The sequence below is a fragment of the Pseudomonas knackmussii B13 genome (assembly GCF_000689415.1).
Lineage (GTDB): Bacteria > Pseudomonadota > Gammaproteobacteria > Pseudomonadales > Pseudomonadaceae > Pseudomonas > Pseudomonas knackmussii.
Genome location: NZ_HG322950.1, coordinates 3106030 through 3336715 on the forward strand (window position 1 = coordinate 3106030; position 230686 = coordinate 3336715).

Here is a 230686-nt window from a genome sequence, read left to right on the forward strand (position 1 = left end):
GGCGTGCAGCCGGCGATCTTCATCCAGCCGGTGGTCCGCCGCGTGGAGGACAACGTGATGATCTCGGCCTGGGGCGCCGACGGCAGCGACACGCGCTTCTTCGCTACCCCCGAGATCGAATCGCGGACCTTCAGCGAGCGCCTGCAAGGGCAGCGCGAGGAGTTCGTCGGCGCCGCCGTGGCCCAGAGCCGCCTCGACAGCGACCGCGACCTGGCCTGGATCCGCGGCAACCACGACCGCCTAGCCCTCACCGGCGACGGCCTGCTCAGCGATCCATCGCTATGGGCGCCGCGTGCTTCCGACATGGTCAACAGTGCAGAAAAACCTGCACAGACCGCCCGTGGCTTCCGCGCCCAGTTGCGCGACGCTGCCAAGCGGCGGGGAAACACCCAATGAAACCGGACCGACACTGCAGAGTTCACGCGTAAGCCAAGGAATGTATATGCCTGCACACAGACTCAAGACCTTGAGTGCAATGATCGCCGCCAGCGTCGTGCTGGCCGCCTGCTCCTCGCTGAAGGAGTCGGAGCCCTACAACGAACAGGAAATGCGCCAGCGGGTCATCGACGACCAGGCGCGCATGTACGAGCAGCAAGAACCGGTCACCGGACCGATCACCTTCTACGAAGCCTCGGCGCGGGCGCTGAAATACAACCTCGACTACCGCCTGAAGCTGCTGGAAAGCGCGCTGGCCTCCAACCTGCGCGACGTCACCGCCCACGAGATGCTGCCGCGCCTGGTCGCCTCGGCCGGTTACGCCGGGCGCAACAACGACTCCGGCGGCACCTCCATCGGCATCGAGGACCGCCAGGTGTCCTTGCGTCCCTCGACCTCCGAGGAGCGCTACCGCACCCTCGACAGCCTCGGCCTGTCGTGGAGCCTGCTCGACTTCGGCGTCGCCTACTACCGCACGCAGCAGAAGGCCGACCAGATCCAGATGGCCGAGGAACGCCGCGAGAAGGTCGCCCAGAACGTCCTGCAGGACGTACGCAACGCCTACTGGCGCGCGCTCGGCGCCCAGCGCCTGCTGCCCGAGGTGGACGGCTTGCTGATGCGCACCCACCGCGCCCTCACCGCCGCCCGCGCGGCGGAAGACCAGGGGCTGATGCCGCGCCAGGACGTGCTCGCCTACCAGCGCGCCCTGCTCGACTCGGTGTACATGCTCACCGTGCGCCGCCAGGACCTGGAATTCGCCCGCGCCGAACTGGCCGCGCTGATGTCGCTGCCGCCGAACTCGAAGATGGTCCTGGCCGACACCAACGAGCAGCCGCTTCCGCTGGTGACCGGCGACGTCGAGAAGCTCGAACGGCTGTCCCTCGAACACCGCCCGGAAATCATGGAGGAGTGGTACCGCAAGCGCGTCGACGAGAACGACCTGAAGATCGCCAAGGCCCAGCTCTGGCCGAACGTCAGCGTCAACTATGGCTACCAGTACGACTCCAACAAGTACCTGTACAACAACCACTGGGACGAGACCGGCGTGCAGGTCTCGATCAACCTCATCCGGCTGCTGCAGTACCCGGACCTGCAGAAGGCCGAGGAAACCCAGAGCAAGACCGACGACATGCGCCGCACCGCCCTGTCCATGGCGATCCTCACCCAGGTTCGCGTCGGCCTGCTGCGCTACCAGCTGGCGCGCCAGGAAGTCGAGTTCGCCGACGACAGCCTGCGCGTCGACAAGAGCCTGCTCGACTACGCCCAGTCCGCCCGCAGCAGCAACATCGGCAGCGAGCTGGAGCAGATCCGCGCCGAAGGCCGCTACCTGCTCTCGCGCTACCAGCGCGAGGCCGCCTACTCCGACGCCCAGGCCGCCTGGGGCCGGCTGTACAACTCGGTGGGCTTCGCGGTGATGCCGGAGAAGGTCGACAACTACGACATCAAGACCCTCGCCAGCGAGATCCAGCGCACCCTCGAACAGCAGTCGCAAAGCAACCTGCTGACCGTCAGCAGCGCCGCAACAAGCACCAGCACAGGGAGCGCCAATGTCGTATCGCAGCAGTAAGCCGTTGCTCCTCACCCTGCTCTGCCTGGTGGCCCTGCCCCACGCCTTCGCCGCCGAAGGCGATCCGCTGCAACCGACCGCCGTCGACGACCCCGGCGCGATCCGCGTGCTGCTGGTCTCCGACCTTGAGACCACGCTCTCCAGCCAGATGACCGGCACCCTCGGCGCGCTCAAGACCAGCCTGGGCGACAAGGTCGCCAAGGACGCCCTGCTCGCCCAGCTCAACTGCGTGGAAGTGCAGGCTCGCGCGCGGGTCGCCTCCGCCGAGCTGAACATGGCGCGGCAGAACCTCGCGGCGAAACGCAATCTGCGCAAGCTCGACGCAGCCGGCGAACTGGAGGTGTCCATGGCCGCAACCGAGGTGGAGAAGGCCGATGGCGCGCTCACCCTGGCGCGCGCCCAGGCTGGCTACTGCCAGGTGCAGGCACCCTTCGCCGGGCGCATCGCCAAGGTCTACGTGAAGCCCTACCAGACCGTGCAGGCCGGCGCGCCGCTGTTCGACCTGGTCAGCGACGGCGCGCTCAAGGTGCGCCTGAACGTGCCTTCCAACCTGCTGCCGGGGCTCAAGCCGGGCATGCCGATCGAGGTGGCCATCCACGAGACCGGCAAGCAGTACCCGGCCAAGGTCAGCGCGATCAACGCGCGGGTCGATGCGGTGGCGCAAACCGTCGAACTCGAGGCGCGCCTGGACCAGGCCTACCCGGACCTGGTGGCCGGCATGAGCGGCACCGCGCACTTCCCCAACGCCGTGCAGTGAGGCAGCCATGAGCGAGATGTTCCCCCCGCCGCAGCTGCTGCTCAGCCTCGACGCACTGCGCGACCGGGCGCTGGGCGCCGAGTCGCTGAACGCCCTGGCCTTCTCCATGGCCAACGACCTCTACGCGCTGCTGCGCTTCCACCAGGCATTGGTGTTCGCCCAGCACGGCGAACAAATGGAGCTGCTGTGCATCTCCGGCCTCGCGCGGCCGACCGAGGACTCGCCGTACCTGGTGTGGCTGCGCCGCGCCAGCCGCTGGCTCGCGACGCAAGTGCCGGACGCGCAGCCGCGCTGGCTGCCACGCGAGGACCTGAACCTGCCCGAGGACATTGCCGAAGGCTGGTCGGAGTGGTGGCCCACCGGCCTCTGGTGCATTCCCCTGCACGACCGCCAGGGCCAACGCCTGGGCCTGATCCTGTTCCTCCTCGACGAGGCCCCGGCGCCCTCCACGGAGGGCCTGCTGCAGGGTGTCTTCCTCACCTGGGCGCACTGCTGGGCGGCGTTCGGCAAGCGTCGCACGCTGCGCTTCTGGCGGCCGAGCCGGCGGCAGACGCTGGTGGTGCTGGCACTGCTCGCGGTCCTGCTGCTGGTGCCGGTACGGCAGACCGCACTGGCGCCGGCCGAAGTGGTGTCGCGCAATGCCCAGGTCATCAGCTCGCCCATCGACGGGGTGATCGCGCGCATGCTCGTGCGGCCGAACCAGGCGGTGGAAGTCGGTACGCCGCTGTTCGCCCTCGACGAAACCACGTTGCGCAGCCGTGCCGAGGTGCTGGCCAAGGAAGTCGCGGTAGCCGACGCCGAATTGATGGCTGCCAGCCAACGCGCCTTCGACAACCCGCAGAGCAAGGGCGAGCTGGCAGTGCTCAATGGCACAGCACGGCAACGCCGCGCCGAACTGGCCGCGGTGCAGGTGCAACTGGCGCGCACCACGGTGCTCTCGCCACGCGCCGGCGTCGCGGTGTACAGCGACCCCAACGACTGGCTGGGCAAGCCGGTGGTCACCGGCGAACGCATCCTCCAGGTCGCCGACCCGAGCCAGCCGGGCATGCGCATCCAGCTGCCGGTGGCAGACGCCATCGCCCTGGACGCCGGCGCCGAGGTCGCGCTGTTCCTCACCGCCTATCCGCTGTCGCCGCTGCACGGGAAGATTCTCGAGACCAGCTACGAAGCACGCCCCGGCGAGGACGGAGTGGCCTCCTACCGCTTGCTGGCGAGCGTCGAGGACGCCCCGGAACATGCCCGTCTCGGGCTGCACGGCACCGCCAAGCTCTACGGCGGAAGGGTGCTGCTCGGCTACTACCTGCTGCGCCGGCCGCTGGCCGCGGCACGCGCCTGGACGGGCTGGTGATGGAAGACCCCGCCGAGCTGCCGACCCCGCCGCTGCGCGACGACCTGGACATAGCCGAAGCCGGCGCCAATAGCGACGGCGAACCGGCCTGGGTGATCCACGACAACGTCACCAACCGCTTCTTCCGCATCGGCTGGCTGGAGTTCGAGTGCCTGCTGCGCTGGGAGCAGACGCCCCGCCGCATCGCCGAGGAGATCAGCGAGCAGACCGCGCTCAAGCCGGACGCCGAGCAGGTCCTGGGCTTTCGCGCATTCCTCGAACAGCACCAGCTGGTGCGCCCCGGCGCCCAGGCCCTGGCGCGTCTGCAGGCGGCCAGCGAAGGCAACGGCTGGATGACCTGGAAATGGTGGCTGCACCACTACCTGTTCTTCCGCATCCCGCTGCTGCATCCGCAACGCCACCTGCGCGGCCTCGCCGCCGCGCTGGACTGGCTGTTCCGCCCGCTGACCGCAGTGCTGGTGGTGCTGCTGAGCCTGCTCGGCATCATCCTCGTGGCACACCAGTGGGACACCTTCCGCCACGACGTGGTGGAGTCCTTCTCCACCGAAGGGCTGCTCAGCTTCGCCCTGGCGCTGATCGTCGCCAAGACGCTGCACGAGATGGGCCATGCGCTGGTGGCCACGCGCCTGGGGCTGAAGGTCGGGCACATGGGCATCGCCTTCGTGGTCATGTGGCCGATGCTCTACACCGACACCGGCGAGAGCTGGAAGCTGCGCAGCTCGCGGCAACGCCTGGCGATCGCCAGCGCCGGCATCCTCACCGAGCTGAGCCTGGCGGGCCTGGCCACCCTTGGCTGGGCGCTAAGCGACCCGGGCCCGCTGCGCAACGCCCTGCTCTACCTGGCGACCACCAGCTGGGCGCTGTCCCTGGCGCTGAACGCCAGCCCGTTCATGCGCTTCGACGGCTACTTCATCCTCTCCGACCTGCTCGACTTCCCCAACCTCCACGAGCGCGCCACGGCGCTGGCCAAGACCACCCTGCGGCGCAACCTGCTGGGGCTCGAGGAGGACTGGCCGGAATCGTTCCCGGTCGCGCAACGGCGCCTGCTGGTCAGCTTCGCCATGATCACCTGGGTATATCGCCTGGTGCTGTTCCTCGGCATCGCGGTCACGGTGTACCTGTTCTTCTTCAAACTGCTCGGGATCTTCCTGTTCGCCGTGGAAATCAGCTGGTTCATCGTCCAACCCATCTGGCGCGAACTGCGCCACTGGTGGCGTCACCGCGCCGAAGTACGCAGCGGTCGGCGTCGTCTGTTCCTGCTAGTGCTCGGCTTGCTCCTGCTGCTGGTGGCGCTGCCCTGGCGCAGCCAGATCCACGCCGTGGGCCTGGCCCGTGCCGAACGCCAGGTGCACGTCTACGCGCCCTACCCGGCGCTGCTGCAGGAAGTGCGCAAGTCCGGCCGCGTCGCCGCCGGGCAGACCCTGGCGGTGCTCGATCAACCGGACATCGCCATCCGCCTGGCCGGCAACGAGGCCAGCATGCAGGGCTACCGCGCGCGCCTGGCGGGGCTTTTGGCCGACCCCGGCGGGCTCGCCGAGGAAGCCGCGACCCGCCAGCGCTACGGCGTGCAATTCGAGGAAGCGAAAGCCGCGCGCTCGGAGATCGCCCGGCTCAACCTGCAGGCGCCCTTCGCCGGCCAATGGCTGGACCTCAACCCGGACTGGCGCAGCGGCCAGTGGATCGGCAGCCGTGAATCCCTCGGCGTGCTGATCGACCCGAGCAGTTGGCAGGTGGACGCTTATGTCGGCCCGGACGAAGTCCCACGCCTGACCGAAGGCAGCCCGGTGCGCTTCTATCCCGAAGGCGTGCCCACGGCCATTCCGGGGCATGTGCGGCAGATCGGCACTACACGCATCAACCAGCTGGAACAGCCGGCCCTCGCCTCGCGCCACGGCGGCCCGCTGGCGGTGAACCCGCAAGGTGAGCACCTGGTGCCGTCCACTCCGCTGTTCCACATCCTGGTGCAGCTCGACGGCCCGCCGCCGAACCTGCGCGAAACCCGCGGCCACCTGCAGATCGAAGGCCAGCGCCGCAGCCTGCTGGTCGAGGGCGGCAAACACCTGGCAGCGGTGGTCATGCGCGAAAGCGGGTTCTGACCCCGGCGCCTTCGCGGGTATCGGCAGCGATACAGTCTTTACCCTGCCGATACCCGATTCCCCGCGACGGCAAGACTTGGGCGAGCGTTAAATGCGCGCCCGATTTTCCCGTATGCCCGGTGTCACATGCTTTCCAAGGCCCTCAAGACCGCCCTCGTCCTCGCCCTGTTCTCCTCGCTCTCCGGCTGCTGGCCGTTCTTCCCGCCCTTCGGCGGCCCCGGCGGGGGTGGCGGTGGTCACATGGGTGGCGGCGGCGGGCATGGCGGTCCGGGCTTCGAAGCCCACCGCTGAGTCAGAAGGCGGCCTTGCCGATGGAAGCGCCGCCGTCGACGTACAGCGTCTGCCCGGTGATGAAGCCGCTGCGCTCCGCGAGCAGGAAGCTCACCGCCGAGGCGATCTCGTGCGGCTGGCCAAGGCGGCCCATGGGCACCGCGGCCAGGTAGGCCGCTTCGCCGGCGCTGCCCGGCGGGTTGCCGGCGCGGAACAGTTCGGTCTCGGTCGGCCCCGGCGCCACCGCATTCACGGTGATGCCGGTTTGTGCCAGCTCCAGCGCCCAGCCGCGCGTGAAGCTGACCAAGGCCGCCTTGGCCGCCGCATACGCAGTGCGCTGCGCAATGCCGAGGATGGTCAGGCTGGAGATGTTCACCACCCTGCCCCAACCGCGCTCGCGCATTCCCGGCAGCAGTGCCTGGGTGGCGAGGATAGCCGGGTGCAGGTTGACCTGCATGACCTCATCGAAGCTGGCCAGGTCGATGTTGCCCAAGGCCTGCGGCTTGACCAGGCCGACGTTGTTCACCAGCCCGTCGAAGGCGTACCGGGCGGCCAGCTCGGCCAAGCCCGCGGCGCTACGCTGGGCATCGCCCAGGTCAAGCGCCACCAGCTCGCCAGGGAAGTCGCCGCGCTCGGCCTGGCGGGCAATGCCCACCACCTTGTGCCCTTCGGCGGCCAGTTGCTCGGCGACGGCGCGACCGATGCCCTTGCTGGCGCCGGTGACGAGGAAGGTACGACTGCTCATGGCGCTCTCCTGTCGATCAATGCAGGCGTTGCAGTATGGCCTTGCCCACGGCCGCCGCCGAAGCCGGGTTCTGCCCTGTGATGAGTTCGCGATCCGTCACCACGTTGGGCGTCCAGGGCGTGGCGTTGCTCAGGTAGCTGCCGCCGGCTCGCTCCAGTGCGGTCTGCGGGTAGAACTTCATCTGCCCGCCGCCGAGCAGACCCTTGGCCTGTTCCTCTTCCTGGTTGCTGATCACCGTCATGCGGTAGCCGGAATAGATCCAGTCGCGCGGCGCGGCCACTTTCTCGCCGCGCTCCAGCGCATCGATCAGCCGCTGCGGCTGGTCCAGCGCGGAGAGCAGCGCGATGGGGCCGTGGCAGACCAGCGCAGTGGTCTTGCCTTCGGCATGGAAGGCACGCAGCAGGCGGCCGAGGGCCGGATCGCGCAGCAGGTCCTGCATGGGCGCATGGCCGCCGGGTACATAGACCGCATCGAAATGCTTGAAACCGATCTGCTCGACGCGGGCAAGGCTGATCACCGGCGACTCGCCCGGCGAGGTCAGCTTCAGTTTCGCCAGCAGCGCCTCGAACTCGGCCAGGCGCTTGGCATCGCCGCCGAAGAACTGCGCATCGACCGAGCTGCGATCGAGGGTTGGCGCCACGCCGCTGGGCGTAGCAAAGGTGACCTGGTGGCCGGCATCGAGCAGCGCCTTGGTCGGCTCCAGCAGTTCGTTGAGGTAGAAGCCGGTGGCGTAGACCTTGCCGTCGCGCAAATCGAGGTGGTTCGCGTCCGACAGCACCACCAGCACGTTGGCGGCATGGGCACCGAGGCTGGCGCTGCCGACTGCGGCGGCCAGGGCGAGGGATTTCAGGGCTTTCATGGCGAGTCTCCGATCAGGGGCGCCAGGCAAGGGCCGGCGCGTGGGTCGCCACTGTATTGATGCCATCGACGGCGATAAACTCGCTTCCGGCCAAATCATCTTTGCTCTGGAGATACAAATGCCCCGCCGCTTCGATCACCTCGGCGACGTCGAGGCCTTTCTTGCCGTCATCGAGCACGGCTCTCTGAGCGCCGCCGCCATCGCCCTTTCCACCACCCCGTCGGTGATCAGCCGGGCCGTCGCCCGCCTGGAGACGCGCCTGGGCAGCCAGTTGCTGCGCCGCACCACGCGGCGCCTGAGCCTGACCGAGAGCGGCAGCAGCTACCTGGAACAGACCCGCGCCGCTTTCGCGCAGATCGAAGCCGCCGAGCGCGAGTTGCTCGGCGCCGGCCCCGTACAGGGCCGCGTGCGCCTTAGTGTGCCGACCACCTACGGTCATCACCGCCTGCCGCCGCTGCTCGCCGCCTTCGCCCTGCGCTACCCGCAGGTGCAATTGGAGCTGGGCATCGCCAACCGCAACGTCGACCTGATCGCCGAAGGCTACGACCTGGCCATCCGCCTGGGCCGCCTGCCCGACAGTGGCCTGATCGGCCGCAAGCTCGAGGACGCCCGGCTGTGCCTGGTGGCCGCGCCGGCCTACCTTGCCCGCGCCGGCACGCCGCACAGCCTGTCGGATCTGGAATCGCACAACTGCCTGCCGTTCATCATGCCCAGCAGCGGCAAGCCCGGACTCTGGCTGTTCCGCGAAGAGGGCGCGGAACGTGAGTTCGTGCCACGCGGCAACCCGCTGCTGGCCGACGATGTGCTCGGTACGGTAGCGCTCGCTATCGCCGGCATGGGCCTTTGCCAGACCTACGAATTCATCGTCGCCGACGCCTTGCGCCAGGGCCGACTGGTCCGCCTGTTGCCGCAGCACGAAGGCAGCAGCCGGCCCTTCTCCATCCTCTATCCGCCGCACCGCCAGCTGTCCGCCGCAAGCCGGGCACTGATCGACTTCCTCGGCGAGGCAGCGGCTGATCCGCATTTTGCCGGTACATCTGAATCTGTTTCGGCGCCGGCGCAGGACGCAAACTGACCGCGATCGGCACGGAAACCTCCCCTGCACCGATCAGCTGCCATCCGCCGCATCCCTGTGGTCGCACGCCCCGGGCTGCGGCGGCTTTTTTCCCGGCAACTGTACTGGTCGTTCCACGGGCCGAGCGGCTAGAGTCGAGCGACGCAGCGAACCGGGAACCCAGCATGCAGGCGAGCATCCCCGCGACCGACGGCTACCCGCTCAGGGGGCGTGTCTGGCGCCATTCCGACAGCGATCCGCAACGGCCGGTGGTGATCGTCAACCCGGCCACTTCGGTGCGCTGCGACTACTACGCGCGCTTCGCCGACTACCTCCACCGGCAAGGCTTCGACGTGGTCTGCTACGACTACCGCGGCATCGGCGGTTCGCGCCCGGCCTCACTGCGCGGCTTCCACGCCAGTTGGCTGGACTGGGGCCGCCTCGACTTCGAGGGCGTGCTGCGCTGGAGCGCCGCGCGGTTTCCCGGTCAGCCGCTGCAAGTGGTGGCGCACAGCGTCGGTGGTTTCCTGATCGGCCTGGCGCCTTCCTGCGGGCAGGTGCAGCGTGTATTCAGCATGGGCGCGCAATTCGCCCACTGGCGTGACTACGACCGCCAACGACGCCTCGGCATGCTGTTCAAGTGGCATGTGGCGATGCCGACCCTGAGTCGGCTGTTCGGCTACTTCCCGGCCAAGCGCCTGGGCTGGATGGAAGACACCCCGACGGGCGTGGTACGCGACTGGACCCACCGCAGCCCGCGCTTCGAAGACGCGTACCGCCGCGGCCCGCAAGCAATGCCCGCCACCGAGCGCAAGACCCTGGCCGAAGGCTTCGCCCACCTGCACGGCGCAACCCTGGCGCTAAGCATCACCGACGACGAATTCGGCACCCGCGCCGCCATCGAGCGCCTGCTCGCCTACTACCGCAACAGCCCGCGCCAGCACCTGCGCCTGCCGCCGCAGGCCCTGGGCTTCGAAGCCATCGGCCACTTCGCCTTCTTCCACAGCCGCTTCCAGGACAGCCTCTGGCCCATCGCGCTGCGCTGGTTGCGCGATGGCCGGGTGGACGACAGCCTTAGCGTCTACCTGGTCAAGGAGCCGCAGCACCAGCCGGTTACCTGCTGACTCGACTCAGCTGCGTGCCCGCATCCCCCAGAGACTGCCTGCCAACTCATTCGTATTCCTCGTTGATGGCATAGGGATCGGCGCTGTTCGCTTGGGTCGCGAAGATCCGCTCCGGCAGCTTGAAGCCGCGCAGCTGCAGCAGCGCCAGCGGGCCCTGGCCCAGTTCGGTGCGCAGGTGCCAGGTCAGCGGCAGGCCGTCGGCGGCTTTCAGCACTACCTGGAAGCGCGTGTCGCTGTCGTCCAGCGGCGTGACCTTGGCCTGCTCCAGCAGGCGGATCAGCCCCCAGGTGCCGGCGTAGTCGCCATACAGCCGGGCGCCGGTGCGCACGCTGGTCCAGCTCAGCGAGGCGCCGGGGTGATCGATGCGGCTCGGCCAGCTGAACGATTGCCAGAACTCCATCTGGTTGAAGTACTCCAGGCGCTCGCCATCGACGATCAACGTGGTCTGCACCACGTCGCGCACCGGCTTGGCCTGCAGCTGGAAGGTCAGGCCCATGCCGCCGTCGGTATAGAGCAGGTCGGCCAGCGCGCTGAGCTGGTTGATCGCCTTGAGGAACACAGGATCGAAGTGCAGCCCCTGGCTGTTGCCGGCGTCCGCCACCCAGCGATTACCTTCCTTGCGCAGCACCCCGCCCAACTGGCCGGCGAGGAACTGCTCGATGCGCCCGCTGCCGCCGCGGATCATCTGCCCGAGCATGGGCAGCGAGGTGTCGCTGCCACTGGCGGCGAAGGGATAGCGACCGTCGAAGGCGCGATTCCAGTTGCTGATGATGGAGCGCTGCCACTGCCGATTGAGGCTCTGCGCCGAGGGCTGCAGCACGCCTTCCCAGGCCTGGGCCAGCGGCTGCACGAACAGGCTCTGGCCGAAGCCGCTCCACTCCTCGCCCAGGCTGGCGGCGAGCAGGCTGCCGTAGTCGCGGGTGTCGGTGAGGTCGATGCTCTTGCCCTGGAATACCGTTTGCGCCAAAGCCTGGGTCATCGCCTGCGGATCGGCGGCATTGATCACCTGCTGCAGCTTCAGGCGCACGCGGGTGACGCGAGTGAGGAAGGCCGACAGGCTGAGGCTGTCATCGTTGCTGCTGGCGCCCTCCTCCTTGCCGAGCAATGCCAGCAGCGGGCCGAAGGTGGCATCCAGCGGCCCGTGCAGGCCGAGGGCGCGTTGATCGATCACCGGCTGCTTGTCCTTGTCGAGCAGTTGCTGCGCCGACTTCATCAGCGAATCGGCCAACGCCTGGCCCTGGGCACCGGTGCGGCCCTGGTAGGCCAGGGTGTTCATCAGCGCGATCAGCGGCGATTGGCGCACATCGCTCATCAGGCTGAGCTGGTCGATGACTTCCGGCAGGTTGTCCGCCCGCCGCCAGCGCAGGCTGTTGAGGAAGGCCAGCCAGGAGTCGGCGAACTCCTGGAAGTAGCGCTCGGTCAGCTGCTTTTTCAGCGCGTCGGGTTGCAGGTCGTCGGCGACCTTGTTCTGCCGGTCACTGAGCACCCAGTCGATCTCCTCGCGGCGCGCCTCGGCGATCTCGTCGATGGCCGTACGCACATGGCCCTCCCAGGCCTGGCGCGTGAAGGCGCCGGGCACGCTGTTGGGCGTGTCGAACAGCGCCTGCGCATCGGTTTCGCCGACCATCTGCAGCAGGTTCAGGTCCGCATAGTTGGTGCCCGCGCCCTCCAGCATCTTCTCGTACAGGCTGGCCACGCCATTGCGCTGACCCAGCTGCCCGAGCAGCACCTGGCGCGCCTGCGCCACCACGCGGGCGTCGGCCTGGATGCGCCAGTCGGGATGGATTTGCAGGTGTTCGGCGTAGAAGGCCCACAGGCTTGGCGACAGGCCCTGCCAGAGGCCGGGTTTGATGCCGGGTCGGTCGGCTTCGAGGCTGTGCAACGCCTTGGTCAGGAAGGCGGCATCGACCTTTTCCGGACGCGCCAGCATCAGGTAGGCCTTGAGTTGGTCATGGCCTTCGACGGCACGCGCGGCGCGCTCGGGGCTGCCCGGGGGCAGCGCGGCCAGGTCGGTCAGTTGGCGTTCGAGATGGGCTTTGGCGCTATCGCGCAGCAAGCGATTGTTGGCCTCCGCGTAAAAAGGCCAGAGCGCGGCCTGCAGCTCGGCATTGTGGTTCAGGCCAAAGCGCAGGAACCAGGGCACGCCCTGTTGGGCCTGGTAATCCAGCCGGCCAAGCTCGCGGGTCAGCTCGTGCAAGGCGGTGATCTGGCTATCGAGGTCACCGGCCTGGCGCAGCACACCCAGCGCCGTCTGCGCATCGGCGATCTGGCTGCGGTTGTTGGCGAACGACAGCAACAGGCCCAGGGCCCACAGGGCCGCCAGACCGAGCACCAGGCAATACGTCAGGCGCGGCACGGACCAGCCCAGGCGGCGGCCGCGAGGTTCCCGATCATCCAACACAGCCTGCCAGGCCGCGTTCGGCCACCAGGCATTTTTCAGCAGCCCATCAGGAGACTTCTGCGGCAGACCAAACAGCAGGCCGCGCAGCGGCAAGCGGCGGAAGGAATCGCTCAGGAAGGGTTGCAGCGCCTCGCGCCATTTGGCGATGCCCTCGCCTTCCAACTGGAAGCCCAGGCGCACGAGGAAATCGTGTGACTCCTCCTCGACCAGTTGTCCCATGCCTCGCTGGCGCAAGGGATCGAGCAGTTCGCGCAGCTTCGCTTCGACGTCCGCCACCGTCGCTCGCGAAGGGAGTAAGCAACCGACTGGCTGCGCCTTGCGCCCGGTCTGCTCCCAGCCGCTGGCACAGACCTGCCAGAGGTACAGCGGCGCTTGCCAGCGCAGCGAGCTGGCCAACTCGCGCAGTCGGATCACGCCCGTGCCCAGCGTGGCCACATCGTCACGTTGTGTCTCATTCAGCGCCCAGACGATGCCGTCCAGCGGCCGCCAGCGGCGCAGGCCCTTGACCAAGACCAGCGTCGAAGCTTCCATTTCCCCACCCAAACTGCCGCCCCAGAGCAGCACGGTGCCCTGGCCTTCGAGCCACTTGTCTTGGCTCAGGCCGGGGGCGATGGCGTCGAGCTCGGCCGGCTCGCCGACGACCAGCAGGAGGCGAACCTTGAGCGGCCAGAAAAGCCCGTAATCGCTACGCAGGCGCTCCGCCAGTTTTTGTTTCGGCGCTAGCGCGAGCACCTCGGCGGAGCTTGGAACCTTCACTGGCCGCCTGCCACGTATCAGTTGGCGGATGCCCTTCTGCACGCAAAACCAGACCAACGCAGCCACAGCAAATAGCACCGCCCAGCACAGCAGCCCCCTGAATAGAAGGGTTTTCAGCGCAGCACGGTCAAGCGAGGGCGATCCCTCCCACAACCACCAGGCGACGCTGCCGGCCAGCACCAGAACGGCCACCAGCAGCGCCATGAGCAGGAAGGTACCGAGAAGGGACGGATTGCGGGGTTCAGGAACTTGCGTCATCGGGTTGCACCACTCCAAGTGCCAGGGTGTGATCGGGGTCGCTGGCCAGCCAGGCGCAGGGGCTTGCGTGCTGCTCGGCATGGCAGGCGGCCAGGGTCTGCACGACCATTGCCTGCAGGCCTTCGAGTTCGCCCCAGTAGGCGTCCTGCTGGTGCTGGTTGAGTGGCCAGCCCAACTCGCCCAACTGGGTGACCTCGGGTTGCGAAAAGGCCACGCAGGCTTCGGCCTGCTTTTCCAGTTCGGCTTGCCGCACGGCACGGAGGGCAACCTCGGCGAGGTCGTCCTGCTCTGCCGCGAAGCGCTCGCCACAGGTGAAACGCGCACCGCCCTGCGTGCCCAGCAGCCAGAGCACGGCGGCTTCCCCGGCGGGCAGGCGCGCGTCACGGCTCGAGGCGCTGGACTGGCAACCGGCGCAAAGAATCCGTGCCTCGGCCGGCGCGCCGTGCAGGCGCTCGATGATCGCGTCCAGGCTGGCCATGCCCTGCCAAGGCTCGGGATGCTCCGGCAACTGCACATCCGGGCACTCCTGTGCCATTTGCTGGACGAAGGCGCTCCAGCCTGCCGGCGAGCCCTGCCAATAGCACTGCAATGCTGGAAGCGCGGCGGGTTTGCGCTGTTGCTGCCAGGTTGTCGCCAACTGCCGGGCCAGTTGCCGCTCGCGCTCGACGAGATCGGCGCCGAAGACCTGCAGCAGGCGGATCGCCTGACCGCCGCTTTCCTCCTGCACCGACGGTGGCGAACCCTTGCCCGCCAGCACGCGCCGCCAATGCAGATCCGTCGTGCCGGCCGCACCGATCAGCACGCTTTCGACCAGGGCAACCTGCCGGCGATGCTGCGCCCACCAAGCCTGCGAGACTTGCTGTGTTTCCTCGCGATAGCACTGCGCCGTATGCCGGTTCAGGCGGAAGGACAAGGTGCACACCAGCAGCGCCAGGAACCACGCCAGCAATACGCCGGCAGCCAACAAGGCGGTCACACGCGGTTCGAAAAACGGACGCAGCAGCACGCCACCACCGCCGACCAGCGCCAGCAACGTCGACCCCGTGGCCAGCCAGCGCGAGTAGCTGGGTGGGTTGGCCATGGGAAAAGCGGCGAAGTGCGGTTCGGGCTTCACGGTTCCACCAGGAAGTCGGGCACCGAGCTGACCAGGGAGCAGCCACAGGCACAGCGGTGGCCATCCAGGGCCACCGGCAGACCGTCGACCTGGGCAAGGCTGCTGCCCTCGGCAATGCGGTTCAGGCCATGTAGGTTGCACAACACCGCATCGCCCTGGCAGGCGATGGGCTTGCCCAGGCAGTCGTAGCGGCCTTCCAGCACCTGGCCGCCATATTCGCGCAAGGCATCGCCCTGGCGGATCACGGGTTTCATGCAAACGCCTCCTGTAGGTCGATACGCGTCACTTCACCGGGCACGTCTTGGGCACCGGCAACCGCAGCGGGGTCTTGATCGGATATTCGGGCGCGCCGTAGGGGTAGCAGGAGGTGGTGACCTGCAGCTGGTCGCAGGGCAGGAAGTGCACGGTGATGCCGCAGACCTTCTGGCCGGTGTAGTCCGGGACCGGGACTAGCTGGGTGTGTTGGCGTTTTTGCGCCTCATTCTTTGCCACCCAAGCCTTGTACTTGGCTCTATCAGCAAAGCCCGGGAATCCTTTCGAACCAGCCACTCCGGTTTCCCAATCCACCCGTACCGTCAGCCCAGGCCGCCATTGCGCAGGAGGTGCGTAGCCCCAGCCCCCGCCGCCACCCTGGAAGGCACCAATGATATCGACGGCCGAATGGCCATCGACGCTGAAGTGGTTGATCGCCCACTGAGTGTGGTTGACCCCGTAGATGGTCCCGGCCTGGGCCGTAGCGGCGAACAGAACGGCGGCGAGGCAGCCAACCAGGGAGCGCAGCGTGCGACAACGAACGATTGGAAACATGCGGCGCCCTCCTTGGGCGGGATGACAAGGGCGTTGATCAGGCCGGCACATCGGGCACCTCGCGGGTCTTGGCCTCATGGGCGGCCCACAGCTCGGCGATTTCCCGCTGCGCCTGGGCGATGCGTTGTTGGCGGATGGCCGGGCGTTGCTCGCGCACCAAGGTGCCGATGGCCTCGGTCGGCGCGCGCAGGTGCGCGGCATCATCGCGCATGGGCAACGCCAACCCCGTGGTCTGGTCCAGCACCGAGACCAGCCTGGTCAGGTCCCTCGCCCCGTATTGGCTCGCCGCGCCGGCCAGGGCCAGGCGCTCGGCCGGGCTGCCGCGGCGGATGACATAGACCACCGAGGCGCTGAGCGTCGCCGCGCCCACCACGCCGCCGGCCACGCTGAGCAGCGACAGCGGCTTGTTGCAGGCCTCGCCGAAATACACCATGCGTTCGCGGAAGTAGCTGGTCCACGGCTCGCGCGAGCCCTTCAGGGCGTAGTGCAGGAACCAGGCGCGCGAGTCGTGCACCTGGTCATCGAACAGCGCGCGCAGCAGGCCGCTTTGCAAGTGGGCGTTGCGGCTTTCATCCACCTGGCCGCGCTCGGTTTCGTTGTCATGGCAGCTATACCCCGGCCGGGGCGGGAACAGTTCCTTGACCAGGCGCTGGCCGGCTTTCTTCATGCGCTCGTACTCGACTTGTTCATCGTCGCTGTTGAGCAGGTAGATGGCGGTGGTCGGGATGCTGTCCAGCGCCCATTCGAAGGTGCCGGTGGGCGTGCGGCGGGTGCCGCGATAGTCCTCGCCGAACTCCTGGGCGGCCTGGCGCAGCTGGGTCTTGGCCATGTCCGGGTCGAAGTCCTTGGGCCCCGGTTCCAGCGGTTTGCTCGGGCGCCGCGGGTCGCCCTCCTGCTCCAGTTGGGCGAGCCGACGCTTCTCGACCTCGCGCTGCTCGTCGTTGCGCCGGGTTTCGGCCAGCTTGCGGACCTGCTCGTCGCTCTGGCTGTCGGTGGCCTCCTGGTAGAAGGGGCAGCCCTCCAGGCTCAGGAAGGCATAGCGGTCGATGCGCCAGGCGGTGATCCAGCCCATCTGCTCCTGCAGGGCCTTTTCCAGGCTGGTGGCGGCGCGGACCGGTTCGTAGTGGTTGGCCAGCGAATCGCGCAGGGGTTGCGGGTCGGCGTGCAGGCCCAGGGTGACTTGGCGCCAGGCGTTGAAGCGGCCGCCAAGAGTCGAAGAAGCATCAAACTCACGCATCACTCCGACTTCCATTGCCAGCCACAGGTAGTTGCTCAACTCCTGCGGCAAGATGTTCTTAGGCACTTTCAATGGAGCACCGTAAGCAAAGGCATCGGCATAGAGATCGTTCAGCGGAATCTGCGATAGCAGCAAGCTGTCGCCATCCGTCTTGTCCTCGCTGTAGGCCTTGCCCTGGTCTCCCGGCGGATAACCACCCCCCAAGTCGGAATGCACCCCCGGATACAGCACCTCCACCCCACAGGATGGGTAGTGCCCATTGGTACGGCGGATGGAGTCCAGCGGGAAGCACAGGCGCTGCTCGTGGCTCGCTACCAGGTGCAGGCAGCGTTTGATCCAGCCGCCATAACCTGCCTCATCCGGCAACTCCATGGTGCCGTCAGCCCAGCTCATATGGCCCTCGGCGACCGGGGCGATATGAGCAACACCCACCGAGGCCACCGTATCCAGGAGGCCAAGGTATTCAACGCTCAACGGCAGCTTCTGCGTACCGAGTATCAGGCAGTGCTCGGCGGGCTGCTCCGAGTCCGGCCGATGGAGGAACTGCGCCAACCAGTTGACGAAGGCCCGCGCGGCCGCCGCGCCACGGGAGAAGCCGTAGACGTAGAGCTTGATGCCGAGCAGCTTCGAGGTACCTGGCGTCGGTTGGGCCAAGGCAATACGCAGACGTGGCGCCAGGTCCGGCGCGTTCAGCAGTCGCTCGAACACACGCCGACGCAAGCTGGTGCCGCCCATGTCCAGGGCTGCCATCGGTGTGGTCATGGCTGCCACCGATTCCTTCAAGGTCGGCACATCCAGGCTGGGCAGATTGGCCATGCGCCGCAGGGCATCGACGATCATCAGCAGGCCCCAGTTGATGCGCTCCTCGCCATACAACGCCGTGGCCAGGCCAAGGCCGCTGAAGTCAAGGTCGCCGATCTCCGGGAAGGGCGTGCCGACACCGGGCATGTAGTACTTGAAGAACTGGTTGCTGCCTTCGTCCAAGCTATCGGTCAGCCCCTGCGCCTGGCTGCCGGCACTGGCCGTACCACCGGCATAGCCGGCGCCGATGGTGGCGCGGAACAGCCGGGAGATATTGGTTGGGTGCTGTGGGGCCGCCACGAAGAGATCGTTGTTCAGGTTATTGCCGGTGCCATCGAAGAACAGGCTGATATGCACGGTTTTGCAGCAGGGACGAGTAACCCGACGCTGGGCGGCCTGGCATAGGGCATCGTGGTAGCCGACTTCCCAGCTCTCTTGGTGTTTGCGGTTTTCCCATACCTGCAAAGAATGACTGGGCAAGCGCCCCTGCTCAGGAAACTGCGGCGGATACCAGAGCAGGTCGGCGAATTTCATTTCGGACATGAGGTCGGCTCCGGCAGGTGCAGCGGGGTCTTGATCGGGTATTCGGGGGCACCGTAGGGGTAGCAGGAGGTAGTGACCTGCAGCTGGTCACAAGGAAGGAAATGCACGGTGATGCCGCAGACCTTTTGGCTGCCGTAATCCGGCACGGGAACTACTGTGCTGTGCTGACGCGTTTGCGCGTCGATTTTTGCTAACCAGGCTTTGTATTTGGTTCTATCCGCAAATCCAGGGAAGTCATCGGAGTAGGCCACTCCGGTCTCCCAATCCACCCGCACCGTCATCCCCGGTCGCCATTGCGCCGGCGGCGAATAGCCCCAGCCACCCCCGCCTCCCTGATAGGGACCGATGATGTCGACGGCCGAACGCCCATCGACACTGAAGTGGTTGATCGCCCAGTGGGTATGGTTGAGCCCGTAGATGGTCCCAGCCTGAGCGGCAACGGCGAGCAGGCCGGCTACGAGGGCAAAGAGAATGAGCAGAAAGCGACGAAGCGAGATGTCAGGCATGGCGTCCAATTCCTTGCGTGGGGAGCGGATCAGGGGATGACTCGGCTTTATGCAGGTGGTCGAGGGCGTGGGCCTCGCGCTGGCTGTCGTCGAGCAGGCCGATGCGGGTGGCGTCGAGCATGGCGGCATAGCAGGTCTGGAAGGCCTGCTCGGATGGCAACTCCGATGCAATTGCGCTTCTCAGCTTGCTGAGGGCGCGCGTGGCATCGCTGGCACAACCGAGGTTTTCCAGCTGCTCGTCACTGAGTTCGATGAGGCCGAAATCGACGCCCCGCTCCACCGCTTCGCCATGACCCGGCATGAGCCGGGGTGCACCGTCGCGGTCGAGCCAGCTCCAGAACAGCGCGGGGCGCAGCAACTGCTGCTGTTGCTCCGGGGCCAGCACGTGGCTGAACAGCAGCGGGAACAGGCGCGGATCGTAGTAACGCAGCAGGCCAAGTTGGCCGCCGTTGCGCGCCTCCAGGCAGCGGCCGAGGTAGCCGGCCAGGTCCTCGAACGGCCAGGCCGAGGCCAATGCCAGCACGCGCGCCTGGGGGCCGTAGTCCGCCAGCAGCCCGAGCAACCACTGGCGCTGCAGGGGCTCTTCCAGGTCAATACGCAACAGCAACGGTGCCAGTTCCTCGGCGGCGGCCTCGGGCAGGCCGCTGAACAACGAGTGGCCGGCAATCGGCGGATCGATACTGCGCACGCTTGCAAGCAAGGGCGGCCTGCCGGCCTGGTCGACGATCAGATGGAGTTGGGTCGTTGCTACACGGGCACAGGCGGATGCGAGCAGGTCGAGCCAGGCCGCGGTCGGCTGGTTGGTCATACCGAACCCTCCCTGGGCAGGAAGCCCTGGGCCGCCTCGCGGGCCCGGCGCAGGCACTCCTTGCATACCGAACTGGGCAACTCCGGCAGCGGGAAGTCCTGGCTGCCTGGCGCCGCCCACCGGTGCCGCCCCTTGAGGCTCAGCAGGCCGGGACTATGCACCTGTATCTCGCCTTGCGGGCTGAGGTGGATGTAGGCACCGCCGCTGGCCAGGGTGATGCCGTTCTTCGCGGTGAGCTGCAGATGGCCTTCGACCGATTGCACGGTGATGTCCTGCAAGGCCGTGAGCGATAGCGTGTCGCCGTGGGACTCCAGCTCCAGCGGGCCCTTGCCGGAGACCAGGCGAATGCCTTCCTGCTGCGCGAGCAGCGAGATGGCTCGCCGGCTGTGAGCGGCCAAGCGCTCGGCACTGGCGAGGTTGAGCTCACCCTGGCTTTGCAGGTAGAGCGCCTGGCCACTGCCGAGCAGGACCGCACGTGGGCTTATCGCGCCGATGCCCTGGGGAGCGCTCAGCAGCATGGCGGGTTGTTCGAGCTGGGTGGCCGCCTGCTGGAAGCGTTCGAGGCTCGCGGTGTCGGGCATCGGATTGTGATGCGCCTCGGCAACCTCGGCCCGCTCAAGCATCTGCTGCATGGCCCCTTCGAGCAGGCTTTTCGCCGGCTGCATGTCGAGTTGCTTGCCTTGGGCGTTCAACTGCTCATCGGCACTGATGAACAGACCCTTGCCCGCCCGAATCGCCCCATGCCCATCCGTACGCAGCTCGAAACCGGCCCCGCGCGGATTGGGGTTCGGCCGCTCGCTATCGACCAGATGCCCGAGGCTCAGCTGGCTCTTGCCGCTGTGCTCGGTACTGAGCTTGACGTGCTCTTTTCCGCGCTCGTCGTCCATGCGCAGTTTGTTGTTCGCTGGGGTGCGCAGGACGTTGCGCTTGTAGTTGTAGAGGTTGACGTGGTCGGGGTGGCGGCTGTCGTGCAGGGCGTGGGCGATGTAGGGGCGATCCGGGTCGCCTTGCTCGAAGGCCACCGCCACCTCCGTGCCGGCCAGCAGCGGCAGGTGCAGACCGTGGGTGTCGCCGGCGTAGGGTCGGGCCAGGCGCAGCCACATGCTCTCTTGCCCGGCGGGCCAGGCGTCGCGGTCGAAGAGGAACTGGACCTTGTAGCGACCTTCCTTATCGATGTGGCCGTACGGGTCGTTCTTGCGATTACTGGTGACGCGGGCCGGCACCGTGCCGGCGATGCTCGGCTTCCTGGGCAGCGGTGGGCGGAAGCTGTAGTGGTCGGCGTCGGGGATGGATTCGAAGGTGACTTCGAAGCTGCTGTCGCGGGCGGCGGTGCATTTCATGCTCACGATCAGCGCGCCCTTCTCGAAGGCCTGCGGTGCGCCCTCGATCGTCAGCACTTGGCCGGGGATCAGGTTGGCGCTGCTGCTGGTGCCGGCTAGGCGGGTCTGCTGGTTGAGGTAGCGCTCGTGGGCCAGGCGCGCGTGGAAGGAGCCCTCGTCGCTGCTGTGCTCGTGGTCGAAGGCGAAGGCGTCCCCGGGTTTGGTGTAGGGCTCGGCGTAGTGGTAGGCCTCGCCGTAGGTGGATTTCGCGCCGCGGGTCAGGTCGACTTCGGCATCGAGATCGGCCCAGGCCTCGCGGGGGTTGTAGCTGCGGGCGAAGATGCTGGCTTCCACCACCTGGTGGCTGGCCTGCAGGTTCCACACGCTGTCGGCACCGCTGCTTTGCATTCCCGACAAAGGGCGCAGCGGCATGGTGAAACCGCGCTGGTAGTAGCGTTGGGAGTCGTGGAACTCCAGCACGTCGAGCTTGATCCGCTCGTCGAAGCGGATGCAGTACCAGATGCCATGGTCCGCGCAGAGGCGCTGGAGAAAGGCCAGATCGCTCTCGGCATACTGCATGACCTGCTCGCGGTCCGGGTAGGTGCGCGAGAGGTCGAGGTGAAACTGGTATCCCTCGAATTGATGCCGACGCAGGACCTGCTCGACGATCTCCGGCACGCTCAGGTTCTGGTAGATGCGGTACTGCAGGCCGCGATCGAGCAGGGCTAGACGGGGTTGCAGGCGCACTTCGTAGCGGGCTTCGTCGCGCGAGCCGGACAGGCGTTTGAAGGCGGTGACCACGCCATTCAGCGTGCGCAGCGGCAACACCGGCTGGGGGTTGAAGCTGAACTTCGGTGTCGGATCGGGTGCCGCGTACAGGCTGAAGCTGGCGCGTTGGCCAAGCATCGCGTCAGCGGCGATATCGCCGGCACTGCTGGTGAATTCGACGCGGTAGCTGAAGGGTTGGCTCAACCCTTCTTCGCCCTCGAAGGCGAGAACATCCAGGGGAACGTCGAGTTCGCTGACGCTCAGTTTGTGGCGGGAATGGTCGAAAAACGAACGGACTGGATCGAGCACGGGCGGAGCCTCCATTGCGTTGCCGCATTCGAGGCAGAAGTCCTTGAGTCAACCAGGATTCAGGCTCTGCCTCGAGCCGTTCGCGGCACTACCTCGCCGCGATGGGGGCAGGAGTAAATTCGCCTTGCCGACACATTTCAATGCGAAGCGTCGCGCTCACTTACGCTTCAGACAAGCCCTACAGACCACTGGATATTTTCCTACGCACTCCAAATGGATGACGCTCGCGCAAGCTTCGAGTCTTCGATTGAAGCCTCTCATGCGGTGGTGCAACGGCTAGGTGGATGACGTCTTCCAGCTGTTCCAGATCGAGCAGCCTCAGCGCAACCGTGCCGACACTTGATTCACCGAAGCCTCGCTCGGCAAACTCGCCGAGCCGGCCCAACGCCGCTTGGCGCGCCAAACCGTCCTAGCTCGCGGCTTTGCCGCAGGCCAACGGCAGCAAGGCAGTTGGCCATTACACACTACTGTCACATCTCTTTCATAAGCTCTGCGCGCCTTTCCTCCAGCTCGGCAGAGCGTCACAGCAGTAGTGGTATTTGTGATGAAGACCTTGAAGCCCGCCCTCGCCCGTCTTGCCCGTTGGCAACCCATGCGCCGCTTGCGCATCGGTCATCGCACCCTTCTCTGTTTCCTCGTCTGCGCGCTGCTGCTCGGAGGAGTTGGCAGCTACAGCCTGTACCAGATGGCGACCATCCGCGCCCAGGGCGAGGCCATCGACAGCGTGCAGCTGCCGAGCATCGCTTTGGCCGACAGCATCGCGCTGAACCTGGCGCAGCTGCGCGTGCGTTCGCTGCAGCAGGTGGCCAACCCCGATCCCATGGTGCGCAGTGGCAACAAGGTGATCATCGAGCAGCTGGCCATCGACATCGAACAGGAATTCCGCGACTACGCAGGGCTCGTCAGCGACGACAGCGAGCGCGGCGCCATCGATGCGCTGCACGAAGTCTTCAAGCAGTTCATCGACACCATCCGCCAGGAACAGCAGCTGCTGGAGCAGCAGAAGTTCGACGACGCCAAGGCGCTGCTGATCGCCAACATCGACCAGCAGGCCGACACCATCGACACCCAGGTGCAACTGCTGCGTGAGCTCAACAAGCAGGCCGCGGCCACTGCCACCAGTGAGGCGGCGGCCACTTACGAGAAGGCCAAGCGGGTGGTCCTGGCAGTCCTGGGCGGCGCCCTGCTGCTGATCCTGCTGCTGGCCTGGAGCCTGACCCGCAGCCTGGTACGCCCGCTCGCCGAAGCCCTGAAAGTGGCCGAGCGCATCGCAGCAGGCGACCTCAGCCAGAGCAGCATGAACGCCCGCGGCCGCGACGAGGCGGCGCGCCTGCTCGACCGCCTGGGCTGCATGCGCGACAACCTGCACGGCACCATCCGCCAGATCGGCGAGGCTGCAGAGCAGTTGGCCACCGCCAGCGAGCAGATGAGCGCGGTGATGGAAGAAGGCACCCGCGGCCTGCACCAGCAACACGACGAAATCGACAACGTCAGCCGCGCCATGAGCCAGATGAGCGAGGCGGTCGGAAGCGTCGCCGAGCATGCCCAGTCCACCGCCCAGGTGGCGCGCCAATCCAGCGACAGCGCGCAGAACGGGCAACAGCAACTGGCAGCGACCCTGCATTCGATCCAGAACCTCGGCAGCGGCGTGCGCCATGCCGCCGACCAGGCCCAGGGCCTGGCCGAGCAGACGCTGAACATCAGCAAGGTGCTCGATGTGATCCGCGCGGTCGCCGAGCAGACCAACCTGCTCGCGCTCAACGCGGCCATCGAGGCGGCCCGCGCTGGCGAAGCCGGGCGCGGCTTCTCGGTGGTGGCCGATGAAGTCCGTGCGCTAGCGAAGCGCACCGGCGATTCGACCCGCGAGATCGAGCAACTGATCGACGCCATCCAGAATGGCACCGGGCGTACCGTCGAGGCCCTGCAGAGCAGCGCCGAGCAGGCCGACCATACCCAGGGCCAGGCAGGTGCCGCCGACCGCGCGCTTTCGGTGATCATCGATGCCGCACGCAGCATCGACGAGCGCAACCGCATGATCGCCGAGGCGGTGGAACGCCAGGCCGACATGGCCCGCGACATCGAGCGCAACCTCAGCAACATCCGCGACCTGTCCAACCAGAGCGCCGCCGGTTCGCAGCAGACCAGCACCGCCAGCCAGGAGCTGTCGCGCCTGGCCGCCGGGCTCAGCGGCCTGGTGCAGCGTTTCAGCCTGTAAGCCGTGCCGGCGCCCTCAGGTGCCGGCGTGGGCCTTCAGCAAGGCGGCGAGGTCGAGTTTCTTCATCTGCAGCAACGCCTGCATGGTGCGCTGGCCGCGCGCTACGTCGGGGTCGCTGACCAGCTCGCCGAGCACGCTTGGAACTATCTGCCACGACAACCCGTAGCGGTCCTTCAGCCAGCCGCATTGCTGCGCCTCGACCGGGCCGCCGGCGGACAATCGCTCCCAGTAGTGGTCTATCTCCGCCTGGCTGTCGCAGTTGACCTGCAACGAAAGCGCCTCGCTGAACTGGAACATCGGCCCGCCATTGAGCGCCGTGAAGGCCAGGCCGTCCAGCTCGAAGGCGACAGTCATCACCGTGCCCGGCGGCTTGCCATGGAACTCGCGCCCGGCCTCGCCATAACGGCTGACGGCAAGCACGCGGGAGTTGGGAAAGATCGCGGTGTAGAAGGCGACGGCCTGCTCGGCCTGGTCGTCGAACCACAGGCAGGGGGTGATGCGTTGAATTCGGGACATGGCGGCTCTCCTCGCTCGCGGGCGCTGCAGGCGCCCTCTCGACTGGTCGTTCTGCGCACGGCGAAATCGACAAGTCTAGAAGCCCGGCCGCACCGCCTATCAGTCGACGCCGGGCGGCGCGGCCGCCGCCTCAGACACGGGCTGCTTCCTCCACGCGTTCCTGCAGCCACTGCATGAAGGCTTGCACCCGCGGCGGCGGACGGCGGTGCGCGTATAGCAGATGTATGTCCAGCGGCGCCGGGCGGTACTCGGGCAGGACTTCCACCAGCCGTCCTTCGGCCAGGTAGTCGAGAGCGCCGTGGCGCGGCGCCTGGATGATGCCCAGGCCGCCGAGGCACGCGCCTTCGTAGGCCTCGGCATTGTTCACCGTCACGCTGCCGGCCATCGGCTGGTAGCGGGTCTGCCCGTCCTGCTCGTACTCGAAGCCCATCGGCCGCATGCCGAGCACCGGCACGTAATGCACCAGCCGGTGGCCAGCGAGATCGTCCAGGCTGTGCGGCGTGCCGAACTCGCGCAGGTACGCCGGGCTGGCCAGGTTGATCTGGGCGAAGCCGCCCAGGCGCCGAGCCACCAGCGAGGCGTCGAGGCCGCCGCCAATCCGCAGCACGCAGTCGAAGCCTTCGCGCACCAGGTCGACGCGGCGGTCGGTGCTGCTCACTTCCAGCTCGATGCCCGGATAACGCGCGGTAAATTCGCCCAGGCGCGGCATCACCACCTTGCGCGCGAGAATGGTCGGCAGGTCCACCCGCAGGCGCCCGGCGAGCACCGCGCCGTCCTGGCGGAACAGGCCCTGCAGCTCGTCCATCTGCGCCAGCAGCTCCTTGCTACGCTCGTAGAACACCAGGCCATCCTGGGTCGCATGGACCCGCCGCGTGGTGCGCTGCAGCAGGCGCGTGCCGAGCAATTCCTCGAGCGCCTGGACCTGCTCGGAGACCGTCGAGCGCGGCAAGCCCAGTTGCTCTCCGGCCTGGGTGAAACTGGACAGCTCGGTTACGCGAATGAAGGTGCGCAGCAATTCGGGCTTGATCATGGGGCGGCTCCGGCCGTCGATTGTTCGCTTGTAACGACCAGTATTTCCGATTTTGCCGCATTTATCTGCATCAGCTCGGACAATAACCTTGTCGCCAGTCCCCACCCCACAGGAGCTCAGCCATGACCCGCAAGATCGCACTCATCACCGGCGCCAGCCGCGGCCTCGGCAAGAACGCCGCCCTGCACCTGGCAGCCGCTGGCGTCGACATCATCGGCACCTACCGCAGCCAGGCCGACGAGGCCCACGCGGTCGCCGCGGAAATCGAGAAACTCGGCGTGCGCGCCTTGATGCTGCCGCTGGACGTGGCCGACAGCGCCAGCTTCGCCGACTTCGTCCACCGCGTCGGCGCCGAACTGGAAGACCGCTTCGACAGCACCCACTTCGACTATCTGGTGAACAACGCCGGCATCGGCATCCACGCGGCCTTTGCCGAAACCACCGAGGAACAGTTCGACCAGTTGCTGAACATCCAGCTCAAGGGCCCGTTCTTCCTGACCCAGAAGATGTTGCCGCTGATCGCCGACGGCGGGCGCATCCTCAACGTCTCCACCGGCCTGACGCGCTTCGCCCTGCCCGGCTACGCCGCCTACGCGGCCATGAAGGGTGCGATGGAAGTCCTCACCAGGTACCAGGCCAAGGAGCTGGGTGCGCGCGGCATCTCGGTGAACATCCTGGCGCCTGGCGCCATCGAGACCGACTTCGGCGGCGGCCTGGTGCGCGACAACGCCGAGGTCAATCGGCAGATCGCCGGCAATACTGCCCTGGGCCGGGTCGGCCTGCCGGACGACATCGGCGGCGCCATCGTCGCCCTGCTCGCCGATAACAGCCGCTGGATCAACGGCCAGCGGGTCGAAGCCTCGGGCGGCATGTTCCTCTGAAGCGACGCCCCGTCGGCCACGGCGGGGCGCTTTACCCGTTGGCTTGCTTGAGGCAGCGCTGGGCGCGGATTTCCGGCAGGTCGGTGCGGCGCAGGTAGGTCAGCAGCTCGTCGCCCAGCGCCAGGCGCTCGTTGATGTTCTGCGCCTGGAGGATCTGCAGGCATTCGCGGCTGAGCACCATGAAGGTGTCGTTGTGCGCGGCCCAGACGAACTCGCAGGCTGGTGTGATGCTGTCCTCGGCCACGTCGAGGCCGAAGGAGTCCTCGCTGAAGCGCACCAGGTACTTGCCGGTCTTGCGGTTGTAGCCGACGAAGCCCTTGAGGCGTTCGGCGGCGGCGCAGATGTCGCTGGATGTCAGGCTCATGCTGTCCTTCCCTGTTCTGGCGGATGGTGTTCGGTCAGGCGTGCTGGGTGAGGTGCCGGGCGATGGCCTGGCGCAGCGGCGGCAGGCCCTGGGCCAGGCGCAGGCCGGCATTGCGCAGCAGGCGCGCCGGCGGCCGGCGGTCGTTGTAGAGGCCGGCGATCAGGCTGGTGGCCTGGTACAGCGGCCAGGTCGCCAGGCGATGACGCAGGGCGTACTTCAGCAGTGGCGCGTGCGCGCCTATGTCTTGCCCCTTCCTGTGGGCGTCGAGCACTTCGGTGGCCAGGCGCCGCGCGCTCTGCAGGCCGAAGTTGAAGCCGTGGGCGGTGACCGGGTGCATGCCCACCGCGGCGTCGCCGATCAGTGCACTGCGCGGGCCGCCGAAGCGATCGGAATACACCCCCACCAACGGATAGCAATGCCGCTCGCCGAGCAGGCGCATGCCGCCGAGGCGATAGGCGAAGCGGCGTTCGATGTCGCGGGCGAAGGCTTCCTCGTCGAGCGCTTGCATGACCGCCATTTCCCGCTGCGGCAGGGTCAGCACCACCGACGAGCAATCGCCGTTGAGCGGCAGCAGCGCCAGGGTCTGGCCATAGCCGAACCATTCCCAGGCCACCTGCCGGTGGGGCTGCTCGTGGGCCATGCGGCAGACCAGCATGGTCTTGCCGAAGTCCTCCATGCGCGCCCCTATCCCGAGCAGACGGCGGGTCTCGGAGAAGCGGCTGTCAGCCGCCACCAGCAGGCGGGTGTGCACCACCTCGCCATCGGATAGCTCCAGCCGGGCGGACTCCGCGCCGATCTCCACGCTTTGCAGGGAACGCTGGTCGCGCAGGCCGATGTCGGCGCATTCGCTCACCACAGCAAAGGCGGCGCGGCGGATCGCCTGGTTCGGCACCAGGTAGCCGAGCTGCCCGGCGCCGGCCAGCGCGGCGTCGATGCGCAAGGCGAACGGCGAGCTGCCGTTGAGCACCTGGGCGTCACGCAGCGGCGAGACGTCTTCGGCGGCAAAGCGCGTCCACAGGCCGAGGCGCTCCAGCTCGGCGCGCGAGGCGTGGGTCAGGGCGATCTCGCGACCATCTTCGGCGGGCTCCGCCAGCGCGTTGAGCGCCTGGCGCTCGACCAGCAGGATCGACAAGCCCTGGCCGGACAGTGCGCGGGCCAGGCACAGGCCGGCCGGGCCGGCGCCGATGATGGCGATGTCCACATGCATGGGGCGACTCCTTTCGAGGGCGGAAAGCCGGGGAGTCTAGGAGGGCGGATCGCAGCGTTCCTTGCCGTGGATCAGTATCCGGCAGCACCCGGCCCTGCGACGCGTGCGCGCAGGCTCAGGCATCCAGCTCGCGCACACCGTGGCGGATGGGCAGTCCTTCCAGCTCCGCCAGGTACTCGTCCAGGCTGAGCAGCCCGACACAGGCCTGCGCGCCGCGTGCCGCCAGGTTTCCACCCGCCAGCTTGCGCGCCAGGGCCACGGCGGCCATGGAAGGGATGTTCGGGCCCTGGTCGTCGCTGGCCTGCAGCTCCCAGCACAGCGCCAGCGGGCGGCCATCGGTGCCCTCCCCGCGCAATGTCACGTACATGCCGCTGTGGCCATCGCCCAGCGGCTCCATAACGCGTGCAAGGCGATGCAGGCCCTCGCTCAGGCTGGCCACATTGCGCAGCAAGCCCATGCGCACCAGCCAGGCCAACGCCCAGGTGCCGAAGTGAGTGATGCGCAGGCCAAGGCCGGCAGAAAAGCTCACCTGGCGCACGCTCGGATAGCGCGCCGGGAACAAAGCCAGGTCGGGTACGTCGCAGTGCGCGAGCCAGCGCGTGCCCAGCGGCGCGGGGAAACGATGGCGGCTCAGCCCCTGCCAGCCATGCACCGACTGCCAGCGCCCGTCGCGATACTGGTCCATCGGCTTGCCGCAATAGCCGAGCACCGCTTCCAGGGTGGCGAGGCCGGGAATCTTCGCCGAGGAGCTGATGCCGTGCTCGATACTGTCGAGCCGGGCGAAACGCGGTAGCAACTCGTCGATTACCGCCGCACTCAGAGCCGGAACCGAACTGGCGCCGGCACAAACCAGCACGCCGGCGCTGCGCGCCGCGCGGTCGAGTTCGGTGATCCCGCAGACGAATTCACGCGCATCGGCCAGATCGGCGTAATGCGCGCCGGCTTGAATGGCGGCGCGGGCAACGCGGTAGTCCTGGCCCTGGAAGGGGCCGGCGGTGGAGATCAGCAGGTCGACCCGCAGCTCGCGCAGGCGGCTGGCCAGGGTCGGCTGGTTCATATCCAGGCACACGGCTTCGCCGCCGATTTCCTCGGCCAGGGCGCTGGCGCGCTTCTGGTCGCGGCCGCCGACCAGCACGCGAATACCGGCGATGCTGCTCAGCCGTCGCGCGATCAGGGTGCCGAAATTGCCGTAGCCGCCGAGCACGAGCACCCGCAGGCCAGGGGATGTTGCCGTCACTCTTCCTCCTTGATGAAACACCGCGACACCTGCCGCCATGCGGCAACGCGCCTCTCGGGAAAGAAACCGCCCCACTGCCATGCAGGCAGCGGGCGGTTCGACGAGAGCCGGCAGTCTAGAGGAGTCCTGCGTGAATTGCCGCCTGTCGCGCGTTCGGTGTCGGCGGTCTAGTGGGATGACGCCAGCGGATAGAGCAGTTCTTCCTTGTAACCGGCCCAGACGCGGATCACCGCGGGGAAGCTCTCGTCCAGCGTCTCGTCGCCGCTGTCGACCAGCAGCGGCCGCCCTTCGAGGGTGCCGAGCTTGCGTTTGGTGGCGACCACGCGCAAGCGCTCGAGGCCGATTGCGCGCACCACGCGCGGGCTGATCTGCTGGTTGCCGCGGCCAAGGATGTGGCCCTGGCCGCCGATCACCGTGACCAGCAGATGCGCAGGGTAGTCGTCGACCAGCTCGAACAGCTGCTGTTCGGTGACATCCCGGGCGATCACCTCGCCGTTCTCGATCACGTCCACGCCCAGCAGCGTGGTCTCCAGGCCCAGCTCGCGAGCCAGGCCATGCATTGTCGAGCCGGGACCGAAGACGTAGCGCACGTCGTCCTCCCAGCTGTCGCGCAGCCAGTCGGCGATATCGACCAGCACCAGTTCCTCGGTCTCCATGCCGGCCTGCTTCACGTGCTGCAGGAAGTGGCCCTCCTGCGGCACGCTCAGTTCGGCGTACCAGCGCGCCGCCACACGCCCTTCGCGCAGGGCGGCTTCGTCGAGGTCGCGCACTTCACCCTGGGTCAGGCGCACGAGGCCGCCTTCGGCGAGGCGCCGCACCAGTTCACCGGCGGCGCGCGGGCTGACGCCGTAGACCCCGGAGTGGATTTTCACCCCCGCCGGGATGCCGAGCACCGGCTGCCCCTCCCGGGCTACCGCTGCTACGTCGCGCGCGGTGCCGTCGCCGCCGGCGAAGAGGATCAGCGCGACGCCGGCGTCCTGCAGGAGGGTCACGGCGCGGCGGGTATCCTCGGCGCTGGTGATATCGCTGGCGAGCTCGCCGATCAGCTGGTGGCGAAAGCCCATTTCCTCCAGCAGATCACCGCCCATCGGCCCCGGGAAGCTGAGGAATTCCAGGCGCTCGCGCAGCGGCAACAGCGTCTGTAAGGCCACTCGGGTGCGCTCGGCCGCGCGTGGCATGGCACCCAGCGCCAGGGCCTGATCGGCGACGCCGTCGCTGCCCTTGAGCGCCACGCCGCCACCCAGACCGGCCAGCGGATTGATGATCAGACCCAGGCGAAAACCGTCCATACTGCCTCTCAAGGGATTGCCCCACATGTCTGGCCCGGTCCGGGCCCGCTCATAACAAAGATCGATCGGCATCCTCCACGCCGGGCAGGCAAGCTGCCGGGCACGTGATGCGTTGACCCGGCCTGGCGAGCGCAAGGTTCGCTGTCACCGGGATTTAACCTGGTTCTGCCTAGACTGCAGCAGCTTTCGATGAGGAGACTGGCCATGAGCATCCAACACCCCCGTGACAGCGCCCAACACCCTGACCAACCGCGTCCGCCGCAACAGCCGGTAGGCGGTTCGATCATCGACGCCCAGGGTCGGGAAATTCCCATCACCGAAGACATGATCCAGCGCGCCTGCCGCGAGTTGGAGAACAGTTGCGTGCAACGTCGCCCGCGCTGAGCCTCTTGCGCGGCCTTCGAGCAGAAGGCCGCGCCCTTCCCCGCCTCCCTCAGTCCTCTACGCGATTGGCGCCCAGCGCCTGGCCCAGCCGTTCCAGCTGCGGCGCATCGCCCTGCACGTCGACCCACAGCCCGGTGATTTCGCGACGCGGCGGATAGTGCTTGCGCAACACGTCGAAGTTCTCGCGACGCGCCTCGGCGCTGCCTACCAGGCTGCGGCGGAAGGCGGCATCGTCGCTGCGCGGGTCGTACACGGCGCGACACAGCAAGGCCAGCGCCCACTCCGGCGAGCAGTCTTCAGCCAGGCTCAGCTCGGCCAGCCATTGGGTCGGCAGCAGGTCTTCCAGCTGCACCTCGACCGCCGCTCCACGCCAGGCGCAGAACGCCTGGTAGATCTGCTCGGTGCCGCGCAGCTTGCCGTCCAGGCTGTAGCCGGCGATGTGCGGCGTGGCGATGCGGCAGAGCTGGGCGAGTTCCGGGTCGACCTGCGGTTCGCCTTCCCAGACGTCCAGCGCCACGTCGAGGTCGGCGCCGCTCTCCAGGCGTTGGCGCAGGGCCAGGTTGTCCACCACCGCGCCGCGGCTGGCGTTGATCAGCCAGGTGCCCGGGCGCAGGTGGGCAAGGCGCCCGGCGTCGAGCATGTGGCGGGTGAGGTGCGCCCCCATGCTGGTCAGCGGCGTGTGCAGGCTGATGACGTCACACTCGCGGATGATCTCTTCCAGGCTGACGAAGTCGCCGCCCTCGGCGGCCTGCCGCGGCGGATCGCAGACGCGCACATCCCAGCCCAATCCACGCAGCACGTCCACCAGACGGCCGCCAACCTGGCCGGCGCCGACCACGCCGTAGCGGCGCTTGGCCAACTCGGCGCCATGCGCCTCGGCCAGCACCAGCAGGCTGCCCAGTACCCAGTCGACCACGCCGCGCGCATTGCAGCCGGGGGCGCTGGACCAGGCGATGCCGGCCTCGGCGAAGTAGTCCAGGTCGAGGTGGTCGGTGCCGATGGTGCAGGTGCCTACGAAGCGCACCGAGCTGCCTTCGAGCAGCGCGCGGTCGACCTGGGTCACCGAGCGCACCAGCAGGATCTCGGCATCGCCCAGCGCCGCGCGGTCGATGCGCCGGCCGGGCAGGCGGCGAATCTCGCCGTGGGCGCCGAAGAAGGCGTCGACCAGTGGAATGTTTTCATCGGCGAGGATGCGCATGGTGGAAGACTCCGCGAAGTGATCCCGCCACTTTACCAGCCCCGCGCCCGGTGGTCGCGAGGCACCTCGCCGAAGCTTTCCTGACCGCCTCGTCAGGCTATAGACTGGCCGGCTTTTCCCCTCTGCCCCGCTCTTCAAGGAAGGCCATGAACGCCATCGCCCCGGCCGTGTCGCGCAAACAGCGCATCGCCACCGAGCTCAAGGAACTGCTGACCCTGGCCGGGCCGATCATGATCGCGCAGCTGGCGACCACCGCCATGGGCTTCGTCGATGCGGTGATGGCCGGCCGCGTAGGTCCGCGCGACCTGGCAGCCGTGGCGCTGGGCAACTCGATCTGGATTCCGGTGTTCCTGCTGATGACCGGCACCCTGCTGGCGACCACCGCCAAGGTCGCCCAGCGTTTCGGCGCGGGTGACCAGCCCGCCACCGGCCCGCTGGTGCGCCAGGCGCTGTGGCTCGCCCTGCTGGTAGGTCCGCTGGCGGCGGCCGTGCTCTGGTTCCTCGCCGAGCCGGTATTGCGCGCGATGAAGGTCGAGGAAGCGCTGATCGAACCCAGCCGCTTCTACCTGCGCGGCATCGCCTGCGGCCTTCCGGCGGTGGCGCTGTACCACGTGCTGCGCTGCTTCAGCGACGGCCTCGGGCGCACGCGGCCGAGCATGGTGCTGGGCATCTGCGGGCTGCTGCTGAACATCCCGGTGAACTACGTGCTGATCTACGGCCACCTAGGCTTCCCGGCACTCGGCGGCCCCGGCTGCGGCTGGGCCACCGCCTCGGTGATGTGGTTCATGCTGCTGGGCATGCTGTGTTGGGTGAACATTGCCCGCGTTTACAAGCCCAGCGCGCTGTTCAGCCATTGGGAGCTGCCGGACCGCCGCGTGATGGGTGCGCTGGTCGGCGTCGGCCTGCCCATCGGCATCGCCGTGTTCGCCGAGTCGAGCATCTTCTCGGTGATCGCCCTGCTGATCGGCGAGCTGGGCGAGAAAGTCGTGGCCGGGCACCAGGTCGCGCTGAACTTCAGCGCCCTCGTCTTCATGATCCCCTATGCCCTGGCGATGGCCGTGACCGTGCGCGTCGGCCAGGCCCTGGGCGCCAGCCGCCCGCGCGATGCACGCTTCGCCGCCGGCACCGGCATGGCCGCGGCACTGGCTTGGGCGTGCATCTCCGCCAGTGCCATGCTGCTCCTGCGCGAACACATAGCCGCGCTCTACACCCGCGACCCCGAGGTGCTGGCGCTGGCCGCGTCGCTGCTGGTGTTCTCCGCCCTCTTCCAGTTCTCCGACGGCTTGCAGGTTACCGCCGCCGGCGCCCTGCGCGGCTACCAGGACACCCGCGCGACCATGCTCATCACCCTGTTCGCCTACTGGGGCATCGGCCTACCGGTGGGCTACAGCCTGGGCCTGGCCCATTGGCTCCAGGAACCCACCGGCCCGCGCGGCCTGTGGCAGGGGCTGATCGTCGGCCTGACCTGCGCGGCGCTGATGCTCGGCGTGCGCCTGACGCGCAGCGCGCGCCGGCACATCCGCCTGACCCAGCTGAAGAACGGCGCCTGAGTCCCCTCCGCTAACCCCACGTGAATCCCCTCTCATCACGGCAGGCCACAACGGCCTGTCGCTGATCCCATTCGCACGCCAACCCCGCTATTCGGACAAATGGCCAAGCGAGTTCCGTGTGGCTCGCCGGTCGTTGTCTAGTCTGGTCCTCTGTCTGCATTCCCCCACGGTCGCCCGCAAGCAGCCGGGCGACTGCCATCGATAGAGGAAAACGCCATGACCAAGCCCTACGTTCGTCTCGACAAGACCCAGGCCGCCGTGCTGATGGTCGATCACCAGGCCGGCCTGCTGTCGCTGGTGCGCGACATCGACCCGGACAAGTTCAAGAACAACGTGCTGGCCCTGGGCGACCTGGCCAAGTACTTCAAGCTGCCGACCATCCTCACCACCAGCTTCGAGACCGGCCCCAACGGCCCGCTGGTTCCGGAGCTGAAAGCGCAGTTCCCCGAAGCGCCCTACATCGCCCGCCCCGGCAACATCAACGCCTGGGACAACGAGGACTTCGTCAAGGCGGTCAAGGCCACCGGCAAGAAGCAGCTGATCATCGCCGGCGTGGTCACCGAGGTCTGCGTGGCCTTCCCGGCCCTCTCGGCGCTTGAAGAGGGCTTCGACGTGTTCGTCGTCGCCGATGCCTCCGGGACCTTCAACGAAGTCACCCGCGACGCCGCCTGGCGGCGCATGGAAGCCGCCGGCGCGCAGCTGATGACCTGGTTCGGCGTGGCCTGCGAGCTGCACCGCGACTGGCGCAACGACATCGAGGGCCTGGCCGCGCTGTTCTCCAACCACATCCCCGACTATCGCAACCTGATCACTGCCTACAGTACCCTCACCGCCAAGTGAGCCCCCGGGAGCCGCGCTCCCCGCGGCTCCCTTTTCCCCAAGGAGAAGTACATGAGCGATGCGCTCGTCCATGCCAGCTACGCCGGCATTCCCTACCAGGTCACCCTGTCCGCCGGCGTCCACCAGTGGTTCGCCGATGAGCCGGAAAGCGTCGGCGGCGGCGACAGCGGACCGGGCCCGCACCAGTTGCTGCTATCTTCGCTCGGCGCCTGCACCTCGGTGACCCTGGCGATGTACGCGCGGCGCAAGGAATGGCCCCTGGAGGGCATCGAGGTCGAGCTGCGCTTCGCCCAGGAACAGCCGGGGCATTCGCGCATCGAACGCGACATTCGCCTGCTCGGCGCCCTGGACGACAGCCAGCGCCAACGCCTGCTGGAAATCGCCAACGCCTGCCCGATCCACAAGGTGCTCAGCGGCGAGATCGCCATCGCCAGCCAACTGGCGGGCTGAAGCCGAGAACGAAAAAAACCGCCGGGGCCGCGTGCCTCGGCCAGACTTGCTGGAGCCCCACCCGCCGCCGAGGGCCCGGAATGTCGCCTCTGCTCCTTTACTGGCATAACCTCCTGCACCCCGGGCGCGACACCCTGCTGTTCGCCCTGCGCACCGTGCTGGCTTGCCTGCTGACGCTGTACCTGGCCTTCCTGCTGGACCTCGAACAGCCGAAGTGGGCGACCATGACGGTGGTCATCATCAGCCAGCCGCTGGCCGGCATCACCCTGCAGAAGAGTTTCTCGCAAGTCATCGGCACCACCATCGGCGGCGCCGTCGCAGTGGTGGTAATGGCGCTTTTCCCGCAGGCGCCACTCGCCTTCCTGGTGACCCTTTCGCTCTGGCTGGGCCTGTGCACCGCCGGCGGCACCCTGCTGCGCTACACCGACTCGCACGCCTTCGTGCTCAGCGGATTCACCGCGGTGATCGTCGCCATGCTCGCGCAACCGGACCCGGACGGGACCTACAGCCTGGCCATCACCCGCGTCACCGAAACCCTGCTGGGGGTGGCCTGCGTGACCCTGGTCAGCCTGTTCTTCGCCCGCCCCGAGGATGTCGCGCGCAGTTACTTCGCCAAGGTCGACCTGCTCTTCCGGCTGATCGGAGAGCACGCCGCAGCAGCCATCCGCGGCGAGGAAGCCGAGGCGGACTTCCAGCGCCGGCAGATGCGCCTGCTCGGCGAGATCAGCGCCCTCGAAGGCCTGCGCCGGCACCTCTACTTCGACGCGCCGCGCCTGCGCAGTGTCGATGGCCTGGTGCAGCTGCTGAGCAACCAGCTGGTGCTGATGACCTCGCGCTTGGCCATCCTCCATCGCCAACGCGCGCTCATCCAGCAGCGCCTGACCGGCCCCTTGCCGCCGGCGGTACAGCGCCTGCGCGAAGACGAACTGGAATGCCTCGGCGAACTGGCGCAGCACGGCAACGCCCTGCCCGCCGCCACGCGCAAGCGCGTGACCCGCCTGCGCTGGCGCTTCGACAGCGCCGCCAGCGAGGTCGAGCAGCTCGTCGACGGCCTGCCGGCGGCCCTGCGCTCGCTGGCCTGGGCGCTGCGCTACGAGCAGGCGCGGCTGCTGCAGCAACTGGACGAGATGCTCGAACTGGGCGAAGCCATTCGCGACGGTCGGCCGGCGAGTTGCCCTGTGCGCCAAGGGCGAGCCCAAGCCCTGCATCTGGACTTTGCGCTGGCAGCCATGAACGGCGTGCGCGCCTTCGTCGCCCTGCTCGCAACCGGGCTGATCTGGATCGAGATGGCCTGGGACGGTGTGCGCGCCGGGATGATCCTGGTGGCGATTCTCTGCTCCCTGGTCTCAACCTTTCCGCGACCACTGCTGGCCTGCCAGAGCATGCTGCGCGGCGTGCTGCTGGCCTGCCTGGTCTCCGCCGTGCTGCTGTTCGGCGTGCTGCCGACAGTGGGCGACTTCGAGATGCTCGCGCTGTGCCTGCTGCCGGTGCTCTACGTGGTCGCCATCGGCCTGGGCAATCCACAGACCGCCGGCATCGCCATCGGCCTTGGGCTGAACACCTTCCTGCTGGTCGGCCCGCAGAACCAGGGCCTCTGGTACAACAGCGCGACCCAGTGGTTCGAGTTCGCCGGCGGTTACCTGTTCGCCACCCTCCTGGCGCTGCTCAGCTACGCCTGGCTCTTCCCTTTCGACGCTGACCGGCGCATCCGCCGGCTGTTCCGCCAGACCCGTTCGGACGTACGCCAGGTGCTGCTGAGCCCAGCCAGCGAGGCTGGCCGCTTCACCTTCGAGAGCCGCATGGTCGACCGCCTGGCCAACCAGCTCGGCCTGCTGCCGGCGGCGCGCGCCGAAGATTCGGCGCGGCGCTTCGAGTGCAGCCTGGCCTGCATGACCCTCGGCGTGGTGCTGCACCAGTTGCACTCCGAATGCGCCGACCACGAGGGCCTGCCCGCCGACTTCCGTGCCCGCCTGGCGACCCTGCTGGGCGAGCTGGCCGCCGCGCTGGCGCAGCCGCCTCGGGGGGAGATCGCGCCGCTGCTGCCGCGCCTGTACGCACTCAGCGAGAGCCTCGATGCCCTGCACGCCGAACGCAACCGCGACGACCTCGGCCTGCTGCGCCCGGTGTTCGCCAGCGCCGTGGCCCTGCTGATAGGCGCGGCTCTGCTGGAGCGCTACCAGGACCTGCTCGGCGAATCCCCCTCGACGCGCGAGGTTCTGGAGGACAGCGTCCATGCCCATTGATTTCGAGGTTGGCGGCGTCTACCTGCCGCCCATCGCCCAGGCGCTGATAGTCGCGCTACCGCTGTTCCTGGCCCTCGACTGGCTGCTCCGGCGCCTGGGGCTGATGCGCCTGGTCTGGCACGAGGCGCTGTTCGAGGGCGCCCTCTATGCCCTGCTGTGCGCGGTCGTGGTCCTGTTCATGGGAGGCCTGATCTGAGATGAACCTGTTGCGCCGAATCGCCCCGCCGCTGCTCACCCTCGGGCTGGTCGTCCTCGCCCTGGTCTTCGGCAGCCAGGCCTGGATCTACTACACCCGCTCGCCCTGGACCCGCGATGCCCGCGTGCGCGCCGACGTGGTGACCCTGGCGGCGGAAGTCGCCGGGCGCATCGTCGAGCTGCACGTGCAGGACAACCAGCGGGTGAAAAAGGGCGACCTGCTGCTGCGCATCGACCCGCAAACCTACGAACTCGCCCTGCAGCGCGCAGAGCGCGCGGTGACGGTGGCCAAGGCCGCGCTCGGCCAGTCGCAGGCCACCATCGCCGCCAACCAGGCGCTGTTGCGCCTGCGCCAGAGTGAAGAGCAGCGGCGCCGCACGCTGAAGGAACGCTCGGCGATCTCCGCCGAAGAATGGCAACGCTCCAGCACCGACGTCGCCGTGGCCCAGGCCCAGCTGGTCCGCGAGCAGGCCAGCCTGGGGCTCGTCGAGGCCCAGGTGCAGCTCGCCGAGAGCGCCTACAACCAGGCCGCCCTGGACCTGCAGCGGACCCGCGTCTATGCCCCGGTCAACGGCTTCGTGACCAACCTGCTGACCCGCTCGGGGGACTACGCGCGCGGCGGCGAGCCACTGCTGGCGGTGGTCGACAGCGACTCCTTCTACGTCAGCGGCTACTTCGAGGAAACCAAGCTGCCACGCATCCACGAAGGCGACCCGGTGCGCATCGAGCTGATGAGCGGGGAGCGCCTGAAGGGCCGCGTCGACAGCATCGCCTACGCCATCACCGACCGCGAGAACGCACCCGGCAGCCGGCTGCTGGCCAACATCAACCCCAGCTACACCTGGGTGAAGCTGGCGCAGCGGATTCCGGTGCGCATCGCTTTCGATCCAGGCAGCACGGACAAGATCCGCCTGCGCGCCGGCGTGACCGCGACGGTCAGCGTGATCGAGGACGCCCGCAAGCCGTGACGAGGCGCCCAGCCGCCGCTATCCTGCGCCTCTGCCACGCCGGATAGAGCGCTTTCGAGGCGGCGCTGGCCTAGACTTTCCCTATCGCCCCAAAGGACAGAGGCACTTCATGAATTCCGTGGTCGTCACCCTCGCAGTCATCATCTTCGGCATGCTCATGCTCGGCATCGGCTTCACCCTCCGCGCTCGCGGCCTGGGCGTCTTCCTCATGTGGATCGGCGTGCTGAGCATGCTGTCGATCATCACTTACCGCATCTACCTCGCCACCTCGGCCGTCGCGGTCTGAGCACCGCCCCAGCCGCGCATCGCCCGGGCATAGCCGGTCGGGGCGAAGCGCAGCGTCACTCCCAGCATCAGCAGCACCGACAGCGCCAACAACGTCCAGGACGCCTGGAAGCTGCCGGTGGCGTCGCGCAGCCAGCCGGTCAGGTAGGGAATGATCCCGGTGATGATGAAGCCGATGCCCTGCACGAAGGCCGCCAGGCCGCCCGCGGCACCCGGGTCGGCGAGATGGTCGAGGGTCAGCGTCAGGCTCAGGGCGAAGCAGGCGCCCAGCCCGTAGCCGATCATCGCTACCCACGGCAACGGCAATAGCGTCGGCGCCAGCAGCAGGCCGGCGAAGCCCGCGAGCTGGATCGTCAGGCACAGCGCCAGCCAAGGGCGACGGTCGCTGGAACGGCGGATCAGCGCCGGCATGCTCAGCGCGGCGAGCACCTGGAAGATCGTCATCAGGCCGATCAGCCGACCGCTCCCGGCAGCGCTCCAGCCCAATTGCCGGTAGAACATCGGCAGCCAGGCGACCATGCTCGTATAGCCGCCATTGATCAGGCCGAAATACAGCGCCAGCAACCAGGCCCGGCGACTACCGAAGAAGTGCGCGCCACGCCGAGCGGGCTCCTTCGCCCTCGCTTCACGCGGACGCAGCAGGCACCACAGCAACAGGCCTAGCACGGCCAGCCCGACCCAGGCGCCAAGCCCGAGTTGCCAATGCCCGCTGTGCTGCACGAGCACCGGCGCCAGCACCGCCGCGCTGCCGCCGCCGGCCATCAGCGAGGCCGAATAGAGCCCCATCGCCGCCGGCACCTTGTGCGGGAACCAGCGCTTCACCACGCCCGGCACCAGCGCCTGGATGATCGCAACGCCGGCGCCAGCCAGCACCGCGCTGGCAATCAGCGCCAGGCCGCTATCGAGCAGCAGGCGCCAGGCGCAGGCCCCGGCAATGGCCAGCAGGCCGGCGATCATCCCGCGGTTCTCGCCCAGGCGCGGGCCGATCCACGGCAAGGCCAGGGCCAGCAAGCCCATGCAAAGCACCGGCAGCACGGTGAGCAAAGACGCGCCCTGGAAGCCAAGGCCGGTAGCCTCACGGATTTCCGCCAGCAACGGGCCGATGGACGTGAGTATCGGCCTCAGGTTGATGCCCAGGGCGACTATCACCAGCAGGCCGAGCCCGCCGGCGCGTGCCTTGTCGTACGTCATGGGCGACGCTCCTGCCAGGCGCGATACAGCTCCTCCTCGCCCTCCGGCGTCAGCCGCTGCACCGGCAGGCGCTGCTGTGCCAGCGGCAGCGCCATCTGCGCGTAGACCGCTGCGGTGGAAAGGCCATAGGGCTCGCCGTCGGCATTCGCGTAGGCGTAATAGACGGCGGCGACACCGCTCAGGTGCATGGCCGCCAGGCACATCGGGCACGGCTGGCCGCTGGCGTAGATCACGCAGCCGTCCAGGCGCGGGCTGCCCAGCGCGCGGCCGGCGGCGCGCATGGCGAGCAGCTCGGCGTGGGCGGTGGGGTCGTGGTCCAGGTGAATGCCGTTGGCGGCGCGGGCGATGACCTGGCCATCGCGCACCAGCACGGCGCCGAACGGCCGCCCACCTTCCAGGACGTTGGCGCGAGCCTCGGCCAGGGCCAACTGCATGAATGCCTGGTGTTCCATGGGGATTCCTCTCGATGGGCGCGCGGCGCGCCCCTTTACACGAGGAGGATTATCCCGGCCGAAAGAGTTATGGTGAAATTAAATGGAAAAATGCCTTCCAGTGGAAATCTGAATGCTAGATCCGACCCTGCTGCGCAGCTTCGTCATGGTGGTCGACGCCGGCAACTTCACCCGCGCCGGCGAGCTGCTGCACCTTACCCAGTCCACCGTCAGCCAGCAGATCCTGCGCCTGGAGGAACAGCTCGGCTGCCGCCTGCTCGAACGCGGCCGGCGCCAGGTGCTGCCGACCGAGTCCGGCGAACGCCTGCTCGGCTACGCCCGACGCATCCTCCAGCTCGGCGAGGAGGCTCGCGAGGCGCTGGGCGACGAGCACAGCGAAGGCGTGTTGCGCCTGGGCCTGCCCGAGGACTTCGCCGGCGAACGCATGATGCCGTTGCTCGCCGCCTTCGCCGCGCAACGGCCGCACCTGCGCCTGGAGGTCAGCAGCGGGCTCAGCCATGAACTGCTGCGCCAGTACCGCGATGGCGAGCTGGATGTGGCCCTGGTCAAGCAATGGGGGGCGGACAGCGATTGCCTGGCGCGCTGGCCGGAGCCGTTGTGCTGGCTGGACAGCGCCACGCAACCCGCGTCCCTGCGCGATCCGCTGCCGCTGGTGGCCTTCCCGCAGGGCGCGCTGTACCGCCAGGAGATGATCCACGCCCTGGAAGCCCAGGGTCGCCGCTGGCGCATCGCCTACGGCAGTGCCGGCCTGGCCAGCCTCTGCGCCGCAGTCACCGCCGGCCTGGGCGTCAGCCTGCTGCCGCGGCGCTGCCTGCAGGGCGGGATGCGCGAGCTGGGCGCGGACGAAGGCTTCCCGCTGGTCGACGGCCTGGAGCTGGCGCTCTACGCCCGCGACGGGCTCGCCGGCAGCGGCCGCAGCCTGTGCGAGCAGCTGCGCGAACTGTGCGACCAGGCCCCGGCCGTCATACCGGCTCGGTCGCGGCCTTGAGGATCTGCTCCGGGGGGCACGGCTGGCCCAGCAGGTAGCCCTGCAGCGAGTCGCAGCCCAGGCGCGTGAGGAAGTCCTGTTGGCGCGGCGTCTCCACGCCCTCGGCGACGATGCGCAGGTCCAGCGCCTGGCCCAGCGCGACGATCGCCGAGACGATGGCCGCGTCGTCGCTGTCCTGTTCCAGGTCACGGACGAAGCCACGGTCGATCTTCAGCTCGTTGGCCGGCAGGCGCTTGAGGTAGAGCAGGCTCGAATAGCCGGTGCCGAAGTCGTCGATGGACAGGTCGACGCCCATGTCGGCGAGCTGGCCCAGGATCGCCAGGCTGCTGTCGGCGTCGCGCATGGCCGTGGTCTCGGTGATCTCCAGGGTCAGGCAGTTGGCCGGCAGGCCGTGGCGAGCCAGGGTCGCGGCGACGCAATCGACCAGCCCGGCGTGGCAGAACTGCAGGGCGGAAAGATTCACCGCAACGCGCCAGTCGTGATGCCCCTGGGCGTACCACAGGCTCATCTGCCGGCAGGCCTCGTCGAGCACCCATTCGCCGATCGGGACGATCAGCCCGGTACGTTCGGCGATGGCAATGAACTCGTCCGGCATCACCAGGCCGCGTTGCGGATGCTGCCAGCGAAGCAGCGCCTCGGCACCGATCAGGCGACCATCGTGGGCGGCGAACTTGGGCTGGTAGTGCAGCAGGAACTCCTTGCGTTCCAGCGCCGAGCGCAGGTCCTGGAGCATCTGCAGGTGGTTGCGCGCATTGGTGTTCATCGACTGCTCGAAGAAGCTGTAGGCGTTCTTCCCGCTGCCCTTGGCGTGGTACATCGCCGCGTCGGCGTTGATCAGCAGCTCCTGCTGGTTCTGCCCGTCGCCCGGGTACAGGGCGATGCCGATGCTGCCGGAGATGCGCAGCTCCTCGCCCTTGACGTGGAACGGCTCGGCCAGCAGGGCGATCTGCTGGCTGGCGACGCTGGCTGCGTCTTCGGGGTCGCGCAGCTTCATGAGCAGGACGAATTCGTCGCCGCCGATGCGCGCCAGGGTGTCTTCGGTGCGCATGTTGTCGCGCAGGCGCTGCGCCACGGCGCGCAGCAGCTGGTCGCCGACGTGGTGGCCGAAGGCGTCGTTCACCGGCTTGAAGCCATCCAGATCGAGGAACATGAGCGCAAAGTGCCCGCCGTCGCGCTGGGCCTTGGCGATCTTCTGGCCGATACGATCTTCCAGCAAAAGGCGGTTCGGCAGGCGCGTCAGGGTGTCGTGCAGGGCCAGTTGGGTGAGTTCCAGGTTGGCCTGGGCCAGCGACTTCGCCAGCTGCGCGGTGCGTTCTTCCATGCGCGCGTCGAGGATCGAGGTGAGCAAGGCGATGGCCAGCACGGCGAGGGTCACGAGGATCACCAGGATCGCCAGCCAGTGGCTGTCCAGCCCGCTCGGCGCGGCGCCGCAGAAGCTGCCCAGCGGGAAGCGCGCGGCGGCCATGCCGGTGTAGTGCATGCCGACGATTGCCAGGCCCATCAGCAGCGCGGCGCCGGCTCGCATCAGGCGCACATAGGGCGTGCGCTTGCGCAGGCGGACGGCGATCCACAGCGCCGCCCCGGAAGCCAGGGCTGCGATCACCAGGGACAGGCCGAACAACACCGGGTCGTAGTCGATGCCCGGCTGCATGAGCATTGCGTACATGCCCAGGTAGTGCATGCCGGCAATGCCGCAGCCCATCACCAGGGCACCGGCGCCCAGTTGCCAGGCGGGCAGCCGTTCCTGGCCGACCAGGGCCAGGGCGAAGCCGGAGCTGAGCACCGCCAGGGCCAGGGAAAGCAGGGTCAGGGCGAGGTCGTAGCCCAGCGGAATCGGCAGGCTGAAGGCCAGCATGCCGATGAAGTGCATCGACCAGACGCCGATCCCCATGGCCACCGCCCCCCCGCCGATCCACAGCAGCGCCCCCCAGCCGCTCGCCCGGGCGATGCGCCCGGCGAGGTCAAGGGCGGTATAGGACGCCAGCACCGCCACGCACAGCGAAATCAGCACCAGCGAAAGATCGTAACTACCAGTCAACATCTCGAATCTCGAACGCGCGTTTGAAGTCCGCGCAAAAGGGGCGAGATTCTAGCCAATTGCCACTATGTCAAACCAGATACGTTTGTCTGCTTAGTTGCCCGCCAACTGGCCATCCGTCTCAGGCAGCAGGCAGCCCTTCGCCATCCACGGGCAATTGCGATTCCAGGCGAAGCCGTGATCGGGCTTGCCGTTCTCGTCGTAGTACGCCAGTTGCACGCGCTGCGCGGTGAACTGCAGGCCGGTGAAGCCCGGTCGCGAGGCCGCGTAAAGCGCCTCCTGGCTGGCGCTCGGGGGTAAGGCGTCGAGCTTCTGCCCGCCGCCACCGGAGATCACCCAGGCCGGCTCGCCGGGTCGCACGATCAATTGCTGGTCGTGATCGTGGGCGGCGACGTAGAGGTCCACCCCGCTCTGCTGCAGCGCCGGCAGCAGGTCGCCGAGCAAGGCGTCGTCATTGCCGTGGTCGCCGAGATTGCGCGGCGGAATGTGCGCCGCCACCACCTTCCAGATCGGCGCAGGTCCTGGTGCGGAGAAGGTCTGGCGGATGAATTCGGCCTGTTGCAGTAGACCTTCACGAGGCGCCGAGCTGTTGAGGAAGACCACCCGCAGCAGCGGCCGGCCATCCACGAGGCCGAAGTCGCGCGTATAGAAATAGTCGGGCATCTGCCAGCGCCGCGACCCCCGGGCCTCGCGGCTGTAGGCCAGCTCCACGCTCGAGGACTTGGGGAAGTCATGGTTGCCGAGCACCGCATAGAAAGGCACGTGACTCAGCCATTTGCCCCAGTAGACGCGCTCGAAACGCAACTGCCAGGTGCGGTCGGAGGTGCCCTTGAGCGCCGGTCCATAGAAGTTGTCGCCCAGCAGCAACACCCCGTTCACCCCGCCGTTGCGCTCGGCGGCACGCTCCATGCCCATGGCCACGCGCCATTGCTGCAGGTCGCCGGAGCCCTGGTCACCCAGGGCGAAAAGCGCGACCTTCTGCGGGTCCTGGCCGGTCAATGGCGTGTAGGGCGGCGGCGGCGTGAGCAGCCAGGCGATGGCGCCCGCAACAGCGGACACGAGCAGCACAAGCGATACCACCAGCCCACGGCCGATACGCCGTGGCCGCCGACCCGGGCGCTTTGAGGAGGATGGATTGGAGGACGAGAGAGGATCGGAGGTGCCGTCGAACATCGATGTGCGGGCCGTCGTTTGTTGTTTGGCGCACTTCAGCAGATCGAATGTGAATCCGGCGTCAAGGCTTCGTTACCGCCATGTTGCCCAGTGCGCCTGCGCTACGCTGGTGAAGTCCCGAACCCGGTGAGGAGCCCGCGCCCCTTGGCGAACGTCCCGCAGTCACTGGCCGTGCCCTTCCGCCGCCTGGCCAACCCTTACACCCGCTACCGCTACGCGGCCTGGATCCATTGCGCGCGGGTTGGCCTGGCACTGCTGGCGTCGATCCTGCTGACCACTGGCATCGACATCCCCCATGGGCTCTGGGCTTCGGTCACCGTGCTGGTAGTGATGGGCGGCCTGGTGCACCAGGGCACCATTCGCGGCAAGTCCTACGAACGGGTACTGGGCACCCTTCTGGGTGCGCTGTTCGGCCTGGGCGTGATCCTGGTGCACCAGATCAGCGGCTCGAACACCCTGACCTACCTGCTGATGTCGGCACTCGGCGCCGCTTCAGCCTACTTCGCCATCGGCCGCCCCGGCTACGTGGCGCTGCTGGCGGGGATCACCATGTGCACGGTCGCCGGGCACGGCGGCAACGACATGACCGAGGGCCTCTGGCGCATGCTCAACGTACTGATCGGCACCGCCCTGGCGCTGGTCTTCGCGCAGATCTACCCGCTGCGCGCGGTGTACGTCTGGCGCTACCTGATGTCGGACAACCTGCGCGCCTGCGCCCGCCTCTACGGCCAGCTGAGCAGCAGCCGCGACCTGCGCGCCGAGCACTTCTCCGCGCAGATGGAAGAACTCGATATGCGCCTGGTCTCGGCCCGCGCGCACCTGGCTCCGGTGGCGCGCGAGACTGCCCTGCCGCTGCGCCAACTGGAGCTGATCCAGCGCGCCCACCGGGCCATCATGGGCACCCTGGAATCGCTGATCGCCTCCCGTCAGTTCGCCGCCGAAGCCAGCGAAATCGAAGCGATTCCGCCCAGTCTCGACCAGCATCGCCAGGCCATCACGCGCCTGCTGCTGCAGTGCGCGCACGCCCTGAAGTTCAGCCGCACCACGCGCCTGGTGCAGGAATGCCAGGGCCTGGAGCGGCTGCCGCCGCGTCCGCACAACCTCTCCGACAGCTTCGAGAAACAGGGCTACTACTGGCTGACGCTGCGCCTCTACGAACAGGTGGAACAGCTTTCCGCCCTGCTCGCCGGCAGCGCCAGCCACTGGAACATCCAGAGCCGCGACCGCCCCACGCAGGGCTGAGCGGCGGCGCCCCGGACTCAGGCGGCGAAACCGCCGTCGATGGTCAGGTTGGCGCCGGTGATGTAGCCGGCTTCCGGGCCTGCCAGGTAGGCAACGAAGGAGGCGATTTCCTCGGCGTGGCCATAACGGTTCAACGCCATCATCTGCTTGAGGCTCTCGGCGAAGTCGCCGCTGTCCGGGTTCATGTCGGTGTCCACCGGGCCGGGCTGCACGGTGTTGACGGTGATCCCGCGCGGGCCCAGGTCGCGGGCGAAGCCACGGGTCAGGCCGGTCACGGCGGCCTTGCTCATGGCGTACACGCCGCCACCGGCGAAGGGCATGCGCTCGGCATTGGTGCTGCCGATGGTGATGACCCGGCCGCCCTCGCCCAGGTGCCGCGCGGCGGCTTGGGTCGCGACGAACACGCTGCGCACGTTGACCGCCACGGTGCGGTCGAAGTCCTCCAGGCTGAAGTCTTCCAGCGGCGCCACGGCCAGTACGCCGGCGTTGTTCACCAGGATGTCGAGGCGGCCGAAGTGGCTCGCGGCCCGGTCAACCGCGGCGCTGAGCTGCGCGGCGTCGGCGCTGTCGGCCTTGATCGCCAGGGCGCGACCACCGGCGGCTTCGATGCTGGAGGCGAGTTCCTCGGCCTTCTGCGCCGAGCTGGCGTAGGTGAAGGCCACGGCGGCGCCGTCGCGGGCCAGGCGCTGGACGATGGCGGCGCCGATGCCGCGCGAGCCGCCCTGGACGAAGGCGACCTTGCCGGCGAGGGAAACATTCTGGGTGCTAGTGCTCATGGACGTGCTCCGAAAGGGAATGGGGTAAACGACGGGCTCAGTTTCCTCCCCGGAATACACAACCGGTAGTCGTTAATCGCTATATTCAGTCGATCCAAATGGTTTACGCGAGCCCGACATGGAAACCCTGAACAGCATAGAGTGCTTCGTCCGAAGCGCTGAGGCCGGCAGCTTCGCCGCCGCCGCACGGCACCTGGGGCTGACTCCCGCCGCGGTGGGCAAGAATGTCGCCCGCCTGGAAGGCAATCTGGGCGTGCGGCTGTTCCAGCGCAGCACCCGCAGCCTGAGCCTGACGGAGGCCGGCGAGCGTTTTCTCGCGGAGGTCTCCGGCGGCCTGGGCAGCATCCGCAACGCCATCGCCAACCTGGCCAGCGCCGGCGGGCAGCCCAGCGGCACGCTCAAGGTGAGCATGGGCCTGGTGTTCGGCCGCGACTACATCCTGCCGCTGCTCGGCGACTTCCTCGCCCGCTACCCGGCGATCCGCCCCGACTGGCACTTCGACAACCGCCAGGTCGAGCTCATTGCCGAAGGCTTCGATGCCGCCATCGGCGGTGGCTTCGAACTGCCGCCCGGCGTCGTCGCGCGCAAGCTGTCGCCGGCGCACCTGGTGCTGCTCGCCACCCCCGCCTACCTCGATACACACACGCCGATCCGCAATCCCGAGGACCTGGCGCAACACGACGGCATTCGCATCCGCTCGCCGCAGACCGGGCGCGTACGCCCCTGGGCGCTGACGCATAGGCAAGGCAAGGGTCAGGCATCCATCGAACTGCGCGAGCGCATGTACATGAGCGACCCGGAAGCCGCCTGCTATGCCGCCCTGCAGGACCTCGGAATAACCCTGGTGAGCATGCAGCACGCCGTGCCCTGGCTGGACAGCGGAAGGCTGCAAAGGGTGCTGCCGGACTGGTACGTGGACGCCGGCAGCACCAGCCTCTACTACCCGGCGCAGAAGCTGCTGCCGGCCAAGACCCGCTGCTTCGTCGAGTTCGTCCTGGAGCGGTTTCGCGCCCAGGGGCTGGAACAGCGTTTCTCCGCGCGCTGACTCAGCGCCCGCGCATTGCGCAGCGGGCGCGTACTGTGCGGTCAGCCGCAGTTGACGCTGCGTATCACCAGGCTGTCGTCGACGTGGATGTTCAGGCGTTGCGGGTTGTATTCCAGGGTCACGGCGTCTTGCGGATGCAGCACCCGCGCGGTCTTCGCCCCGGCCTGCTGGCGGGCTTGATCCACCAGCGCCTGGGTCTGCGACTTGCCCACCAGCGCCTGCAGGGACTCCGCATTGCAGCGAGCATCTTCTGCTGCCGTGGGCTCGGTCGAAGCGCCGGGCTTGGCGGCGCTGCTGCACCCGGCCAGCAGGGTGGTGCCCAGAAGCAGGACGGGCAGGACTCGAATCAAGGACATAAGGCCTCCGTGGCTTGAGTGAAAAGGCGGCAACCTTAGCAAGGCTTGCCTTAGGACCATGGAGGAAAGTGTTACCAGCTACTGCGTGAAATGTCCGAAACGACCGTCCGGCAGGGCTTACACAACCTTTACCGAAGGCTGATTACACTTTTTCTTACCCCATTGTCTTAGGAAGTACCCGACGCAAATTTCGGGCATTTCAGGAGGTAAGACAGATGCTTCGCCGGATTCCTCAACTCGCTGTATTGCTGTGCGGTTCGCTCGCCCTTGCCGGGCAGGCATCGGCACACGGCAATGGCGACGCCGCCGCTGCCGGTGCGATCTTCGGTGCGGTAGTCGGTGGAGCCATCGTCGCCAGCGCTGTCGCCCCGCCTGCCCCGGTCTACTACGCGCCGCCGGCTTACTACCCACCGCCCGCCGCGTACTATCCGCCGCCTCCGGTGTACTACGCCCCTCCGCCGCCAGTTGCTGTGGTGTACGGCGGGCCCGTGTACCGCCCGGTGTACTACGGCGGCCCGCGCTACTATGGCGGCCCGCGTTACTACGGTCCGCCCGGCCATTACCGCCACGGCTACGGTCGCTGGTAAGCAAGAAGCCCCGCAGATCAGGCCGTGTGAAAACACGCTGTGAGCAAGGCAATACAAACGCCCCGACTGGTTCGGGGCGTTTGTTTTTCAGAGGGATCAGCCCATCAACTCGATCAGGCGACGCACGCCGAGCACCTGAATCGCGCGTTTGAGGTTGTAGGCCTGTACTGCCAGGGCCATTTCCGTACTGGCGCCCGCTAACTGTCGGAGCAGGAAACGGCCGTTGCCGAATACCCACTGTTTCAGGTTACCGAAGGGGTGTTCGACGATCGCCCGGCGCTTGGCCATCATCTCCGGCCGGGCGTCCGACCTTGCTCGCCTGCGCCTTGCTGAAGCCAAGTCGCTGCAGATCCAGTCGCGCCACATAGGCCTCGATCACGCGGACCAGATGTTCTTCAGGGACCAACTCATCCAGCGACACTGGAAACAAGCTGCCCTGACCACGCCCTTCACCGCGGATATAGCCCATGAACGACAATGCCCGTATCGATCGATACGGGCATTGTCTTTGGCTTGCACTCAGACCGTTAGGTTTTCACACGGTCTGAAATGCGGGGCTTCTTCTTTTCAGCGCGGCTTCAGAGGCGCTTGCCGTTGAGCAGGAAGTGCGACAGCGCCGGGATCAGCAGCAAGGCGCCGAGCATGTTCCAGATGAACATGAAGGTCAGCAGGATGCCCATGTCGGCCTGGAACTTGATCGGCGACCAGGCCCAGGTCACCACGCCAGCGGCCAGGGTCACGCCGACCAGCGCCACCACCTTGCCGGTGAAGGCCACCGCCTGGCGGTAAGCCATCGCGAGCGGCAGGCCGGCGCGCTGCAACTGCAACTGCACGCTTAGCAGATAGAGCGCGTAGTCGACGCCAATCCCCACGCCCAGCGCGATCACCGGCAGCGTCGCCACCTTCACGCCGATGCCGAGGAACACCATCAGCGCCTCGCAGAGCATCGAGGTCAGCACCAGCGGCAGGATCGCCACCACGGTCGCGCGCCAGCTGCGGAAGGTGATCAGGCAGAACAGGCTGACCGCCGCGTAGATGTACAGCAGCATGGTGTGGTTCGCCTGGTGCACCACGCTGTTGGTCGCCGCCTCGATACCGGCACTGCCGGCGGCGAGGAGGAACTGCCGATCAGGCGTGCTGTTGGCCTTGGCGAAGTCTTCGGCGATCGCCGTCACTTCTTCCAGGGTCTTGGCCTTGTGGTCCTTGAGGAAGGCAATCACCGGCATCACCGAGCACTCGGTGTTGAACAGCTCGGGCGCGTTCACCGAAGCCTGTTGCGCCGCGTAGTTGAGCACGTCCTGGTTGCGCTGCAGGCTGGCGAATTTCGGGTTGCCTTCGTAGGTGCCGGCGGTGATCTGGCGTACCGCGTTGGTCAGCGAAACGGTAGTCTGCACGCCCGGATGCTGCTGCAGCGCCCAGCCCAGGCGGTCGGCGAGGATCAGCGTGCGGTAGTTCAGGCAGCCTTCGGCGGGCGTTTTCACCATCACCGCGAAGAGGTCGCTGGACAGCGCGTAGTGGCTGGTGATGTAGGCGTTGTCGCGGTTGTAGCGCGAGTCGGCGCGCAGCTCCGGCGCCCCGGCGTCGAGGTCGCCGATCTGCAGGTGCTGGCTGATGGCGAAGCTGCCGCCGCCGATCACTCCCGCGACCACCAGGGCGATGGTCGCCCAGCGCCGTTCGGTGAAGTGGTCGAGCAGGCTCCACAGCCGGCCGATGCCCTGCTCGTGGGACTCCAGCTGGTCTTCGCGCAGCGCACGGGCGGCGGCACGCAGGCTGACGCCGACGAAGGACAGCGCCACCGGCATCATCAGCAGCGAAGTGAAGATCAGCACGGCGACGCCGATGCTGGCGGTGAGCGCCAGTTCCTTGATCACCGGGATGTCGATCAACAGCAGGACGCCGAAGCCCACGGCGTCGCACAGCAGCGCGGTGACCCCGGCCAGGAACAGGCGGCGGAAGGTGTTGCGGGCGGCCACCAGGCGATGGGTGCCGCGGCCGATGTCCTGCATGATGCCGTTCATCTTCTGCGTGGCGTGCGACACGCCGATGGCGAAGATGAGGAACGGCACCAGGATCGAATACGGATCAAGGGCGAAGCCGAGCCAGGCGACCAGGCCCAGTTGCCAGACCACCGCCAGCAGCGAGCAGAAGATCACCAGCAGGCTGCTGCGCAGGCAGCGGGTGTAGAAGAAGATGATGCAGAAGGCCGAGATCACCGCCAGGCCGAAGAACAGCATCACCCGCATCAGGCCATCGATCAGGTCGCCCACCAGCTTGGCGAAGCCGATCACGTGGATGCGTACCGCGCCCTTGCCCGGCTCGCCCGCCTCGAAGGCCTGGCGGTCACCCTGGTACTCGTACTTGACGCGCAGCTCGTCGAGCTCGTGGGAGAAGGTCCGGTAGTCGATGCCCTTGCCGGTCGCCGAGTCATGGTCCAGCAGCGGCACCACCAGCATGCTCGAACGGAAGTCGTTGGCCACCAGGCTGCCGACGATGCCGGCGCGGGCGATGTTCTGCCGCAGTTGGGCGATGCTCGCGTCGTCGCCGGCATAACCGTCGGGCATCACCGCGCCGCCCTGGAAGCCTTCCTCGGTCACTTCGGTCCAGCGCACGGCGGGCGACCACAGCGACTTCATCCAGGCACGGTCGACGCCCGGGCTGAGGAACAGCTGGTCGTTGATCTGCTTGAGCGTCTCCAGGTAGGCCGGCGCGAAAATGTCGCCGCTGTTGCTCTCCACCACCACCCGCACCGAGTTGCCCAGGCCACGCAGGGCGGCGCGGTTCTCCAGGTAGTTGCGGATGTACGGCTGGCTCTGCGGGATCATCTTCTCGAAGCTTGGCTTGACCTCCAGCCGCGTCACCGCCATCCAGCCCAGCAGCAGCGTGACCAGCGCGATCAGGCTGACGAACAGCACCCGGTGATTGAACACCAGGCGCTCCAGCAGGTTGCCGCTGTGCGTATCGAAGTCCCGCAGTTCGCGGACTACAGGCATCTCGCCTTGCTTGAGGTCGACCATTTTGAGGCTATCTCGCTGTCTTGTTCTTATTGTCCGGCCGGCAGCGCGCTGCGCTGCAGGCCACGGTTGCCAACCAGCAGCAGGCTGTCGCCGCTGGCCAGCACACCGCTGACGGGCGTGCGTTCGTTCAGCGCCAGCGGTGCGAAGCTGGCGCCCAGGTCACGGCTGACCAGGCCTTGCCCGGCCTGGCTGAAGAGGTAGAGGCGACCGTCGCCGCCGACGCTGGCGGCGGTGAGGCTGACCGGCAGGCCAGTGTTCACTTCGCTCCAGCTCGCGCCACCATCGACGCTGCGCACGGCATGGCCGCGCAGGCCATAGGCGAAGATCAGGCCGGGTTCACCGACCACGCCGAAGAAGGTGCCCTTGTAGGGAGAAGTCAGCGCGACGAAGCGCTGGCTCTGGCGGTCCAGCTTCAGGATCAGGCCCTGCTCACCCACGATGAACAGGTCCTCGCCCACTGCCGCGATGGCGGTCAGGTGCAGCGATTGCGGGTTATCCACGCGATGGTTCCACGGCGTCCAGGTCAAGCCGCCGTCGGCGGTGTGCAGGATCAGGTTGAAGGCACCGACCACGAAGCCTTCCTTCGCGTTCTTGAACCAGACGTCGAGGAACGGCTTGTCGGCGCCCTCCTCTTTCATACGCTGGGCCTGGTCGAGCAGCGCGGCGTTGTCCGCCTGCGGATTGGCCGCGTAGAAGTCCAGCATCAGCTGGCCGATGCGCCGGCCGTCGAGCTGGCGCGTCCAGTGCGCGCCGCCGTCGTCGCTGTGCAGCACCACACCGTCATGGCCGACGGCCCAGCCGTCGCGTTCGCCGGCGAAGCGAATCGCGGTGAGATCGGAACTGACCGGCACCTCGGCCTGCTGCCAGTCGCGCCCGTCGTTGTCCGAATAAAGGATGTGGCCACGCTGACCGACCACCAGCAGGCGCTTGCCCGCCCGGGTGATCGCCGACAGCGGGCTGCCCAGCGCCAGGGTGCTGTGCTGCGCGGGCAGGTCCAGCACATCGACGTACTCGGCGGTGGCCGGCGGCGCGGCGAGCAGCGCCAGACCCAGCCCGGCGCCGGCCAGGGCGAGCTTGAGGGGAGTTTGCATACGGCTTCCTCGGTACTAGGGTGCGGCGGCCGCGAGGGCCGCCGCGTCCGGGCTCATCCGCTTAGCGGATACCGCTACCGGCGAGGGCTTCGGGCGACCACTGGGTGGCGGCCAGCGGCTCGATGTAGTTGATGCCGCCGTACGGGCCGACGACGCCGTTGATGTTGTACGAGCCTGCGGTCAGGTCGTAGATCATGAACGGAGTGGCGTCCGGGATGTGCTTGTCGTAGCTCTGGCTGAGGAAGGCGAAGGAGCCGCGATAGAGCTGGCCACGGGCGTCGTATTCGTCGGAGGCCAGAGCGACCCAGCTGTCCTCGTCGAGGTAGAAGCGGCGCTTGGCGTAGATGTGCCGCGCGTTCGACTTCAGCGTGCCCTCGACTACCCACACGCGGTGTTTCTCCCAGCGCACGAAGTCAGGCGCCAGGTGGTTCGGCGTGACCACCGGCTTGATGTCGTTGGCGTAGGTCAGGCGGTAGGTGTTGTAGGGCACGATCATTTCCTGCTTGCCCACCAGCTTCCAGTCGTAGCGGTCCAGCGCACCGTTGAAGACGAACACGTCGTCGTAGGTGCCGGCGCCGGCCATGCCCGGGTTCGGGGTGTCGTACGCCAGGTTCGGTGCCAGCTTCACGCGGCGCTGGCCGGGCAGGTACTGCCAGGCGCGGCGCGGTTGCTGCAGCGGGTTGGCGGCGTCCTTGAGCATCATCGCCTCGCCGGCGCGGCGCGCCGGGCCGCTGTAGTACAGCTTCATCTGGTAGTAGACCTCGGTGCCTTTCACCGGCTGGTCGAGGTTCTCGTAGATCGGGTAGTTGATGAACGCCTGGCCGGTGGTGGCCAGGTTGGCGCTACCGGAGGAGTCGACGTTCCACGAGTCGTACTTGGCCTTGATGTTCACGCCCTGGTAGCGCAGCAGGAAGTTCCACATGGCTTCCGCACCGGTCTTCGGAATCGGGAACGGCACGCCCGGCAGCGCGTTGTCGATGGCGGTGCCGCCTTCCAGGGATTGGGTGGCGACGGCGTTCTTCTTGCTGTTGGCCAGCACGGCGTCGGGCAGGACGGCGCTGCGGTGGGTCGGGTAGACGTCCACGCGGAAGCTCGGGTAGCGCTTGGCCAGTTCCAGGGTGGTGGCGCTGAGCTGGTTCTTGTACTGGTCGACGTTCTTGCCGTCGATGACCATCACCGGCTTCTCGCCAGCGAAGGGGTCCGGACGCATGGAATCACCGGCCTTGAAGGCGGCCGGCGCAGTGGTCAGGCCGCCGTCGTAGGCGGGGATCGAACCGTCCGCGTTGGCGCCTTTCTCGGCGCCGACGAGGGTCAGGGCGCCGCCCAGCTGGGCGGCCTCCTGTTGCGATACAGCGGCTTGGGCTGCGCCGCTCATAGCCAGGCCGAGGGCCATGGCGATCAAGGTGGGCTTGAAGTTCATCGTGTTGCTCTCCTGCTCCGGGTCGGGAGCGTCAGGTAAGTCAGAAGGTCGCCTTGAACGAGGCGGTCACCATGCCGCGATCCTTCAGCAGAGGCGCGAGGCCTCCCTGGGAGGTGATCTGTCCGGGAATGCACTGGTACTGGCCGTTGGCCCCCGGGGTGTTGTTGTCGTGCCCGGTCTTGCAGGTATCGAAGGGACCGAAGGCATCGACGTACTTGAGGTCGAAGCGGTACTTCTGGTGGTAGTCGGCGGCCAGGCCGACCGAATAGCTGCCGGCATCTTCGTTGCCGCCCAGCTGCACCGCCGAGTTGCCATGCAGGCCGACGTTGTAGGAAAGCGGCATGGACAGGTCGACGCCCGGGAAGGCCTGGTACCAGGTCGGGGTGAAGTTGGTCGACATGGCGTAGGCGTTCGGCGTGACCTTGTCGACGCCGCGGTAGGTGGAGTCGCCCTTGAAGGTCTGCTCGCCCTCGGTGACTTCCACCAGGTGCGTCAGGGTGCCTTCCACCGCCAGCGACGAGGCGTCCCACAGCGGGGTGGCGCCGAAGGTCACCAGGCCGTTGAGCACGACGTGGAAGGTGCGACCACGGGCCAGGCCGGTCTCGCCGTCGCTCGGCAGCTCGCCGATCAGGTTGGCGCCATTGATCCGGCCTGCCTGGGCCGCCTTGTAGAGGGTCGGGTTGACGGTGGTGAAGTTGCTCGCCAGCGGCATGTTCTCGCGGTAGTTCACGTCCATGCCGACGCTCACCGGACCGACTTCCTTCGACAGGCTGATGCCGTAGATGTCGATGTCGTCGGCGTAGGCGGTGATGTAGTTCATGCCCTGCAGGCCTGCCAGGCCGGGTTTCTGCAGGTTCGGCGCGTCCACCAGGACCGCCGGCAGGGTGTCGGAGGTCTTGCGGTAGTAGAAGCCGAGGGTGCCGTCGAGCCATTCCGGGCTCCACTTGGCCATCAGGCCGAAGTCGCCGGTGTTGCTCGGCTCGTGGTCATGGCCGCGCGGCGCGCCGTAGAAGGCGTTCAGCGCCGGCACCGGCAGCCAGAAGACGTTGCCGCCGTCGTTGAGCATGTCGTAGGGGCCCATGTAGGTGCCGCCTTCGGGGAAGCGCGAGTTCTGGAACTCGAGGAAGTACTGCGCGCCCAGGGTCAGCTCCGGGTTGACCGTGAGCGACGCCGACAGCTGGTTGCGCGGCATGAACAGCTCCTTCGCCTCGGTGCCGGGCACGTTGTACAGCTTGCCCAGGTCCAGGGCCGACTGGCCGTAGTTGATGCCGTTGGCGGCGCTGAACAGCGTCTCGCCCCAGTACACGGTGTGGCGGCCGAGCTTGCCGCTGAGCTGCATGCCGTCGCCCACTTCGTGGTTGCCGAAGATGAAGGCGTCGAGGATTTCACCGGACGGACCGTTGTAGTAGCGATCGGCGAAGTTGCTCGAGCCATGGGTGGCCGGCTTGGCGCCGCGCGGGGCGATGATGTTGCCGTTGGCGCCGACCAGGTGCCCCTGGTTGCCGGCCTGGCCCGGGAACGGGTTGTTGCTGGCGATGTCGTCGTAGGCGTGGTCGTACCAGCCGGCGGCGCTGAGGCGGAAGCCCATGCTGTCGCGATAGACGAAATCCAGCTCGCTGAGCAGGTCGAAACGCTGGGTGACCGCGCTGCCGACGGCGAAGTTGCGGTCGCCGTCGTTGACGTTCGCGGTGCGGGCGATCTTGCTGTTCTGCCCTTCCACGCGTTGCCCGTAGCTGAGCTTCACGGTGTTGTCGAAGCGCAGGCTGATGTCGGGGTTGCCGGTGTCGATTTCCACCGCCAGTGCCAGCGGGCTGCCGATGGCGGCGACGATGGCCGAAGCCAGCAGACAGCGGCGCAGCGGCCGTGGTTGGTACTTCGCGTGATGCATGGGGTTGCTCCGTGGTTTCTTGTTGTTGTCTCGACTTGCTCCAGGGCCAGGTTTCGACCCCTGCCGGCCTGCCTTAAGGCAAGCGCGGCCCGTCACCGGCGCCAGGCGCCGGCTCCGCTTACCGTGTTGAATCAGTGATCGAGGCGCTGGATCAGCGCATCGGCGCCTGGCCAGTCGCCGAACCCGGAAGCCGGGTTCAGGTGGCCGACGCAGCCGAGCTCCACCAGCGTGCCGCCCCAGGCGCGGGACATGCGCTGTACCGCGGCGAGGCTGGCCAGGTGATCGTTCTCGCTGGCCGCCACCAGGGCCGGGAATGGCAGGCGCTGCTGCGGCAGCGGCGCCCAGCCGTTCTCGCGCAGGCTTTCCGGGGTCGGGTAGCCTTCCGGCCAGGTCGCATCCAGATCCGGCGGGGTGGCCAGCAGCGCACCCTTGACCGGGCGGTCGTAGCGCGCCGCCCAGTGCACCACCATCAGCACGCCGGCACTGTGGGCGACCATAATCAGCGGCCCGTCGATCTGCTCGACCTCGCGCTGGATGGCTTCCACGCGGGCGTCGAGGCTGAGCTTGTCCTCGGTCAGCGGCGGCACCGAACGCACGTTCGGCAGGCGCGCCGCCAGCAGGGTCTGCCAGTGTCCGGGGACGTGCTCGCGCAGTCCGGGAACAATGAGGACGGTCGTGTCTTTGTTAGGGCTCACCGGATCACCTTGCAGGGCTTCTCGAAGATGTTGGAAAGACAGTACGGGCGAGCCGAGGGTGGTGCTTCGCATAGAGCGTCAGGCACTTCGCAATTGATGACAGGGGCGCCGGCAGGCGCGTCCTTCAGCCCTGGCGCAGGCCTTGCCACTGTTGGCTTTCCGGCCATTGGCGAGCATTTGGAACAAGGTATTGCAGCCGCCCTGGGCTAATCTTTCGAACACGCACGAGGCGGCCATCGATAGAATCTGTCGTCTCGGCACAAGCCGGAATCGGGTATGCACGGCCCCCGCGCTTTCCAATACGCGACACGGTCCTCCCCGGCCAACAAGAAGAAGAAGGCGATCTGCATGACTCCAATGGTTCGTATCGCGGCCCTCACCAACTACCTGGAAGTAGCCCGCCACCTGGGCCTCAACCCGCAGCAGATGCTCAGCCAGGTCGGCCTGAGCCAGTCGATGCTGGAACACCCCGAGCAGCGCATCCCCACCGCCGCAGCGGTACGCCTGCTGGAAGAGTCGGCGCGCGCCAGCGGCTGCGAAACCTTCGGCCTGCGCATGGCCGAGTCGCGGCAACTCGCCGACTTCGGCGTGATCAGCCTGCTGCTCACACACCAGGCGACCCTGCGCGACGCGCTGGACACCATCGTCCAGTACCGCCACCTGCTCAACGATTCCCTGGCGCTGTACGTCGACGAAGAAGGCCGCACGGTGATCCTCCGCGAAGAGCTGCTCACGGTGCCCCCCATGCCGATCCGTCAGGGCATCGAGCTGGCCATTGGCGTGCTCTACCGGCTGTGCGGCGCCCTCCTCGGCCCGCACTGGCAGCCGCTGAGCGTGAACTTCACCCACGACGCTCCGACCGACCTGCAAGTCCATCGCCGACTGTTTCACTGCAAAATCGAGTTCGGCAGCGAGTTCAACGGTATCGTCTGCCCAGCCGCCGCACTGGACGCGGCCAACCCCATGGCCGACCCGGCGATGGTCCGCCACGCCCGCAGCTTCGTCGATTCGCTGCCCGGCGCGAGCGACGGCAGCACCCTCAACGAAGTGCGCAAGGCCATCTACCTGTTCCTGCCGATGGGCCGCGCCACCATCGAACAGATCGCCCAGTCCCTCGGCCTCAACGTCCGCACCCTGCAGCGCCGCCTGGAAGACAACGGCGTGACCTTCTCCGACCTGATCAACGAAGTCCGCCGCGAACTGGTCCTGCGCTACCTGGAAAACCCCCGCTACACCCTCGGCCGAATAGCCGACCTGCTCGGCTACTCCATGCCCAGCTCCTTCACCCGCTGGTTCGCCCTGCAATTCGGCATGGCCCCGGCGGCCTGGCGCCGCGAGCACGGGCGCAAGGAACAGGAATAAGGCCCCACGCCAAGAGCAGCGAGGAATTGCTGCTCTTGTAGGAGCGAGCTTGCTCGCGAACCTTATTCAACCCGCCCGAGGTCAATCCTCGTCGGGAATAAGAAATCTCGTACAACCCCCTCAGACCCACCCGAAAGACACCCGCCTCCACGCCTGAAAGCATCCCCGGCCTCGAGCACAGCAGGCCCGTCCATTCTGGTAACTCCCCCTGATCTCCGCCTCGCGTCCCCTGCCCCTCCTCGGCAGTTTCGCCCGGACCTCATCGAAACCTCTGTCGCTCGTGTCATCCAGCGCACACACGGAGGCCCCATGCCACTTCGCATAGCTCCACAAAGTACAGACCAGTCTCGGGACTGCTCGCGGCGCAAGCTGCCAATCTCTTTCATACATAGAGACAAGGACGCCCGGCCCACTGCCGCGCCGCCCTGGCTCACCATCATCTGCGGACTCATCACCTGCCTGTTCGCTGCCGAGGCCCAGGCCGGAACCATCTACGGGGTCAATCACACTCACTGGGCGATCAATCACTTCAGCGTCGACGGGCATTCGGCCGTCGACATCATTGGTCCCTATCAGGGCGGAGGGGGTGGCTGGGGTTACTCGCCGCCGGCGCAATGGCGGCCAGGCATGACGGTGCGGGTGGATTGGGAACGAGGTGAATCAAGCACCAAGGGGTTCCTAGCAGCTGATGATTGGCAGAAGTATAAGGAGTGGGAGAAGAAAATGATGGCCAACAATCGGCAGTTAACCAAGGACGTTGCTGTGCCGGATTACACGGGCCAGAAGGTCTGCGGCATCACCGTGCATTTCCTCCCCTGCGACCAACTCCAGGTCACCACTTCTTGCTACCCCTACGGCGCACCCGAATATCCGATCAAGACCCCGCTGCACCTGCCGGAGCCGAACGCATGTCCGAAATGAAATTCTCCGACCTGCTCTGGTATCCGCCGCAGTTTCCCTCGAAATGGCGCATACCTCGTCATCTTGCCCAGGTGCAGGACAATCTCCGACGCCAACGCAGTTGGGAAGTCGGTTACCACGATGCCCTGTGCCAGGCCGCTCAGCGTCGGGTGGAGCGCCCGTGCTGCAAGACCGTGCATATCAGCCTGTTCTTCGACGGCACCGGCAATAACCTGAACAACGACCTGTTCGTGGCTGATCCCCAGCACCCAACCAATATCGCCCGGCTGTTCCGCGCCACCATCGGTGCCGGCTATGCCGGTGGGACCGCCAGCGCCGGCAGCCAGGCTCAGGGGCTGACCGACAGCCTGGACGAGGGCAGCAATCAGTTCTTCAAGTACTACATGCCCGGTGTTGGCACGCCGTTCCCGGAGATCGGCGACCTTGACTTCAGCGGGCTTGGCCTGGCCACGGCGTTGTATGGCGAGGAGCGCATCAACTGGGGCCTGCTGATGATCGTCGATGCCCTGCGGCGCATGGCCAATCTGCCCAGCCTGGATGTGCCGACCTTGAAGGAATCGGTGGCCGCCATGACCACACCGATGGCAGCCCTGGACATGGGCGGCACCAGCTTGCGCCGGCGTGTGTTCGAACGATTGCTGAACGCGCCGGATCTGGCACCACGACTGCGTATCGCGCTGGCCCAGCCAACACCAGGCACCTCGAAGCTGCTCGGCATCAAGCTCTACGTCTACGGCTTCTCCCGTGGCGCCGCTGCAGCCCGCGCCTTCGTCAACTGGCTGGCGCAATTCCTCCATCGACCAGATCCGGACCAGCCGGCCGAGCACTGCCTGCTGCTCGGCACGCAGAAGCTGCCGTTGAGCGTGGAGTACCTAGGCTTGCTGGACACCGTGGCTTCGGTCGGCGTTGCCCATATCGCCCCGGTCGCCGAGGGCCATATGAGCTGGGCTGACGGCACCATGGAGTTGCCCGATGAAGCCGGCTATGGCGGCTGGATCAAGCGCTGCCTGCACCTTGTAGCCAGCCATGAACAGCGCCTGTGTTTCCCCCTGGACTCCATTCGCCGCACCAATGGGCATTACCCGTCTTGTGGGGTGGAGGTGCTCTATCCCGGCGTGCATTCCGACCTGGGCGGTGGCTATCCGCCGGGTGAGCAAGGCAAGGCCTACAGCGGCGACAAGATGGATGGCGACAGCTTGCTGCTATCGCAGATTCCGCTGAACGACCTCTATGCCGATGCACTTGCTCATGGCGCCCCCATGAAAGTACCCGAGGAAGTGTTGCCAGAAGCACTTCAGCAATATCAATGGAGAAAGATGCCCTTTGACCTCTTGCGAGAGTTTCGAGTTTCTCCAGTCCTCGCCGACCGCTTCAACGCCTGGCGCCAAGTCACCCTCGGCCTGCACGCCGACCCGCAACCGCTGCGCGACTCGTTGGCCAACCACTACGAACCGGTCCGCGCCGCCACCAGCCTGGAAAGGGCCCTGCAGGAGCAGATGGGCTGGATCACCGCCTGGCGCATCGACCGTTATGCCTTCCTGAGCCTGGAGGGCTGCCCCTTCTACCAGGAGGCCACCGACAGCCAGAGCGACGAGCAGGTCCGCAAGCTGGCCGAAACCCGGCGCAACGACGAGCAGCGCGAGGTCGAAAAACGTCGCCTCGCCCAGCTGGAGCAGGAGGACGACCCGCGGCGCCCGAGCAAGCCACTGGAGCCGGGGCCCAAGGACTTCGACCCGGACATGGCCAAGACCCAGCTGCACCAGGCCGCCCTGGAGTTCGGCGAGGACTATCGCGGCACCCGCCGCACGCCCACCGGCACCTTCGAGTGGGCACTGGACAGCCTCCCGGCGACCGCCGTCTACCTGCTCAACAACGATGACGAGCAGGCCGAATACGAACGCATGAAGAAAGCCGGCCAGCGCCTGGTCAAGGAGCTGTTCCCGCCCCGGTCGGGATACAGCTGCCATGACAACGAAACCGAGCGCGGCCAGGTGGATGAAAGCCGCAACGCCCACTTGCAAAGCGGCCTGCTGCGCGCGCTGTTCGACGACCAGGTGCACGACTCGCGCGCCTGGTTCCTGCACTACGCCCTGAAGGGCTCGCGCGAGCCGTGGACCAGCTACTTCCGCGACCGCATGGTGTATTTCGGCGAGGCCTGCAACAAGCCGCTGTCGTTGCTCAGCGTGGCCGGCGGCGTGGTGGGCGCGGCGACGCTCAGCGCCTCGGTGGTCTATGTCATCCGCCGCGGCAGCCCGGCCGAGCGCCTGGCCCTGGCCGGCGCGGCGGGCCAATACGGGGCGAGGGACCTGACCAGGCTGGTCTCGGTGCTGGACCAGACCACGGGGTTGGCGTTGCCCATGCGCGATGATGCCGCGCACCTGCGCGCGCCGACCGAGGCCATCGGCACCTGGTGCGCGAGCAACGCCCGGCCATCCGCCAACAACGCATCGCCCAGGCGCAGCGGGAAATCGCCGAGCTGTGGGCCGCCCATGAGGCCAAGACCCGCGAGGTGCCCGATGTGCCGGCCTGATCCACGCCCTTGTCATCCCGCCCAAGGAGGGCGCCGCATGTTTCCAATCGTTCGTTGTCGCACGCTGCGCCCCCTGGTTGGCTGCCTCGCCGCCGTTCTGTTCGCCGCTACGGCCCAGGCCGGAACCATCTACGGGGTCAATCACACCCAGTGGGCGATCAACCACTTCAGCGTCGATGGCCATTCGGTCGTCGACATCATTGGCCCTTACCAGGGAGGGGGCGGAGGCGGAGGTTATGCGCCACCAGCGAAATGGCGGCCAGGGTTAACGGTGCGGATCGATTGGGAAACTGGAAATGGCTACTCATGGGACTTTCCTGGATATGGAGACCGGGCCAAGTACGACGCTTGGCTAGCAAAGTCGGAGGCGCAAAAACGCCAACACACCCAGCTAGTCCCGGTCCCGGACTACACCGGCCAGAAGGTCTGCGGCATCACCGTGCACTTCCTGCCCTGCGACCAGTTGCAGGTCAGCACCTCCTGCTACCCCTACGGCGCCCCCGAATATCCGATCAAGACCCCGCTGCAGTTGCCGGTGCCCAAGACGTGTCCGGCGAAGTAACTGGCTTCCCATGGATGACGGGGAATTCAACTAGCAATCCGGAGGCAGTTGGCAAGCCAACAAAAACTAAAGCTCGGCAGTGCAGAAAAAAAGCCGGCGCAGGTACTCCCTGCGCCGGCCTCTTCAAATCAGTGCAACACCCCTCCCCTCACATCCCCCAGCGCAACATCGCCAACACCAACAGCACCAGGAAAGTCGTCTCCCCCACCATCAGCAGGATCGGCTTGATACCCACCGCCGCCAGCTCGCGCAGCTGGGTCTTCATGCCAAGGGCGGCGATGGCGATGACCAGGCACCATTGCGACAGCTTGCCGCCGGTTTGCTGGACCACTTCGGGGATGACGCCGGTGCTGTTGAGCGCGGCGAGGATCACGAAGCCCACGGCGAACCAGGGGAGCAGCGGCGGGCGCTTGGTGCCGGGTTCGACGCCCTGGGCGCGGGTGATCATCGCTGCGCAGAGGATTACCGGCAGCAGCATCGCTACTCGCATCAGCTTGACCACCGTGGCCACGTCGCCGACCTCGCGGCCCATGCCGTAGCCGGCGCCCACTACCTGGGCGACGTCGTGGATGGTGCCGCCCAGGAACATCCCTGCGTGCAGCGGGCTCAGGCCCAGGGCGTGGGCGATCATCGGGTAGAGAATCATCGCCAGGGTCGATAGCGCCGACACACCGAGCACGGTGAACAGCGTGGCCTTTTCCTTCTTCTCGTGGGCCGGCAGCGCTGCTGCCAGGGCGAGTGCCGCCGAGGCGCCGCAGATCGCGGTGGCGCCGCCGGAGAGCAGGCCGAACAGGCTGTTGAAGCCCATTGCGCGGGCGGCGGCGATGGACACCAGGATGGTCACGACCACCAGGACTATCACCATCACCACCGGTTGCCAGCCGAGCGCGGCTATCTGGCCGAGGGTGATGCGGATGCCGAGCAGCGCCACGCCCAGGCGCAGCACTTCGCGGGCGGTGAATTCGATGCCTTTCTTGCACACGCTGTCGCCGGCGAGGAAGTTCAGCGCCATGCCCAGCAGCAGGGCGAAGAGCATGACCGGTGCGCCGTAGTGCTCGGAGAGGAAGGTCGCCGCGGCGGCGACCATGGCGCTGACCAGGAAGCCGGGCAGCAGCGTGCGGCTGCGCGTACCCAGCGCAGTGATGGCAGTGGCGCTCATGCGGAAATCTCCTGGGGCGCGGAATCGGTGATTACGACGATGCAGGTGGTGCCATCCCATTCGATGGCGTGGCGACGTACGCCGAAGCCCTTGATGCCGGCGGCGCAGCCGTTGGCCAGGTCGAAGCGCAGGCCATGGGCCGGGCATTGCAGCAAGCGGCCCTGGAGCTGACCGGAGAACAGCGAAGCGCCGTTGTGCGGACAACCGTCGTCGATGGCGTAGAACTCGCCAGCAACGTTGAACAGCAGCAGGCCTCGCTCACCGTGCAGGAACAGCCGGCGGCCGCCCGGCTCAGGGAGCCGCTCGGCGGCGATGGCAAAGCGTTCGCTCATGCCGCCTGCCCTGCCTGGCGCTGCCGCTCCACGGCACGACACAGCGACGTCAGCAACACTTCCGGAGACTGCGCGCCGAGGGCGAACGGACGGCCTTCAACGAGGAACAGCGGCACGCTGGAATCCGCCAGGCCGACGCGGCGTCCGATGAAATAGCTGGCACCTTCGGCCAGCGCATCTTCGAAGTCCGTTGCGTGATAACCGCAGCTGCGCAGGATGCGGCGCAGCGACTCGCGCTGGCCGATATCGTCGCCCAGCACGAAGTGTGCGCGGAACATCTGCTCCAACAGCGTTTCCAGCTGCGCCTCGGTACCGACCTGGGCAGCACGTGCGAACACGCGGTGCGCATAGGTGGTGTTGGGCATGGTGCGGATGCGTTCGAGGTCGATCTCGACGCCGGCTTTCTTCGCCGCGTTTCGCACTTCGGTCTGGCGTGCGCGAACCGCGCGCTTGCCGCCCAGGCGACGCACGTAGAACTCGGCGAAGGGTTCGCCTTCCAGCGAGATCTGCGGCAGCAACTGCAGGCCTAGCCAGTTGATCCGTACGTCGACGTCCGGGCGCTCGCGCCGCAGTGCCTGCAGCGCGGTATCCAGATTGCGTTTGCCGATCAGGCACCAGGGGCAGATGAAGTCGAAGGTCATCTCCAGGTTAAGGGTCAGCATCGGGTGGCCTCCTCCGCCCGCAGGCGCTTGATGTCGGCGTGGTAGTGGCGGTGCGCGAAGGCGAACACCAGGGCGGCGGCGATGCTGATCAGTGGGATCAGCTGGAAGGCGCGGTCCAGGCCCAGGTGGTCGGCCAGCACGCCCGTGAGCAGCGGCCCCGGCGCCAGGCCCAGCAGGTTGTTGGCCAGGGTCAGGGTGGCGAAGGCGGTGCCGTGCACGGCGGTGTAGGTGAGGTTGGCGACCATCGCGCCGGCCGGGCCCGAGGTGCCGGTGGTGACCAGCATGCCGAGGGCGATCAGGCTCAGTTGCGCGGTGCCCGGCGGCAGGCGGAAGGCCAGCGACAGCAGCAGGCAGCTGATGGCGCAGAAGGCGATGGCGAGGACGATCTTGCGCTGCGGCGCCTGGCGGCCGAGGCGGTCACTGAGGATGCCGCAGAGCACCATGCCGGCACCGCCGACCAGGACGATGATCGCCGAGACCGCGCCGGCCTGGTCGGTGCCCATGTGGTAGTAGCGGTTCAGGTAGCTGGGGAACCAGACCATCACCGCGGCGCCGACGAACAGCTGCAGGCCGCTGCCGACGTAGGCGGCGACCACCGAGCGGCTGTTGAACAGGCTGCGCAGCGGGTGTCCGCCGCCCTGGTGGGCGACGCGCACCTGGCCGATGCGTTTCTCGCGCACCACCAGCGGATAGAGCAGCGCCAGCAACAGGCCGAACAGCGCCATGCCGGCGAAGGCCCAGCGCCAGCCCAGGTGCGCGGCGAGCACACCGCCCAGGGCCATGCCCAGCACCGAGCCGAACATGCCGCCGGCCATGAAGGCACCGGTCAGGGTGGCGCGCATGTGCGCCGGGAATACGGAGATCACCACGGCGATGCCGACGCTGCCATAGGCCGCCTCGCCGACGCCGACGAGGAAGCGCGCAGCGAACATCTGCGGGAAGTTCTCGGCCAGCGCGCAGCCGAGGGTGGCGAGGCTCCAGAGCATGGCCATCAGGGCCAGGCTGCGCACCCGCCCCATGCGGTCGGCGAGCAGCGAGAGCGGGAAGGTCAGCAGGCCGACCATGACCGCGACTATGCCGCTGAGCAGGCCGAGCTGGGCGTCGCTCAGGACCCATTCGTCCTTGAGCAGGGGGAATACGGCGTTGAGCACCTGGCGCGACATGTAGTCGGAAATCAGCAGGCCGAAGGTCAGGGCGAAAACGACCCAGGCATAGCGGCGCGTCACGCTCGGCGCGGCGGTTTGGACATCGCCGGTGGCGACGGTGTGGAAGGCCATGGCGCTACCTCTCCAGGCGTGGGGGTGTCTTGTTCTTATAGGAATTAAAGCCGGGCCGGGGTACTGGCAGACCCCGGCCCGGAGTTCGTCACGCGCGTTGCGGGACGGACTTCTGGCCCGGCAGGCGGTTGGGCGCCATGCCGTTCATGCGCAGGGTTTCCTCGACGTCCTTGTACTGCACGCCGATGCGGTAGATGGCGCGGGCCTCCTGGCCGTTGGCGACTTCACGGCCCAGCTCGTGGGCGACGCGCACGCACTGCTGGATCTGCTCGACCGAGGTCATGCGCTCGCCGTGCTGGCCGATGATGGTGTCCTCGATGCCGCAGCGCGGGTGCAGGCCCATCGCCATGGCCATCATGTTGAACGGCAGCACGTTCTTCAGCAGCGACTCGGCGGTGATGCAGGCGCCATCCGGCGCGCGGTGCACGAAGTTCATGAAGTTGAACGGGTTGGGGCCGTCGAAGCCGCCGCCGATGCCGATCCAGGTGAGGTTCAGCGGGCCCTTGTAGACGCCCTTGCGCACCAGGCGCTCGAGGGTTTCCAGGGCATGCATGCCGGTCAGCTGGAAGTGCGGCTGGATATTGTTGGCCTGCAGGCGCTTGAGGTGCTCCTCGACCCAGGCCGGGCCGGCCGGCACGGTCATCTCGCTGTACGCGGCCTGGTAGGCCGGGTGCTCCAGGGAGGTGCCCTTCAGGTACTCCGGATACAAGAGTTCCATGATGTTCATCTGGGTGGTGTTGATCGCCACCGTGACCTGGTCGGGTTTCGGGGTCAGCTCGGCGAGCATGTGGCGGGTGTCGTCGGACAGCCACTTGGCTGCCTCGCCTTCGCTTTCCGGGGCGAAGGAGATCGAGCCGCCGACCTGGATGATCATGTCCGGCACGGCTTCACGGACGCCGGCGATCAGCTCGTTGAACTTGGACAGGCGCTTGGAGCCGGTGCCGTCCAGCTCGCGGACGTGCAGGTGCAGCACGGTGGCGCCGGCTTCGTAGCAATCCACGGCCTTCTGGACCTGTTCGTCCATGGTCACCGGGATGTCTTCGGGGAAGTCTTGCGGCATCCACTCGGGGCCGTAGGGGGCCACGGTGATGACGACTTTTTCCTGGTTTTCGGGGTGCAGCGAATCGTCGAAGAATTGCATGTCGGTCTCCTGGATTGTTCTTGTTGGATCGACGCGCGGGCTTGCGGCCCGGCTCAGTAAGGCTTGTCGCCGATGATCCCGGCGCGCTCCATCTGGCGGACGCAGGGTGGGTAGTCCATTACCGCGTAGTGCTGGGTACTGCGGTTGTCCCAGATCGCCACGCTGTTCTTCTTCCAGCGCCAGCGCACCTGGTACTCGGGGATGTAGACCTGGCTCACCAGGTAGCGCAGCAGGTCGCTGGCACCGGGGTTGGCGTCCTGGCCGAAGCGCACGTTCTTGGCGGTGTGGAAGTTGCTGAAATGGGTGGTGAACGCGTTGACGAAGAGCACCTTCTCGCCGGTCTCCGGGTGGGTGCGCACGACGGGGTGCTCGGCGTCCGGGTACTGGGCCTTCAGCGCCAGGCGCTTCTCGATGGGCATGGCGGCGCCGAAGCTCGCCTCGATGCTGTGGCGGGCGCGCAGGCCTTCGATCTTCTCCTTGATCTCGCTCGGCAGGTTCTCGTAGGCCAGGGCCATGTTCGCCCACATGGTGTCGCCGCCTACCGGCGGGCACTCCACGCAGCGCAGCACGCAGCCCATGGGCGGCACTTCGCGCCAGGTGGCGTCGGTGTGCCAGGCGTTCTCGTAGCGGTCGTTGGGCTGGTTGGGGTTCTTGTAGATGCGCACCAGGCCCGGGTGCTCCGGGTCGCTGCCGGCCACCGGGTGGTCCTCCAGCTCGCCGAAGCGGCGAGCGAAGGTCACGTGGTCGGCGCGGCTGATGTCCTGGTCGCGCAGGAACAGCACCTTGTGGGTGAGCAGCAGCTGGCGGATCTCGGCGAACAGGCCTTCGTCGTGGGCGGCGTCGGCCAGGCTGACGCCGGAGAGTTCGGCGCCGATGCTGCAGGTCAGTTGTTCCACGTGCATGGCGACGCTCCTCAGATGACGAAGATGGACGAGCCGGTGGTCTTGCGGGATTCGAGGTCGCGGTGCGCCTGCACGGCGTCTTCCAGCGCGTAGTGCTGGTTGATCTCGATGCGGATGTCGCCGTTGCCGACATGGCCGAACAGTTCGTCGAGCAGAGCCTGCTTCTCGGCCGGCTCGGCGATGTAGTCGGCCAGCGCCGGACGGGTCAGGAACAGCGAGCCCTTCATCGCCAGCAGCACCGGGTCGAAGGCCGGGATCGGGCCGGACGCGGTACCCACGCAAACCATCAGGCCGCGGCGCTTGAGCGAGTCCAGCGAGGCCATGAAGGTGTCCTTGCCGACGCTGTCGAAGACCACGTCGACGCCACGGCCGTCGGTCAGCTCGCGAACGCGCTTGGCCACGTCTTCTTCGCTGTAGTTGATGACATGGCTGCAGCCATGGGCGTAGGCGACCTCGGCCTTGGCCCCGCTGGAGACGGTACCGATGACGTTCAGCCCGAGCAGCTTCGCCCACTGCGAGACGATCAGGCCGACACCGCCAGCGGCGGCGTGCAGGAGGATGCTGTCGCCAGCCTTGAAGTCGTGGATGCGACGCAGCAGGTAGGCGGAAGTCAGGCCGCGCATGGTCATGGCCGCGGCGGTCTCGAAGGCGATGTTCTCCGGCAGGCGGATCAGCGGCGCGGCCGGCACCAGGCGCTCGGTGCTGTAGGCACCGAGGGTGTTGACGAAACCGGTGTAGGTGACGCGGTCGCCGGGCTTGACGTTGCTAACGCCCTCGCCCACCGCAACCACCACGCCGGCGGCCTCGACGCCCATGCCGCTGGGCAGCGGCACGGCATAGGTGCCGTTACGGAAGTAGGTGTCGGCGTAGTTCAGGCCGACGGCCACGTGGCGCAGGCGTACCTGTCCGGGTCCCGGGTCGCCGACCTCGACGTCCTCGTAACGCAAAACCTCAGGTCCCCCGACCTCGTAGAAGCGAACCGCCTTGGCCATGTGCCCTGTCTCCCGTGTGGATGCTTGTTCTTGATACTTGTTTGGGGGGGTATTTCCCCTTGTGCAAACGACTCTAGGGATGCGGCCTGGCAGGCGCTTCTCATGGCACGACAGGGACTTTTCATTTCATGACAGGGGACGCCACGCGCGGAAATTGACGGCGATCAAGGCGTCGCCAAGGCAAAGGCGTAGCTAGAAAAGAAGGGCTTCGATGGCTGGTCCATCGAGCTGTGCCTATCCTTGGATCAGCCCGGCCGCGGCGAAATGCCTGACCGCCGGGCGAGTCATTTCTGACCGAAGCGGGAGACGCGCATGGCGGCGACACGGAAGATGGGACTCACAGGGCTGACGACCCTGGTGATGGTCAACATGATGGGTTCGGGCATCATCATGCTGCCCTCGAGCATGGCCCAGCTGGGCGCCGTATCGCTGCTCTCCTGGATATTCACCGCGATCGGCTCCATGGCCATCGCCTACTGCTTCGCCCAGTGCGGCATCTACTGCACGCGCTCCGGCGGCATGTCGGCGTACAGCGAAGAGGCCCACGGCAAGTCGGCGTTCTTCCTCTGTTCGTACCTCTACTTCCTCTCGCTGGTGATCAGCAACGTCGCCATCAGCATCTCCGCGGTGGGCTACCTGACGCCCTTCGTGCCCTGGCTCGGCAGCGGCGCCATCCCGCTGTTCATCGGCACGCTGGTGCTGATCTGGGTGACCACCCTGGCCAACTTCGGCGGCCCGAGCATCACCGGGCGGCTCGGCTCGATCACGGTCTGGGGCGTGATCATCCCGGTGGCCGGGCTCGGCCTGATCGGCTGGTTGTGGTTCGACCCGCAGGTCTTCGCCGCCGCCTGGAACCCGAACAAGCTGCCGGTCGGCGAAGCCATCAGCAGCAGCATCCCGCTGACCCTCTGGGCCTTCCTCGGCATGGAGTCGGCGGCGCAGAACTCCGACGCCGTGGAGAACCCCAAGCGCAACGTGCCGCTCGCCTGCCTGCTCGGCACTCTTGGCGCGGCGGTGGTCTACGTGCTCTCCACGACCGTCATCCAGGGCATAGTGCCGAACCCCGAGCTGGCCAACTCCAGCGCACCCTTCGCGCTGGTCTATGCGCACCTGTTCAGCGACGGTGTGGGCAACGTGGTGATGGCGCTGGCGGTGATCGCCTGTACCGGCTCGCTGCTGGGTTGGCAGTTCACCCTGGCCGAGACTGCGCGGGTCACCGCCCAGCAAAAGCTCTTCCCGCCCCTGTTCACCCGCGTCACCCGCCACGGCGCGCCGCTCCCGGGCCTGATCACCTGCGCCGTGATGCAGAGCCTGATCGCCCTCTCGACCATCTCGCCCAACGCCACCGCGCAGTTCACCAAGCTGGTCAGCCTCGCGGCGGTGACCAACATCATTCCCTACATCACCTCGCTCACCGGGCTCTGGGTGATCATGTACAAGGCCAACGTCGGCCTCGACGTGTTCCGCCGCAACACACTGGTGGCGCTGATCGCCGCCGCCTACTGCTTCTACGCGCTCTATGCCTCGGGTGTGGACGCGGTGTTCGGCGCGGCCATGGTGATGGTGGTCGGCTACCTGCTGTTCGGTTTCATCGCCAAGCGCTTCGTGAAGATCCTCTCCCGTCGCCCCGCCGCATCGGAGGCCCAATGAAGCGGACCATCCCTACCCTGCTGGCCCTTGGCCTGAGCGCGTTGTTCACCCTGCCGGGCCACCGCCGGCAGCCTCGAGCGCATCCGCGCGAACCATGAGCTGGTGCTGGGCTTCATCGCCGGCGATGCGCCCTTCACCGATGGCGATGAAAAGCAGGCCAGCGGCTACGGCATCGACCTCTGCCAGGCGGTGGCCACTGAACTGCGCAAGGACCCCGCCCTCGCCCAGTTGCAGACGCGCTATCGCCCGGTGCAACTGGCGCAGGCGCTGGACGCGGTCAGCGGCGGCCAGGTCGACCTGCTCTGCAGTCCGCTGGTGGAAACCTTGCAGCGCCGCGAGACGGTGAGCTTCTCGCTGCCGGTGATCACCGCCGGGATCGGCGCGATCCTGCGCAGCGACGCTCCGGCGGACCTGCGTGACGCCCTCTCCGGTGCGCCGCGCGAGCGTGGCCCGACCTGGCGGGCGACGGTCAACCAGGGTCTGAGCAAGCGCAGCTTCGCCGTGCTCAAGGGCACCCTCGGCGCCACCTGGGTCCGGCAGCGCGCCCGCGAACTGGGCCTGCAGTCGAACCTGGTGGAGGTCGGCAGCTACGACGAGGGCGTGCAGCAGGTGCTGAACCGCCGGGTCGATGCCTTCTTCGGCGATCGCCTGTCGCTGCTGCACTACCAGACCCGCCAGGCCAACGGCGCGCAACTGCGGGTGTCGGACCGCCTGTTCGAAGCGGCCCATGCCAGCCTGGTCCTGGCCCGCGGCGACGACGACTTCCGCCTTCTGGTCGACCGCGCACTGAGCCAGAGCCTGCGCGGCGAAATGGGCCAGGCGCTGTACACCCGCTACTTCGGCGCGCCTAGCGAACAGCAGCTGATGCTGCTGCGGCTGTACAGCCTGCCTTGAAGGCTCTGTCGGGCCCACTGGCCAATGAATCTGCATGAAACATCTTTAACCCCGACGGAGCGCCGCCTGATCCATAGTGAAGCCGCTCCTTGGTGACCGATCCCGTTCGCGGGACGGTCATTTTTTTTGCCCGCCGCCGGCGTCGGCGAACCTGAAAAAAGTTTCATCCGGATTCATTTGTCCGCCCTTCCCCCGCCCTTCCTAATGGCAGCCGGCCGGCATTGCCGCGCAGCACAACCAACAATTCTTGCCGGGCCCATGATCCCGGCGTGGGGGATACCTTTCGATGAAGCGTTCAGTGGAACCAATGAAGTTGAGCACCCTGGCCCTGTCGGTGGCCCTGGGCCTGCCGGGCCTGGCCAGCGCCAGCGACCAGTCCGATGCCAAGGGTTTCATCGAGGACGGCAGCCTCAACCTGCTCAGCCGCAACCTGTTCTGGCACCAGACCGGCCCCGGAGCGCACCAGCGCGACTGGAGCCAGGCGTTCATGCTCGACTACAGCTCCGGCTTCACCCAGGGCACGGTCGGCTTCGGCATCGACGCCTTCGGCTACCTGGGCCTGAAGCTCGACGGCGGCGCCGGTCGCGCCGGTTCGCCGAACGTGCCATTCGACGGCGACGGCGAGCCGCAGAAGTCCTATGGCAAGGCCGGCGGCGACGTGAAGATGCGCATCTCCAACAGCACCCTGGCCTACGGCGACATGAAGCCCGACGCCCCGGTATTCGCCACCGCCGACAACTACCTGGTGCCGCAGACCGCCACCGGCTTCCGCCTGCAGAGCCATGAGATCGAGGGCCTGAACCTGGATGCCGGACGCTTCACCGCCGGCACCGGCAACACCACCACGCGCCACGACGGCGACCTGCTCGCCAGCTACGCCGGGGTCAGCAGCTCGGCGGCCAGCTATGCCGGCGCCAAGTACGAATTCAACAAGCAGTTCAACGCGAGCTTCTATGCCGATCGGCTGCAGGACATCTGGGACCAGGGCTACGTCAACCTCGACTTCACCCAGCCGCTGGCCGACCAGCAGTCGCTGAACCTCGACTTCAACCTCTACCGCACCCTCGACAGCGGCAGCGCCCGCGCCGGCCAGATCGACACCACCGCCTACTCGCTAGCCGCCGCCTACACCCTGGGCGCGCACACCTTCACCCTCGCCGGCCAGAAGGTGCATGGCGACGAGCCCTTCGACTACATGGGCTTCGGCAGCATGGACGCCGGCAACGCCGCGGGCCGCTACGGCAACTCCATCGACCTCGCCGACTCGGTGCAGTACTCCGACTTCAACGGTCCGGGCGAACGCTCCTGGCAGGTGCGCTACGACCTCGACATGGGCAGCCTCGGCGTGCCCGGCCTGAGCTTCATGGCCCGCCACATCCGCGGTTACGGCATCGACGGCAGCCACCTGAACGCCGACTCTGCCTACTACGGCGCCTATGGCAGCGACGACCGCGAGCACGAGACCGACGCCGAAGCCAAGTACGTGGTGCAGAGCGGTCCGGCGAAGAACCTCAGCTTCCGCCTGCGCGAAGCCTGGCACGCCGGCGACGCCTCCACCGGCGGCCACCTGGAGCAGACCCGCCTGATCACCGAGTACCCGCTGAACATCTTCTGATGCCACCGCGCCGTGGGCCGGGCCCCCCATCGCCCGTCCTGCGGCCTTTACGTGAAATATCTTTTAAGGAAGCGCTAAGGGCTTCCGTTGCAGAATACGGCCCCCTGGAGAACGACGGGAGCCCGCATGCGCCGCATCCTCACCATCGAAGACGACGAAATCACCGGCCAGGCGATCCGTGCCGAGCTGCTCGGCCACGGCCTGCAGGTGGACTGGGTGCGCAACGGCCGCGAAGGCCTGGTCAAGGCGGTCGGCGGCGGCTACGACGCCATCACCCTCGACCGCATGCTGCCCGAGCTCGACGGCCTGGCCATCGTCACCACCCTGCGCACGCTCGGCATCATGACCCCGGTGCTGATGATCAGTGCCCTCTCCGACGTCGACGAGCGCATCCGCGGCCTGCGCGCTGGCGGCGACGACTACCTGACCAAGCCCTTCGCCCCCGACGAGATGGCCGCCCGCGTGGAAGTGCTGCTGCGCCGCCAGCAACAGGCCAGCGCCAGCGAGACCGTCCTGCGCGTGGCCGACCTGGAGCTTGACCTGATCGAGCACGAGGCACGGCGCAACGGCCTGCTGCTGAGCCTGCTGCCCACCGAGTACAAGCTGCTCGAGTTCATGATGCGTAACGCCAACCAGGTGCTGTCGCGGATGATGATCTTCGAGGAGGTCTGGGGTTACCACTTCGACCCCGGCACCAACCTGATCGACGTGCACATCGGCCGGCTGCGCAGGAAGATCGACCAGCCCGGCCTCGAGCCGCTGATCAAGACCGTGCGCGGAGCGGGCTATGTCCTTGCCGAACCCCTCTAGGGGCTGGCGCTCGTCCAGCAGCCGGCTGCTGGCGCTGTACAGCTTCCTTTTCATCGCCTGGGGCTGCCTGCTGATGGGCACCCTGTACTGGGAAGTCTCGAGCTACCTGGACAGCCTTTCGGCGCATTCGCTGATCTCCCGCGCGCACCTGTTCTCACGCTTCGAGGGCGACAAGCTGGACGCAGCCCTGAGCACCAGCCAGAGCTTCGACGAACGGGCCAACGATGCCTACGGCCTGTTCGACCGGGACGGGCGGCCGATCAGCGGCAAGGTCAACCACATCCCCAACGACCTGCGCCGCGACGCCCAGGTGCACCGTTTGAAACGCTGCGACCGGCTGGTCGAGGGCAGCCAGGTGACGAGCAGCTGCGACGCCCTGCTGATCTACCTGGAAGACGGCCGCCAACTGGTCCTGGTGCGCGACAACGGTTCACTCAGCGCGGTTACCCGGATCATCTTCCACGCCCTGCTCTGGGGCTTCTCCCTGACCCTGATCCCCGGCATCGTCGGCTGGCATCTGCTGCGCCGCCGGCCGCTGCAACGCATCCGCCAGATCCAGCGCAGCGCCGAGGCGATAGTCGCCGGCGACCTGGAGCGACGCCTGCCGCTGTCGCCACGACGCGACGAACTGGACATGCTGGCGGCCATCGTCAACGGCATGCTCGACCGCATCGTCCAGCTGATGCAGGAGGTCAAGGGCGTGTGCGACAGCGTGGCCCACGACCTGCGCACACCGCTGACCCACCTGCGCACGCGCCTGCATCACTTGCAGCAGGACGCCCACGGCGAGCAGGCCGAGCAACTCGACGAGCTGATCGCCGAGACCGACTCGCTGATGCTGCGCTTCCGCGCGCTGCTGCGCATTTCCGAACTGGAAGACCACCGCCGCCGTGCATCCTTCGAAACCCTGCAGGCCGCACCGCTGCTGCAGGAGCTGCACGACTTCTACCTGCCGCTGGCCGAGGAACGCGGGCAACGCCTGGAGCTTCGGGTCGATGCCATGCCGGCGCTGCGTGGCGACCGCGCGCTGCTCTTCGAAGCCTTCGGCAACCTGCTCAGCAACGCCATCAAGTTCACTCCCGAAGGCGGCTGCATCCGCCTGCTCGGCGAATGCCACGACGGCCAGTGCCACATCAGCGTGCTCGACTCCGGCCCCGGCGTGCCCAAGGCCGAACGAACGGTGGTTTTCCGCCGTCTCTACCGCGGCCGCGAGGTGGAGTCCGCCGGCTTCGGCCTGGGCCTGTCCATAGTCGCGGCGATCTTCAGCCTGCATGGCTTCGCCTACCGCATCGAGGACAGCGAGCTGGGCGGCGCACACTTCGGGGTGCTCTGCCACAGCACCTCGCCGCTGGATTGAATGAGCGCATGTCACTCCTTTACGTAGCGCTGGAGCCCGCCCCCGCGCGCCTGCGTGGGCTGGCTTTCGCCAGCAGCCACGTCCGCCCCGACCAAGCCGCGCCACGCCTGGCCGACGGCCAGTTTCGCCTGGCCGTGCTGGAGCTGCCGGCCAACGACCCATGGCTATTGCCGCTGTGTGCCGCGCCGCGCGGGCGTACGGCCTTGCTGGTACTGGGCAATCCAGACCCGGTGGCCTGCCTGCGCGCCGGCGCCGACCTGTGCCTGCCCGCCGAGGTCACTCCCCGCGAGCTGCGTGCGCGCCTGCAAGCCCTGCTGCGCCTGCAAGGCCAACCACCGGCGGACGAAACACCCTGGCTCTCGCCGGGCTTCCCGCTGATGGGCCTGGGTACCCGCCAGGTCACGCTGACCCGCGACGAGCAACGCCTGCTGGAAGCCCTGGCAAGGCACGGCGGGGTCCTGCCGCGGGAAAGGCTGGAGGAATGGCTCTGGGGAGAAACCCAGGAAGCCGGCCCGCACCGCCTGCAGCGCCTGGTTGGCGGGGCCAGGCGCAAGCTGGCCCTGCTGGGCCTGGACGACTCGCTGGAAACCCTGCGCGGATCGGGCTATCGCCTGACCCGCCCACTGCTATTGCGCGAACGCTAGCCCCTGCAGGAGCGAGCAAGCTCGCTCCTGCAGGTGAGTGCTGCGGACATTGGCGCAGAGGCCAACCCCGGCACCCTGACCATCAACTCGGCATGCAGCTGAAATGATCAGTCTCGGCCAGCTTGTGGCCCTGGCTGTCATACAGCTTGGCGCGGAACTCCCGGCCCAGGCTGGTTTCCTCCAGGCGGTAATGGCCGCCGGCCTGGAAGCCGTCGTACTTCACGGTCGCGTCGCACAACTGCGAGGCGTTGCTGTCCAGGTTGTCGTAAAGCTGCACCTGCAGGCTGTGGGCGCCCGGCGGCACCTCGAAGAAGCGGCCGTCGTCCAGGCGCTGGCCATCGAGTTTCTCGGCCAGCAGCACCTCGGGGGTCTCCTCCTGGAGGCTGACCCAGGCTTCGGAGGGGTTCGGCTTGGGCATGGGACCGGCACAGCCGGCAAGAACGGCAAACAGCGACAGCAACGGAATGGCCAGGTAACGAGCGCGGGACATGGGATCACCTCAGGGTTGGGACTTGGTGGAAAGGGCCACCTCTGGCGGATGGCTCGGGGAAATCAGCCGGGGAAACAGCTCAGCGGCTGCGGATCGTCCAGGGGCTGGCCGTCGGCGCCGTACAGGCGCACCACCAGGCGACTGCCCAGGGTGCTTTCGCGCAGGCGGTAGTGCTGCCCGGCGACGAAACCGGGGTAGTCCAGGCTCGCCTTGCACAGGCCCTGGTCGGGGGAGTCGTCGCCGCTCTTGTCCAGCTCCACGGCGAGGCGGTGGCTGCCGGGACCGACATCGAAGTAACGCAGGTCCTTGACCGGACGGCCGTCCAGCGCCACCGCGTAGAGCTGGTTGGGCGCCTCCTGGCCGAGGTCGACGCGGGCGAGGTCTGGGCGGGGCGCCGGTTCGCGCCCGGCGCAGGCGCCGAGGGAACCGAGCAGGGACAGCAGGGCCAGGGAAGGCAACAGCTTGCGGGACATGTCATCACCTCTGCAGGACCGCCAGGGCGGTCGGGATGAGCTGCAGGGTGCGAGCCGGGCAGATGACAGACAAATGAATCCCCATGAAGGAATCTTTAGGCCCTCGATGAAAGAACCTTCATCCGCGGCGCGCCTTCCTGTTAGGCGAAGACGCCCAGACTAGAGCGCTTCCGCAACCGCGAAAGAGGTTTCATCGATGCTCGGGCTGGTAAGAACCGCACTGGACAAGCCCTACACCTTCGTCGTCATGGCGCTGCTGATCTGCATCCTCGGCCCGCTGGCGGCGCTGCGCACGCCCACCGACGTGTTTCCCGACATCGGCATCCCGGTGATCGCCGCGGTCTGGCAGTACAACGGCCTGTCGCCGCGGGACATGGCCGGGCGCGTACTCTTCACCTACGAGCGCTCGCTGAGCACCACGGTCAACGACATCGAGCACATCGAGTCGCAATCGCTGCCCGGCATCGGCGTGGTGAAGATCTTCTTCCAACCGGGGGTAGACATCCGCACCGCCAACGCCCAGGTCACCGCGGTGTCGCAGACGGTGCTCAAGCAGATGCCGCCGGGCATCACCCCGCCGCTGATCCTCAACTACAACGCCTCCACCGTGCCCATCCTGCAGATGGCCTTTTCCAGTCCGAGCCTGTCGGAGGCGAAGATCCGCGACCTGGTGCAGAACCAGATCCGCCTGCCGCTGACCTCCATCGCCGGCCTCGCGCTGCCCACTCCCATGGGCGGCCGGCAGCGGCAGATCACCCTCGATCTCGATCCACAGGCGCTGGCCGCCAAGGGCCTCTCCGCGCAAGACGTCGGCAACGCCCTGGCGGCGCAGAACCAGATCATCCCGGTGGGCACCGCCAAGCTCGGCCACAAGGAATACACGGTGCTGCTGAACAACAGCCCGAGCGCCATCGATGAGCTCAACGCCCTGCCGATCAAGACCGTCGACGGCACCGTCATCACCATCGGCCAGGTCGCCCACGTGCGCGACGGCTCGCCGCCGCAGACCAACGTGGTGCGCGTGGACGGCCACCGCGCCGTGCTGATGCCGGCGCTGAAGAACGGCGAGGTCTCGACCCTGTCCATCGTCGGGCAGATCCGCGCCATGCTGCCGCGCATCGGCGAGGTGCTGCCGCCGGAGCTGAAGACCTCGCTGCTGGACGACGCCTCGACCTTCGTCCGCCAGTCGGTGGGCAGCGTGGCCCGCGAGGGGATCATCGCCGCGCTGCTGACCAGCGCCATGATCCTGCTGTTCCTCGGCAGCTGGCGCAGCACCCTGATCATCGCCGCCTCGATCCCGCTGGCGGTGCTGTCGGCCATCACCCTGCTCGCCGCCAGCGGGCAGACGCTCAACGTCATGACCCTCGGCGGCCTGGCGCTGGCGGTGGGCATCCTGGTCGACGACGCCACCGTGACCATCGAGAACATCAACTGGCACCTGGAACAGGGCAAGGCGGTACGCGAGGCGATCCTCGACGGCGCGCGGCAGATCGTCGGACCGGCGTTCGTCTCGCTGCTGTGCATCTGCATCGTCTTCGTGCCGATGTTCATGCTCCAGGGCGTGGCCGGCTACCTGTTCCGGCCGATGGCACTGGCGGTGATGTTCGCCATGGGCAGCTCGTTCCTCCTCTCGCGCACCCTGGTACCCACGCTCGCCCTCTACCTGCTGCGTCCGCATCACGTCGAGGGCGGGAGCGGCCAGCACCCGGAGGACGACTACCTGAACCACCACGAGGGCGACCGGGCCATCTGGCGCTCGGCGCCGGTGCGCTTCCAGCAGGCCTTCGAGGCGCGCTTCAGCCGCACCCGCGACGCCTACCACCGCCTGCTGGGCCTGGCACTGGAAAATCGACGGCGCTTCGTCGTGGCGTTCCTCGGCGCCGTGCTCGCCAGCTTCCTGCTGCTGCCGAGCCTGGGGGAGGACTTCTTCCCCGCCACCGATGCAGAGACCCTCGCGCTGCACGTGCGACTGCCACTGGGCACGCGCATCGAGGAGAGCGCGGCGGCCTTCGACCGCATCGAGGCGGCGATCCGCGAAGTGATCCCGGCGGACCAACGCGAGGTGATCCTCGACAACATCGGCATTCCGCTCAGCGGCATTGACATGGCCTACGCCAGCAGCGGCACCATCGGCCCACAGGATGGCGATATCCAGGTCGCCCTCCGGCCCGGCCACGCACCCAGCGCCGACTACGTGAAGCGCCTGCGAGAGGTGCTGCCGCAGCGCTTCCCCGGAAGCCAGTTCGCCTTCCTGCCCGGCGACGTCAGCAGCCAGATCCTCAATTTCGGCGCGCCGGCGCCGCTGGACGTCCGCATCTCCGGCCCCGATGGCCCGGCCAACCGTGCCTATGCCATCGAAATGGAGCGACGCCTGCGCCATGTGCCGGGTATCGCCGACCTGCGCATCCAGCAGTCCACCGGTTATCCGGCGCTGCAGGTGGATGTCGACCGCCGCCGCGCCGAGGGACTGGGCGTGACCGAGCGCGACGTCACCAACTCGATGGTCGCCTCGCTGGCCGGCAGCTCGCAGGTGGCGCCGGTGTTCTGGCTGAACCCCAAGAATGGCGTGTCCTATGGCGTGGTGGCCGCCACGCCGCAGTACCGCCTCGACAGCCTGCAAGCGCTGCAGACGCTGCCGGTGACCGGTGCGAGCGGACTGGCGCAGATCCTCGGCGGACTGGCGCGCATCCACCGGGTGACGACCCCGGCGGTGATCAGCCACTACGACATCGAACCGACCCTGGATCTCTACGCCAACGTGCAGGACCGCGACCTCGCGGGAGTGGCCACGGACATCCAGCACGTCATCGACGGCATGGCCGCGCAACGCCCGAAAGGCGCCGAGGTCAGCCTGCACGGACAGATCGATGCCCTGCACCAGGCGTTCGGCGGCCTGCTGTTCGGCCTGGCCGGCGCCATCGTGCTGATCTACCTGCTGATCGTGGTGAACTTCCAGTCCTGGCTCGATCCCTTCGTCATCATCACCGCCCTGCCCGCGGGCCTGGCCGGCATCGTCTGGATGCTGTTCCTCAGCGGCACCACGATCTCGGTACCGGCGCTCACCGGGGCCATCCTCTGCATGGGCGTGGCCACCGCCAACTCGATCCTGGTGGTGAGCTTCTGCCGCGAGCGCCTGGCCGAACATGGCGACGCCGTGAAGGCCGCGCTTGAGGCCGGTTTCACCCGTTTCCGCCCGGTCTGCATGACCGCCCTGGCGATGATCATCGGCATGCTGCCGCTGGCCCTGTCCGGCGAGCAGAACGCGCCGCTCGGCCGCGCCGTGATCGGCGGCCTTCTCGCCGCCACCGTCGCCACCCTGATCTTCGTGCCGGTGGTGTTCAGCCTGGCCCACCGTTCAACTTCCCTGGCCGCTGGAGTCGAAAACCATGCCCGCTAAGCACACGTTCCTGTTCATCGGCGCCCTCGGCCTGTCCGCCACCCTGATAGGCGGCGGCCTGGCCCTGCGCGCCGGACACGCCCACGCCGTGGCTGCCTGGACCGAGGCCCAGGCCCTGCCGGTGGTAAATACCTTCCTTCCGGGGGCAGCCGGCGCCGGCGACGCCCTCGACCTGCCTGCACACCTCGAGGCCTGGCAGGAAGCGGCGATCCACGCGCGGGTCAGCGGCTACCTCAAGGACTGGCGCAGCGACATCGGCACACCGGTGAAGGCCGGCCAGGTGCTCGGCGAGATCGACAGCCCCGACCTTGACCAGCAACTGCAGCAGGCCCGCGCACGCCTGCAGCAGGCACAAGCCAATGCACACCTGGCGCAGACCACCGCGGCGCGCTGGCGCAACCTGCTGGCCAGCCACTCGGTGGCGCGCCAGGAGGCCGACGAGAAACAGGCCAACGCCGAAGCGGCCACGGCCAACGTCGCCGCCGCGCAGGCCGACTTCGCGCGCCTGGCCTCGCTGAGCGCGTACAAGACCCTGCAGGCGCCCTTCGACGGCGTGGTGACCGCACGGCGCACCGACGTCGGCCAGCTGATCCAGGCCGACAGCGCCAGCGGCCCCGAGCTGTTCCGCGTCGCCGACACCCATCGCCTGCGCCTCTACGTGCCCATCCCGCAGAACTACGCCAACGCCATCCATCCCGGCCTGAGCGTGAGCTTCAGCGTGCCCGAGCACCCCGGACGTCGCTTCACGGCGCGCTACAGCGGCAGCTCGACGGCGGTGGATCCGCACTCGGGCAGCCTGCTCGCCGAGTTCGTCGCCGACAATCCCGACGGCACGCTGCTGCCAGGGGACTACGCCCAAGCGCGCATTCCGGTGCCGCACGACCAGGCGCGCCTGAGCATTCCCGCCAGTGCGCTGATCTTCCGCGCCCAGGGCCCGCAGGTGGCGGTGCTGGACACCCACGGCAAGGTGCAGATGCGCAGCATCCACATTGCCCTCGACCTGGGCGATCGCCTGCAGGTCGACCAGGGCCTCGGTGCCGCCGACCGGGTCATCGACAATCCGCCGGACTCGCTGGCCAGCGGCGATACAGTGCGCCTTGCGAAAGGAGGCAACGATGCGCATCCCGCATAAACGCGCCCTGCTGCTCCTCGCCCTGCTCGGCCTGGGCGCCTGTTCCCTCGCTCCGGCCTACCAGCCGCCCTTGCCGGCCATGCCCGCGCACTACAGCGATGCCCACGGCGACTGGCTGCCCGCGCAGCCCGCCGACCGCGTCCCGGCACACTGGTGGCAGCGCTATGCCGACCCACGGCTGGATAGCCTGCAGCAGCAACTGGAACGAGCCAACCCCACCCTGGCCGCCGCCGTCGCCCACTATGACGCCGCCCGCGCCGCCGCCCGCGAGATCGCCGCCGCACGTGCCCCGCAGGCCGGCTTGAGCGCACAGGCCCTGCGCCAGCGGCAGTCCGACGACAGGCCGCTGCGCGGCAGCGACCAACCGGACATCTACGACAGCGACACCCTGGCCCTGGGCCTGAACCTGGACCTCGACCTCTGGGGGCGCCTGCGCAACCTCGCCGCCGCCGGCCAGGCCGAGGCCCGAGCGACCGGCGACGACCTCGCCGCCGCGCGGCTCTCGCTGCAGGGCGAGCTGACCCACCAATACCTGGCGCTGCGCGGTCTCGACCAGCAGGCGGCGATCCTCGGCCAGAGCCTCGACGCCTATGCCCAGGCCTTGCGCATGACCCAGGCGCGCTACGACAACGGCATCGCCTCGGAACTCGACCTGGCGCGCGCCGAGCACCAGCTCGACGACGCCCGTGCGCAGCGCGACGAAGTGATCGGCCAGCGCCGCCTGCTCGAACATGCGATCGCCGAACTGCTCGGCGAGGATGCCGCACGCTTCGGCATCGCACCCGACGTGGCGCTGCCGGCGCTGCCCCAGGTGCCGGCCGAACTGCCCAGCACCCTGCTGCAGCGGCGCCCGGACATCGCCGCCGCCGAACGCCGCCTGTATGCCGCCAACGCCGGCATCGGCGTGGCCCGCGCGGCCTGGCTGCCGGACCTCGACCTGGGCGCGCTGGTCGGCGGCCAGAGCGCCGGCAGCGGCAACCTGCTCGGCGCTGGCAATCGCATCTGGGCGCTCGGTCCGCTGGCCAGCCTGCCGTTGCTCGACGGCGGCCGCCGGCACGCCGCCGAACGCGGGGCCAGGGCCGAGTTCGACGAAGCCAGCGCACACTACAAGGCAACGGTGCTCAGGGCCCTGCGCGAGGTGGAAGACCCGCTCGGCCAGCTGCGCGACCTGCAGGCCGAAGCCATCGACCAGGACCGGGCGACCCACGCCGCCGAGCACGCCCGCGACCTGGCCGAGACGAGCTATCGCAATGGCGCAGTCAGCTACCTGGATGTGATCAGCGCGCAGACCGCCGCGCTGCAGGCGCGCCTGCACAGCCAGGCGTTGCAGACCCGCCGCCTGCAGGCCAGCGCGCAACTGCTGGTAGCGCTGGGCGGCGACTGGCATGCCGGCTGAACAGCGCTAGCCTGTAGCCATCCGCGCGCGGCTCGCGCGCACCTGCCCCAAGGAGCCCTGCATGAACGACGAACTCCACCGTCTCGACGCCACCGCCCAGGCGCTGCTGGTCGAGCGCGGCGAAGTCACGCCGCTGGAACTGGTGGACAGCGCCATTGCCCGCATCGAACGCCTCGATCCCGCGCTCGACGCCGTGGTCTCGCGGCAGTTCGAGCAGGCCCGCGAGCGCGCCCGCGGGGCGCTGCCAGAAGGACCGTTCCGTGGCGTGCCCTTCCTGCTCAAGGACCTCGCCGGCGGCGCCGAGGCGGGCATGCCGCTCAGCTATGGCAGCCGTCTGGGCGCCGAACACCGCGCCGACTATGACAGCGAACTCGTCCGCCGTTACCGCGCGGCAGGGCTGGTCATCGTCGGCCGCAGCAGCACGCCCGAATTCGGCCTAACCCCAACCACCGAACCGGTGCTCTTCGGCCCCTGCCGCAATCCGTGGAACCCCGAACTCTCCAGTGGCGGCTCCAGCGGCGGCGCCGCCGCGGCGGTGGCGGCGCGCCTGGTGCCCTTCGCCCACGCCAGCGACATCGGCGGCTCGATCCGCATCCCCGCCTCCGCCTGCGGCGTGTTCGGCCTCAAGCCCAGCCGCGGGCGCAACCCGGCCGGGCCCAAGCTGGGCGAAAGCGTTTCCGGGCTGGCTGCCGAGCACTGCTGTTCGATCTCCGTGCGCGACAGCGCGGCGCTGCTCGACGCCACCTCGGCGGCGGACTTCGGCGCGCCCTACGTGGCACCCTTCAAGAGCCGCCCGTACCTGGAGGAAGTCGACGCGCCGCACCAGCGCCTGCGCATCGCTGTGATGCGCGCGCCGCTGTCCGGCGTGCCCGTGCATGCCGACTGCCTGGCCGCCGTGGAAGCCGCCGCCGCGCTGTGCCGCGAGCTGGGCCACGAGGTCCACGACGAGGCGCCGCAAGTCAGCGACATCGCCGCGGTGAACCAGGCCTACGCCAAACTGTTCATGGTCTCCGCCGCGCTCAACCTGCAGACCCTCGAAGGCCTGGTGGGACGCAGCGCCGGGGCGGATGACATCGAGCCGCTGACCCGCCTCGTGGCCGCCCTTGGCCGCCAGGTGAGCGCCACCGATTTCGTGCTCGCACAGCGCGCGCTTCACCGCATGGGCCGCGAAATCAATGCGTTCCAGGCGCACTACGACCTGATCCTCAGCCCGACCATGGCCTGCCCGCCGGCGGCCATCGGCGAGCTGGTGCTGCGCGCCGGCGACCCGCCCGAGCCCTACATCCAGCGGACTCAGGCCTTCGCCGCCTTCACCTCGGTGTTCAACGCCACCGGCCAGCCGGCGATGAGCGTGCCGCTGCACTGGAACGCCGAGGGCGTGCCGATCGGCGTGCAGTTCGCCGCGCGACTGGGCGACGAAGCGAGCCTGTTCCGCCTGGCCGCCGAACTCGAGCGCGCACACCCCTGGGCCGAGCGCCTGCCGCCGCTGGGGCACTGAGGGCCGGCGGTCGCGAACGAGCCCGGGCCCTCCCGCCGGGCTTTTTTCGCCGAACGACCTGATCCCGGCGGGCCCGCGCAAAGGTGCAGCGGCGCGCGACTGGCGCTAAGCTGCCGCCCCCTGACCCACCTGCCGCGAGAGGCCCCCATGGCAAACCCAGACATCACCTTCATCCCCGACGCCGATCCGGAGTCGATCTCCTCCGACGTCGCCGGTTTCGGCGGCCTGCTGGTCTCCACCCAGATCCCCACCCGCGAAGACGGCAGCCTGGAGCTGGGCGACATAGTCGCGCAGAGCGAGTGCACCCTTCGCGCCCTGCAGGTCGCTCTGGAGCGCGCCGGCAGCGGCATGGACCGCGTCCTGCACCTGACCATCTACCTCACCGACATGGCCGACCGCCCGGCCTTCAACGAGGTCTATCAGCGCTTCTTCGCCAAGCCGTACCCGGTGCGCGCCGCCGTTGGAGTGGCCGCCCTGGCCGTCGAAGGCATGCGTGTGGAAGTCACCGCGCTGGCCGCCAAGGCCTGATCCACCCCGTCATCGCCCGGCGCCCTGCCGGGCGGTGCATCCATCGGGCAGCGCACGGGTGCCGGCCGGGCGTTTCGCCGGTACAATGCGCGCCTTGCCGTGCCACGCCCGATGAAGAAGAACATGTCCCTGCCCAAGAACCACCTCGAACTGCTCAGCCCCGCCCGCGATGTGAGCATCGCCCGCGAAGCCATCCTGCATGGCGCCGACGCCGTGTACATCGGCGGCCCGAGCTTCGGCGCGCGTCACAACGCCTGCAACGAGGTGAGCGACATCGCCCAACTGGTGGAATTCGCCCATCGCTTCCACGCGCGGGTGTTCGTCACCATCAACACCATCCTTCACGACGACGAGCTGGAGCCGGCGCGCAAGCTGATCCACCAGCTCTACGATGCCGGCGTCGACGCGCTGATCGTGCAGGACCTGGGCGTGCTCGACCTGGACATCCCGCCGATCGAGCTGCACGCCAGCACCCAGACCGACATCCGCACCCTGGCGCGGGCCAAGTTCCTCGACCAGGCCGGCTTCTCCCAGCTGGTGCTGGCCCGCGAACTGAACCTGAAGGAAATCCGCGCGATCGCCGACGAAACCGACGCGGCCATCGAATTCTTCATCCACGGCGCGCTGTGCGTGGCCTTCTCCGGCCAGTGCAACATCTCCCACGCGCAGACCGGCCGCAGCGCCAACCGCGGCGACTGCTCGCAGGCCTGCCGCCTGCCGTACACCCTGAAGGACGACCAGGGCCGCGTGGTGGCCTTCGAGAAACACCTGCTGTCGATGAAGGACAACAACCAGAGCGCCAACCTCAGCGCCCTGGTCGACGCCGGCGTGCGTTCCTTCAAGATCGAAGGGCGCTACAAGGACATGGGCTACGTGAAGAACATCACCGCCTATTACCGCCAGCGCCTGGACGGCATCCTCGCCGAGCGCCCGGACCTCGCCCGCGCCTCCAGCGGTCGCACCGAGCACTTCTTCCTGCCCGACCCGGACAAGACCTTCCACCGCGGCAGTACCGACTACTTCGTCACCGAGCGCAAGGTCGACATCGGCGCCTTCGACACCCCGACCTTCACCGGCCTGCCGGTGGGCGTGGTGGAGAAAGTCGGCAAGCGCGACCTGATCGTCGCCACCCACGAACCCCTGACCAACGGCGACGGCCTCAACGTGCTGGTCAAGCGCGAGGTGGTCGGCTTCCGCGCCAACATCGCCGAGCCAAAAGGCGAGTTCGAGGAAGACGGCGAGAAGCGCTATCGCTACCGCGTCGAGCCCAACGAGATGCCCGAGGGCATGTACCGCCTGCGGCCGAACCACCCGCTGTCGCGCAACCTCGACCACAACTGGCAGCAGGCGCTGCAGAAGACCTCCGCCGAGCGCCGCGTCGGCCTGTCGTGGGTCGCCAAGCTGCGCGAGGAACGCCTGGAGCTGACCGCCACCAGCGAAGAAGGCGTGAGCATCAGCGTCGCCCTGGACGGCCCCTTCGGCGCCGCCAACAAGCCGGAACAGGCGCTGGAACAACTGCACGACCTGCTCGGCCAGCTGGGCACCACCCAGTACCATGCCGATCGCATCGAGCTGGATGCACCGCAAGCCTTCTTCATCCCCAATTCGCAGCTCAAGTCGCTGCGCCGCGAAGCCATCGAGGCGCTCACCGAAGCCCGCGTGAAGGCGCACCCGCGCGGCGGCCGCAAGGCCGAGAGCAACCCGCCGCCGGTATACCCGGAGTCGCACCTGTCGTTCCTCGCCAACGTGTACAACCACAAGGCCCGCGAGTTCTACCACCGCCACGGCGTGCAGCTGATCGACGCGGCCTACGAGGCCCACGAGGAACCCGGCGAAGTGCCGGTGATGATCACCAAGCACTGCCTGCGCTTCTCCTTCAACCTCTGCCCGAAACAGGCCAAGGGCGTCACCGGCGTGCGCACCAAGGTCGCGCCGATGCAGCTGATCCACGGCGACGAAGTGCTGACCCTGAAGTTCGACTGCAAGCCGTGCGAGATGCACGTGATCGGCAAGATGAAGGGCCACATCCTCGACCTGCCGCAGCCGGGCAGTGCGGTCGACCAGATCGTCGGCCAGATCACCCCCGAAGACCTGCTCAAGACCATCCGCCGCGCGCCGCACTGAGGCGCGTTTTCAGCGGCTGGGCCTGGTGCTCAAGAACGCCGTTTCCTCCGCTGGGGGAACGGCGTTTTCTTTTGGGGCATGGAGCCTCGGATTTTCGCGCAGCTTCGGCGTAAGGAGCGGTGCTGCTTTTCGTAGGAACGAGATTGCTCGCGAACAGCCCCGCTGCGAGGTCATTCGCGAGCAATCTCGCTCCTACGAAAAAATCGAGCTGCACAATTCGCGGCGACGTAGGGCGTACAACCGCTCGCGGATATACGCACCACACTCTTGCTCCAGATCATCTGCCGTGTACCGCACTCAGGCACCGCGGCATCAGCCGCTGATCTCAGGAATGCCCCGCAGCCTTGCTTCGTGATCCAGACTCATCAGCTCGCGAAATTCGAGCGGCGTTGGGCAAAAGCCCAAGACCTCCGACGCGCGGAGGGCATTACCAGGCGCTGGCGCCAAAAGGGTCTGCATTTTTAAGGGATCGATGATTCCCCAGTTGTGCAGGTCCTCGCAGCCGCTTCCTCCGCAGAAGGCCTGGAACACCACCTTGGGTCTGCCTTGGCTGTCCTGCTGGCAGCGACCACCGAGAAACTCGGCATCCTGCAAGAGCATTTGAACGTAGCGCACATCACGCGACACCCGAACCCAGGTATGCAGAACGGCTCCAGAAAACATATCGATCTCGACGCGGGCGCCACCACACTCAAAGCGCTGCTGCGCGGCCTGAGCCACGGGGGCGCCCAAAGCGAGCAGCGCACCTAGCAAAATCCCTTTCATGCCCAGTAGGTCCCTTTCCAAAGCGATGCGGCACGCACGGTGCCAGCAATTCCCGGCAGCGACAAGCAACGCTCGCTTAATCAATTCCTAAGCTCCATCCGGTACTTAGTCTCCCGCGGCGCGCCCTTGCGTGCCGCCGTCATGGCAGCGTTATCCGCCTGGGCCATACTCGGTCTGCTTGGACGCAACGCTCCCCCCAATCTCCGACGCGAAGAGACCTGACCATGGCCCTGCTGTTCACCCCGTCGCCAGGCCTGCGGGATGCCGCGCCCAATCGCTGGGACTGGATCCTCCTGCCGCTGGTGCTCGCCCTGCTGGTACTTGCCGCCTATGGCGCAATGCAGATGAGCCGCCCCTTCGTGGTCGGCCAGGCGCTGCCGATCAGCCTCGACCCGGTCTACCTGCCCTACTACCTCTTGCGCACCATCCTGCGGATGTTCACCGCGCTGGGCTTCTCCCTGCTGTTCGCCTTCGTCTTCGCCGCGCTGGCGGCCAAGTACCGCGCCGCCGAGAAGGCCATGATCCCGCTGCTGGACGTGCTGCAGTCGGTGCCGATTCTCGGCTTCCAGGCCATCGCCATCGCGCCCTTCATCGCGCTCTTCCCCGGCAACCTGCTGGGCGTGGAATGCGCGGCGATCTTCGCCATCTTCACCTCCCAGGCATGGAACATGGCGCTGAGCCTGTACCAGTCGTTCCGCACCGTACCGCCGGAGCTGAACGAAGCCGCGCGGATTTTCCGCCTCTCCGCCTGGCAGCGCTTCTGGCGCCTGGAACTGCCCTTCGCCATGCCCGGGCTGCTGTGGAACATGATGATGTCGATGTCCGGCGGCTGGTTCTTCCTGGTTGCCGCCGAGGCCATCTCGGTGGCCGGGCAGGACATCAAGCTGCCCGGCATCGGCTCCTACATCGCCGTGGCCATCGACCAGCGCAACCTCGGCGCCATCGCCTGGGCCATCGGCGCGATGCTTGCCGGCATCCTGCTCTACGACCAGCTGTTCTTCCGCCCGCTGCTGGCCTGGGCCGACCGTTTCCGCTTCGAGGACACCCAGGGCGACACCGCGCAGCGTTCCTGGCTGCTCGACTGGGCGCGCCGCAGCCGCTGGCTGAGCGCCATCGGCGAGTGGCTGGCGAACGGTTTCCAGCAGGCCATGGGCTGGTTCGCCCAGCGCCACGACGGCACCGTCGCCAAGCGCCAGTGGGTGCGCCTGCCGAGCTGGTGGCCGCGCGCCTGGGACGTGATCCTGGTGCTGGCCTGCGCCTTTGCTTTCTTCCGCCTGGGCCTGTTCGTGCACCAGGACGTCGGCTGGGGCGAGGCCCTGCACGTGGTCGGCCTGGGCCTGATCACCCTGTGCCGGGTGATGCTGCTGATCGGCCTGGCCTCGCTGGTGTGGGTGCCGCTGTCGATCTGGATCGGCCTGCGCCCGCGCTACTCGCAGAAGGTCCAGGCACTGGCGCAGTTCCTCGCCGCCTTCCCGGTCAACCTGCTGTTCCCGCTGGTGGTCCTGGCGCTGGTGCACTTCCAGCTCAACCCGAACATCTGGCTGAGCCCGCTGATGGTGTTCGGTACCCAGTGGTACATCCTGTTCAACGTGGTCGCCGGTGCCGCGACCATCCCCTACGAGCTGCGCCTGGCCGCCGACAACCTCGGCTTGCGCGGCTGGCTGAAGTGGAAGCGCGTGTACCTGCCGGCGGTGTTCCCCAGCTTCGTCACCGGCGCCATCACCGCGGGGGGCGGCTCGTGGAACGCCAGCATCGTCGCCGAGTACGTCAGCTGGGGCGACACCTCGCTCGTGGCCAACGGCCTGGGCAGCTACATCAAGCAGATGACCGACGCCGGCGACTTCCACCGCATCGCCCTGGGCATCGGCGTGATGTGCATCTACGTGATGCTGCTCAACCGCTTCTTCTGGCGCCGCCTGTACCTGCTCGCCGAAAACCGTCGCTGAGGACTTCAGATGAAACAACCGCTGATCGAACTCAAGGCCGTCAGCAAGGCCTTCCAGGCGTCCGACGGCACCCCGCGCACGGTGCTGGAAGGGGTCGATTTCCACCTCAACGAACGGGAGATCGTCGCCCTGCTCGGCCGTTCCGGCTCGGGCAAATCGACCCTGCTGCGGATCATCGCCGGGCTGGTCGGCGCCGACCGCGGCAGCGTCACCTACCGCGGCCAGCCGATCCACGGCCCGGTGGGTGGCGTGGCCATGGTCTTCCAGTCCTTCGCGCTGTTCCCCTGGCTGACCGTGCAGCAGAACGTCGAACTCGGCCTGGAAGCCCAGGGCGTGGCCACCGCCGAGCGCGCGCGGCTGGCCAACGCCGCGCTGGAATTGATCGGCCTGGCCGGCTTCGGCGGCGCCCTGCCGCGCGAACTCTCCGGCGGCATGCGCCAGCGCGTGGGCATCGCCCGCGCCCTGGTGATGAACCCCGAAGTGCTGCTGATGGACGAGGCGTTCTCCGCGCTCGACGTGCTAACCGGCGAAACCCTGCGCGACGACATGCTCGAACTCTGGGAAGAACACCGCATCACCACCCGCAGCATCCTGGTGGTGTCGCACAACATCGAGGAGACGGTGATGATGGCCGACCGCATCCTCATCCTCTCCAGCGATCCGGGCCGCGTGCGCTCGGAGCTGCGCATCGACCTGCCGCGCCCGCGCAATGCCGACTCGGCGGAAGTCCGCGCGCTGATCGACGAGGTCTACGCGCTCATGACCCAGCGCCCGGAAGTGGCCGCTGCCGCCGGTGCGCCGCCGGCCGTGGAACTGGGCTATCGCCTGCCCGACGCCGACATCGCGCGGATGGAGAGCGTGCTCGAACTCATCGCCGCCGAACCCTTCGACGGCCAGGCCGACCTGCCGCACCTGGCTGAGGAAACCGAGCTGCCCGACGAGGTGCTGTTCCCGATCTACGAAGCGCTCGGCCTGCTCGGCTTCGCCCAGGTGATCGAGGGCGACATCCGCCTCACCCGCCAGGGCCGCAACTACGTGACCGCCCGCCAGGCGCGGCGCCAGGACCTGTTCGCGCGCCAGTGCCGCAACCGTGTGGCGCTGATCGGCTACATCCTCGACAGCCTGCACCTGGAGCCGGCCGGCGTACTGGAACGCAGCGTGCTCGAACGCCTGGAAGACCACATGGATGCCGAGGAAGCCGAGCGCGTGCTCAAGGTGGCCATCGAGTGGGGTCGCTATGCCGAGCTCTACGAGTACGACTTCCATACCCGCCGCCTGACCCTGGCGAAGGTCGCCACGCCGGAGTCCTGAAACCACTGCCCGCTCGAATTCGAATGGGCAGTTTCCTTGCGCTTATTGCTTCGCCGCGTCCTTCTCGTGCAGCAGCTCGCGGATCACCACCTCCTGCTCGTCGTAGTCGCCCTCGCCGATCGCCACATGACGGATGCGCCCCTGGGCATCAATGAAGTAATGCGCGGGCCAGTACTGGTTGGTGAAGGCGTTCCACACCCGGTACTGGTTGTCGATGGCCACCGGGTACTGGATGCCGTGCTCGGCCACCGCCTTCTTCACGTTGTCGAGGATGCGCTCGTAGGGGTACTCGGGCGTGTGCACACCGATCACCACCAGGCCCTGGTCGGCATAGCGCTTCGCCCACTGGTTCACGTAGGGCAGCGCGTGCTGGCAGTTGATGCAGTCGTAGGTCCAGAAGTCCACCAGGACCACCTTGCCGCGCAGGCTCGCGCTGTCCAGCGCCGGGCCGTTCAGCCACTGGGTTGCGCCTTCCAGCGCCGGCATCGCGCCGAGGTCCGGCAGGCTTTCGGCGTGGGCCGCCGGCACCAGCTTCGCCAGCAGCGCCGGCACGCCTTCCAGCACCTGGCGTTCGATTCCCGCGCCAAAGCGCGACGAGCCGCCCACCAGTTTTGCATCGACGCCGCTGGCGATGCCGACCAGCGCAAGCAGCGCCAGTACACCGGTACCCCGACGCAGCCACTCCAGGCGCGGCAGAGAAGCCCGGGCACGCTGGTAGAAGGCACGGCCAGCGAATAGCAGCACGCCGAGCGCCAACGCACTACCCAACCCATAGCTGAGCAGCAGCAGACTGGTGGAGGCGCTAGGCCCCTGGAGCATGGCCCCGGAAAGGATCAGGCCAAGGATCGGCCCGGCGCACGGCGCCCACAGCAACCCGGTGGCGCCGCCGAGCAGGAATGCCGAAAGCGCCTTCGGCAGCCCCTGGGCGTCGCCATGCAAACGTTCGCCCAGGCGCACCCACGGACGCGCCAGCCAGGTGCCCAGGCGAGCCGACAACAGCGACGCCGCCGACAACGCGAGCAACAGCAACGCCAGGTAGCGGCCGTACTGGCTGGCCTGTACCACCCAGGCGCCGGACAGCGCAGCCAGGCTGGCCAGCGCGGCGAAGCCGCTGGCCATGCCCGCCAGGTTCAGCAGCGGCACCCAGGCCGGGCCACCGGCACGCGGCAGCAGCAGCGGGAGTACCGGAAGGATGCAGGGGCTGAGCAAGGTCAGCACCCCGCCGAGAAAGGCAATGAGCAGCATGGAAACCTCGTCGGATTCAATATGGACGCGCGCCCCCGGAAGAGCGGATCAGCCGCCATCGGCACAGTCACTAGCGAACTTCTGGTAGGCCAGGCTGTGCGGCTGGCCGTGGGAGTCCAGGTAATCCATGCGGGCGTTCACCACCCCGCAGGAGGGCGCGGCGTCTTCGTGGATGCTCAGCACCTGCTTCACGTCCAGCGTCTGGCCGTAGTGGTACTGCTCGACGGGGGCGGCAAAACTGGCCAGGGGAGCGATCAGGGCCAGCAGGCCGGCGGTCAGGAAGCGCTTTTTCATGTCGGTGTCCTCGATGGATGAAGGCGAAAGCCCGTTGGCTTCCGTTGGCGTCCATTTGAAGGCCCGGGGGTATCGCCACTGTGTCGGCGAGAGGCCGCGAATGCTGCCCGAGGTATCTGTAGTGCGAGCGGATACAGTGGAATACAAAGGGTGGCAGGCAAGCGCCGGCGCGCCCGATACACTGGCCCCCAAGACAAATTCGCGAGGAACTGCCATGGACCATATCGACCACATCCTGATCGTCGACGACGACCGGGAAATCCGCGAGCTGGTCGGCAACTACCTGAAGAAGAACGGCCTGCGCGTGAGCCTCGCGGCGGATGGCCGGCAGATGCGCGCCTTCCTCGACGGCAATTCGGTAGACCTCATCGTCCTCGACATCATGATGCCCGGCGACGACGGCCTGAAGCTGTGCCGCGAGCTGCGGGTGGGCAAGCACAAGGCCACGCCGGTGCTGATGCTCACCGCGCGCAACGACGAGACCGACCGCATCATCGGCCTGGAGATGGGCGCCGACGACTACCTGACCAAGCCCTTCTCCGCCCGCGAGCTGCTCGCGCGGATAAACGCCGTGCTGCGCCGCACGCGCATGCTGCCGCCAAACCTGCAGATCAGCGAAGCCAGCCGCCTGATCGGCTTCGGCAAGTGGCGCCTGGACACCACCGCGCGGCACCTGCTCGACACCGACGACACCATGGTCGCCCTGAGCGGCGCCGAGTACCGCCTGCTGCGCGTGTTCCTCGACCACCCGCAACGCGTGCTCAGCCGCGAGCAGTTGCTCAACCTCACCCAGGGCCGCGAAGCGGACATCTTCGACCGCTCCATCGACCTGCTGGTCAGCCGCCTGCGCCAACGCCTGGAAGACGACGCCCGCGAGCCGGACTGCATCAAGACCGTGCGCAACGAAGGCTACGTGTTCGCCCTGCCCGTCCAACTGATCGAGCCCCACGCCTGATGCGCCTGCCCCGTACCCTCGCCGCGCGCCTGGCGCTGATCTTCCTCGGCGGCCTGCTGCTGGCCTACGGGCTGTCGTTCAGCTCGCAGTTCTACGAGCGCTACCAGACCGGGCGCAGCATCATGCTCGGCAACCTGGAGACCGACGTCGGCACCGCCGTCGCCCTGCTCGACCGCCTGCCGGCCAGCGAACGCGCCGCCTGGCTGCCGCTGCTGGATCGGCCCAATTACCGCTATCGCCTGGACGAAGGCTTGCCCGGCGTCCCCCTCGATCCGAAGAACCTGCCCATGGCCGTGCCCACCATCCAGCAGGCGGTCGGCCAGCGCTTCGGCCTGCACTTCGAGAGCGTTCCCGGCCCGCAGGCACGCTTCCAGGCGCACATGCGCCTGAGCGACGGCCAGCCGCTGACCCTGGATGTCACCCCCAAGCCCATCCCGGTGGCGCAATGGCTGCCCGTCGTGCTGGTCGTGCAACTGGTCCTGCTGCTGCTCTGTACCTGGCTCGCGGTGCGCATGGCGATCCGCCCGCTGACCCGCCTCGCGCAAGCCGTCGACCACCTCGACCCGAATGCCGAAGCACCGCACCTGGACGAAGGCGGCCCGCGCGAAGTCGCCCACGCCGCCCGCGCGCTCAATGCCCTGCACGGGCGCATCGGCGACTACCTGAAGGAGCGCATGCAACTGCTCGCCGCCATCTCCCACGACCTGCAGACGCCCATCACGCGGATGAAGCTGCGCGTCGAACAGATGGACGAAAGCCACGAACGCGAACGCCTGTGGAGCGACCTGAATGAAATGCAGCACCTGGTCCGCGAAGGCGTGGCCTATGCGCGCAGCATGGATGGCGCCAGCGAGGCGCAGCAGCGCGTCAATCTCGACGCCTTCCTCGACAGCCTGGTGCTCGACTACCAGGACGCCGGGCAGGACGTAAGCCTCGAGGGCAAATCCGGCGTCTCCTTGGATACTCGCCCCCACGCGTTGCGCCGCGTCGTCGGCAACCTGCTGGACAACGCCCTGAAGTTCGGCGGCGCCGCCGAGCTGGACGTACAGCGCGACGCCGAACGCGTCTGTATCCGCGTCTCCGATCGCGGCCCGGGCATTGCCGAGGCCGAGCTGGAGGAAGTCTTCAAGCCCTTCTACCGCGTGGAAAGCTCGCGCAACCGCAGCACCGGCGGCACCGGCCTGGGCCTGGCCATCGCCCAGCAGCTGAGCCAGGCCCTGGGCGGCCGGCTGAGCCTGAGCAACCGTGAAGGTGGCGGACTCTGCGCGCAACTGGAGCTGCCGATACACGCGCAGACATAGCGGCCCGCGCAGAAACAGCATCCGGCCCCTGCCTTTGTTGCCTTGCCAACCAACTCGGCTGACGACGCTCAACCCCGTCAGCGCCGTCCATGGCGCAATGCAAGCCAGGATCACTCCGCCTCGAATGCGGCTCGCACCTCGGCGACCGTTGCTGCGCTGTCCTGCAGGTGCGGAAAGTGGCCGATACCGGCAAGGATTCGCAGCGGCGCATGTGCGCGACTGGCCAGTTCCTCGCCCATGTCCTTGCTGATGAGAATGTCCTGCTCGCCCCACACCACCGAGACCGGTGTATTGAGTTTCGCCAGGTTCGACTCGAAGTACTGCTGGTCGCGGGTGAAGTGCGAATAGTAGTGATAGAAGGCATCGGCTGGCGTCAGTTCGCCGCTGGGCCAGCCCTTCGCCAGGTCCTCCCGGAATGCGTCCGAAATGCCATAGTGCGAGGTCGCAGGCAGGCCTCGGGTGAACACGTTCTGGAGAATCTCGTCGCGCGTTGCGTTGAAGGCAGCCCGCATGGCCTCTGCCGAGGCGGGGTCTTTCATGCTCTGCAGGCGCTCCTGCATGTACTGCGGACGGTCGAAGGGGGCGAAGTCGCCCACGATGATGCGCCTGGCGAGCCCTGGTTCGTCGATGGCTGCGAGCAGCGCGGGCAAGGCACCGATGTCGGTTGCGTAGATCACCAGGTTGCGCCGGTCGATCCCGGCCTGCTCGATGTAACCCCTCAGGACCCTGGCGTAGTCCCTTGGCGCATAGGCGAACCGGGCGGCGCGGAGGGCCGCGACGACTGGCCATATCCGGGCCAGTCGAAGGCATGCACCTCATATTCCGCGCCCAACGCCGCGGCAATGTCCTGCCAGGCATAGATCGTTTCGGGAAAACCATGGACGAACAGTACGGTCCCTTTCGGGCTGACGCACCGCACCCGCATGCGCCTGAGCTGGATATCGGCGTCGATCCGCACATAGCCGAATTCGGGTGTCTGCGCAGTACCGGACAAACGAGCCGTGGAGTTTTCTTTCATGTCTATCACCTCCGCTGAATCGCCCAGCAAACCGCTGGGCCTGCAGCATTGAAGGAACGGCTTGTATCTCGCGTATCACGGCCACTGCGAGCACTCGCCTCGCCAGGTATCCGCAGCCCCAGCCGATACGCTGGAATACAAATGAAGGCCCGGACGAAACTGACGTCCCCGCATAGTGCGCCTCGTACCTGATAGCGGCCAGCAAGGCGCATATCGGTGCACCTGACAGCCTGGCCAGAATCGCGACTGGCAGGTTCGATGCCCCGGATCCACGCGCTCAGGGTCGCAAGCGACTTCGTTCCCGCCAGGACGCGGGTGCTCATCGCGTTTCCCGCGGACCGCTTCGGCTCGGCGTCTTGAGCACCGCAAAAGGCCCATCGCAGCCTTGGCTGGCTAGCAGACCCAACGTGCAGCAGAAGCGCCCCATACACAGGGATACATAACGGCCCGCGGCGGGACACATCCGGGATACGCCGCCCCGGGAACATGGCACCACGAGCAGCGACGGCACCCCGCCAGTCGCGCTCAGGCCCAAGGAGCCCGCCATGTCCCGACCCCTCGCCCGACCCAGCCTGCACGGCTGGCGCCTGTTCGCCCTGCTCGCACTCGCCGTACTCGTCGCCACTGCGCTAGCGCTGGCCGCCCAGCCGCAATGGGTCGAAGCGCTGCGCAGCGCCATCCGCGTCACCGCGCGCACCTCGTTCGCGATCTTCCCGGCGACCTTCCTCGCCTCCTCGCTCGCCAGCCTCATGCCCAGCCCGGCCACCCGCGCGCTGCTGCGCGAGCGACGCTTCCTCGGCCTGTCCTTCGCCTTCTCGCACTTCGTCCACGGCGTGCTGATCCTGGTCTACGTGAAGCTGTTCCCCGAATCCTTCTGGCACGGCCGCTCGGTGGCCGCGAACATCCCCGGGTCGGTGGGCTACGTGTTCATCCTGCTGCTCACCCTGACCAGCTTCCCGGCGGCCGTGAAAGCCCTTGGCGCGCGCTCCTGGAAGCTGCTGCACGGCACGGGCACCTGGGTGCTGGCAGCGATCTTCTGCCTGTCCTTCTACAAGCGCATCCCGCTGAACCCCTGGTACGCCGTCGGCCTCGCCCTGATCGCCAGCGCCATCGTCATCAAGCTCGTCGCCAAGCTGGCCGGGCATAAACGCCGCTCCGCCCTCGCCCTTTCTTCCCGTTGATCGCCCTTCTTTCGAGGAAACAGCCATGCAAAGCCTGATCAAAGCCGTCACCCGCCCGCTCGACAGCCTCGCCGCCTGGAGCGCCGACATACCCCTGCGCCTGTTCCTGGCCTGGGAGTTCCTCGAATCGGGCCTGGAGAAATGGAACGGCGACAACTGGTTCGCGCAGATCCACGACGCCTTTCCCTTCCCCTTCAACTACCTGCCGGCGAGCTTCGACTGGCAGGTGTCGATGTGGGCCGAACTGATCGCCCCGCTGCTCCTGCTGCTGGGCCTGGGCACCCGCTTCGCCTCGGCGGCGCTGGCAGTCGTGACAGTCGTGGCCATCGCCGCCGTGCACTGGCCGGCACACTGGTCGACCCTCGCCGAACTGGCCCAGGGCTACTCGATCAGCGACAACGGCTTCGGCAACTACAAGCTGCCGCTGATCTACCTGGTCGCCCTGCTGCCGCTGATGCTCAAGGGCTCCGGCCGGCTCAGCCTGGATGCGCTGCTGCGCCGGCGCTGAGGTTTGGCTTGCAGGAGCGAACTTGCTCGCGGACCCAACGCACGGCGCTTCCCCCCTGTAAGCGGATCTCATCCGCGAATTCTCGGCACGGTGCATCCCTGTAGGAGCGGATTCATCCGCGATTCTTTTCGCGGACAAGGTCCGCTCCTACACACCGCACTCATGCCCGTCTTCCCCTCGAACACGGGGACCCAATGACTTCGTGTTTCTGTGCCGCTTTTGCGTGTTCGGAAAGTTCTTGAAGCGCCTATGCGCTTTTCGTAGGGCGAATAACCCCGAAGGGGTTATCCGCCGTTTACGTGCCGGGCAGCGGCGCATAACCGCGAACGCGGTTATGCGCCCTACGGGGGAATTGGAGCGAGGATTTTCGCGGATGAATCCGCTCCTACAGGATGACGCCGAACGGCTCGCGCCTACAGGCACAGGCCCGCTCCGAAGAGGAGATCGGCGGACTGGAGCGCCCCTTGCTGCCAGCCGTCCGCAGGACACCGACCATACCGTTCGTCGGAAATTTCCTACAAACCAGGAACTGTTTCACAGGCCTTTGGGCCGGTTCGTACAAATCCGATACATGACTGCAGGCCACGTGCCATCAGCGGTTGCGCCCTTTCGAAATTTTTTCCTGACCGAAAGATCAACGGCGCCGAAACGGCTTCGTCAAAAAAATGTCCTTTAAACTTGTTGGCGTCAAAAATAACATCGCAGGCGTTTATCTGGTCATCACCTGAACCATGGATGGGGTGACACCGGCAAAACACAACGGAAGGACGCTAACAGGGGGGATCAGCGCGATTTCGATGGACGACACCCGGGCCCGCAACTGGAGTGCTAATGGCCGACGAAGCGTCAGGATATTGACGAAATTCAGTCGGAAGATCACCCAGCGGCACCACACCGACAAGTCGCCCTTCAGGCACGAAGCACAAGCCATGTAACCGCCGCAGAGCGGACCAGGCCAGGCTCCACGACTCACCTTCGATACCTGCCAGAAAAAAGACCGCGCCGCCCATTCGCAATAAGAACAACAACCAGTAGCGGGCACCTGCCGATCCGACCGGAAGCAGGCGCATCACTGCGGATTCAGCACGGCCAGATTTCAGGGGACAACAAGATCTTCCGCGACTTGCTCGACCACTCCTAGCACTGCCTGAACGATCACACGACCAGACACGCCTGCAGGCGTCCCCGGGACAGTTGCGCCCAGGTTCGACGCGTCTTGCCTGCGGTGTGCGATGCGCCGGGTGAACCGTTCGACAAGACGCTAAGCGACTCGACAGCACGGCTGGATCGGTCAGCCGGATCATGGCCATTCCACGATGGATAAGCACATGTACCGTTCGGACGATATATCGAACCTCTTCCGCAAGCTCGGCGAGAGCGCGGAAAGCTACCGGGAAATCGAACCCGAGCTCGACTACGTCGAGGAGCCACCCCTGGCCGCCGCGTGCGTTTCCGCGGCGCTTGCCGTGGCTGCCCCCGCAGTCGCCGCGCAGCCGGCGACCGCCGACACCAACGCACCTGCGCCCGCCCCCGGTGCGCCCCTCGCCTCACGCCCGCGCACCCTGAGCGACTTGCTGGCCGAGGCCACCCGCCGCCGCGAAAGCCTGCAGTCCCCAGAGTTCGCTCCACAGCAACACGGCAAGGGCAGCCCACGCGTCATCACACTGGTTTCCGGCAAGGGCGGCGTCGGTCGCAGCACCCTGGTCGCCGCCCTCGCCTGCGCCCTGCAGAACGAAAAGGGCCGCACTCTCGCTCTCGACCTCGACCCGCAGAACGCCCTCTGCCTGCACCTGGGCGGCGATGCCGAGCAACCCGGTCTGATTCAGGGCAACAGCGAAGGACTGAGCTGGGACACCCTGGTGCAACGCGGCTTCGCCCACAGCCAGTACCTGCCCTACGGCTCCGCGAGCCTCGAGCAGCAGCGCGCGCTGGAACAGCGCCTGCGCGACGACCCGCAGTGGCTGGCCCGGCACCTGGCGCAACTCGGCCTGGATGCGAACGACCGGGTGATCATCGACACCCCCGCCGGTGCCTCCGCCTACCTCGACCAGGCCCTGGCCGTGGCCGACCTGGTGCTGGTGGTGACGCTCGCCGACGCCGCCAGCTACCACGCGCTGAATCACCTGGAGCGCCTGCTGGCGCCCAACCACCAGCGCGAAGACGCCGCGCCCTGCCACTACCTGATCAACCAGCTCGACAACAGCCGGGCCTTCAGCCTGGACATGGCCGAGGTCCTGCAAGGCCATCTCGGCGAGCGCCTGCTCGGCATGGTGCAGCTGGACCACTACCTGGGCGAGTCGCTGGCCTACGCGCGCAACCCCTTCGCCCGCGAGCCCGTCACCCCGGGTTGCCGTGACCTGCTCGGGGCTGCGGCGAACCTCAGCGAAGCGTTGCGCCAGACCGCACGCCAGGAGTCGACGCTCTCATGAACAGCGCCGTTCAGCTGCCCCGGGCACCGGACGCAGGACGCGCCGACGCGCGCCTCGACGCCTGGTCCGAACGCCTCAAGGACTGCCCGCGCTGGATGCGCCTGGGCCTGATCGGCGGTGGCTCTCTGCTCGCTGCGGCGCTGCTCTTCTGCGCTATCAGCGCGCCGCTGGACCTCGCCAGCCAGAGCTTCTTCGCCGTGCTCTGCTTCGGCTCGGCGCTGCTGATCCGCCGCCTGCCGGGACGCCTGCCGATCCTGGCGCTGATCGTCCTCTCGCTGGTCGCCTCACTGCGCTACATGTACTGGCGCCTGACCGCGACCCTGGGCTTCGACACCTGGCTCTCGGCCTTCTTCGGCTACGGCCTGGTGGCGGCGGAGTTCTATGCGCTGGTGGTGCTGGTCTTCGGCTACGTGCAGACCGCCTGGCCGCTGCGCCGGCGCCCGCAGCTGATGCAGGGCGACCCCGCCGAGTGGCCGACCGTGGACGTGTTCATCCCGACCTACAACGAGGCGCTGAGCATCGTCAAACTGAGCATCTTCGCCGCCCAGGCCATCGACTGGCCAAAGGACAAGCTGCGCGTCCACGTGCTCGACGATGGCCGCCGCGAGGAGTTCCGCGACTTCTGCCGGCGCATCGGGGTCAACTACCTGACCCGCGGCGACAACAAGCACGCCAAGGCCGGCAACCTCAACGCCGCCCTCAAGGTCACCGACGGCGAGTACGTCGCCATCTTCGACTGCGACCACGTGCCCACCCGCTCCTTCCTGCAGATCGGCATCGGCTGGTTCCTTCGCGACCCGAAGCTGGCGATGCTGCAGACGCCGCACTTCTTCTTCTCGCCCGACCCGTTCGAGAAGAACCTCGACACCTTCCGCGCCGTGCCCAACGAGGGCGAGCTGTTCTACGGCCTGGTGCAGGACGGCAACGACCTGTGGAACGCCACCTTCTTCTGCGGCTCCTGCGCCATCCTGCGTCGCAGCACCCTGGAGGAAGTCGGCGGCGTGGCGGTGGAAACCGTCACCGAGGACGCCCACACCGCGCTCAAGCTCAACCGCGCCGGCTACAACACCGCGTACCTGGCAATCCCGCAAGCCGCGGGCCTGGCCACCGAGAGCCTGTCGCGCCACATCGCCCAGCGCATCCGCTGGGCACGGGGCATGGCGCAGATCTTCCGCACCGACAACCCGCTGCTGGGCAAGGGCCTGAACATCGGCCAGCGCATCTGCTACGCCAACGCCATGCTGCACTTCTTCTACGGCCTGCCGCGCCTGGTGTTCCTCACCGCGCCGCTGGCCTACCTGGTGTTCGGCGCGGAGATCTTCCACGCCTCGGCGCTGATGATCAGCGCCTACGCGCTGCCCCACCTGTTCCACGCCAACCTAACCAACTCGCGCATCCAGGGGCGCTTCCGCCATTCGTTCTGGAACGAGGTCTACGAGACGGTGCTGGCCTGGTACATCATGCCGCCGGTGCTGATGGCCCTGGTCAACCCGAAGTTCGGCGGCTTCAACGTGACCGACAAGGGCGGCATCATCGACCGCGAGTTCTTCGACTGGAAGCTCGCCCGGCCCTACATCATCCTCCTGCTGGTGAACCTGGCCGGCCTGGCCTGCGGCATCCAGCAGCTGGTCTGGGGCGACCCGGCGACGCGCACCACGGTGCTGATCAACCTGGCCTGGACCCTCTACAACCTGGTCATCACCAGTGCCGCCGTCGCCGTGGCGAGCGAGACCCGCCAGGTGCGCGCCGAACCGCGGGTGCGCGCCACCCTGCCGATCCGCGTCACCCTCGCCGACGGCCGCCAGATGTTCTGCCAGACCCAGGACTTCTCCCAGAGCGGCCTGGGCCTGCGCCTGCCCGAAGACACCCACCTGGACTACGGCGAAGCCATCCGCGTCTCGTTGTTCCGCAACAACAAGAGCTGCGACTTCGACGCCACCGTGGTGTTCAGCAAGGGCAACCTGATCGGCGCGCAATTCGCCCCCCTGACCCTGCGCCAGCAGAGCGAGCTGGTGCGCCTGACCTTCGCCCGCGCCGACACCTGGGCCGAGACCTGGGGCAACGGCAAGCACGACACCCCGCTGGCCGCCCTGCGCGAAGTCAGCAGCATCGGTTGGGGCGGCCTGCTGTCGCTGCTGCAAGCCACCCTCAGTCTCAGCCGCGAACGCGCCAAGCGCGCCAAGAACACTTCCTCGAAACCGCTCGAAACGCTCCCGGACCCCTCATGATCCCGACCGCCTTCGCACGACTCGATTCGCGCCGCACCCTGCGCGGCGCCCTGGCCCTCGGCTCGGCGCTGCTGTGCCTGGGCACCCCACCCCTGGCGGCCTGGGCCGATACCGCCACCCCTGCCGCGGCCGCTCAGCCGGCTGCAGTCGAAGCACCGGCGGCCGCGCCTGAAGCGGCGCCCGGCGGCCTGGAATACGCGCTGACGCTCAAGCAGCTCGGCCGCCGCGACACCCTCAACCTGCAGGGCACCGAGTCCTCCGACGTGGTCACCTTTGGCGTGCGCGCCGACCAGGTGGTGACCGGCGCGCAGCTGGTGCTCGACTACAGCTACTCGCCGGCGCTGCTGCCGGACCTGTCGCAGATCAACGTGCTGGTCAACGAGGAAGTGGCCGCGAGCCTGGCGCTGCCCAAGGAGAACGCCGGTACGCCGCAGCGCACCGTGGTGAACATCCCGCCGCAACTGATCACCGAGTTCAACCGCCTGCGCCTGCAGTTCATCGGCCACTACAACATGGGTTGCGAAGACCCGCTGCACAGCAGCCTGTGGGCGAAGATCAACACCAGCAGCGAGCTGCACCTGCAGGTCAAGCAGATCGAACTGAAGAACGACCTGTCGATCCTCCCGCTGCCCTTCTTCGACCGCCGCGACTCGCGCCAACTCGACCTGCCGCTGGTGTTCGGCGCCACGCCCGACACCGGCAGCCTGGAAGCCGCAGGCGCCATCTCCTCGTGGCTGGGCGCGCTCGCGTCCTACCGTGGCGCGAACTTCAGCGCCAACGTCGGCCAGTTGCCGGAGCACGGCAACGCCGTGGTCCTGGTCCTGGCCAAGGAGCCAGTGCAACTGGGCGATCTGCAAGTGCCGGCGGCCAAGGGCCCGACCGTCAGCCTGCAAAGCAACCCGCGCGACCCGTTCGGCAAGCTGCTGGTGATCAGTGGCCGCGACGACGCCGAGCTCAAGCTCGCCGCCAACGCCGTGGCCCTGGGCAGCAAGACCCTGGTCGGCCCCAGCGTGGTCATCGACCACCTCGAAGCCCTGGCGCCGCGCCAACCCTACGACGCGCCGAACTGGCTGCCGACCAACCGCCCGGTCAAGCTCGGCGAGCTGATCGACCCCGCGCGCCTGAGCATCTCCGGCTACAACCCGGGCAACATCAGCGTGCCCATGCAGCTGCCGCCGGACCTGTTCAACTGGCACGAGAACGGCGCGCCGCTGGACCTGAAATACCGCTACACGCCGCAGCAGGTGTCGAGCAATTCGTCGCTGCTGGTCAGCTTCAACGACAGCTTCGTCAAGTCCATGCCGCTGCCCTCGGTCACCAGCCTGGGCGGCGGCGCCGACCTGCTGGAACTGCTGAAGAAGGACGCCAGCCTGCCGCGCGAAGCCAGCGCGCTGGTGCCGCTGGCCAACGCCACGCCGCGTTCGCAGCTGCAACTGCGCTTCATGTTCGACTACGTCAAGCAGGGCGACTGCCGCGACATCATCATCGACAACATGCGCGGCCTGATCGACCCGGACTCCAGCCTCGACCTGAGCGGCTACAAGCACTTCATCGCCCTGCCCAACCTGGGCGTGTTCAACGACAGCGGCTTCCCCTTCACGCGCATGGCCGACCTCTCGGAAAGCGCCGTGGTCCTGCCCGACGGCAGCGGCCCGGCCGAATGGGGCGCCTACCTGACCGTGCTCGGCCGCTTCGGCCAGGCCACCGGCTACCCGGCCACCGCCGTGAGCGTGGTCGCGGCCAAGGACGTACAGGGCGTCGCCGACAAGGACCTGCTGGTGTTCTCCTCCGGCGACAACCAGCCGCTGCTCAAGCAATGGCTCGACCGCCTGCCGGCGATCAACCAGGGCGACAAACAGCGCTTCTCGCTATCCGACCTGGCGCTGCGCGCGCGTGACTGGATCGCGCCCTCGGCCGAAGCCGACCAGCACAAGCCGCAGGTGCAGGTGAGCTACACCGGCGCCGACAGCAGCACCTACCTGACCGGCTTCGAGTCGCCGCTCAAGTCCGGCCGCAGCGTGGTGCTGATCGCCGCCGCCAAGCCCGAGTCGCTGGCCGATGCCAGTGCCGCGCTGATCGGTGGCGACCACTACCAGGACAGCATCCAGGGCAGCCTCGCGGTCATCAACGGCAAGCAGATCACCTCGCTGGTGGCCGACGAGCAGTACTACGTGGGCAGCCTCGGCCTGTTCAAGCGCATCCAGTGGGTGCTCTCGCAGAACCCGCTGCTGATGCTGCTGGTCACCCTGCTCGGCCTCGGTCTGGTCAGCAGCCTGGTCTACCTCGGCCTGCGCGCCCGCGCGCAGAAGCGACTCGCCTGATGAGGACCGCCGCCATGCGCCTTCGTCTCCTGCCACGACGCCTGCTGCGCTTCGCCGCGCTCGCCGCCCTGCTGCCGCTGGGCGCCCAGGCCGCAAGCTGCGATACCCGCACCTGGCCGCTGTGGCAGGACTACGCGCAGCGTTTCGTGCAGGCCGACGGGCGCATGCTCGGGTCGAGCATGGACCCGAACCAGAGCAGCTCCGAGGGCCAGTCCTACGGCATGTTCTTCGCCCTGGTGGCGAACGATCCGCAGACCTTCGAGCGCCTCTGGCAATGGACCAAGGCCAACATGGCCGGCTCCGATCTCGCCCACAACCTGCCCGGCTGGCTATGGGGCAAGACCGCGAAAAATACCTGGGAGCTGCTCGACCGCAACGACGCCAGCGACGCCGACCTGTGGTTCGCCTACGCCCTGCTGGAGGCCGACCGCCTCTGGCAGAAGCCGGCCTACCGGGCCGAGGCGCAGCAGCTGCTGGGCAACGTCGAGCGCACCCTGATCAAGGACGTCCCTGGCCTCGGCCGCATGCTGCTGCCCGGCCCGGTGGGCTACGAGCATCCCGACCAGCTGTGGCGCTTCAACGCCAGCTACCTGCCGATCCCGCTGCTGCGCCGCTTCGCCGCCGTGCGCCCCGAAGGCCACTGGAACGAAGTCGCGCAGAGCACGGCGAAGATGATCGCCGACAAGGACATGAACCCCTTCGGCTTCGTCCCCGACTGGATCGGCTATCGCGGCACCGGCGCACACAGCGGGCGCTTCGGCAGCGACCCGTTCAGCAGCGACATCGGCAGCTACGACGCCATCCGCACCTACCTCTGGGCTGGCGTCATGCCTGCTGCAGACCCACTGCGCAAAACCCTGCTCGAACACCTCGACGGCATGGCCAAGGCCACCGCCGCCAATGGCGTGCCACCGGAGAAGGTCCACGTGCTGACCCGCACCTTCGACGGCAACGGCTTCTACGGCTTCTCCGCCGCCGTGGTGCCGTTGCTGCGCGCCCAAGGCCTCGACGCCGCGGCCGACAAGCAGCAAGCCATCGTCGACCAGGCGCTGCGCAACTACGCCGATCCCAAGAACCCTGCCTACCAGATGCCGCAGTACTACCACGTGATGCTCAGCCTGTTCTCCCTCGGCTGGACCGAGGAACGCTACCAGTTCACCGCCGACGGCACCCTCGAGCCGTCCTGGGAGGCCGCATGCGCCGGCAAGCCCTAGCCCTCGCCGTACTGGCCGCACTGGTCGCCAACGGCGCCCACGCCGCCGGCGACAACGACCCGCAGGCGCTGCTGATCCAGCAGGGCTACTACTGGCAGGCCAAGGAGCACCCCGAGCGGGCCGCCGAGGCCTGGCAGAAGCTGCTCAACATCGCCCCCGAGCAGCCCGACGGCCTCTATGGCCTGGGCCTGATCGCCCTGCAGCGCAAGCAGCTGCCCGAGGCGCGCGGCTACCTCGACCGCCTGCAGGCGCTCAAGCCGCTGCCACGCCAGGCGTTGCAGCTGGAACAGGACATCGCCCTGAGCCCGCCGGAAAAGCAGCAGCAGCTCGAACAGGCGCGCGAACTGAGCGACGCCGGCAAGCGCGACGAAGCCGTCGCCGTCTACCGCCAGCTGTTCGAAGGCCGCCAGCCGCAGGGCCTGATCGCCCGCGAGTACTACAACACCCTTGGCTTCACCGACAGCGGCTGGGCCGAGTCGCGCGCGGGCCTGGAACGGCTGCGCAAGGAACGCCCGGACGACGCCGTCCTCGACCTGTTCCTCGCCCTGCACCTGGCGCGGCATCCGGAGAACCGTACCGAAGGCATCCGCGCCCTGGCGCGGCTGTCGCACAACCCGGACATCGGCGGCAACGCCGACGAAACCTGGCGCTTCGCCCTGCAGTGGCTCGGCCCGCCGTCGCGCGACCAGGTCTCGCTGTTCCAGCAATACCTGCAGGCGCACCCGGACGACGCGGAAATCCGCGCGCTGATGAACAAGGGCATCGCCCAGGGCGAGAAAGGCCCGGGCTGGAGCCGCGACCCGCACGTTGCGCGCGGCCTCAAGGCGCTGGACGCGAATGACCTCGTCACCGCCGAAAGCGAGTTCCAGGCGCGCCTGAAAGACCAGCCGCGCGACTTCGACGCCCTCGGCGGCATGGGCATCGTGCGCCAGCAGCAGAAGCGCCTGGACGAAGCCCGCGACTACCTGCAACGCGCCGTCGCCCTTCCCGGCGGCAGCCAGTGGCAATCGGCCCTGGAAGAAGTGCGCTACTGGAGCCTGCTGGCCGACGCCGACACCGCCCAGCGCGCCGGCAGATTCGACGAAGCCCGCGCGGCCATCGACAAGGCCATCGCCAAGAACCCGCGCAACCCCGCCGGTCCCACCGCCCGCGCCGGGCTGGACGCACGCACCGACCATCTGGACGAAGCCGAGGCCGGCTATCGCCAGGTGCTCGCCAGCACCCCCGACTACCCGGACGCCATCAGCGGCCTGGTCAACGTGCTGTCGAAGAACGGCAAGGCCGACGAGGCCCTGCGCATGATCGACGGCCTGACCCCGGCCCAGCGCGAACGCCTGCCGGCGAGCGTGCACGTGCGTGCCCTTCGCGCCGCCCAGGTAGCCAAGCTGGCCGAGCGCCGCGGCGACCTGCCGGCCGCGCAGAAGGCTTACAAGGAAGCCCTCGCCGACGATCCGCAAGACGCCTGGACGCGCTTCGCCCTGGCCCGCGTCTACCTCCGCTCGGGCCAGGCCCAGGCCGCCCGCGACCTGGTCGACGAACAGGTACGCAAGCGCCCCGAAGACCCCGACGCCCTGTACAGCAGCGCCCTGCTCTCCGCCGAGCTGAGCGAGTGGCTGAAAGCCCAGCGCAGCCTGGCGAAGATTCCGCCGACCAAGCGCAATGCGGATATGAACCAGCTCGAACGCGACGTGCGCCTGCACGTGCAGACCGAGCAAGCAGTGGAAATGGCCCGCCGTGGCCAACGCCAGGACGCCTGGACCCAGCTCGATCGCGCCGCGCCCCTGGCCGGCGACAAGCCCGAGCGCGTCGCCGTGCTCGCCTCCGCCTATGCCGAGGCCGGCAACCCGGACAAGGGCATCCAGCTGATGCGCGAGCGGCTGCAGCGCGACACGCCGCCCAGCGCCAAGCTCCAGCTGCTCAACGCAGGCGTGCTGCTCAAGGCCGACCACGACGCCGAAGCCGGCGACATCCTGCGCGAGCTCAAGGGCCAGGACCTCGACGAGGACACCCGCAAGCAGTACGCCGACCTGCTCTACCTCTACCGGGTCAAGCAGGCCGACCGCCTGCGTGAGAAGAACGACCTGGTGGCGGCCTACGACATGCTCTCCCCGGCCCTCGCCCAGCGTCCGCACGATGCCCAGGCGGTGAGTTCGCTGGCGCGCATGTACTCCACCAGCGGCGACAACGCCAAGGCCCGCCAGCTGTATCAGCCGCTGCTCGCCGGCGACCCGAACAACGCCAGTCTGCACCTGGGCCTGGCCGACATTGCCATGCAGGGCCGCGACTACGCCCAGGCCGACGCATCGGTGAAGAAAGCCCTGGCCCTGGAGCCCGACATCCCGCAGACCCTCACCCACTCCGCACGCATCTACCGCGGCATGGGCAAGACCGGCGAAGCGCGCAAGCTGCTGAACAAGGCGCTGGAAATCGAGAAGCGCGAAACCCTGGCGAGCAACCTCGGCGCCCCGGCCATCGACCCGCCGCCACGCTCGGACAACCCCTTCGTCGGCCTGCCCGGCCAGCGCAAGCAGGCCACCCTCCTGGCCAGCGCCGACCTGGTGCCGCCGCCGGTGTCCAGCTCGCCCAGCGAACGCGAGCGCAGCGTGCCCGGCGCTGCCGACAGCAGCGAAGCCGCCCCGCTGCTCCTGGCGAAGAACGATCTCTATGCCACCGACGCGAGCAGCGGCGACCAGCCGAGCCCGGCACGCAAGACCCTCGACGAGATCGCCCAGGAACGCGCCGGCTACGTCAACCAGGGCCTGACCGTCCGGAACAACAACAACGAGAAGGGCCTGGGCAAGCTCACCGATATCGAGACGCCCTTCGAACTGGGCCTGCCGATTGGCGAGGACAGCGAAAGCCTGGCCCTGCGCGTCACTCCGGTGTGGCTGGAATCCGGCACGCCCAAGGACTACTCCCTGGCGCAGTTCGGCACCAGCGGCCTGGACAGCGTCGGCCGGCAGAAGGACAACGGCGTCGGCTTCGCCCTCGCCTACCGCGACAAGGACCAGGGCCTGAAGGCCGACGCCGGGGTCAGCCCCATCGGCTTCACCTACAGCACCTTCGTCGGCGGCATCAGCCTGGAGCGGCCGTTCGACTCCGACCCCGAATCGCGCTACGCCATCGGCGTGTCGCGGCGCCCGGTCACCGACAGCCTGACCTCATTCGCCGGCTCGCGCGATTCGCGTACCGGTGTCGAATGGGGCGGCGTCACCGCCAACGGCGTGCGCGGCGAGCTGAGCCACGACGACCAGCAGACCGGCGTCTACGGCTACGCCGCGGCGCACCGCCTGATCGGTCACAACGTCGACGACAACAACCGCTTCGAGCTGGGCAGCGGCATCTACTGGTACCTGCGCAACACCGAGGACAGCACCCTCACCCTCGGCCTGAGCGGCAGCGCCCTGCACTACTCGGACAACCAAAGCTTCTACACCTACGGCCACGGCGGCTACTTCAGCCCGCAGAAGTTCTTCTCCCTGGGCGTGCCGGTGAACTGGGCGCAGCGTACCGACCGCTTCACCTACCGCCTCAGCGGCTCGGTGGGCGTGCAGTACATCGACCAGGACGGCGCCGAGATCTTCCCCGGCCACAGCCAATGGCAACCGCAGGCTTCTGCCGTGGGGCTGAACAGCTACTCCGGCGAGAACAAGACCGGCATCGGCTACAGCTTCAACGCCGCCGGCGAGTACCGCCTGGGTTCGCGGACCTTCCTCGGCGGCAGCTTCGGCGTGGACAACGCCAGCGACTACAAGCAATACGCCGGTAGCCTCTACCTGCGTTACATGTTCGAGGACATGACCGGCCCGATGAGCCTGCCGGTCAGCCCTTACGCCTCTCCCTACTCGAATCCGAACTGATCACAAAAGGAATCCAGCATGGCTGCTTCTGTACTGGCAGGTCTCACCCTCCTCGTCATCGGCGAAAGCCACATGAGCTTCCCCGACTCGCTGATGAACCCGCTGTACGACGAGCTCAGCAAGCAAGGTGCGCAAGTCCACGCCATCGGCGCCTGCGGCGCCAACGCTGCCGACTGGGTGACGCCCAAGCCGAAGCTCGACTGCGGCGCCACCCGCGACCCGGGCGGCCAGATCAAGGTCATGAGCCGCGGCACCATGGGCACCGAACCGATCAAGAACGTGATCGCCAAGGACAAGCCGGACCTGGTGGTGCTGATCATCGGCGACACCCTGGCCTCGTACAAAACCACCCCGTTCCCGAAGGTCTGGGCCTACCAGAGCGTCACCGCGCTGACCCACCAGATCGCCGAGACCGGCGCCAAGTGCGTGTGGGTCGGCCCGGCCTGGGGCAAGGCCAACGGCAGCAACATCAACGAGAACTCCTACGGCAAGAACCAGGTCCGCACCCAGCTGGTGGCCAGCACCCTGGCGAACATGGTCGCGCCCTGCACCTACATCGACTCCACCAAGTTCTCCAAGCCCGGCCAGTGGGTCACCTCCGACGGCCAGCACTTCACCATCGCCGGCTACAAGTCCTGGGCCGGCGCCATCGGCAACGCCCTCGGCCAACTGCCGGCCAGCGCGGTCAAGGGAGACAAGAAGTGATGCGCGCCCTCCGCCTCGCGGGCGGCCTGGCGGCCCTGGCGCTCAGCGCCGGGGCGCTCGCCGAGCAGATCGCCCTCTACCCCACCGGCCCCGCGCAGGATTCGGCCTACCTGCGCTTCGTCAACGTCTCCACAAGCCCCCTGCAGCTGACCCCCGAGGGCGGCCAGGCGAGCCTGAAGCTGGAGGCCGCGAAGGTCGCCTCGGACTTCATCCCGGTGCCCGGCGGCAAGGCGGTCAAGGGCACCCTGAGCCGTGACGGCAAGAGCGCGCAGCTCGACGTGCAGGTCGCCCCCGGCGACTTCGCCACCGTGTTCGCCCTGAACGACGCCCAAGGCATTCGCCAGGTCGTGGTGGACGAGCCCTTCGACATCCCCAACCAGTTGAAGGCCTCGCTCGCGCTGTTCAACGCCGACCCGGCGTGCGCCAACGCCAAGGTCAAGCTGGCCGGCCGCGACCTGGACCTGTTCCAGAAGGCCCCGGAAGGCAACCCGCGGCGCCAGGAGATCAACCCGCGCGCGAGCCTGGGCGTGCAGCTGGAATGCGCCGGCAAGGCGGTCGGCAACCCGGTCGAACTCGGTGCCCTGGAAGCCGGCAAGCGCTACAGCCTGCTGCTCGTGCCCGGCGCCGCCGGCCCGCAACTGCTGAGCGTCACCGACACCGTCGCCCACTGACCGGACCCACGCGCGCCCATGGTCTTCGCTTCCCTCGAGTTCCTCACGCTGTTCCTGCCGCTGTTCCTGCTCGTCTACGCGCTGGCCCCGGAGGGCCAGCGCAACGTCGTGCTGCTGCTCGGCAGCTGGCTGTTCTATGGCTGGCTGAGCCCGCTGTTCCTGTTCCTGCACATGGCCCTCACGGTGCTGGCCTGGGTCGGCGGATTACTGGTGGATCGCGCCCGCGAGGGCGGCCTTGCTCGGGTGCGGCTGCTGGCCGGGCTGATCGTCGTGAACACGGTTGTGCTGTGCTGGTACAAGTACGCCAACATCCTCGCCGCCACCTACAACCAGCTGATCACCCACTACGGTTACCTGCCGATGGAGTGGCAGAAGGTGGCGCTGCCGGCAGGCCTGTCGTTCATCGTCCTGCAGGCGATCTCCTACCTGGTCGACGTGCATCGCCACGTGGTCCCGGTGGAGCGCAGCTTCGTCAACTACGCCACCTACATCTCGATGTTCGGCCACTCTATCGCCGGGCCGATCATCCGCTACGACTGGGTGCGCCGCGAACTCGAGAAGCGCTACTTCAACCGCGAGAACTTCGCCCTCGGCGCCCGTCGCTTCATGATCGGCATGTGCATGAAGGTGCTGGTGGCCGACACCCTGTCGCCGCTGGTGGACGTCGCCTTCCACCTCGACAACCCGTCCTTCGTCGATGCCTGGATCGGCTGCCTGGCCTACTCGCTGCAACTGTTCTTCGACTTCGCCGGCTACAGCGCCATGGCCATCGGCCTGGGCCTGATGCTCGGCTTCCACTTCCCGGAGAACTTCAACCGCCCGTACCTGGCCTACAGCGTCCAGGACTTCTGGCGGCGCTGGCACCTGTCGCTGTCCAGCTGGCTGCGCGACTACCTGTACATCTCCCTGGGCGGCAACCGCAAAGGCCCCTGGAAGACCTACCGCAACCTGTTCCTGATCATGGCCATCGGCGGCCTCTGGCACGGCGGCGACAGCTGGAACTACCTGCTCTGGGGCTCGGCCCACGGCATCGCCCTGGGCGTCGAGCGCGCCTGGACCCGCTCGCGCCTGCCGAGCCCGCCGCTGTGGCTCTGCCACGTCCTCACCCTGCTGTTCGTTTGCCTGGCCTGGACGCTGTTCCGCTCGCCGGACTTCGCCACCGCGCTGGACATGTACGCCGGCCAGTTCGGCCTGCACGGCTTCGCCCTCGGCGACGCCCTGGCGGTGACCCTGCGCCCCGTGCATTTGCTGGCCGCCGCGCTGGGCCTGGCCTGCATAGTCGCGCCGCTGCTGCAGGGGCGCGTGGAAGACCGTTTCGCCGACAACCCGCTGGTCCTCGTGACGGCGGCCCTCTGGCCCGTGCTGGGCTTCATGCTGTCGTTCTCCTTGATCGCCAGCCGTGAAGCCGTGCCCTTCCTGTACTTCCAGTTCTGATGAACCAGCCGACCGAAACCCCGTCCACCGCGCCCACGCCGCCCTCGGCGCTGGCGTTGCGCGTCAGCCCCGCAGCCGGCGCGGTCTTCGTGCCGTTCCTCGCCATCATGCTGCTGTCCTGCATCTGGCTGATGGTCCGCGGCCCCATCGACTTCGTCCCGGTGAAAGTGACCGAGGACATGCTCCTGCACGGCGACCTGACCCATCACTTCGCCAAGGAGCTAGCCGACGCGCCGCTGGCCAAGGAAGTCGCCAACCTCGAGCGCGGCGGCAGCTGGCTGCTGGTCGGCGACCTCGGCCCACGGGTGCGCGAAGGCTGCCCGGGCTGGCTGTTCCTCACCGACGAGACGCGCATCAACCGCCACGCCGAGGACAACGCCAGGGCCAAGGCTCAAGCAGTGATCGAGCTGCGCGAGCGCCTCGCGAAAAAGGGCATCCAGTTGCTGGTAGCGGTAGTGCCGGACAAGAGCCGCATCGCCGCGTCGCAGCTCTGCCCGCTGGTGCGCCCGGCGTCCCTCGCGCCACGCGTCGAGCACTGGCTGACGCTGCTGCACGCCGCCGGTGTGCCGGCGCTGGACCTGAACGCCAGCCTGCAACCGCTGGGCGACCAGGCCTTCCTGCGCACCGACACGCACTGGAGCGAAACCGGCGCCCAGGCCGCCGCCGCGCAGATCGCCAAGGGCATTACCACGCTGCCGTTCACGCCGACGCCGCAGCAGGTCTTCGACCTCGAACAGGCCCCTCTCGCCCGTCGCCCTGGTGACCTGGTGCGCCTCGCCGGCATCGACTGGCTGCCGCTGTCCCTGCAGCCGCCGGCGGAGATGGTCGCGGCGACGACGGTCAAGGCGCGCGCCGTCGAAACCGCTGCCAGCGGCGACAGCGCCGACGACCTGTTCGGCGACAGCAACCTGCCGAACACCGCGCTGATCGGCACCTCGTTCTCGCGCAACTCCAACTTCGCCGGCTTCCTCGAAAAAGCCCTCGGCGCGCCGCTGGGCAACTTCGCCAAGGACGGCGGCGAATTCTCCGGCGCAGCCCAGGCCTACTTCAGCAGCCCGGCCTTCCAGCAGACGCCGCCCAAGCTGATCGTCTGGGAAATCCCCGAGCGCGACCTGCAGACGCCGTACGTGCCGATCGAGGCGAAGTTCTAAAGCACGGAATCGGCGCATGACCGCCTCGCGGTCATGCGGCCTGCAATGCGCGTCGGATGGCAGCGCCGGGCGACGGAGGCACCGCGGGACCGGCTTGCCCTGCACGGGATGCTGGCCCCGACCGCCCTGAGACTGATAAAACCGGCTAGGCCCCGCCGACCTGGCGGCAATCACTCTCCTCAAGGTAAGCACCGACATGCCGAACCAAACCTACACCCCACCGCGCGTCTGGACCTGGGACAAGGAAAATGGCGGCGCCTTCGCCAGCATCAACCGTCCCGTCGCCGGCGCTACCCACGAGCAGCCGCTGCCGCGCGGCAAGCACGCGCTGCAGCTGTATTCGCTGGCCACGCCCAACGGCGTCAAGGTGACCCTCCTGCTCGAAGAGCTGCTGGAGCTGGGTGTGGTGGAGGCGGAATACGACGCCTGGCCCATCAGCATCAGCCAGGGCGAGCAGTTCGGCAGCGGTTTCGTGGAGGTCAATCCGAACTCCAAGATCCCCGCCCTGCTCGACACCAGCGTCACGCCCGAGCTGCGCATCTTCGAGTCCGGCTCGATCCTGCTGTACCTCGCGGAAAAATTCGGCCACTTCATCCCCCGCGATATCGCCGGGCGCACCGAGACCCTGAACTGGCTGTTCTGGCAGGTCGGCAGCGCGCCCTTCCTCGGCGGCGGCTTCGGCCACTTCTACGCCTATGCGCCAGAGAAATTCGAGTACCCCATCAACCGCTATGCCATGGAGGTCAAGCGCCAGCTCGATGTGCTCGACCGCCAATTGGCGAACCACCGCTTCATCGCCGGCAGCGAATACAGCATCGCCGACATGGCCATCTGGCCCTGGTACGGCGCGCTGATGAACAACCAGGTGTATGGCGCCGCGGAGTTCCTCGACGTCGAGACCTACACCCACGTCCGCCGCTGGACGGATGAGATCGCGGCGCGTCCAGCGGTACAGCGGGGCGTGAAGGTCAACCGCACCTGGGGCGAGGAGCCCATGCCTGAACGCCACAGTGCGGACGACTTCAAGGGCTGAGTCGCCATCCTGGAGAAACGGAGCGATGCTCGCCAGGGCACGCTCCACGCAGGCCGCCTTTTCCCCCACCAGGTCGAAAGACGGCGCGGCTGCTGGGCAACCCTGAGCGGCTCTCTCACGAATGCCGGACGATATCGACCGAAATCTCCACCGCCGGGACAGTGCCGCGATTCTCCAGCCAGTGCGTGGTGTTGTGGTCCTCGGGCCAGCCCACGCCCGGCCCGTAATCGGTGGCGATGCCGTTGCGATGGTCGGTGATGGTGCCCTGCAGGATGTACACCGTGCCGGGCCGGTCGACGTGGTTGTGCACCGGCCCGAACACCCCGCCGGGCTCGATGGTCACCAGGCGCATACGCAACTGCCGCCCGGCCATGCCCTCGATCTCGGGGCCGAGATCGACCGTCGTCAGCAACTGCACCGTGACGCCTTGGGTTTCGGGTGCCACCTCTTCGTAGCTCATCGCGCTCGCCTCGCTGGGTAGGAATGGGCCCTCCCAGAAGTAGAGACCCGAATCGGTCGGGCTGATAGCGAAGGAGCCGTACGGTCAGCCTCGCCTACGACTGTGACCGAGATTCGGCGCATAACCGCCTCGCGGTTATGCGCCCTACTAATGCCTGCCGAAGCGGATTGTGAGCATCGGCTCTTGTAGGGCGAATGACCCGGAGCGGGTTATCCGCCGCATCACCCTCACGGCAACACGAAACTCACGTCGATATTGCCGCGCGTGGCCTTGGAGTACGGGCACAGCTGGTGCGCCGCATCCACCAGGCGTTGCTTGTCCTCGGCGGACAGGCCCGGCAGCTCCACGGTCAGTTGCGCCGCCAGGGCGAAGCCGCCGTCGGCGGTGTTGCCCAGCGAAACTTCCGCCCCCACCGCCACATCGGCCGGCACGCGGATATCCAGGGTCTGCGCGGCGCGGCGCAGGGCGCCGATGAAGCAGGCCGCCCAGCCGATGGCGAACAGCTGCTCGGGGTTGGTGCCCGGGCGGCCCGAGCCGGGCGGGCTCAGCGGCAGGTCGAGGCTGCCGTCGGTGGATTGGCCGCGGCCGTCGCGGCCGCCGGTGGTGCGGGTCTGTGCGGTGTAGAGGACTTTTTCCAGTTGGGCAGTCATGGCGATGGCTCCGTCAGTGGGTGGGGCGAATGACCGGCGACAGCCGGCGCAGGTTGGCGCAATTGGGGCGGGTGCCGAGCACCACGCCCTGATCGCGCAGGGCTTGCAGCAGGGCCAGGCCCTGCGTGCGGATGATTTCGGGGTCGGCACCACTGATCTCGGCCAGCGCCTGCAGATGCTCGCGGCCGGTCAGCTGCCACTGCTGCAGGGACACCAGCAGCCCATGGGCCAGCGGCGCCAGGCGCGAGAAATGCACCTGCTGGTCGTCGCCACGGCGGGCGAGCAGCAGGGTCGGTTGTTCCGGCGCGGCGTCTGGCAGGTGGTCGGGGGCGATATCCGCTACCGGCCAGGCGTAGGCCAGCGGCCAGGCAGTCGCAGAAAGCACTGGCACGCCGTCGAGCAGATCGCCTTGCGGGTCGTGGTCCGCCTCGCGGTCCTCGCCCAGCAGCAAGGCAGTCTCTACCCACTCGTAATGGGCCAGCTCGGCCGCCCAGTCCGGCAGGTCAGCCGAGACTTCATCGAGGTAGCCGACGAACTCCCCGGCCACTTCGGTGAACAGCGGCGTCTGGCAACGCGGGTCGGCGTAGTAGCCCTCCACCAGCTTCTGCCAGCGCTTCTCGCCGAGGCTCGCGCTAAGCACCGGGAAGGCGCCGCTCAGCAGCGAAGTGATGTTGCCCAGGAACAGCTGGCGATACACCGCCAGGCGGCGCGCCTCGATGCCGGGCGGCGGCGCGTGGCGCTGCGGGTCGCGCACGTGGCTGGCCAGGGTGCGCAGTTGTTCGTTGAGGGACTCAGGCACGACGCACCTCCGGCAGGCTGATGACGGCACTCTGCCGCTCGCGGATCGCCTCGACCTCCACCAGCAGCTCGGCCAGCGGCGGGAAGTTGAAGTCGCGCTCCAGCAGCGTCGGCAGCGCGCCGAAGCGCTGGTAGGCCTGCTCCAGCAGCGCCCAGACATCGCCTTTCACGGTGGCGCCGTGGGTGTCGATCTTCAGGTCCGGCGCTTCGTCGTAATGCCCGGCCACATGCATGCTTACCACACGCTCCGCCGGCAGCTCGGCGAGATAGGCATGGGCGTCGTAGCCGTGGTTGATCGCGTTGACGTATAGGTTGTTGACGTCCAGCAGCAGGTCGCAATCCGCTTCCTCCAGCACGGCACGCAGGAAGTCGATTTCGCTCAGCGCCTGGTAGGGCGCGGCGTAGTAGGAAATGTTCTCCACGGCGATGCGCCGGCCGAGCACGTCCTGCGCTTGGCGAATGCGCGCGGCGACGTGGTGCACCGCTTCGTCGGTGAACGGCAGCGGCAGCAGGTCGTAAAGCTGGCCGTCGTCGGAGCAGTAGCTCAGGTGTTCGCTGAACAGCGGCACGCGGTGCTGGTCGAGGAACTCGCGGGTGCGCCGCAGCAGCTCCAGGTCCAGCGGCGCCGGCCCGCCGAGCGACAGCGACAGGCCGTGGCAGCTCAGCGGGAAGCGTTCGGCGAGGGCCGCCAGTTGCTTGCCGAAGGCGCCGCCGACGCCGATCCAGTTGTCCGGCGCGCATTCGAGGAAGTCCACCGCGCCAGCGTCGGCCGCCAGCAGTTCCGGGAGCAGTGCGCGGCGCAGGCCAAGGCCCGCGCCAAACAGGGAGGCAGCAGTCATGGGCTGATCTCCGGCAGGGAAATTGCCTCCCGGCGCGCGGCGCCGGGAGGATCGGCAGGTCAGTTCTTGGCCTGGCTCAGCTTGCTGTACAGGTCGGCCGGGAACGGGTTGCCGTTGGAATCGAACTGGTGCTTGCGGAACTGGTAGACCTCGCCTTCGGAGAGGTAGCCGTCGTGGTTGGCGTCGATGGCCTTGAACTCTTCCGCGCCGTTCGGCGCGACCTTCAGCAGCTCGTTCAGCGAAACGCGTCCGTCGTGGTCGGCGTCGGTGCGGTTGAAGGACGCATCGCCGCACTTGCCTTCGCCGCATTTGCCCTCGGCCTTGGTGGCTTTGGCCTGGGCCTTGTTGGCGCCGCATTTGCCTTCGCCACATTTACCTTCGCCAGTCTTCTCGGCAGCGGCCAGCTGGTAGCCCTGCGGCAGTGCTTCGACGGCGAAGGCGTTGGAGGCGAGTGCGCCGCCAGCCAGGGCGACAGCGAGGAGGCCAAGGCGGGTTTTGCTCGAGAACGAGGTACGGGACATGGTGCTTCTCCAGATACTTGAGCGGCTTTACCGCGGGTCAGAAGGAATACCGTTGCGAGGGGGGCGACTGGCGACCTTCGCCAGGGTGGGCCCGTCTCGTTCGGGTAGGGCTATTGGGCCCGTGCGATGTATCGCCGAGGTATCGCGATAGCGCGCGTTTGTATGCCAGTGCGCGGCGGGAGAAGCGTGGATACAAAGCGATACATCGGTGCATGGCCTGGTGGCGGTCGCGGCCACCTGTCCTCCGCACGGGCGCGCAGGCTTCCTTGGCAACTTCTTGATATCGGTCCTTCGATTCTTTGCAGCATCTTGATACCGCCCCTCCTACGCTGGGGACTGCAGTGGAGGGCCGGTGATGGATGTCCCGTACATCATTCTCGCGTTCGTCTGCTTCGGCCTGATCTTCGGCCTGGCGTATGGCTGCCAGGCCCTGAGCCGGAGGCGGCCATGACCCTGTTCCATCTCGTCGGCGCCATCGTCGCCACGCTGCTGCTCGTCTACCTGATCGCCGCGCTGCTGTTCCCGGAGGACTTCCTATGAGCCTCCAGGCGGGGACGCTGCTGGGCGCCTTCCTGATCGCGCTGCTGGTGCTGTCATGGCCCCTCGGCTGGTTCATCGACGCGGTGATGGCCGGACGGATTCGACTGCTGACCCGTATCGAGGCCCCGCTCTATCGCATCGCCGGAACCCGCGCCGAAGACGAGATGGGCTGGCTGCCCTACACCCTCTCGGTGCTGCTCTTCAATGTGCTCGGCGTAGTGGCGGTTTATCTCCTGCAGCGCCTGCAGGCCATGCTGCCGCTCAACCCGCAGCACTTCGGCGCGGTCACCCCGGACTCGGCCTTCAACACCGCGATCAGCTTTGTCACCAACACCAACTGGCAGGGCTACAGCGGCGAAGCCACCATGAGCTACCTGACCCAGATGCTCGCCCTGGCCGTGCAGAACTTCTTCTCCGCGGCAACCGGAATAGTGGTGGCGATTGCCCTGGTGCGCGGCTTCGCCCGGCACAGCGCGCAGAGCATCGGCAATGCCTGGATCGACCTCACCCGCGTCACCCTCTGGGTGCTGCTGCCGGTGTCGTTCCTGCTGGCCCTGTTCCTGGTCAGCCAGGGCGCGATCCAGAACCTCGCTCCCTATCAGGACGTGACCACCCTGGAGGTCAGCCATTACCAGTTGCCCAAGCTCGACGCGGACGGCCAGCCGGTGCGAGACGCCCAGGGCGACGCGCTGATGGAAGAGCGCAGCAGCCCGACCCAGACCATCGCCATGGGGCCGGTGGCCTCCCAGGAGGCGATCAAGTTGCTGGGCACCAACGGCGGTGGCTTCTTCAATGCGAACTCGGCGCACCCCTACGAAAACCCCACGCCGCTGAGCAACTTCGCGCAGATGCTGGCGATCTTCGCGATACCGGCGGCGCTGTGCTTCGTCTTTGGCCGCATGGTCGGCGACGCGCGCCAGGGCTGGGCGGTACTGATCGCGATGACGCTGATGTTCGTGACCGGGGTAATAGCCGCGAACCACTACGAACTGCTGGGCAACCCGCAATTCCAGGCACTGGGCGTGGACCCGGCGGGAGGCAACATGGAAGGCAAGGAAACACGCTTCGGCATCGCCGCTTCCAGCCTCTTCGCCACCGTGACCACGTCCGCGTCCTGTGGCGCGGTCATTGCCATGCACGACTCCTTCACGCCGCTGGGCGGGGCCGTTGCGCTGGTGATGATGCAGCTTGGCGAAGTGGTGTTCGGCGGCGTCGGCAGCGGTCTCTACGGGATGCTGGTGTTCGCCCTGCTGGCGGTGTTCATCGCCGGGCTGATGATCGGTCGAACCCCCGAGTACCTGGGCAAGAAGATCGAAGCCTTCGAGATGAAGATGGTGGCCATCGCCATCCTCGTCACGCCCCTCCTGGTGCTGTGCGGCACGGCGATCGCGGTCATGGCCGACGCTGGCCGCGTGGGCGTCGCCAACCCCGGCCCCCACGGTTTCTCGGAAATCCTCTACGCCTTCACCTCGGCGGCCAACAACAACGGCAGTGCCTTCGCCGGGCTGTCGGCCAACACGCCCTTCTACAACAGCCTGCTCGGCATCGCCATGTGGTTCGGTCGCTTCGGCGTACTGGTGCCGGTGCTGGCCATCGCCGGCAGCCTGGCGGCGAAGAAGCGCCTGGCGGCCACCGCCGGGACCATGCCGACCCACGGCCCGCTGTTCGTGGTGCTGCTGATCGGCACCGTGCTGCTGGTCGGCCTGCTCAACTACGTGCCGGCGCTCGCGCTGGGGCCGGGCATCGAGCACCTGCTGCTGTTCAAGTGAGCCGCGACCATGAGCCGAAAGACCTTCACCCTGTTCGACCCCACCCTGGTGCGTCCAGCCCTAGTCGACGCCCTGCGCAAGCTCGACCCGCGCGTGCAGTGGCACAACCCGGTGATGTTCATGGTCTACATCGGCGCCCTCCTCACCACCGCGCTCTGGCTGCAGGCGTTGGTCGGCGAGGGGGAAACGAGCAGCGCTTTCATCCTGGCGATCACGCTGTGGCTGTGGTTCACCGTGTTCTTCGCCAATTTCGCCGAAGCCCTGGCCGAGGGTCGCAGCAAGGCGCAGGCGGCCTCGCTGCGCGAACTGAAGAAGGAGACCTGGGCGAAGAAACTGAGCGAACCGAACTACGCCTCCGAATGGCAACTGGTGCACGCCAGCGACCTGCGCAGGGGCGACGTGGTGCTGGTCGAGGTCGGCGACCAGGCACAGGCGCTGATCCCGGCCGACGGCGAGGTCATCGAGGGCGTCGCCTCGGTGGACGAATCGGCCATCACCGGCGAATCGGCTCCGGTCATCCGCGAGGCCGGCGGCGACTTCTCCGGGGTGACCGGCGGCACCCGGGTGCTCTCGGACTGGCTGGTGATCCGCATCACCACCAACCCGGGCGAGACCTTCGTCGACCGCATGATCGCCATGGTGGAAAACGCCAAGCGACAGAAAACGCCCAATGAGATCGCCCTGTCGATCCTGCTGGTGGCGCTGAGCATCGTATTCCTCGGCGTGACCGTGACGCTGCTGCCCTTCTCGCTCTACGGCGTGGCCGTCACCGGCGCCGGTTCGCCGGTGACCGTCACCGTCCTGATCGCGCTGCTGGTCTGCCTGATCCCCACCACCATCGCCGGCCTGCTCTCGGCCGTGGGCGTGGCGGGCATGAGCCGGATGATGCAGGCCAACGTCATCGTCACCTCCGGCCGCGCCGTGGAAGCCGCCGGCGACGTCGACGTGCTGCTGCTGGACAAGACCGGCACCATCACCCTCGGCAACCGCCAGGCCTCGGCCTTCCTCGCCGCGCCCGGGGTCAGCGCGAGGGACCTGGCCGACGCCGCGCAACTGGCCTCTCTCGCCGACGAGACGCCGGAAGGCCGCAGCGTCGTGGTCCTGGCCAAGCAGCAGTACAACCTGCGCCAGCGCGACATCCAGGCACTCGGCGCCCGCTTCGTGCATTTTTCCGCGCAGACCCGCATGAGCGGCGTCGACCTCGGCGAGCGCAGGGTGCGCAAGGGCGCGGCGGAAGCCATCCGCGCTTACGTCGAAGCCCAGGGCGGCAACTTCCCGCCCCAGGTACTGGGCATGGTGGGAGACGTGTCTCGGCGCGGCAGCACGCCCCTGGTGGTCTGCGAGGGTGCCGAAGTGCTGGGCATCATCGAGCTGAAGGACATCGTCAAGGGCGGTATCCGCGAGCGCTTCGCCGAGCTGCGGCGCATGGGCATCAAGACGGTGATGGTCACCGGGGACAACCGCCTGACCGCCGCGGCCATCGCCGCCGAAGCGGGGGTCGACGACTTCCTCGCCGAGGCCCGCCCCGAGGACAAGCTGGAACTGATCCGCCGCCACCAGCGCGAAGGCCGGCTGGTCGCCATGACCGGCGACGGCACCAACGATGCGCCGGCGCTGGCCCAGGCCGACGTGGCGGTGGCGATGAACTCGGGTACCCAGGCGGCCAAGGAGGCCGGCAACATGGTCGACCTGGACAGCAACCCGACCAAGCTCATCGAGGTGGTCGAGACCGGCAAACAGATGCTGATGACCCGCGGCTCGCTGACCACCTTCTCGGTGGCCAACGACGTGGCCAAGTACTTCGCCATCATTCCGGCGGCGTTCGTCACCCCCTACCCGCACCTGAATGCGATGAACGTCATGCACCTGAGCAGCCCGAACTCGGCGGTGCTTTCCGCGGTGATCTTCAACGCGCTGATCATCGTGTTCCTCATTCCCCTGGCGCTGAAGGGCGTGCGCTACCGCCCGGTAGGCGCCGCCTCGCTGCTGCGGCGCAACCTGCTGATCTATGGCCTGGGCGGAGTGATCGTGCCGTTCATCGGCATCAAGGTCATCGACCTGGCCCTGACGCTGGCCGGCCTGGCCTGAGGAGGTAGCGCCATGCTTGCCCTGCTGCGTCCCGCCCTGGTGCTGTTCTTCGTCCTCTCGCTGATCACCGGGCTCGCCTACCCCCTGCTCACCACCCGCGTGGCGACGGCGCTGTTCCCCTACCAGGCGGCCGGCAGCCTGGTGTTCAAGGACGGCAAGGCAGTGGGGTCGGAACGGATCGGCCAATCCTTCAGCGATCCCCGCTATTTCTGGAGCCGCCCTTCGGCGACCATGCCCATGCCCTACAACGCCAGCGCTTCCGGCGGCGCCAACCTGGGGCCGCTCAACCCCGCGCTGCCGGACGCGATCAGGTCGCGCGCGGCCGCCTTGCGTGCCGCCGACCCCGGCAATACCGCGCCGGTGCCGGTGGACCTGGTCACCCGCTCGGCCAGCGGCCTCGATCCGCACATCAGCGTGGCCGCCGCCGAGTACCAGGCTTCCCGTGTTGCGCGGCTGCGCGACCTGCCGCTGGAGCGGGTCCGGACGCTGATCGCCGAGCACACAGAGGGCTCGGCGCACGACATCCTCGGCGACCAGCGGGTCAACGTCCTGCTGCTCAACCTGGCGCTGGACAGCGCGCACTGAGCCAGCGCCAGACCGGCCGGCGGCGCACTGACTATCCTTGTCCTACCGTGACGGCTGCGCTTGAGGCAGGACCGCGATGAGCGACACGCAACGCCCGGACCCCGACCAGTTGCTGGCGCAGATTCGGCAGGACGAAGCCCAGCAACAGCGTGGCCGGCTGAAGATTTTCTTCGGCGCCTGCGCCGGCGTCGGCAAGACCTACGCCATGCTCTCGGCGGCGCGCGCAGCGCTGGCCCAGGGTACCCAGGTGCTGGTGGGCGTCGTGGAAACCCATGGCCGCGCCGAGACCGAGGCACTGCTGCAAGGGCTCGAGCGACTGCCGCTGCGGCAGGTCGAATACAAGGGGCGACGCCTCGGCGAGTTCGACCTCGATGGTGCCCTCGCCCGCCACCCGCCGCTGATCCTGATCGACGAACTGGCCCACTCCAACGTCGCCGGCTCCCGCCATCCCAAGCGCTGGCAGGACGTCGAGGAGCTGCTCGCCGCCGGCATCCATGTATGGTCGACGATGAACGTGCAGCACCTGGAGAGCCTCAACGACATCGTCGGCAGCATCACCGGCATCCGGGTCTGGGAAACGGTGCCCGACCGCATCTTCGACGGTGCCGACGAAGTGGTGATGGTGGACCTGCCGCCCGACGATCTGCTGCAGCGCTTGAAGGAAGGCAAGGTCTACCTGGCCCATCAGGCCGAACGCGCGGTGCGCAACTTCTTCCGCAAGGGCAACCTGATCGCCCTGCGCGAACTGGCCCTGCGTCGCACCGCCGACCGCGTCGACAGCGAGATGCTGGAGTACCGCGGGCGCATCCTGTCGCAGCCGGTCTGGGGCACGCGCGGCTCCCTGCTGGTGGGCGTCGGGATCAATGAACAGGACGAGAAGACCGTGCGTTCCAGTGCCCGCCTGGCGTCCCAGCTCGACGTGCCCTGGCACGCCGTCTACGTCGAGACGCCCAGACTGCAGCGCCTGCCGGAGGCCCGCCGTCAGCGCACATTGCGAACGCTGAAGCTGGCCCAGGAGCTGGGTGCGGAAATCGCCGTGCTGGCGGGCCAGGATGAAGCGGAAGTCCTGGTCAAGTATGCCCGCCAGCACAATCTGTCGAAGGTGGTTCTCGGCCGTCGCGGTGGCTCGCGCAGCTGGCGCTGGCGCGCGGGCCTGGCGGACCGGATCGCCGCGCAGGGCGCCGACCTCGACCTGCTGCAGATCGCCCTGCCGGCCACACGCGGCGGCAGGACCGAGGAGGCGCCCAGGGGTCCCGGTTCCCCTCCGTACCTGCCCGGGTACCTCATGGCGGTCCTCGCGGTGGGCGCGATCACCCTTGTCGCCACGCCGCTGACAGAGGTCTTCGAGCGGACCAACATCGTCATGCTGTTCCTCCTCGCCGTGGTCGCCGTCGCGGTGCGCTGCGGGCGGGGCCCGGCGGTGCTGGCGGCGTTCCTGGCGGTGGCGTCCTTCGACTTCTTCTTCGTGCCGCCGCGTTTCACCCTGGCGATCAGCGGCGTGCAGTACCTGGTGACCTTCGCCGTCATGCTGGTGGTCGCCCTGGTCATCGGCCAGATGGCCGCCGGGCTGACCTACCAGGCGCGGGTCGCGCAGGGCGGCGAGGACCGCATGCGCGGCCTCTACGAGATGTCCCGGCAGCTGTCCGCCGCGCTGATGATCGAGCAGGTCGCCGACATCGCCAGCCAGTTCCTCGCCAGCGAGCTCAACGCCCGCTCGGCGCTCTTCGTGACCGACCTGCAGGACCGCCTGCGTCCGCCAGTGCCGACCGACGAACTGGCGGAAGTGGATGCGGCGGTCGCCCAGTGGTGCTTCGACAAGGAAGAGCCCGCCGGGCACGGCACCGACACCCTGCCGGCCGGGCCGACGCTGTACCTGCCGCTCACTGCCCCCATGCGCGTGCGCGGAGTGCTCGCCATACAGCCGCGCGAAAACGCGCGACTGGCCATACCCGAACAGCGCCGGCTGCTCGACACCTGCGCCTCCCTGCTGGCGATCTCCCTGGAACGCATCCACTACATCGAGGTGGCCCAGAGCAGCACCTTGCAGATGGAATCGGAGCGCATGCGCAATTCCCTGATCGGCGCCATTTCCCATGACCTTCGTACGCCGCTGACGTCGCTGGTGGGCCTGGCAGAAGCCCTGGTGCAGGCCCAGCCGCCGCTGGGCGGCGCGCACCTGGAGCTGGCCAACGGTATCCGCGAGCTGACCCTGCGCATGAACAACCTGCTCAACAACCTGCTGGACATGGCGCGGCTGGAGTCCGGCGCGGTCGAGCTCAAGCGCGCCTGGCAACCGCTCGAGGAAACCATCGGCAGCGCCCTGGCGACTTGCCGGCTGGCACTGGGCGAACGCCAGGTCGAGGTCGCCCTGCCCGCCGACATGCCGCTGGTGCAGGTCGATGCCGTGCTGTTCGAGCGGGTGCTGGTCAACCTGCTGGAGAACGCCGCCAAGTACACCCCGCCGGGCACGCCCATCCACATTGGCGCGGCCGCTCGCCGCAAGAGCTTCGAGCTGTGGATCGACGACTGGGGCCCCGGCGTGCCGCCCGGGCGCGAAGCGACCATCTTCAACAAGTTCGAACGTGGCCGTAAGGAGAGCGCCATCCCCGGAATGGGCCTTGGCCTGGCGCTCTGCAGGACCATCATCGAAGCCCACGGCGGCAGCATCAGCGCCAGCAACCGCCCCGGCGGCGGCGCGCGCTTCCTCATCACCCTGCCGCGTGGCGAACCGCCTCAGGTGCCGGTGGAAGACGAACCCGACGATACGCAGAGGCAGCCATGAACGAACTCCCCACACGAATACTGGTGGTCGAGGACGACGCCACCATCCGCCGTGTCGTGCGCATGGCCCTGGAAGCCGAGGCACTGGAGGTATACGAGGCCGAGGGCCTGCAGCGCGGCCTGCTCGAAGCCGGCTCGCGCGCGCCCGACCTGATCATCCTCGACCTGGGGCTGCCCGACGGCGACGGCATCGAACTGATCCGTGACCTGCGCACCTGGTCGGAGGTGTCGATCATCGTGCTCTCCGCACGAGACAGCGAAGCCTCGAAGATCAGCGCGTTGGACAGCGGCGCCGACGACTACCTGGCCAAGCCCTTCGGCACCGGCGAGCTGCTGGCCCGGGTGCGCAGCCAGTTGCGCCGGCGTCATCCTCACGACAGCGAAGCCGGCGCGCAGGTCTGCTTCGGCGGCATCTGCATCGACCTCAACCGGCGCAGCGTCGAACGCGACGGCGCCCCCCTGCACCTCACCCGCCTGGAGTACCGCCTGCTGGTCCACCTGTGCACGCACCCCGACCGGGTCCTGACCCACCTGCACCTGCTGCGGGCGGTCTGGGGCCCCAGCCACACGGAAGACACCCACTATCTGCGGGTATTCATGGCCAACCTGCGCAAGAAGATCGAAGAGGAACCCGCCCGACCGCGCCACCTGCTGACGGAGGTCGGCGTCGGCTATCGTTTCGTGCCCTAGGCTCGGCCCCGATCAGCCGTGCTTGCGCTCCAGGTAGGCCACCGCATTGGCCAGAGTCGCCAGCTCCGGGTAGTCCTGATGCGGAATCGTCACGCCGGTCAGACGGTGCAGCTCCGCCACGAAGCGCGCGAAATCCGTCTCGTCGAATTCGAACTGCTCGTCGAAGCGGACCTCCGGGTCGAGGGACTCCTCCTCCAGGTCGGGCGCCACGTTGTAAAGAGCCTGGTACACCAGCCGTGCATGGGTTGCGTCGTTCATAAGCACTCCTTCAACCGCATGAGTTCATCGAATGGCTTCGTGAAACAGCCACTAGCGCAGTATGGCGAGGCGCCGCCTGCACTTGTTGATGTCGATCAACTGCCTCCCGACGCCTTCATCCGCTCGAGGTCGGAGGCCCGGTCAATACAACAGGAAGCGCGCGCGGCGCGCCTGGAAGGCCTCCAGCTCGCCTTGCCAGCCGGCCGCTATCGCTCGCGGGTCGGCGCCGGCGCGAATGGACGCGACCACGGTGGCCGACCCTATGCCGCCCAGGGTCTCGTCCAGGCGGAACCTGTCCGGATACAGGCGATGCAGTGCGGCGGCCAGCTCCACGCCCAGGGCGGGCGAATCCAGCGCGTCGCGATCGCTGACGCTGATGCGCACGCCCCGGCAGGCCTGGCCATGGTAGGGGCCGCTGTCGGGTGTGAAGGTCACGGCGGAAAAGCTCGCCCCGGCGATCCGCCGCGTGGCCAGGTAACGGGCGAGTTCGCGGCCGTCGATCCAGGGCGCGCCGACCTGCTCGAAGGGGCTGTCGGTGCCGCGGCCGACGCTGATGTTCGCCCCCTCGATCATGCCGACGCCCGGGTAGAGCGCCGTCTGGCCGAGGCTCCTGAGGTTCGGCGACGGGTTCACCCAGGCCAGCCCCGTGTCGTCGAACCAGTCGCGCCGGGAGTAGCCGCGCATGGTGACCACGTGCAGGTCGGCATGGATCGCCGCCTCCTGATTGTAGAAGCCGGCGAGCTCGCCGAGGGTCATGCCGGGGCGGACCGGGATCGGCCAGTAGCCGGTGAAGGAGGTGCGCCCGGCATCGAGCATCGGCCCCTGGACCTGCGCCCCGCCAATCGGGTCGGGGCGGTCCAGCACCCAGATCGGGATGCCCTTGCGGGCCGCCGCCTCCATGGCATAGGCGAGCGTGGTGCCGTAGGTGTAGAACCGCGCGCCGGCGTCCTGGATGTCGAACACCAGGGCGTCGACGCCGGCGAGCATCGCGTCGCTCGGCCGGCGCGTCTCCCCATACAGGCTATAGACCGGCAGGCCGGTGGAGGGCTCGGCGCCCGAGGCGACCTTCTCGTCGAGCTTGCCGTACAGGCCGTGCTCCGGGCTGAACAGCGCGACCAGCTTCACGCCCGGGGCCTCGCGCAGCAGGTCGATGTTGCGCCGGCCCTTGCGGTCGATCCCGGTCTGGTTGGTGATCAGCCCGACCCTGAGCCCGCGCAGCGGCGCGAAACCGTCTTCGGCGAGGACGTCCAGTCCGCTGCTGACCACCTGCCGGGCAGCCGCATAGCGGGCCAGCGCCGGCCTGGCGCTGGCGATGTCGGCATCGGTGAGCGGCCCCAGCGCGGCGCCGACCGCCTCGGCCACCCGATCGCGCAGCGGCCCGGCGTCGCCACCGTCATCGGGGTGGACGCGGTTGCTCAGCAGGATCACGTAGAGCCGCGCCACCGGGTCGATCCACAGCGAGGTCCCGGTGAAGCCGGTGTGGCCATAGGCGCCGACCGGCGCGAGGGTGTCGCGGTCGCTGGCGAAGGGTGCCGCGATGTCCCAGCCCAGGCCACGCAGGCGCGCCTGGCCGCTCGGCGATTGCGGCAGGGTCATGGCTTCGACGCTTGCGCTCTTGAGCACGCGCACGCCGTCCAGCGAACCGCCGGCCAGCAGCATGCGGGCGAAACGCGCCAGGTCGTCGGCGCTCGAGAACCCCCCGGCGTGCCCCGCCACGCCGCCCATGCGCCAGGCGGTCGGGTCATGCACCACACCCTGGCGACCGTGCGCGGTCGGGGCAATTCGCGGCGACGGCGCCGGTAGGAAGCCGCTGTCGCGCATGCCCAGCGGCGCGAAGACATGGGCCTGGCAATAGCGTTCGAGGGGCTCGCCCGAGACCCGTTCGACCAACTCGCCCAGGACCTCGAAATTGATGTCGCTGTAGCGGTAACGCTCGCCCGGCGGATCGGTCGGGCGCACCGCGATGATCCGCTCCAGTGCGGCGGAACGGCCCTTCCACGGGCGGCTCAGGTCGAGGTCGGCCGGCAGGCCGGAATAATGGGTGAGCAGGTCGCGCACCCTGATCGGCGCCTTGCCGTTCGCGGCGAAGGCCGGCCAGTAGCGGGCGACGGGCGCGTCCAGGTCGAGCCGGCCCCGTTCCGACAACTGCATGATCGCCGTGGTGGTGGCCACCACCTTGGTGAGCGAGGCCAGGTCGAAGATCGTATCCGGGGTCATTGGCAGGTGCTCGGGACGCACCTCCCGCTCGCCATAGGCGGCGCGGTAGTAGACACCGTTTTCGCCACCGATCTGCACCACCGCGCCGGGCAGGTGCCCGGCGGCGATCTCGTCCTGCACGATGCCGGCGATGCGCTGCAGGGCGGCCGGGTCCGGCACCCGGGCGACGGCGGGCCAGGCGCAGGTCAATGCGAGCAGCAGGAGCCAGCGCTTCATGGCTGCGCCTCCCCCTTCAGGCCGTCGGGTCCATAGGCGTTGCGCGGGTTCCAGAGCATCCAGCCGGCGCTGCCGAAGGCTTCGGCGCCTTCGATCTGCGCGCGGATCTGCTCCGCGCCGAAGGTGCGGTGGTCGAAGGCGTAGTCGCGAAAGGCCTGCAGCCAGGGCCTGAAGCGCAGGCTCGACACGCCGGTGCGGCGGCGGGCGTTCTGCAGGGAGAGCTCGACGATCTCGCGCGGGACGGCCACCGGGTTCTTGTAGCCGGGAATGCCGAACTGGAAGCCGGAGGGGTAAAGCATGGGTGACACGTAGTCCAGGTATTGCACCATATCCTCCAGGCGCTGGCCGATGCCGGTATCGTCCAGGTTCCAGAGCACGTAGCCGAAAATGTCCGCGGAAAGGAACACATTATACGGCGCCAGGCGGCCGCGGGCCTCGGCGAGGAAACCGTTGATCGCCTCGACCCGGTTGGCCAGCGTCGGGCGCCTGGCGAACACCAGCCCGGGATGGTCCGGCAGGCGCAGGTAGTCGAACTGGATCTCGTCGAACCCCAGGCGCGCGGCCTCCTCGGCCACGTCGAGCACGTAATCGCGCACCTCGGAACGGAAGGGGTCGGTCCAGGCCAGGCCCTCGCGGTCGACATAGAGCCCGCCGTCCGGGACATGCACCCCCCACTCCGGGTGCAAGCGGGCCAGCGAGTCGTCCTTGAACGCGACTATTCGCGCTATCAGGTAGATTCCGCGGGCATGCAATTGGCCAATCAGCGCGGGCATGTCGCGCACCGTGATCGACTTCTGCGCACCGCTCCCTACCGCCAGTGGCACCGTGCTGCGGTAGGGAATGCGGCCACGGTCGCCCTTGACGTCGATCACCAGGGCATTGAGCTCGGTGCTGCCAATGAGCCGCAGGGCAGCGTCGCGCAGCGCCTGGCTGCCGATGCCGTAGTACGACAGGTAGAGCGCCTTGGGATGGAACGGCGTGAGCCGGATGGTTTGCTGGCGCGGCGTCGGAGAGTCGTCCTGCAGTTGTTGCCGCTGGTAGCCCGGCGCCCGTATGCCCAGCGACTGCGCCGGCGCGGCCAGGGACAGTCGGCCGTCGGCGGCGGTTTTCGCCTCACGGTCCCCCACCGTGACACTGGCCCCGGCAATCGGGTGGCCGGTAGCGTCGTCCAGCACTTCGACGGCGGCGATACCCGCGTGCGCCGACGCGGCCAGGACCAGCAGCGATGCCAGGCATATCCCGCGGCAGGCGGTCCTCATCGTGTCCCCTCCTCCGTGCCGTCGTCCGCAAGGCGCAGGATCGCGGCGAACGCCTTGGCATTCACCGCGTCGGTTATCAGGTAGCGCGGCAAGGCCATGAGGTCGTCCCCCTGGCGCACCGGCCGGTGATCCAGGGTGAAGGCGGCTACGTAGCCGGCCGCCGCGGCGTGCTGCTCCAGCTCGGCATCCCACAGACCGAACGGCCAGGCCAGCAGGTCGACCGGGCGGCCCAGGCGCTTTTCGAGCACAGCCCGCGAGCGCGTCAGTTGGTCATCGACCAGGTGTGCATAGGCCACCGGGTCCAGGCGCCGGCGCTCGCGCATGAAGTTGGGGTGCCAGTAGGTGTGCGACTGGATGTCGAACAGCTGGCTGTCGCGCAGCTCGGCCAACTGCGCCCAGGTCATGGCATAGCTGGCGTTGCTGATCGCCGAGGGATAGATGAACAGGGTCACCGGAATCCGGCGGCGCTGGATGATCGGATACATCACCCGGAACACCGATTCGTGGCCGTCGTCGACGGTGATCACCAGCGACCGCGGGGGCGGCGCGGGGGACCGGCCGGCCAGATAGTCCACCACCTGGCGCAGCGGGATGACCCGGTAGCCGCCGGCCTCGATCAGCCCGAGCTGCGCCTCGAAGGCTTCGGTGCGCACGGTCATGCTGTCCACGGCCTGGGGCGCGAAACGGTGGTACACGAGGATGGGCAACTGGCGTGCTTGAGCTACGAGCGGCAACAGCAAGGCCAGCGAGCACATCAGCCGGGTGAAACGTCGCTGGAGTTTCATGCGCTGCACTGACCGGAGGGAAAGGCGGATACCTTGAGCATAGTCCGCGGCCAGGGGGCGAAAACCATGGCCCAGCCGGGCGGGAAAGGCACTGATACTGCCCGGAACATGGATGCGGACGGGGTCCGTGCAGGGTCTGGCGACGACCGGATGGGTTGAGCTTATGTTCTGTCGGCTCGGACCGCGACCGCATGGGTTTCGTGCCTCAACCCATCCTACGAAGCCGAAGTCAGGCCTTGCCGGGCCGTCTGATTTCGTCGGGCAACGGCCGGGACTGAGGTAACATGCCGCGCCGAAACCTCCGCCCTCCCCGCTGGCTGCCTATGTCCTCGAACGCGCTCTACACCGACCTGTCTTCCTACTACGACCTGATGTGCGCCGACATCGACTACCAGGCGCAGAGCCACAGTGTGCGCCGATTGCACCAGCTGTTCGGCAATTCGGGGCGTCGGCACCTGGACCTCGGCTGTGGAACCGGGCCGCATGTGCGCCATTTCCTCGACTTCGACTGCGGCTACGCCAGCGCCGGGTTGGACATCAACCAGCCGATGCTGGACATCGCCCAGCAGCGTTGCCCCGAGGCGCAGTTCATCTGCCAGGACATGGGCAGTTTCCACGTAGACGAGCCGCTGGACCTGATCACCTGCTTCCTCTACTCGATCCACTACAACGCTGGGCTGGAGCGGCTGCGGGATTGCCTGGCCAGCGTGCATGGCGCACTCGCCGAGGGTGGCGTGTTCTGTTTCAACAGCGTGGACAAGCGGCTGATCGACAACGACTCGTTCGTGCGCCACAGCGTGGAGCACGAAGGCAGCCAGTTCACCTTCGGTTCGGGCTGGTATTACTGCGGCGAGGGCGAGCGGCAGGCGCTGCGTCTGAGCATCGAGAAGACCACGGCCGGCGTGACCCAGAGCTGGCAGGACGAACACGCCATGGTCGCACTGGGCTTCGACGAGATGCAGGCACTGTTGGAGCCGCATTTCGAGGTGCACGTCTTCGAGCACGACTACGAACGAATCACGCCCTGGGGCGGCGCTTCCGGGAATGCCTTGTTCGTCTGCGTGAAGCGCTGAACGCGCGGCCTTGCGCCAGAAACAAAAAAGCCCCGCATTGCAGACTGTGTGAAAACCTAGCCGTCTGAGCACAAGCCAAAGACAATGCCCGTATCGATCGATACGGGCATTGTCTTTTATGGGCTATATCCGCGGTGAAGAGCGTGATCAGGGCAGCTTGTTTCCGGAGTCGCTGGATGAGTTGGTCCCTGAAGAACATCTGGTCCGCGTGATCGAGGCCTATGTGGCGCGACTGGATCTGCAGCGACTTGGCTTCAGCAAGGCGCAGGCGAGCAAGGTTGGACGCCCGGCCGGAGATGATGGCCAAGCGCCGGGCGATCGTCGAACACCCCTCCGGTAACCTGAAACAGTGGGTATTCGGCGCGCGTCGCCTGATTGAGCTGATGGGATGAACCCTCAGAAAAGCAAACGCCCCGAACCAGTCGGGGCGTTTGATTAGCCTTGCTCACAGCGTGTTTTCACACAGTCTGATTGGCGGGGCTTTCTCGTTGCAGGCGCTTAGATCACTTGTACTTGATCAGCTTGCAGGCCTTTCTGGCCGTTGGTGACGCTGAAGGAAACGCGCTGGCCTTCATCCAGGGTTTTGTAGCCGGTGCCTTCGATGGCGCGGAAGTGGACGAATACGTCCGGGCCGCTTTCCGGGGTGATGAAGCCGAAGCCCTTGTCAGCGTTGAACCATTTGACGGTACCGGTTTGGCGAGTTGCCATGATGAATCTCCAATCAATGAAGGAATCAGGCCATGCGACATGCGTGGCGAGACTGTATGCGAAGTGAAGAGGGCCGCAGAGATGGAGAATCGTGAAGACAAATCATCGAACGGTGCCGCTAAACCGCAGGCAGGCCACGAAGCATACAGATTTGGCGCGGAATAGGTAGCGATTTCTCAGGAAACTGCATAAATCTGTCGAATGGTCGGTTTTGCGCGCATTTGCTGCGTATAGTGACCGCTAGCCACCAGCCTGGTGGCTCATCACCTCAGGTGACCCAATGTCCGAGTTCGAGACAAACAAAGCACGTTCGGAGCTGGATAAGAAAATCTCAGCGTTCCTGTCAAAAGGCGGTGAGATCCAGGAGATCCCATCAGGAAGGTATGGCCGCAAGGAGCCGTACAAACGGGCTGAATTCACCCTCGCCAAGCCCAAGAAGCCCGAAGCCTGAGTTTCCCGCGGGTGCCGTAGAAAAAGGCCGTATCTATCGATACGGCCTTTTTTATTCACGTCATTCAGCGCGATCCGGCGATCGCCTTCGACACTAGGGGCCGGGCTGGTAGCGGCTGGCGGCGCGCTGCATCCAGCCTTCGCTGAGCATCTGCCGCAGGGCGGCTTCGATCAGTTGGCGCTCGGAGCCCAACGGGCGCTGGCGGGAGAAGCCGATATAGAGATCGGTGCGGCTGTCGGGCTGGTAGCGGGTCTTGGCGATGCGTTGCGCCAGCTGCGGGTCGCGCAGTTCGTAGTCGACCTGGCAGTCGGTGCCGATCACCAGTTGCAGGCGGCCCAGGGTGAGCATCTGCAACAGCTGGGTTTCGTTGCTCACGCCGAACTTCTTGAGCTTCTTGTCCGAATCGAAGGGCTCGAAGTAGGCAGACTCCAGCACGTAGCCGATGGTGTGGCCGCGCAGGTCTTCGTAGCGGTTGATCTGCCCGGCCACTTCCTTGGTCGCGTACAGGCGCGGCGCGCAGGCGTAGTACGGCTGGGCCAGGTAGTCGATGTAGCGCTCGCGGTCAGGGGTGCGCGCAAGGCCGGTCATCAGGTCCGCCTGGCCGCTCTGCAGTGCGGCCAGGCCGCGCGCCCAGGGCGCGCGATGCACGTCGAAATGCAGGCCGGTGCGGCGTTCGAGCTCGGCCAGCAGGTCCATGTCCAGGCCGGTGATGCGTTCGCCTTCGCCGGCGATGCGGAACGGCGGCCAGTAGTCGGTCATCACCCGCAGCGGCGCACGTTCCGCTGCCACGCCCACACCAGCCAGCGCCAGCAGCAACAGGCCAGCGCCTAGTCGGCTGAAGTACCCGGCACGGGCGATCAGGGGGAAACGGGCGAAGGATCGGCGAAGCATAGGGAGTCCCGAACAATGGCCTGCGCTGCGATTTCGGCGGTTTCTTATAAGGTGGCGCGCCTGTTCGGCGCTTGCGCAGCATCCAAATAGGGCGACCGAAAGAATAGCTTTCCAAAGTGCCATTACGAAACACCCTCGACGCAGTGTTCGCGGCGAAATTTCGCTGGCTCAGTCGCCCCAGTCGGCGCCACGCAGACGCTCACTCAGATAGTCGACCAGCGCACGCACCTTGGCCGCCAGGTGCTTGCGCGAGGGATAGACGGCGTAGATGCCCAGATCGAGCGAGCGATAGTGCGGGAGGATTTCCACCAGGGTGCCGCGGCGCAGGTCCTCGTGCAGCATGAAGCTGGGTTGCAGGATCACCCCGCCGCCGCTCAGTGCAATGGCCCGGCAACTGTCGCCGTTGTTGCAGCGCACGGCGGGGCGGGTCTGCACGCTGACCGGCCCGTCCGGGCCGTCGAAGCGCCACTCGTTGCCGCTGGCGAAGTTGCTGTAGGCCACCACCTGGTGCGCGATGAGGTCCGCCGGGGCGAGGATCGGCGGATGCGCCGCAAGGTACTCCGGCGCCGCGCACAGGCGCAGGCGCGTAGAGGCCAGGCGCCGGCCGATCAGCGACGAGCTTTCCAGGCGGGCGATGCGGACCGCCATGTCGTAGCCCTCGTCCACCAGGTCGACCACGCGGTCGTTGAGCACGATGTCCAGCTCGACCTTCGGGTGCGCCGCCATGAAGCCGGCCCACAGCGGCGCCAGGTGCTGCACGCCGAAGCTCACCGGCACGTTCACCCGCAAGGTGCCGCTGGGCTCCTGGGAACCGGACAACACGCTGCCCTCGGCGACATCGAGCAGCGCCAGGATTTCCCGCGCCTGCTGGTAGAACAGCCGCCCCGCCTCGGTCAGCGAGAGGCGCCGCGTCGTGCGCTGCAGCAGGCGCGCGCCCAGGCGCTCTTCCAGAGCGCCGACATGCCGCGATACCGCCGCCTTGGACATCCCCAGGGCGTCCACCGCCGCGGTGAAGCTGCCTTTGTCGACCACAGTGCAGAACACCTGCATCTCCAGCGCACGATCCATATTTGTCTCACTTTTCGGAACTATGAGTCACACCAAGGCCTGTTTATCCCACACGAAACGCCCAATAGGCTACGTCTCATCGTCAACGAGCCTTGCGAGGCAGACATGAAGATCACCCTCATCGGCACCGGCAACATGGGCAGCGCCTTCGCGCTGCGCCTGTCCCAGGCCGGGCATGACACCCGCCTCACCGGCCGCGACCTGGACAAGGCCCGCGCCCTGGCCGCGCAGTACCCGAACGTCGAGGCCTACCCGGCCGACCAGGCGCTGGGCGACAGCGCCGTGGTGATCGTCGCCACGGCCTATGCCGATGCGCTGCCGGCGCTGCGCAGCCTGGGCGACCTGAGCGGCAAGGTGGTGATCGATATCACCAACCCGCTGACGCCCGACTACATGGGCCTGACCCTCGGCCATAGCACCAGCGCCGCCGAGGAGATCGCCCGCGCGCTGCCGCAGGTGCAGTTGGTCAAGGCCTTCAACACCCTGTTCGCCCAGGTGCTGGCCGACGGCCCGGCCTTCGCCGATGGCCAGCGCGGCAGCGTGTTCGTCGCCAGCGACAGCGAGCGCGCCAAGCAGACCGCCATGGCCCTCGCCGACAGCTTCGGCTTCGACACCGTCGACGCCGGCGGCCTGGTCAACGCTCGCTACCTCGAGCCCCTGGCCGGCCTGAACATCTACCTCGGCTACGGCGCCGGCCTGGGCACCGCCATCGCCCCCGCCTGGCTGCACAAGTGAGCACCCGGACATGAACAACGCCTACCCCGTCCTCTTCGTCTCCCACGGCGCGCCGACCTTTGCCATCGACCCCGGCATTGCCGGTGCGCGCCTAGCCGAGCTGGGTCGCGAATTGCCGCGCCCGACCGCCATCGTGGTGATCTCGCCGCACTGGATGACCCGCGGCGGCGTGCGCATCGGCGCCAGCGCCGCGCCCAAGACCATCCACGACTTCGGCGGCTTCGCCGATGAGCTGTACCGCCTGCAATACCCGGCGGCGGGCAGCCCCGAGCTGGCCGGGCGCATCCAGCAGCTGCTGGCCGATGCCGGCTGGCAAGCCGAGACCGACGCCCAGCGCGGCCTCGACCACGGCGCCTGGGTGCCGCTGCTGCACCTGATGCCGGCCGCCGATGTACCGGTGGTGCAGGTCTCGCTGCCCTGGCCGCTGCTACCGGAAAACGCATTCAAGCTCGGCGAAGCCCTGCGCCCCCTGCGCGAAGCCGGCGTGCTGCTGCTCGCCTCCGGCAGCCTGACCCACAATCTCTACGAATTCCGCGGCCACCACGGTGCCCCGGCGGAGTACGTCACCCGCTTTGCCGCCTGGACCGCCGAAGCGCTGGCCGAGCATGACCTGCCGAGCCTGTTCGACTACCGCCGCCTGGCCCCCGCCGCCGAGCGCGCGCACCCCAGCGACGAGCACCTGATTCCGCTGTTCGTGGCCCTGGGCGCGGCCGGCGAGGACTATCGCCTGCGCATTCTGGAAGGCGGCGTCGCCTACGGCATGCTGGCCATGGACAGTTACCTGTTCAGCAGCGCCGACACCCCGGAGAGCCAAGCCGCATGAACCCGAACGCCAGCTTCGCCACCTTGCAGCAGGAGCCCGAATCCGGCCTGCAGTTCCGCCGCATATCCGTCGTCGGCGAGCCCCGCGCGCGACTACTGCTGCTGCACGGTGTGGGCGGCAACGAGAGCAACCTTGCCGCGCTCGCGCCGCATCTGCCCAAGGGCCTGGAAGTGCTGTTGCTGCGCGCGCCGCTGCAAATCGCCCCACAAGGCTTCGCCTGGTTCCAGGTGAATTTCACCGCCAACGGGCCGGTGATAGATGCCGAGCAGGCCGACGCCAGCCGCGTGCAGTTGCTGCGCTTCATCGAGGCGCTGCCGAAAGTGCCGACGGTGATCGGCGGCTTCAGCCAGGGCGGCATTCTCAGTGCCAGCGTCGGCCTCAGCGCGCCGCAGCTGGTCGCCGGCTTCGCGCTGCTCAGCGGACGCATCCTGCCCGAGCTCGAGGCGCACATCGCCGCGCCCGAGGCGTTGCGTTCGCTGTCCGCGTTCATCGCCCACGGCCACCACGACGACAAGCTGCCGCCGAGCTGGGCCGAGCGCGCCGATGCCTGGCTGCAGCGCCTGCAGGTACGGCACAGCTCGCACCGCTACGACATGGGCCATGAAATCGTCGCCGAAGAAGTCGCCGACCTCGCCGACTGGCTGCGCGCCACCCTGCCCCTCGAATAACCCACCCGGAGAGACCACCATGATCGACAACCGTACTGCTCCCTACGCCGCCCTCGCACTGCGCGTCGCCCTCGGCGTGATGTTCCTGGCCCACGGCCTGACCAAGCTTCTGGTGTTCACCCCGGCCGGCACCGCCGGGTTCTTCCAGTCGGTGGGCTTCCCCGGCTTCCTCGCCTACCCGGTGATCGCCTTCGAGATCCTCGGCGGCGCCATGCTGGTGCTGGGCGTCTATGGCCGCTGGGTCGGCGCCGCGGCGGTGGTGCAACTGCTGGCCGCCTCCAGCGTGCACTTCGGCAACGGCTGGGGCTTCTCCAACCCCAATGGCGGCTGGGAATACCCGGTGTTCCTCGCTGTCGCGGCGCTGGTCGTGGCCCTGCTGGGCGACGGCGCCCTGGCGCTGAAGCCGGCCAAAGCCGACTGAACCTAGCGACGCTTGGTCCGCATGGTCTTGTGCGAGCTCGCCGAGTCGGTGGGTTCGCGCACGTCCGCCGGGCGATAGCCGCGGTCGAAGAAGTTGATCAGGGTGCCCAGCACCACTATGGCGACGACTATGGTCAGGCCGATATCAAACGAGTCCATGGAATCTCCTTGAGGACGATGGCCAGCGCTGGCCACGCGGTGAGCGCAGCCATGACGGTTGGCGGAATGAGCGGGAAACGGCTTCAGCCGGTGGTTCGCGGCGGTCCGTTGGCGAGCAGACGGCGCAAGGCCAGGAGCATCAGCCCGGCCAGCAGGGCCAGGGCGAGCACGAACAGCGGATAGGAAATCCACCAGGGAATGGCGTGGGTCATCATGCTGTATTCGGACATGCCGCCAATGCCGGCGATCAGGTTCAGCGGCAGGAATACCACGTTTATCAAAGTCAACTTGCGCAGCATTTCATTCATGCTGTTGTTCAACAGATTGCCGCGCGCATCCATCAATCCTGCGCAAACCGACGAATAGATTTCCGCCTGCTTGAAACACTGGTTGTTTTCGATCAGCAAATCATCCAGCAAGGCAACTTGCTGCTCGCTCAAGTGCAACTTTTCCGCGTGATTGCGCAAGCGGGTCAATACACTTCCGTTGCTTTGGATGGCATTGAGGTAATACACCAGGCTTTCGCTGAGATTGAACATCTGCAGCAGGTGCTTGTTGTGCATCGACTGGTTGAAACGCTGTTGCAGTTCGCGCGCCACCAACTTGATCACCTTCAGGTGCCCTTGATAGTGGTGGATGTTGTCCAGCAGCACCGCCAGCAACACATCCAGCGGCTGGCGCAGGTCGTGCCGCGCGGCCAGGCCGCCGAGCAGCGAGTCGGAATTGGCGATCAGCAGCAGGCCGCGTGCGTCGAGCAACATGCCGAAGGACGACACCTCGAAGGCGAAGCTGTCGCCGCCGGTGTAGTTCTGCGGGCGCTGCCAGATGACGAACAGCGACGCGCCGTGGAACTCGACGCGCGCCACCTCGTCCGGGTCCAGCGCCGAGGCCAGGGCGTGGCCATCCAGGCCGAAGCGCTCCTGCAGCCAGGCGCGCTCCGCCGCGTCGGGGGCGACGCAGAGCTGGATCGGCGCCTGTTCGTCGGCGCAGGGCAGCAACTTGCCTTCCAACAGCACATGGCGCTGGCGCATCGTCGCGGTCCCCGGCTCAGTTCGCCCGTCCGCGGCGCTTGGCCTCGAGACGGCTGATGAAGGCTTGCAGCACCTGGGCGTAGAGGTCGTCCTGCAGGCAGGCGTCCTCGATGCCGGCGTCCAGGTTCGGATTGTCGTTCACCTCGATCACCACCACCTTGCCGTCGACTTCCTTGAGGTCCACCCCGTAGAGGCCGTCGCCGATCAGGCTGGCCGACTTCACCGCCAGCTCGACCACCTCGCGCGGGGCTTCGTCGATGGGCACGGTGCGGCATTCGCCGATGACTTCCGCCCCCTGCGCGCGGTGATTGACGATCTGCCAGTGGCCCTTGGACATGAAGTACTGGCAGGCGAACACCGGCTTGCGGTCGAGCACGCCGATACGCCAGTCGTAGGGCGTGAAGAGGAATTCCTGGGCCAGCAGCAGGACCGAGTGCTCGAACAGCTCGGCGCTGGCGGCGGCCAGCTGCTGCGGGTTTTCCACCTTGATCACGCCGCGCGAGAAGCAGCCGTCGGGGATCTTCAGCACCAGCGGGAAGCCCAGGCGCTCGCCGACCTTTTCCAGCTCGTGGGGGTTGTCGCGGTACAGGATCTCCGTGGCCGGCATGCTCAGGCCGTGGCTGCGCAGCAGGTCGGTCAGGTAGACCTTGTTGGTGCAGCGCAGGATCGAGGTCGGGTCGTCCATGACGATCAGCCCCTCGTTCTCGGCCTTCTTGGCGAAGCGGTAGGTGTGGTCCTCGACCCGTGTGGTCTCGCGGATCAGCAGCGCGTCGTACTCGGCCAGCCGCGCGTAGTCCTTCTTCTCGATCAGCTCGACGTCGATGCCCATGCCCTTGCCGACGCGGATGAAGTTCTCCAGCGCGCGGGCGTTGGACGGCGGGAGGCGCTCGTCGGGGTTGTGCAGGATGGCCAGGTCGTAGCGCGCCAGGTGCCGCGAGCGCGGCGCGCGCCAGACCTTGCGACTGAAGGCGTCGAGGGCGTTGGCGAACTGGTCTTCCTGGCTCTCGCGCAGCTTGTGCAGCGAGCCGGGGCGAATCCCGGCGATCTGCCAGGTGTCGCCCTTGCGGAATTCCACCAACAGGATCGGGCACGGAAACGCCTCGAACAGCTGCCGGGCGATGTCCTGCAGCGGCTCCAGGTCGGTGCGGCCGAAATACAGGCTGAGGGTGAAGGCTTCGGCGGTGGCGAAGGGGTGCTTGCCCAGGGCCTTCTCCAGCGACCGTTCCAGGTCTTCCAGGGCCAGGCCGTAGAGCGACTTGCGCGCCAGCTCGCTCAAGGTCCGCACCGACGGGATTACCTTGTGCCCGCGTGCCTCGGCCAGCAGCGAGCAGTAATAACCATGGCCGAGGTATTTGAAGTTGCGGCACAAGTTGATGACTTGCACGCGCTTGCTGCTGTCGCAACTGGGCGATTGTTCGAGGTATTCCCGCGCCGTCAGCATGTCTTCGCTGGGCAAATAGGAAGACCAGTCTTCCTTGCGTTCGACAATGATCAGGACCTGGCTTGAACGCCGCTCCGGGTTGTTCACCAGTGGCACTTTATCGAATGCTTCAAGGGGACTTGCGGAGGAACTTTCGCGAAAGTTAGCTTGCAACGAAGACATCTGTCTCGTACCCATCGAGAAGTGACGTGTTGCTATTAATCACTATCGCCGACAAATGTCTTCGATCATTACGCAAGCTTTACGGGAACCCATGGACTTCTTATATCGAATTGCCGATTCGGCCGATCTTCCGGCACTGCTGCAGGTGGAAAACCAGGCCTTCACAGGCGACCGCCTGAGCCAACGCAGTTTCCGCACCCTGCTCCAGCGTCAAAGCGCCCGAGTGGTCGTCGCCGAAGCGGCGGAAGGATTGCTCGGATATGCGCTTGTGCTGTTCCGCCGGAACACACATGTGGCGCGTCTGTACTCCCTGGCGATCACGCCCGGCGCGCGCGGGCTGGGCCTGGGCGCCGGCCTGCTGGAACAAGCTGAACGCTGCGCCCATGACCGCGCTTGCCGCGCCTTGCGCCTGGAAGTGCGGATCGACAACGCCCCCGCCATCGGCCTCTACGAGCGGCGCGGCTACCGGCGCTTCGGCAGCCACACCGGCTACTACGCCGACGGCGCTGACGCCTGGCGCTACGAAAAGGCGCTGTCGGCGTCCTGATTCGGAGCCTGTCAGGAGTGCGCCACCTGCCCTGCGCCAGCGCCCGCATTTGGCGCTGGCGCGAAGCGGTTCAGCACGTGATCGGCCATGCCCCGCGCCAGCTCTTCCTCGCCGAAGAAGATGGTGCCAATGCCCTCCTGGCGCATCAGCTCGGTTTCATCGTCAGTGTGGGTGCGCACCACGATCTCGATATCCGGGTTGAGCGTGCGGGCGATCTCGACCATGTGCCGGGCGCTCATGGCATCCGGCGAGGCCACCACCAGCATCGCGGCGTTGACGATGTGCGCCTGGATCAACACCCCTGGCTCCACCGCATTACCCGATACAGCAGCCAACCCCTGGCTGCGCAGTTGCTCGACCAGCTCGCGGTTCTGCTCGGCAACCACGAAGGGGATGCCCTGTTGCAGCAGGGCCCGCGCGATGCGTCGGCCGACCCGGCCGTAGCCGACCAGCACGACCTGCCCTTCGAGGTACTTGCGGTCGGTGCTCATCGGCAGCTCGGCATAGGGATCGGTGCGCTGCTCCAGGCGCCGGGCCAGCGCCGAGTGCGCCACCGCCCAGCGATTGAGCGGCCCGACGGCGGCGAACAGCAGCGGATTCAGCGCTATCGACAGCAGTGCGCCGCACAGCACCAGGCTCATCCCCTCCTGCGGCAACAGGCCGAGGGCCAGACCCAGTCCAGCGAGGATGAAAGAGAACTCGCCGATCTGCGCCAGGCTCGCCGAGGCCGTCAGCGCGGTGTTCAGCGGATAGCGCAGGCCCAGCACCAGGACCATGGCGGCCAGGCTCTTGCCGAGCATGATGATGGCGACCACGCCAAGCACGCGCAGCGGCTGTTCGAGGAGAATCGCCGGCTCGAAGAGCATGCCCACCGAGACGAAGAACAGCACCGAGAAAGCGTCGCGCAGCGGCAGCGATTCCTGCGCCGCGCGGTGACTGAACTGCGACTCGCGCATCACCATCCCGGCGAAGAACGCACCCAGGGCGAAGGACACGCTGAACAGCTTCGCCGCACCGAAAGCGATGCCGATGGCGGCGGCGATCACCGCCAGGGTGAACAGCTCGCGCGAGCCGGTGCGCGCCACCTGCCAGAGCATCCAGGGCAGCAGGCGGCGTCCGGCGACGAGCATTAGGGCGATGAAGGCGCCGACCTGCAGCAGGGTCTGGCAGATCGTCAGCCACAGAGGCCCGCTCGCCTCCGCCGCAGCGCTGGCGTTGCCACCGAGCACCCCGGCCAGCGCCGGCAGGAGGACCAGCACCAGCACGGTGGCGAGGTCTTCCACCACCAGCCAGCCGACGGCGATTCGACCGTTCATGCTGTCGAGCAGGCCGCGGGTTTCCAGCGCCTTGAGCAGCACCACGGTGCTCGCGCAGGACAGCGACAGGCCGAACACCAGGCCGGCGCCCCAGTTCCAGCCCCACCAATGCGCGACCACTGCGCCCAGCGCGGTGGCCAGGCCCATCTGCACGATGGCGCCGGGCACGGCGATGCGCTTCACCGCGAGCAGGTCCTTGAGCGAGAAATGCAGGCCGACGCCGAACATCAGCAGCATCACGCCAATCTCGGAGAGCTGCGAAGCCAGGTGCACGTCCGCGACGAAGCCCGGCGTGGCCGGGCCGATGATGATCCCCGCGAGCAGGTAGCCGACCAGCGCCGGCACCTTGCAGCGCTCGGCCAGGAAGCCCAGCACCAGCGCGATGGCGAAGCCCGCGGCAAGCGTGCTGATCAGAGAAATACCGTGCTCCATGGTGCGCCTCCCGCGATCCCGAATACGTCTGTGCAACGGGATTTTGTGCCGCGGGAGACCCTGGAGACACGCAAGCTTTTGTTACATCAAGTTCGGAAAGGGCCTACGGCAGCTTCGGCCCCATCCTCTGGACAACCGCTTCAGGCCTTGGCCGCAGCCAGGTAGGCGCCCAGACGCCGGCCCATCTCTTCGCCCAGGGCCTGCAGGCCGCTCATGGGGCGGACCATGACTTCGAACTCGACGATCTTGCCCTGTTCGTCGAAGCGGATCATGTCGATGCCCTTGAGCTGCTTACCGCCGACCTGGGCGCTGAACTCCAGGACCACACTCAGGCCATCGGCGGTGGCCAGTTCGCGGTGGTAGGTGAAGCCCTCGAAGACCTGCAGCACCGTGTTGAGGATCATCGACACCACCGGTGCGCCGGGATACGGCGTATGCGCCATCGGCGAGCGGAACACCGCGTCGGGCGCCAGCAGTTCGGGCAGCTTGCTCAGGTCCTTGCGCTCGACCATCGCGTGCCAGCATTGCAGCGACGCGGCGGCCTGGGGGTGCAGTTGCAGTTCGGACATCGTCGGTTCCTCCGATTCTTGTGATTGCCGCGCCCCTGGCGCGGTGACGGGAACCGACGATACGACCCGCCCCGGCCGCGCTCAATGATCGGAAATGACAGACCTATGATCCTGGCGCACAAGCGCGCGGATCAGTGGTGCGCCGGGGTGACCAGGAAGGTCTGCAGCTCTGGCTCGTCGTCCAGCACTATGTCGCGCACCGGACGCGGCAGCTCGGCGAACACCGCGCGCCAGAACGCCTGGGCGGCTTCGTCCTGGCGATAGAAGCGCACCAGCCAGGCATCGTTGCCGTTGCCCAGCACCTGCAAGGCCACCGCACTGCCGACACCCATGCGGCGGTACTTCTTGAGCACGAACAGGTCGGCCAGCTCCAGCGCGCCCAGGCCGCTCAGGTCGTTGCTCTCGATCAGCAGGAAACCGGCGATGTAGCCATCGACCAGGATCAGGTTGGCGCTCCACTGCGGGTCCTGCCAGTAACGCACCAGGTGCTCCTCGTGGATGTAGAAGCGGCCGTCGGCCTCGACGTCCTCCTGCTCCCAGTCGGACGATTCGTAGGCGTAGTACTGGTAAAGATTGCGGATGATATCGGCCTGCTCCGCACTGGTGCGCAGCAACTCGACGGTGCCGCCGCTCATGGCCGGGGCTCCTCGATGAAGCGCGGGAACGGCAAGCAAAGGGCATTGGGATACATGGCAGTCTCGGTACGAAGAAGGACGGCGAACACCGCCGTTGCAGGTGCCGCCGATTATCGCAGAACAGCGGCGCCTGCGGACCTCCGGATGCGCTCCATCGATGCCCAGGACAGTACCGGTCGGTCACACTCGGCGCTTTCGGCTGGCTCCATTTTTGCTTTAACGTGCGCGCCAATTACCGAAGCCCGTCGTCCCCCAATCATGAAGCTGCATCAACTGCGCGCCCTGCTCGCCATCAGCGAGAACGGCAGCATCCAGGAAGCCTCGCGCCTGCTGGGCATCTCCCAGCCGGCCCTGTCGAAAAGCATCAAGGAGCTGGAAACCGAGCTGGGCGTGTCGCTGCTCGTGCGCTCCAACCGTGGCATCACCATCACCGGCTACGGCGAGCGCCTGGTGCGCAGCGCACGCCTGGCTGTGGAGGAAGTGCAGCGCGCGCAAGTCGAGATCGACACCCTCAAGGGCAACATCGGCGGCCGCGTGGCCATCGGCGTGTCACCGGTCACGCCCAGCCGGCAATTCGCCGACTGCGTGCAGGCGTACCGCAAGCGCCATCCCGAGGTGCAATTGCAGATTGTCGAGCTGCGCCCGGCGAAGCTGCTGGAAGGCGTGCGCGAAGGTCAGCTGGACATGGCGCTGACCTCGCAACCCATGCCTCAGGAACTGGACGGCCTGCACTGGCAACAGCTCTACACCCACGTCACCACCCTGGCGGTACGCAAGGGCCACCCCTTGAGCGGTGCCCGCTCGCTGCACCAACTGCTCGACCAGGAATGGCTGCTCTCCGACCCACTGGAACTGACCCAGGCCCGCGAGCTGTTCCGCGCGCACCAGGTCGAGCCGCCACAACGCATCATCGAGTGCGATTCGGTGGTGCTCTACGTCGAACTGGCCGGCAGCACCGATGCGGTGAGCTTCTGGTCGCGGCGCATGTTCAACCTGCCGGTGGTTTCCGACGCGCTGGTGCCGCTGGAGATCGCCGAGAGCACGCCGCGCTCGGGCATCTCGCTGGTGTCGCGGCCCACCGAACTGCTGACCCGCGAGGCGCGCTCGCTTTTCGACGACCTGGTCGAGGCGTTCAGGGAAGCGCCGCTGTAGTCATCCCGCCTTTCACGCCTTGTCCGCAGCACCCGCCGCGCGGCTGGCCTTGAAGGCTTCGCGGCGGGCGTCGCGCTCGCTGACGTAGGCCGCGCTGGGCTGGCTGATCAGGTCGCCCCGTTTCAGCGGCGCGCCGCAGCTTTCGCACACCGTTCCGAGCCCGGCCGGCTTGCCGCAGGCGCGGTGCAGCATATTTACCGCAACACCCTCCTCCGGCGCCTTGCACCAGTTTTCACCCCAGGCCCGCAGGGCGAGGATCACCGGATAGAAGGCCTCGCCCTTGGGCGTCAGCACGTACTCGTAGCGCAGCGGTCGCTTGCTGTAGGCGTGGCGTTCGATCAGGCCGTCAGCGGCCATGTTCTTCAGGCGCGCGGCGATCATCTGCGGCGTGCCGCCGGTCTGCGCCTGGATCTCGTCGAAGCGCAGGTTGCCCATGAACAGTTCGCGCAGCACCAGCACGGTCCAGCGATCACCCACGAGCTCCTCCGCCCGCGCTATCGGGCAGAGCGTCGGCGCCGTGTTCTTGGTTCCCGACATAAGGTCGTTCCCTTGGCAAAATCTGTTGATATGATTTTCATAGTAACTAAAAACACCCGCCCGTCCACCACCAGCGGACGGCATGCCACCCCGGAGAATGTCCATGTCGAAGCACAGCTATCCCCTCGACCGTACCGCCTACCTGCTGGTCGATCCGTACAACGACTTCCTGTCCGAAGGCGGGCTGATCTATCCGCACATCGAACCCATCGCCAACCAGGTCGGCCTGCTCGACAACCTGCGCGCGCTGGACCGCAGCGTGCGCAGCATCGGCCTGCCGGTGTTCATCGTACCGCACCGCCGCTGGGAAGCCGGCGACTACGAGGACTGGGCGCACCCCTCGCCCACCCAGTGCAAGATCATGCACGGCCACCACTTCGCCCGTGGCGAATGGGGCGGCGAGTGGCACCCCGACTTCGCTCCGCGCGAAGGCGACACCGTGGTGTCCGAGCACTGGGGCTCCAGCGGCTTCGCCAACACTGACCTGGACTTCCGCCTCAAGCAGAAAGGCATCACCCACGTGATCATCGTCGGCTTGCTGGCCAACACCTGCATCGAGTCCACCGCGCGCTACGCCACTGAACTCGGCTACCACGTGACCCTGGTGCGTGACGCCACCGCCGCTTTCAAAGCGGAAATGATGCATGCCGCCCATGAGCTCAACGGCCCGACCTTCGCCCACGCCATCCTCACCACCAGCGAGCTGATCGCAACGCTGGAAGCCCACTGACCACCATCCTTCGTTACCGCGCGCCGCAAGGCGCGCCGGTGCCCGCCATCCGAGGTAAAGCGCAATGCAACTGACCGGCAATCTGTTCATCGGCGCCCATGAGGTCGCCGCCAGCGAAGGGACCCTCCAGGCCCTCGCCCCGGCCACTAACGAACTCATCGAACCGCCTTTCGCCCTTGGCGGAAGCGCGGAGGTCGAACGCGCCGCAACCCTGGCGGACGAGGCGTTCGACAGTTACAGCCACACCAGCCTCGCCGAACGCGCGGCCTTCCTCGAACGCATCGCCGACAACCTCGACGCGGTGCGCCAGCCCCTCGCCGCGCGCGCCGCGCTGGAAACCGGACTGCCCCAGGCGCAGCTGGAAGGCGAAGCGGCAAAGGCTGCCACGCAGTTCCGCCAGTTCGCCGAGGTGGTGCGCCGGGGCCGCTTCCTGCACCTCGCCATCGACCCCGAGCAGCCCGAGCGGCAACCGCGCCCGCGCATGGACCATCGCCTGCAGAAGATGGCGATCGGCCCGGTAGCGATCTTCGGCGCGAGCAACTTCCCGATCGCCTACTCGGTAGCCGGCGGCGACACCGCCTCGGCGCTGGCCGCCGGCGCGCCGGTGATCCTCAAGGCGCACAACGCGCACCCCGGCGCCTCGGAAATCATGGCCCGGGCGATTCGCCAGGCCGTCCGCGACTGCGGCCTGCACGAAGGCGTGTTTTCCATGCTGCGCGGCGGCGGCAATGCCCTGGGCGAAGCACTGGTCGAGCATCCGCTGGTCAAGGCGGTGGCGTTCACCGGTTCGGAGCGCGGCGGCATGGCCCTCTACCGGCGCGCGCAACTGCGCCCGGAGCCGATCCCGGTGTTCTGCGAGATGACCAGCGTGAACCCCACGTTCGTCCTGCCCCATGCAGTGGAAGAACGCGGCGCGTCAATCGGCGACGGCTTCATCGAACGGATGCTGGTGAACGTCGGCCAGGCCTGTCTCAAGCCGGCCATCCTCGTCGCCGTCGAAGGCGACGGGCTCGATGCGCTGCGCCAGGCGATGATCCAGCGGTTACGCACGTCGCCAGCCCGAACCATGCTGACGCCCGGCATTCATGCGGCCTACGGCGAAGGGCTCGATGCGTTGCTAAGTGCAGGCGCGCAACGCATCGCCGAGGGCTCGCCCGCAGAGGCGGCAAACGACGGCGCCGCCGCGCTGCTCGAAGTGGACGGCCGCCGCTTCCTCGCCGAACCGGTGCTTGCCGGCGAAGTCTTCGGCCCGGCGGCGCTGCTGGTGACGGTCAGGGACACCGAGGAAATGCTGGCCGTTGCGCGCTCCCTGCGCGGGCAACTCTCGGCGACCCTGCAGCTGGAGAACGGCGACCTGCCGCTGGCGCGCCGGCTGTTGCCGATCCTCGAAAGACGCACCGGGCGCATCGTGGTCAACGCCTTCTCGCACCCACAGGAAGTGTCTTTCGCCTCCATCCACGGCGGCCCCTTCCCGGCCAGCACCGACAGCCGTTTCACCTCGGTCGGCATGACCGCCATCGAGCGCTTCCTGCGGCCGGTCTGCTACCAGGGCTTTCCCGATGAGCTGCTGCCCGAGGCGCTGCGCGCGGCCAACCCGCTGGGCCTGCCGCGCAGCCTGGACGGCCAGTAAGAGCGAAGCGGCGGCCGGCGCACCCGGTCGCCGCCCGGCTCAGGCGCGGCCTTCGGCGGCCTCGATGAGGTCGAGGAAATCGCGCGCCGTCTCTTCCAGGTAGAGGCCCGCGCGGTAGTCCGGCTTCACCGCGTCCCAGCCGGCGATCACCGCCTGCGGCCGCTCGATGAAGCGGCCGACGAGATGGAAGTCGGCGTCGAGCACAAGCACCACGGGAATGGCGATGCTGTCCAGGCCGAGGCGTTCCTGCAGGTCGTCCTCGGCGCGGCCCTTGGAGATCACGGCCAATTGCAGAAGCGGCTGGCGACGCTGCATCCAGTCCAGCACCGTGACGTTGATCTGGCAGTCCGGGCACCACATCTCGCCGACCACCAGCAGGTGGTAGCGCCCCTGCACGGCGGCCAGTCGCTGCAGGGTTTCGGTGCCCATGGCTGCCGGCTGCCCGAGCTTGTCCCGGATGGTACCCACGGCAGCGATTTCCGCCGGCAGGCCGTGGGCGACGAAGGCGTCGAAGCCTTCACCGATGGCGAAAAGTTCCTGGTAGGAGGCCATGGGGGGTTCCTCGAAAGCGAAAAGAGATGCGGCATCTGCAGGATGCGGATCTTATCCGCGAACGACCACCTGCGGGCATTTCCCGTGAAGGTCCCCTGCCCTCGATATACCCGCACCGATGCATCCGTAGGGCGCATAACCGTTCGCGGTTATGCGCCGCAGCCCGGCACGGAACGGCGGATAACCCCTTCGGGGTTATCCGCCGGCTAGCTCTGATCGCGAGAACCGCAGGATCAACCTCTCGATCAGTACTTCCAGGTCACCGACGCGGTGAAGTTGCGCGGGTCGCCGAAGTTGCTCTGGGCGTAGCGCAGGCTCTGCAGGTACTTCTCGTCGGTCAGGTTGTTCAGGTTGAGCTGGGTGCTCCAGTTCTTGTCGATCTCGTAGGAAGCCATCAGGCCGACCAGTGCGTAGGCGTCCTGGGTGGCTTCCGGCGCGGCGTCGCTGGTGGTCTTGCTCTGCCAGCTCAGGTTGCCGCCGACCTTGACCTTCGGCGCCATCGGCAAGCGATAGGTGAGCGCCGAGTTCAGCTGGTGGCGCGGGATGTACAGGCGCGCACGGTCGTGGTCGGCGTCGGTGATGTAGACGTAGGTGTAGCCGCCGCTCAGTTCCAGCCCCGGGGCGCCTCCGCCCGCGGCCGCCAGCTCGACGCCCTGGCTCTCGAAACTCATGCCTTCGTAGTAGGAGCCGCCGACGCTGGCGTCGTAGCCGGCGTATTCCGCGACGTTGTCCTGCTTGGTATGGAACACCGCCGCCGAGACGTTCAGCTTCTTGTCCAGCAGCAGGCCCTTGATGCCCGCCTCGTAGCTCTTGCCTTCCAGCGGATCGAGCACCTGGGCGTGCGAGTCGAGGTAGTACTGCGGATTGAAGACCTCGGTGTAGCTCGCGTAGAGCGAGTACTCCGGGGTCAGGTCGTAGACCACGCCGTAGTACGGCGTGACCTTGCCGTGGATGCGCACATCGCGCGGCGAGCCGTAGTTGTCGCCGTCGCTGTCGGCGCTGAGCATGCGCGCGCCGGTGATCAGGTGCAGGTCGTCGGTCAGGCTCCAGCGCGCCGCGCTGTAGAGGCTCTTCTGGCGATCGGTGAAGTCGGCGGTGTCGCTGTCGTTGGCGATGTCGTAGGTCGGCCGCGGGATGCTGCCGTGCAGCGCGTCTTCCAGCGAGACCGGCATGTAGTAAAGCGCCGAGCCGTACAGGGAGCGCTCGCTGCCGTTGGAGCGCGCGGCGCTGGCGCCGAGGGTCAGCTCGTGCTCGCGGCCTAGCAGGCTGAACGGGCCGCTCAGGGAGCCGTCGCCGACCAGCTCGCGGTACTTGCCCTTGTACTTCGAGCCCAGGCCGGTGTAGCCGGTCGGCGAGGTCGCGTCGCTGTACATGTAGAACATCTGGGAGTCCTCGCGGTGGTCGACGCCGGTGACGGTCAGCTTCGACTGCCAGTTGTTGGCGAAGTCGTGGGTCCATTCGGCGAACGCGCGTTGCACGTGCACGTCCCAGTAGACCCAGGGCTGCGAGATGTTCGAGTGGGTGCTGCTGTAGTGGATCGGCTTGCCGTTGGCATCCACCAGCGGCAGCGCGCCCCAGCTGGCGCCGTTGGCGTTGGTCTTCTGGTCCTCGAAGCCAAGGGTCAGGACGTCGCTGTCGGAGAGGTCGAAGGCCAGCTCACCGCTGAAGATGTTCTTCTCGCGCGAGTAGCGGTCGAGGTAGGAGTTGCCGTTCTCGTTGGCGTAGATCACCCGGCCACGGACGTTGCCGCTTTCGGTGAGCGGGCCGGAAACGTCGACGTCGACGCGGCGCTTGTCCCAGGAACCGGCGCTGAGCGTGACGGAAGCCTCGGGGGTATAGGTCGGGCGCTTGCGCACGAAGTTGACCGTCGCCGAGGGGTTGCCGGTGCCGCCCATCAGGCCGTTGGCGCCGTGCACGATGTCGATCTGCTGGTAGGGCGCGGTGTCCACGTCGCCGACCAGCAGGCCGTAGGTCAGCGGCATGCCCACGCCGTCGTACTGGAAGGTGTTGATGTCGAAGCCGCGCGCGGTGAAGTAGGTGCGGTCGGTCTCGACCTTCTGCACGTTGACCCCCGGGGTGTTGCTCAGCACGTCCCTGATGCTGTCCATGTGGAAGTCGTCGAGTTGCTCGCGGGTGACACTGGTGACGCCCTGGGGTGTCTCCTTGGCGGTCATGTTCAGGCGCGTGCTGGTGCTGGCAGGTTTTGCCTGGTAGCCCTTGGCCGGGGCTTCCACGGTGTCGGGCGAGGCGCTGACGGTGGCGGTCGGCAACTCCACTGGATTTTCAGCGGCGAGGGCATTGCCCATGGCGCCTGCGGCGACGACCGCAAGCATCTGTGCGGTCAAGGGGGCCAGTTTGAACATGAACGAAGGACACTCCTGATTAGCTTGTAAGAATTTATCGCAACATTAGATCACACTCATTTGCAGTTGCGAAGCATTCCCATTGCATCAGAAGCGATACAAAGCTACCTCCACTCGCCTTCAGGGCCTGGATTCACTGGGCGCCCTGCAGCCATTCCCGCGGGCTGGCACCTACCTTGCGGCGGAATGCACGGGCCAGCGCCGACGGGCTTTCGTAGCCGGTTTCGTCGGCGATCAGCGCCACCGGGCGGCCTTCGCGCAGGCGTTTCTGCGCCAGGCTGACGCGCCAGCCCACCAGGTAATCCGCCGGTGTAGCGCCTATCACCTTGCGGAACAGCGCGGCGAAACTGGCGCGCGACATGTGGCAGGCCTGCGCCAGTTCCTCCACTGACCAACTGCGCGCAGGCTCGTCGTGCATCAGCGTCAGGGCGCGCGCCAGGCGTGGTTCGGCAAGGCCGGCGAGCATGCCGGCGGACAGGCCGCTGGTGGCCATCAGGTGGCGCAGCAGCTGGATCAGCATCAGCTCGAACAGGCGGTTGAGGATGGCGTCTCGGCCGCATTCGGCGCCGAAGGCTTCGGCGAACAGCCAGTCCAGGTTGCCGGCCAGGCTCGGCAATTGCGAAAGCGGCACCAGGCTGTAGCTGGGCAACGCGCGGGTGAGCGGATTGTCCATGCCGCCATCGAAGGCCAGGCTGGCGCAGACCAGTTCGGCGCCATCGGCTTCGTCGGCCTGCAGCTCGTGGCCGTAGGGCCTGGGTACCAGCAGCAGGCTCGGCTCCTCCACGCGGATGCGCTGGCCATCCTCGGTGCGGAAGCTCACCCGGCCCTTGCGCAGCAGGTGCACATGACCCCGCCCCTCGGCCGCAGGGAAGCGCTCCGTGGCGCAGAAGGCGCCGCTGAAATAGGTGCTGGCATGCGCGCTGAAGTGTGTGAGCAAGGTGGACAGGCGATCCATGGGGACGGTCTCCGCTTTAGACGATCTGTCGCATAATCTCGACGATTCGAACCCAAAAGGAAAGTACCGCTGGGCATCATGGCTCCACGCTCAAACGCAACAACCCACTTACCTCCACAGGAGAACCGCCATGAGCCGCATCACCCATCTGTCCCTGGAACAAGCCCCCGAAGCCTCCCGCCCACTGCTGGAAGGCGTGAAGAAAGGCCTCGGCCGGGTCCCCAACCTGTTCGCCACCCTCGCCCACTCTCCGGCCGCGCTGGGCGGCTACCTGGCGCTGAACCAGGCACTGCAGAAATCCTCGCTGAGCGCCGCCGAGCGCGAGGTCGTGGCCCTGGCCGCGTCCCAGGTCAACGCTTGTGACTACTGCCTGGCCGCGCACAGCCTGTTCGCCGGCAAGGCCGGGCTGACCGGCCAGGACATCCGCAGCGCCCGTGACGGCCGGCTCAACGCCGTGGCCACCCTGGCCTGGCAGATCACCGAGAACCGCGGGCAGATCGCCGACGGCTACCTGCAGGCGGCACGCGATGCCGGCCTGAGCGACGCGAAGATCGTCGACATCGTGGCCCAGGTCGCCGCGCTGACCCTGACCAACTACCTGAACAACGTCGCCAGGACCGACCTCGACTTCCCCGCGGTCGAGGCCTGAGCAGGAGCTAACGCCATGAAGCAAGTGAGCCTGTACACCAGCGACCACTGCCCCTATTGCCGCAACGCCAAGGCGCTGCTCGAACGCAAGGGCGTGAAGGCCATCGAATACAACGTCGCCAGCGACCCACAGCTGCTGCGCGAAATGCTGGCCCGCACCGGACGCCGCACCGTGCCGCAGATCTATATCGGCGAGCACCACGTCGGCGGCTTCGACGACCTCGCGGCCCTGGAGCACAAGGGCGAGCTGGATGCGTTGTTGCACTAGCACGATGCCTGGCGGCGGATAACCCCCTCGGGGTTATTCGCCCTACCAAAGCCGCCGCAGGCGGCTCTTAGGCTTCCAGAGAAACATCCACGCACTCCAGACCGCCCCTTACAGGAGGCCGAGCTAATCCAACGCAGAGGAGAACGAAAAAGCGGGCCAAATGGCCCGCTTTTTCGTTGATGCAGGAACCGGCTATTCCGCCAATTCCCCGCACAGGTCCAGGGCGAACCAGCGCTCCGCCTCGGCCACGTCCAGCCCCGCGCCCAACAGGGCGAAGAGCTTGCCGAGGGCTGCTTCGCGGGTCATGCCACCACCGGACACCAGCCCTGCATCGCGCAGGCGGCTGCCGGCGGCGTAGATGTCGAAGACCACGCTGCCTTCATAGCACTGGCTGATCGCCGCGAGCAGCACGCCGCGTTTGCGTGCCGCGCCCAGGGCTTCGAGCAGCGCTTGATTGTCCGACGGGCCGGTGCCGCTGCCGTAGCACTCCAGCAATACAGCCTGAACGCCACTCTTGAGCACGGCGTCGAGTTGCTCGGCCTGCAGGCCGGGGAACAGCGGCTGCACCGCTAAACGCACCGGTTGGCGCGGCTGGTTGTAGCGCAGTTGCTGGGGAATCTGTTCCGCGCGCACGCCGTGGCGGTCACGGTGCGGTTCGCAGAAGGAGTCGAAGGCTTCGCTGTGACGCTTGGTGACCCGTGCGCCGTGCAATTGCTGGCCTCCGAAGAAGACCTGCACGCCGGAGACTTCGCCGCGCCCCAGCGCATCCAGAGCGCCACCGAGGTTGGCCCAGGCATCGCTGCCCGGCGCGCCGGCCGGCAGCATGGAACCGGTCAGTAGGACCGGCACGTCAAGGCCAAGCAGCAGGAAGGACAGCGCGGCCGCGGTGTACGAAAGGGTGTCGGTGCCGTGCAGCACGAGCACGCCGTCATGGCCGCCCTGCTCCACCGCCTCGACGATGGCGTCACGCATGGCCAGCCAATTGGCCTGCTGCATGTTGGCGCTGTCGAGCAGCGGCTGCATTTCCTGCAGGCGCCAGGCGAAGGACGGGGTGCGGCCGCTGTCGGCCAGCCAGCCGCGCATGCGCGCCTCGAAACCGCTCGCCGGGGCCAGGCCTTCGGCGGTCTGCAGCATACCGATGGTGCCGCCGGTATAGAGGACGAAGAGGTTCTGTACTGCACGCATGTCGGGGTCCTGCGGATTCTTGTTATCGGGTACGAGCCGGCCGCGAGGCCGGCTCGTACCTGGCCGTCAGCGGTGCGTCTGCGGCAGGCCTACAGGCTCTTCGCGCTCGGCTTCGGCTTGCTGGCCGGCCGGCCAGGCATTGCGGTCCAGATCGAGGTCGGCGAACTGCGCCGAGTCGAACACCGGCTGATCGATGCCGGCACTGCGCTGAGCATCGTAATCGCGCATCACCCGCAGGCCAACCTTGAACAGCAGCGCCAGGGCCAGCAGGTTGACGAACGCGAGGCAGGTCATGGTGATGTCGGCGAAGGCGAACACGGTGGACAGGTTCTGCACCGAGCCCCAGACGATCAGCGCCAGGACCAGCGCGCGGTAACCGATCAGCACCAGGCGGTTGCGGGTCAGGAACTGCAGGCTGTTCTCGCCCAGGTAGTAGTTGTAGAGGATGCAGGTGAAGACGAAGAGCGACAGGGCGACGCTGACGAACAGGCGGCCCCAGTCACCGACCACCGCGGCCAGGGAGTTCTGGGTCAGGGTGATGCCATCGCCTTCGAAGCCCGGGGTGTAGAAGCCCGAGAGCAGGATCAGCAGCGCGGTGCAGGTGCAGATGACGAAGGTGTCGAGGAACACGCTGAAGGCCTGGACCACACCCTGCGCGGCCGGGTGGCGCACGGCGGCCACGGCGGCGACGTTCGGCGCACTGCCCAGACCCGCTTCGTTGGCGAACACGCCACGCTTCACGCCCATGACGATGGCGCTGCCCAGCAGGCCGCCGAAAGCAGGCTCGAGGCCGAAGGCGCTCTTGAAGATGGTTTCCAGCATGGCCGGGACGTGTTCGATCTGAGTGCCGATCACATACAGGGTCACGCCGATGTAGGCGAGGGTCTTGACCGGTACCAGCAGGTCGGACACCGACGCGATGCGCTTGATGCCGCCAACGAAGACGATGGCCAGCAGCACGGCCAGGGCGATGCCGGTGTGCTGCGGGGCGAAGCCGAAGGCGTTCTGCAGCGAATGGGTCACGGTGTAGGACTGCAGGCCGTTGAAGGCGAAGCCGTAGGTCACCAGCAGCAGGACGGAGAACACCACCGCCATGGTCTTCAGCTTCAGGCCGTGCTCGATGTAGTAGGCCGGACCGCCGCGGTACAGGCCGTCACCGTCGGCGCGCTTGTAGACCTGCGCCAGGGTGCACTCGAAGAAGCTGCTGGACATGCCGACCAGCGCGGTCACCCACATCCAGAACACCGCGCCCGGGCCGCCCAGGGTCACGGCGATGCCGACACCAGCGATGTTGCCCGCGCCGACGCGGCCGGCGAGGCTCAGCATCAGGGCCTGGAAGGAGCTCAGTTGCCCAGCCTGGCCGCGGATCGACTCCTTGAACACACCGAACATGTGGCCGAAGTGGCGGAACTGGACGAAGCGGGAACGCAGCGTGAAGTAGCTGCCGAGTCCGACGATGAGGACGATGAGCACCTTCCCCGAGAGGAAGTCGTTGAGCGCGTCGAGCATGGGGTGTGACCTCGATTCTTGTTCTTCGGATGGGAAGAGAACCGCCCGGTCCCGGGTCGGGCCTGGCGATGGCGGGCAAGGTTGGCCAAGGCAACGGATTGTGACAATTTCGCGTCTTGCTCGGTTTTGATGCGACCTGATGCTAGAATCGCGTCATTCGCATCACCCCCGGACCGTGCCATGTCTGACCATCTGGTCGAGAATCTCAAGCTCGCCTGCAGCCACTACCGCTCAATTTCCGAGGTCTGCCGGCAGTTGCAGATCAACCGCGGGCAGTTCAACAAGTACCTCAACGGGCAGAGCCGCCCCACTCCGTACAACCTCAAGCGCATCGGCGATTTCTTCGGTGTCGAGGACTACGAGCTGGGCCTGCCGCCGGAGCAGTTCGCCCGCCTGATCGGCGCGCGCGGCGCCGTCCGGGCCGCCGCCCAGCGCCAGGATCCGCTGATGGAAATGCTGCGCCCGCTGCGCGAGCAGGCCGGCAATCTGTCGCGCTACTGCGGCTACTACTTCGAATATTCCAACTGCATGTCGGTGCCCGGCTCGATCCTGCTGTCGCTGGTGCACCTGTGGGAGGAAGACGGCAACTTCCTGTTCGAGCGCCAGGAGCGCCAGGAACGCTCCAGCAGCACCAACGTGCAGGCCGAGGATTGGGTGCGCTGCCGCTACCTGGGTGCAGCCTTCCAGCTGCAGGACCGGTTGTTCCTGATCGACTACGAGTCGCTCACGGTCAACGAGATGAGCCAGACCATCCTCATCCCCAGCTTCAAGAGCCGCATCACCCGCCTCAACGGCCTGAAGACCGGCGTCTCCAGCGGCGACCGCCGCACCCCGGCGTGCACCCGCGTGGTCTGGGAGTACCTGGGCCCGGAAATCAACCGCATCAGCGCCTACCGCCAGGTCAAGCTGTACCGCCCGGACGATCCGCGCATCGACGACGACGTCCGCGAACGGCTCGACGTCGGGCCGATCTACAACGGTCTGTTCGAGATCGAGTGAGGCGCGGGGCCGGCAGCGAAGGAGCGCTGCTGGACAATTCACCGACAGTCGGTCGCAAGCCAGCAACTTCGCTGCACCAACACCTACTTCCGCATCAACACCCCGCCCCGCTCGTCGGCCAGCGCCAAGCCGAGCCTGACCGCCAACCGGCCTTTACTAAGCTTCCCAGTTCGCCGTGGAGCGCCTCGGAGTAAGCAGTGGACGCCAGTGGTACGGCCCTTCTCGACAACTGGCCCGAGGACATACCGCATGAGCATCGTGAAAGCGAAAGACGGCACCGAGATTTTCTACAAGGACTGGGGCAGCGGCGCGCCCGTGGTGTTCTCCCACGGCTGGCCACTGACCGGCGACGCCTGGGACGCACAGATGCTGTTCCTGGTGCAGAAGGGTTACCGCGTGATTGCCCACGACCGCCGCGGCCACGGCCGCTCGGCGCAACCTGCTCAGGGCAACGACATGGACACTTACGCCGACGACCTGGCGGCGGTGATCGAAGCGCTGGATCTCAAGGGCGCGACCCTGGTCGGGCACTCCACCGGCGGCGGCGAGGTGACGCACTACATCGGCCGTCACGGCACCAAGCGGGTGGCAGGCGCGGTGCTGATCGGCGCGGTGCCACCGATCATGATCAAGAACGCCGACAACCCCGGCGGCCTGCCGCTGGAGGTGTTCGACGGCATCCGCAAGGGCGTGCGGGAAGATCGCTCGCAGTTCTTCAAGGACCTGGCGCTGCCCTTCTACGGCTACAACCGCCCCGGCGCCAAGGCCTCCCAGGGGGTGATCGACAACTTCTGGCTGCAGGGTATGCTCGGCGGCCACCTTGGCCAGTACCTGTGCATCCACGAGTTTTCCGAGGTCGACTACACCGAGGACCTGCGCAAGATCGACGTGCCGACGCTGATCCTGCACGGCGACGACGACCAGATCGTGCCCATAGACGCGGCCGGCCGGCGCTCTGCCGAGATCGTCCGCAACGCCACCCTGAAGGTCTACAAGGGCGGCTCCCACGGCATGTGCACGACGCAGGCCGACCAGGTCAACGAAGACCTGCTGGCCTTCCTCAACCGCTGACGACGACGGCGGGCGCACGTGGCGCCCGCCCTCCTCTGCCATGTGGCTTAGCGCGAACCCGGAGCGGTCGGCGCGATCTCGCCGCGCTGCCATTGCGCTTCGCGGCTGGCCAGGGCCTGGCTGATGTCGCTCAGCGAATCGGACTTGAGGGTGTCCGGCAGCGGGTCGAGGCCCACGCTGCTGAACACCTGGCCGTAGGCATTGCGCAGCTCGGCGTAGGCCAGGTCGCGCTGCAGGTCGGCCTGGAGGTTGTTCAGCTCGCCCTGGATCAGCTCCAGCTCGCCGATGCCCTGGGCGCTGTGGCGGTTGCGCAGCTCCTGGGTGATCTGCCCGTCGAGGCTGGCCAGCTCTTCGCTGGTCTGGAACTGCCGGCGCGCTTCCTGGTAGTTGGCGTTGGCCACGTAGAGCTGCGCGAGAACCGCCATCGACAGCGCCTGACGGCGTGCGGTGGAGAGCTCTTCGCCGGCCTTGGCGACCTTGATCGCCGCCGGGCCGGACATCACGTTGAACAGGTTCCAGGTCACCTTCACGCCGTAGTCGGCCCAGCTCTGGTTGACCATGTAGCTGTTGCTGTCGTAGTGGCCGCCGGCGGAGAACTCCAGGCCCGGCAGCAGGCGCAGCATGGCCTTCTTGGTCTCGGCGGCGCTGATGCGGGCCTGGTAGTCCTGCTCGCGCAGTTCCGGGCGCGAGGCCAGGGCTTCGCGTTCCAGGCTGTCCATGCCGACCTTCAGTTCCGGCACCGGATAATCGTCAGCCGGCATTGCCAGCTTCAGCTCGGTGCCCGGCGCCAGGTTGATCAGGGTGGCCAGCTCGGTCTTGGCCAGCGACAGCGCTTTACGTTGCTCTTCTAGCTGACGGGTCGCCTCGATCAGCGAGCGCTGGTAGTTCATCGCCTGCACCGGGTCGCCGATGCGCTGGTTGCCCAGTTGCTGGCTGTCCTTGCGGGCCTGGTCGACGCGGCTCATCAGGCCGTCGATGCGGCCCAGCAGTCGCTCGGCGGCAACGGCGCGCCAGTAGGCCGAACGCACGTCCTGGACGATGGTCTGGCGCACCTTGCGCCGGCGTTCTTCGACGATCAGCTTTTGGTCGGCCTGCTGCTTGGCGCTGACGTAGCTGACACCAAAGTCGAGCACGTTCCACACCATGGTCAGGTCGGCGACGTCGCGGTCGCGGTCCTGCGAGGTGGACGGTTCCAGCGACTGCTGGCCGGTTCGCACGGATTTGCTGCTCTCGGCGCTGACGTTGTTGCGCCCGGCGTAGCCGGCCGAAGCGGCCATGCGCGGTAGCATGTCGAAGGTGGCGAGTTCGACCTGGCGCTGCGCCAGGGCCTGCTCCATCACCTTCAGGCGGCCTTCGAGGTTGTACTTGATGGCGCGCGCGGTGGCGTCGTTCAGGGTCAGCGGCGCCTGCAGCGGCTCCTGCGCCTTGAACATCTGCGCCATGTCGTCACGGGCGCGCTGCTCGCTCGCTGCGCGCGTGATCGGATCAGTAGTCACGGCGCAGCCGCTGATGGCCAGCGCCAGCAGGCTGACGCTGAAGAATCGGAAATGCCTGTTCATTGTGTTCGAGCCGCCCCCTGTACGGCTTCGGTTAATCCCTTTCCCCGCCACCCTCAGCTTGCCGGCCGTTCCTGACCGAGTTCGCCAAGAGCCTTCGCCAGGTCCGCGACCTGGCGCTGTTCGCGCTGGTTCATCTCATGCAACTGCTGCCCAAGTCCGGGCGTGGCGAAGGCGCCATGCAGTCCCCCGAAAACATTGCCGCCGCGGTGGTCGAACGCGGACAGCGCTTCGTCCGTCCCTTGCTGGGCAGCGTCGAATACCGACGACAAGCTGCTGGTAGCGAATACCCCGGCATCGCCGCCGCCGAAACCGAGGAAGCCCATCCCTGCCCCATCGCCATGCCCGCTGCTGCTGGCATTGGAGAAGATCAGGGCGAACTGGCTCTGGCTCGGAGCCTCGCGGAACAGGCTGGTGAAGGCCGACTGCGCCTGACCGAGGTTGGAGCTGTCCAGAAGCGGCGGCATACCCAGCACCGGCGGACCGGCGTGTTGTAGCGGTGACGGCACGAACGGCCCATTGCTGGGGCTGCCGCTATTCACGATGACAACCGGGCGCGTACCCTGGTCGGTGCGGAACTGCGGATCGCCGTCACTCAGCGAGCCCTGCACCAGTACCCCGGCGGTGGACGGCAGAGCGCCCAGCTGCAGGCTGGCGGCGTTGCCCACGGCGTCGGACAGGCGTCCGCCGTTGGTGAGGATCTGGTCGCCCAGCTGGATGCCGTCGTTGTCCGTCTGGCCGGCTTGCACGGTATAGGCGAACACCAACTGTTGCGTGCCGGAGCCGGAGACGTAGTTCGCGTATGCGGTACCGCCCTGTGCCAGGGTAATGGCGATGCGCGGCACACCGCCGCTGGTGTCCACCACCACGGCTTCGTTGTAGCCGACGGTGAACTTCAGGCTTTGGCCGACGCTGTAGCGACCGTCGGCCGGCACCTGCACGCCGTTCACCTGCGGGCTGCTGTGGTCCAGCGCATAGGCTGGGCCTTGCAGGCCCTGCTGCAGGGAATTGCCGGCACGGTCCTGCACCTGGTTGTCGGCGCGCAGCGACAGGGTCAGATTGCCGTCGCCGCCGACATTGCCGACGGTGACCCGCCAGGTCTGGTCGTTGAGTCGGGTCACCGAGAGGATCTGCCCGCTGGCCGTGCCCGTGGCCTGCAGGGTGAAGGAAGTCGCCGCCAGTCCGTCGACCCGCTCGGAGAAGCTGACGTCGAAGTCGACCGTCCCGGCGTTGCTCGGCGACGGATTGGCCCGCACGAGGGTGGTGGCCGTGGGTGCGGTGGTGTCGACCAGCACGGAGCTGGTGTCGCGAACGTTACGCAACCCCGCTTGCAGGTCATTGCCCGCGGCGTCGCGGAGGGTACTGCCGTTGCTCTGCAGCGAGAGAATCTGGATCCCGTCGGCGTCGTTGTCGCCCGGCTGGATCTGGTACTGGAACTGCAAGGTAGTTGCGGAACCGGAAACGTAGTCCGCATAGACGGTGCGCCCTCCGATATCCAGTGCCAGGCGCGGTGCGCCGCCGCTGGTATCGAGGGTGATCGGCTCGTCGGTATCGACGGTGAATGTCAGTACCTGGCCGGCCTTGTAGTCGCCCGCGGCGATCGCAGTGACGCTGCTTACCTGCGGCGCACGGGTGTCGACCTGCACGCCCGAGGGATCGGCAACGTTGTTCAGGCCCAGCGCCAGCGCGTTACCGGCGACGTCGTGCAGGCTACCGCCGTTGGCGTCCAGGCCCAGCACGGCGATGCCGTCGGCGTCGTTGTCGCCGGCCTGCACCTGGTATTGGAACACCAGGGCCGAAGTGCCGGAGCCGGAAACGTAGTTGGCATAGACGGTCCGCCCGCCGATATCCAGGGCCAGGCGAGGAACGCCGCCGAGGGTATTGAGGGTGATCGCCTCGCTGGCGTTGACGGTGAAGTCGAGCAACGCGCCAGCCTTGTAGTCGCCTGCCGCCGGCACGCTGACGCTGGCGACGGTCGGCACCGTGGTGTCGACCAGCACGGCTGCGGTGCTGCCCACGCTGTTCAGCGTAGTGACGGCGTCGTTGCCAACCGCATCGCGCAGGCTGCCGCCGTTGGTCTGCAGCGCGCCCACGGTGATGCCGTCGGCATCGTTGTCGCCAGCCTGGACCTGGTACTGGAAGACCAGGGCCGTGCTGCCCGAGCCGGAGACATAGTTGGCGTAGACGGTCCTCGAGCCGATGGTCAGCGCCAGGCGCGGCGTGGCACCCGAGGTGTCGACGGTCACGGCTTCGCTGGCATTGACGGTAAAGCTGAGCAGGTCGCCGGCACGGTAGTAACCGTTGGACGGCACCGCGACCGAGGTCACGTCGGGAGCCGTGTGGTCGAGCGTATAGACCCCGCCCTGCAGGCCGCCGGACACTGGGTTGCCGGCGAGGTCGGTGATGCCCGTGCCGCTGGCATTGAGGTCCAGGCGCAGGGTGCCGTCGCCGCTCACCGAACCGATCAGCACGGTGTAGGTGCGCGCGTCGATCTGGGTGACGGAGCTGATGCTGCCGGCAGCCGTGCCGGTCCCCACCAGGGTGAAGTCGCTGGCGTCCACGCCGCTCACCGCCTCGTCGAAGGTGACGGTGTAGTGCAGCGAGGTGGCGTTGTTGCTCGCCGCCTCGACGCGGGCGATGCCACTGGGGGTCGGCGCTACGCCATCGACCAGCACCCCGGCGGTCGAGCCGACGCTGTTCAGCGTCGTCACCGCAGCGTTGCCGGCCAGGTCGCGCAGCGCGCCACCGTTTAGCTGCACGCTGGAGCCCAGGCTGACGCCATTGCTGTCGACCTGGCCGCTGGCGAGCACCAGACGGAAGGTCAGCGCCGAAGTGCCGGAACCGGCGAGGTACTGGGCACGAACAGTGCCACCCGTATCCAGGGTCACGTCGATGTACGGCGTGCCACCGCTGGTGTCTACCGTAACGTTCTCGCTGTAGTTGACGATGAAGTCGAGGTTGCCGCCCGCCGGGTAGGTACCGTTGGCGGGCACGGAGACGCTGCTCACCGTGGGCGCCACGCCGTCGATGACGATGGCCTTGTTGGCACCCAGCGAACCCGCTGCGCCCGGGCTGGCCAGGGTCAGGATCGCATCGTCGCTGGTGGCGTTGCGGATGGTGGCGCCGTTGAGCGACAGCGCCGAGGTCGAGGCGAAGTCGAGGTCGGCGCTCTGGTCGCCTGCCTGCACCGTGTAGGTGAATATCAGCGTATTGGTGCCATTGCCCGACTGGTAGGTCGCGGTTCGATCGGTAGCACCGGTCTCCAGCAGCAGGGTCGGCGAACCGCCGGAGGTATCGACGTTCACCGCCTGGTCGAAGGTGACAGTGATGGAAATGGTATCGCCGACCTTGTAGGCGCCGTTGGCCGTGGTCGCGCTGACGCTCAGCACCGACGGGTTGACCAGGACGTCGACGGCGTGGGTCGCCGCCGCGCTGGTCTTGCTACCGTCGTTGACCGCGAAACTGATGGTACGGGTCGCGGCATTGGGAGTGCTCGAACCGTTGGAGTAGGTCACCGCCTCCAGCGCATTCTGCCACTGCGCCAAGGTCGCGGTGGCGCCGGCCGAGCTCAGGGTCATCACGCCCGTGCCGACGTTGTAGCTGGCCACGATGTTGCCGAAAAGGGCCGAGTTGCTGTTGGTGAACGCCAGCAAATCCTCCCCACTGTGGAAGTTGCCGGTAATCGCCACCGTGGCAGTGGCAAGGGTGGTGTTGTCCAGGTCGCTGACGGTGATGCCGCTGTCGATCGCGACCGGAGCACCGCCCTTGGTGAAGACGCTGCTGCCGCTGCCGGCGGTGACGATGGGCGTCTGGTCGACGGCGCTGACCGTGATCGTCCGCGTACCGACGTTGCTGCCATCGGTGCCGTCGTTGACCTGGAAGCTGACGGTCCGCGTGGCTGTGTTCGGGGTCACAGCGGTATCGGTGTAGGTCACCGAGCGCAGCGCCGCCTGCCATTGCGCCAGGGTGGCGCTGGCGCCGGCCGAGGTCAGGGTCAGCACCCCGGTCGCCGCATTGAAGCTGGCGGCGATGTTGCCCATGGTGCTGCCGTCGTTGACGAACGACAGCACGTCTTCGCCGGGGTGGAAGTTGCCGGTGATCGAAATCGTGGCGCTGGCCAGGGACGTGTTGTCCAGGTCGCTGATGGTGATACCGCTGTCGATCGCGACGGGCGTGCTGGCGGTGTTGTCGCCGGCGACGAAGGCCGCGCTGCCGCTGTCCACGCCCAACACCGGCGTATCGTTGACCGCCGTGACGCTCACCGTCCGGGTTACCGGTGCACTGTCTTTGCTGCCGTCGTTGACCGAGAACCCGATGCTGCGGTTGCCGGTGTTCGGCGAGTCGGATGTGTCGGTATAGGTCACCGCGCGCAACGCGGCCTGCCATTGCGCCAGGGTGGCGTTGGCGCCGGCTGAGGTGAGGGTCAGGATGCCAGTCGCCGCGTTGTAGCTGCCGACGATGTTGCCCATGGTGCTGCCGTTGTTGGTGAACGACAGCACGTCTTCGCCACTTTGGAAGTTGCCGGTGACGGCGACGGTGGCGCTGGCCAAGGTGCCGTTGTCGAGGTCGCTGACGGTGAGCCCGCCATCGATCACGACGGGCGTACTGGCGGTGTTGTTGGCCTCGGTGACCGCCGCCGTGCCGCCGCTGGCGGTGAGTACTGGCGCATCGTCGACTGCCGTGACGCTGACCGTCCGGGTAGCGGCCGCACTGGTCTTGCTGCCGTCGCTCACGCTGAAACTGACGACGCGACTGGCCGTGCTGGGAGTATCGGAGGCGTTGCCGTAGGTGACCGCGCGCAACGCGGCCTGCCACTGTGCCAAGGTGGCCTGGCCGCCGCTGGAGGTCAGGGTCAGCACGCCGGTCCCGGCATTGTAGCTGGCGACGATGTTGCCCATGGTGCTGCCGTCGTTGCTGAACGCCAGCACGTCTTCGCCGCTATTGAAATTGCCGGTGATGCTGACTGTGGCGCTGGACAGCGTCAGGTTGTCGAGATCGCTGACGGTCAGGCCAGCGTCGATCACCACCGGCGTGCTGGCCACGTTGTCGCCCTCGGTGAAGGCGCTGGTGCCGCCGCTGGTAGCGAGAATCGGCGTCTGGTCGGTGGCGGCCACGGTGACGGTACGCGAGGTCGCGACACTGTCGGCGGCACCGTCGTTGACCGTGAAACTGATGGTCCGGGTGCTGGTGTTCGGCGTTATCGCTGTATCGGTATAGGTCACCGAGCGCAGCGCGGCCTGCCATTGCGCCAGGGTTGCGCTGGCGCTGGCCGAGGTCAGGGTGAGGATGCCGGTCGCCGCGTTGTAGCTGGCGGTGATGTTGCCCATGGTGCTGCCGTTGTTGGTGAACGACAGCACGTCCTCGCCGGAATGGAAATTGCCCGTGATCGCCACGGTGGCGCTGGCCAGCGTGGTGTTGTCGGGATCGGACAGGGTGATGCCGCTATCGATCGCCACCGGCGTGCTGACGCTGTTGTCGCCGGCGACGAAGGCGGCACTGCCGCCGCTGGCGGTGACCAGGGGCGCATCGTTGACCGCGGTCACGCTGACTGTCTTGGTGGCGGCCAGGCTATTGGTGGTGCCGTCGTTGACCGCGAAGCTGACGCTGCGGTCGGCGGTGTTCGGCGCGTCAGCGGTATCGGTATAGGTGACGGAGCGCAGAGCCGCCTGCCATTGCGCCAGGGTTGCGCTGGCGCTGGCCGAGGTCAGTGTCAGGACGCCGGTCGTGGCGTTGTAGCTGGCGAGGATGTTGCCCATGGTGCTGCCGTCATTGCTGAACGCCAGCACGTCCTCGCCGATGTGGAAGTTGCTTGTGATGCTGACCGTGGCCGATGCCAAGGTCGTGTTGTCGAGATCGCTCAGGACCAGACCGGCGTCGATAACCGCGGGAAGGTTTTCGCTCGCCGCTGTGGCGCCGCCGCTGGCGGTGGCGATCGGGGTGTCGTCGACGGAAGTGACGCCTACCGTCCGGGTCGCGGCATTGCCGGTGGCAGTGCCGTCGTTGGCCGCGAAGCTGAGGGTGCGGGTGGCTGTATTAGGCGACTCGGAGCTGTTGGTGTAGGTGACCGCGCGCAGCGCAGCCTGCCATTGCGCCAGCGTCGCCGAGCCGGCCGAGGTCAGGGTCAGCAAACCGGTCGCCGCGTTGTAGCTGCCGACGATATCGCCCATGGTGCTGCCGTCGTTGCTGAACGCCAGCACGTCTTCGGCGCTATGGAAGTTGCCGGTGATGGCGACGGTGGCACTGGACAGCGTTGGGTTGTCGAGATCGTTTACCGTTATGCCGCTGTCGACGACCACCGGAGTGCTGGTGGCGTTGTTGCCTTCGACGAACGCCGTGGTGCCGCCGCTGGTGGTCACTACCGGGGTGTCGTCGGTGCTGGCGACGGTCAGCGTCTTGCTGGTGACGGCGCTGTCGCTGCTGCCATCGTTGACGGTGAAACTGACGGTGCGATTGCCGGTGTCGGGCGTATCCGAGGTGTCGGAATACGTGACCGCGCGCAACGCCGTCTGCCATTGCGCCAAGGTGGCGGACCCGCCGGCGGAGGTCAGCGTCAGCACGCCGGTAGCGCTGTTGTAGCTGCCGACGATGTTGCCCATGGTGCTGCCGTTGTTGGTGAACGACAGCACATCTTCGGCGCTGTGGAAGTTGCCGGTGACGCTGACAGTGGCACTGGCCAGGGAGGTGTTGTCCGGGTCGGACACGGTGAAGCCGCTGTCGACAACCACCGGAGTGCTCACGGTGTTGTTGCCTTCGATGAAGGCAGTGGTGCCGCCGCTGGTGGTATTGGTCGGAGCGATATCCGGACTCCAGCTCGAATCGACCGTACCGGCGCCCGCCGTGGTCAAGTTCTCGTTGCCGGTGTTGGTGCCCGAGCCTGCCGATCCCGTCGCCTGCCCATGCTGCGCTCCCCCACCAGCGCCTCCCTGACCGTAGTTCTGCTGCCCGGAGAGCAGGTTCACGGAGGTGCTGTCGTAATGCAGCGTGCCCTTGTTGAGGATGCCGCCGACGCCGATACCTCCATTGGCACCGGCTACCGAGTAACTGCTGCCCGCCCCGCCACCGCCGGCCCCCAGGTTTTTCGTGATGGAGGTGGTCGCCACATAAAGGGTGGCACCACTGGCGATATAAATACCGCCTGCTGCATTCCCCCCCGTTCCTACGCTAGCGGCCAGCGATGCGCCGGAGCCCGCGCCACCGCCACCGATGTAGCCACTGCCGGCGCTTCCCGCCCTTCCGCCACTCCCGCCGGCGGCAAATCCGGTATTGGCTGCACCACCTGTGCCCCCGCTGGTATTCCCGCCCTTGCCGACGTAATTCACGCCGTTGGAAATACCCACGTAGAAGCCGCCACGTCCACCGACGCCGCTGCCACCGGATTGCCCCGCGTAAGCCGGACTGTAGTTGCCCCCGCGAGCACCACCGACGCCGTTGAACCCTCCGCCGCCCCCGCCACCGTAACCGTAGCCCGCGCCTCCACCGTTGCCGCCACCCCCTGCGGCAGCGTTGGCCGTGACACTCGAATGCGTCAGGGTAACCGTACCGCCCGTGACGGCGAGACCTGCGCCCAGGGCGTCCTTGCCGTTTACCGAGTTGTAGTCACCCCCGTTGCCCGAGAGCAAGCCCCCGGTCAGCACCAGGCCGTCGAGCTTGACGGTGCCGGTGGTGATCACCAGAACGCGGCTGGTCTGGTGCGCATCGATAGTGACGTCGGCCGTGCCATTTCCATCGATATCGCCCTCGATGGTGAGACTCTTGCCGATACTGAGCTGGCCGCTGCTCAGGTTTACCGTCATCGCACTGCTGAAGGTAATGGTGTCGCCAGCCTGGGCGCTGGCAATGGCGTTGCGTAGCGTCCCGGCACCGCTGTCGGCATTGCTGGTCACGGTGATGATCGCCAGGTCGTGGCCATAGGCGGCCTCGGATGCCTGGGAAAGCACGGAGCGGGCTTCGATGTTGCCGGTGGTGACTTCCAGGTCCCAGTCCGAGCCGGCGCCGGTCCGGTCATTCGACGCTGCGACATCGCGCCCAGTAAGGCTCGCCAGCTCATCGACGAAGGTCTGCCCGCGCTCGCCCTGGGCGGTGCTGCAGGCGTAGACGAGGATGTCGCCGCCGGCCTGCATGTTAGCCCCGAGCTGGTTCAGCGAGGCGCCGTAGTCAGCGATGTTCTCCGCACTGACATAGCTGTTGCCCAGCCACAAGTCGCCGGCATTACCGTGGGCGATGATCTGCACTGAAGCGGCACCCGGATGCGCAGCCAGGTACTGCGCCATCTGCTGCACACCGTTGCCGTTGCGGTCGAGGAAGACCACGTCGGTATTCGACGCGACACCCTGCAGCAGTTGCTTGGCATCCTCAACGCGCGAGTCGACGAACACCACGTTGCGTCCACTGCCGGCCTGGGCGCCCTGCCCCGCATCGCTGCTGCGGACGTCGCCAGTGGCGGCGGCATGGCTGCTGTCGCTGTCCTTGCTATGCGTGGCCGCGGCGCCCTTGTCGGCGACGGCATCCTGGGTATCGGTCGGCTTGGCCGCTTCGCCGACGCTCGCGGCAACCGCGCCGTCGAACATCATGCGCGGCTCCAGCGCCATGATCAGCGTCGGCTGCACGTCCGGGGTTTCCTGTTGGCGGCGCACCGTCTCGCCGAACACGCGCTTCATCCATTGCATGGCATGTACCCTTTCGCTCCGGCAACTCGCAGGCCGGCGATGTTATTCAGTTGTTCTTGATGCGAATGACGTTGGCTGCACTGCCGCTGCCGTCTTCCCAGAAGGAAAGCTTGCTGTACTGTTCGAACAGGTCCGGCGGCAGCAGCGTGCGCCGCTCGCGCCGGGCCACCTGCGGACGCACATGGTGCAAGCCGGCCACGCCCAGGGATTCGTCGAAGTCCGGGGCGTCGTAGGACAGGTTGTCGAAGTCGTGTTCGAACCAGGGCGTCGATGAACTGGTAGACCAGGCGTATCACCTGCTCCGGGTTTTGCACCAGCAGGTCATAGTCGATCACCAGCAGCGAATCGGCCTGCTCGCCGTAATAGGCTTCCTTCAGCGCGCTCCAGGCGAATCCGACCAGGCGGTTGCGCTGGGCCAACGTCTCGACACGGCTGTACACCGAATTGCGCTCGCTGGCATCGGCGAACAGCTTGGTGTTCTCGAAGGGATTGGCGCGGAACAGCCGCTCCAGGCTGTCCATGATCCAGGCGACGTTGCGCACGCAGGCGATCACCTTGGACTGCGGGAAGAGTTCGCGCAGGGCTGGCAGATTGGCGCACCACAGGCGGTTGGTGTCGAACACCACCGACTTGTCGGCCTGGTCGGCGTAATAGGAATCGAACAGGCCGCGTAGCAGGTTGCGACGCTGCTCATGGGTGATCAGAGGCGCGAATTCGCTGCCGGCGCTGCAGTGCTCGCGCACGCTGCTGAAGAGTCCTCCCACTGGGCTCGACATGCCGGCGTGGAAGCGCGGGTTCTGCAGGAGGATAGCCGCCAGAAGGGTACTGCCGGAACGCGGCAAACCGGAAATGAAGTGGAATCCTGGCATCCTTGCGACACTACCCACTGGCACAATGCAATTAGCGCATGCTAAGTCAGCTAGGAATTTTCGTACAGTGCAATGCGCATAGTCATCGAAATATTCCGAAAACTTCTTCTGGCAAAAAAAGCCCGCTAGAGTGGCCCCCGGCCGGAGCGCCAGGCAGTACCGGTCCCATCACGCATAACAACGAAAGGACACAGCATGGAAGTATTCATCGGCACCATCATTCCGTTCGGCTTCAACTTCGCGCCCAGGGGGTGGGCAACCTGTTCGGGCCAGTTGCTACCCATCTCCCAGTACTCGGCCGTCTTTGCGCTGCTGGGCACCATGTACGGCGGCAATGGCCAGACCAACTTCGGCCTCCCCGACTTGCGTGGACGCACCCCGTTGAGCTATGGCCAGGGCCTTGGCCTGAGCAACTATGAGCTGGGCCAGGTCGGCGGCACGGAGAGCGTCACCCTGCTCTCCAGCAACCTGCCCCCGCACAGCCTCAACGTAAACGTGCAACTCGCCACTACCGCCAGTTCCCCTGCAAGTGTCCCCAGCAGCGCCAATAGCTATCTGGGCGCATCAGGCGGCGGCCAAGGAACAGCAACCATCTATTCCGACGCCCAGGGCGCAAACCCGGTCACGCTGAAGGGCGCCAGCGCAACCTTCACCGGCGGCGGCGTGCCGGTGTCGATCCAAAGCCCCTTCCTGGCGCTGAACTTCTGCATCTGCCTGGAAGGCATCTTCCCTTCGCGCGACTGACCACGAGCCGGCGCCTGGCACACAGGCGCCGTTTCCGGAGCCTCACATGCTGGACCTGCTACACAGCGATCACTTCCGAGCCTTTCTCGACCAGTCCCTGACGCTGCAACTGCCTGACGGCAACACGCTGCCCATCGTGATCGACACGGTGACCCAGGCACCGCGTTCAGCCGTGCCCGGCAGCACTCGAATACCGTTCTGCGTGACCCTGCATAGTTCGGACCCCACCGACTTCGTGGATGGCCTCTGTTGCCTCGACCTACCCGGCACCGGCGCGATCCGCGACCTGTTCGTCACGCGCAACCCGCCGCTGGGACGCGACCCCAACCTGGCCTACTACAGCATCATTTTCAACTGAGCGGCGGACGCAGCGCCTCCGGCCACCACACCAGGCGCTCGGCCGCGATGTCACGCTGCTGCACTTCGAAACCCAGTTGCAGATACTGGCGCCGAGCCCCCTGGTTGCTGGCCCATACCACCGTGGTCAGTGCGCAACCGGCCTGCTCGGCGGCCTGCTGCAGGCCACGGATGATGGTGCTGCCGAAGCCCAGCCCGCGGGCTTCGGGCAGGAATGCAAGATAGAGGAGGCGTATTTCGCCCACCCCCGCCACGAAGACCAGCTCGCCAATGCGTGTGTCGATCCGCTCGATCACGTAGTGCTGGGCATCGGGAAACTGCTCGCCCAGCCCCGCCGCCTGGACTTGGAACTGTTGCTGGACGATGGTCTCGATGAGGTCCTGCTCACCATCGATCAACTGCAGTTCAGGTCGGGCCGAGCGATACAAGGCCTCGAGAAAGGCCTGGTCGGATGCCCGCGCAGGGCGCAGGCCAAGACCGCTGGAATGGAAATTGAGCATCGTCCGTTCTCCTAGAAACCGCTCTCGCGCACCCCGATCGCCGCCATCCGCCGCAGGAAACCGCCGATGATCGACTCGCTGCGCCCCTGTAGCGTGACCATGCCGCGCACCGCCTGCGCCGGCGCCGCAGCATCGTCCAGCACTTCCAGGCGCGCGCCGTACTGGGCGTGCTCGGGAATCGCGCGCTGTTCGATATCGCGGCGCACGGCCAGCGGGCCGCCGTTGTCCGAGGCCAGCAACGGCAAGGCCAGTGCCGCGCTGCTGGCGGTGTCCAGCTCGATCAGGCGCACCGCCAGCGCCGGCGAGCCGGGCTGTTCGGCAACGAAGTGGCCCTCGTCGCCCGGGTTCAGGCGTGCCAGCGCCTGCTGCTCGACGTAGCCACGCAGCTTGGGCTTCTGGGTGCCAACCACGCGCAGCAGCACGCGCTCCGACGACAGCCACTCGCCGGCCCGCAGGTCGGCGCCCAGGTCGCGCACCACGCCGTCTTGCCCGGCGCGCAGTTGCAGGCGCTCGCGCTGCGCGGCAAGGCCACGGTAATCGGCCAATTGCTGCGCCAGCTGGCTTTCCAGCACGCCGGCATCGGCCACCGTCTGCTGATTGGCGGTGGCCCGCGCGATCTGCAGCTGCAGCGCGCGGATTTCACTGCCGGCGATGCGCAGGTGGGCGTCCACGTCCGGCGACTCCAGGGCCAGCAGCAGATCGCCCGCCTTCACCGCCTGACCTTCGCGCACCATCACTTGCGCGACTCGCGCGCCGACCGGCGTATGCACCTCGCTCATCTGCGATGCCTCCAGCACCGCCGGCACTTCCACCGAGGTGCGCCAAGGCACCAGCAGGACCAGCAGCACCAGCGCGCCGACAGCCAGGGTCGGTAGCGCCTTGCGCGGCTCGGCGTGCTCGCGGTACTTCCACCAGAACTGCAGCTCGCGCCACACCGGCAAGGCGATGAACCAGCCCAGCTCGACCAGCATCAGGCCAATGCCCAGCACCTTGAAGAACAGGTGGTAGACCGCCAGGGCGATGCCGAAGAACAGTGCCGCGCGCCAGACCCAGGAGGCATAGCCCCACAGCAGCAGGCGCCGCTGCAGGCGCGGCGGCCAGGGCTCGGGCATCGGCGCGCCGTAGCCGAACAGCAGCTCGCGCAGGCGCCAGCGGCACAGGGCGAAGGCGCGGCCCTGCAGGTTGTCGACGGCGAGCAGGTCGCTGAGCAGGAAGTAGCCGTCGAAGCGCATCAACGGGTTGAGGTTGATCACCAGGGTGGTCAGCCAGGTGGCGCTGGCCAGCAGGAAGGCCGCCGTGCGCAAGGGGCCGTCGGCGAGCAGCGACCATGCCAGCAGCGCGACGCAGGCCAGGAGCATCTCCGCCAGCACGCCGCCGGCGCCGATCAGCAGGCGACTGCGGCGGCCGCTGACGCGCCAGGCATCGGACACGTCGGTGTAGAACATCGGCACCAGCACCACGAAGGCCAGGCCCATGCTGTGCACCCGGCAGCCGGCGAGCTTGGCCATGTAGGCATGGCCAAGCTCGTGGCAGAGCTTGGCGAACCACAGCGCCACGCCGAATGCCGCGGCCCCGGACCAACTGAACAGGTAGGAGAAGCTGCCGATGAAGCGGTCCCAGTCGCGCGCCACCAGGAACAGCCCCAGGCTCAGCACCAGCGGCAGGCCAACGGTGAGCAAGGTGCGCCCATTGCGCGCCAGCCAGGGCCAGGTGCGATTGAGGAAGGGATCGGGGCGCCACAGCGGGATGCGGAAGAACAGGTATTGGTGCAGCGCCTTCTGCCACAGGCTGTGCTGGCGCATCTGCGCCTTGGCGGCATAGCTGGCGCGCTGCTCGGCGTCGCTCGGGGCGATCAGGTCGTGCTCGCGCAGAAAACGCAGCAGTTGCTCCAACTCGGTCTCGCCCAGCGCTCGTCCACCGCCCGCGTTGGCCGCCGCCAGCACCGCCGCGCCCTCGCCCCGGCTCCATTGGCGCAGCAGGCGCACGGCGGCCTCGCCCAGCTTGAAGTAGCGGCCGCGCAAAGGGTCGTTGAGGACCCACTGCGGCGCGCCATCGAAGGTCGGCGCGGCTTCGGAGAGCTGCAGGTCGTCGCGCAGCACTGGCAGGCTCATGTCAGAGCCCCAGGGTCTGGCGCAGCGCGGTCAGCGGCCGGCGCAGCAGGTAATAGGCAAGGGGCGCACGCGCGCCATAGAGCTTGGCCGTACCGCGCAAACCGATGCGCGGCGACTCGCCTCCGAAGCCGGCCACCAGGCTGTAGGCCAGGCCGCCGGAGGGAACCGGCTCGGCCTGGTAGCCGATGCGTTCGAGCTGCGCCGGGACCGAGGTCAGCGGCTGGTTGTCGAGGAACAGCGCCACGTCGGCACCCGGCTCCAGGCTCATGACGCCGCCCACCGGCAGCTCGATGCGCAACTCGGCGCGCTGCGGATCAGCGATTTCCATCAGCCGTTCGCCGGTGCGTACCGGTTTGCCGGTCCAGCGCTCGGCGTCGGCGAATACCGCGATGCCGTCCTGCTCGGCGCGCACTTCACTGCGTTGCAGCAGGTCCCTGGCGTAGTCGCGCTCAGCGCGCTTCTGCTCGACGCGCGCGGCCAGCAGGTCGAGGCGCGCGGCCGACTCCGCATCCTGGAAGGCGCGCTGGGTATTGGCCTTGAGCTCCGCCTCGGCCACCGCAAGGGCGCGTTCGGCGACGTCGGCCTGGGCCTTCAGCGTGGTGGCGTCGAAGCGCACCAGCAGATCGCCGCGCTTTACCGCCTGGTTCGGTCGGACTTCCACCTTCGCGATCACACCGTCCAGCGGCGCGGCTATCACCATGCCGCCCTTGGGCACCACTTCCGCCGGCGCCAGCGCGGACTGGCGGATCGGTAGCAACAGCAGCAGCACAGCGCCGCCAAGCACCATCGCCACACGCCGCTTCGGCCAGCGCAGGCGCCACGGCAGGCGCGGCTGCAGGGCGCACCAGGCGTGGGCGTAGGTCTCGCCCAGCTCGCCGAGCAGGGTCTTCTCGGCCGTGTTCCAGGGTTGCTGGCGCGCCAGCCAGAGCCCGCCGAAGCGCACGCCGGCACGGTCTTTAAGAGGTACCCAGAAGGCCTGCGGCACGCTCAGTTCCAGCAGGTCCTGGCGGGTCGACTCGCTGAACTGCGCGCTGTCCACGACATGCGGCTGATCCAGCGCATCGCCCTGGTCCAGCTCGCTGCAGGCACGCTCGATGAAGGAAACGAAAGGTGCATTGGGCTCGACCACGCTGACGCCGGTCAGCGCGCGGACCTTGCCGGCGATGACCAGCGCGGCATGGCGGAAGCCGAACAGCGCCTGGCCGTCGTTGACCATGGCGAAGCCCAGCCGCTCGATGCTGTCGGCCGCGCGCGCCTGGCGCTGCACGGCGATGAACTGGGCGAAGGCGACCTCGCTGCCGGCAGCGGGTGCGTTCATGGCTGCTCCGCGAACCGCGCGGTGCCGCTCATGCCCGCCACCAGCCCGGCGTCGGCCGGCACGCTGGCGATCAACAGGAGGGTCTGGCTGGCCTCATCGATGCGTGCGCCCAGGCGCTTGACCTCGACCTGCAGCGTCTTGCCGGTTTCATCCGGAACGAAATTGAACTGCTGGCCCGGTTTGAGCCGCGACAGCCAGCGCGACGGCACCAACAGGCGGATTTCCAGGCTGCGGTTGTCGACGATCTCCAGCAGCGGCGCGCCGCTGGCGACGCTCTCGAACGGCTGCGCCTTGCGCTGCACGACTTGGCCGTCGTACGGCGCCTGCACGGCGCAGCGGCGCACCTGCACCTGGTAGACCTGGGCCTGGGCCTGGGCTTCGGCCTGCTTGGCCTCGGCCAGGGCAACCTCGAAGCGGCCGACGGAATTCAGCGACGCCAGCTGGCGGTTGTGCGCCAGCTCCTCGCTGGCCGCGCGCACACCGGACTGGGCGGCGTTCAGCTGGGCCTGGTAGGCCGAGCAGTCGAAGCGCACCAGCACATCGCCCTTGTGGAAGGCCTGGCCTTCGCTGAATGGCATTTCGAGGATGCGCCCGGCCAGTTCGCTGGACAGCATCGCCTGCTCACGGGCATGCAACACGCCGCGCACCTCGCGCGAATCGTTGGTCGACGCGCTCGACGCCGCCACCGGCAACAACGGGTCCGCCACCGGCTCCTGCGCCGCCTGCAGACTGCCCACGATCCCCATGGCGACCAGCGCCGTCCAGCACACACCCCTAACCATCGTCCATCCCTCTGACAGAATGGCGCGCAGTCTAAGGGAGAGCCGGCTTGTAGGAAACGGACTTCGTCAGATCATTTGGCCATCACGCTGGCAGTCCGTCGGTTCGTTCGAATCCTGCGCACTGGATGCAGTCATCCGCAGACCAGTCAGCGGCAGGAGAAATCGACATGCCAACCTGGAAAATCACCTTCACGCGCCACAACAACACCGACCAATTGCAACTGCAGTCGGCGCAGCAACCGAGCCCGGAAGAAGCGGCCGAGCACGTCCTGGAGTGGGCGACCGAGAACCTCAAGCCCGGTGAGTACGGCACTGCCCGCGATGCCCCGGAAGGGCCGGTCGGGCAGTTGCTGCGCCGTTACGGCATCACCGTCACCGATATCGTCGAGGAATCGCCGCTGCCCGAAGGCTGACCCGCCCTCAGCCTTGTGCCGGCACCGGCAAGCGGATGTGCCGCGCCAGTTCCTCGAACAGCGTCACCACGCTGCGCAGGGCACGGCAATCGGGGCGGGTCAGTAGCCAGAGGGCGTTACCGCAACCGGGCAGGTCGCCCTGCAGCACCTGCAGGCCGTCACCGTCGCGCAATAGATAGTCGGGCAGCGCCGCCAGGCCCAGGCCGCCGCGGCAGAGTTCGAGCACCGAGACGATGCTGTTGCAACGATAGGCCGGGATCACCGCCGGGAAACTCTGGCGACGCCAGGCCACGCTGGCATGGTCGGGCATGAACTCGTCCGGGGCGATCCAGCTCAGCTCGCTCCAGTCGCGGCCGGCATTGGCGCTTAGATAGTCGCGATGCGCACAGAGCGCATAGCGCACCTCGCCCAGGCAGCGGCCGACCAGGTATTCCGGCGGTGCGGTGGTCAGGCGCAGGGCGATGTCGGCGTCGCGCCGGCTGAGGTTGGCGAAGGCGTTGGAGGTGGACAGCTCCAGGTGCAAGCCCGGGTAGTCGCCCATGAAACGCCCCAGCGCCGGCAGCAGGATGCCCTGCAATACGGCGTCGGTGCAGGTCAGGCGCACGGTGCCGCTGAGCACTTCGCGGCCCTGCTCCAACCCGACCCGCGCCGCCTCCAGCGCCTGCTCGGCCTGCTCGGCCTGGCGCGCCAGCTGCTGCGCCAGGTTGGTCGGCAGGTAGCCGGCACGGCCCTTCTCGAACAGCGCGGTGCCCAGCGCCTTCTCCAGCCGGCGGATGGCGCGGAACACTGTGGAGACGTCTACGGCCAGCAATTCCGCGGCCCGCGCCAGGTTGCCGCCCCGCACCAGGGCGAGTACCAGGGAAAGGTCGGTGTACTCCAACCGATATTGCATCGATGCACTCATGAATTGCGTTATCGCCAATTTTTATTGCGTCTGCGCAACTATAAATTGCTCACCGTAGCCCGCCAATGGGCGTCGACGCTGGGGTGCGAAAGATGCGGAAGCTGCGCAAGGTTCTACGTATCGGCCTGATCGGTGATCGTGACAGCCAGGTCATGGCGCACTGGGCCATCCCCCTGGCGCTGCAGCAGTCGCTGCTGCCCCACGCCGGCACCCTGCGCCTGGAATGGCTGCACACCGAGCGGCTGGCCCAGGGCCTGCCACTGGAAGGCTACGCCGGCTTCTGGTGCATTCCCGGCAGCCCTTACCGCGACACCGAGGGCGCGCTGCGTGCCATCCGCCATGCGCGCACCAGCGGCACGCCTTATCTCGGCACCTGCGCGGGCTTCCAGCACGCCTTGCTGGAGCGTGCCCGCAATGTCCTGGGCTGGGACGATGCCGCCCACGCGGAACTGGATCCCGAAGCGGCTCGCCCGGTGATCCACGCGCTGCCCTGCGCGCTGGTCGAAGTACGCGAAGAAATCCGCCTGCGCCCGGGCTCACGCCTGGCCAGCGCCTACGGCAAGCCGAGCATTCGCGAAGGCTATCGCTGCAGCTACGGGATCAACCCCGAGTACCAGGAAGCCCTGTTCGGCGACTCACTGACGGCGAGCGCCCACGGCGAAGACGGCAGCATCCGCGCGCTGGAAGCCGAGGATCATCCCTTCTTCGTCGCCACCCTGTTCCAACCCGAGCGCAAGGCCCTGGCCGGCGTCAGCGTGCCGCTGGCCGAAGCCTTCCTGCGCGCCGTCGAGCAACACGCCAGAAGCCCCCAATGATCGCCAAGACGCCCGAACCGCCCTACTACGCCGTGATCTTCACCTCCCTGCGCACTGCGCAGGACGCCGGCTACGGCATAACCGCAGAACGCATGTTGGAACTCGCCGCCGAACAGCCGGGCTACCTCGGCGTGGAGTCGGCGCGCGGAGAAGATGGGCTGGGTATAACGGTGTCCTACTGGCGCGACGAAGAAAGCATCCGCCACTGGCGGGAAAACGCCGAACACCGAATGGCCCGCGAGGGGGCCCGCCGCGCGTGGTATCGGCAGTTCCAGGTGCGGGTGGCGAAGGTCGAGCGGGCCTACGGATTCGACGGCAGCGACCTGTAGGAGATCTCATCCGCGAAAATCTCCGAGCCAATACCTCATTGTAGGAGCGCGCCATGCGCGCGAATCGCGGCCATGGGCCGCTCCTACAGGGTAAATGTCGTGCCATGCGGTTCGCGGATGAGATCCGCGTCTACAGCCACCAGCGCAGCAGGAAGAACACCCCCATGCTCAGCAAGACGCTGACCAGCGTATTGCGCGTCCACAGCACCAGCCCCACCGCCACCAGCGAACCGAGCAGGTAGGGGTTGTCCAGGCGGAGGTTCAGCTGGTGCTCGGGCAGGAACACGATCGGCCCGCAGATCGCCGTGAGCATTCCCGGCACGGCGAAGCCGAGGAACTGCCGGATGTTGCTGCCCAGGCGGATCGGCAGGCGTGGTTCGAGGAACACGTAGCGGTTGAAGAAGACGATCAGCCCCATGCCGACGATCACGGCCCAGACCATCATGCCGACCTCCCACTGAACTTGTTGCAGACGAAGCCTGCGGTCATCCCCGCGAGGCCCGCGAGCACCAGGGCCGAGCCCAGGTGCCAGTAGCTGAACAGCACCGAGCAGAACAGCGAGACAGCCACGCAGACCACCGTCGGCACGCTGCGCACCACCGGTGCGATCAACGCCACGAAGGTCGCGGCGACGGAGAAGTCCAGGCCCAGGTGCTCAAGCCCCGGAATGCTGCTGCCCAGCAGCACGCCGGCCAGGGTGAAGAGGTTCCAGGCGATGTAGAAGGTCAGGCCGACGCCCAGGGCGTACCAGCGGTTGAAGGCTTCGCGGTCGTACTGGCTGGTCAGGGCGAAGAATTCATCGGTGAGCAGGAAGCCCAGGCCGATCCGCCAGCGCCCCGGCAGGTCGGCGATCACCGGGCGCATGCTCATGCCGTAGAGCAGGTGCTGCGAGGTCAGCAGCAGCGTGGTGAGCATGATCGAGAGGAACCCGGCACCGCCCTTGAGCATGCCGATCGCCACCAGTTGCGCGGCGCCGGCGAAGACGATGGCCGACAGGCCCTGGCCGTGCAGCGGCGAAAGGCCGGCCTCGATGGCCAGGGAGCCGGCGAGCAGGCCCCAGGGCAGGACCGCGATGGACAGCGGCATGATGGCGATGGCACCGCGCAGGAAGGCGCGGGCGGGAAGCAGATCGTGGGACATGGGGAAGACGGCTTGAGGATCAGGTCGGGCGAGCTTGGCAGAAATGGCGGCGGGCGCCTTGAACGTTCTTGCTGTTTTGCGAGTCACGGGCGCCTTTTGATTAGGACAATTCCCACACGTTAATTAAGGAATTTCCGACTGATCGCAAAAGGTGCGGCATCTAGCATGTCCGCGCTTTCCGAACAGCCCGTGGTTTTCCGTCGTGCAAATCTTCCTGCTGCTCTTCCTCATCCTGCTGCCCAGCCTGGCCACCGGCCAGGCCGGCGCCGCAGAACGCCATGCTTCCACCACCAAGGTGACTGCCTCTCGCGCTGAGCGACCTCCGTCAGGGGGATGGCAGCGTTCGGCCAAGGAGCGGCAAAAGCTGAACCGGCTGCTCCGGCACGCCCAGCAGTTGCAGGGCATGCCCTACCGTTGGGGCGGCGCGTCGGAACGCACCGGTTTCGATTGCAGCGGCCTGCTGGTCTACCTGTTCCGCCAGGACGCCGGGATGGAGCTGCCGCGCAGCACCCACGGCATGATCCGCCAGCGTCATCGCCAGGTGTCGCGCCAGGCGCTGAAGCCCGGCGACGCGGTGTTCTTCAGCCACAACGGCAGCCAGCGCGCCAGCCATGTCGGCCTGTACCTGGGCGATGGACGTTTCATCCATGCGCCGAGCACTGGCAAGACGGTGCGTATCGATTCGCTGGACAACGGCTACTGGAAGCGGCATTACCGCACCGCGCGGCGCTTCCGCACCCTGTAAACGCACCATCGTCAATGGCGCGAGAGCCTGGCATCTGGCCAGGCTCCTACAAGGTAACTCCGACGCGGAGATATCCGAGCTTTACGGCGTCTTGGCCTTCTGCCCTTCGCTGGCGATCTGCGCACTGTCCCAGCCGCCGCCCATGGCGGCGATCAGCTGCACGCTGGCGACCAGGCGGTTGCCGTAGAGGGTGAGCACGCTACGCTCGTTCGACAGCGCCGTGGTCTGGGTGGTGACCACGTTGCTGTAGTCGACGGTGCCGGCCTTGTATTGGTTGGTCGTCAGGCGCAGCGCCTCGCGGGCGGCGTCCAGGGCTTCGCTCTGCGCGCCACTCTCCTCTTCCAACACCTTGAGCTGGACCATGTAGTCCTCCACCTCGCGGAAGCCGTCGAGCACGGTCTGCCGATAGGTCGCCACTGTCTGGTCGTAGCTGGCCTCGGCCTGCTCCACCTGCGAGGCGATCAGCCCGCCGTCGAACAGGGTCATGGCGAACTGCGGGCCGATCGACCAGTAGCGGTTCGGCGTCTCGATCCAGTTCTGGAAGCTGCCGCTGCGGTAGCCGCCGGTGGCGCTCAGGGTCAGGTCGGGGAACCAGGCGGCCTTGGCCACGCCGATCTGCGCGTTGGCGGAGATCACCTTGCGCTCGGCGGAGGCGATGTCCGGGCGCCGCTCCAGCAGCTGCGACGGCACCAGCGCAGGCAGTTCCGGCAGCCTGGGCACCTGGCCGTTGGCGGCGAGGCTGAACTGCGCCGGCGGCAGGCCGACCAGCACCGCGATAGCGTGTTCGAGCTGGGCGCGCTGGTACTTGAGGTCGATGGCCTGGGCCTCGGTGCTCTTCAGCTGGGTACGCGCCTGGGCCACGTCGGCCTTGGTGACGATGCCGGCGTTGTACTGGTTCTCGGTGAGTTTCAGCGAACGCTGATAGGCCTCGACGGTGTCGTTGAGCAGCTTGATCTGCTGGTCCATCACGCGCAGCTGCAGGTAGTTCTGCGCCAGTTGCGACTGCAGCGACAGGCGTGAAGCGGCGAGGTCCGCAGCGCTGGCGTCACGGGTGGCGCTGTCGGCTTCCAGTTGGCGGCGCAGCTTGCCCCACAGGTCCAGCTCCCAGCTCACGCCGAGGCTCGCCGAATAGCTGTTGCTCACCCCGCCGCTGCCGCCGCTGGACACCGTGGAGCCATCGGCCAGGCGCACGTTGCTGCTACTGCCGCCCTGCCCGGAACGGGTCTTGTCGACATTGCCGGTCACGCTCGGGAAGAAGGACGCGCGCGCGCCCTTCACCAACGCCACGGACTGCCGGTACGAGGCCTCGGACTCGGCCAGGGTCTGGTTGGCCTTGAGCAGGCGCTGCTGCAGGTCGTTCAGGGTCGGGTCGCTGTACAGCGACCACCACTGCCCGTGGTTCTGCAGATCGGCCGGCTGCGCCATGCGCCAGCCCTCGCCTTCCTTGAAGGCGGCCGGCACCGCGACCTGCGGACGCTTGTAGTCGGGGCCGACGGCGCAGCCGGCAAGCGCCGCGCAGAGCGCCAGGGCGAGCAGGCCGGGGGAAAGGTTCGGGCGGTTCATAGCGGTGTCTCCAGGGCGCCGTCGGTGCGCACGCCACGCTTCTTGTTGACCCAGTGGCGCAGGCGGTCAAGATAGAGGTAGACCACGGGGGTCGTGTAGAGGGTCAGCAGCTGGCTGCCGATCAGGCCGCCGACGATGGTCATGCCCAGCGGGCGGCGCAGCGCGGCGTCGCTGCCGATGCCGAAGATCAGCGGCAGCGCGCCGAGGATGGCGGCCAGGGTGGTCATCATGATCGGCCGGAAGCGCTTCATGCAGGCTTCGAGGATCGCCTCGCGCGGGGTCAGGCCGAGGGTGCGTTCGGCGTCCAGGGCGAAGTCGATCATCATGATCGCGTTCTTCTTGACGATGCCGATCAGCAGGATGATGCCGATGATCGCCACGATGCCGATGTCCTGCCCCGCCAGCATCAGCGCCAGCAATGCGCCCACACCTGCAGAGGGCAGCGTGGAGAGGATGGTCACCGGGTGGATGAAGCTCTCGTAGAGGATGCCCAGCACGATGTACATGGTGACGATCGAGGCCAGCACCAGGAGCAGGGTGTTGGACAGCGACGCCTCGAAGGCCGAGGCCGCGCCACGGAAGTTGCCCTCCAGGCTCGCCGGCATGTTCATTTGCGCCTCGACATCGCGGATCGCCTGCACCGCCTCGCCGAGGGACACGCCCTTGGCCAGGTTGAACGACAGGGTCGCCGCCGGGAACTGGGCGATGTGGTTGATCGCCAGCAGGGTGTGGCGCTCCTCCACCTTCGCCAGGCTGGACAGGCGCACCTGGGTGCCGTCGCTGGCCGGCACGTAGAGGTTCTCCAGGGACTGCGGGCCGATCTGGAAGTCCGGCGCCACCTCCAATACCACGCGGTACTGGGTGGCCTGGGTGAAGATGGTCGAGACCAGCCGCTGGCCGAAGGCGCTGTAGAGCACGCTGTCGATGTTCGACAGGCTCACGCCCAGGCGCGAGGCGGTGTCGCGGTCGATATCGATGTAGGCCTGCAGGCCCTTGTCCTGCCAGTCGCTGGCAACGTCCGCCAACTGCGGCAACTGCTGTAGCCGGTCGAGCAATTTCGGTACCCACTCGGCGAGCACGTCGGGGTCGGCGTCCTGCAAGGTGAACTGGTACTGGGTGCGGGCGATGCGGTCTTCGATGGTCAGGTCCTGCACCGGCTGCAGGTAAAGCTTGATGCCCCGCACCTTGTCCAGTTGCGGCTGCAGGCGGCGGATCACTTCGCTGACGGACAGGTCGCGCTCGGCGTGCGGCTTGAGGTTGATCAGCAGGCGCCCGGTGTTGAGCGTGGCGTTGGTGCCGTCGACGCCGATGAAGGACGACAGGCTCGCCACGTCCGGGTCGGCCAGCACCACCTTGGCCAGCTCCTGCTGACGGTTGGCCATGGCCTGGAAGGAGATCGACTGCGGCGCTTCGGCGATGCCCTGGATCACCCCGGTGTCCTGCACCGGGAAGAAGCCCTTGGGCATGAACACGTACAGCGCGGCGGTCACCACCAGCGTGCCGACGGCCACCAGCAGGGTCAGCCCCTGGTGGCGCAGGACCACACGCAAGGCAGCGGCATAGCGCTCGATCATGCGTTCGATGAAGCGGCCGGCAGCGCGGGCGAAGCGGCCCTCCTGCTCCGGCTCGATGTGGCGCAGCAGCTTGGCGCTGAGCATCGGTGTGAGCGTCAGCGAGACGAAGCCGGAAATCAGGATGGCCACCGCCAGGGTGATGGCGAACTCGCGGAACAGCCGGCCGGCCACGTCACCCATGAACAGCAGCGGGATCAGCACGGCGATCAGCGAGAAGGTCAGCGAGATGATGGTGAAGCCGATCTGCTTCGAGCCCTTGAGCGCGGCTTCCAGCGGGGAGTCGCCCTGCTCCAGGTAACGCGCGATGTTCTCCACCATGACGATGGCGTCGTCGACCACAAAACCGGTGGCGATGGTCAGCGCCATCAGCGTCAGGTTGTTGATCGAGAAACCGGCCAGGTACATGACGCCGAAGGTGCCGATCAGCGACAGCGGCACGGCGAAGCTGGGGATCAGGGTCGCCGAGAGGTTGCGCAGGAACAGGAAGGTGACCATCACCACCAGGCAGACGGCGAGGAACAGTTCGAACTGCACGTCCTTCACCGAGGCGCGGATGGTCGTGGTGCGGTCGGTCAGCACCGTGACTTCGAGGTTGCCCGGCAGGCTCGCCTGCAACTGCGGCAGCATCTTCTTGATGCTGTCGACCACTTCGATGACGTTGGCGCCCGGCTGGCGCTGGATGTTCAGCACCACCGCCGGCGCGTCGTTGGCCCAGGCGGCCAGGCGCACGTTCTCGGCATCGTCCTCGACGCTGGCCACGTCGCGCACGCGCAGCGGCGAGCCGTTCTTGTAGGCGACGATCAGGTCGCGGTACGCGCTCGCCGATTTCAGCTGGTCGTTGGCGTCCAGGGTCGAGGAGCGCGTCGGGCCGTCGAAGCTGCCTTTCGGGCCATTGAGGTTGTTGTTGGTGATGGTGGTCTGCAGGTCGCTGAGGCTCAGCCCCGCCGCCGCCAGCGCCGAAGGGTTGGCACGGATGCGCACGGCCGGGCGCTGGCCGCCGCTGATGCTGACCAGGCCGACGCCGGAAATCTGCGAAATCTTCTGCGCGAGGCGCGTGTCGACCAGGTCCTGGATCTTCGGCAGCGGCATGTCCGGCGACATCACCGCCAGGGTCAGGATGGGCGCGTCGGCCGGGTTGACCTTGCTGTACACCGGTTGGTTCGGCAGGTCCTTGGGCAGCAGGCTCTGCGCGGTGTTGATCGCCGCCTGGACTTCCTGTTCGGCGACATCGAGATTGACCTGCAGGCTGAACTGCAGGGTTATCACCGACGCCCCGCCGGAGCTGGTGGAGGACATCTCGTTGAGCCCGGGGATCTGCCCCAACTGGTTCTCCAGCGGCGCGGTCACCGAGGAGGTCATGATCTCGGGGCTGGCACCCGGATACAGGGTGACCACCTGGATGGTCGGGTAATCCACTTCCGGCAGCGCCGAGATCGGCAGGAAGCGGTAGGCGATGATCCCCGACAGCAGGATCGCCACCATCAGCAGGGTAGTGGCGACCGGCCGCAGGATGAACAGGCGCGACGGGTTCATTCGCTCTTACCGCTGTCCTGGGCGGGCGCGTCCGAGCCGAAGGGCTTGGGCGAGGCGCCTTCGCCATCCGTGCTCGCATCGGCGCGGGCTTCTTCGTCGCTGGCGACTATGTGCAGGCGGGTGCCGTCGCGCAGGCGGTCGGTGCCTTCGACGACGACGCGCTGGCCAGCGTCCAGGCCCTTGGTGACGACCACTCGCTCATTCTCGCTGGTGCCCAGCTCGACCAGCTGGCGCTTGGCCTTGTCGTCCTTGTCCACCAGGTAGACGTAGGTGCCATCGTTACCGCGCTGCACGGCGTTTGCCGGAATGCTCAGCACCCCGTGTAGGGTCTCGGCAAGCAGGCGCACGTTGACGAACTGGTTGGGGAACAACGCCTGGTCGGTGTTGGCGAAGGCGGCCTTGAGCTTGACCGTGCCGGTGGTGGTGTCGATCTGGTTGTCCAGGGTCTTGAGTACGCCGCTGGCCAGGGTGCGGTTCTGGTTGCGGTCCAGCGCCTCCACCGGGACGGGCTGGGAGCCGGAGAGCTGGCGGGCGACGGTGCCCAGCTGCTGCTGCGGCAGGGCGAAGACCACCGAGATCGGCTTGACCTGGGTGATCACCACCAGTGGCGTGGTGTCGCTGGACGTCACCAGGTTGCCGACGTCCACCTGGCGCAGGCCGAGGCGCCCGGAAATCGGTGCGCGCACCTGGGTGAATTCGAGGTTGAGCTTGGCGTCGTCGACCTGGCCCTGGTTGGTGCGCAGGGTGCCCTCGTACTGGCGCACCAGCGCTTCCTGGGTGTCCAGAGTCTGCTTGGCGATGGAGTCCTCGGCGTACAGGCCCTTGTAGCGCGCCAGGTCGATCTGCGCGTTCTTCAGCTGCGCCTGGTTCTGCTGCAGGGTGCCCACCGCCTGGTCCAGCGCTGCCTGGTAGGGGCGCGGGTCGATCACCGCCAGCACGTCGCCGGCCTTGACCTCCTGGCCTTCCTGGAACGGCACCTTGAGCAGCTGGCCGTTGACCCGCGCACGCACGTTCACGGTGTTGTAGGCCGTCACCGTGCCCAGCGCGTGGTAGTGCACCGGCAGGTCGCCCTTCAACACCGGCGCCACGCTGACCGTGATCGCCGTACCGCCGCCCTGCCCGCCCGGCCCGCGTCCGCTCATCGCGCCGCGCGGCCCGGGCCCGCCACCGCCCTGAGGCTCCGGCGCCGAGCTGGTCCTGTGCAACCACATGCTCAGCGCGACCACCCCGGCGAAGGCCGCCGCGGTGATCAGCCAGGGGCGCAGCTTGCGCAGTTTCGAGGGCGATCCGTTGCTTGGGGTCATAGTGGTCATCGGGCGGCCAAGGGTCCTAGAGAATAGCGGGGCACGGCGGGAAACGCCGCTAGCACGGGCGTAGCTCCACCGATAAACATTCAGCGCTGAACGATAATCACTGGCAGCTTGCAGGCAAAGCCTCTTTACCCGCTATTTACCTTTGTTTACCGAGAGTTAGAGCGCTTGAACGCGACTTGCCGGCGGACGTTCCGCTGCCATTGTCGCCCCCGAAAACGACGATGCCGCCCGGCCAGTGGCGCGGGCGGCATCGAGGGGAGCGGCGCCGGGGCTATCCGGCGCCCGAGCGTGATCAGCTCAGCGCAGCGACGGCGGCGGCGTAGTTCGGCTCGTCGGCGATCTCACCGACCAGCTCGCTGTGCAGCACCTTGTTGTTCTCGTCCAGCACCACCACCGCACGGGCGGCCAGGCCGGCCAGCGGGCCGTTGGCGATGGCCACGCCGTAGTTGGCGAGGAACTCGGCGCCACGCATGGTCGACAGGTTCACCACGTTGTCCAGGCCTTCGGCGCCGCAGAAGCGTTTCTGGGCGAACGGCAGGTCGGCGGAAACGCACAGCACCACGGTGTTGGCCAGCTTGCTGGCTTCGACGTTGAACTTGCGAACCGAGGTGGCGCAGGTCGGGGTGTCGACGCTGGGGAAGATGTTCAGCACCTTGCGCTTGCCGGCGAAGTTCTCCAGGGACACATCGGCCAGATCGCCGCCGACGAGCTTGAACGCCGGAGCCTGCTGGCCTTTCTGCGGCAGCTGGCCGTCGACGTTGATCGGGTTGCCCTTGAGGGTGACTTGAGCCATTGCGGTATTCCTTCTGTCGTGGGGAGGCCCCGCCGCAGAGCCGGCGGGGACCGGGAAATCGGGGCCGAGGCAAATCCTAGCATGAACTTGCCCGAGTGAATCGGTCGGAAAAGCGCCGAGCGGGAAAGCGGATTTCAACGCCGCCCGGCGCTATGCTGGGCGCCCTTCAAGGAGGCCCCATGCGACGCACCCGATTCGCCCTGCTCTTCGCCCCGCTGTTGTCGTTGCCGGCTCTGGCTGACGAAAGCTGCCACGTCACTGCAGTGGACAGCGGCTCTAGCCTGATTTGTCGCAGCAGCGAAGGCCACGACCTGAGCGTCGCACTGCGCGGTATCGAGATCCCGACAGCCGTTGCCGAAACAGCGCGCCGGCGTCTCGACGAGTTGGTCGGCGCTCATTCGGTGACTTTGCGCCAACCGCTGCCGCAGCCATCCGGTCAGCTGACCGCTGCCGTCTGGGCCACCCCGCCGGACTGCCCGAGTTGTGGCCACACCCTGGACGTCAGCCGCGCCCTGCTCAGCGTCGGCCTGGCCCGCTGGAAACCCGACGCCGCGCAGGGCGAAGAGGAGCGCGCACAGTACAGCTTCGAGGAGCAGGAAGCGCGGGCGCGGAAGATCGGTCTGTGGAACACCAACCTGTAGGAGCGGCCCATGGCCGCGATTCGCGGGCATGGCCCGCTCCTACAAAGAGACGTCGTGCCGGGATTTCGCGGATAAGATCCGCTCCTACACAGGGGGCGATCCGAACTCTCAGGCCCAGCCGAATCGCCGCACGAACCAGCCCTTCAAGCCCTGCACCATCACCATGTAGCCCACCAGGATCAGCGCCAGCCACGGCCAGTAGTCCGCCGGCAATGCCTGCATGCGGAACGAGTGGGCCAGTGCCCCTTGCGCCAGGAACACCGCCAGCGCGCCTATGCCCAGGGTGGCCGCGAGCACCGGCCAGGCCGCACGGCTCTGCAGGAAGGGAATGCGCCGGGTGCGGATCATGTGCACCACCAGCAGCTGTGAGAGCAGGCCTTCGACGAACCAGCCGGACTGGAACAGCCCTTGCTGCGCCGGCGTGTTCGCCTCGAAGACGAACCACAGCACCAGGAAGGTGGCGATGTCGAACAAGGAGCTCAGCGGGCCGAAGCACAGCATGAAGCGCCCAAGGCCCTCCGGGTTCCACTGCTGCGGGCGGCGCAGGAGTTCGGCGTCGACGCCATCGAAGGGAATCGCGATCTGCGCCAGGTCGTACAGCAGGTTCTGCAGCAGCAATTGCAGCGGCAGCATCGGCAGGAAAGGCAGGAAGGCGCTGGCCGCCAGCACGCTCAGCGCGTTGCCGAAGTTCGCGCTGGTCGCCATGCGGATGTACTTGAGCAGGTTGGCGAAGGTGCGCCGCCCTTCCACCACGCCCTCCTCCAGCACCATCAGGCTTTTTTCCAGGAGGATCAGGTCGGCCGCTTCCTTGGCGATGTCCACCGCCGAATCCACCGAAATACCGATATCGGCGCCGCGCAGCGCCGGCGCGTCGTTGATGCCGTCGCCGAGGAAGCCGACTACATGGCCGCGCGCGCGCAGCACCCGGACCAGGCGCTCCTTGTGCGCCGGCGTCAGCTTGGCGAACAAGGTGGTGCGCTCGGCCAGCTCGCCTAGCTCAGCGTCGCCGTAAGCATCCAGCTTCGGGCCGAGTAGCACGCCCTCGACCGGCAGGCCGACGTCGCGGCAAACCTTCAGGCTGACCCGCTCGTTGTCCCCGGTCAGCACCTTCACCGCCACGCCGTTCGCGGCCAACGCGCGCAGGGCCGGTGCCGTGGTCTCCTTCGGCGGATCGAGGAAGGCGATGAAACCGTCCAGACACAGCCCCTGCTCGTCGTCCAGGCCGTAGGTCTCGCGGCTGGGCGGCAGCGTCCGGGTCGCCACCGCGACCACCCGCAGGCCGTCGCGGTTGAGGGCCTCGGCCACCGCACGGATGTGCTCCAGGCGTGCACCGGTCAGCGGCTCGGCACAGGCCTGATGGCGCACCGTCGCGCAGACTTCCAGCACTTCCTCGAGGGCACCCTTGCAGATCAGCAGGTGATGGTCGTCGCGCTCGCCGAGCACCACGGACATGCGCCGCCGGGCGAAGTCGAAGGGAATCTCGTCGACCTTGTGGTAGCGGCTGTCCACACGCAGCGCCTGGCGCAGCTCGGCGTGCTCGAGCACGGCGACGTCGAGCAGATTCTTCAGCCCGGTCTGGTGATAGCTGTTGAGGAAGGCCAGCTGCAGCACGCGGTCGTCGACCATGCCGTAGACGTCGGTATGCCGCTCCAGGACGATGCGGTCCTGGGTCAGGGTGCCGGTCTTGTCGGTGCAGAGGATGTGCATCGCGCCGAAGTTCTGGATGGCGTCCAGGCGCTTGACGATCACCTTGCGCCGACTCAACGCTACCGCGCCCTTGGCCAGGGTGGAGGTGACGATCAGCGGCAGCATCTCCGGGGTCAGGCCGACTGCCACCGCCAGCGCGAACAGCGCTGCCTGCAGCCAGTCGCCCTTTGTGTAGCCGTTGAGCAGCAGCACCACCGGCGCCATCGCCAGCATCAAGCGGATCAACAGCCAGCTGACCTTGTTGATCCCGGCCTGGAAGGCGGTGGAAGGACGGCCGCCGATGCACGTTCGCGCAGCCAGCGCGCCAAAGAAGGTGCGCGCACCAGTGCCGACCACCAGCGCCAGGGCCGAGCCGCTGACCACGGTGGTGCCCATGAAGCACAGGCTGTCGCGCTCCAGCGGGTTGTCCTGGCGGGCATCGCGGACCTGGGCGAACTTCTCCACCGGCAGCGATTCCCCGGTCAGCGCCGCCTGGCTGACGAACAGGTCCTTGGTGCTGAGCAGGCGCACGTCCGCCGGCACCATGTCGCCGGCCGACAGCCAGAGCACGTCGCCGGCCACCAGTTGGCGGATCGGCACCTCGCGGCGGCGCGTCAGGCCCGACTCGGCCTCGTCCGCGCGGAAAACCGTGGCGGTGTTGCCGACCATGGCCTTCAGCCGTTCAGCGGCGTCGTTGGAGCGCTTTTCCTGGACGAACCGCAGCAGCGTGGAAACGCCGACCATGACGCCGATCAGCAGCGTGGCCGGCAGGTCTCCGGTGAGGCAGGCGATCAGCGCGAGCACGCTGAGCAGCAGGTTGAAGGGGTTGCAGTAGCAGAACCACAGGTGCGCCCACCAGGGCAGCGCGCGCTGCTGGTCGATCTCGTTCGGCCCGGCGCCCAGGCGCTCGCCAGCCTCGGCTTCGCTCAGGCCTTCGCGGCGGCTGCCCAGGCGCTCGAACAGCACCTGCGGCTCCAGCACCGACCAGTCCAGCAATGCCTGGGCAAGCGGCTCCGCCGCCGCGCCGCGCGGCGAGTCGGGCAGCGCCAGGCGCCGTCGCTGGCGCGCGGGCTGGCCCTTGTTGAAGAAATCGAGCAGGTTTTCCCTGAGTCGATCGAAGTGCATGACGAGTCCCCTTCGCCACCGTCACGACTGGCGGCGCAGGGAGTCTCTGCGGGCATCCTTAAGGTGTAATGAAGGCGCGCGCCCGGCCGGGCGCGCGGCTCAGAAGTCGCGCTTGTAGAAGATATCCAGCGAGCTGGCCAGGCCGCTGGCGGCTTCCAGGTAGACCTTCTTGCTCAGCAGGTAGCGCAGCGCGACCGTGTTGGCCGGCTCGAACACCCCGACGCCATAGCGCAGGCTCAGGCGATCGGTGAGCTGGCCGCTGGCGACCACGTTGGTGCTGTTGCCGGTGCCTTCGGTGCCGAGCTGGAAGTCCTGGATGCCCAGGTGCTTGGCGACCTCGCCGGTGACCGGCGCGCTGCCGGCCAGGCCCAGGGCCAGGGCCGCTTCGCCGAGCATGTTGCTGTCCTCGCCGCTGTTCAGCGGCCGGCCCATGACCAGGTAGGACAGCGCCTGCTCCTGGCTCATCGCCGGCTCCGAGAAGACTTCGCTGCGCGGCTGCTCGGCATTGCCCGACAGGCGCAGGCCGGCAGTCACGTCATCGACCTTGCGCACCGCCTCGATGTCCAGGTACGGCTGGTCGATGGGCCCGGCGAACAGCAAGCGCGCGCGGCGGATGGTCAGCTTCTGGCCGTAGGCGCTGTAGCGGCCCTTGTTCAGGCTGAGCTCGCCACGGGTGTCGAGGTTGTCGCCGATGTGCACCTGGCCGGCCAGTTCCGCGGTCAGGCCGAAGCCATTGAAGGTCAGCTTCTCCTGGCCGACCCTGACGTCGACATCCATCGCCAGGTTGGTCCCGCCCGCCTGCTTCGGCGGCGCGCCGACGATCACGGTATCGCCGGAGACCTTCACCGTAGAGGGCGGCAGCTGGCGGATGACGATGGCGCCACGCGGCACCTGCACGTTGCCGGAGACGCTGAGTTTTTCGGCGGCCATGCGGATCGCCAGGTCCGGGCTGACTTCCAGGTTGGCGTAGGGCTCGACCGCCACTGGCAGGCTGTCGCCGGGGATCTTCAAGTCCATGTCCAGGCCCTGGCTCCAGGCCAGGTAGCCGGCCAGCTTGCCGCTGCCCTTGGCACCGCCGCTCCAGTGGCCGTCGAGATCGACCCGCTCGCCGGCGATACGCGCCAGCAGCTGGAGGTTCTCCACGCGCGTCGGCAGGTCGCCGCCGGAAATCTCGCCGTCGCGCAGCTGCAGCTGGCCGTCCAGGTGCGGCGCAAGCAGGCCACCGGAGATGCGACCGCTACCATCCAGGTGCCCTTGCAGACGCTCGACCATGGGCACGAAAGGCCGCGCCACCGAAATGTCGAGCCCGCTGAGCTGGAAGCTGCCGGTGAGCGGCTTGCTCTTCGGACGCGGATCGAGGGTCGCCTGGGCGTCCAGGGTGCCGAGCTTGCCGCCATGGAACTGCAGGCTGCTGTCGATGCGCGTGGGGGTCAGGCGACTCTCCAGGCGCAGGCTCTGGTACGGGAAGTCGAGCCACTGGTCCTGGTCCTTCAGGCGCAAGGTGCCGCTGCCGGCATCGAGAACGATATTGCCGTTGGGGCCGCGCGCCGGCAGGTCGAGCTGCACGTCGCCATTGAGCTTGCCTTGCCAGGCGAAGTCTTCCGGCAGCCAGCGCGCCAGGCTGTCCAGCGGGAAGTCGCGCAGCTTCCAGCTCAGTTTCGGCTCGGGCAGCAGGCGCTGCTCACCACCGCACAGGCTCGCCGGACCGGACACCCAGCAATGCGCGCCGAGGTTCAGGCGGCCGTCGGCGAGCCGTTCCAGGCGCGCCGGCTGTTGCAGGCGCCAGTCCTGGCCGCCGCTCTGCAGTTCACCCTTGGCCAGGCGGCCGCGCCAGTCGCGGCCGTTCCAATTGCCGTCGAAGCCCAGCGCCAGCACCAGCGGCTTGCCTTGCAGGCTGAGGTCGAGCTGCTGGCGTTGCAGGTTGCCCTGGCCGCTGGCCTTGAGCTGGCCGAATTTCGTGTCGCCGGCGCGCAGGCCATCGGCGAGCAGATCCAGGCGACCGCGCTGGGCGGCGTCGAGGTCGGCGCTGAGCGTGAGTTCGCGCACGCCGTTGTCCTGGAAGGCGATGCGCTGCCCCTTGAGGTCGAGCTTGCCTTGCGGGGCCTTGAGCGTGCCGGCGAGGTCGAGGCGCCCCGCCATCTGCCCTTGCAGTTGCGGCCACAGCTGGCCAAGGCGTGTCAGGGCGATGTCGAGCCGGCCGGCCAGGCGCTGGTCGAGGCTGGCCTGGCCGCTGATGCGGTTGTCGCCCAGGCGCAGGTCGAGGCCGTCGAGCTTCCAGTTCTGCCCCTGCCCAACGGCAGCGGTCTTGAAAACCGCCGACTGGCCGCGCAAGCGGCCTTGCAGGTCGAGGTTGGCCTGCAGCGCGAGCACGCCGTCCTTGAAGCTGCCTTGGCTGCTCAACGGACCGCCGAGCTTGCCCGGCAACTCGGCGACCCAGTAGGCGGGGTCGAGGTCGCTCAGTTTCAATTGCGCGTCCCAGGCGATGGCATCGGCGAACTTCAGGCCCAGGCTGCCCTCGGCCTTGCCTTGCCCTGCTTTCAACTGCAGCGAAGGCAGGTGCACCTCGGAGAGGTTGCCGGAGATCGGACTGCTCAGCTGGAAAGCGCCGGCCGGGCCATTGGCTTCGGCGGCGAAGTTGCCCAGGTAGCCGCCGTCGCGGTACTGCAGTTCGGCCTGTAGACGGTGCAACACCACCGGCGGCGGCTCCATCGGGTAAAGGCGCAGCCAGGGGAAGTCCTGCCAGTCGAGGCGTGCGTCGGCTGCGAAGCCCTCTTCCCAGTCCAGGCGGCCGCTCAGGCCCAGGCGCTGTTCCGGCGCGGCGCTCAGGTCGAGCGCGGCGATGTCGGCGCCCTTGGCGTCGACGCGGCCCTTGAGCACCAGGGCAACGTCGCCGCCCTCGCCCGGCAACAGCGCCGAGCCGGCGACCTGGTAGCCGCTGGCAAGGTCGCCCTTGGCATTCAGCAGCACCTTGTTCAGCACCAGGGTGTCAGGCAGCTCGGCAGCGCCTTTGAAGCCATCGGCTGTGATCTGGGCAGTGGCCGGCAGGTTGTCCGCCAGGGGCTGCAGGTCGCCCTTGAGGTGGCCGTTCAGGTAGCCGCTGCTGTCAGCTTCCAGCGCCAGATGGCCGAGCAACTCGCCCTTGGCCTGCAGCTTCAGGTTCCACGGCTGCTTGCCGGGCGCCGGCAGGGTCAGGCTGCCTTCGGCCTGCAGCGGCCAGTTGCCAGTGGGCGTGAGCAAGCCGCGCAGCTCCAGAGCCAGGTCGTCACGGGCGGCCTTGAGGCTGTCGATGTGCAGGCCGTCCGCTTCCCAGTGGGCGCTGGCCTGTACCTGTTTGACCTGCTCGTTGCCGTCGAGCAGGAAGCTGCCCAGGCGCACTTCGCCCAGGCGGATGGCCAACGGCAGCTTCAGGGCTGGCAGTTCGATCGGCCCGCTGCTGGGTTCGGATGTGCTGGGTGCGAGGCGCAGTTGCACACGCTCAGCGACCAGGCGGTCGACACACAGGGTCCGTTGCAGCAGGCAGGCCGGTGACCAGGCCAGTTGCGGCTGGTCGATTTCCAATTCGGTAGACGCGTCCTTCCAGGCCAGGTGCTTGGCCTGCCAGGCGCCCCCAAGGCGGCCACTGAAGTCATCGACTTGCAGGCCCGGTATACGCGACAAGGCCCAGCGACTGCCGGATTCGCTGCCGAGCACGGCGAACAGCGCCACACAGACCAGCAATAGCAAGCCCAGCACGCCGGCCAGGAGAATCTTCAGCAGGCGCTTCACAGCTCGGGCCCCATGGAGAAGTGGATGCGCCAGCCGCCGCCATCGTCCAGGCCGTCGGCGAGGTCCAGGCGCAGAGGCCCGACAGGAGACACCCAGCGGATGCCGAAACCGACGCCGGTCTTGATCGAGGGGAAGTCCAGCGAGTTGAAGGAGTTGCCCTGGTCGACGAAGGTCGCCAGGCGCCATTTCTCGGCGAGCGGGTATTGGTACTCGACACTGCCGGCGATCATGTAGCGGCCGCCGATGCGGTCGCCGTCGGAGTTCTTCGGCGACAGCGTCTGGTAGTCGTAGCCACGCACGCTCTGGTCGCCGCCGGCGAAGAAGCGCAGCGACGGCGGAATCTTCGAGTAGTCGTTGGTGGCGATGCCGCCCACCTGCACGCGGCCGAGCAGACGGTGACCGCCGGCGAAGGTGGTCAGGCCCCTGGCCACGGCGGCGGCGTAGGCGACGTCGGCATCGGCGAGCGCACCTTCCTTGGCGAACTTGGAGTCCAGCTGCAGGCGATAGCCCTCATGGGGGTCGACCTTGTTGTCGGCGACCAGGATCGAGTAACCGACGCCGGGCATCAGGAAACTGCTGTTGCCCGAGTCGTCGCCCAGCAGGTACTCCTCGTGCAGCCAGTTCAGCGAGAAGGAACGCTGCCAGCCGTTGGGCAGCTTGCGCTGCCATTCGCCGCCGATGGTGAACTGCTTGCTCTCGGTGTCCACCAGGTCTTCGTTCTGGTAGCCGGTGGTGAAGCGCAACTTGTCGGTCAGCGGCGGATCGAGCGGCACCTCGTACCAGGCCCCGACGTTCTGCCGCGGCCCCGACAGCTCGGCCTCGGTGCCCAGGCTATGGCCCTGTGGGTTGACCCAATGGCGGGTCCAGCTGAATTTCGCCCGCGGCCCGACGTCGGTGGAGAAGCCCAGGCCGACGCCGAGGGAGCGCGGCTTGCGCGCGGTCAGGTGGACGTCGACCGGGACGGTCTCGCCCTTGGCCTGCAGCGGCGAGGCATCGACCCGAACGCCGTCGAAGTAGCCGCTGGATTGCAGGGCCTGGTTGAGGTCGGCGATCAGCTCCGAGTCGTAGGGCGCGCCCTGCTGGAACGGCACCATGCGCTGCAGCAATTCCTCGTCGAATGGGAAGTCGCCCTGGAAGCTCACCGCGCCGAGGTAGAAGCGCGGCCCGCTGACGTAGTCCAGGTCGATATCGGCGACGCCGGCTTCGGGGTCGACGCGCAGCGACTGCTTGGTGAACTGGCCACGGAAGAAGCCGAAGCGCGAGGCCTGGTTCTGGATCAGCCGCTTGGCGTCCTCGTAGGTGCCGTGGTTGAGCTGGGCGCCGGGCTTGAGGCCGTCGCCGCCCGGTACACGGAAGCTCTTCAGCTTCGACGCCGGGCCTTCGATGACGATGCTGACATTGCGCAAGCGCACCGGCTCGCCGGGCTCCACGTCGATGCGCAGGCGCGGCGCCTTGTCTTCGCCGCGCACGCGTACGCGAATGCGTGCCTGGTAATACCCCAGCGCCTGCGCCGCCTGCTGCGCCTGCTCCTGGGTGGTGCGCCGCAGGCGCCGCAGGGCGGCCTGGTCGCGGCCCTCGACGGTACCGACGAAGGCTTCGATGTTGGCTTTGAGCGCGGAATTGGAAGGGTTGATGCGTACTTCGAGTTGGCTTTCCGCTGCCGCTACCGTGCCGATCCAGCACAAGAGTCCGATCAGCGCGAGCCGAAGTGATCCATGGACGAATTTCATGGCGCGGATGCTAACACGACAGTTATTTCACGCCAGACGCAAGCCCTCAACTCAGGGGCTTTAGGGAAAATTCCTATAACCCCATGCCCTGGCGGGACAGCTGCGCCTCCGTTTGCGGGTTGGCGTGGAAGAGCACGTGCTCGCGGATCGGCCCGAGCGCCACCTCCCCTACTTCCTCGTAGCCGTGGCGACGGTAGAAGTCGAGGTAGCGGGCGTTCCCGGTGTCCAGCACCAGGCCCTGCGAGCCACCGTCCTCGGCGCACCAGGCGTGCAGCGCTTCGAGCAGCTGTTCGCCCAGGTGCTTGCCCTGGAACTCCGGATGCACACCGATCAGAGGCAACACGTGATACGGCCCCGGGGGCAAGCAGCCGAGCACCGCCTCGTGGTACTCCAGGTAGCGCTTCGTGCAGCGGAAGCCGGTGGTCAGCAGCATGCGCATGCGCCAGGCCCAGCTTTCCGTGATGCCCAGGCGGCGCTGCGGCGGCGCGATCAGGGCCACCGCCACCAGGCGTTCGTCGATCACCAGGCCAAGCACCGGCAGCTGTTCGAGCATGTGCTGGTGGGTCAGTTCGCGGATGGTGGCGCGCACGCGCTGGTCGAAGCCGGGGCGGTCGCTTTCCAGCAGGTAGGCGAAGGTCGGTTCGTGGCGGTAGGCGTGATACAGCAGCGAGCGCATTTCGCGGGCATAGGAATCGCCCAGCATGCGGACTTCGGCGCGGGTCTCGGGCATCGGCTCACCTCTTGTTGTTCTGCACCCCTGGCGAACCCTAGCAGGGCCCGCCGGGGCTCGCCAGGAAGCTCGTCGGCGACTCCGCGCGGATTTGCCCGCCTTTGGCGCAGCGGCTAGCATCGTCCTTTTTCGAGGACGTCCAGGATGAAAATCGTCTCATTCAATATCAATGGCTTGCGAGCCCGTCCGGAGCAGCTCCAGGCGATCATCGCGAGCCACCAGCCCGACGTCATCGGCCTTCAGGAAACCAAGGTCGCCGACGACCAGTTCCCCCGCGAAGCGGTCGAGGCGCTGGGTTACCACGTGCACTACCACGGCCAGAAGGGCCACTACGGCGTGGCCCTGCTGTCGCGCGAGGAGCCCGTGGAAATCCGCTACGGCTTCCCCGGCGACGGCGAGGACGCCCAGCGCCGGTTCATCTGGGGCACCTTCAAGGACAGCGACGGCCAGCCCATCACCGTCATGAACGGCTACTTCCCGCAGGGCGAGAGCCGCGACCACCCGGTGAAATTCCCGGCCAAGCAGCGCTTCTACGCCGACCTGCAGCAACTGCTGGAAGCGCAGTTCAAGCCCGACCAGCGCCTGGTGGTGATGGGCGACATCAACATCTCGCCGGAGGACTGCGACATCGGCATCGGCGAGGACAACCGCAAGCGCTGGCTGCGCACCGGCAAATGCAGCTTCCTCCCCGAAGAGCGCGAGTGGCTGGACAAGCTCAAGGCCTGGGGCCTGGTGGACAGCTTCCGCCAGCTGCACCCGCAGGTGAACGACCGCTTCAGCTGGTTCGACTACCGCAGCCGCGGTTTCGAGGACGAGCCCAAGCGCGGCCTGCGCATCGACGTCATCCTCGCCTCCGAGGCGCTGCGCCCGCGCCTGGCCGCGGCCGGCATCGACTACGACATTCGCGGCATGGAGAAACCCTCCGACCACGCGCCCATCTGGCTGCAGCTGAGCTGATCAGCCTTGCGCCTGCGCCAGCCACTGGCGCAGGCCGGCCTGCAGCTCGCCGAGGGCCACCTCGACCGCCTCCACTGCCGCGTCGAACGACGCATCCCCTTCCCGCTCTTCGCAAAGCCCCTGCAGCGCCCGGCAACTCGCCTCCGCCCGCTGTGCACAGATGACCGCCGCGACGCCGGCCAGGCGATGGGCCAGCTCGCCCAGTTCGCTCCAACGAGCGCCCCACCACAGCTCGCGCAGCTGAGCGATGTCCTGCTCGTTGGCTTCCAGCAGCGTACGCACGAACTCGCAGGCCGCGTCGCTGTGCTGGGCATCCGCACCGAACAACGCCTCGAGCTCGAAGATCGCTGCTGCCGTTTGCGGCTCGTTCCCGTGGGTACCCGAGGCTTCTTCGCAACCAGCCTCGACCAACGCCTGGCGCAGCGCCTCCAGGGTCAGCGGCTTGAACAGCACGGTATCCATGCCCGCCTCCAGGCAGCGTTGGGTCTCTTCCTCCCAGGCATTGGCCGTGGCGCCGACGATCAGGCAGCGCGGGCCGCCCGAGCGCTGCTCGTGTTCGCGGATGCGTCGGCTCAGCTCGTAACCGTCGCCCCCGCTCATGCGGCAGTCGGTCAGGACTGCATCGAAATGGCCGGCACACCAGAGTTCCCAGGCCTGCTGGCCGCCGGCGGCAAGCGTCGCCCGATGGCCCAGGTGCTCCAGCTGCTGGCGGAAGACCAGTCGATTGGCTGGATGGTCGTCCACCGCGAGCACCTGCAGCGACCGTCGTGCGGGGGCCAGCCCGGCCTGTTCGGGTAGCTCTTCCGGTGCAGCGCTCAGCGCCAAGGGCAGGCGGATGCTGAAGCGCGAACCCTGTCCGAGTTCGCTGTGCAGTTCGAGGCGGCCGCCCATGAGCTCGACCAGCCGCCGGCTAATGTGCAGGCCCAGACCGGTGCCTTCCTGCTGCGCCGGCCTCTCGACCTGGGCGAAGGGACGGAACAGGCGCGCCTGATCGGCTGTGCTGATACCAATGCCGGTGTCGCTGACCTCGATCAGCAAATCGAGCCGCTCGCCCTCTTGGCGGGCCGAAGCACGCAAGGTCACGCCGCCGAGTTCGGTGAACTTGATCGCATTGTTGAGCAGGTTGAACAGCACCTGCTTGAAGCGCAGCGCATCCAGCAGCACCCAATGTTCCAGCCCCGCCCCGGCAACCAGCTCCAGGTGCAGCCCCTTCTGCTGCGCCAGGCCGAGGAACAGCGAGACGCTGCCTTCTATTTGCCGCAACAGTTGCACCGGCGACGGAGTCGAGTCGATGCGCCCGGACTCGATCCGCGCCATGTCCAGCACGTTGCCGATCAGCATCAGCAGCGTGCGCGCGGCGTCCTGGGCCACCTCCAGCGAACCGAGGTCGATTTGCCCGTCGCGGGCCTTCTCCAGGGCCAGCTCCTGCAGGCCGATGATGGCGTTCATCGGCGTGCGGATCTCGTGGCTCATGGCCGAGAGGAACTGGCTCTTGGCCGCGCTCGCGGCGTCGGCGCGCTTGCGCTCGGACTCCAGCTCACGCATCAGCCGATGGCGCTCGGTGAGGTCCACCCAACCGCCGATCACCCCCTGGACGCGGCCCCCGGCATCGCGCTGTGCCACTGCCCAGCGATAGGCGAAGAGTTCTCGCCCGACCAGGCGCAGCGGCCTATCCCCCGCCAACGGCAAACGCCCACTGGCGACCAGCTGTCGATACTCCTGCATCAGGTTCGCCGCCTCGTCTTCGGCGAACCAGCCGAGTTCGTCGATAGCGCGCCCCTGGCAGTCCTCCAGCCGACAATCGAAGAGTTCCAGCATGGCGCGGTTGCACAGGCTCAGGCGGCCTTCGTGGTCAAGGTGGTAGACCGGGTTCGGAATGGCCTCGATCAGTTCGCTGAGCAGCGTCAGTTGCCCGCTCAGGCGCCGCTCGGCGCGCCGCCGGCGGCGCACCTGGCGCAGCAGGTAGAAGCCCCACACCAGCGACAGGACGATCAGCAGGCCGGCGCCTGCGACGATGCGCAGCAGCAGCTGACGGTGCATCTGCCAGAAGCTGACCGGCGTGTTCTGGCGCGCGCCCCAGCGCTCGACGATGGCGGACAACTCCTCCGGGTCGACGGTCAGCTGGGCCTTTTCCAGAATCGAATGGAGCTCCGCCTGCCCCTTCAGCACACCGATGCTGAACGGCGTGCTCAGGTCTTCGAGAATGCCCGCCAGGCGCAGCTGCCGGTGGAACTCGCCGGCGATCATCGGGCGAATGCTGAAAAGGCTGCCAATGGCGGCATCCGCGCGGCCCTCGGCGACGTTGCGCAGCGACTCGTGCTGGTTCGTCGCTTCCACCAGCGGCACCTGCGGATAACGCTCACGCAGCATCTGGTTGAACGCGCTGCCGGCGGCACTGGACAGGCGCCGACCCGGCATGTCGGCGAGGGAATGGATGTCCTGCTCGCCAGTGGCGACGGCCAGCACCACGCTGGCGCGCAGGTAGGGCGGCAGCAGGTCTACCCCGTCGATGCCCGGTGTCACCGCCGGGGTCAGCAGCGCCTGGCCGGTGGCGAACGTCTCCGCCATCTGGTTGTAGTCGTCGACCGCGACATAGTCGAAATGCAGCCCGGAACGCTGCCCCAGCAGGTCCAGGTAGTCGCGCAGGATGCCACCGACATGCCCGTCTGCATCGACCTGGGCCAGCACGCCGGTGAAGCGGTTGACCACCACCGGCACCCGCGGGTGGGCGTCCAGCCACTGCCGTTCGCGTGGCGTCAGGCCGACCTGCAGGCCCTCCAGGCGCAGCCGTTCGCCGGCGCTCCAGCGGCGCAGGATTTCCTCGCGGCGCAAGGTGCCGACACGGGACAGGCCGTGATCGAGAAGGTCGCGCAGGCGCTCGTCGCCCTCGCGCACCAGGAAGCCGAAGCCGCTGCTCTCGACCGGAGCGAAGTTGGCGATGCGCAGGTCGAACAGGTAGTTCATGTTGATCAGGTAATGCACCGACAGAGCGTCGTCGAGCACACCGTCGACGCTGCCCAGGCTGAGCGCATCGAGCGCACCCAGGGTGCTGTCGAAAACCTGCACCTGGCTGTCGGGATAGGCCGCGCGCACCTGCGCCGCGCTGAGGTAGCCGGCGACCACCGCCAGCCTGCCGCCTGGTCTTGCGGCCAGCCCTGGGCGCGCCTCGTCGCCCACCAGCACGGGCGGGTCGGTGACATAGCTGCGGCTGCGCAGCAGGCCATTGGCCGTCGCTTCGGCCTGGCTGCCGCCGGCGACCAGGTCTGCCTCGCCGCGGCGCAGGGCGTCCAGCGCGGCCTGGCGGTTCGGATAGCTCCGCACGTGTACGCGCTCGCCCAGCAGCAGCGCCAGGTAGTCGGCGCTGACGCCCTCGAAGCGGTCGCCATTGATCATCTGCAACGGCGCCCGCTCGGCCGGCGCGACCGCCACGTGCAACGGGCCGCGGCGCTGCAGCCAGTCACGCTCCGACGTGGTCATCCAGCCATCGGCGAGAGGCGGGCTGTACCCGTTCAGGGTCAGTTCCTGGGCCGCGCTCGGTTGCAGCAGCGAGCAGAGCAGCACGGCGGAGAAAAGGCAGAGTCTGCGTATCAAGTCCATGGCGCCTCGATGGGTCGGCGGCCGCCGCACCGCTCTACGACGGCCTTGGCGGTGGGGGCAGGACTCTACCGGGGTTGCCGGCAAACCACTATAGGAAAACCTCTCTTTGACCGGCAAAAGGCCCATTCCAGAGCCATCGTGCGACAAACCGTCACCGTTCTGAAACCTTTTCCACCTAGGCTGCGAGCCTGCCATTCGCCCTTCGGAACGCCCCTCACCATGTCGCCCTCTTCGCCGCGCCGCGATGCCGACGCCTGGCCGATTACCCTCGCCTGGCTGATCATCGCCTTCGTCTGCTATGCCCTGCCCCAGCACGTCCTGGCGGCGCTGCCACCGTCCGCCAACGGCGAGCCGGTGCTGCGCATCCAGGGCTCCAACACCATCGGCGCGCACCTGCTGCCGGAGCTGGTCAAGGGCCTGCTGCTGGACCAGGGCTACAAGGACATCGGCAGCGAAGCGGGCAAGGTCGACAACGAGCAGCGTGTACATGGCCGCGATGCCCAGGGCCGCGAGGTCAGCGTGACAATCGCCGCGCACGGCTCCAGCACCGGCTTCGCCGCGCTGAAGGACGGCACTGCCGACATCGCTGCCGCCTCGCGGCCAATCAAGGACGCCGAGGCCGCCGGCCTCTCCGCCTCCGGCAATCTGCGCAGCGCCAAGGCCGAGCAGGTGATCGGCATCGACGGCCTGGCGATCATCGTCAACCGCGACAACCCACTGGGCGAGTTGACCACCGACCAGCTCGCCCGCGTGTTTGCCGGCGAAGTGACCACCTGGGAAGCCCTGGGCGGCCGCGGCGGCGCCATCCACCTGTACGCTCGCGACGACAACTCCGGCACCTTCGACACCTTCAAGGAGCTGGTGCTGGCCAGCCACGGCAAGCCCCTGGCGGCAAGCGCGCAGCGCTTCGAATCCAGCGACAAGCTGTCTGCCCAGGTAACCGCCGACCCGCAGGCCATCGGCTTCGTCGGCCTGTCTTCGGTGCTCAAGGCCAAGCCGCTGGCGATCGCCGACGGCGAGTCGCTTGCCATGTTGCCCGCCACCACCAGCATTGCCACCGAGGACTACCCGCTGTCGCGCCGGCTGTTCCTGTACGTCAAACCCACCCAGCACAACGCCTGGGTCGATGCCCTGGTGCAGTTCGTGCAAAGCGATCGCGGCCAGGCGCTGGTCAGCACCAACGGTTTCGTTGGCCAGCGCGTGCAGGCTGTGCGCCTGCAGCCCAAGGCCGGCATGCCCACCGACTATCAGGCGCTGGCACGCGACGCCCAGCGGCTGTCGGTGAACTTCCGCTTCCACGAAGGCAGCGCGACCCTGGACAACAAGGCGCAACGCGACGTCGAACGCCTGGTCGGCTACCTCCAGCAGCACGGCAAGATGAACGGCCAGGCAGTACTGGTCGGCTTCGGCGACGCCAAGCAGGACCCGCAGCGCGCGGTGCTGCTCTCCAAGCTGCGCGCCATGGCGGTGCGCCGCGAGCTGGCCAAAGAAGGCGTGATGTTCCGCTCCATCGAAGGCATGGGCGCGGCGCTGCCGGTGGCGGCCAACGACGATGACGACGGGCGGACCAAGAACCGCCGCGTCGAAGTCTGGGTGTATTGAGCCGCGCTTGACCCGCAACAATCCCGGCGCGGCGCAGCTTGCCTAGACTCAAGGCTGGAGCACCACCTAAGCGGTAGGAACTTGTTACCTTCTGCCGCTTGCCGCGCGACCGCGCTCTGGTATTTTTCCCGCCGTGACGCCGGGCCCCTCTGACGGTCAGCTAGACCGCCATGTCGGAGTCACTTTCGACAACGACATCAGAGAGGGCCCCCACATGGCACCCCTATTGGATTTCCTCAACGCTCCCTTCCTCGGCACCGCCACCTGGTTCTGGCTGGTCTTCCTGGCCATCGTCCTCGTCCTGCTGGTCCTCGACCTCGGCGTGCTGCAACGCGATCACCATGAAATCGGCGTGCGCGAGAGCCTGCTGCTCTCCGCCGGCTACTTCGCCTGCGGCCTGGCCTTCGGCGGCTGGGTCTGGTACGCGTTCGGCGCCACCCATGCCATGGAGTACTACACCGGCTTCCTGGTCGAGCAATCGCTGTCGATGGACAACGTGTTCGTCATGGCGATGATCTTCGGCTTCTTCGGCATCCCCCGCCGCTACCAGCACCAGGTGCTGTTCTGGGGCATCCTCGGCGCCATCGTCATGCGCGCGGTGATGATCGGCCTGGGCGCCGCGCTGGTGCGCGAGTTCGAGTGGGTGATGTACATCTTCGGCGCCTTCCTGCTGTTCAGCGGCGTGAAGATGCTCTTCGCCAAGCACGAGGACGAGCCGGACCTGGCCAACAACCCGGTGCTGCGCTTCCTGCGCAAGCACATCCGGGTCACGCCGCATCTGCATGAACACCACTTCTTCGTTCACCTGCCCGATGCCAACGGCAAGGTGGTTCGCTTCGCCACCCCGCTGTTCCTGGCGCTGATCCTGATCGAGCTGGCCGACGTGGTGTTTGCCGTGGACAGCGTGCCGGCGATCTTCGCCATCACCCAGGACCCGTTCATCGTCTACACCTCGAACATCTTCGCCATCCTCGGCCTGCGCGCCCTGTACTTCTCGCTGGCGGCGATGATCCACCGCTTCGTCTACCTGAAGTACGCCCTGGCCCTGGTGCTGGTGTTCATCGGCATGAAGATTTTTGCGCACGGTCTCATCGGCAAGGTTCCCGCCGCGCTATCGCTTGGGGTAACCTTCGGCCTCCTCGCTGGTGGCATACTGCTTTCACTGCTGAAGACCCGCAAGGAAGGCGAGGAGCCGCTGGAAATCGTCAGCCAGGAGACGCTGCATGCCCAACGAAGTGAGGATCGAAGCCATTGAGCACAAGGGCCGCGCCTGCTGGCAGGTGCGCCTGGGGCATCGTGGCCTGCGCTTCGCCCAGGAGGACCTGGCCCGCGCCTTTGCCGCGCAGCTCTTCGCTCGCCGCCAGTGGCTGAAGGAGCAGAGCGGTCCGTCCGCCGAGTGTCCCTGAACGTCCCCCTTGAATGAAGAAGGCCCGCTGTGATGCGGGCCTTCTTCATTTCTGCCAGGGATCAGCGACCGCTGCGCAGCATTTCCTTGGGCACGTACTTGCCGATCTCGAACTTGCCGATGGCCGCGCGGTGCACTTCGTCCGGGCCGTCGGCCAGGCGCAGGGTGCGCTGCATGGCGTACCAGTAGGCCAGCGGGAAATCGTTGGAGACCCCGGCGCCGCCGTGCATCTGGATGGCGCGGTCGATCACCTGCAGGGCGACGTTGGGCGCCACCACCTTGATCTGCGCGATTTCGCTCTGGGCGATCTTGTTGCCCACGGTGTCCATCATGTACGCGGCATTGAGGGTCAGCAGGCGGGCCTGGTTGATCTCGATGCGCGAGTTGGCGATGTGGTCGATGTTGCCGCCCAGGCGCGCCAGCGGCTTGCCGAAGGCGGTGCGGCTGACGGCGCGCTTGCACATCAGTTCCAGCGCGCGCTCGGCCATGCCGATGGAACGCATGCAGTGGTGGATACGGCCTGGGCCGAGGCGGCCCTGTGCGATCTCGAAGCCGCGGCCTTCGCCGAGCAGAACGTTCTCATAGGGTACGCGCACGTTCTCGAAGAGCACTTCGGCGTGGCCGTGCGGGGCGTCGTCGTAGCCGAACACCGGCAGCGGGCGAAGGATCTTCACGCCGGGGGTGTCGGTGGGCACCAGGATCATCGAGTGCTGCTGGTGGCGCGGCGCGTCCGGGTTGGTCAGGCCCATGAAGATCATGATCTTGCAGCGCGGATCGCAAGCACCGGAGGTCCACCACTTGCGACCGTTGATGACCCACTCGTCACCGTCGCGCACGGCGTTGGCCTGCATGTTGGTGGCGTCGGACGAAGCCACGCCCGGCTCGGTCATGGCGAAGGCCGAGCGGATCTCGCCGGAAAGCAGCGGCTCCAGCCAGGTGCGCTTCTGCTCTTCGCTGCCGTAGCGGACGATGGTTTCCATGTTGCCGGTGTCCGGCGCCGAGCAGTTGAACGGCTCCGCGCCGATCAGCGAGCGGCCCATGATCTCCGCCAGCGGGGCGTATTCCATGTTGGTCAGGCCGGCGCCGTACTCGGATTCGGGCAGGAACAGGTTCCACAGGCCCTCGGCCTTGGCGCGGACCTTGAGGTCTTCCATCACCTGGGTCGGCTGCCAGCGATCGCCTTCGGCCACCTGCTGCTCGAAGACGCTCTCGGCGGGATACACGTAGGCTTCCATGAACGCGGTGACGCGTTCACGCAGGTCCTGGACCTTGGCGGAATAGGCGAAATCCATGGGGGCTACCTTCTGGCAGGGGTTTGTCTTGTGTGTAGGAAGATGCTAGAACAGGCAACACGATTTACCTAGCCTATTATCCGAATCAATGAACATTCATAACCCGCATGATGGTCCGCCATCTCCGGCGCTATGAGCGGCCACAACAATGACAAGCGGAGCCCCGGGATGAACCTCAGCAAGGTCGACCTGAACCTGTTCATCGTCTTCGATGCCATCTACACCGAAGCCAACCTCACCCGAGCCGGACAGATCGTCGGCATCACCCAGCCGGCGGTGTCCAACGCCCTCGCCCGCCTGCGCGAAACCTTCAACGATCCGCTGTTCGTGCGCACCGCCCAGGGCATGGTGCCCACGCCCATGGCGCAGAACATCATCGGCCCGGTGCGCAACGCCCTGCAGCTGCTGCGCGTGTCAGTGCAGGAGAGCCGCACCTTCACCCCGAACCAGGCGAGCAAGACCTATCGCATCAGCATGACCGACCTCATCGAGTCGGTGATCCTGCCGCCGCTGTTCCAGCGCCTGCGCCGCCAGGCGCCGAACGTGCTGATCGAGAGCTTCCTCGCCAAGCGCCGCGAAACCACCAAGGAGCTGGCCGCCGGCCGCCTGGACTTCGCCGTCGACGCGCCGCTGAACACCGACACCCAGGTGCGCCACGTCAAGCTGATGGAAGACCGCTACGTCTGCGCCATGCGCCAGGGCCATCCGCTGGCCAAGGCGAAGCTGAACCTCGACGAATACCTGTCGCTGACCCACATCCAGATCTCCAGCCGTCGCAGCGGCCTCGGCTACATCGACCTGTCGCTGGGCAAGATGGGCCTGCAGCGCAAGATCGCCCTGCGCTCGCAGCACTATCTGATGGCCTCCAACGTGGTGCAGCAGACCGACATGGTGGTGACCGTGCCGGAGCGCTTCGCCCGCCACCACAACCTGCATTTCGTGGAACTGCCGGTCAGCGACGTGCCCAAGCTGGAAACCCACCTCTACTGGCATGAAAGCACCGACCAGGACCCGGCCAACCGCTGGATGCGCGAGCAACTGATCGAGCTGTGCCAGCAGGTCGCCGCGCGCGAGGCGCGAGAGGCGCAGCAGCAACAGCAGGCCTGAGATTCAGGCTCGCAGATGACTCAAGGCCCGCAGATGCGGGCCTTGTTCTTTATGGTCACTGTGAAGCCCGGATCCATGTAGGGCGAATAACCCCGGAGGGGTTATCCGCCGTTTTCGTGCCGGGCGGCGGCGCATAACCGCGAACGCGGTTATGCGCCCTACGAGGGGGGCTTCGCGGATGAATCCGCTCCTACAAGCGGCCTCATCTCCGCGCATGCCGCCGGCATGGCCCGCCCCGCGAAGTGCCTGTCCAACACGGGGAACGGGCCTTGCCCGCGAACGCTTGGCCCGCTCAGAGGCTGCGGGCGATGACCAGGCGCTGGACGTCGCTGGTGCCTTCGTAGATCTGGCACACGCGCACGTCGCGGTAGATGCGCTCCACCGGGTAGTCCTGCAGGTAGCCGTAGCCGCCCAGGGTCTGGATCGCCGCCGAGCACACCCTTTCCGCCATTTCCGAGGCGAACAGCTTGGCCATCGAGGCTTCGGTCAGGCACGGCAGGCCGGCTTCGCGCAGGCTCGCCGCGTGGTGGACCATCTGCCGCGCCACGGCGATCTCGGTGGCCATGTCGCTCAGACGGAAGGCCACGGCCTGGTGCTCGATGATCGGCTTGCCGAAGGTCTCGCGCTCATGGGCGTAGTCGCGGGCGTACTCGAAAGCGGCGCGGGCCATGCCCACTGCCTGCGAGGCGATGCCGATGCGGCCGCCTTCCAGGTTGGCCAGGGCGATGCTGTAGCCCTGCCCCTCCTCGCCCAGGCGGTAGCTGGCGGGAATGCGTACATCGTCGAAGGCGATCTGGCAGGTGTCCGAGGCGTGCTGGCCGAGCTTGTCCTCGACGCGGACCACGCGGTAACCGGGCGTGTCGGTCGGCACGATGAAGGCGCTGATGCCCTTCTTGCCGGCCGCCGGATCGGTCACCGCAAAGACGATCACCAACCCCGCGTGCTTGCCGGAGGTGATGAACTGCTTGCTGCCGTTCAGCACGTAGTGATCACCGTCGCGGCGTGCGCGGGTCTTCAGGAAGCTGGCATCGGAGCCGGCCTGCGGTTCGGTGAGGGCGAAGGCGCCGATCATCTCGCCGCGCGCCAGGGGCACCAGGAACTGGCGCTTCTGCTCGTCGCTGCCGAACTTGGCGATGGGCATGCAGCCCACTGAGTTGTGCACGCTCATGATGGTCGAGCAGGCGCCGTCGCCGGCGGCGATCTCTTCCAGGGCCATGGCGTAGGCCAGGTGGCCGGTCTGCGCGCCGCCCCACTCCTCCGCCACCAGCATGCCGAGGAAGCCGAGGTCGGCCATTTCCTTCAGCGCCTCGGCCGGGAAGCGGTGCTCGCGGTCCCAGTCGGCGGCGAAGGGTTTCAGGCGTTCCTGGGCGAATTGGCGAGCAACGTCGCGGATCTGCAGTTCTTCTTCGCTGGGAATCATGCTGCGCTCCTTAGCTCAGGCGCTGGACGGCGATGGCGGTGGCTTCGCCGCCGCCGATGCACACCGAGGCGATGCCGCGATCGAGGTCGTACTGCTGCAGCGCCGACAGCAGGGTCACCAGGATGCGCGCGCCGGAAGCGCCGATCGGGTGGCCCAGGGCGCAGGCGCCGCCGTGGACGTTGAGCTTTGCGTGGGGAATGTCCAGCTCGCGCATCGCCGCCATGGCGACCACGGCGAAGGCCTCGTTGATCTCGAACAGGTCCACGTCGCCCAAGGCCCAGCCCGTACGTTGCAGCAGGCGGCGCATGGCGCCGACCGGTGCGGTCGGGAACAGGTTCGGCGCTGCGGCGTAGGACGAATGTCCACGAATTGCCGCCAGCGGCTTCAGGCCATGCTTCTCGGCTTTGGACAGGCGCATCAGCACCAGCGCGGCGGCGCCGTCGGAGATGGAGCTGGAGTTGGCGGCGGTCACGGTGCCGCCCTCGCGGAAGGCCGGTTTCAGGGTCGGAATCTTGTCCAGCTTCGCCTTCGGCGGCTGCTCGTCCTGGCTCACCTCACGGGTTTCCTTGCCGGCCTTGACCGTCACCGGGGTGATCTCGGCGGCGAAGCGCCCTGCGCTCATGGCCTGCTGCGCGCGGGTCAGCGAGGCGATGGCGTAGTCATCCTGCTGCTGGCGGGTAAAGCCGTAAGCCTCGGCGCAATCCTCGGCGAAGGTGCCCATCAGGCGACCCCGGTCGTAGGCGTCTTCGAGGCCGTCGAGGAACATGTGGTCGAGCACCTTGCCGTGGCCCATGCGGTAGCCGATGCGTGCGCGCTCCAGCAAGTACGGGGCGTTGGACATGCTCTCCATGCCGCCCGCCAGCACCACGCTGGCACTGCCGGCGAGCAGTGCGTCATGGCCCTGCATCACGGCCTTCATGCCCGAGCCGCACATCTTGTTGATCGTCGTGCAGGGCGTGCCGCGGTCCAGGCCGGCGCCGAGCACCGCCTGGCGCGCCGGGGCCTGGCCCTGGCCGGCGGAAAGCACGCAGCCGAGGATGGCGTCGTCGATCTGGTCGGCGCCTAGCTGTGCGCGTTCGATGGCGGCGCGCACGGCGGCGGCGCCGAGGGTGGCGGCGCTGGCGTCCTTGAAGTCGCCGAGGAAGCCGCCCATGGGGGTGCGGGCGATGCTGACTATGACTACGGGATCGTTCATGTCGGTACTCCTGTTACTTCGCGGCCATGCGAATGGCGCCGTCGAGGCGGATCACCTCGCCGTTGAGCATGCTGTTCTCGATGATGTGCCGCACCAGCGCGGCGAATTCGTCCGGGCGGCCCAGGCGCGGCGGGAACGGCACGGCAGCGCCGAGGGAGTCGCGGACTTCCTGCGGCATGCCGGCCATCATCGGCGTCTCGAAGATGCCGGGGGCGATGGTCATCACGCGGATGCCGTGGCGCGCCAGCTCGCGGGCGATGGGCAGGGTCATGCCGACCACACCGGCCTTGGAGGCGGCATAGGCGGCCTGGCCGATCTGCCCGTCGAAAGCCGCCACCGAAGCGGTGTTGACGATGACGCCGCGTTCGCCGCCGGCGTCGGGCTCGTTGCGCGCCATGGCCTCGGAGGCCAGGCGCAGCATGTTGAAGCTGCCGATCAGGTTGATGTTGATGGCCCGGGAGAAGCTCTCCAGAGCGTGCGGACCATTGCGCCCGAGGACCTTCTCGGCCGGCGCGATGCCGGCGCAGTTGGCCAGCCCGTGCAGCGCGCCGAAGCGCTCCAGCGCGGCTTCGACGGCGGCGCGGCCGTCGGCTTCGCTGGTCACGTCGGTACGCACGAAGCGCGCGTTGGCCTCACCCAGTTCGGCAACGCGGGCGGCACCGGCTTCGACGTTCACGTCAGCCAGCAGCACACGGGCGCCCGCCTCCACCAGGGTCTTCGCGGTGGCCGCGCCGAGCCCGGAACCGCCGCCGGTGATGAGGAAAACCTTGTCCTGGATGTGCATCGTCTTGTCTCCGTCGAATTACTGGGCGGCCGCGCGTTCGGCCGCCTCGCGTTGCCGGGCGATCTCCTGGTTGCGCAGGAGAAAGCGCTGGATCTTGCCGCTGGGGGTCTTGGGCAGTTCGGCGATGAACTCCACCTCGCGCGGGTAGCTGTGCGCCGACAGGCGCTTGCGCACGTACTGCTGCAGCTCCTCGGCCAGCTCGGCACTGGCCTGGTGGCGCGGGCAGAGCACCACGTAGGCCTTCACGATTTCGGTGCGCTCCGGGTCGGGCTTGCCGATCACTGCCGCTTCCATCACCGCCGGGTGCTCGATCAGCGCGCTCTCCACGTCGAAGGGGCCGACGCGGTAGCCGGAAGTGGTGATCAGGTCGTCGGAGCGGCCGACGAAGCTGATGCTGCCGTCCGCGTTCAGCTCGACCGTATCGCCACTGAGATAGTAGTCACCGACGAACGCCTTGGTTTCCATGCCGTCGTAGCCGGCGAACCACATCAGCGGCGAGCGCTTGCGGTCCATGGCGAGGATGCCCGGCTGGCCGGCCGGCAGCTCTTCGCCGTTTTCGCCCAGTACCACCACGCGGTGACCAGGGATGGAGTAGCCGGCGGAGCCCATGTGCACCGGATGTTTCAAGGCATGGTGGTTGGCCAGGACCATGCCGAGTTCGGTCTGCCCGTAGTGGTCGTGGATGGTCACGCCCAGGCCCTCGGCGAACCAGCGGATCACCTCCGGGGTCAGCGCCTCGCCGGCGCTGCTCACGGCGCGCAGGCGGCCCTTGAGCTCGCGCTCCACTTCTTCGCTGGAGGCCATCAGCAGGCGGTACGCGGTGGGCGAGCCGGCCAGGTTGGTGATGCCCTGCTCGCGGATGATCCGGCAGGTGCTCTCCACGGTGAATGCGCCTTCGTAGAAAGTCGTGGCGTGGCCCAGCGCCAGCGGCCCGGTGACCGCGTAGTAGAGCCCGTAGGCCCAGCCCGGATCGGCGAGGTTCCAGAAACGGTCGTCGGCACGCAGGTCCACGGCATCGCGGATGTAGCCGGTGAACGCCAGGATCGCCTTCAACGGCACGGCCAGCGGCTTGGCCAGGCCCGTGGTGCCGGAGGTGAACATCAGCAGGAAGGGGTCTTCGCCACTGCGCAGCACCGGCTCGAACTGCTCGGATTGCGCGTCCAGGGCGACGTGGAAATCGAGGTCGCCCGCCTGGATCGGCTGGCCGCCGCTGACGGTGATGATCTGCGGCGCGTTCGGCACCTCGTCGAGCTTTGCGCGGTTGCCGGCGTCGGTGACCAGCACGCGACTGCCGGCGATGCCCAGGCGGTGCTCGATGGCCTTGGGCCCGAAGGCGGTGAACAGCGGCTGGTAGACCGCGCCCAGGCGCCAGGTGCCGAGGATGGTGACGAGCAGTTCGGGGGTGCGCGGCAGCATGCCGGAGACGCGGTCGCCGGGGCGTACGCCGAGGCTGTGCAGCAGGTTGGCGAAGCGCGCCGACAGTGCCTGCAGCTGGGCGAAGCTGTACTCGGCGCGTTCGCCGTTGCGGCCTTCCCAATAAAGCGCCGTGCGCCCGCTGGCGGCATGGCGGTCGCAGCATTCGACGCAGGCGTTGAGAGCATCGAGGCTCCCCGAGAGCTGTTCCCTGGCAGTGGCGGCGTAGTCGAACTCGGCTACGGCGGCAGCGTAATCGCGCATCGCAGAACTCCTGTTTGTTCTTGTCGGGAGTTCCAGGATGTTCGCGCCACTGCCCTGAACCGGCAATGTCGAAAGGCTCCAAATTGGCTGAGCGGATTGGACAGCCGCGGGCGCAAATGACAAAGGCCCGCCGAAGCGGGCCTCCATCGTGTAACGCGAGACTCAGCAGCTCTGCGGCATCTCGCCCCGCGCCAGGCGGGCGTTGATGTCGCGGACCACGGCCGGCAGTTCGGCAATGGTGTCGATCAGGTAGTGCGGGCGCGAGCCCTCGAACATCTGGCCGATGCGTTGACGCTCCTGCGCAAGCTTTTCCTGCGGCAGCGCCTTGTACTGCTCGTAGGTCAGGCCCAGGGCGTTGCCCGAGCAGGTCAGCGCCACGGTCCACATGCCGGCGCGACGGCCTTCGAGGATGCCCGGCCAGGTGTCGTCGACCTTCACGCAGGCGGCCACATCGTCGATGCCCAGTGCGATCACATTGGCCAGCGCCTGGGCCGGGTGCGGACGGCCATTGGGCACTTCGTCGGTGGCGACAACGTGGTCGGCGACGTAGCCGTTGGTCTTCGCCAGGGCCACGACCTTCTCCATCACCACCGCTGGGTAGCCCGAGCAGGAGCCGATCTTCAGGCCCTGGGCGCGCAGTACAGCGATGGCTTCCAGGGCGCCGGGGATCAGCGCCGAGTGCTCGGCGATCTTCTCGATCTGCAGCGGCATGAAGCGTTCGTAGATGGCGGTGACGTCGTCGTCGCTCGGCACGCGGCCGAACTTGGCCTTGTAGCGCTCCGCGATGGCCGGGATGTCGCAGAGCGTGCGGATGTGGTCCCACTTGCCCATGCCCATCGGGCCGCGCGCTTCTTCCAGGGAAACCTGCACGCCGAATTCGGCGAAGGCCTCGACGAATATCTGCGTCGGCGCGAAGGAGCCGAAATCGACCACGGTGCCGGCCCAGTCGAGGATGGCGGCTTGCAGTTGCTTGGGTTGTTCGTAGTTCATCGCGTCAAATCCTGTAGTCGGGCGCCGCCGCGGGCGACGCCGGGAATGGGGTTCAGATCTCGAAGACTTCCACTTCGCGCAGGCTCTCGGCGATCGCCGCCACTGCCTCGCGCATGCCCTGGGCATCGACCTGGCCGATGCAGCCGACGCGGAAGGTTTCCACCTGGGTCAGCTTGCCCGGGTAGAGGATGTAGCCCTTCTCGCGCACCCGGCCGTAGAACTCGGTGAAGGTGTAGCGAGCATCCTTCGGCGCGTGGAAGGTGACGATGATCGGCGCCTGGATGGCCGCCGGCAGGAAGCTGCGGAATCCGAGCTTGGCCATCTCGTCGAGCAGAGTCTGGCAATTGTTTGCGTAACGCTCGTGACGGGCCGCGAGGCCGCCCTCCTCCTCGTACTGGGTCAGCGCCTCGTGCAGCGCGGCGACCACATGGGTGGGCGGGGTGAAGCGCCACTGGCCGGTCTTGGCCATGTAGGCGTGCTGGTCCTGCAGGTCCATCGACAGCGAATGGCAGTTGCCGGCACTGGCCGCCAGCGCGCTGCTGCGGGCGAAGACGAAGCCCATGCCGGGCACGCCTTCCAGGCACTTGCCGGAAGCGGCGATCAGCGCGTCGAAGGGCACCTGGCGGGCGTCGATGTCGAGCGCGCCGAAGGAGCTCATGGCGTCGATGATCAGGCGCTTGCCGTGGGCCTCGATGACCTTGGCGATCTCCTCCAGCGGGTTGAGGATGCCGGTGCTGGTCTCGCAGTGGATCAGCGCCACGTGGGTCACGCTCGGGTCCGCGTTCAGCAGGCGGTCGACGTCGGCGGCGGTGGTCGGCACGTCCTCTTCGGTCTCGAAGGTGCTGAATTCGCGGCCGATCACCTGGCAGATCTTCGCCAGGCGCTTGCCGTAGGCGCCGTTGATCAGCACCAGAACCTTGCCGTCGCGCGGCACCAGGGTGCCCACCGCGGCTTCCACCGAGAAGGTGCCGCTGCCCTGCAGCGGTACGCAGGTGTGGGTGCCTTCGCCATGGATGATGGCCAGCAGGCGGGAACAGACGTCGGCGGTCAGGGCGTTGAAATCGCTATCCCAGGAACCCCAGTCGACCATCATCGCGCGGCGGGTCCGCGGGGAGGTGGTCAGGGGGCCGGGGGTCAGCAGGATGGGCGCGCGCTCGGCAGTGCTCATGCTCGGTTCCTCTTCTGGGGAAGACCTGTGCGGGAGAGATTCTTGTTTGAGCCCGTCGCCGGGCCTGGGCATACGTTGCCAAGCGCCCTGTTATCGCTCAAATTGTTTATCACGATCCCAGGCATAAGTCGGACATATACATCCATGAACCTCTTCCAGCTCCGCGCCTTCGACGCCGTCGCCCGCGAAGGCAGCTTCACCCGCGCCGCCGAGCGCCTGTTCATCAGCCAGCCGGCGGTGACCGGGCACGTCAAGCAGCTCGAGGAGCACTACCAGGTCAACCTGTTCCGCCGCACCGCCCGCAGCGTGGAACTGACCGAAGAAGGCCGCCGCCTCGCCGCCATCAGCCGCACCCTGTTCGCCCTGGAGGAAGAAGCCGAGACGCTGCTCGACGCCAACCGCAAGCTGCTCAGCGGGCGTATCGAGGTAGCCGCCGACGGCCCGCACCTGGTGATGCCGATGCTCGCCCGCCTGCGCGCGCGCTACCCCGGCATCACCGTCAACCTGCGCCTGGGCAACGCCCAGGAAACCCTGAACGCCCTGCTCAGCGAGCACGTGGACATAGCCGTGGTCACCGAAGTGGACGAGCGCCCCGGCCTGCACCTGCGCGAGCTGGTGGAGTCGCACCTGTGCGCCCTGCTGCCGCAAGGCCACGCCTGGTGCGAGCGCAGCGACGGCATCCCGCTGGAAGAACTCGACCAGCAGATCATGGTGCTGCGCGAACCCGACTCCATCACCCGCCGCACCTTCGACCGCGCCTGTCAGGCCCGGCAGGTGCAGCCCCTGGTGCAGCTGGAACTGGACAGCCGCGAAGCGGTGACCGAGGCGGTGGCGGCAGAACTAGGCATAGGCATCGTGTCGTCGCTGGAAGTCAGCCGCGATCCGCGGGTACGCGCGGTGCCGCTGCTCGGCGAGGGGCTGGCACCCCGCCACTCCATCGGCTGCCTGGAACGGCGCCGCGGGTTGCGGGTGGTGAGCGCGTTCATGGAGCTGGCGGAAGAAGGTGCTTCGTAGGCGCGCGTATGCTCGCGAACTACACGGCACGAATGCCAACTCTGTAGGGCGAATAACTCCGTGGGGGTTATCCGCCGTTTTCGTACCGGGCGGCGGCGCATAACCGCGCACGCGGTTATGCGCCCTACGGTGAGATCGGTGCGGGGATTTTCGCGGATGAATCCGCTCCTACAGGATGGCGCCGAACAGCCCCCTCTCCCGCTTGCGGGAGAGGGAACGGAGCCGCCCCGAGAAGCCGGTGCATCAGGGAAGCATCGTTCGCGAGCAAGCTCGCTCCTACGGGGAGCAGTCGCCGGGTCAGCCCAGCAATCCATGCAACTTCGCCTGCGCCACCGCCTGGGTGCGGCGCTCCGTGCCGAGCTTGCCGTTGATGTTCCAGGCGTGGGACTTCACGGTGTTAACTGACAGGCAGAGCTGATCGGCGATTTCCTGGTTGGAAAGCCCCGAGGCGATCAATTGCAGGATGGCCAGCTCGCGCTTGCTCAGCAGCGCGCTGAGTGCGGACGGGGAAGACACCTGGCGAGCGGACGGGTTCGCGGCGGCAGACTCGAACCACTGCGGCTGACGCTCCAAGAGCGCGTTCAGCAAGCCGTTGTCGCGCAGCTGCTCGGGCGGCACTTCGCGTTGCAGGTAGTTCAGCAGCAGCGGCGTTCCGCTGGCCAGCAGCTGCGGCAAGGTGTCGGCCGTGGCGTCGCGCAGGAACAGGCAGATCAGCGCCGGCCATCCCGCGCACGCCTCCAGCAATTGCTCCCGCTGCTCGGCGGTCAGGGCGATCCGGCGCGCGCTCAGCAGCCCCTGGAGCGTCGGCGAATCGAAGGCCAGTGCGGCTGCATCGAGCTCCAGTACATCGCCCTGCAGCACCAGGCGCGGCAGGCTCCAGGCGGGCCGGAGCCGGCCGCTGATCCACCAGCGCACATGCTGTGGGGCGCGCTCCAGGAGGTCTTCCAGGCAGGCGTCGAGCAGCGGGCTGGCATGCCGCGGATAATCGTCGAGCATCAGCCACACCGGATGGCGAATGCGCCCCAGCAGCCGGCACAGCTCCTCCACTGTCGCCGCGCGCCCGCCCAATGCCTCGGCAATGTTGCCCAGTAACTCCCTGGGCAGCGGCGTATGGCCGAGCAGGTCCAGCCAGATCACCTGGGTGTCCGGTGGCGCCAGCCGGGCGCATTCGCCGTGCAACAAACTCTTGCCGAATCCCGCGGGAGCCACGGTCAGCGTCAGCCGGCTGTCCGCGCCCAGCAGGCAGCGCAACAGGTGCGGACGCAAGACGGCACCGGGCAACGGCCTGGGCAGCGCCTTGCTCTTGGAGGGAATGTCGAGGAAGGGCGGTTCGGAAATCTGGGAGGACATGCTGACGATCTCTGCGGTTCCGTAAGCGACGGGACACCGGCGCCGAATGCGTGGGGCGTGGTCCACATATCCAGCACCGGTGCGTCCCACGGGGAGAAGTATCCCTTATGGCACACCCCACCACTCGACATTCAGCGCCCAATACTTGACATCAGGCGCCAGCCGCCCGAACAGGGAACGCTCCCCTTTTTCAAGTACCCATCCGAGGCCCTTGCGTCGTGAAGGTTCGATCTATCCAGCGCCATTCATGAAGTCGATGAATCGCCGGAACCCCCTGGATCAGAGGGGGTTTAGGAGTTTGGTGTGAGTTGAAGATCGCAACCTTCGTCTGTTTGGCGGCGCCGCTGCGCTGATTAAGGTGAGGCTCCCACCCCACCCTGACCGGAGAGTCACATGACAATAACAACAGGGCTCCGACGCTTCCCGCCGTGCCTGCTCGGCCTGGCCGTTGCGCTGGGCGCCCTCGTGCCGAACGCGCGAGCCGCCACCTTCAACATTGGCGAGATCGAGGGGCAGTTCGACTCGGCGCTGTCCATCGGCGCCAGCTGGTCCACGCAGAGCGCCAGCCAGGACCTGGTCGGCGCCACCAACGGCGGCAACAGCAGCGCCTCGGCCAACGACGATGGCCGCCTGAACTTCAAGCAAGGCGAAACCTTCTCCAAGCTGTTCAAGGGCGTCCATGACCTCGAGCTGAAATACGGCGATACCGGCGTATTCCTGCGCGGCAAGTACTGGTACGACTTCGAGCTCAAGGACGAGAGCCGCCCGTTCAAGCAGATCAGCGACGACGGCCGCGAAGAGGGCGCGAAGTCCTCCGGCGCGGAGCTGCTCGATGCCTTCGTCTATCACAACTACACCATCTCCAACCAACCGGGCAGCGCGCGCCTGGGCAAGCAGGTGGTCAGTTGGGGCGAAAGCACCTTCATCCCCAACAGCATCAACTCGATCAACCCGATCGACGTCGCTGCCTTCCGCCGCCCCGGTTCCGAGATCAAGGAAGGCCTGGTCCCGGTCAGCATGGCCTTCGCCTCCCAGGGCCTCACCGAGAAGCTGTCCGCCGAGGCGTTCTACCAGCTGGATTGGGAACCGACGGTGCTCGACAACTGCGGCACCTTCTTCGGCTCCGATACCGCGGCCCACGGCTGCGACAACAACCTCACCGTCGGCACGCCGGCCGCCGTGAAGGCATTGACGCCCTATGCCGGGCTGATGGGCGTGAACATCGTGCCCGAAGGCCTGATCGTGCCGCGCGGGAGCAACCACGATGCGCGCGACAGCGGCCAGTGGGGCCTGGCGCTGCGCTGGATGGGCGACGACACCGAGTACGGCGCCTACGCGATGAACATCCACAGCCGCCTCCCCTACCAGGGCATGACTACGCCCAGCGCCGCCGCCATCCAGCGCGCGCTCACCCTGCCCGGCGGCCCGGCGGGGCAACTGAGCCAGACCTCGCTGCTGGGCAACAGCCACTACTTCCTTGAGTACCCGGAAGACGTGCGCCTTTACGGCCTCAGCTTCGCCACCACCCTGCCCAGCGGCACGGCCTGGTCCGGCGAGATCAGCTACCGGCCGAACATGCCCCTGGCGATCAACGCCATCGACGTCACCAACGCGCCGGTCATCGATGTGATCACCGGCGCCCTGACCGGCGGCCGACCCGATGCACTGGCAACCGCCAATACGGACCTGAGCGGCTACAAGCGCAAGGAGATGACCCAGGCGCAGACCACCCTGACGCACTTTTTCGAGCGCGTACTGGGCGCCGACCGCCTGACCCTCGTGGGCGAAGCCGGCATCACCCGGCTCGGTGGGCTGGAGAGCCGCAACAAGGTGCGCTACGGGCGCATCACCGAGGTCGGGGCGTACAGCCCGAGCAACGACGAGGGCTTCTACACCAGCACCTCCTGGGGCTACCGCGCCCGCGGCATTCTCGACTACAGCGACGTGATCGCCGGCGTCAACCTCAAGCCCAACCTCGCCTGGTCCCACGACGTGCAAGGCTACGGCCCGACCTTCAACGAAGGCAGCAAGGCCGTCAGCCTCGGCCTGGATGCCGACTACCGCAGCACCTACACCGCCAGCCTCTCCTACACCAACTACTTCGGCGGTGATTACAACAACCAGATCGACCGCGATTTCCTCGCGCTCAGTCTCGGCGTGAATTTCTAAGAAGGACCCGCTTCGATGAAAACGACCACAAGACTCCTTGGGGCCTTCGCCCTTTCCCTGCTGTCCGGCAGCGTGCTCGCCGCCGCCACGCCACAAGAACTGGCCACCCTGGGCGCCAGCCTGACGCCCCTGGGCGCCGAGAAGGCCCCCCCCCCCCCGCCCGCCGGCACGGTGGATGCCAATGGCTACCTCGCCGATCCCTTCGCCAACGAAAAGCCGCTGTTCGTGATCACCGCCGCGAACGCCGAGCAGTACAGGGCCCGCCTGAGCGAAGGCCAACTGGCGATGTTCAAGCGCTACCCCGAGACCTTCCGCCTGCCGGTGTACCCGAGCCACCGGACCGTGGGCATGCCGAAGGAAATCTATGCGGCCGTGCACACCAGCGCCGAGAAGGTCAGCCTGGTCGAGGGCGGCAACGGCCTGCAGGGCTTCACCGACTCGCGGGTGATCGCCTTCCCGATTCCCAAGAACGGCCTGGAGGTGGTGTGGAACCACATCACCCGCTACAAGGGCGGCAATGTGTTCCGCGCCTCGGCCAACGCCTTCCCGCAACGCAATGGCGACTACACCCCGGTGCAGATGGAAGACCAGGTCGCCTTCCCCGCCTTCGTTCCGGACCTGCCCAAGGAGCAGGCCGACAACACCCTGCTGATGTTCAAGTCGGTGACCACCGCGCCCGCGCGCCTGGCCGGCAACGTGCTGCTGGTGCGCGACACGGTGGACCAGGTGAAGGAACCGCGCATGGCCTGGCAGTACAACGCCGGTCAACGCCGCGTGCGCCGCGCCCCGCAGATCGCCTACGACAGCCCCGGCAGCAACGCCGACGGCACGCGGACCTCGGACGACTACGACATGTACAACGGCTCGCCGGATCGCTTCACCTGGACGCTGGTCGGCAAGAAGGAGATGTACATCCCGTACAACAACTACCGCCTGGCCTCGCCGCAAGTGAAGTACGCCGACATCCTCAAGGCCGGGCACACCAACCAGGACCTCGCGCGCTACGAACTGCACCGTGTCTGGGTCGTGGAAGGCACGCTCAAGGAAGGCATGCGCCACGTCTACGCCAAGCGTCGTTTCTACGTCGACGAAGACTCCTGGACCATCGCCGCCTCCGAGCTCTATGACGGTCGCGGCCAGCTCTGGCGCGTCGGCCAGGCCATGCTCATGGACGAGTACCACGCGCAGGCCCCCTGGTACGCCTTCGAGGCACTCTACGACCTGATCTCCGGCCGCTACGGCGTGTACGGACTGATGAACGAAGAGAAGACCTGGGTGAAGTTCGGCATCCCGGCCTCGGTGAACGAATACACCCCGGCGGCGCTGCGCACTTCCGGCGTGCGCTGACGCCAAGCGCGGGGCGGCTGCCGCATACCCGGAGAGCCGTCCCGACTGTCATTCTCCAGACCTGCGGCAGCCCGCCGTCACCCTCTCCCCGCGCTCGCCCGGCCAAGGCCGGGATCTCCCCCTTCGCCGATCGACAAGAACAAGAAACCAGGAGTGCACATGAGTATTCGCCCCACCCCCTGGACCGCCCGGGTGCTCGCCAGCGCCTTGCTGCTCGGCGGCCTGGCCATGCTTCCCCTGCACGGCGCCCTGGCCAACGCCACACCAGCTGCCAGCCAGGCTGAACAGATGGACGAGTTCCGCACGCTGGTCCGCGACGTCTACCAGTACGCCTACCCAATGGTGCTGATGGACATCACCCGCCAGCAGATGACCAACGTGCCGGACGCCACCAGCGTGCCGCAGCGCGCACCCATCAACCAGTTCGCCCACTACCGCGCCTACCCCGACGTCCACGCCCGGGACGTGGTGCGGCTCAACTTCGACACCCTCTACTCCATGGCCTGGATCGACGTCCGCAAGGAGCCGGTAATCCTTTCGCTGCCTGATACGCACGGGCGCTACTACCTGATGCCGATGCTGGACATGTGGACCGACGTGTTCGCCGTTCCCGGAACACGCACCACCGGCAACCAGGCGGGCAACTTCGCCCTCGCCAGCGCGGACTGGAAAGGCGAACTGCCCGAGGGCGTGGAGCTGATCCGCACGCCGACGCCGGTGTTCTGGATCATTGGCCGCACCCAAGCCAACGGCTCGGCGGACTACGACAAGGTGAACAAACTGCAGGATGAGTACCGCCTGGTCCCGCTGAGCCAGTGGGGGCGCAAGTACACGCCACCGACGGGCCTGCCTGTCGACCCGACAGTGGACAATACGACGCCGCCGCTGCGGCAGATCAACCTGATGAGCGCCACCGAAGTGCTGACCCGCTTCGCCCAGTTGCTCAAGCAGTATCCGCCGCACGCCAGCGACTACCCCATCCTCCAGCGCATGCGCCGCCTGGGCCTGGAGCCGGGCAAGGACTTCGATCCCGCCGCACTCAGCGCCGAACAGCGGGCGCTGCTCGACAACGCTGCGAAGGACGCCCAGAACGACGTGATCCAGGCCGTACGCTCCGGATCGATAGGCATCCTGCGCAATGGCTGGAACTGGAACGACTCGCTGGGCAGCTACGGCACGCAGTACCGCAAGCGCGCCCTGGTCGCACTGGCCGGCCTGGGGGCCAACCTGCCAGAAGACGCCCTCTACCCCAATGCCGTTGCCGATGCCGATGGCAAGCCCCTCTCCGGCAGCAATGACTACGTCCTGCGTTTCGACAAGGGGCAGCAGCCACCCGTGGGCGCCTTCTGGTCGCTGACCCTGTACGACAAGGAAGGCTTCCAGGTCGCCAACCCTCTGGACCGCTTCGCGCTCGGCAGTCATGACGCGCTCAAGCTCGGCGCCGATGGGTCGCTGGAAATCCGCATTCAGCATGCCTCCCCGGGCAAGGACCTGGAGAGCAACTGGCTGCCGGCGCCCAGTGGCGACTTCCAGATGATGCTCCGCCTGTACTCGCCCAAGCCCGCGGTCACGAATGGCCAATGGCTGCCGCCGGCGATCCGCAAGATCAACTGAACAAGGCGGACCACCGCCATGGGAGTGACGACATGAACAAGAGAGCTACCCTCACCGCGCTGGGACTGGCGCTGGCGCTGCCCTTCGGAGCGCAGGCCGGGCAACCGCTGCCTGCCGACGAAGCCAGGGAGATCGCCCACGAGGCTTACATCTACGCCTATCCGCTGGTGCTCATGAAGGTGACTAAAAACGTGGGAAGCAACGTAGAGCGCCCTGCCGGACTCAACGCGCCGGTCAACCAACTGGCACATGCACGGGCTTTTCCCGATCCCAACTTCACCATAGTGGTACGGCCTAACGCCGATACGCTCTACACGGCGCTGCAGTTCGACGTGACCAAGGAACCCTTGGTGGTCGAGGTGCCGGATTCGGCGGGCCGCTATTACCTGATGCCGTGGCTGGACGCCTGGACCGACATCTTCGCCGCGCCCGGCACCCGCACGACCGGCAGCGCCGCGCAGACCTTCGCCATCGTCGGACCGAACTGGCACGGCAGCCTGCCGAGCGGCATCACCGAGTACCGCAGCCCCACGGCGAACGGCCTGCTCATCGGCCGCGTACAAACCAACGGGCCGGCGGACTACCAGGCGGTGCACGCCTTCCAGGACAGCATCCACGCCTATCCCCTGAGTGCGCACGGCACTCGCTACGTGCCGCCCAAGGGCACGGTGAACCCCAACCAGGACAAGACTGCTCCACCCGATCAAGTCGATCGCATGAGCGGCGCCGAGTTCTTCGAGCTGTTCGCCCGCCTGATGAAGGACAACCCGCCGCACGCCAACGACTACCCCATGCTCGACCGTCTGAAGCGCATCGGCATCGTGCCCGGCACTGACTTCTCCTACGCCGCAGCGCCCCAGGCCATCAAGGACGCCCTGGACGCCGCCCCCGCCAGCGCGCTGGGGCAGATCAAGAGCGCCTTCCGCAGCTCCGGCACCCAGGCCAACGGCTGGCGTACCAACCTGACTGCCGTCGGCACCTACGGCGCCGACTACCTGCACCGCGCCGGCGTGGCCTACGCGGCGCTGGGCGCCAACGTCATCGAGGACGCGATCTACCCGACCGTCTTCAGCGATGCCGAAGGCAAGCCGCTGAGCAGCGACAAGCGCTACGTCTTGCACTTCGACAAGGACCAGATCCCACCGGTCCGCGCCTTCTGGTCGCTGACGATGTACAACCAGCACCAACTCTTCGCGGCCAACCCAATCAAGCGCTATGCGATCGGCGACCGCGACAAGTTGCAGTTCGGCAGCGACGGCTCGCTCACCCTCTACATCCAGCGCGAATCGCCCGGCAAGGACAAGGAGGCCAACTGGCTCCCCGCGCCGGCGCAGGGTGACTTCTCGATGAACCTGCGCCTCTACTGGCCCAAGGCCGAAGCACTGGACGGCCGCTGGACGGCGCCGGCGGTCAAGCGCATCGACTAATGCCCGCACCACCCGACCGGCGCCCCGCGCCGGTCGCTCGGGCACACAAGAATCCACGCCGGATACCGGCAAAATGAATATCCTGAGTCGATTGGAGCCAGGATAGGAACCTCCGCCGTGACCGATTATGCGCGCGCCTCCGGCCTGCACGGGCTGCCCGGGTATGCGGCCAGCCAGTCGTTGAACGCCCAGGATCTGCTGCGCGATGCCGGCTTGCCGGGCGACCTGCTCGAACATCCGGAAAGCCTCGTCGCCTATCGCAAGATGGCCAGGGTCGTCGAACTCGGCGCGCAGCGCTCCGGCAATCCGCTGTTCGGCCTGGAACTCGGCCTGCAGCAAAGCATCGCCGGTACCATCGGCCCCCTGCTCTACCTGGCGCGCAACTCGCGGGATGTCGGCGAGGCGCTGCGGGAAATCGGTCGCTATTTCCATGTGCATGCCAGTGCCGCGCGTATTCGCCTGGAGGTTCAAGGCGACCTGGCGCTGTTCCACTACGACCCGGTGGAGGCCGAGGAAGTCGCCAGCTCGCGGCCCATCGTCGAACTGGTGCTGGGCGGCGGCCTGCAACTCATGCGCCTGCTCCTGGGCAATCGCTGGCAACCGCGCGCCCTGCTCCTGCAGCACGCGCCGGTGAAGAACCCGCAAAGCTACAGCCGGCTCCTCGGCCTGGTGCCGCAATTCAACGCCCCGATCAACGCCTGGGTCTTCGACGCCAGGCTGCTCGACATTCCCCTGAGCTCGGCCGACCCCGAGCTCAAGCGCCTCGTCCGGCAGCACCTCGACACCCTGGGGCAGGCGTCCGTCGAGGACCTGCCCAACCACGTCCAGCAGATCATCCGCAACTTCCTGCCGCAGGGACGGGTGGCCATCGAGCAGGTGGCGAACTACCTCTCCCTCAGCTCGCGCACCCTGCAGCGCTACCTCGCCGAAGAAGACACCTCGTTCAACCTGATTCTCGATCAGACCCGCAAGGCCATGGCGAGCCGCTATCTCAACGACTCGGAAATCAACCTGACGCAGCTCGCGGAAATCCTCGGCTACTCCGAATTGAGCGCATTCTCGCGGGCCTTCAACCGCTGGTTCGGCGTCAGCCCGCGCGAATGGAAGAAGCGCCAGGGTCAGGGAAAATCCCGTCGACTGATCGGCCAGATCCAGCGCAAGGCCCGCTAGCGGGGAGAAGGATTGCCTGGCACCTCGCGACTCAAAATCGGTAGCTGACGCCCAGCAGGGGGCCGGAAAGCTCCAGGCTATAGGGGACGCTCTGGTTCTCCCGCTCGACGTATAGATCACGGTAGCCACCGCTGGCCGACCAGGTTTCGCTGATGCGATAGACGAGCAATGCGCTTAGCTGCCAGGTCCTGTCCGACGCATCATCGATATCGAATCCGCCGCCATCGGCCCAGAGCACGGCGCGCCAGCGCTCACCGAGCTTCGCGCTGGTGCGGATGGCCAGCAGCGGATCGATCCAGGTGTCGCTGACGCTGGTTTCCTGATCCGGTCGCGCAATGCCTTGGAGGGTGACATCAATATCGCTCGACATCATGCGCAGGCCCGCCCCCGCATCGATGGCGAAGCGGTCATCCTCGTACAGGCTGTAAAGCCCATAGCCGGCGAGCGACGCCAGCGTGGTCCGCGTGTCGATGGAGGAAAACACGCGTCCGACAGGCGTTCGCTCGTGGAAGGACAGGTCGAGATAGAACAGATCGCCGACCAGGGACCAGGGGCCCCGGCGGGCAGATATTCCCGCCATGACTCCAGCGTCGAGAGCGTCGAGGGCATCCCTCGCGCTGAGCGTTGACGAGGCCATTCCGAAAGGCGTTTCGACGCGGCTCTCGGTCTTCGGGAACCACAGGTAGGTCGAGGCGTCGACTTGCCAGCCACCGTCGTCCGCCCGCACTGACGGAACACAACAGCCCACGCCAGCGCATAGCAGAAACAGACCGCGGAACAACGTCATGGGAGTGCTCCTTTGCCTAGTCATCAGGCGAAGCGCGCCGCCAGGCGGATGCTCATCGTCACCATCCGCTGATAGAGCGAGGGCAACAGGCGTAGCGTGATATCGACCGCGCGGGCGTCCGCTCCGATGAGGATGCGCCGGCGGTCGCGCCGCACACCGCGGAGGATGACCTGTGCGGCTTTTTCCGGTGTGGTTCGCAGCATCTGCTCGTTGAACATCTTGCGTGTCGCGCCGGTGCTATGGCCGGTGATGCTCGCCATGCTGTCGTTCATTCGCGCGCGGTTGCCGATGTCGGTCTTGATTCCCCCCGGATGCACGCAGCTCACCGATACCCCGCAGCCTTCCAGATCCAGCTCCTGGCGCAGGGACTCGGTAAAGCCGCGCACGGCGAACTTGGTGGCGTTATATGCACTCATACCGGGCTGGGCGAACAGGCCGAAGATGCTGGAGATGTTCACCACATGCCCCTCGCCCGAGGCCTTGAGGTGTGGCAGGAAGGCCTTGGTGCCATGCACCACGCCCCAGAAGTTGATGTTGGTGATCCACTCGTACTCGTCGTAGCCGCTGCCTTCGACGGTTCCCGCGTGCGCGACGCCGGCATTGTTGAAGATCAGGTTCACGCGACCATGCTGCCCGGCCACCCGGTCGGCCCAGGCATGCATCTGCGCGCGGTCGGCGACATCGACGACCTCGGTCGAAACACAAACGTCACCGAAGCGGGCGGTCAGCGCATCCCGGGTCGCCTCGAGCCCCGCCGCGTCGACATCGGACAACGCGAGATGGCAGCCCTGCGCGGCCAGTTCATAGGCCAGCGCGCGGCCGATACCGGACCCCGCGCCGGTGATCGCGGCAACCTTGTTCCTGAATGACTTCATGTAAGCGGCTCCAGAATGAACAACTGGGTAAGTCCCGGAGCCCTGCCGTGCCGAGCCCGGTGTGATTGCGAGCTAGAGGGTTTCGCAAGCGGCGTTGTTCGGCGCCGAGCACTTGGCCAGGATCCAGTCGGCCACCTCGCTGGCACGCAGGTTCCAGCCCACCTCGCCGAGCAGCCAGTGCCCCTGGGCCGGGTACTCGCGGTAGTCCAGCTGGCTGCCGTACCAGCGCGCCATGCGGCGACTCACCGAGCGGGGGATGATCCTGTCCTTGCCGCCCGCCAGGGCCAGCATCGGGCAGGTGATCGACTCCCTCTTCACCCGATTCGAGTGCGACGGGTTCAAGCGTCCAAAGCCGACCTCGTAGGCCACCCGGCCGGACTCGGCGATCAGCAGGGAATACAGGGAATCGCGTTCGGCTGGCGCTACCCGGTTGAACACGAGGTAGTTCGCCTCCCAGGGCGAGAGCCGGAAGGTTCCGCGCCAGAGCGCCCATTTGCTGAAGTGACGGATGAGCCCGGGCAACATCGACGGCCGCAGCGGAAATACCTGCCCGGGCGCTGCACTGTTGATCATGACCAGGCCGGCAACATCCGTCTGTTGCGCCACCCGTTGCCCGATGAGCCCGCCCAGCGAATGGCCGACCAGAACCGGCCGCGGCAGGCGCATCGCAAGCGAGGCCACGGCATCGACGTAGTGCTGGATCGACTTGCCCCGCAGCAGGCTATCCGAGACATAGGCGTCATGACCGGGGAGTTCGATGGCGTGGCAGTTGTACCCAAGCCGCTGGAAGAACGACAGCCATTGGGCCCAGACGGTGGGGCGGCACCACATTCCGTGGATGAAAACGATATCGGGCTTCACGCTCATGGGGACTACCAGAAAGTCGATCGGACAATGGCGTCCCCTGTGCCCCAAGTACATGCGGGGGCACAGGGGAAGGCGTTACCTGTGACGGGTGCGAGCGGGCGCTAGGCGCTCTTGAATTCCAGGGCGGCGTCTTCGACCGGCTCGCCCAGCAGCAGCCGCTGATCTCGCTCGAAGTCATGCAGGACGCGCCACGGCGAGCTGCGACCCTGGCGCGGCAGGGTCGACTCGCCGCGTCTGATGTAGCCCGACTGCAACGAGCCGAGGACGGTTTCCTGCTCCTGCATTTCCCCCGCCGGAGCCCTGGGCGTGACCACTCCGAGGTTGCGCGCGCGCATGTAGTTGAGCAGGCGACAGAGATAGCTCGCCGTCATGTCTGCCTTGAGCGTCCAGGGCGCGTTGGTGTAGCCGAAGACGAAGCCCATGTTCGGCACGTCCTGCAGCAGCGAGCCCTTGTAGGTCATCAGCTTGTTCAGCGCTCGCGGCTCGCCGTCCACCAGCAGGTCCATGCCACCGCAGGTCTTCAAGTTCAGCCCGGTGGCGGTGACGATGATGTCGGCCTTCAGCTCCTGGCCCGAGCGGAGCTTGATGCCGCTTTCGGTAAAGGACTCGATGGTGTCCGTCACCACGGAAGCCTTGCCCTCGCGCAGCGCCTTGAACAGGTCGGCATCCGGTACGGCGCAGATGCGCTCGTCCCAGGGCTGGTACTTCGGCGTGAAGTGGCGCAAGTCGAAGTCCTTGCCCAACTGCTTGCGCACGCCGGAAAGCAGCCACGACCGGGCCAGATCGGGCCAGCGTTTCGAGGCCTTGTAGATGAAGCGCTGCAGGACGATGTTGCGCTTGCGCGCCAGGCCGTAAACCAGGGCGTTCGGCAGGAAGCGCCGCAAAACGGCCGAAAGCTTGTCATAGCCCGGAACGGAGAAGATGTAGCTGGGAGAACGCTGCAGCATGGTGACGTGCGCGGCGCTGTTGGCCATCGCCGGTACCAGGGTCACGGCGGTCGCCCCACTGCCGATCACCACGACACGCTTGCCGCTGTAGTCCAGCCCTTCCGGCCAGTGCTGCGGATGGACGCGCTGGCCCTGGAAGCGCTCTTCGCCCGGGAAGCTGGGCAGGAAGCCCTGATCGTAGTCGTAGTAGCCCGTGCAACTCACCAGGTAGTTGCAGCTGAACTCGACGAGCGCACCGCTCTCCTCCTCGCGACATTCGACCGACCAGCGCTGCCGCTCGCTGGACCAGGACGCCCGGGTCGTCTTCAGGCCGAAGCGAACCTTCTGGTCGATGCCATGCTCGCGGGCGGTATCGGTGATGTAGCGACGAATCGAAGGGCCATCGGCGAGCACCTTCAGCTCGTTCCACGGGCGGAAGGCGTAACCGAAGCTGAACATGTCGGAATCGGAGCGAATGCCGGGGTAGCGGAACAGGTCCCACGTCCCGCCGATCGCCTTGCGCCGTTCGATGATGGCGATCCGCGCGTGAGGCATCTCCTTCGCCATCCGGCAGGCCGTGCCTATGCCCGATAGTCCTGCGCCGATGATCAAGACGTCAAAGTGCTGATGCATGGGGTACTTCCCGCTCTTATTGCTGTTGTGAGCGGGAGTATCTCTTCATGGCTCAAGCAATATTTGACATTACGCGCCAACAACACGGCAGGGTGCGCCAAGGCCTGATGAGGTCGTGCATTTAATCTTCGTAGGAGCGAGCTTGCTCGCGAACGGCATGGCACGAATGCCGAACCCGTAGGGCGAATAACCCCGAAGGGGTTATCCGCCGTTTTCGGGCCAGACGGCGCATAACCGCGAACGCGGTTATGCGCCCTACGAGGAGATCGGTGCGGGGATTTTCGCGGATGAGATCCGCTCCGCGCATCAGTCTGCGGCGTCCAGATCCTCATTCACCAGTTCCAGGAAAGTCGCCACCATCCGCCGCGTGCTCTGTTCGCGCAGGCACACCAGCGTTTCGCTCATGCGCCAGTCGCAGTCGACTATCGGCAGGGCGTGCACGCGGCTGTCGGCGCCGAATTCGGCGGAGGACACCACCCCTACGCCGATGCCGGCCACCACCGCTTCGCGGGAGGCTTCGCGGCCTTCCACTTCGATGGCCGGGCGGATGTTCAGGCCGGCGCGCTGCATTTCCGCTTCGAGCATCTGGCGGGTCACCGAGCCCTGTTCGCGCAGCACCAGCGGGGCGTCGTCGAGGTCAGCGAGGCGGATGAATTCGCGTTCGGCCCACGGGTGGTTGCGCGAGACGAATACCACGATCGGGTCGCTGCGCAGGGTGATCGACAGCAGGCGTTCGTCGCTCGGCGGGCGGCCGAGCAGTGCCAGGTCGGCCTGGTAGTCGAACAGCCTTTGCAGGCATTCGTCGGTGTTGCCGGTTTCGATGCGCACGCGGATGCCCGGGTAGCGCCGGCAGAAGCGCGCGACCTGCGGCAGCACGTGCACCGGAGCGTCCACCGCCAGGGTCAGGCTGCCGGTCTGCAGGCTGCTGGAGGACTCCAGCAATTCCTGCGCTTCGGCCTCGACCACGAACAGCCGCTGGGTCACCGCCAGCAGCCGCTCGCCCAGTTCGGTCAGGCGCACCGAGCGCTTGTTGCGGTGGAACAGCAGCACGCCGTAGCGCTCTTCCAGCTTGCGCACCTGGTCGGATACCGCCGGCTGGGTGAGGAACAGGCGCTCGGCGGCGCGGGTGAAGCTGCCGTGCACGGCCACGGCGTGGAAAGCCTTGAGCTGCGAATGGGAAACCTGCATGGCGGGTCCTGGTCTGGGGCGTGCGGCCGACTATTCCACCGGTCAGCGTGACTTACAAGTCAGACTTATTTTTAAAATCTGATAAATCGATTTCATTTATTTATCCGAAATTGCTTCCATCTGTTTCACCGCGCCGCCACCCTTGGCCGCGGACCTCACCTCCCACCCCTTCTGACCCGCGCCCCATGGGACGGCACGTACACCAAAACAATAAGAAGCAACGACTGACTGCCGGCATATACCCACAACAATAGAGGTCAGACATGTCCCATACCCCCGGCACGGCCACCGCGCGGCCGAAGTCCAGCCTGCAACGCTGGCGTGTGCAGATTTTCGCGATCACCTGGCTCGCCTATGCGGCCTTCTACTTCACCCGCAAGGCGTTCTCGGTGGCCAAGCTCGGCATCGCCGACGACAGCAGCTTCGAGCTGGACAAGGCGGTTATGGCCGACCTCGACGCCATCTACCTCGCCGCCTATGCCGTGGGCCAGTTCACCTGGGGCGTCTTCGCCGACCGCTACGGCCCACGCGTGGTGGTGTTCGGCGGCCTGCTGATCTCCGCCCTCGCCGCCCTGGTCATGGGCAGCTTCGCCACCCTCCCGGTATTCGCCACCTGCATGGTGATCCAGGGCCTCGCGCAGTCCACCGGCTGGGCCGGGCTGTGCAAGAACGTCGGCAGCTTCTTCGCCCAGCATGAACGCGGCCGCGTGCTCGGCCTGTGGAGCACCTGCTACGCCTTCGGCGGACTGGTCGCCTCGCCCTTCGCTGGCTGGTGGGCCTACAGCGTGTTCGGCACCTGGCATGCGGCCTTCTTCTCCACTGCCGCGGTGGTCGGCGCGGTCGCCCTGCTGTTCCTCCTGCTGCAACGCAACAGCCCGGAGGAAGTAGGACTGGAGCCGGTCAATGCGCCGGAACAGGCACCCGAGGCGGTGCGCTACGCGGGCTTCCATCCCGAAGGCCAGAACCCCAGTTCCTGGCACACCCTGAAGATGATCCTGCGCAACCGCACCGTGCTGACCCTGGGCCTCGCGTACTTCCTGCTCAAGCCCGCGCGCTACGCGATCCTGCTGTGGGGCCCTGTGATCGTCTACGAAAAAATGCCCGGCCTGGGCAAGGTGGGCGCCTCCATCCTGCCGAGCGCCTTCGAGGTCGCCGGGCTGCTCGGCCCGATCCTCATCGGCATCGCCTCGGACAAGCTGTTCGGCGCCCGGCGCATGCCCGCCTGCGTGTTCAGCCTGCTCGGCCTGACCGTATGCCTCGCGCTGTTCGTCCCGGCGATGCAGACCGGCAGCAGCCTGATGGTGCTGGCCCTGCTGTTCATGATGGGCCTGACCCTCTACGGGCCGGACTCGATGATCAGCGGCGCCGCCGCCATCGACTTCGGCACCGACAAGGCCGCCGCCACCGCCGCCGGCTTCGTCAACGGCTGCGGCTCGGTCGGCGCCATCCTCGGCGGCCTGCTGCCCGGCTACTTCGACACCTACAGCGTGTTCATCGGCTTCACCGTCACCGCGATGATCGCCGCCGTCGTCCTGCTTCCCTTCTGGAACAGCCGCCCGCAAGGCAGCTTGCAGAGCGACGCACCGCGCATGGGCAACGCCCTGGCGGGCAAACCACTGCGTTCCTGAATCCTGGCGCAGGGATGCGCCCACCCGCTTGCCCCCACCTGCCGGCTGGGGGATGGGCGAGGCTGCTGCAAGGCTGCCTCGCTCCTTTTTTTGTCAGCTTCGCGGTTGTCTCGCCCAATCGATCAAATGATAATGCGTCGCATTTGACTTCTACCGATTAGGATGCCGCGTGAGTTCGCCCCACCTCGATACGGTCTTCCTCGCCCAGCGCACCCCGCTTCTGCGCACCCTGGCGAGGATGGTCAAGAACCCCAGCATTGCCGAAGAACTGGTCCAGGAAACCTACCTGCGCGTCGCCCGCACTCTGGGCCAGCGCCAGATCGAGCACCTCGAACCCTTCCTCTTCCAGACTGGCCGCAACCTTGCCCTCGACCACCTGCGCCACCTGCGCATGCAGTCGCGCACCCTGCTCGATGACGTGCCGGTGGACGTCCTGCAAGCGGTGCCTTCCGACGAGCCCTCCGCCGAGGATGGCCTGCACGCCGGGCAGCTGCTGGAACGCCTCGGCTCCGCTTTGCAGCGCCTGAGCCCTCGCCAGCAGCGCATCTTCGTCCTCAGCCGGCTGCACGGCTGCGGCTACGCGGAGATCGCCGAGGAGCTGGACGTCTCGCCGAGCACCGTGCAGAAGGAGCTGAAGCTGATCATGGCCATCTGCGTCGATGTGCGGAACCGCCTCGACAAGCAGGCCTAACGCGCATCCGTCATTCGCATTTTTTACGCCTTCGCCCGTTCTCGTTCGTTCCGTCAGAAGCCAATACAAATGATTCGCATTTAAAACACTGATTGAAAAGAGAGCCACGATGTCCCACTTCCGCCCTTCCGCCCTGCAACGCCTGCGCACGCCCACGGGGTTGTCGCTGCTGGCCCTGTCCATCGCCTTCGCCGCCCTCCCCGCCGCGACCGCGCAAGCTGCCGAACCCAGCAGCCAGGCCCAGGGCGGCTACCGCTTCGCCATCGAGCGCCAGCCGCTGACCGGCGCGCTCAATGCCTTCAGCGTGGTGACCGGCTGGCAGGTCGGCCTGCCGGCGGAACTGGCTGCCGGCGTGAACTCTCCCGGCGTGAGCGGCCGCCTCTCCGCCGACCAGGCGCTCAAGCACCTGCTAGCCGGCAGCGGTCTGGACTATCGCCAGGTCGACGAGCGCAACGTGGTGCTGTTCAGGGCGCCTGACGCGCGCGTCGTCGAACTGCAACCGCAGACCGTCACCGCCACCCGCCAGGCGCAGGACGTCGGCGACGTGCCGAACACCGTCAGCGTCTACGACCGCACCCAGCTCGACCGCAACAACGTCAACAGCATCAAGGACCTTATCCGCGACGAGCCTGGCGTCTCGGTGGGCGGCACCGGCCAGCGCGCCGGCATCACCGGCTACAACATCCGCGGCATCGATGGCGACCGCGTGCTGACGCAGATCGACGGCGTGGAGATTCCCGGCTCCTTCTTCAACGGCCCCTACGCGCAGACCGAGCGCAACTACGTCGATCCGGAAATCGTCAAGCGCGTGG

The 230686-nt window shown here is 67.3% G+C and carries 191 protein-coding genes and 5 pseudogenes (2 of these 196 running past the window's edge); 97 read left to right on the forward strand and 99 right to left on the reverse strand.

All coding sequences use genetic code 11. The features are described from left to right. The 6 genes from PKB_RS14555 to PKB_RS29880 form a co-directional block, all read left to right on the forward strand. Positions 1 to 396 carry the 3' end of a VCBS domain-containing protein gene (locus PKB_RS14555; RefSeq protein ID WP_043252830.1) on the forward strand. It extends 10968 nt beyond the left edge of the window, so only the last 396 of its 11364 coding nucleotides appear in the window; its start codon lies off the left edge, out of view; its stop codon occupies positions 394 to 396. Between the two features lie 46 nt (positions 397 to 442). Then, positions 443 to 2002, forward strand: a complete 1560-nt coding sequence (locus tag PKB_RS14560) for a TolC family protein (protein WP_043252832.1) — start codon at positions 443 to 445, stop codon at positions 2000 to 2002. Further along, on the forward strand, positions 1983 to 2759 hold the full coding sequence (locus PKB_RS14565; protein WP_043252834.1) for an efflux RND transporter periplasmic adaptor subunit: 777 nt from the start codon (positions 1983 to 1985) through the stop codon (positions 2757 to 2759). Before PKB_RS14560 ends, PKB_RS14565 begins: the two co-directional genes overlap by 20 nt. A gap of 7 nt (positions 2760 to 2766) precedes the next feature. Beyond that, entirely contained in the window at positions 2767 to 4107 is a 1341-nt protein-coding gene (locus tag PKB_RS14570; RefSeq protein ID WP_043252836.1) for an efflux RND transporter periplasmic adaptor subunit, read from the forward strand. After that, positions 4107 to 6203 carry a site-2 protease family protein gene (locus PKB_RS14575; protein ID WP_043252838.1) on the forward strand — a complete coding sequence of 699 codons (2097 nt, stop codon included), beginning with the start codon at positions 4107 to 4109 and terminating at the stop codon, positions 6201 to 6203. Before PKB_RS14570 ends, PKB_RS14575 begins: the two co-directional genes overlap by 1 nt. A 126-nt stretch (positions 6204 to 6329) precedes the next feature. Then, positions 6330 to 6494: a hypothetical protein gene (locus PKB_RS29880; protein ID WP_167333369.1), complete on the forward strand. Its 165-nt coding sequence runs from the start codon at positions 6330 to 6332 to the stop codon at positions 6492 to 6494. A 1-nt stretch (position 6495) separates the two neighbouring features. Here the strand turns inward: PKB_RS29880 and PKB_RS14580 are convergent, their stop codons facing one another. Together PKB_RS14580 and PKB_RS14585 are read right to left on the reverse strand one after the other, a co-directional pair. Next, positions 6496 to 7218: an SDR family oxidoreductase gene (locus tag PKB_RS14580; RefSeq protein ID WP_043252839.1), complete on the reverse strand. Its 723-nt coding sequence runs from the start codon at positions 7216 to 7218 to the stop codon at positions 6496 to 6498. A gap of 16 nt (positions 7219 to 7234) precedes the next feature. After that, complete coding sequence (locus PKB_RS14585; RefSeq protein ID WP_043252840.1) at positions 7235 to 8077, reverse strand: type 1 glutamine amidotransferase domain-containing protein; 843 nt, start codon at positions 8075 to 8077, stop codon at positions 7235 to 7237. Between the two features lie 118 nt (positions 8078 to 8195). Between PKB_RS14585 and PKB_RS14590 the strand changes: the two genes are divergently transcribed. Both PKB_RS14590 and PKB_RS14595 read left to right on the forward strand, forming a co-directional pair. Beyond that, complete coding sequence (locus tag PKB_RS14590) at positions 8196 to 9152, forward strand: LysR family transcriptional regulator (protein ID WP_052355289.1); 957 nt, start codon at positions 8196 to 8198, stop codon at positions 9150 to 9152. Positions 9153 to 9316: 164 nt separating this feature from the next. Next, positions 9317 to 10255 (forward strand): alpha/beta hydrolase family protein, encoded by a 939-nt coding sequence (locus tag PKB_RS14595; protein ID WP_043252841.1) that lies wholly within the window; start codon positions 9317 to 9319, stop codon positions 10253 to 10255. Between the two features lie 46 nt (positions 10256 to 10301). Here PKB_RS14595 and PKB_RS14600 read toward each other — a convergent pair whose 3' ends face one another. The 8 genes from PKB_RS14600 to PKB_RS14635 are packed head-to-tail and all read right to left on the reverse strand — an operon-like array spanning position 10302 to position 21882. Then, the gene (locus PKB_RS14600; protein WP_052355290.1) at positions 10302 to 13670 is read right to left on the reverse strand and encodes an ImcF-related family protein; all 3369 of its coding nucleotides are present in this window, start codon (positions 13668 to 13670) and stop codon (positions 10302 to 10304) included. After that, complete coding sequence (locus PKB_RS14605; RefSeq protein ID WP_156958034.1) at positions 13654 to 14784, reverse strand: hypothetical protein; 1131 nt, start codon at positions 14782 to 14784, stop codon at positions 13654 to 13656. The genes PKB_RS14600 and PKB_RS14605 overlap by 17 nt, the downstream gene beginning before the upstream one ends. Further along, positions 14781 to 15038, reverse strand: a complete 258-nt coding sequence (locus tag PKB_RS14610) for a PAAR domain-containing protein (RefSeq protein ID WP_043252842.1) — start codon at positions 15036 to 15038, stop codon at positions 14781 to 14783. The genes PKB_RS14605 and PKB_RS14610 overlap by 4 nt, the downstream gene beginning before the upstream one ends. Positions 15039 to 15066: 28 nt before the next feature. Beyond that, on the reverse strand, positions 15067 to 15591 hold the full coding sequence (locus tag PKB_RS14615; RefSeq protein WP_043252843.1) for a Tli1a family immunity protein: 525 nt from the start codon (positions 15589 to 15591) through the stop codon (positions 15067 to 15069). A gap of 37 nt (positions 15592 to 15628) precedes the next feature. Then, positions 15629 to 18172, reverse strand: a complete 2544-nt coding sequence (locus PKB_RS14620; RefSeq protein ID WP_052355291.1) for a T6SS phospholipase effector Tle1-like catalytic domain-containing protein — start codon at positions 18170 to 18172, stop codon at positions 15629 to 15631. Then, positions 18160 to 18678, reverse strand: a complete 519-nt coding sequence (locus PKB_RS14625) for a Tli1a family immunity protein (RefSeq protein WP_043252844.1) — start codon at positions 18676 to 18678, stop codon at positions 18160 to 18162. The genes PKB_RS14620 and PKB_RS14625 overlap by 13 nt, the downstream gene beginning before the upstream one ends. Continuing rightward, the gene (locus PKB_RS14630) at positions 18671 to 19486 is read right to left on the reverse strand and encodes a toxin Tle1 chaperone Tla1 (protein ID WP_052355292.1); all 816 of its coding nucleotides are present in this window, start codon (positions 19484 to 19486) and stop codon (positions 18671 to 18673) included. Before PKB_RS14630 ends, PKB_RS14625 begins: the two co-directional genes overlap by 8 nt. Continuing rightward, on the reverse strand, positions 19483 to 21882 hold the full coding sequence (locus tag PKB_RS14635; RefSeq protein ID WP_043257356.1) for a type VI secretion system Vgr family protein: 2400 nt from the start codon (positions 21880 to 21882) through the stop codon (positions 19483 to 19485). Before PKB_RS14635 ends, PKB_RS14630 begins: the two co-directional genes overlap by 4 nt. A 592-nt stretch (positions 21883 to 22474) precedes the next feature. Between PKB_RS14635 and PKB_RS30585 the strand changes: the two are divergent. Both PKB_RS30585 and PKB_RS30590 read left to right on the forward strand, forming a co-directional pair. Next, positions 22475 to 23239: pseudogene (locus PKB_RS30585) on the forward strand (MCP four helix bundle domain-containing protein); the annotation flags it as partial. A gap of 81 nt (positions 23240 to 23320) precedes the next feature. Then, complete coding sequence (locus PKB_RS30590) at positions 23321 to 24097, forward strand: methyl-accepting chemotaxis protein (RefSeq protein ID WP_422613537.1); 777 nt, start codon at positions 23321 to 23323, stop codon at positions 24095 to 24097. A 15-nt stretch (positions 24098 to 24112) separates the two neighbouring features. Here the strand turns inward: PKB_RS30590 and PKB_RS14645 are convergent, their stop codons facing one another. Together PKB_RS14645 and PKB_RS14650 are read right to left on the reverse strand one after the other, a co-directional pair. Then, the gene (locus tag PKB_RS14645) at positions 24113 to 24613 is read right to left on the reverse strand and encodes a VOC family protein (protein WP_043252845.1); all 501 of its coding nucleotides are present in this window, start codon (positions 24611 to 24613) and stop codon (positions 24113 to 24115) included. A gap of 130 nt (positions 24614 to 24743) precedes the next feature. Next, complete coding sequence (locus PKB_RS14650; protein ID WP_043252846.1) at positions 24744 to 25643, reverse strand: LysR family transcriptional regulator; 900 nt, start codon at positions 25641 to 25643, stop codon at positions 24744 to 24746. Positions 25644 to 25765: 122 nt separating this feature from the next. Between PKB_RS14650 and PKB_RS14655 the strand changes: the two genes are divergently transcribed. Further along, positions 25766 to 26524, forward strand: coding sequence for an SDR family NAD(P)-dependent oxidoreductase (locus PKB_RS14655; protein WP_043252847.1), 759 nt, complete (start codon positions 25766 to 25768; stop codon positions 26522 to 26524). A 31-nt stretch (positions 26525 to 26555) separates the two neighbouring features. On the opposite strand, the gene PKB_RS14660 is transcribed toward PKB_RS14655, so the two are convergent. The 4 genes from PKB_RS14660 to PKB_RS14675 form a co-directional block, all read right to left on the reverse strand. Continuing rightward, positions 26556 to 26888 carry a DUF2025 family protein gene (locus tag PKB_RS14660; RefSeq protein ID WP_043252848.1) on the reverse strand — a complete coding sequence of 111 codons (333 nt, stop codon included), beginning with the start codon at positions 26886 to 26888 and terminating at the stop codon, positions 26556 to 26558. A 34-nt stretch (positions 26889 to 26922) separates the two neighbouring features. Then, positions 26923 to 28095, reverse strand: a complete 1173-nt coding sequence (gene ubiM, locus PKB_RS14665; RefSeq protein WP_043252849.1) for a 5-demethoxyubiquinol-8 5-hydroxylase UbiM — start codon at positions 28093 to 28095, stop codon at positions 26923 to 26925. Positions 28096 to 28210: 115 nt separating this feature from the next. Beyond that, a complete protein-coding gene (locus tag PKB_RS14670) occupies positions 28211 to 29332 on the reverse strand; it encodes a saccharopine dehydrogenase family protein (RefSeq protein WP_242411173.1) in 1122 nt (373 codons plus the stop codon). Between the two features lie 167 nt (positions 29333 to 29499). Further along, complete coding sequence (locus tag PKB_RS14675; protein WP_043252850.1) at positions 29500 to 30621, reverse strand: ATP-NAD kinase family protein; 1122 nt, start codon at positions 30619 to 30621, stop codon at positions 29500 to 29502. A gap of 204 nt (positions 30622 to 30825) precedes the next feature. On the opposite strand from PKB_RS14675, the gene PKB_RS14680 reads away from it, so the two are divergent. Then, positions 30826 to 31005 carry a PA1571 family protein gene (locus PKB_RS14680; protein WP_043252851.1) on the forward strand — a complete coding sequence of 60 codons (180 nt, stop codon included), beginning with the start codon at positions 30826 to 30828 and terminating at the stop codon, positions 31003 to 31005. A gap of 49 nt (positions 31006 to 31054) precedes the next feature. Here the strand turns inward: PKB_RS14680 and pdxB are convergent, their stop codons facing one another. Next, positions 31055 to 32203: a 4-phosphoerythronate dehydrogenase PdxB gene (pdxB, locus tag PKB_RS14685; RefSeq protein ID WP_043252852.1), complete on the reverse strand. Its 1149-nt coding sequence runs from the start codon at positions 32201 to 32203 to the stop codon at positions 31055 to 31057. 146 nt (positions 32204 to 32349) lie between these two features. Between pdxB and PKB_RS14690 the strand changes: the two genes are divergently transcribed. The 7 genes from PKB_RS14690 (at position 32350) to PKB_RS29885 (ending at position 38735) form a co-directional block, all read left to right on the forward strand. Further along, on the forward strand, positions 32350 to 33753 hold the full coding sequence (locus PKB_RS14690; protein ID WP_043252853.1) for an MATE family efflux transporter: 1404 nt from the start codon (positions 32350 to 32352) through the stop codon (positions 33751 to 33753). A 216-nt stretch (positions 33754 to 33969) separates the two neighbouring features. Further along, positions 33970 to 34593, forward strand: a complete 624-nt coding sequence (gene ycaC, locus PKB_RS14695; RefSeq protein WP_043252854.1) for an isochorismate family cysteine hydrolase YcaC — start codon at positions 33970 to 33972, stop codon at positions 34591 to 34593. Between the two features lie 51 nt (positions 34594 to 34644). Next, complete coding sequence (locus PKB_RS14700; protein ID WP_043252855.1) at positions 34645 to 35043, forward strand: OsmC family protein; 399 nt, start codon at positions 34645 to 34647, stop codon at positions 35041 to 35043. An 80-nt stretch (positions 35044 to 35123) separates the two neighbouring features. Continuing rightward, positions 35124 to 37286 (forward strand): FUSC family protein, encoded by a 2163-nt coding sequence (locus tag PKB_RS14705; RefSeq protein ID WP_043252856.1) that lies wholly within the window; start codon positions 35124 to 35126, stop codon positions 37284 to 37286. After that, a complete protein-coding gene (locus PKB_RS14710) occupies positions 37276 to 37482 on the forward strand; it encodes a DUF1656 domain-containing protein (RefSeq protein WP_043252857.1) in 207 nt (68 codons plus the stop codon). The genes PKB_RS14705 and PKB_RS14710 overlap by 11 nt, the downstream gene beginning before the upstream one ends. Before the next feature lies 1 nt (position 37483). Then, on the forward strand, positions 37484 to 38449 hold the full coding sequence (locus PKB_RS14715) for an HlyD family secretion protein (RefSeq protein WP_156958035.1): 966 nt from the start codon (positions 37484 to 37486) through the stop codon (positions 38447 to 38449). 109 nt (positions 38450 to 38558) lie between these two features. Further along, complete coding sequence (locus tag PKB_RS29885) at positions 38559 to 38735, forward strand: hypothetical protein (protein WP_167333370.1); 177 nt, start codon at positions 38559 to 38561, stop codon at positions 38733 to 38735. Here the strand turns inward: PKB_RS29885 and PKB_RS14720 are convergent. Together PKB_RS14720 and PKB_RS14725 are read right to left on the reverse strand one after the other, a co-directional pair. After that, the gene (locus PKB_RS14720) at positions 38705 to 39925 is read right to left on the reverse strand and encodes a CynX/NimT family MFS transporter (protein WP_043252858.1); all 1221 of its coding nucleotides are present in this window, start codon (positions 39923 to 39925) and stop codon (positions 38705 to 38707) included. The genes PKB_RS29885 and PKB_RS14720 overlap by 31 nt on opposite strands. Further along, positions 39922 to 40377 carry a nucleoside deaminase gene (locus tag PKB_RS14725; protein WP_043252859.1) on the reverse strand — a complete coding sequence of 152 codons (456 nt, stop codon included), beginning with the start codon at positions 40375 to 40377 and terminating at the stop codon, positions 39922 to 39924. Before PKB_RS14725 ends, PKB_RS14720 begins: the two co-directional genes overlap by 4 nt. 112 nt (positions 40378 to 40489) lie before the next feature. On the opposite strand from PKB_RS14725, the gene PKB_RS14730 reads away from it, so the two are divergent. Next, positions 40490 to 41365, forward strand: a complete 876-nt coding sequence (locus PKB_RS14730) for a LysR family transcriptional regulator (protein WP_043252860.1) — start codon at positions 40490 to 40492, stop codon at positions 41363 to 41365. On the opposite strand, the gene PKB_RS14735 is transcribed toward PKB_RS14730, so the two are convergent. Both PKB_RS14735 and PKB_RS14740 read right to left on the reverse strand, forming a co-directional pair. Continuing rightward, a complete protein-coding gene (locus tag PKB_RS14735) occupies positions 41340 to 43406 on the reverse strand; it encodes a putative bifunctional diguanylate cyclase/phosphodiesterase (RefSeq protein WP_043252861.1) in 2067 nt (688 codons plus the stop codon). The genes PKB_RS14730 and PKB_RS14735 overlap by 26 nt on opposite strands. A 90-nt stretch (positions 43407 to 43496) precedes the next feature. After that, positions 43497 to 44462, reverse strand: a complete 966-nt coding sequence (locus PKB_RS14740) for a metallophosphoesterase (RefSeq protein WP_242411174.1) — start codon at positions 44460 to 44462, stop codon at positions 43497 to 43499. Between the two features lie 258 nt (positions 44463 to 44720). Here PKB_RS14740 and PKB_RS14745 point away from each other — a divergent pair, with 258 nt between their 5' ends. After that, positions 44721 to 45818, forward strand: coding sequence for an FUSC family protein (locus tag PKB_RS14745; protein WP_043252862.1), 1098 nt, complete (start codon positions 44721 to 44723; stop codon positions 45816 to 45818). 17 nt (positions 45819 to 45835) lie between these two features. Here the strand turns inward: PKB_RS14745 and PKB_RS14750 are convergent, their stop codons facing one another. Further along, positions 45836 to 46594 carry a 3-oxoacyl-ACP reductase family protein gene (locus tag PKB_RS14750; protein WP_043252863.1) on the reverse strand — a complete coding sequence of 253 codons (759 nt, stop codon included), beginning with the start codon at positions 46592 to 46594 and terminating at the stop codon, positions 45836 to 45838. A 118-nt stretch (positions 46595 to 46712) separates the two neighbouring features. Here PKB_RS14750 and PKB_RS14755 point away from each other — a divergent pair, with 118 nt between their 5' ends. Further along, positions 46713 to 47639: a LysR family transcriptional regulator gene (locus tag PKB_RS14755; protein ID WP_043252864.1), complete on the forward strand. Its 927-nt coding sequence runs from the start codon at positions 46713 to 46715 to the stop codon at positions 47637 to 47639. A 41-nt stretch (positions 47640 to 47680) separates the two neighbouring features. Here the strand turns inward: PKB_RS14755 and PKB_RS14760 are convergent, their stop codons facing one another. Further along, a complete protein-coding gene (locus PKB_RS14760; RefSeq protein ID WP_043252865.1) occupies positions 47681 to 47995 on the reverse strand; it encodes an I78 family peptidase inhibitor in 315 nt (104 codons plus the stop codon). 215 nt (positions 47996 to 48210) lie between these two features. Here PKB_RS14760 and PKB_RS14765 point away from each other — a divergent pair, with 215 nt between their 5' ends. Further along, positions 48211 to 48582 carry a hypothetical protein gene (locus tag PKB_RS14765; RefSeq protein ID WP_043252866.1) on the forward strand — a complete coding sequence of 124 codons (372 nt, stop codon included), beginning with the start codon at positions 48211 to 48213 and terminating at the stop codon, positions 48580 to 48582. Positions 48583 to 48678: 96 nt separating this feature from the next. Here PKB_RS14765 and PKB_RS14770 read toward each other — a convergent pair. The 6 genes and pseudogenes from PKB_RS14770 to PKB_RS14795 form a co-directional block, all read right to left on the reverse strand. Continuing rightward, positions 48679 to 48888, reverse strand: a pseudogene (locus PKB_RS14770) (transposase); the annotation flags it as partial. A gap of 272 nt (positions 48889 to 49160) precedes the next feature. Beyond that, a complete protein-coding gene (locus PKB_RS14775) occupies positions 49161 to 51596 on the reverse strand; it encodes an efflux RND transporter permease subunit (protein ID WP_043252868.1) in 2436 nt (811 codons plus the stop codon). A gap of 26 nt (positions 51597 to 51622) precedes the next feature. Continuing rightward, complete coding sequence (locus PKB_RS14780) at positions 51623 to 52687, reverse strand: WD40/YVTN/BNR-like repeat-containing protein (protein ID WP_043252869.1); 1065 nt, start codon at positions 52685 to 52687, stop codon at positions 51623 to 51625. 61 nt (positions 52688 to 52748) lie between these two features. Next, positions 52749 to 54107, reverse strand: a complete 1359-nt coding sequence (locus tag PKB_RS14785) for a DUF1329 domain-containing protein (RefSeq protein ID WP_043252870.1) — start codon at positions 54105 to 54107, stop codon at positions 52749 to 52751. Positions 54108 to 54147: 40 nt separating this feature from the next. Next, a complete protein-coding gene (locus PKB_RS14790) occupies positions 54148 to 55995 on the reverse strand; it encodes a DUF1302 domain-containing protein (protein WP_043252871.1) in 1848 nt (615 codons plus the stop codon). Between the two features lie 131 nt (positions 55996 to 56126). After that, positions 56127 to 56690 carry an RBBP9/YdeN family alpha/beta hydrolase gene (locus PKB_RS14795; RefSeq protein WP_043252873.1) on the reverse strand — a complete coding sequence of 188 codons (564 nt, stop codon included), beginning with the start codon at positions 56688 to 56690 and terminating at the stop codon, positions 56127 to 56129. Positions 56691 to 57038: 348 nt separating this feature from the next. On the opposite strand from PKB_RS14795, the gene PKB_RS14800 reads away from it, so the two are divergent. The 4 genes and pseudogenes from PKB_RS14800 (at position 57039) to PKB_RS30150 (ending at position 62065) form a co-directional block, all read left to right on the forward strand. After that, entirely contained in the window at positions 57039 to 58052 is a 1014-nt protein-coding gene (locus PKB_RS14800) for an AraC family transcriptional regulator (RefSeq protein WP_043257368.1), read from the forward strand. 309 nt (positions 58053 to 58361) lie between these two features. Continuing rightward, positions 58362 to 58973 (forward strand): Tli1a family immunity protein, encoded by a 612-nt coding sequence (locus PKB_RS14805; protein WP_084166649.1) that lies wholly within the window; start codon positions 58362 to 58364, stop codon positions 58971 to 58973. A 596-nt stretch (positions 58974 to 59569) separates the two neighbouring features. Beyond that, positions 59570 to 61381, forward strand: a pseudogene (locus PKB_RS30595) (T6SS phospholipase effector Tle1-like catalytic domain-containing protein); the annotation flags it as partial. 159 nt (positions 61382 to 61540) lie between these two features. Continuing rightward, a complete protein-coding gene (locus tag PKB_RS30150; RefSeq protein ID WP_043252874.1) occupies positions 61541 to 62065 on the forward strand; it encodes a Tli1a family immunity protein in 525 nt (174 codons plus the stop codon). Between the two features lie 148 nt (positions 62066 to 62213). On the opposite strand, the gene PKB_RS14820 is transcribed toward PKB_RS30150, so the two are convergent. The 7 genes from PKB_RS14820 to PKB_RS14850 form a co-directional block, all read right to left on the reverse strand. Continuing rightward, on the reverse strand, positions 62214 to 63224 hold the full coding sequence (locus tag PKB_RS14820; RefSeq protein WP_043252875.1) for a YeiH family protein: 1011 nt from the start codon (positions 63222 to 63224) through the stop codon (positions 62214 to 62216). Next, positions 63221 to 63556: a Rieske (2Fe-2S) protein gene (locus PKB_RS14825; protein WP_043252876.1), complete on the reverse strand. Its 336-nt coding sequence runs from the start codon at positions 63554 to 63556 to the stop codon at positions 63221 to 63223. The genes PKB_RS14820 and PKB_RS14825 overlap by 4 nt, the downstream gene beginning before the upstream one ends. Next, complete coding sequence (locus PKB_RS14830; protein WP_043252877.1) at positions 63553 to 64218, reverse strand: DsbA family protein; 666 nt, start codon at positions 64216 to 64218, stop codon at positions 63553 to 63555. The genes PKB_RS14825 and PKB_RS14830 overlap by 4 nt, the downstream gene beginning before the upstream one ends. After that, complete coding sequence (locus PKB_RS14835) at positions 64212 to 65495, reverse strand: MFS transporter (protein ID WP_043252878.1); 1284 nt, start codon at positions 65493 to 65495, stop codon at positions 64212 to 64214. The genes PKB_RS14830 and PKB_RS14835 overlap by 7 nt, the downstream gene beginning before the upstream one ends. An 88-nt stretch (positions 65496 to 65583) precedes the next feature. Beyond that, positions 65584 to 66636: a beta-keto acid cleavage family enzyme gene (locus PKB_RS14840; RefSeq protein WP_043252879.1), complete on the reverse strand. Its 1053-nt coding sequence runs from the start codon at positions 66634 to 66636 to the stop codon at positions 65584 to 65586. A 53-nt stretch (positions 66637 to 66689) separates the two neighbouring features. Then, on the reverse strand, positions 66690 to 67538 hold the full coding sequence (locus tag PKB_RS14845; protein WP_043252880.1) for a TauD/TfdA dioxygenase family protein: 849 nt from the start codon (positions 67536 to 67538) through the stop codon (positions 66690 to 66692). 11 nt (positions 67539 to 67549) lie between these two features. Further along, positions 67550 to 68530, reverse strand: coding sequence for a quinone oxidoreductase family protein (locus tag PKB_RS14850; RefSeq protein ID WP_043252881.1), 981 nt, complete (start codon positions 68528 to 68530; stop codon positions 67550 to 67552). 312 nt (positions 68531 to 68842) lie between these two features. Here PKB_RS14850 and potE point away from each other — a divergent pair, with 312 nt between their 5' ends. The 6 genes from potE to PKB_RS28765 all read left to right on the forward strand — a co-directional run bounded on the left by potE (position 68843) and on the right by PKB_RS28765 (position 75500). After that, complete coding sequence (gene potE, locus PKB_RS14855; RefSeq protein WP_043252882.1) at positions 68843 to 70180, forward strand: putrescine-ornithine antiporter; 1338 nt, start codon at positions 68843 to 68845, stop codon at positions 70178 to 70180. Between the two features lie 102 nt (positions 70181 to 70282). After that, positions 70283 to 71074 (forward strand): transporter substrate-binding domain-containing protein, encoded by a 792-nt coding sequence (locus tag PKB_RS14860; protein ID WP_242411175.1) that lies wholly within the window; start codon positions 70283 to 70285, stop codon positions 71072 to 71074. A 298-nt stretch (positions 71075 to 71372) separates the two neighbouring features. Continuing rightward, positions 71373 to 72689: an OprD family porin gene (locus tag PKB_RS14865; protein WP_043257376.1), complete on the forward strand. Its 1317-nt coding sequence runs from the start codon at positions 71373 to 71375 to the stop codon at positions 72687 to 72689. A gap of 126 nt (positions 72690 to 72815) precedes the next feature. Further along, a complete protein-coding gene (locus tag PKB_RS14870) occupies positions 72816 to 73499 on the forward strand; it encodes a response regulator transcription factor (protein ID WP_043252883.1) in 684 nt (227 codons plus the stop codon). Continuing rightward, positions 73477 to 74856 (forward strand): sensor histidine kinase, encoded by a 1380-nt coding sequence (locus PKB_RS14875; RefSeq protein ID WP_052355295.1) that lies wholly within the window; start codon positions 73477 to 73479, stop codon positions 74854 to 74856. Before PKB_RS14870 ends, PKB_RS14875 begins: the two co-directional genes overlap by 23 nt. An 8-nt stretch (positions 74857 to 74864) precedes the next feature. Beyond that, a complete protein-coding gene (locus PKB_RS28765; protein ID WP_052355296.1) occupies positions 74865 to 75500 on the forward strand; it encodes a winged helix-turn-helix domain-containing protein in 636 nt (211 codons plus the stop codon). Between the two features lie 82 nt (positions 75501 to 75582). Here the strand turns inward: PKB_RS28765 and PKB_RS14885 are convergent, their stop codons facing one another. Continuing rightward, complete coding sequence (locus PKB_RS14885) at positions 75583 to 75990, reverse strand: PA0061/PA0062 family lipoprotein (protein WP_043252884.1); 408 nt, start codon at positions 75988 to 75990, stop codon at positions 75583 to 75585. Between the two features lie 62 nt (positions 75991 to 76052). Continuing rightward, a complete protein-coding gene (locus tag PKB_RS14890) occupies positions 76053 to 76463 on the reverse strand; it encodes a PA0061/PA0062 family lipoprotein (RefSeq protein WP_043252885.1) in 411 nt (136 codons plus the stop codon). A 196-nt stretch (positions 76464 to 76659) separates the two neighbouring features. Between PKB_RS14890 and PKB_RS14895 the strand changes: the two genes are divergently transcribed. From PKB_RS14895 to PKB_RS14920, 6 genes are all read left to right on the forward strand, one after another. After that, positions 76660 to 79860: an efflux RND transporter permease subunit gene (locus tag PKB_RS14895; protein ID WP_043252886.1), complete on the forward strand. Its 3201-nt coding sequence runs from the start codon at positions 76660 to 76662 to the stop codon at positions 79858 to 79860. Next, complete coding sequence (locus tag PKB_RS14900) at positions 79850 to 80992, forward strand: efflux RND transporter periplasmic adaptor subunit (protein ID WP_043252887.1); 1143 nt, start codon at positions 79850 to 79852, stop codon at positions 80990 to 80992. Before PKB_RS14895 ends, PKB_RS14900 begins: the two co-directional genes overlap by 11 nt. Beyond that, a complete protein-coding gene (locus PKB_RS14905) occupies positions 80976 to 82388 on the forward strand; it encodes an efflux transporter outer membrane subunit (RefSeq protein ID WP_043252888.1) in 1413 nt (470 codons plus the stop codon). Before PKB_RS14900 ends, PKB_RS14905 begins: the two co-directional genes overlap by 17 nt. A gap of 61 nt (positions 82389 to 82449) precedes the next feature. Further along, on the forward strand, positions 82450 to 83886 hold the full coding sequence (locus PKB_RS14910; protein ID WP_043252889.1) for an amidase: 1437 nt from the start codon (positions 82450 to 82452) through the stop codon (positions 83884 to 83886). A 147-nt stretch (positions 83887 to 84033) separates the two neighbouring features. Then, positions 84034 to 84414, forward strand: coding sequence for a RidA family protein (locus PKB_RS14915; protein WP_043252890.1), 381 nt, complete (start codon positions 84034 to 84036; stop codon positions 84412 to 84414). A gap of 123 nt (positions 84415 to 84537) precedes the next feature. Continuing rightward, positions 84538 to 86538: a peptidase U32 family protein gene (locus tag PKB_RS14920; RefSeq protein WP_043257384.1), complete on the forward strand. Its 2001-nt coding sequence runs from the start codon at positions 84538 to 84540 to the stop codon at positions 86536 to 86538. 312 nt (positions 86539 to 86850) lie between these two features. Here PKB_RS14920 and PKB_RS14925 read toward each other — a convergent pair whose 3' ends face one another. Further along, positions 86851 to 87303, reverse strand: coding sequence for a hypothetical protein (locus PKB_RS14925; RefSeq protein ID WP_156958037.1), 453 nt, complete (start codon positions 87301 to 87303; stop codon positions 86851 to 86853). A gap of 224 nt (positions 87304 to 87527) precedes the next feature. On the opposite strand from PKB_RS14925, the gene PKB_RS14930 reads away from it, so the two are divergent. Further along, a complete protein-coding gene (locus tag PKB_RS14930) occupies positions 87528 to 89249 on the forward strand; it encodes an ABC transporter permease (RefSeq protein ID WP_043252892.1) in 1722 nt (573 codons plus the stop codon). A 9-nt stretch (positions 89250 to 89258) separates the two neighbouring features. Continuing rightward, complete coding sequence (locus tag PKB_RS14935) at positions 89259 to 90560, forward strand: ABC transporter ATP-binding protein (RefSeq protein WP_043252895.1); 1302 nt, start codon at positions 89259 to 89261, stop codon at positions 90558 to 90560. 42 nt (positions 90561 to 90602) lie between these two features. On the opposite strand, the gene PKB_RS14940 is transcribed toward PKB_RS14935, so the two are convergent. Together PKB_RS14940 and PKB_RS14945 are read right to left on the reverse strand one after the other, a co-directional pair. After that, on the reverse strand, positions 90603 to 91805 hold the full coding sequence (locus PKB_RS14940; protein ID WP_043252898.1) for a cytochrome c biogenesis protein DipZ: 1203 nt from the start codon (positions 91803 to 91805) through the stop codon (positions 90603 to 90605). Positions 91806 to 91853: 48 nt separating this feature from the next. Continuing rightward, a complete protein-coding gene (locus PKB_RS14945) occupies positions 91854 to 92099 on the reverse strand; it encodes a DUF2790 domain-containing protein (RefSeq protein ID WP_043252901.1) in 246 nt (81 codons plus the stop codon). 214 nt (positions 92100 to 92313) lie between these two features. Here PKB_RS14945 and PKB_RS14950 point away from each other — a divergent pair, with 214 nt between their 5' ends. Beyond that, positions 92314 to 93054, forward strand: a complete 741-nt coding sequence (locus tag PKB_RS14950) for a response regulator (protein WP_043252903.1) — start codon at positions 92314 to 92316, stop codon at positions 93052 to 93054. Then, positions 93054 to 94355, forward strand: a complete 1302-nt coding sequence (locus PKB_RS14955; protein WP_043252905.1) for a sensor histidine kinase — start codon at positions 93054 to 93056, stop codon at positions 94353 to 94355. Before PKB_RS14950 ends, PKB_RS14955 begins: the two co-directional genes overlap by 1 nt. 110 nt (positions 94356 to 94465) lie before the next feature. Here PKB_RS14955 and PKB_RS14960 read toward each other — a convergent pair whose 3' ends face one another. Together PKB_RS14960 and PKB_RS30350 are read right to left on the reverse strand one after the other, a co-directional pair. After that, positions 94466 to 95155, reverse strand: coding sequence for an alpha/beta fold hydrolase (locus tag PKB_RS14960; RefSeq protein WP_197539277.1), 690 nt, complete (start codon positions 95153 to 95155; stop codon positions 94466 to 94468). Then, positions 95074 to 95373 carry an alpha/beta fold hydrolase gene (locus tag PKB_RS30350; RefSeq protein WP_197539220.1) on the reverse strand — a complete coding sequence of 100 codons (300 nt, stop codon included), beginning with the start codon at positions 95371 to 95373 and terminating at the stop codon, positions 95074 to 95076. Before PKB_RS30350 ends, PKB_RS14960 begins: the two co-directional genes overlap by 82 nt. A gap of 545 nt (positions 95374 to 95918) precedes the next feature. On the opposite strand from PKB_RS30350, the gene PKB_RS14965 reads away from it, so the two are divergent. The 12 genes from PKB_RS14965 (at position 95919) to yghU (ending at position 114108) form a co-directional block, all read left to right on the forward strand. Continuing rightward, the gene (locus PKB_RS14965) at positions 95919 to 96554 is read left to right on the forward strand and encodes a ferric reductase-like transmembrane domain-containing protein (protein ID WP_043252907.1); all 636 of its coding nucleotides are present in this window, start codon (positions 95919 to 95921) and stop codon (positions 96552 to 96554) included. A gap of 25 nt (positions 96555 to 96579) precedes the next feature. Next, positions 96580 to 97062, forward strand: a complete 483-nt coding sequence (locus PKB_RS14970) for an HvfX family Cu-binding RiPP maturation protein (protein ID WP_043252909.1) — start codon at positions 96580 to 96582, stop codon at positions 97060 to 97062. 1328 nt (positions 97063 to 98390) lie between these two features. Further along, positions 98391 to 99491: a cellulose biosynthesis protein BcsQ gene (gene bcsQ / locus PKB_RS14975; protein WP_043252911.1), complete on the forward strand. Its 1101-nt coding sequence runs from the start codon at positions 98391 to 98393 to the stop codon at positions 99489 to 99491. Further along, positions 99488 to 101719 (forward strand): UDP-forming cellulose synthase catalytic subunit, encoded by a 2232-nt coding sequence (gene bcsA, locus PKB_RS14980; RefSeq protein ID WP_052355297.1) that lies wholly within the window; start codon positions 99488 to 99490, stop codon positions 101717 to 101719. Before bcsQ ends, bcsA begins: the two co-directional genes overlap by 4 nt. Next, positions 101716 to 104040: a cellulose biosynthesis cyclic di-GMP-binding regulatory protein BcsB gene (gene bcsB / locus PKB_RS14985; protein ID WP_043252914.1), complete on the forward strand. Its 2325-nt coding sequence runs from the start codon at positions 101716 to 101718 to the stop codon at positions 104038 to 104040. The genes bcsA and bcsB overlap by 4 nt, the downstream gene beginning before the upstream one ends. Next, a complete protein-coding gene (bcsZ, locus tag PKB_RS14990) occupies positions 104040 to 105254 on the forward strand; it encodes a cellulose synthase complex periplasmic endoglucanase BcsZ (RefSeq protein WP_043252916.1) in 1215 nt (404 codons plus the stop codon). The genes bcsB and bcsZ overlap by 1 nt, the downstream gene beginning before the upstream one ends. After that, a complete protein-coding gene (locus PKB_RS14995; protein WP_043252919.1) occupies positions 105236 to 109114 on the forward strand; it encodes a cellulose biosynthesis protein BcsC in 3879 nt (1292 codons plus the stop codon). The genes bcsZ and PKB_RS14995 overlap by 19 nt, the downstream gene beginning before the upstream one ends. An 18-nt stretch (positions 109115 to 109132) precedes the next feature. Next, positions 109133 to 109819, forward strand: coding sequence for an SGNH/GDSL hydrolase family protein (locus PKB_RS15000; RefSeq protein WP_043252921.1), 687 nt, complete (start codon positions 109133 to 109135; stop codon positions 109817 to 109819). Further along, on the forward strand, positions 109819 to 110490 hold the full coding sequence (locus PKB_RS15005) for an alginate O-acetyltransferase AlgF (RefSeq protein WP_043252923.1): 672 nt from the start codon (positions 109819 to 109821) through the stop codon (positions 110488 to 110490). The genes PKB_RS15000 and PKB_RS15005 overlap by 1 nt, the downstream gene beginning before the upstream one ends. 18 nt (positions 110491 to 110508) lie before the next feature. Beyond that, the gene (locus PKB_RS15010; protein WP_043252925.1) at positions 110509 to 111924 is read left to right on the forward strand and encodes an MBOAT family O-acyltransferase; all 1416 of its coding nucleotides are present in this window, start codon (positions 110509 to 110511) and stop codon (positions 111922 to 111924) included. Continuing rightward, entirely contained in the window at positions 111924 to 113075 is a 1152-nt protein-coding gene (locus tag PKB_RS15015; protein ID WP_043252927.1) for an alginate O-acetyltransferase AlgX-related protein, read from the forward strand. Before PKB_RS15010 ends, PKB_RS15015 begins: the two co-directional genes overlap by 1 nt. A 196-nt stretch (positions 113076 to 113271) precedes the next feature. Next, positions 113272 to 114108, forward strand: coding sequence for a glutathione-dependent disulfide-bond oxidoreductase (gene yghU, locus PKB_RS15020; RefSeq protein ID WP_043252929.1), 837 nt, complete (start codon positions 113272 to 113274; stop codon positions 114106 to 114108). A 115-nt stretch (positions 114109 to 114223) separates the two neighbouring features. Here yghU and PKB_RS15025 read toward each other — a convergent pair whose 3' ends face one another. The 5 genes from PKB_RS15025 to PKB_RS15045 all read right to left on the reverse strand — a co-directional run bounded on the left by PKB_RS15025 (position 114224) and on the right by PKB_RS15045 (position 117376). Further along, a complete protein-coding gene (locus PKB_RS15025) occupies positions 114224 to 114568 on the reverse strand; it encodes a cupin domain-containing protein (protein WP_043252932.1) in 345 nt (114 codons plus the stop codon). A gap of 227 nt (positions 114569 to 114795) precedes the next feature. Then, a complete protein-coding gene (locus PKB_RS15030) occupies positions 114796 to 115218 on the reverse strand; it encodes an organic hydroperoxide resistance protein (RefSeq protein ID WP_043252933.1) in 423 nt (140 codons plus the stop codon). A 13-nt stretch (positions 115219 to 115231) separates the two neighbouring features. Continuing rightward, positions 115232 to 116017, reverse strand: a complete 786-nt coding sequence (locus PKB_RS15035; RefSeq protein ID WP_043252934.1) for an HvfC family RiPP maturation protein — start codon at positions 116015 to 116017, stop codon at positions 115232 to 115234. Continuing rightward, positions 116010 to 116855, reverse strand: a complete 846-nt coding sequence (locus PKB_RS15040; protein WP_043252935.1) for an HvfB family MNIO-type RiPP peptide maturase — start codon at positions 116853 to 116855, stop codon at positions 116010 to 116012. The genes PKB_RS15035 and PKB_RS15040 overlap by 8 nt, the downstream gene beginning before the upstream one ends. A gap of 59 nt (positions 116856 to 116914) precedes the next feature. Continuing rightward, positions 116915 to 117376: an HvfA family oxazolone/thioamide-modified RiPP metallophore gene (locus PKB_RS15045; RefSeq protein WP_043252938.1), complete on the reverse strand. Its 462-nt coding sequence runs from the start codon at positions 117374 to 117376 to the stop codon at positions 116915 to 116917. A gap of 447 nt (positions 117377 to 117823) precedes the next feature. Here PKB_RS15045 and kdpF point away from each other — a divergent pair, with 447 nt between their 5' ends. The 6 genes from kdpF to PKB_RS15075 all read left to right on the forward strand — a co-directional run bounded on the left by kdpF (position 117824) and on the right by PKB_RS15075 (position 125829). Next, positions 117824 to 117916 carry a K(+)-transporting ATPase subunit F gene (kdpF, locus tag PKB_RS29615; protein ID WP_043252940.1) on the forward strand — a complete coding sequence of 31 codons (93 nt, stop codon included), beginning with the start codon at positions 117824 to 117826 and terminating at the stop codon, positions 117914 to 117916. Then, on the forward strand, positions 117913 to 119685 hold the full coding sequence (kdpA, locus tag PKB_RS15055; RefSeq protein WP_043252943.1) for a potassium-transporting ATPase subunit KdpA: 1773 nt from the start codon (positions 117913 to 117915) through the stop codon (positions 119683 to 119685). The genes kdpF and kdpA overlap by 4 nt, the downstream gene beginning before the upstream one ends. Before the next feature lie 9 nt (positions 119686 to 119694). After that, a complete protein-coding gene (kdpB, locus tag PKB_RS15060) occupies positions 119695 to 121773 on the forward strand; it encodes a potassium-transporting ATPase subunit KdpB (protein ID WP_043252946.1) in 2079 nt (692 codons plus the stop codon). 12 nt (positions 121774 to 121785) lie between these two features. Then, complete coding sequence (gene kdpC / locus PKB_RS15065; protein WP_043252949.1) at positions 121786 to 122358, forward strand: potassium-transporting ATPase subunit KdpC; 573 nt, start codon at positions 121786 to 121788, stop codon at positions 122356 to 122358. Between the two features lie 76 nt (positions 122359 to 122434). Continuing rightward, positions 122435 to 125140, forward strand: a complete 2706-nt coding sequence (gene kdpD, locus PKB_RS15070) for a two-component system sensor histidine kinase KdpD (RefSeq protein ID WP_043252952.1) — start codon at positions 122435 to 122437, stop codon at positions 125138 to 125140. After that, the gene (locus PKB_RS15075) at positions 125137 to 125829 is read left to right on the forward strand and encodes a response regulator (RefSeq protein WP_043252954.1); all 693 of its coding nucleotides are present in this window, start codon (positions 125137 to 125139) and stop codon (positions 125827 to 125829) included. Before kdpD ends, PKB_RS15075 begins: the two co-directional genes overlap by 4 nt. 12 nt (positions 125830 to 125841) lie before the next feature. On the opposite strand, the gene PKB_RS15080 is transcribed toward PKB_RS15075, so the two are convergent. The 4 genes from PKB_RS15080 to PKB_RS15095 form a co-directional block, all read right to left on the reverse strand. After that, positions 125842 to 126087: an acyl carrier protein gene (locus PKB_RS15080; protein WP_043252956.1), complete on the reverse strand. Its 246-nt coding sequence runs from the start codon at positions 126085 to 126087 to the stop codon at positions 125842 to 125844. A 141-nt stretch (positions 126088 to 126228) separates the two neighbouring features. After that, entirely contained in the window at positions 126229 to 128520 is a 2292-nt protein-coding gene (locus tag PKB_RS15085; RefSeq protein WP_043252958.1) for a serine hydrolase, read from the reverse strand. Beyond that, positions 128517 to 129779, reverse strand: a complete 1263-nt coding sequence (locus PKB_RS15090) for a putative glycoside hydrolase (RefSeq protein ID WP_043252960.1) — start codon at positions 129777 to 129779, stop codon at positions 128517 to 128519. The genes PKB_RS15085 and PKB_RS15090 overlap by 4 nt, the downstream gene beginning before the upstream one ends. Continuing rightward, entirely contained in the window at positions 129776 to 130564 is a 789-nt protein-coding gene (locus PKB_RS15095) for a polysaccharide deacetylase family protein (RefSeq protein WP_084166654.1), read from the reverse strand. The genes PKB_RS15090 and PKB_RS15095 overlap by 4 nt, the downstream gene beginning before the upstream one ends. A 323-nt stretch (positions 130565 to 130887) precedes the next feature. Here PKB_RS15095 and PKB_RS15100 point away from each other — a divergent pair, with 323 nt between their 5' ends. Then, a complete protein-coding gene (locus PKB_RS15100; protein WP_043252963.1) occupies positions 130888 to 131637 on the forward strand; it encodes a class I SAM-dependent DNA methyltransferase in 750 nt (249 codons plus the stop codon). A gap of 118 nt (positions 131638 to 131755) precedes the next feature. Then, a pseudogene (locus PKB_RS29620) lies at positions 131756 to 131935 on the forward strand (IS5/IS1182 family transposase); the annotation flags it as partial. Positions 131936 to 132135: 200 nt separating this feature from the next. Here the strand turns inward: PKB_RS29620 and PKB_RS15105 are convergent. Next, a complete protein-coding gene (locus PKB_RS15105; RefSeq protein ID WP_043252965.1) occupies positions 132136 to 132345 on the reverse strand; it encodes a cold-shock protein in 210 nt (69 codons plus the stop codon). 280 nt (positions 132346 to 132625) lie between these two features. Between PKB_RS15105 and PKB_RS29890 the strand changes: the two genes are divergently transcribed. Then, positions 132626 to 132796 (forward strand): hypothetical protein, encoded by a 171-nt coding sequence (locus PKB_RS29890; protein ID WP_167333371.1) that lies wholly within the window; start codon positions 132626 to 132628, stop codon positions 132794 to 132796. 93 nt (positions 132797 to 132889) lie between these two features. On the opposite strand, the gene PKB_RS15110 is transcribed toward PKB_RS29890, so the two are convergent. Next, positions 132890 to 133687 (reverse strand): substrate-binding periplasmic protein, encoded by a 798-nt coding sequence (locus PKB_RS15110; protein ID WP_052355298.1) that lies wholly within the window; start codon positions 133685 to 133687, stop codon positions 132890 to 132892. Between the two features lie 168 nt (positions 133688 to 133855). Continuing rightward, entirely contained in the window at positions 133856 to 134755 is a 900-nt protein-coding gene (locus PKB_RS15115) for a LysR family transcriptional regulator (protein ID WP_043252967.1), read from the reverse strand. Positions 134756 to 134860: 105 nt separating this feature from the next. Between PKB_RS15115 and PKB_RS15120 the strand changes: the two genes are divergently transcribed. Genes PKB_RS15120 through PKB_RS15135 form a run of 4 tightly spaced genes read left to right on the forward strand, consistent with a single transcriptional unit; the run spans position 134861 to position 137402 of the window. Then, positions 134861 to 135490 carry an NADPH-dependent F420 reductase gene (locus PKB_RS15120; protein WP_043252968.1) on the forward strand — a complete coding sequence of 210 codons (630 nt, stop codon included), beginning with the start codon at positions 134861 to 134863 and terminating at the stop codon, positions 135488 to 135490. A gap of 10 nt (positions 135491 to 135500) precedes the next feature. After that, entirely contained in the window at positions 135501 to 136313 is an 813-nt protein-coding gene (locus PKB_RS15125) for a DODA-type extradiol aromatic ring-opening family dioxygenase (RefSeq protein ID WP_043252969.1), read from the forward strand. Further along, positions 136310 to 136981: an alpha/beta hydrolase gene (locus tag PKB_RS15130; RefSeq protein WP_043252970.1), complete on the forward strand. Its 672-nt coding sequence runs from the start codon at positions 136310 to 136312 to the stop codon at positions 136979 to 136981. Before PKB_RS15125 ends, PKB_RS15130 begins: the two co-directional genes overlap by 4 nt. 19 nt (positions 136982 to 137000) lie before the next feature. Next, on the forward strand, positions 137001 to 137402 hold the full coding sequence (locus tag PKB_RS15135) for a DoxX family protein (protein ID WP_043252972.1): 402 nt from the start codon (positions 137001 to 137003) through the stop codon (positions 137400 to 137402). Positions 137403 to 137404: 2 nt separating this feature from the next. Here PKB_RS15135 and PKB_RS29625 read toward each other — a convergent pair whose 3' ends face one another. The 3 genes from PKB_RS29625 to PKB_RS15145 form a co-directional block, all read right to left on the reverse strand. Next, on the reverse strand, positions 137405 to 137560 hold the full coding sequence (locus PKB_RS29625; RefSeq protein WP_156958038.1) for a hypothetical protein: 156 nt from the start codon (positions 137558 to 137560) through the stop codon (positions 137405 to 137407). Between the two features lie 83 nt (positions 137561 to 137643). Then, on the reverse strand, positions 137644 to 138591 hold the full coding sequence (locus tag PKB_RS15140; RefSeq protein WP_043252975.1) for a magnesium transporter CorA family protein: 948 nt from the start codon (positions 138589 to 138591) through the stop codon (positions 137644 to 137646). A 16-nt stretch (positions 138592 to 138607) separates the two neighbouring features. Beyond that, positions 138608 to 140194: a RimK family protein gene (locus PKB_RS15145; protein ID WP_043252977.1), complete on the reverse strand. Its 1587-nt coding sequence runs from the start codon at positions 140192 to 140194 to the stop codon at positions 138608 to 138610. A 91-nt stretch (positions 140195 to 140285) separates the two neighbouring features. Here PKB_RS15145 and PKB_RS15150 point away from each other — a divergent pair, with 91 nt between their 5' ends. Further along, on the forward strand, positions 140286 to 140741 hold the full coding sequence (locus PKB_RS15150; RefSeq protein ID WP_043252979.1) for a GNAT family N-acetyltransferase: 456 nt from the start codon (positions 140286 to 140288) through the stop codon (positions 140739 to 140741). An 11-nt stretch (positions 140742 to 140752) separates the two neighbouring features. Here the strand turns inward: PKB_RS15150 and PKB_RS15155 are convergent, their stop codons facing one another. The 3 genes from PKB_RS15155 to PKB_RS15165 all read right to left on the reverse strand — a co-directional run bounded on the left by PKB_RS15155 (position 140753) and on the right by PKB_RS15165 (position 143693). Next, a complete protein-coding gene (locus PKB_RS15155) occupies positions 140753 to 142489 on the reverse strand; it encodes a cation:proton antiporter domain-containing protein (protein ID WP_043252981.1) in 1737 nt (578 codons plus the stop codon). A gap of 140 nt (positions 142490 to 142629) precedes the next feature. Next, on the reverse strand, positions 142630 to 143058 hold the full coding sequence (locus tag PKB_RS15160; RefSeq protein WP_043252983.1) for a nuclear transport factor 2 family protein: 429 nt from the start codon (positions 143056 to 143058) through the stop codon (positions 142630 to 142632). 131 nt (positions 143059 to 143189) lie between these two features. After that, positions 143190 to 143693: a GNAT family N-acetyltransferase gene (locus PKB_RS15165; protein ID WP_043252985.1), complete on the reverse strand. Its 504-nt coding sequence runs from the start codon at positions 143691 to 143693 to the stop codon at positions 143190 to 143192. Positions 143694 to 143951: 258 nt separating this feature from the next. On the opposite strand from PKB_RS15165, the gene PKB_RS15170 reads away from it, so the two are divergent. Next, positions 143952 to 144845 (forward strand): LysR substrate-binding domain-containing protein, encoded by an 894-nt coding sequence (locus PKB_RS15170; RefSeq protein ID WP_043252987.1) that lies wholly within the window; start codon positions 143952 to 143954, stop codon positions 144843 to 144845. Positions 144846 to 144857: 12 nt separating this feature from the next. Here the strand turns inward: PKB_RS15170 and PKB_RS15175 are convergent, their stop codons facing one another. Then, the gene (locus tag PKB_RS15175; RefSeq protein WP_043252989.1) at positions 144858 to 145382 is read right to left on the reverse strand and encodes a winged helix-turn-helix transcriptional regulator; all 525 of its coding nucleotides are present in this window, start codon (positions 145380 to 145382) and stop codon (positions 144858 to 144860) included. A gap of 103 nt (positions 145383 to 145485) precedes the next feature. Between PKB_RS15175 and PKB_RS15180 the strand changes: the two genes are divergently transcribed. Continuing rightward, positions 145486 to 146112, forward strand: a complete 627-nt coding sequence (locus tag PKB_RS15180; RefSeq protein ID WP_043252991.1) for a cysteine hydrolase family protein — start codon at positions 145486 to 145488, stop codon at positions 146110 to 146112. A gap of 64 nt (positions 146113 to 146176) precedes the next feature. Next, positions 146177 to 147742, forward strand: coding sequence for an aldehyde dehydrogenase (NADP(+)) (locus tag PKB_RS15185; RefSeq protein WP_043252993.1), 1566 nt, complete (start codon positions 146177 to 146179; stop codon positions 147740 to 147742). A 39-nt stretch (positions 147743 to 147781) separates the two neighbouring features. Here PKB_RS15185 and PKB_RS15190 read toward each other — a convergent pair whose 3' ends face one another. The 3 genes from PKB_RS15190 to PKB_RS15200 form a co-directional block, all read right to left on the reverse strand. Beyond that, positions 147782 to 148294, reverse strand: coding sequence for a thioredoxin family protein (locus PKB_RS15190; protein ID WP_043252995.1), 513 nt, complete (start codon positions 148292 to 148294; stop codon positions 147782 to 147784). A gap of 245 nt (positions 148295 to 148539) precedes the next feature. Beyond that, complete coding sequence (locus PKB_RS15195) at positions 148540 to 150657, reverse strand: TonB-dependent siderophore receptor (RefSeq protein ID WP_043252998.1); 2118 nt, start codon at positions 150655 to 150657, stop codon at positions 148540 to 148542. Positions 150658 to 150790: 133 nt separating this feature from the next. Then, a complete protein-coding gene (locus PKB_RS15200) occupies positions 150791 to 151612 on the reverse strand; it encodes an AraC family transcriptional regulator (protein ID WP_043253000.1) in 822 nt (273 codons plus the stop codon). Between the two features lie 130 nt (positions 151613 to 151742). Here PKB_RS15200 and PKB_RS15205 point away from each other — a divergent pair, with 130 nt between their 5' ends. After that, a complete protein-coding gene (locus tag PKB_RS15205) occupies positions 151743 to 152261 on the forward strand; it encodes a carboxymuconolactone decarboxylase family protein (protein WP_043253002.1) in 519 nt (172 codons plus the stop codon). A gap of 15 nt (positions 152262 to 152276) precedes the next feature. Further along, positions 152277 to 152528 carry a glutaredoxin 3 gene (grxC, locus tag PKB_RS15210; RefSeq protein ID WP_043253004.1) on the forward strand — a complete coding sequence of 84 codons (252 nt, stop codon included), beginning with the start codon at positions 152277 to 152279 and terminating at the stop codon, positions 152526 to 152528. Positions 152529 to 152720: 192 nt separating this feature from the next. Here grxC and PKB_RS15215 read toward each other — a convergent pair whose 3' ends face one another. Both PKB_RS15215 and PKB_RS15220 read right to left on the reverse strand, forming a co-directional pair. Then, positions 152721 to 153713, reverse strand: coding sequence for an asparaginase (locus PKB_RS15215; protein WP_043253006.1), 993 nt, complete (start codon positions 153711 to 153713; stop codon positions 152721 to 152723). A gap of 66 nt (positions 153714 to 153779) precedes the next feature. Beyond that, entirely contained in the window at positions 153780 to 155222 is a 1443-nt protein-coding gene (locus PKB_RS15220) for an alanine/glycine:cation symporter family protein (RefSeq protein ID WP_043253008.1), read from the reverse strand. A 180-nt stretch (positions 155223 to 155402) separates the two neighbouring features. Here PKB_RS15220 and PKB_RS15225 point away from each other — a divergent pair, with 180 nt between their 5' ends. Continuing rightward, a complete protein-coding gene (locus tag PKB_RS15225; RefSeq protein WP_043253009.1) occupies positions 155403 to 156221 on the forward strand; it encodes a helix-turn-helix domain-containing protein in 819 nt (272 codons plus the stop codon). A gap of 249 nt (positions 156222 to 156470) precedes the next feature. After that, positions 156471 to 157292, forward strand: coding sequence for an alpha/beta fold hydrolase (locus PKB_RS15230; RefSeq protein WP_043253010.1), 822 nt, complete (start codon positions 156471 to 156473; stop codon positions 157290 to 157292). Between the two features lie 47 nt (positions 157293 to 157339). Here PKB_RS15230 and PKB_RS15235 read toward each other — a convergent pair whose 3' ends face one another. From PKB_RS15235 to PKB_RS15245, 3 genes and pseudogenes are all read right to left on the reverse strand, one after another. Further along, positions 157340 to 158851, reverse strand: a complete 1512-nt coding sequence (locus tag PKB_RS15235; RefSeq protein ID WP_043253011.1) for a TolC family protein — start codon at positions 158849 to 158851, stop codon at positions 157340 to 157342. Positions 158852 to 158904: 53 nt separating this feature from the next. Next, a complete protein-coding gene (locus PKB_RS15240; RefSeq protein ID WP_084166655.1) occupies positions 158905 to 167514 on the reverse strand; it encodes a DUF4347 domain-containing protein in 8610 nt (2869 codons plus the stop codon). A gap of 46 nt (positions 167515 to 167560) precedes the next feature. Further along, a pseudogene (locus PKB_RS15245) lies at positions 167561 to 168383 on the reverse strand (sulfotransferase family protein). A 195-nt stretch (positions 168384 to 168578) separates the two neighbouring features. Here PKB_RS15245 and PKB_RS15250 point away from each other — a divergent pair. Continuing rightward, positions 168579 to 169127, forward strand: coding sequence for a phage tail protein (locus tag PKB_RS15250; RefSeq protein WP_043253012.1), 549 nt, complete (start codon positions 168579 to 168581; stop codon positions 169125 to 169127). Between the two features lie 46 nt (positions 169128 to 169173). After that, the gene (locus tag PKB_RS15255) at positions 169174 to 169485 is read left to right on the forward strand and encodes a DUF6916 family protein (RefSeq protein ID WP_043253013.1); all 312 of its coding nucleotides are present in this window, start codon (positions 169174 to 169176) and stop codon (positions 169483 to 169485) included. On the opposite strand, the gene PKB_RS15260 is transcribed toward PKB_RS15255, so the two are convergent. The 4 genes from PKB_RS15260 to PKB_RS15275 are packed head-to-tail and all read right to left on the reverse strand — an operon-like array spanning position 169478 to position 174195. Continuing rightward, complete coding sequence (locus PKB_RS15260; protein ID WP_043253016.1) at positions 169478 to 169984, reverse strand: GNAT family N-acetyltransferase; 507 nt, start codon at positions 169982 to 169984, stop codon at positions 169478 to 169480. The two genes, PKB_RS15255 and PKB_RS15260, sit on opposite strands and share 8 nt — an antisense overlap. 11 nt (positions 169985 to 169995) lie before the next feature. Then, the gene (locus PKB_RS15265; RefSeq protein WP_043253019.1) at positions 169996 to 172095 is read right to left on the reverse strand and encodes a biotin/lipoyl-binding protein; all 2100 of its coding nucleotides are present in this window, start codon (positions 172093 to 172095) and stop codon (positions 169996 to 169998) included. A gap of 1 nt (position 172096) precedes the next feature. Next, positions 172097 to 173413 carry an efflux RND transporter periplasmic adaptor subunit gene (locus tag PKB_RS15270; RefSeq protein ID WP_043253021.1) on the reverse strand — a complete coding sequence of 439 codons (1317 nt, stop codon included), beginning with the start codon at positions 173411 to 173413 and terminating at the stop codon, positions 172097 to 172099. Beyond that, the gene (locus tag PKB_RS15275) at positions 173410 to 174195 is read right to left on the reverse strand and encodes an efflux RND transporter periplasmic adaptor subunit (RefSeq protein ID WP_043253024.1); all 786 of its coding nucleotides are present in this window, start codon (positions 174193 to 174195) and stop codon (positions 173410 to 173412) included. Before PKB_RS15275 ends, PKB_RS15270 begins: the two co-directional genes overlap by 4 nt. Positions 174196 to 174362: 167 nt before the next feature. Between PKB_RS15275 and PKB_RS15280 the strand changes: the two genes are divergently transcribed. After that, entirely contained in the window at positions 174363 to 174608 is a 246-nt protein-coding gene (locus PKB_RS15280) for a hypothetical protein (protein ID WP_043253026.1), read from the forward strand. 7 nt (positions 174609 to 174615) lie between these two features. Here PKB_RS15280 and PKB_RS15285 read toward each other — a convergent pair whose 3' ends face one another. After that, the gene (locus PKB_RS15285; RefSeq protein ID WP_084166656.1) at positions 174616 to 175500 is read right to left on the reverse strand and encodes a LysR family transcriptional regulator; all 885 of its coding nucleotides are present in this window, start codon (positions 175498 to 175500) and stop codon (positions 174616 to 174618) included. A gap of 104 nt (positions 175501 to 175604) precedes the next feature. Here PKB_RS15285 and PKB_RS15290 point away from each other — a divergent pair, with 104 nt between their 5' ends. Then, on the forward strand, positions 175605 to 176327 hold the full coding sequence (locus tag PKB_RS15290; RefSeq protein WP_043257398.1) for a CTP synthase C-terminal region-related (seleno)protein: 723 nt from the start codon (positions 175605 to 175607) through the stop codon (positions 176325 to 176327). Then, positions 176324 to 176656: an antibiotic biosynthesis monooxygenase family protein gene (locus PKB_RS15295; protein ID WP_043253031.1), complete on the forward strand. Its 333-nt coding sequence runs from the start codon at positions 176324 to 176326 to the stop codon at positions 176654 to 176656. Before PKB_RS15290 ends, PKB_RS15295 begins: the two co-directional genes overlap by 4 nt. Before the next feature lie 130 nt (positions 176657 to 176786). Here PKB_RS15295 and PKB_RS15300 read toward each other — a convergent pair whose 3' ends face one another. Together PKB_RS15300 and PKB_RS15305 are read right to left on the reverse strand one after the other, a co-directional pair. After that, the gene (locus tag PKB_RS15300; protein WP_043253033.1) at positions 176787 to 177101 is read right to left on the reverse strand and encodes an AzlD domain-containing protein; all 315 of its coding nucleotides are present in this window, start codon (positions 177099 to 177101) and stop codon (positions 176787 to 176789) included. Further along, positions 177098 to 177796: an AzlC family ABC transporter permease gene (locus tag PKB_RS15305; RefSeq protein ID WP_043253035.1), complete on the reverse strand. Its 699-nt coding sequence runs from the start codon at positions 177794 to 177796 to the stop codon at positions 177098 to 177100. Before PKB_RS15305 ends, PKB_RS15300 begins: the two co-directional genes overlap by 4 nt. 202 nt (positions 177797 to 177998) lie before the next feature. On the opposite strand from PKB_RS15305, the gene PKB_RS30155 reads away from it, so the two are divergent. Continuing rightward, the gene (locus PKB_RS30155; protein ID WP_052355301.1) at positions 177999 to 178541 is read left to right on the forward strand and encodes a C40 family peptidase; all 543 of its coding nucleotides are present in this window, start codon (positions 177999 to 178001) and stop codon (positions 178539 to 178541) included. 81 nt (positions 178542 to 178622) lie between these two features. On the opposite strand, the gene PKB_RS15315 is transcribed toward PKB_RS30155, so the two are convergent. The 4 genes from PKB_RS15315 to tpx all read right to left on the reverse strand — a co-directional run bounded on the left by PKB_RS15315 (position 178623) and on the right by tpx (position 185317). Then, the gene (locus PKB_RS15315; protein WP_043253037.1) at positions 178623 to 180104 is read right to left on the reverse strand and encodes an efflux transporter outer membrane subunit; all 1482 of its coding nucleotides are present in this window, start codon (positions 180102 to 180104) and stop codon (positions 178623 to 178625) included. Next, positions 180101 to 183211, reverse strand: coding sequence for an MdtB/MuxB family multidrug efflux RND transporter permease subunit (locus tag PKB_RS15320; RefSeq protein ID WP_043253038.1), 3111 nt, complete (start codon positions 183209 to 183211; stop codon positions 180101 to 180103). The genes PKB_RS15315 and PKB_RS15320 overlap by 4 nt, the downstream gene beginning before the upstream one ends. Next, on the reverse strand, positions 183208 to 184515 hold the full coding sequence (locus tag PKB_RS15325) for an MdtA/MuxA family multidrug efflux RND transporter periplasmic adaptor subunit (protein ID WP_043253039.1): 1308 nt from the start codon (positions 184513 to 184515) through the stop codon (positions 183208 to 183210). The genes PKB_RS15320 and PKB_RS15325 overlap by 4 nt, the downstream gene beginning before the upstream one ends. 301 nt (positions 184516 to 184816) lie before the next feature. Continuing rightward, positions 184817 to 185317: a thiol peroxidase gene (gene tpx / locus PKB_RS15330; RefSeq protein WP_043253041.1), complete on the reverse strand. Its 501-nt coding sequence runs from the start codon at positions 185315 to 185317 to the stop codon at positions 184817 to 184819. A gap of 179 nt (positions 185318 to 185496) precedes the next feature. On the opposite strand from tpx, the gene PKB_RS15335 reads away from it, so the two are divergent. Further along, the gene (locus tag PKB_RS15335) at positions 185497 to 185958 is read left to right on the forward strand and encodes a thermonuclease family protein (RefSeq protein WP_043253044.1); all 462 of its coding nucleotides are present in this window, start codon (positions 185497 to 185499) and stop codon (positions 185956 to 185958) included. Between the two features lie 108 nt (positions 185959 to 186066). Here PKB_RS15335 and mgtA read toward each other — a convergent pair whose 3' ends face one another. The 4 genes from mgtA to PKB_RS15355 form a co-directional block, all read right to left on the reverse strand. Beyond that, the gene (mgtA, locus tag PKB_RS15340; protein ID WP_043253045.1) at positions 186067 to 188769 is read right to left on the reverse strand and encodes a magnesium-translocating P-type ATPase; all 2703 of its coding nucleotides are present in this window, start codon (positions 188767 to 188769) and stop codon (positions 186067 to 186069) included. 99 nt (positions 188770 to 188868) lie between these two features. After that, on the reverse strand, positions 188869 to 192534 hold the full coding sequence (locus PKB_RS15345) for a translocation/assembly module TamB domain-containing protein (protein WP_043253047.1): 3666 nt from the start codon (positions 192532 to 192534) through the stop codon (positions 188869 to 188871). Continuing rightward, the gene (locus PKB_RS15350; RefSeq protein WP_043253049.1) at positions 192531 to 194264 is read right to left on the reverse strand and encodes an autotransporter assembly complex protein TamA; all 1734 of its coding nucleotides are present in this window, start codon (positions 194262 to 194264) and stop codon (positions 192531 to 192533) included. Before PKB_RS15350 ends, PKB_RS15345 begins: the two co-directional genes overlap by 4 nt. Before the next feature lie 73 nt (positions 194265 to 194337). Beyond that, on the reverse strand, positions 194338 to 194994 hold the full coding sequence (locus PKB_RS15355; RefSeq protein ID WP_043253051.1) for a GNAT family N-acetyltransferase: 657 nt from the start codon (positions 194992 to 194994) through the stop codon (positions 194338 to 194340). Between the two features lie 144 nt (positions 194995 to 195138). Here PKB_RS15355 and xthA point away from each other — a divergent pair, with 144 nt between their 5' ends. Beyond that, entirely contained in the window at positions 195139 to 195951 is an 813-nt protein-coding gene (gene xthA / locus PKB_RS15360; protein ID WP_043253052.1) for an exodeoxyribonuclease III, read from the forward strand. On the opposite strand, the gene PKB_RS15365 is transcribed toward xthA, so the two are convergent. Further along, positions 195952 to 199548: an ATP-binding protein gene (locus PKB_RS15365; RefSeq protein WP_043253053.1), complete on the reverse strand. Its 3597-nt coding sequence runs from the start codon at positions 199546 to 199548 to the stop codon at positions 195952 to 195954. 219 nt (positions 199549 to 199767) lie between these two features. Between PKB_RS15365 and PKB_RS15370 the strand changes: the two genes are divergently transcribed. The 3 genes from PKB_RS15370 to PKB_RS15380 all read left to right on the forward strand — a co-directional run bounded on the left by PKB_RS15370 (position 199768) and on the right by PKB_RS15380 (position 202556). After that, positions 199768 to 201150: a phosphate ABC transporter substrate-binding/OmpA family protein gene (locus tag PKB_RS15370; protein WP_043253054.1), complete on the forward strand. Its 1383-nt coding sequence runs from the start codon at positions 199768 to 199770 to the stop codon at positions 201148 to 201150. Positions 201151 to 201364: 214 nt separating this feature from the next. Then, entirely contained in the window at positions 201365 to 202405 is a 1041-nt protein-coding gene (locus tag PKB_RS15375; RefSeq protein ID WP_043253055.1) for a TerC family protein, read from the forward strand. Next, positions 202374 to 202556: a hypothetical protein gene (locus tag PKB_RS15380; protein WP_043253057.1), complete on the forward strand. Its 183-nt coding sequence runs from the start codon at positions 202374 to 202376 to the stop codon at positions 202554 to 202556. The genes PKB_RS15375 and PKB_RS15380 overlap by 32 nt, the downstream gene beginning before the upstream one ends. 61 nt (positions 202557 to 202617) lie before the next feature. On the opposite strand, the gene PKB_RS15385 is transcribed toward PKB_RS15380, so the two are convergent. Next, positions 202618 to 203847 (reverse strand): acyl-CoA dehydrogenase, encoded by a 1230-nt coding sequence (locus PKB_RS15385; RefSeq protein WP_043253059.1) that lies wholly within the window; start codon positions 203845 to 203847, stop codon positions 202618 to 202620. A 168-nt stretch (positions 203848 to 204015) separates the two neighbouring features. Between PKB_RS15385 and PKB_RS15390 the strand changes: the two genes are divergently transcribed. Next, entirely contained in the window at positions 204016 to 204954 is a 939-nt protein-coding gene (locus PKB_RS15390) for a LysR family transcriptional regulator (protein ID WP_043253060.1), read from the forward strand. A gap of 292 nt (positions 204955 to 205246) precedes the next feature. On the opposite strand, the gene PKB_RS15395 is transcribed toward PKB_RS15390, so the two are convergent. From PKB_RS15395 to PKB_RS15420, 6 genes are all read right to left on the reverse strand, one after another. Next, complete coding sequence (locus tag PKB_RS15395) at positions 205247 to 206374, reverse strand: acyl-CoA dehydrogenase family protein (RefSeq protein ID WP_043253061.1); 1128 nt, start codon at positions 206372 to 206374, stop codon at positions 205247 to 205249. A 10-nt stretch (positions 206375 to 206384) separates the two neighbouring features. After that, positions 206385 to 207569 carry an acetyl-CoA C-acyltransferase gene (locus PKB_RS15400; RefSeq protein ID WP_043253062.1) on the reverse strand — a complete coding sequence of 395 codons (1185 nt, stop codon included), beginning with the start codon at positions 207567 to 207569 and terminating at the stop codon, positions 206385 to 206387. A gap of 13 nt (positions 207570 to 207582) precedes the next feature. Continuing rightward, positions 207583 to 208353, reverse strand: coding sequence for a 3-hydroxyacyl-CoA dehydrogenase (locus PKB_RS15405; RefSeq protein ID WP_043253063.1), 771 nt, complete (start codon positions 208351 to 208353; stop codon positions 207583 to 207585). Between the two features lie 18 nt (positions 208354 to 208371). Further along, positions 208372 to 210030 (reverse strand): acyl-CoA synthetase, encoded by a 1659-nt coding sequence (locus tag PKB_RS15410; protein ID WP_043253065.1) that lies wholly within the window; start codon positions 210028 to 210030, stop codon positions 208372 to 208374. A 162-nt stretch (positions 210031 to 210192) separates the two neighbouring features. Next, positions 210193 to 211020, reverse strand: a complete 828-nt coding sequence (phnX, locus tag PKB_RS15415) for a phosphonoacetaldehyde hydrolase (RefSeq protein ID WP_043253066.1) — start codon at positions 211018 to 211020, stop codon at positions 210193 to 210195. Positions 211021 to 211072: 52 nt separating this feature from the next. After that, positions 211073 to 212188, reverse strand: a complete 1116-nt coding sequence (locus PKB_RS15420) for a 2-aminoethylphosphonate--pyruvate transaminase (protein WP_043253068.1) — start codon at positions 212186 to 212188, stop codon at positions 211073 to 211075. A 144-nt stretch (positions 212189 to 212332) separates the two neighbouring features. Here PKB_RS15420 and PKB_RS15425 point away from each other — a divergent pair, with 144 nt between their 5' ends. Further along, a complete protein-coding gene (locus PKB_RS15425; protein WP_043253069.1) occupies positions 212333 to 213202 on the forward strand; it encodes a LysR substrate-binding domain-containing protein in 870 nt (289 codons plus the stop codon). Between the two features lie 297 nt (positions 213203 to 213499). Here PKB_RS15425 and PKB_RS15430 read toward each other — a convergent pair whose 3' ends face one another. Then, complete coding sequence (locus tag PKB_RS15430) at positions 213500 to 214552, reverse strand: helix-turn-helix transcriptional regulator (RefSeq protein ID WP_043253070.1); 1053 nt, start codon at positions 214550 to 214552, stop codon at positions 213500 to 213502. Positions 214553 to 214945: 393 nt separating this feature from the next. Between PKB_RS15430 and PKB_RS15435 the strand changes: the two genes are divergently transcribed. From PKB_RS15435 to PKB_RS15455, 5 genes are all read left to right on the forward strand, one after another. After that, positions 214946 to 216721, forward strand: coding sequence for a DUF1302 domain-containing protein (locus PKB_RS15435; protein WP_043253071.1), 1776 nt, complete (start codon positions 214946 to 214948; stop codon positions 216719 to 216721). 15 nt (positions 216722 to 216736) lie between these two features. Further along, positions 216737 to 218068, forward strand: coding sequence for a DUF1329 domain-containing protein (locus PKB_RS15440; RefSeq protein ID WP_043253073.1), 1332 nt, complete (start codon positions 216737 to 216739; stop codon positions 218066 to 218068). A gap of 159 nt (positions 218069 to 218227) precedes the next feature. After that, entirely contained in the window at positions 218228 to 219682 is a 1455-nt protein-coding gene (locus tag PKB_RS15445; protein WP_084166657.1) for a DUF1254 domain-containing protein, read from the forward strand. 32 nt (positions 219683 to 219714) lie between these two features. After that, positions 219715 to 221109, forward strand: coding sequence for a DUF1254 domain-containing protein (locus tag PKB_RS15450; RefSeq protein WP_084166802.1), 1395 nt, complete (start codon positions 219715 to 219717; stop codon positions 221107 to 221109). Positions 221110 to 221226: 117 nt separating this feature from the next. Beyond that, positions 221227 to 222279, forward strand: coding sequence for an AraC family transcriptional regulator (locus PKB_RS15455; protein ID WP_043253074.1), 1053 nt, complete (start codon positions 221227 to 221229; stop codon positions 222277 to 222279). A 31-nt stretch (positions 222280 to 222310) separates the two neighbouring features. On the opposite strand, the gene PKB_RS15460 is transcribed toward PKB_RS15455, so the two are convergent. From PKB_RS15460 to PKB_RS15480, 5 genes are all read right to left on the reverse strand, one after another. Next, positions 222311 to 223066 carry a porin family protein gene (locus PKB_RS15460; RefSeq protein ID WP_052355302.1) on the reverse strand — a complete coding sequence of 252 codons (756 nt, stop codon included), beginning with the start codon at positions 223064 to 223066 and terminating at the stop codon, positions 222311 to 222313. 23 nt (positions 223067 to 223089) lie between these two features. Next, complete coding sequence (locus PKB_RS15465) at positions 223090 to 223941, reverse strand: SDR family NAD(P)-dependent oxidoreductase (RefSeq protein WP_043253076.1); 852 nt, start codon at positions 223939 to 223941, stop codon at positions 223090 to 223092. A 72-nt stretch (positions 223942 to 224013) separates the two neighbouring features. Next, complete coding sequence (locus PKB_RS15470) at positions 224014 to 224808, reverse strand: alpha/beta hydrolase (protein ID WP_043253078.1); 795 nt, start codon at positions 224806 to 224808, stop codon at positions 224014 to 224016. A gap of 101 nt (positions 224809 to 224909) precedes the next feature. Then, a complete protein-coding gene (locus PKB_RS15475) occupies positions 224910 to 226367 on the reverse strand; it encodes a flavin-containing monooxygenase (protein WP_043253080.1) in 1458 nt (485 codons plus the stop codon). Between the two features lie 306 nt (positions 226368 to 226673). Next, positions 226674 to 227555: a LysR substrate-binding domain-containing protein gene (locus PKB_RS15480; RefSeq protein WP_043253081.1), complete on the reverse strand. Its 882-nt coding sequence runs from the start codon at positions 227553 to 227555 to the stop codon at positions 226674 to 226676. A 263-nt stretch (positions 227556 to 227818) separates the two neighbouring features. Here PKB_RS15480 and PKB_RS15485 point away from each other — a divergent pair, with 263 nt between their 5' ends. The 3 genes from PKB_RS15485 to PKB_RS15495 form a co-directional block, all read left to right on the forward strand. Further along, positions 227819 to 229183, forward strand: coding sequence for an MFS transporter (locus PKB_RS15485; RefSeq protein ID WP_043253083.1), 1365 nt, complete (start codon positions 227819 to 227821; stop codon positions 229181 to 229183). A gap of 169 nt (positions 229184 to 229352) precedes the next feature. Beyond that, positions 229353 to 229874, forward strand: a complete 522-nt coding sequence (locus PKB_RS15490; RefSeq protein ID WP_043253085.1) for an RNA polymerase sigma factor — start codon at positions 229353 to 229355, stop codon at positions 229872 to 229874. Between the two features lie 109 nt (positions 229875 to 229983). Continuing rightward, a protein-coding gene (locus PKB_RS15495) for a TonB-dependent receptor (RefSeq protein ID WP_052355303.1) crosses the window boundary here: on the forward strand, positions 229984 to 230686 show its start. The gene runs 1898 nt beyond the window's last position; 703 of the gene's 2601 nt are visible here — the first part of the coding sequence; the start codon lies at positions 229984 to 229986; its stop codon lies off the right edge, out of view.

Coding starts and splice junctions, on each gene's coding strand:
- PKB_RS14560 (WP_043252832.1), top strand. CDS start 443: ATGCCTGCACACAGACTCAAGACCTTGAGTGCAATGATCGCCGCCAGC.
- PKB_RS14565 (WP_043252834.1), top strand. CDS start 1,983: ATGTCGTATCGCAGCAGTAAGCCGTTGCTCCTCACCCTGCTCTGCCTG.
- PKB_RS14570 (WP_043252836.1), top strand. CDS start 2,767: ATGAGCGAGATGTTCCCCCCGCCGCAGCTGCTGCTCAGCCTCGACGCA.
- PKB_RS14575 (WP_043252838.1), top strand. CDS start 4,107: ATGGAAGACCCCGCCGAGCTGCCGACCCCGCCGCTGCGCGACGACCTG.
- PKB_RS29880 (WP_167333369.1), top strand. CDS start 6,330: ATGCTTTCCAAGGCCCTCAAGACCGCCCTCGTCCTCGCCCTGTTCTCC.
- PKB_RS14580 (WP_043252839.1), bottom strand. CDS start 7,218: ATGAGCAGTCGTACCTTCCTCGTCACCGGCGCCAGCAAGGGCATCGGT.
- PKB_RS14585 (WP_043252840.1), bottom strand. CDS start 8,077: ATGAAAGCCCTGAAATCCCTCGCCCTGGCCGCCGCAGTCGGCAGCGCC.
- PKB_RS14590 (WP_052355289.1), top strand. CDS start 8,196: ATGCCCCGCCGCTTCGATCACCTCGGCGACGTCGAGGCCTTTCTTGCC.
- PKB_RS14595 (WP_043252841.1), top strand. CDS start 9,317: ATGCAGGCGAGCATCCCCGCGACCGACGGCTACCCGCTCAGGGGGCGT.
- PKB_RS14600 (WP_052355290.1), bottom strand. CDS start 13,670: ATGACGCAAGTTCCTGAACCCCGCAATCCGTCCCTTCTCGGTACCTTC.
- PKB_RS14610 (WP_043252842.1), bottom strand. CDS start 15,038: ATGAAACCCGTGATCCGCCAGGGCGATGCCTTGCGCGAATATGGCGGC.
- PKB_RS14615 (WP_043252843.1), bottom strand. CDS start 15,591: ATGTTTCCAATCGTTCGTTGTCGCACGCTGCGCTCCCTGGTTGGCTGC.
- PKB_RS14620 (WP_052355291.1), bottom strand. CDS start 18,172: ATGTCCGAAATGAAATTCGCCGACCTGCTCTGGTATCCGCCGCAGTTT.
- PKB_RS14625 (WP_043252844.1), bottom strand. CDS start 18,678: ATGCCTGACATCTCGCTTCGTCGCTTTCTGCTCATTCTCTTTGCCCTC.
- PKB_RS14630 (WP_052355292.1), bottom strand. CDS start 19,486: ATGACCAACCAGCCGACCGCGGCCTGGCTCGACCTGCTCGCATCCGCC.
- PKB_RS30590 (WP_422613537.1), top strand. CDS start 23,321: ATGGAAGAAGGCACCCGCGGCCTGCACCAGCAACACGACGAAATCGAC.
- PKB_RS14645 (WP_043252845.1), bottom strand. CDS start 24,613: ATGTCCCGAATTCAACGCATCACCCCCTGCCTGTGGTTCGACGACCAG.
- PKB_RS14650 (WP_043252846.1), bottom strand. CDS start 25,643: ATGATCAAGCCCGAATTGCTGCGCACCTTCATTCGCGTAACCGAGCTG.
- PKB_RS14655 (WP_043252847.1), top strand. CDS start 25,766: ATGACCCGCAAGATCGCACTCATCACCGGCGCCAGCCGCGGCCTCGGC.
- PKB_RS14660 (WP_043252848.1), bottom strand. CDS start 26,888: ATGAGCCTGACATCCAGCGACATCTGCGCCGCCGCCGAACGCCTCAAG.
- ubiM (WP_043252849.1), bottom strand. CDS start 28,095: ATGCATGTGGACATCGCCATCATCGGCGCCGGCCCGGCCGGCCTGTGC.
- PKB_RS14675 (WP_043252850.1), bottom strand. CDS start 30,621: ATGGACGGTTTTCGCCTGGGTCTGATCATCAATCCGCTGGCCGGTCTG.
- PKB_RS14680 (WP_043252851.1), top strand. CDS start 30,826: ATGAGCATCCAACACCCCCGTGACAGCGCCCAACACCCTGACCAACCG.
- pdxB (WP_043252852.1), bottom strand. CDS start 32,203: ATGCGCATCCTCGCCGATGAAAACATTCCACTGGTCGACGCCTTCTTC.
- PKB_RS14690 (WP_043252853.1), top strand. CDS start 32,350: ATGAACGCCATCGCCCCGGCCGTGTCGCGCAAACAGCGCATCGCCACC.
- ycaC (WP_043252854.1), top strand. CDS start 33,970: ATGACCAAGCCCTACGTTCGTCTCGACAAGACCCAGGCCGCCGTGCTG.
- PKB_RS14700 (WP_043252855.1), top strand. CDS start 34,645: ATGAGCGATGCGCTCGTCCATGCCAGCTACGCCGGCATTCCCTACCAG.
- PKB_RS14705 (WP_043252856.1), top strand. CDS start 35,124: ATGTCGCCTCTGCTCCTTTACTGGCATAACCTCCTGCACCCCGGGCGC.
- PKB_RS14710 (WP_043252857.1), top strand. CDS start 37,276: ATGCCCATTGATTTCGAGGTTGGCGGCGTCTACCTGCCGCCCATCGCC.
- PKB_RS14715 (WP_156958035.1), top strand. CDS start 37,484: ATGAACCTGTTGCGCCGAATCGCCCCGCCGCTGCTCACCCTCGGGCTG.
- PKB_RS29885 (WP_167333370.1), top strand. CDS start 38,559: ATGAATTCCGTGGTCGTCACCCTCGCAGTCATCATCTTCGGCATGCTC.
- PKB_RS14720 (WP_043252858.1), bottom strand. CDS start 39,925: ATGACGTACGACAAGGCACGCGCCGGCGGGCTCGGCCTGCTGGTGATA.
- PKB_RS14725 (WP_043252859.1), bottom strand. CDS start 40,377: ATGGAACACCAGGCATTCATGCAGTTGGCCCTGGCCGAGGCTCGCGCC.
- PKB_RS14730 (WP_043252860.1), top strand. CDS start 40,490: ATGCTAGATCCGACCCTGCTGCGCAGCTTCGTCATGGTGGTCGACGCC.
- PKB_RS14735 (WP_043252861.1), bottom strand. CDS start 43,406: ATGTTGACTGGTAGTTACGATCTTTCGCTGGTGCTGATTTCGCTGTGC.
- PKB_RS14750 (WP_043252863.1), bottom strand. CDS start 46,594: ATGAGCACTAGCACCCAGAATGTTTCCCTCGCCGGCAAGGTCGCCTTC.
- PKB_RS14755 (WP_043252864.1), top strand. CDS start 46,713: ATGGAAACCCTGAACAGCATAGAGTGCTTCGTCCGAAGCGCTGAGGCC.
- PKB_RS14760 (WP_043252865.1), bottom strand. CDS start 47,995: ATGTCCTTGATTCGAGTCCTGCCCGTCCTGCTTCTGGGCACCACCCTG.
- PKB_RS14765 (WP_043252866.1), top strand. CDS start 48,211: ATGCTTCGCCGGATTCCTCAACTCGCTGTATTGCTGTGCGGTTCGCTC.
- PKB_RS14775 (WP_043252868.1), bottom strand. CDS start 51,596: ATGGTCGACCTCAAGCAAGGCGAGATGCCTGTAGTCCGCGAACTGCGG.
- PKB_RS14780 (WP_043252869.1), bottom strand. CDS start 52,687: ATGCAAACTCCCCTCAAGCTCGCCCTGGCCGGCGCCGGGCTGGGTCTG.
- PKB_RS14785 (WP_043252870.1), bottom strand. CDS start 54,107: ATGAACTTCAAGCCCACCTTGATCGCCATGGCCCTCGGCCTGGCTATG.
- PKB_RS14790 (WP_043252871.1), bottom strand. CDS start 55,995: ATGCATCACGCGAAGTACCAACCACGGCCGCTGCGCCGCTGTCTGCTG.
- PKB_RS14800 (WP_043257368.1), top strand. CDS start 57,039: ATGACTCCAATGGTTCGTATCGCGGCCCTCACCAACTACCTGGAAGTA.
- PKB_RS14805 (WP_084166649.1), top strand. CDS start 58,362: ATGCCACTTCGCATAGCTCCACAAAGTACAGACCAGTCTCGGGACTGC.
- PKB_RS30150 (WP_043252874.1), top strand. CDS start 61,541: ATGTTTCCAATCGTTCGTTGTCGCACGCTGCGCCCCCTGGTTGGCTGC.
- PKB_RS14820 (WP_043252875.1), bottom strand. CDS start 63,224: ATGAGCGCCACTGCCATCACTGCGCTGGGTACGCGCAGCCGCACGCTG.
- PKB_RS14825 (WP_043252876.1), bottom strand. CDS start 63,556: ATGAGCGAACGCTTTGCCATCGCCGCCGAGCGGCTCCCTGAGCCGGGC.
- PKB_RS14830 (WP_043252877.1), bottom strand. CDS start 64,218: ATGCTGACCCTTAACCTGGAGATGACCTTCGACTTCATCTGCCCCTGG.
- PKB_RS14835 (WP_043252878.1), bottom strand. CDS start 65,495: ATGGCCTTCCACACCGTCGCCACCGGCGATGTCCAAACCGCCGCGCCG.
- PKB_RS14840 (WP_043252879.1), bottom strand. CDS start 66,636: ATGCAATTCTTCGACGATTCGCTGCACCCCGAAAACCAGGAAAAAGTC.
- PKB_RS14845 (WP_043252880.1), bottom strand. CDS start 67,538: ATGCACGTGGAACAACTGACCTGCAGCATCGGCGCCGAACTCTCCGGC.
- PKB_RS14850 (WP_043252881.1), bottom strand. CDS start 68,530: ATGGCCAAGGCGGTTCGCTTCTACGAGGTCGGGGGACCTGAGGTTTTG.
- potE (WP_043252882.1), top strand. CDS start 68,843: ATGGCGGCGACACGGAAGATGGGACTCACAGGGCTGACGACCCTGGTG.
- PKB_RS14870 (WP_043252883.1), top strand. CDS start 72,816: ATGCGCCGCATCCTCACCATCGAAGACGACGAAATCACCGGCCAGGCG.
- PKB_RS14875 (WP_052355295.1), top strand. CDS start 73,477: ATGTCCTTGCCGAACCCCTCTAGGGGCTGGCGCTCGTCCAGCAGCCGG.
- PKB_RS28765 (WP_052355296.1), top strand. CDS start 74,865: ATGTCACTCCTTTACGTAGCGCTGGAGCCCGCCCCCGCGCGCCTGCGT.
- PKB_RS14885 (WP_043252884.1), bottom strand. CDS start 75,990: ATGTCCCGCGCTCGTTACCTGGCCATTCCGTTGCTGTCGCTGTTTGCC.
- PKB_RS14890 (WP_043252885.1), bottom strand. CDS start 76,463: ATGTCCCGCAAGCTGTTGCCTTCCCTGGCCCTGCTGTCCCTGCTCGGT.
- PKB_RS14895 (WP_043252886.1), top strand. CDS start 76,660: ATGCTCGGGCTGGTAAGAACCGCACTGGACAAGCCCTACACCTTCGTC.
- PKB_RS14900 (WP_043252887.1), top strand. CDS start 79,850: ATGCCCGCTAAGCACACGTTCCTGTTCATCGGCGCCCTCGGCCTGTCC.
- PKB_RS14905 (WP_043252888.1), top strand. CDS start 80,976: ATGCGCATCCCGCATAAACGCGCCCTGCTGCTCCTCGCCCTGCTCGGC.
- PKB_RS14910 (WP_043252889.1), top strand. CDS start 82,450: ATGAACGACGAACTCCACCGTCTCGACGCCACCGCCCAGGCGCTGCTG.
- PKB_RS14915 (WP_043252890.1), top strand. CDS start 84,034: ATGGCAAACCCAGACATCACCTTCATCCCCGACGCCGATCCGGAGTCG.
- PKB_RS14920 (WP_043257384.1), top strand. CDS start 84,538: ATGTCCCTGCCCAAGAACCACCTCGAACTGCTCAGCCCCGCCCGCGAT.
- PKB_RS14925 (WP_156958037.1), bottom strand. CDS start 87,303: ATGAAAGGGATTTTGCTAGGTGCGCTGCTCGCTTTGGGCGCCCCCGTG.
- PKB_RS14930 (WP_043252892.1), top strand. CDS start 87,528: ATGGCCCTGCTGTTCACCCCGTCGCCAGGCCTGCGGGATGCCGCGCCC.
- PKB_RS14935 (WP_043252895.1), top strand. CDS start 89,259: ATGAAACAACCGCTGATCGAACTCAAGGCCGTCAGCAAGGCCTTCCAG.
- PKB_RS14940 (WP_043252898.1), bottom strand. CDS start 91,805: ATGCTGCTCATTGCCTTTCTCGGCGGGGTGCTGACCTTGCTCAGCCCC.
- PKB_RS14945 (WP_043252901.1), bottom strand. CDS start 92,099: ATGAAAAAGCGCTTCCTGACCGCCGGCCTGCTGGCCCTGATCGCTCCC.
- PKB_RS14950 (WP_043252903.1), top strand. CDS start 92,314: ATGGACCATATCGACCACATCCTGATCGTCGACGACGACCGGGAAATC.
- PKB_RS14955 (WP_043252905.1), top strand. CDS start 93,054: ATGCGCCTGCCCCGTACCCTCGCCGCGCGCCTGGCGCTGATCTTCCTC.
- PKB_RS30350 (WP_197539220.1), bottom strand. CDS start 95,373: ATGAAAGAAAACTCCACGGCTCGTTTGTCCGGTACTGCGCAGACACCC.
- PKB_RS14965 (WP_043252907.1), top strand. CDS start 95,919: ATGTCCCGACCCCTCGCCCGACCCAGCCTGCACGGCTGGCGCCTGTTC.
- PKB_RS14970 (WP_043252909.1), top strand. CDS start 96,580: ATGCAAAGCCTGATCAAAGCCGTCACCCGCCCGCTCGACAGCCTCGCC.
- bcsQ (WP_043252911.1), top strand. CDS start 98,391: ATGTACCGTTCGGACGATATATCGAACCTCTTCCGCAAGCTCGGCGAG.
- bcsA (WP_052355297.1), top strand. CDS start 99,488: ATGAACAGCGCCGTTCAGCTGCCCCGGGCACCGGACGCAGGACGCGCC.
- bcsB (WP_043252914.1), top strand. CDS start 101,716: ATGATCCCGACCGCCTTCGCACGACTCGATTCGCGCCGCACCCTGCGC.
- bcsZ (WP_043252916.1), top strand. CDS start 104,040: ATGAGGACCGCCGCCATGCGCCTTCGTCTCCTGCCACGACGCCTGCTG.
- PKB_RS14995 (WP_043252919.1), top strand. CDS start 105,236: ATGCGCCGGCAAGCCCTAGCCCTCGCCGTACTGGCCGCACTGGTCGCC.
- PKB_RS15000 (WP_043252921.1), top strand. CDS start 109,133: ATGGCTGCTTCTGTACTGGCAGGTCTCACCCTCCTCGTCATCGGCGAA.
- PKB_RS15005 (WP_043252923.1), top strand. CDS start 109,819: ATGCGCGCCCTCCGCCTCGCGGGCGGCCTGGCGGCCCTGGCGCTCAGC.
- PKB_RS15010 (WP_043252925.1), top strand. CDS start 110,509: ATGGTCTTCGCTTCCCTCGAGTTCCTCACGCTGTTCCTGCCGCTGTTC.
- PKB_RS15015 (WP_043252927.1), top strand. CDS start 111,924: ATGAACCAGCCGACCGAAACCCCGTCCACCGCGCCCACGCCGCCCTCG.
- yghU (WP_043252929.1), top strand. CDS start 113,272: ATGCCGAACCAAACCTACACCCCACCGCGCGTCTGGACCTGGGACAAG.
- PKB_RS15025 (WP_043252932.1), bottom strand. CDS start 114,568: ATGAGCTACGAAGAGGTGGCACCCGAAACCCAAGGCGTCACGGTGCAG.
- PKB_RS15030 (WP_043252933.1), bottom strand. CDS start 115,218: ATGACTGCCCAACTGGAAAAAGTCCTCTACACCGCACAGACCCGCACC.
- PKB_RS15040 (WP_043252935.1), bottom strand. CDS start 116,855: ATGACTGCTGCCTCCCTGTTTGGCGCGGGCCTTGGCCTGCGCCGCGCA.
- PKB_RS15045 (WP_043252938.1), bottom strand. CDS start 117,376: ATGTCCCGTACCTCGTTCTCGAGCAAAACCCGCCTTGGCCTCCTCGCT.
- kdpF (WP_043252940.1), top strand. CDS start 117,824: ATGACCCTGTTCCATCTCGTCGGCGCCATCGTCGCCACGCTGCTGCTC.
- kdpA (WP_043252943.1), top strand. CDS start 117,913: ATGAGCCTCCAGGCGGGGACGCTGCTGGGCGCCTTCCTGATCGCGCTG.
- kdpB (WP_043252946.1), top strand. CDS start 119,695: ATGAGCCGAAAGACCTTCACCCTGTTCGACCCCACCCTGGTGCGTCCA.
- kdpC (WP_043252949.1), top strand. CDS start 121,786: ATGCTTGCCCTGCTGCGTCCCGCCCTGGTGCTGTTCTTCGTCCTCTCG.
- kdpD (WP_043252952.1), top strand. CDS start 122,435: ATGAGCGACACGCAACGCCCGGACCCCGACCAGTTGCTGGCGCAGATT.
- PKB_RS15075 (WP_043252954.1), top strand. CDS start 125,137: ATGAACGAACTCCCCACACGAATACTGGTGGTCGAGGACGACGCCACC.
- PKB_RS15080 (WP_043252956.1), bottom strand. CDS start 126,087: ATGAACGACGCAACCCATGCACGGCTGGTGTACCAGGCTCTTTACAAC.
- PKB_RS15085 (WP_043252958.1), bottom strand. CDS start 128,520: ATGAAGCGCTGGCTCCTGCTGCTCGCATTGACCTGCGCCTGGCCCGCC.
- PKB_RS15090 (WP_043252960.1), bottom strand. CDS start 129,779: ATGAGGACCGCCTGCCGCGGGATATGCCTGGCATCGCTGCTGGTCCTG.
- PKB_RS15095 (WP_084166654.1), bottom strand. CDS start 130,564: ATGAAACTCCAGCGACGTTTCACCCGGCTGATGTGCTCGCTGGCCTTG.
- PKB_RS15100 (WP_043252963.1), top strand. CDS start 130,888: ATGTCCTCGAACGCGCTCTACACCGACCTGTCTTCCTACTACGACCTG.
- PKB_RS15105 (WP_043252965.1), bottom strand. CDS start 132,345: ATGGCAACTCGCCAAACCGGTACCGTCAAATGGTTCAACGCTGACAAG.
- PKB_RS29890 (WP_167333371.1), top strand. CDS start 132,626: ATGTCCGAGTTCGAGACAAACAAAGCACGTTCGGAGCTGGATAAGAAA.
- PKB_RS15110 (WP_052355298.1), bottom strand. CDS start 133,687: ATGCTTCGCCGATCCTTCGCCCGTTTCCCCCTGATCGCCCGTGCCGGG.
- PKB_RS15115 (WP_043252967.1), bottom strand. CDS start 134,755: ATGGATCGTGCGCTGGAGATGCAGGTGTTCTGCACTGTGGTCGACAAA.
- PKB_RS15120 (WP_043252968.1), top strand. CDS start 134,861: ATGAAGATCACCCTCATCGGCACCGGCAACATGGGCAGCGCCTTCGCG.
- PKB_RS15125 (WP_043252969.1), top strand. CDS start 135,501: ATGAACAACGCCTACCCCGTCCTCTTCGTCTCCCACGGCGCGCCGACC.
- PKB_RS15130 (WP_043252970.1), top strand. CDS start 136,310: ATGAACCCGAACGCCAGCTTCGCCACCTTGCAGCAGGAGCCCGAATCC.
- PKB_RS15135 (WP_043252972.1), top strand. CDS start 137,001: ATGATCGACAACCGTACTGCTCCCTACGCCGCCCTCGCACTGCGCGTC.
- PKB_RS29625 (WP_156958038.1), bottom strand. CDS start 137,560: ATGGACTCGTTTGATATCGGCCTGACCATAGTCGTCGCCATAGTGGTG.
- PKB_RS15140 (WP_043252975.1), bottom strand. CDS start 138,591: ATGCGCCAGCGCCATGTGCTGTTGGAAGGCAAGTTGCTGCCCTGCGCC.
- PKB_RS15145 (WP_043252977.1), bottom strand. CDS start 140,194: ATGTCTTCGTTGCAAGCTAACTTTCGCGAAAGTTCCTCCGCAAGTCCC.
- PKB_RS15150 (WP_043252979.1), top strand. CDS start 140,286: ATGGACTTCTTATATCGAATTGCCGATTCGGCCGATCTTCCGGCACTG.
- PKB_RS15155 (WP_043252981.1), bottom strand. CDS start 142,489: ATGGAGCACGGTATTTCTCTGATCAGCACGCTTGCCGCGGGCTTCGCC.
- PKB_RS15160 (WP_043252983.1), bottom strand. CDS start 143,058: ATGTCCGAACTGCAACTGCACCCCCAGGCCGCCGCGTCGCTGCAATGC.
- PKB_RS15165 (WP_043252985.1), bottom strand. CDS start 143,693: ATGAGCGGCGGCACCGTCGAGTTGCTGCGCACCAGTGCGGAGCAGGCC.
- PKB_RS15170 (WP_043252987.1), top strand. CDS start 143,952: ATGAAGCTGCATCAACTGCGCGCCCTGCTCGCCATCAGCGAGAACGGC.
- PKB_RS15175 (WP_043252989.1), bottom strand. CDS start 145,382: ATGTCGGGAACCAAGAACACGGCGCCGACGCTCTGCCCGATAGCGCGG.
- PKB_RS15180 (WP_043252991.1), top strand. CDS start 145,486: ATGTCGAAGCACAGCTATCCCCTCGACCGTACCGCCTACCTGCTGGTC.
- PKB_RS15185 (WP_043252993.1), top strand. CDS start 146,177: ATGCAACTGACCGGCAATCTGTTCATCGGCGCCCATGAGGTCGCCGCC.
- PKB_RS15190 (WP_043252995.1), bottom strand. CDS start 148,294: ATGGCCTCCTACCAGGAACTTTTCGCCATCGGTGAAGGCTTCGACGCC.
- PKB_RS15195 (WP_043252998.1), bottom strand. CDS start 150,657: ATGTTCAAACTGGCCCCCTTGACCGCACAGATGCTTGCGGTCGTCGCC.
- PKB_RS15200 (WP_043253000.1), bottom strand. CDS start 151,612: ATGGATCGCCTGTCCACCTTGCTCACACACTTCAGCGCGCATGCCAGC.
- PKB_RS15205 (WP_043253002.1), top strand. CDS start 151,743: ATGAGCCGCATCACCCATCTGTCCCTGGAACAAGCCCCCGAAGCCTCC.
- grxC (WP_043253004.1), top strand. CDS start 152,277: ATGAAGCAAGTGAGCCTGTACACCAGCGACCACTGCCCCTATTGCCGC.
- PKB_RS15215 (WP_043253006.1), bottom strand. CDS start 153,713: ATGCGTGCAGTACAGAACCTCTTCGTCCTCTATACCGGCGGCACCATC.
- PKB_RS15220 (WP_043253008.1), bottom strand. CDS start 155,222: ATGCTCGACGCGCTCAACGACTTCCTCTCGGGGAAGGTGCTCATCGTC.
- PKB_RS15225 (WP_043253009.1), top strand. CDS start 155,403: ATGTCTGACCATCTGGTCGAGAATCTCAAGCTCGCCTGCAGCCACTAC.
- PKB_RS15230 (WP_043253010.1), top strand. CDS start 156,471: ATGAGCATCGTGAAAGCGAAAGACGGCACCGAGATTTTCTACAAGGAC.
- PKB_RS15235 (WP_043253011.1), bottom strand. CDS start 158,851: ATGAACAGGCATTTCCGATTCTTCAGCGTCAGCCTGCTGGCGCTGGCC.
- PKB_RS15240 (WP_084166655.1), bottom strand. CDS start 167,514: ATGCAATGGATGAAGCGCGTGTTCGGCGAGACGGTGCGCCGCCAACAG.
- PKB_RS15250 (WP_043253012.1), top strand. CDS start 168,579: ATGGAAGTATTCATCGGCACCATCATTCCGTTCGGCTTCAACTTCGCG.
- PKB_RS15255 (WP_043253013.1), top strand. CDS start 169,174: ATGCTGGACCTGCTACACAGCGATCACTTCCGAGCCTTTCTCGACCAG.
- PKB_RS15260 (WP_043253016.1), bottom strand. CDS start 169,984: ATGCTCAATTTCCATTCCAGCGGTCTTGGCCTGCGCCCTGCGCGGGCA.
- PKB_RS15265 (WP_043253019.1), bottom strand. CDS start 172,095: ATGAGCCTGCCAGTGCTGCGCGACGACCTGCAGCTCTCCGAAGCCGCG.
- PKB_RS15270 (WP_043253021.1), bottom strand. CDS start 173,413: ATGAACGCACCCGCTGCCGGCAGCGAGGTCGCCTTCGCCCAGTTCATC.
- PKB_RS15275 (WP_043253024.1), bottom strand. CDS start 174,195: ATGGTTAGGGGTGTGTGCTGGACGGCGCTGGTCGCCATGGGGATCGTG.
- PKB_RS15280 (WP_043253026.1), top strand. CDS start 174,363: ATGCCAACCTGGAAAATCACCTTCACGCGCCACAACAACACCGACCAA.
- PKB_RS15285 (WP_084166656.1), bottom strand. CDS start 175,500: ATGCAATATCGGTTGGAGTACACCGACCTTTCCCTGGTACTCGCCCTG.
- PKB_RS15290 (WP_043257398.1), top strand. CDS start 175,605: ATGCGGAAGCTGCGCAAGGTTCTACGTATCGGCCTGATCGGTGATCGT.
- PKB_RS15295 (WP_043253031.1), top strand. CDS start 176,324: ATGATCGCCAAGACGCCCGAACCGCCCTACTACGCCGTGATCTTCACC.
- PKB_RS15300 (WP_043253033.1), bottom strand. CDS start 177,101: ATGATGGTCTGGGCCGTGATCGTCGGCATGGGGCTGATCGTCTTCTTC.
- PKB_RS15305 (WP_043253035.1), bottom strand. CDS start 177,796: ATGTCCCACGATCTGCTTCCCGCCCGCGCCTTCCTGCGCGGTGCCATC.
- PKB_RS15315 (WP_043253037.1), bottom strand. CDS start 180,104: ATGAACCGCCCGAACCTTTCCCCCGGCCTGCTCGCCCTGGCGCTCTGC.
- PKB_RS15320 (WP_043253038.1), bottom strand. CDS start 183,211: ATGAACCCGTCGCGCCTGTTCATCCTGCGGCCGGTCGCCACTACCCTG.
- PKB_RS15325 (WP_043253039.1), bottom strand. CDS start 184,515: ATGACCCCAAGCAACGGATCGCCCTCGAAACTGCGCAAGCTGCGCCCC.
- tpx (WP_043253041.1), bottom strand. CDS start 185,317: ATGGCTCAAGTCACCCTCAAGGGCAACCCGATCAACGTCGACGGCCAG.
- PKB_RS15335 (WP_043253044.1), top strand. CDS start 185,497: ATGCGACGCACCCGATTCGCCCTGCTCTTCGCCCCGCTGTTGTCGTTG.
- mgtA (WP_043253045.1), bottom strand. CDS start 188,769: ATGCACTTCGATCGACTCAGGGAAAACCTGCTCGATTTCTTCAACAAG.
- PKB_RS15350 (WP_043253049.1), bottom strand. CDS start 194,264: ATGAAATTCGTCCATGGATCACTTCGGCTCGCGCTGATCGGACTCTTG.
- PKB_RS15355 (WP_043253051.1), bottom strand. CDS start 194,994: ATGCCCGAGACCCGCGCCGAAGTCCGCATGCTGGGCGATTCCTATGCC.
- xthA (WP_043253052.1), top strand. CDS start 195,139: ATGAAAATCGTCTCATTCAATATCAATGGCTTGCGAGCCCGTCCGGAG.
- PKB_RS15365 (WP_043253053.1), bottom strand. CDS start 199,548: ATGGACTTGATACGCAGACTCTGCCTTTTCTCCGCCGTGCTGCTCTGC.
- PKB_RS15370 (WP_043253054.1), top strand. CDS start 199,768: ATGTCGCCCTCTTCGCCGCGCCGCGATGCCGACGCCTGGCCGATTACC.
- PKB_RS15375 (WP_043253055.1), top strand. CDS start 201,365: ATGGCACCCCTATTGGATTTCCTCAACGCTCCCTTCCTCGGCACCGCC.
- PKB_RS15380 (WP_043253057.1), top strand. CDS start 202,374: ATGCCCAACGAAGTGAGGATCGAAGCCATTGAGCACAAGGGCCGCGCC.
- PKB_RS15385 (WP_043253059.1), bottom strand. CDS start 203,847: ATGGATTTCGCCTATTCCGCCAAGGTCCAGGACCTGCGTGAACGCGTC.
- PKB_RS15390 (WP_043253060.1), top strand. CDS start 204,016: ATGAACCTCAGCAAGGTCGACCTGAACCTGTTCATCGTCTTCGATGCC.
- PKB_RS15395 (WP_043253061.1), bottom strand. CDS start 206,374: ATGATTCCCAGCGAAGAAGAACTGCAGATCCGCGACGTTGCTCGCCAA.
- PKB_RS15400 (WP_043253062.1), bottom strand. CDS start 207,569: ATGAACGATCCCGTAGTCATAGTCAGCATCGCCCGCACCCCCATGGGC.
- PKB_RS15405 (WP_043253063.1), bottom strand. CDS start 208,353: ATGCACATCCAGGACAAGGTTTTCCTCATCACCGGCGGCGGTTCCGGG.
- PKB_RS15410 (WP_043253065.1), bottom strand. CDS start 210,030: ATGCGCGATTACGCTGCCGCCGTAGCCGAGTTCGACTACGCCGCCACT.
- phnX (WP_043253066.1), bottom strand. CDS start 211,020: ATGAACTACGAACAACCCAAGCAACTGCAAGCCGCCATCCTCGACTGG.
- PKB_RS15420 (WP_043253068.1), bottom strand. CDS start 212,188: ATGAGCACTGCCGAGCGCGCGCCCATCCTGCTGACCCCCGGCCCCCTG.
- PKB_RS15425 (WP_043253069.1), top strand. CDS start 212,333: ATGAACCTCTTCCAGCTCCGCGCCTTCGACGCCGTCGCCCGCGAAGGC.
- PKB_RS15430 (WP_043253070.1), bottom strand. CDS start 214,552: ATGTCCTCCCAGATTTCCGAACCGCCCTTCCTCGACATTCCCTCCAAG.
- PKB_RS15435 (WP_043253071.1), top strand. CDS start 214,946: ATGACAATAACAACAGGGCTCCGACGCTTCCCGCCGTGCCTGCTCGGC.
- PKB_RS15440 (WP_043253073.1), top strand. CDS start 216,737: ATGAAAACGACCACAAGACTCCTTGGGGCCTTCGCCCTTTCCCTGCTG.
- PKB_RS15445 (WP_084166657.1), top strand. CDS start 218,228: ATGAGTATTCGCCCCACCCCCTGGACCGCCCGGGTGCTCGCCAGCGCC.
- PKB_RS15450 (WP_084166802.1), top strand. CDS start 219,715: ATGAACAAGAGAGCTACCCTCACCGCGCTGGGACTGGCGCTGGCGCTG.
- PKB_RS15460 (WP_052355302.1), bottom strand. CDS start 223,066: ATGACGTTGTTCCGCGGTCTGTTTCTGCTATGCGCTGGCGTGGGCTGT.
- PKB_RS15465 (WP_043253076.1), bottom strand. CDS start 223,941: ATGAAGTCATTCAGGAACAAGGTTGCCGCGATCACCGGCGCGGGGTCC.
- PKB_RS15470 (WP_043253078.1), bottom strand. CDS start 224,808: ATGAGCGTGAAGCCCGATATCGTTTTCATCCACGGAATGTGGTGCCGC.
- PKB_RS15475 (WP_043253080.1), bottom strand. CDS start 226,367: ATGCATCAGCACTTTGACGTCTTGATCATCGGCGCAGGACTATCGGGC.
- PKB_RS15480 (WP_043253081.1), bottom strand. CDS start 227,555: ATGCAGGTTTCCCATTCGCAGCTCAAGGCTTTCCACGCCGTGGCCGTG.
- PKB_RS15485 (WP_043253083.1), top strand. CDS start 227,819: ATGTCCCATACCCCCGGCACGGCCACCGCGCGGCCGAAGTCCAGCCTG.